This is a genomic window from Mammaliicoccus sp. JADD-157 (assembly GCF_049310805.1).
GTDB classification, from domain to species: Bacteria; Bacillota; Bacilli; order Staphylococcales; family Staphylococcaceae; genus Mammaliicoccus; species Mammaliicoccus lentus.
Genome location: NZ_JBMOVZ010000001.1, coordinates 403,701 through 634,386, shown reverse-complemented (window position 1 = coordinate 634,386; position 230,686 = coordinate 403,701). Strand labels below are relative to the sequence as shown.

The window sequence follows — 230,686 nt, the reverse complement described above, 5'->3', positions numbered from 1 at the left end:
CTTACCAGCGCCGACTAACATGTGGATTTCGTCGATGAATAATAGAATGCGCCCTTCAGAATCTTTAACTTCTTTCAAGACAGCTTTCAATCTTTCTTCAAATTCACCTCTATATTTTGCACCAGCTACTAATGCTGATAAGTCCAATTCAAAAATTGTTTTATCTAACAGTGATTCAGGAACATCTCTTTTTACAATACGTTGAGCTAACCCTTCAACGATTGCTGTTTTACCTACACCTGGTTCACCGATTAATACTGGGTTATTTTTAGTTTTACGGCTTAAAATTCGTATAGTATTTCTAATTTCTTCGTCTCTTCCGATAACTGGATCCATTTTGCCTTTTCTAACTTCTTCTACTAAATCTCTTCCATATTTTGATAATGCTTCATATTGTACTTCTGGATTTTGTGATGTCACTCGATTTCCTCCCCTGATTTTATTTATAATTTCGTTTACAACTTCCTTTTTGTTTCCGACAAATTCTTGAGTCGTTTGATCAACTTCAATTGCTGCTTTTAATAGATGTTCCATAGACATGAAATCATCTTGCATTTCTTCTTTGATTTTATCTGCTTTATTAAATAACTCATTTAGTTTAGGTGAAATATATTGTCCGTATTGAATATTGTCACCTTTCACTACAGAATATTGATTTAATTTCTTATTATATGCTTCTTCCAAAGCTTCTGTATCAATATTTGCTCTATCTAAAGTTCTTTTAAAAATACTTTCGTCTTCATTTAATGCTGATAATAATACAGCTTCGATTTCAATATTTTGTAGTTGTTGAGATTGAGATAATTGTTGTGCTTTTTCAATAACACTTTGCACTGAATATGTCATTTGATTAATATCCAAATGTATCACCTCTTTAATTTTTAACGGTCAATATAGTTTGACTATCTTTGACCTATTTTCATTATATACTGTTTGACCTTCTTTGACAAATATAAAGCTTTTAAATTTTTCAACCTTTCCAATTACATTATATGGTAAAATGTAATTGGATAATACTTACGGGAAGTGATCATTTGCAAACGACATACACAGAAGCAACTTCAGTAATTGAGTATATTATATCTCATGGTCAGCGTATGCATTTTAATGCTCACAATTATATATACCATTCTGGAGACCTAAGTAATCACATTTATGTTGTAATTGAAGGAAAAGTTATTCTTCACCGTATTATGGAAGATGGAAAAGAGTTCAACACGAAATTAATTGGTCCGAGGAGCATATTCGGTTCTACTACACTATTTTGTGGCAGAAAGACTCACACTCTATCTGCAAAAACAAAAGAAAATGCAACCATTATTAAATTACCGAAAAAAGATTTTGAAGAAGCTATTTTAAATGACGAAGTGCTTAAATATGAATGGTTGCTATGGGTGCAAAACGAAAATGAAAAACATGAATATCAAATTAGAGATATTTATACACTTGGCAAAACAGGAGGATTTTATTCTGTTCTTATTAAATTAGCAAATACTTATGGTGTCGCAGATGAAGAAGGCATATTAATAAATGTCGAATTAACCAATCATGAATTAGCGAATTTTTGTAATGTCACAAGAGAAAGCGTTAATCGTATGTTAAGTCATTTAAAAAAAGAAAATATTGTATCTGTTAAACATAAAACGATTATCATCAAAGATTTAAATTATTTAAAAAACGCTATTAACTGCGATAATTGTCCCTTATCTATTTGTAGAATAGAATAAAAAAACAGGTTGAGACATTTATATATCTCAGCCTGTTTTTCTTTTATAATATTAACTAACGCCCAGTGCTATTTTAGCATAGCGTGACATTTTGTCTTTATCCCAAGGTGGTGTCCAAACAATATTTACTTCAGTTTCTTTGATTTCAGGTAATTCAGCTAATGCTGTTTTAACCATATCAACGATTTGCGGCCCCATTGGACAACCCATTGAAGTTAATGTCATCTCTACTGTACATAATCCTTCGTCGTCTAAATCAATATTATAAACAAGACCTAAGTTAACGATATCAATTCCAAGCTCTGGGTCAATAACATTCTCCAATGCTCCTAAGATGCTTTCTTTCATTGCTTCTTCCATGTTTTTCACCTCATTCTAAAAGTTACTATATATAATATATCAAATTTAAAGCGTACGATAAAGAAAATGATATGATATTATAGTGTAAGAAGATAGAAAAAAAGATAGGAGTTATCGGTATGGACAAACATTTAATCTGCTTAGATTTAGACGGTACTTTATTAACAGATGAAAAGAAAATCCCAACTTATACCAAGAGGGTATTACAATATTTAAAGAAATCTGGTCATGAAATTATCATTTCCACTGGTCGACCATATCGAGCGAGTATAGATTATTATAATGCTATGCAGATGAATACACCTATCATCAATTTTAATGGCGCACTTATTCATCATCCTCATGACAATCGTTTCGAACCCGTACATGAACAATTAGACGCTCGAATTGCGACAAAAATTTTCAACGATGTGAGTAAATTAAATATAAAAAATATAATCGCTGAAGTGCGTGATCAAGTTTATATTAATAACTATGATCAAACTTTATTCGAAGGTTTTAGCATGGGCGACCCAGAAATCAAATATGGAGAACTAGATAAATTATTACCTGAATCTCCGACAAGTTTATTAATACAAGCGGAAGATGACGAGATTCCTCGAATTAAAAGACATTTAAGCAAATATTATGCTGAACATATAGAACATCGTCGTTGGGGTGCACCCTTCCCTGTAATTGAAATCGTTAAAAAAGGAATTAATAAAGGGAAAGCTGTAAAATATGTCGCTGAATATTTAGACATTGATTTTGATAATATTATCGCTTTTGGAGACGAAGATAATGATTATGAAATGATACAATTTGCTAACTATGGTGTGGCTATGGGAAATGCGATACCTGAATTAAAAGAAATAGCAAATGACGTTACAGACACGAATAATGCTGATGGTATTGGAAAATACTTAAATAATTATTTTGATTTAAATATGTAGGGGGTTATATAAATGAAAATGATAGTTGATAGTGGTTCTGATTTAACATTAGAACAAATTAAAGAGCATGATTTTTACTTTTTACCATACGGTATCGTTATTGATGATGAAAGTAAAGTCGATCAATATGAAATATCTAATGATGAAGTATTAGCAGCTATAAAAGAAAATAAACACCCTAAGACAAACCAAGCAACTATGGAACAGATGACTAAAGTTTTCACTGAAGTAGCAGAAAAGAAAGAAAAAGCTATTTACTTAGCATTCAGCAGTGCTTTAAGTGGTACATATCAAACAGCATGTTTAGTCAAAGAACAAATCAAAGATGAATATCCTGATTTAGACCTTACAATTTATGATACATTAAGTGCTTCTATGGGTCTTGGTAAAATGATTTTAGATGTGCAAGATAAAATTAATCATGATTATTCATTTGAAGAAATTGATGAATATATTAAAAACAAACTAGAAAAAATTAGACATTTATTTACTGTTAAGGATTTAAAATATTTAGCAAGTGGTGGTAGATTATCTAAAGGACAAGCATTTTTAGGTACATTACTAAACATTAAACCATTACTCCATGTTGAAGAAGGTAAACTTGTACCAATTGAAAAGTATCGCGGTTCCAAAAAGTTATGGCATGCGATAATTGAAAAAATGAAAAACGAAAATAGCGATTATAGTGATCAAACTATTTATATAACACATTCTGATGATTTAGAAGAAGCGGAGAAAATCAAAGAATTAATGGTCGAATCATTAAAACCAAAAGATGTTAATATATCTGATATTGGTCCTGTTATTAGTTCACATACTGGAAGTGGTACTGTTGCCATTTTCTATTATAAGGAGTGACCGACATGAATAAAATTATAGTTATAGGTGCTGTTGCTGGTGGCGCAACTGTCGCATCACAAATTAGAAGACTTGATAATGAAAGTGAAATCGTCGTATACGAAAAAGATAGAGACATGAGCTTCGCTAATTGCGGATTACCTTATTATTTAGGTCAAGTCGTTGAAGATAGAGATTACATGTTATCTGCAACACCAGAACAATTCAAAGAAAAGAAAAATATAACCGTAAAAACTTTTCATGAAGCCATTGCTTTAAATGATAAAGAAAAAACAATTACGATTAAAAATCATGAAACAGGCGAAACATTCGAAGATAAATATGACCAGCTTATATTAAGTCCGGGATGTAGAGCTAATCAACTACCTGTTCAATCTGATAGATTATTTACGTTAAGAAATTTAGTAGACACTGATAAAATAGAACAATTTATAGAAGAAAAAAATGTTCAATCTGCTCTTATAATTGGTGCAGGTTATGTCAGTTTAGAAATATTAGAAAATCTTTATTACAGAGGTATTGATGTTACTTGGATTCACAGAAGCGACCATATTAATAAAAGTATGGATAAAGACTTGAACCAATCTATATTTGATGAAATTGAAGATCGCGCTATCAATTACCGTTTAAATGAAGAAGTAACAAATGTAGAAGATCGTACGGTATCATTTAAATCTGGAAAAGTAGAAGAATACGATTTAATCATTGCTGGAGTTGGTATTAAACCTAATAGCGACTGGTTACAGTCCTCCTCAGTTCAATTAAACGATAAAGGATATATTCCAGTAAATGAATTTTTCGAAACAAATGTTCAAGATGTATATGCGCTTGGTGATGTCATCGAAACATTTTATCGCCATACTAAAAAACGTACAAGCATCACATTAGCATGGGGCGCGCATAGAGCGGCAGGATTAATTGCTGAAAACTTACAAATTAATAACCAGAATGATAGAGCTTCATTTAAAGGCCTTTTAGGTACGAATATCGTTCGCTTCTTTAATTATGCGTTAGCAAGTGTTGGTGTTACTGAAGCGGAATTAAAACAATACGATTATTCAGTAGTAGAACAAACTCAAAAACAGCATGCAGGATATTACCCAAATGCTGAACCACTAACATTGCGCGTTTATTTCGATAAAGAAACTCGTAAAATATTAAGAGCTTGTGCGGTTGGTAAAGACGGAGCCGATAAACGAATCGATATTCTCTCAACAGCTATTATCGGTGGTTTAACAGTAGATGAATTAAAAGAAATTGAAATTGCATATGCCCCGCCTTTCTCTAGTCCAAAAGATATCGTGAATATGATAGGATACAAAGCACAAAATAAATAAGTAACTAGTGTGAAATAATCGAGCATATGATGATTAAGTAAATTTAAATAAACAAGTTATCCCCCACTAAAGTTAGTATAACTGCACTTTAGTGGGGTTTTTATATTATAGCGATGTGGTTATATATTTGAGTCGGGATATAAATCGCTTATAATATGGACTATATATTGCACGTGGAGCGCGTCTTGCAATATTCGAGGGCATTATGTTGCACGTGAGCCACGTCTTGCAATATTCAGAGGCGTTATGTTGCACGTGAGCCACGTCTTGCAATATTCAGAGGCATTATGTTGCACGTGAGCCGCGTCTCGCAATATTCGAGTACTCTTATTGTCTTTTCTAGCTAAACGTGTCAACAACGATACTCTTATTGCCTTTTCTAGCTAAACGTGTCAACAACGATACTCTTATTGCCTTTTCTCATCAAACGTGTCAACAACGACACTCTTATTGTCACTTCTTGCCAAACGTGTCAACAATAATATCACAACAACACCATAACTACGCCCTACCTTATACTTCGTTCACAACATCACCCGACTTTTTACCTCGTTATTCAATACATACAAATATATACATTAAAAAGGACCTTTTCGTTTGGATTTGCAAACGTAAAGGTCCTTTTTCTTATTAAATTTATTTATTCATTTTTTGTTTTTTACTTTTTCGGGATACTAAATATATAAATAAACCAAATAATACGACAACCATTATTGCAGCTACGAAGTAAGTGTTATTTAAACCTCGCTCTTTTATTATCGCGTATAATTCTGTTTCTTCACGATCAGTTATCAAATTATATTCATTGTTTTTCTTCTTAATATTATCTCCTACAATTAATCCAGAAAGCATTTTATTTTTTTCAATATCTTCTCCTGATATTGTTACTTTTTTAGATTTGCTTGAGTCATTAACATTAAGAATATAATCTATTGTATTTGTATCATAATAATACAACATCGTTCCTTTATCATGAGGTAATACTTTAACTGTTCCTTCAAATAATTCTTGATATTGTTTAAAAGTATTTGAAACCTTTTCTAAGTATTCTACTACTTCTTTATCCGTTCTAAAGTTCTGCAGTTGGTTGATTGTTTCTATTTTACTACCGTTTGCAGCTATTTCAGTCCCGTAATTCATCATAATTGGGCCTTTATATCCCCACATATAAGTCATTAATTGTTTTATACGTGTGCCCGGGAACATATTTTCATCAGCTGCATGTTTAGTAAACCGTTCTGTGAACCAAGTATCTGCCATTAGTACTTCATTACTTTTATTATATGTAGGTATATCAGTATTTACATTTTTAAAAGCGTCTTGCAAAGAGGTTCTCATGTTATTTGATGATAAATGTGTAAAATTGTTAGCTTTTATACCGTCTTTATTGATAATACCGTAAGATTCAACACCTTCAGGTATAAACTCTTCTGCATCTATACCATCTTGAACAATATTCATAGATACCCCATCAACTTGATATTCTTCAACAAAAGATTCTACTTTTGCTTTATACAGTCCTTGGTTTTCAGAATCTTTTAAATCTATAAATTTATCATCTTTGAAATATGATTTTTGTATATTATTTAAATCGCCATCAATAGATTTATTGAATTCTGACGTATAAGTAACAGGCATGTCTACTACAATTTCCATATCTTTTTGATGTATTTTATCGATTAGTGATTTAAAGGCTTTCTCCCCACCTAACACTTTATCAATACCATCATAGTTCTTTACTTTATAACCTAAAAAGTCATTTTTATCGTGTTCAAATACTGGCGATATATGTATCGTATTAAATCCCATATCATGTATATATTCTAGTTTAGACGATATTCCTTGAAAGTCCCCACCTAAAGGAAGATCGTTAGATTTATCATTATTCTTTATCATTTTATTATTCTCATTGTTGCCGTTCATAAATCTATCTACGACTAAACTATATATTCTAGGATATTTTACATCTTCATATTCTTCTTCTTCAGCAAAAGCATATCCACTAAAAATTGGCGCCATTAACATGACACTTAAAACTAACTTTGTCCATTTTTTCATATACTCAACCCTCTTTATTACCCAATTATCTCTATTATACTAAAACGTTTACTTTACTGATAGCCCATCATGAAATTGTCATAAAAAAAGATTGCTAGTAACTAGCAATCTTTTAAATAAAATTATCCGAAATGTAATACGCCCATTGGTAAGTAACTACCAAGTAGAATTGTAAGTACCATAGCGATAATTGTGGCTATTAAGAAACCTTGACTGTTTTTGTTCTTTTTCTTTTTAGCAATAGTCATTTCGATTAAGCCTATTACGATAAGTCCTAATAATAATTTAATACCGTATAGCATGCCATCGATACCCATAGCTTGTATAAATAATACAACACCAGAAACAAGTGTAAATACCATAAACAATCTTAAGACCATATGAACTGGTTTATTTGTAACTTTAACATAGACTACGAAGAATAAAATAATTGTTACTAACCAACTAAAAATATGGAAATGTGTCAATTTAAGTTCCCCCTAAATATTAATATTTCGATTCCAATAAGCATTATAACATAGGAACTAAAAGAAACATCTAAAATTTAGCGTCCTTATTTAAATTTCACTTATAATTCACATTTTATACAAAATTAAATTTCATGAAATTCGAATTTAATAAAAATCTTTAAAATTTCGATTACCATTATAAATAATAAGAGCCTGAGACATTAATTATGTCCCAGACTCTATTTCAGTATTTATAAATTATTTTTCGCTTATAAATGTTGTTAAAGTACCGATACCATCAATCGTTACTTTTACTTCATCACCTGGTTGTAAGAATTGTGGCGGATTCATACCAGCGCCAACACCTGCTGGCGTTCCTGTAGCAATAATGTCTCCAGGATGTAACGCAACATATTTAGAAATTTCTGCGATTAATTCGTCAATTTTTAAAATCATTTCATTTGTATTGCCGTCTTGTCTAATTTCATTATTTACTTTCGTAACAATGTTTACTTCTTCTGGCATTGGTAACTCATCTTTAGTTACGATATATGGACCCATTGGGCAACCGCCTGTTAATGATTTAGATAAGAATGCTTGATCGTGTTCTTTTTGAGCTTTCCTATCAGTAATATCATTAATAATCGTATAACCATATACGTAGTCTAATGCTAAACCGCGTGGTATTTTTTCTCCTGATTTACCTATTACAACTCCTAGTTCACCTTCGTAATCTAATTTTTCTGTTACATCTTGGTGATTTGGAATTGTTGCATTATCACCAGTTAATGATGATGCTGCTTTAGTAAATACATATAATCTATTTACTTCATTATTTAATTCTTCAGCGTGTTTTTTGTAATTACGTCCGAAAGCAATCACATTATTTGTTGGCGTAACGGGTGGTAAAAACTCAATGTCTTCAAAGCTATATTTATAATCGGCTTTTTGAGCAGTTTCTTCTACATTAACTACAGCTTTTCTTACCGCTTCTTGAAAATCAACATTAACATTTTCTTGTAAGCCTTCTAATAATGTTTTTGGATTAAATTTTTCTTCTCCAAAGTCTTGGAACACCTTGCGTAAATCCCATACTGCATCTTCTCTTTTTACTTTAACACCATATGAAGTAATATCGTTATATTTAAAAGTTAAAAATTTCATCCACTCTGTCAGCTCCTTCTTGTTCTTGTGACCCATTATACCGAATTTTTTGATAAATCGCATTATTTTCAAACTATTATTTTAAATATGTTACTTTTCTCCATACTTTTTCAATTGGTCCTTGCTTGAATTTTTTTAAATAAAAGTAACTTGCAACCAATTGTACAGCGAATATAGCTAGTGCAATCAGATAAATTGTAGATACTGATAATTTACCGTATAAACTAAAACCAATGCCATAAAATATAAACATACAAATAATACTTTGTGTAATATAAGTTGTTAAACTTAATTTACCTATATTTTGAAGTGGTGATAATATTTTCCGAACTGTTTTATCTTCACACAATAATACGAAGAAGATAATATAACTCAATGCTACAATCGGTCCACCTAACATTTGACTGATTAATTGTGAAATCGTTGAACCAGCAAGCATAATTTGAATCATTTTAACACATAGTCCTAAAATAAATACCACTATTCCTACGATAATATAGAGATTTTTATGTTGTGTAATTTTGTTAAACCAATTACTCTTATGTGCATAAATACCAAATAGCATTATAGGTAAAATACTAAAAGGTCCTACTAAAATAACATTTAAAATATTCATACCAAAATATTTTAAATTAAATCCCATAATTGATAAATAATCACTACTTATTAATATGTTATTTACACGTTCTAATTCTTGTAAACCAACAAAATTTTCTAGTTCTGCAACATCTTGCAATAACACCATAGGTAAGATATACAATAGCGCAAGTATGCCAAAACCTATTGATAATCCTACTAATGAATAACTTGGTTTTAGTCTAACAAATATAATCGCTATAAAACCAAGTAAAGCATATGTTGCGAGTATGTCTCCATAGAATAGAAAAATACCATGAATAACACCTAGCAACAGTAAGAATAGTAATCTTCTTATAATCATTGGATAATAATCAATATTTCTTTTTATACTATTATCGTACATAATTGATAAACCATATCCAAATAAAAACGCAAATATTGGATAAAATGAAGCAATAATAAATAATGAACTTACTTTAAACAAAGCCCCGTCTTGATGTTGGAAAAACTCAAATGGATTAATCACTTGATAAGGATATGCAAATGTTAAAATGTTCATTAATATAATCCCTAGTAAGCTAAAACCTCTCAACGCATCTATACTAAATATTCTTTCTTTCGCCATTAATTGCTCTCCTTGATGTGTTTCGTACCATATTGGAAGAAATATAAATATCCTTCAACAGGTTGTTGTAAAATTGTTTCTAATGTTTTTTTATAGTATTGCATTTGTACTTCATATTTCTTCATCATTGTTTCTGCTACTTCTTCTTTAGTTTTTCCTCGACGTACAATAAATGCATCTGTCTTATAGTCTATAAATGAAACTTTCCCATCTTTGATAAAAATACAGTCTATCATCCCTTGGATAATTGGTTTATTATCATCTTGTTTAATATTTAACTTAACATCTTGATCAATATCATTTTGGCCAACTACAAATGGTACTTCTCTTATAACTTTATCTGCATCTACTAAACATTCATATAAATTGGAATGTGTAAATGCATGAACAAGATCTAACCTTAAATCACCGATTGCATCTTCTGGTAGCACTCCTTGATCAATTAATGATTGTACAAATGGTTTTATTTCATCCTCTTTTAAACCACCTTTTTGAAGTGGAAGATGTTGCATTACTGCATGCATTAATGTACCAATTTCAGCACTATCCCGTTTTTCTTTTGATAAGAATTTAGGTCGATCATAAGACCTAACACCAACTTGATATTGTCTTACAATTTGATAGTCGGTCCCCGCTTCCTCTGTTTCTTTTTGACGCTTTATTTCAGAAACTGACTGTTTAGCGGCAATATTTAATAAATCTTTATTTGGATATTCATAACTAATTTGTTCTAATATTTGGTCCTTCTTATCTGAAGGTCTATAGTTTAATAAGTTTTCTAATGTTGGTTTATCTTCATCTGCAATGTCTTCGTCTACATCTTCTTCTTTAATGATGTTTATATTAAATTTTTCACTTTGATCAGTTGTAAATGGAATGGCATTAGATAGGCCTTTTTGTTTTGACTTTGCTAGTATTGTACCAATTAGATCAAATGGAGATTTAGCGCTCATTCTGTAGCCAGGGTCCAACATACCATGTTGGTTCGCTTGAATAAGACCTAACTTATCTATTGCTTCTTCATTTTTAACGCGACCAATTAAATATAGACTTTCTTTCGCTCTCGTTAATGCAACATAAATTAATCTCATTTCTTCTGAAATCATTTCAGTTTCATTAATGTTTTTGAAAATAATCGAAGCGAGTGATGGATAGATTATTTCATTCTCAATATCATAGTAATTTAACGCCATACCATATCGATTGTTTAATATAACGGGCTTACTTAAGTCTTTACGATTAAACTCTCTTTTAGTACCTGAATAAATAACAAATGGAAATTCTAACCCTTTACTACTATGAATTGTCATCATCCTTACAACATCGTCGTTAGGACCGATAACACTCTCTTGGCCAAAATCTTGTCCACGTTCAATTAGTTCATCAATAAAACGAATAAACTGGAATATTCCTCTAAGACTTGAAGCTTCAAATTGTACCGCTTTATTCAGTAAACCGTATAAGTTCTGTCTACGCTGAACTCCACCTGTTAGACCACTATAATATGCTATCAAATAATAATCGTTATATAACTGATCTAATAATTGCCACACAGGTATAGACTTACTTAACGTTTGGTAACCTTTAAGCTGAGATAAAAATTGATTGAGTTTTTCTACAAGTTGCTCGTCTGCTTCTGGGTGCTTAACATACTGATGTATAGAATCTAGATAATAGACTTCTTGTGGTGCTTTATTTCTTATTTCTGCTAATTCATCTTCTTTAAATTGAAAAGCAACAGAACGCATAAGTCCGACTAAATATTTATCTTGTAACGGGTTATCGATAACTCTTAAGAACGAAAGCATTAATCTAACTTCATTTTGTTCAAAATAACCTTCTTTAGTTTGAACATAAAATGGAACATTAGCGTCTTTAAACACTTGTTGTAAATGCATAGCATTTCCGTAACCACGTTCTAATATGACGATGTCTTTATAAGTTGCCGGTCTATATTCTTTCATTTTCCTATCATATACGCTTTTATTTTCCAATATATATTGGACTTTTTCTACTACATGTTTAGCTTCAATTAAATTATTATCTGTTTCTTCAAAGGATTCTTCAACTAAAATATCCATTTCTAATGGTATTTCTTGCTCGTCATAATCTGCACCATAATAAAGTTTAGCTTCATTGTTATATTCTATTTCCCCAACTTCTTCGTCCATCATATGAGAGAAGATAAAATTGGTATTATCTAACACTTCTCTTCTAGACCTAAAGTTTTTAGATAAATCTATAACTTTTCCAGTTTCATTTCCATCAGAAGTGAAGCGTTTATATTTTTCTATAAACAACTCAGGTTCTGCTTGTCTGAATTTATAAATTGATTGTTTAACGTCACCAACCATAAATAAATTACCATTGGATTCGTCACCTGTTTTTATACAATTAATGATAGCTTCTTGTACTCTATTCGTATCTTGATATTCATCGACAAGTATTTCCTCGAAATGTTCTCTGTATTGTAGAGCTATTTCAGAAGGTTCTCCATTTTCATTTGTTAAAATATCTAACGCTAAATGTTCATAATCTGAAAAATCTATAATACGTTTATTTTGTTTCAGTTTTCTAAAGTATCGAATAATATCTTTAGTCACTTCAGCAAGTGTTTCAACACGAGGTGCGATACTTTGCATATCTTGGATTAAATAATCTCTTTCTCGACTTAAATAGTTATTGTTCAAGTCGTTTAACTCATTAATATATTTTTTATGATAATCTTTCCCTAATTCAAGTAGTTGTTCGTCGCCTTCATTTTCCTTTTTAACTTTGCTAGAGTTCATAGGTATTTTTTTCTTTTTCAGATCGTTGCTAATACTCTCTAATGATTTCGTACCTTCGATTACTTCATCAATCCACACACGCTCTCCTTCAAGATATGTCATGTGCGCATCAACAGCATTTAAATTTTGATAACAATCTATAGATTGATATAGAACATTTTTAGCACTGTTTAATTTCCTTTTTATCATTTCATCCATCATTTGAAAGTATAAATGATCTTGATTTAAGTTGTAATATGGTTCATCTAATGAATCTAACCATTCAAAAGGTTTAGCATGCGCAATGCTAAATCGATATAAACTTTTCACAATTGTTCGCAGTTGGTCGTCTGAACGGTCATTCGATAGATGTTCAACTAAATCTATAAATGATTGTTCATTTTTTTCATAATAACTTTCTAATACATCATCAATCGCTTGTTCTAAAAGCACTATTCCTTCAACTTCGTTAGCTGTTCTAAAGTTTGGATCAATATCAATCTCATCATAATGAGCTTTAATAAGAGATAAACAAAAGCTGTGAAGTGTCGATATTTGTGCTTGGTGAATTTTAATTCTTTGTGATTTTAAATGCTCATCTTCAGGATGATTGCTACTTTCTTTTTGAATAGCGGCATTTACTCTCGCTTTCATTTCTCTAGCACTTGCGTTTGTAAAAGTAACGACTAACAATCTATTAACATCTTGTTTATTACGCATGATTTTTTGAATGATGCGTTCCACAAGTACAGCTGTCTTACCGCTTCCGGCTGCAGCGGCTACAAGTATATCTTGACCTTCAGAGTATATTGCATTCCATTGATCATCAGTCCATTGTGCATCACGTGGTTTTTTTGGAATAGATATCATTCGTCTTCTTCCTCCTCTCTTAACATATTTATAAGTTCATCTTTACTTAAAGTATGATCAATTCTTCTATATTGATGTGCGTCCGTAATAGGATCGATATGACAAACTGACTTAAATTCACAGAATCTACAAGGTAGTTCTCCTCTATATTCAATCGGTGCTACTTCTGTGTGCCCATCCATAATCTGTGAGGCAGTTTCTACGAAGTTAGATCTATTTTTATTAATTAATTTATAGAACAGTTCTTCATCTAGAGCTTTACTATTTTTATTTAAGTCGCCATCTTTTTTCTTTGTAACTGGTATCATATCTGATTTAAGTTCGTCTAATAGCTTACTGTCTAACGCATCTACAACTTCTGGATTTCTATTAACATAACCATCCATTTTGAATTTTTCTAATGTTTGTTTGTTAACATCTGTTAATTCAGGTATTTCACCCCAGTTTGTAGCTTTAAGTCTAGGCTCATGTACATGGAAATAAAGCAATGCTCCAGGTGAAACATTTTCGCTTAAGTTTAATAGCTCTTTATTTTGCAATACTACGTCCAAATAAGTAAACATTTGCATTTGTTTACCATACAATACTTTGGTTAAATCAAGGCTCGTTTCAGAGGATTTGTAATCAATAATTGAAACATAATCACGTTCTCTACTCTTGAATACATCTAGTCTGTCGATTTGCCCTCTTATTTGAATTGGAATATTTCTATTAGTTTTTAAAGGCGTAGTCTTCAGTTCATGTTTAGAAGTCGCACCAAAATTAAGTTCAAACTGATATGCTCTAAATTTAGAGTTACTTGTTTGATACTTCATCGCCTCAAGTGTTGATTTAAGGATATTTTGAATTCTCAATTTCAAATAACGATAGTGAGCTGTACGATGTAAAACATCAAACTGAATTTTTGGTAAGCTCTCATCAATTGCTTCATTGATTAATTTCGTCATCGCTTGTGCAGATAATTTACTAAAATCGCCATTAACTTCGTCAGAAATGTATTTCAATGTTTGGTGGAAAATATTCCCGATATCTACACTTTGTATTTGATATTTAGATCGCTCGTTCAATCTTAAACCATGCAGAACAAAATGTTGGAATGGACAATTATTGTAAGATTCGAATCTAGAAACACTTGCGTTAATTTTTTCGCCATATAATGACTCTGAAACTTCAGTATTGAGCTGAACAGAATCGTTCTTATAAGTTAATGCTGAAGTTAGATATTCTATTGTTGAATCTAGATGATGCATTTCTTGTACAGCTTTAAAAGCATCTAGCCAAATATCGTTTACTATTTCATCATTCAAATAATCGTTTAAGTGTTGGAATATATGAATTTGACTTTGGTGTTCATGTTCCATTAACTGTATAGGTTCTATTTCGACACTCGCTTTGAGTGATTCTACTTCTAAGTCTGTAAACAGTGATTGAATCGTATTAAGAAACGGACTCTTGTCTCTTACTTCGCCACCATCTGACATTAAACTATATGTAAAGACGACATTACGCTTTGCTCTCGTCATTGCAATATAACAAACAAATGCTTCATCCATTTGTAAAATGTCACTTGTTGGGCTTAATTCTAATCCACTTGTTTCTGCTAAAGCTTTCTTCTCATCGTCAGTCAACAACATAACTTGATTTGAAGCTGCTGGTAATACACCATCATTCATGCCTAGTAAAAACACAGTATCGCTATTATCTACTTTGGCTAAGTCCATATTACCTACTGTCACTTCATCTAGTGTTTGAGGAACCATTGAGAAGTTTAATTCATCTAGACCTCTATCTAATATTTCAATGAATTCATTTAGAGATAATGACACATCGCCTAACACTTCTACAATATCATCAAATATTCTTATAGTACCTTGCCAAACTTGGTCTATTTGTTCAGCTTCTTCAAAATGCTGTTTAAGTTCTAATTCATCTCTCATTGTCATAAGATGTGTTGGTAACTCAAATTGTTCAAGCACTTCATACAATCTCATTGTAAAAGCTTCTACCGTTTCACTTTCTTTAAGCGTTTGATTTAATGTTTCAATTTGTTTTACAACATATTCTTTTAAATGAATAACACGTTTAATCGTTTCTTTATCTTCTTCTGAATATGTCGCGCCATCTTTTTTTAAAGTTTTTTTACCTAATTTTTCAAAAGATTCAACTGTGAAAAATTCAGGACTAGTCCATCTTTTTCCTGAAATTCCTCGTTCAAAAGCATAGTTTTCCAGTATATCAATTAAATATGAGTCGTCAGATATATGACTTGTTAAAATGCCAGTCTTCAACATTCTCATCACAGGTTCAAATTGCCAACCACTTTGAATAACTTCTAACATTGATCTTAAACATTCTATAAATGGGTGATAAGCCATTTTCTTTTTAGCATCATGATTATATGCGATATCAAAATGAGGCAATACTGTTTCAATGAGTTGTTCATAACTAGGATCACGATAAAGGATAGCTATATCTTTAAAAGACACACCTTCTTCTCTCGTCTTTCTCAAAATTTCTCTTGCTACATATTGTACTTCATCACGCATATTAGAAGCTTCAATAATTTTTAAATTACCGTTATCAATTTGATTTGGTAATGTTGCATCAAATTGATTTTCTAAATGTCTTAAATCTCTTTCTTCACTAAAACGTTCTTGTGTTGTGAAATGTTTGTTCTGAATCCTTATATTTAAACCTTTAGCGATGTCTTCAATATGACTAAGTGTTTCTGATGTCTTTCTGAATAAGCTAAATGGATCTTTATCCCCGTCTGTTGTGAGGCCAATTGTTACTGAACGACTATGTTTCACAAGTGCTTCAATAACTCTATATTCTAATGTTGAAAAGTTATGAAATCCATCTATATAAATATCAGCATGCTTAATATAATTTGAATCTGGGATTTTATTTATAAGTTTGTATAATACATCTTCAGCTTGAACGTAACGACCATCTAATTGTTCTTCTAATGCTTTATATATTGTTTTAATATCGCTTAATTTATCTTGCATTCTCTTAGGAATACTTTTTTCATTTTCAATATAAGATTCTATATCTTCTGGCTGAACATTATATTTTTTAAAGTCTTTAATTTCATTCATCATTTTATGACTAAAGCCATAATGTTGAATGGTTGATTGATATAAGTTCAGTTGCTTTTTATTCTTATGTAATAAGTGATAAGTCAGCATTGCTAACGCTTCGTCGGAAATTTGCTGTTCAATTAACCCGCCTTCTTCACTTAATACTCTCCAACTTAATCTTTCAAAACCAAATACAGAAGTTCGTATACTCCCTTTTAATTGCGGATTTCGAACGAATGCTTGTTCATACTGAAAAGTGTTTTGCGTAGGTGTTAAAAAGATAATGTCATCGCCTAATGGATCTTGTATCATTGCATCAGTCATCTGTTTTATCATCTGATGTGTTTTCCCGGCACCACTTCGGCCAGTCCATACATTAAGTTGCATTTATTCGACCTCCCTCGTTTAATCTAATAGTTATATTTTAACATAAAAATAACACCTTACTTAGTTTGAGATATACTTCAAAAGTTAAAATCTAATTCTAACTTTTGTATCGTATTTTCTAAGTAAGGTGTATATATTAAAATTTAGTCTGTTGCAGGATCAAAATTGTAATGGAATTGATTTAGTGGCCAGAATCTCAATGATACTTCACCAATAATTACGTCATCATCAATAAGTCCAAATGAACGACCATCTTTACTTACTTCACGGTTATCCCCTAAAACGAGATATTTGCCCTTAGGTATTTCTTTAGCACCGTTAGAATTAACAAGGTCTTTTACTTCAAAGTTTTCAGTTAATAAATCTCGTGATTTATTTTCTTTGTTTTCTTTTAAGTATTCTTCTGGAACTTTCTTGTCATTTACATATAATTGATCATTATTGTATTTTACAGTATCGCCTGGTTTACCGATAACTCTTTTAACGTAATCATCGTTCGCATTCGCATGGAATACTATCACGTCACCGTTATCAATATCGCTTACTTTGTACCCTATTCTATTAACAATTACTTTTTCACCGTTCTTTAATGTTGGATACATCGAGTCACCAGAAACTGTGTATGTTGTGAATAAAAACTTTTGTATAAGTAATACTACTACAACAGCGACGACTATCGCCACAGCCCACTCAAATAATTCTTTTTTCAAAAATGCCACCTCATTATCGTTATTTATCGAAATTTGTATCTATACGGTCAAATGGATAATATCTTAAATTGACCTTTCCAACAATATCTTTCTCATATACAAAGCCTATTTCTCTTGAATCTCTACTATTATTACGATTATCTCCTAAGACTAAATATTCATCATTAGGAATAACATCACTCTTAGAACCTTGTATTGTTCTAGTATTGAAATTTGGTGTCTTTTCACCATCTTTTAGGTAACTTTCATTTACTTGAGTACCATTAATATACAGTTTATTATTTTTCATTTCAACAGTATCACCTGGTAAACCAATAACTCGTTTTATGTAATCTTCATTTTTATTAGCATGAAAAACAATCACATCACCGTTATCAATTTGTCCAATGTTCTTAACAAGCTTATTTACGATAACACGTTCTTTATCGTAAAATGTTGGTTCCATCGATTCACCGTTCACGACATAACCAACAAATAAAAACGCTCTAACTAAAAATAATAGTGCAAACGCAATTATAATCGCAATCAACCATTCATATATCTTTCTCATAATTAACTCCTATTGTCTAGACGACTATCAAAGTATTTTTCGAGCCATTTTCCTACTAACCATAGCACAAAGATAATCACGAATACTATTATACTCTTTTTAGGACTTGCAAAAAAGGAATTTATATCTGCACCGATAAAACTTAACGTAAAAATCATAATTGCTTTCGACAAAATAAGCGCTAATAAATATACTTGTTTACTAATATTAGAAAAGGCACTAACCATGTTTACTAATGCACCTGGTGTAAATGGAAAGCATAGTAATATAAACAAAGGACCAAACCCGTGATTATCGATCCATTTTATAAATTTTACGACTTTTTTATGCTCGATTACCTTTTTCATAAATTTCTTTTTAGAAATTAACCTTAATATTAAGAATACAAAATAACTACCAGTAACAGTGCCCGCCCATGAAATGAGAAACCCGACTAACAACCCATATGCATTAACATTTGCAATAACAAATAAAATAATAGGTAAAAATGGGATAAAGGCCTCTATAAAAGGTAGTAAAAAAGCTATAAATATACCGAATGACTTAAATGTTTCAATTAATCCCGTAATATTTTCCTCATTAAACCAATTTATAATATCTTGAAATATCATTTAACGCAACTTCTTTCCGAAAATTTATATTAATTATACTCATAATTTCGTATTTATTAAAGTAAATTGGCATCATACAAAAGTCGTAGGTATGCGATTCAGTAGAAATGATAATTTGTTTATGATTTGGAGAGGTTTTGCGTTTGCGGTTCGATAATTTTATTTTATCGATCTATATTTTGTGTTTGCAGTTCGATAATTTTTATTTATCGAACTGTATTTTGTGTTTACGCTTCGATAATTTTATTTTATCGACCTGTATTTTGTGTTTACGGTTCGATAATTTTATTTTATCGGACCGCATCTTCATCAACGTATTTACTATTCTTATAGTTACCAATTCTTTTAAACTTTTTATATAATATGCGTTTGATTGCGCTATTTGATAGACCAGTCCATATCTCTGCTTCGTTTATTGAAAATGGTTCTCCTTTTAATAAATATAATTCTTTTAAAGATTGAAGAACAATTGAATATCTTGAAGAGATAGTGCCGTATTCTTTACATTTTACATACTTTCGAACGTTAAAAATTTCTGATGGTTCTATTATCTTATTACAGCTAATACATTTTATCCCGCCATCAATTTTCGAGAATTCAACCTTTTCAAAATATAAATAACTTGTAATGAACGGTTGATGTAATGATTTTAACTTTTTGCATATCCATACATTTTCATCATATTTAAAGTTTGCGCCAAACATATTCTTCAGTTTATGTAATTCACTATACAACAATATATTTATTCGTGATCTTAAGTCTCCATATAAAGTGAATGTTGGATTAATAAAGACAATATAACTTATAACTTTTCTGTCGATTTTATATTTCTTTACTATTCTTTTTAATGTTTCATCAGATACTTCAAATTGATGAATTAAATCTTTTGCTACGTAACCAGTGCTTCTGAATAATTTACCATTTTCATAATAGTAATCCCCAGTATAATTTTTAATTTCAAATTGAATAATTGCTTCATCTGTAACCACTATAAAATCTAGCTGAACTTGATTATAATTTTTAAATTGTAAATCATGCAACCATGTCTCAGATTTTTGCTCATTTAATATCTCGCTAAATTCCTTTTCTCCTATATAACCTTGTTTCCAAATTGCATATAACTCTTCTAGTTGATCAGGTATTTTATCTATTCTTCCTCTCAAAGCATCTACATAATTAATAATTAAGGGCTTTTGCAAATTCATAAAAAATACACCTCATTTTTTCAATTTTTGCATTAAGAAAATAAAAAAAGCCCTCCGAATAAAATTCGGGGGCTTTTTTCACGATTCTTCATCATATTATAATCTGTCTTCTAAATCTTTTTTAAGATCTTCATATCCAGGTTTTCCTAATAGAGCGAACATATTTTGTTTATATGCTTCAACACCTGGTTGGTTGAATGGATTAACACCTAATAAGTATCCGCTCATCGCACATGCTAATTCGAAGAAGTATACAACATAACCGAATGTATATGCATCTAATTGCGGAACATTTACGACTAAGTTAGGTACCCCACCGTCAGTATGTGCTAATAGTGTACCTTGGAAAGCTTTAGTATTAACATAATCGACTGTTTCACCAGCTAAGAAGTTAAGGCCATCTAAGTCGTCTTTATCTTCTTCAATTGTAATATCATGTTTAGGTTTATCTACTTTTACTACAGTTTCAAATAGGAAGCGACGCCCTTCTTGAACATATTGTCCTAAAGAGTGTAAATCAGAAGTGAAGTTTGCACTTGAAGGATAAATACCTTTGAAATCTTTACCTTCAGATTCGCCGAATAATTGTTTCCACCATTCGCTGAAGTATTGTAATGCAGGTTCATAGTTGATTAACATTTCTGTTGTATAACCTTTTGCATATAAAATATTTCGTATAGCAGCGTATTGATATGCAATGTTTTCATTTAAATCAGAAGATGATAAGTCTTCTCTAGCTGCACTCGCGCCATTCATCATTTCTTGAATGTCTATACCACTCGCAGCAATCGGTAATAAACCAACAGCTGTTAATACAGAATATCTACCGCCAACATCGTCAGGAACAACAAATGTTTCGTAACCTTCACCAGTAGCTAAATCTTTCAATGCACCTTTAGATTTATCAGTTGTTGCAAAGATGCGTTCTTTAGCTTCATCTTTACCATATTTCTCTTCAAGAAGCTTCTTGAAAATTCTAAACGCTACAGCTGGTTCAGTCGTTGTACCTGATTTAGAAATAACATTTACTGAGAAATCTTTTCCATCTAAGTATTGAATTAAATCATGTACATAAGAAGACGATAAATGATGACCAACAAAAATTATTTGTGGATTTTCGCCTTTTTCATAATTAGCAAATGTAGAATTCAACATTTCTACAGCAGCTCTTGCACCTAAATACGAACCGCCAATTCCAATGACTAACAATACATCTGATTGCTCTTTAATACGTTTAGAAGCTTTAAGAATTCTATCAAATTCTTCTTTGTCATAATCGACTGGTAAGTCAACCCAACCTAAAAATTCACTACCTGCACCAGTTTTATCATGTATAACATGATGTATATTTTTTACTGCTTCGTGCGTTTGCTCAAGTTCATGCTCACCGAAAAATGCTAACGCTTTTTTATAATCAAATTGAATATGTGTCATAATATCCTCCTATTTGTCTTATGAATAACAACAATTCTATTTTACTCTAGTTTTCATACGCTTTCAATGGAAATGCAACACTACATTTATTTATGCATAATTATTTAATATTACTATTGAAAATACATTTTTTATGTGGTAGTGTATACACAACGATTAAATATACAAGATATTAAATATTAATACAAAGAGAGGTTTTCAATTATGTCGAAAAAAGTTGTTTTAGCTTATTCAGGTGGTTTAGATACAAGTGTTGCAGTTAAGTGGTTAATCGAGAAAGGTTATACAATCGTTGCATGTTGCTTAGATGTTGGTGAAGGTAAAGATCTAGCACTTGTTCAACAAAAAGCTTTAGATATGGGTGCTGAACAATCTTATGTGATTGATGCTACTAAAGAATTCAGTGAAGATTTCGTTGGGTATGCAATTAAAGGTAATACTATGTATGAAGGCAGTTATCCGCTCGTATCTGCTTTAAGTAGACCGTTAATCTCAAAAAAACTTGTTGAAATTGCGTTAAAAGAAGATGCAATGGCAATCGCACATGGTTGTACTGGTAAAGGTAACGACCAAGTACGTTTTGAAGTAGCTATTAAAGCTTTAGCGCCACACATTAAAGTTTTAGCGCCTGTTCGTGAATGGTCATGGAGTCGTGAAGAAGAAATTGATTATGCAAAAAAACATAACATACCTATTCCAATTAATTTAGATTCACCATACTCTATAGACCAAAACTTATGGGGACGTAGTAATGAATGTGGTATTTTAGAAGATCCTTTCGCTACACCACCAGAAGATGCATACGATTTAACGAACCCAATTGAAAATACACCAGATACAGCTGAAGAAATGGAAATTGTATTTGAAAATGGTCTTCCAATTTCTATTAATAATCAAGTATATCCATTAGATGAATTAATATTAAAATTAAATCACATAGCTGGTTTACATGGTATTGGTCGTATAGATCATGTTGAAAATCGTCTTGTAGGTATTAAATCTCGTGAAGTATATGAAACACCTGGTGCAAAAGTAATCATGGAAGCTCATAAAGCTTTAGAAACAATTACTTTAACTAAAGATGTTGCACACTTTAAACCAGTTATTGAAAAGCAATTAGCTGAACAAATATATAATGGTTTATGGTTCTCACCTTTAACAGAAAGTTTGAAACAATTTATTGATTCAACTCAAACTCAAGTTACAGGTACTGTTCGTGTTAAATTATTTAAAGGAAATGTTATCGTCAATGGACGTAAATCACCTTATAGTTTATATAATGAAGAACTTGCTACTTATACTAAAGAAGATGCATTTAACCAAGAAGCTGCAGTTGGCTTCATAGAAATCTTTGGTTTACCAACTAAAGTAAATGCATTATTAGAAACAGAGGGTGTTTTAAAATGATAAAAAAAGCTTGGGGAGGAAGATTCGAATCTAATCCCGAATCATGGGTAGATGCATTCAATGCTTCTATCCATTTTGATAAAAATTTAATTGATCAAGACATTCAAGGCAGTATTGCACATGCTACGATGCTGGCTGAACAAAATATTATTAACCAACACGAGGCTGAGCAAATTATTCAAGGATTAAAAGAAATTCAACAAGATTATTACAACGATAACCTTGAACTATCAGAATCTCTAGAAGATATTCACCTCAATATTGAACATGCGCTTATTCAGAAAATCGGTCAAGTTGGTGGTAAATTGCATACAGGCAGAAGCAGAAATGATCAAGTCGCTACAGATATGCACCTTTATGCAAAACAGCATGTTCATGAAATTATTGAATTAGTCGAATCTTTACAACAAGCTATTATAAAAATCGCTGACGAACATGTAGATACTATAATGCCTGGATATACGCATTTACAAAGAGCGCAACCTATTTCATTTGCACATCATGTTATGACGTATTTTTGGATGTTAGAAAGAGATAAATCTCGTTTTAACGATAGTATTAAACGTATAGATATGAGTCCACTAGGTGCAGCAGCTTTAAGCGGCACGACACATCCTATTGATAGACATCGTACTCAAGAGTTATTAGGGTTCGATAATCTATATGAAAACAGCTTAGATGCTGTAAGCGATAGAGATTACATCGTAGAAACACTACATAATATTTCTTTAACGATGGTACATTTATCAAGATTCTCAGAAGAAATTATATTTTGGTCTAGCAGTGAAGCAAATTTCGTTACACTTTCAGATAGTTTCTCTACAGGATCATCTATTATGCCACAGAAGAAAAATCCAGATATGGCAGAATTAATTAGAGGTAAAGTTGGGCGAACAACTGGTCATTTAATGAGTATGTTAATGACTTTAAAAGGTTTACCACTTGCTTATAATAAAGATATGCAAGAAGATAAAGAAGGCTTATTTGATGCCGTTCACACTATAAAAGGTTCTCTTAGAATTTTCGAAGGTATGATTTCAACAATGACTGTTAACGAAGAAAGATTACATGAAACAGTACATCAAGATTTTTCTAATGCAACTGAGTTAGCAGATTATCTAGTAGAACAAAACATACCATTTAGAGAAGCACATGAAATAGTAGGTAAAATTGTATTATGGTGTATTCAAAATAATAAATATTTATTAGATGTACCACTAGAACACTACAAATCTTACAATGACAAAATAGATAATAACGTCTACGATTACTTAAAACCTGAAAACTGTTTGAATCGTAGAAAAAGTTATGGTTCTACAGGCCAAGAAGCAGTCTATCACCAAATTAAAGTAGCTAAACAGCTTTTATAGATTTAAAGTAAGACTAAGACATAAGACATAAGCTTAAATTAAATAAGCATATCACTCTACTGAATCTCTCAGTAATCACAGTGACATGCTTATTTTTTATAAAATCATTTATTATTAATACAGCATGGCAAAATAAATAAGTAATCAATTAATGCGGAATCATATATTCTTTGCTCTAACGGGCTTGTTTCTGGACTCTTGCACGTTAGAATTTGTAATGAGCTTGTCTATTTTGTCTTGCACACTAGCCTCTTTCAAGCCTCCCTAATCCACTGCATATAAAAAAGGCTGAGACACCAATAAATGTCTCAGCCTTTTTATTTACTAATAAATTGTGGGATAAAATATTATGCCCAACCTCTATATCTAGCAGCTTCTGCCGTACGTTTAATTCCTACAATATATGCAGCTAAACGCATATCAATTTTTCTATTTTCAGAGAGATTATAAATTGTATCAAATGCTTTAATTAGTTTTTCACGTAATTTTTCGTTTACTTCTTCTTCTGTCCAATAATAACCTTGGTTATTTTGTACCCATTCGAAGTAAGAAACTGTTACGCCACCAGCACTTGCTAAAACATCAGGAACAAGTAAGATTCCACGTTCACTTAAAATTTTAGTAGCTCCCATTGTAGTTGGACCGTTAGCCGCTTCTACAATAATGTCAGCTTTGATATCATGTGCATTTTCTTCAGTGATTTGATTAGCAATCGCTGCTGGTACTAAAATATCACAATCTATTTCAAACAATTCTTTATTTGTAATTGTATCTTCAAATAAGTTTGTTACTGTACCGAAACTATCACGACGGTCTAATAAGTAATCAATATCTAACCCTTCAGGATCATGTAATGCACCGTATGCGTCAGAAATACCGACAATTTTAGCACCTTTATCGTATAAGAATTTAGCTAAGAAACTTCCAGCATTACCGAAACCTTGGATAACAAATCTTGAGTCTTCAATAGTCTTACCACGTTTTTTAGCAGCTTGTTCAATTGCGATAACCACTCCAAGAGCAGTAGAGCGATCGCGACCTTGTGAGCCTCCTAATACGATTGGTTTACCTGTAATGAAACCTGGTGAGTTGAATTCGTCCATTTGACTATATTCATCCATCATCCAAGCCATAATTTGTGAGTTTGTAAATACGTCTGGTGCTGGGATATCTTTTGTTGGTCCAACTATTTGTGAGATGGCACGAACATATCCACGTGATAATCTTTCAACTTCGTGAATACTCATTTGTCTTGGGTCACAAACAATTCCACCTTTACCCCCGCCGTAAGGTAAATCTACAATTCCACATTTCAAAGTCATCCACATAGATAAGGCAGTTACTTCTTCAACATCAACATCTGGGTGGAAACGAACCCCACCTTTTGTTGGTCCAACTGCATCATTATGTTGTGCACGATAACCAGTAAATGTCTTAACAGACCCGTCGTCCATTTTAACTGGTATACGAACTGTTAATAATCTTAGTGGTTCCTTAATTAAATCATACATGCCTTCGTCAAAACCTAATTTGTTAAGGGCATCACTAACAATTTCTTGTGTCGATGTAACTAAATTTAAATTTTCGCTCATGATCCTCTTCGCCTCTTTTTTAAATACTTTTAATCTCTAAATAATTGTAACATAATTGGTTATTTTTAAAAGGTCTTAAACCGTTTTTTGTAAACGTTATCAGTTTTTTTATTTAAAAACAGATTTCACTTGATCAATAGCCCAATCTAAATCTTCTTTATCAATGATTAAAGGTGGTGCAAAACGAATAACAGTGTCATGTGTTTCTTTACATAGTATACCTAAATCTTTTAATTTTTCACAATATGGTCTTGCATCTTCAGTTAATTCGATACCGATAAATAGACCTTTACCTCTCACTTCTTTAATGGCAGGATGATTTATACTTTCTAACTCTGACTTAAAGTAATTTCCTAATTCTAGTGAGCGTTCAGATAAATTTTCATCCACGATAACATCTAAGGCTGCATTTGAAACAGCACATGCTAATGGATTTCCTCCGAATGTAGAACCGTGAGAACCAGGGTTAAATACTTCTAATACTTCTTTATCACCAAGGATACATGAAATTGGGAATACACCGCCACCAAGGGCTTTTCCTAATATATATACATCAGGTTTAACGTTATCCCAATCTGTAGCGAATAATTTACCTGTTCTACCTAATCCTGCTTGGATTTCATCAGCTATGAATAATACATTATTTTCATCACAAACTTCTCTAATTTGTTTTAAGTATCCATCTTCTGGTACGTTAATACCCGCTTCGCCTTGTATAGGCTCAACTAAGATGGCAGCAGTATTAGGTGTAATTGCTGATTTGATTTGTTCGATATCACCAAAGTCAACAAGTTTAAATCCACCTAGTAATGGACCGTAACCTCTTTGATATTCTTTTTCTGAAGATAATGATACTGCAGCCATAGTACGACCATGGAAGTTTCCATTCATCGCAATTATTTCTGCTTTATTATCTTCTACCCCTTTTACATCATAAGCCCAACGTCTTGCTGCTTTTATGGCTGTTTCAACAGCCTCAGCACCTGTGTTCATTGGTAACACCATTTCTTTACCTGCTAGTTCACAAATCTTTTCATACCATGGACCTAATTGATCACTATGGAATGCGCGTGATGTAAGTGTTACTCTATCTGCTTGGTCTTTTAATGCTTGTATGATTTTAGGATGACGATGACCTTGGTTTACAGCAGAATATGCTGATAACATATCTAAATAACGATTTCCTTCTGGATCTTTCACCCATATACCTTCTGCTTCTGATATAACAATTGGTAACGGTAAATAGTTTGGAGCACCAAATGTATTCGTTTGTTCAATAATTTCTTGTGATTTTGTCATATTAAAACGCCTCCTATTAAAACAGTAGAGCAAAATCGCCCTACTGCTTTTATATTTTTTTCCATCATTATTATAACATTTCTGAAGTAGTACGTCCTTGTAAGTGAAGTACTAAGTAATCAGGACCACCTGCTTTAGAGTCTGTTCCAGACATTTTAAATCCTCCAAATGGCTGGTAGCCTACAATTGCGCCTGTACAACCTCTGTTAAAGTATAAGTTACCTACTAAAAATTGACGACGTGCTTGTTCTAATTTATCTCTGTTATTTGTAATAACGCCACCTGTTAATCCGTATTCAGTATCATTAGCAAACTCAATTGCTTCATCGTAATCTTTTGCTTTACTAAATCCGACAACCGGACCAAAAATTTCTTCTTGCATCACTCTGGCATCATGTTTCAAGTCCGCTATTACGGTAGGATGTACAAAATGACCTTTTTCTTCATCAGTAGTTCCGCCAGCAACAATGCGACCTTCTTTTTTACCGATTTCTATGTACTTTTTAATTTTATTTAATGAATTCTCATCAATAACTGGTCCCATATAATTTTCATGATCTGTCGAATCGCCAACAGTTAATTTATTTGTACGTTCCACTACTTTATCTAATAACTCATCATAAATATCTTCTACTGCTATTACACGAGAACAAGCTGAACATTTTTGTCCTGAGAATCCAAATGCAGATTGAACGATAGAATCTGCTGCTAAATCTAAATCTCCTTCAGAATCAACGATAATAGTGTCTTTTCCACCCATTTCAGCTATAACACGTTTTAAGTGTGTTTGCCCTTTTTGGACTTTTGCAGCTCTTTCATATATAGAAACACCTACATCTCTTGAGCCTGTAAATGAAATTAAACTTGTATCTTTATGGTCGATTAAATAGTCACCAATTTCACTTGATGAACCAGGAATGTAGTTCACTACACCTTTTGGTAAACCAGCTTCTTCAAGAACTTCCATAAATTTATATGCAATAACAGGTGTTTTTGAAGATGGCTTTAATAATACTGTGTTACCAGTAACTACTGGCGCTACAGTTGTACCAGCCATGATAGCAAATGCAAAGTTCCATGGTGAAATAACAACACTAACACCAATTGGTAAATAATTATATTTGTTATATTCGCCGGGACGGCTCTCGACTTTTTTACCATCTTTTAGTTCTAGCATTTGACGAGCATAGTATTCCATAAAATCGATTGCTTCAGCTGTATCAGCATCGGCTTCTTTCCAAGGTTTACCACCTTCTTTAGAAAGTAATGCAGAGAATTCATGTTTACGACGTCTTGTAATCGCAGCTGCTCTAAAAAGTACATCTGCACGAACGCTTGGATCAGTTTCTCTCCATGTTTTGAAAGCTTCTTTAGCTGCTTCCATTGCTTTTTCAGCGTGCTCTTTACTCGCTTTAGAAACTAAACCTACAGTTTCTTCAATATTTGAAGGATTATAAGAACGTGTTTTATCATCAGTAAAAATTCTTTCTCCTCCAACAATAATTGGATATTCTTTACCTAAGTAAGTTTCAACAGTTTTAAGACCTTCTAAATAAGCAGCCTTATTCTCCTCTTTCGTAAAATCAGTAAATGGTTCATGTTTGTATGGAATCATTAAAGTAAACCTCCCTATATTTATACGGGGCAGAAAAAGAAACCCCTTACATTCCTATAATGACACATTTTAATAGATTACTTCAAGTTATTTTTTTACAAATATTAGGACAGGTTTTTAGATTAAACATAAATATACAAAAAGACGATTAAAAGTTCATTTAATCGTCTTCTAAATGCTTATTCGATTGGTTGATCCACTTAGGTAACCTTTCTTTTAAAGGTAGAAACCCATATTTTTCTGTCTCTCGTATTTCATCTAATACTGAACGCTTTTCTTTCTTACGTTCTTGTCGCTTGAAATACTCATTTTCTTTAAGAGATAAACTTAATTTACCATCATTTTCAACCTTGATTACTTTAGCTTTTACAATCTGTCCGACCGATAAAAACTGGTTAAGGTTGTGAACATAATCATTCATCACTTCAGAAATATGAATGAGACCTTCCACATGATCAGGGGTTTCAACAAAGGCACCGTAAGGTTGAATGCCAGTCACTTTAACTTTCACAAATTGACCGACTTTATAATGTTTTCTCACTTTTAGAAAACCCCTTGTACTTATTATTATTAACTCTTATATCATAGCATAGTTAAATTTAATAAACCATTAATTTGATATATAATTCTGAAAATAATAGATAAGTAAATTGACGCTTGTAATCTAATCAAATTTTATTATTATACATAAAATATTCATTAATTTTTCACACAAAAAGACCTATGAACTATTTCAATTAAAATAATTCACAGATCTTCTTATTAATACATAATCATATTACATTTCACAGCTACTTTGTAATGCAGTTGTTTTGATGGCTATTTGTTTGCACGAATCTTTATCTAATGTTGTGTTAAAAGAAAATGCATATATGTCTTGGGTTTTTGAGCGAGTTCAGTAACATTTTCTATTTCGTATATTGATCGCATATATACAATCATAAACTTGACTATCTTCAAGTGATTGGTTTTCAAATTCCATTGGATTCCAATCTGAGAGAAGTTGATACAATACAATATTCACTTCGTTATTTTTTACTTTTTTTCTCCTCTTGCTCTAAATGATTCATTACTTCTTTTTCAAATGACTTCATTTTTTCTTCGTCTTTTTTTGATTTTTTGCGAAACATCATAAAAACGATGAAAGCTAAAACCATAAACAATAACAACGTAGCAACAGCAGGAATATATTCTAATTTGTTATCTGGAAAATAAAGAAATTCCATCATAATCCGACCACTCCCCTAGCAATTAGATTATAACAAAGTTTAAGTCGAATAAAACGTATGTTTTATGACAATTGAATGTCGATTTATTGAATAATATCTATTGATTCAATTACAACGTCTTCAACTGGCTTATCATTAGCGCCTACTTTAACATTTGCAATATCTTCTAATACATCTTCACCTTTAACAATTTGCCCAAATACAGTATGTTTTTGATCTAACCATGGCGTGCCACCTTTTTCTGCATATCTATCAATGATTTCTTCTGGCCAACCACCATCTTTAAGTTGTGACAACATATTTGCTGGAACTTCATTCATTTGTACGATGAAGAATTGTGATCCATTAGTATTCGGTCCTGCATTTGCCATTGATAACGCACCATATAGATTGAATGCTTGTAAAGAAAACTCATCTTCAAAAGCACTTCCGAAGATGCTTTCTCCGCCCATTCCTGTACCTGTTGGGTCTCCACCTTGTACCATGAAGTCATTAATTACTCTATGGAAAGTAATGCCATCATAATATTTTTTCTCAGCTAAACCAATAAAGTTCTCAACAGTTTTAGGTGCAAGTTCTGGGAATAATTTAAAAGTCATATTCCCTTTAGTTGTTTTCATTTCGACTACGCGTTCACCTTCAAGTATTTCATTTGTTAATTGAGGATAGTTTGTCATTTATAATTCTCCATTCATGTTAAAATAATTACAATAGTGATATCATAACATAATTTAATAGAAAGGGGACACATACATGTTATATCAATTCCCACATAAAACCGGAAAATATGTTGTAGAAATTATTGAAGAAAAAGGAGATCAACTGCTCGTAAAAGTCGTTGCTGTTCTCAAACATCCTAGACAAGGAGATTTACACAATCCAAATGAAGTAGATAATGTATTTTTCCATGAAAGAAAAGCGCTTAGCCAATACGAAAAAAGATATACGACAGCTCAATTTTTAAAAGAATATCAAGCAGATGTTCCTTCTTACATTGAATCTCTTAAAAATTCTTTATATGAATTAGAAGAAAAAATGAAAGAACGTAATAATGCTTATAGTGAACAAGCTTTAAAATGTATCGAACAATTAAAAAAAGATTATTCTCGACAATATAAAAGTGATTTTTAAACTTTTTATAAAAGAAATTTTTAAATATTTTTACGTGTTTCTTCATATTTAAAAATAACACAAAAATTCTGAAATATTGAAACGGTAGTGTTTTCAAGCTTTAAGATTATTGTGTATAATGATAACTAGGTATTTTCGAAGGGAGGTTATTTAATGAGTTTGATGCATATTATGATTTTATTACCTTTAATCTTTGCAATCGTTATACCCATAATATATCGATTTTACAAAGGCGTTCATCTAGGTTGGTTTGTTTTACCGATTCCCGTCATTATATTTATTTATTTTATGTCATACATAAATGTACCCGATTCGGACAAACCGTTTATTGTAATTTGGGATTTCATGCCCAGGATTGGAATGAACTTTGCCGTTCATCTAGATGGACTTAGTTTATTATTTGCATCACTTATTACTGGTATTGGAGCCCTTGTCGTACTCTACTCTATTACATATTTAAGTAAAAGTGAGTCTTTAGGGAATTTCTATTGTTACTTATTAATGTTTATGGGTGCAATGTTAGGCGTTGTTTTATCTGACAATTTACTCATGCTTTATTTATTCTGGGAACTTACTTCAATTTCAAGTTTCTTATTAATTGGTTATTGGAGAGATAAACAATCATCCATTTATGGCGCGCAAAAATCATTATTAATAACAGTATTTGGAGGATTAATGCTTTTAGGTGGGTTTATCTCACTTTATTTAGCAGGAAATTCGTGGAGTATTACTTCACTTATACAGAATGCTGACACGATACAATCGTCACCTTACTTCATTTTAGCTATGGTGCTTATTTTAATTGGAGCGATGACAAAATCCGCCCAATTTCCTTTCCACATCTGGTTACCAGATGCAATGGAAGCACCTACTCCTGTAAGTGCATACTTACACTCAGCTACAATGGTTAAGGCCGGCATTTATTTAGTTGCAAGAACAACACCAATATTTGCCATCAGTGGCGGATTTGTTTGGACTGTTACAGCAATAGGTTTAATCACACTATTTTGGGCATCATTTAATGCTGTAAAGCAGCAAGACTTAAAAGGGATACTTGCATTCTCTACTGTTTCACAGTTAGGTATGATTATGTCTATGCTAGGTATTGGTGCAGTTAGTTATCACTATTCTGGTGAATCAAGCCAATTATTTTTAGCGAGTATAATTGCTGCAGTCTTTCATCTTATTAATCATGCGACATTTAAAGGCGCATTATTTATGGTTACAGGTACGATTGATCATGAAGTTGGAACACGTGATATTAAAAAATTAGGTGGTTTAATGACCATCATGCCAATTTCATGCACATTTACGATTATTACAGCTTTAAGCATGGCTGGCGTGCCACCATTTAATGGCTTTTTATCTAAAGAACTATTTTTAACAGCAATGTTCGATGCACATAGTGCAGACGTATTTTCACTTTCAACTCTTGGTTATTTATTACCGATTGTTGCTATAGTAGGAAGTATTTTCACATTCGTTTACTCGTTCAAATATGTTCATGAAATTTTCTTTGGTGAATATAAACCCGAAGCTTTACCTAAAAAAGCTCACGAGGCACCAATTTTAATGCTTTTACCAACAGGTATATTGACATTACTAGTTGTTGTATTTGGTTTATTCCCAAATATTTTAAGCAATTCTATTATTGCACCAGCAGTAAGAGCAATTGCTCCATTTGCAAGTGAACCTGAAGTACATATTTCATATTGGCATGGTATTACACCAGCGCTAATCGGAACGATTATTGTCTTTGTTGTAGGATTTTTACTATTTAAAAATGTTCAAAAATGGCTTGGTGTTTATGATATACAACCTGAATACTTAACGTTTAATTATTATTACGACAGAGGTATTCAGCTTAGTTCGTATATATCAAACAAAATCACACAAAGTTATATGACAGGTTTTGTTAGATCTTATCTTATGTACATTTTTGCATTCTTTATTATTATCACAGCTCTAACACTATTTACACATCCTGTTAGTTTTGTATTTGATAATATAAGCAGTATTAGACCTTATGAACTTATTTTAATTGCTTTAATACTTATTAGTACTTTTTGTATCGTACTAGCAAAATCAAGATTATTCAGCATTATTATGCTTGCATCAGTAGGTTATTCTGTCGCATTATTCTTTGTATTTTTCGGAGCGCCAGATTTAGCGTTAACTCAATTATCGATTGAGACGATTTCTACTGCTTTATTCTTATTATGTTTCTACCACTTACCTAAGATGAGTAGGCATGATGAGGACCGTAAATTTAAATTAGGTAATTTCATTATTTCAATTTGTGTAGGTATTGGTGTCATTATTCTTGGCTTAATTGCTTACGGTAATAGACACTTTGATTCTATTTCACAATATTATAAAGATAATGTATACGACCTTGCTGCAGGTAAAAATATGGTAAACGTTATTCTTGTTGACTTCCGTGGCTTTGATACATTATTTGAATCTGCAGTATTAGGTATTGCCGGTTTAGGTATATACACATTAATTAAATTAAGAGATAAAGGTAAAGATGGAGGTGAAGAACATGAAGAAACAATCGAATGATGTATTCTTTCAGTTTAACGCCATTATCATCTTTCTAATTCTTATGATGTATGCCGTTTCTATCTTCTTTGGTGGTCATTACACACCAGGTGGTGGATTCGTTGGTGGTTTATTACTATCTTCAGCAGTCATCATCATTGGTATCGCATTCGATACTAAAACATTAAAAAAGATGTTTCCGTTTGATTTTAAAATTATAACAGCTACTGGATTGTTTTTATGTGTTCTAACACCTATCCTGAGTTGGACATATGGTAAGACATTCTTCACACATGCGTTCGGTGAATTACATTTACCAATCTTTGGTGAAGTACATTGGCATACTGCTATGATTTTTGATTTAGGTGTCTTATTAGCTGTTGTCGGTACGGCGATAACAATCATATTATCGATTGGAGAGAATGAATAATGGAAATATTAATGATTTTCGTTGCAGGTATTATCATTTCTGTATCAGTATACCTAGTTCTCTCTAAGAGTTTAATTAGGATTATTATTGGTACTACTCTACTTTCCCACGGTGTGCATTTAATGCTATTAACTATGGGTGGATTAAAAAAAGGCGCATTACCTATTGAAGAAGCAGGTATAAAAAGCTATGTAGACCCGCTTCCTCAAGCGCTAATTTTAACAGCAATTGTTATTTCATTTGCTGTTACTGCATTCTTCTTAGTTCTTGCTTTCAGAAGTTATAAAGAACTAGGAACTGATAATCTCGAAGAAATGAAGGAGGTACCGAAAGATGATAAGTAACATGATTATTGTACCTCTTGTCATTACTTTTTTAACTGCTGTAACATTGATTTTTGCTGGTCACAGACCATATTTAAAACGAAAAATCGTTTTAGTTGGATTTGTATTAGCGTTTCTAGTTAGTTTATATAATATCAACATGATTTATTTGTACGGGACACAAACATTAAATTTAGGTAGTTGGCCTGTCCCTTACAGTATTGTCATTTACGTTGATATGCTCAGCGCATTATTAGTAAGTGTCAGCTTATTAATAACACTAATTGTAATATTATATTCTCATCAGTCTATCGGATTGCATCGTGAAAAATATTTCTATTATTTTGGTATATCAATGATGGTAACAGGTGTTAATGGTGCCTTTATGACAGGCGACTTATTTAACCTGTTCGTATTCTTTGAAGTATTCTTAATGTCTTCCTACCTACTCTTAGTTATTGGAGGAACAAAGATTCAGTTACAAGAAAGTATTAAATACATACTTGTTAATGTATTAACTTCTGCATTCTTTGTAACTGGAGTCGGTATGTTGTATTCCATAACTGGAACTTTAAATATGGGAGACTTGCATGTTAAATTAGCAGAACTATCGAACACAGATTTAAACATCGTTGTCATCACTTTTATAATGTTTTTATTTGTATTTGCTACTAAAGCAGGTATGTTCCCATTATACTTCTGGTTACCTGGAGCTTATTATGCTCCACCGATACCTATCATTGCTTTATTCGGAGCTTTATTAACAAAAGTAGGTGTATACGCAATTATGCGTACATTTAGCCTATTCTATTCAGCAAATAGTGAATTTATTACTAACACTTTAATTGTATTGTCCATACTTACAATTATTATGGGTTGCATTGGTGCAATTGCTTATTATGATGTTAAGAAAATTATTATTTATAATATTATGATTGCAATAGGTGTAATTTTAATTGGCGCAGCTATGATGGACAAAACAGGTATGATAGGAAGTATTTATTACTTACTTCACGATATGATCATTAAAGCTGCTTTATTCTTATTAATCGGTATTATTATAAAAATTACTGGAACACCTGATTTAAGAAAATTCGGTGGACTTATACAGAATTATCCGGTATTAGGTTGGTTCTATTTCATTGCTGCCCTTTCATTAGCAGGTATTCCACCATTAAGCGGATTTTATGGTAAATACATGATTGTCATGTCGACCTTTGATAATGGTTATTATATAAGTGGTATCGTCGTACTACTTTCTAGTTTATTTGTTTTATATTCAGTAGTTCGTATTTTCTTAATGGCATTTTGGGGAGAAGAAAAAGGTTATACGTATAATCCAAAATTACCAATGAAGAAATTAATGATATCAAGTATCGCTATCACGATAATCGCGATATTATTTGGTCTTGGTGCCGACATGTTATATCCTTTAATTGAAAAAGCTGCTTTACCATTCTACAATCCTGAAACATATGTAAATGCGTTAGGAGGCGATTATTAATGGCTATACAAGTACTCATTAATGTTCTATTAGCTGCACTTTGGATGATGCTTTCAGAAACATACACATTTGGCGCATTTATATTTGGATATTTGTTTGGTATTTTATTCGTTTTAGCTGCTTTACCATTACTACCGGGTAAACATTTATATTTAAGACCAGTTTGGAAAGCGATAGTTTTAGCCGGTATATTCATGAAAGAATTAGTATTAGCAAATATAGATGTCATTAAAATTGTCATCCAAAAAGAAATAAAAAATGAACCCGCATTCTTTGCGTATCCGACAGAATTAAAAAAAGATTGGGAAATCACATTACTTTCTCAACTAATAACATTAACTCCGGGCACAATCGTAGTTGCAATTTCAGATGATCAAAAAACACTATATATTCATTCAATAGATTTTTCTGATATTGATTCAGAAATTAGTACTATTAAAGATTCATTTGAAAAAGCAATCAAGGAGGTGAGCGTACGATGATAAATATATTCGTAATTATTGCAATCATCATCGTCGCACTTTCTATGATAGGCATACTTACAAGAGTCATAATCGGTCCTACTTTAGCTGACAGAGTTATCGCTCTTGATGCATTAGGTATTACTTTAATGGCTATGATTGCTTTATTTTCCGTAGTGATGAATACAAGATATTTATTCGTTATTCTGTTATTAATAGGTATTTTAGCATTCTTAGGTACTGCAGCATTTGCGAAATTTATGGACAAAGGAGAGATCATTGAAAATGATAGAGACGATAATTATTAGTATTTCAATTATTATGATGGTCGTAGGCGCTTGTTTCAGTTTCTTTGCTGCGTTAGGTATTCTAAGATTGCCAGATGTATTCTCTCGAGCACATGCATCAGGAAAAGCTTCTACTTTAGGTGTCATGTTAATATTAACCGGTGTACTTATTTACTTTATCGGTAAAGAAGGCCACTTTAATGTTCAACTGTTGTTAGGCATTATATTCATCTTTATTACTGGACCATTAGCTGGTCACTTAGTAACAAGAAGCGCATATTATATGGGCGTCAAACCAACAGAACGAACAGTTAGAGACGATTTAAAAGACGCAAAATAAATACTTTTCTTAAAATAAAACCTCACAACCTTTGAGTTAAATCTCAGGTTGTGAGGTTATTTATTTCTGATTTTGTCAAAGTGTATGATAATTATATGAATTTGACTTTGCTAGACTCATTTCATGTGTTTATTACTTAATTAATCCAGCAAAATGAGCTCTTATTGGATTTTCGACTTACTTAATCCAACAAAATGCGCTTTACTTGGATTTTCGACTTAATTAATACAACAAAATGACTCTTATTGGATTTTCAGCTTAATTAATCCAACAAAATGCGCTTTACTTAGATTTTCAGCTTAATTAATCCAACAACATTCAATAACGTTTTAATCCAATATAAGAAGAGAGTCCGGTACATCTGTTAATGTGCCGGACTCTCTTTATTAATAATTTTTATTTCGTTGTTTCTTTCCAACTTTTATCGCTAAGCATATCGCCTGGCCAAGTATATGACATTACGCCACCATCAATTGTTATATTTTCACCTGTGATAAATGAACTGTCATCAGAGGCTAGGAATTGTACGAGTTTAGCTACTTCTTCTGGTTTACCTAATCTACCTAAAGGTGTAACCCATTTTTGATTTTCTCTAAATTCTTCGCCTGTTTGATCTTCTTTGCTACCTGCTAATTTGTCGATTAATGGTGTTTCTATCGTTCCAGGTGCTATAGAGTTTGCTCTAATATTTTCTCTACCATATTCAATCGCAATTGATTTTGTGAAGTTTACAATGCCACCTTTAGCAGCGTTGTAACCAGATCTATTTAAATCTGCAGCTAGTCCAGAGAACGAAGCTGTATTAATAATAGAACCGCCTTCTTCAAACATTAATGGCAACATGAACTTCGTAACAAGGAAAGTACCTCTTAAGTCCACATTCATTAAATCATCAAATACTTCTACAGGATATTCATGAATTCTTCCTGCTTTATGGTCAATCCCTGCATTATTAAATAATATATGAACTTTACCATATTGTTCTTTGATTTCATCTATTGCTTTTCTTACTTCATCTTCTTTAGAAATATCAACTTTCATTGAAGTGGCTTTATATCCTTCATCATTAATTTGTTTCACTGATTTTTCTAATTCATCGGATATATCCATACAAATAACGTCAGCGCCTTCAGAAGCTAGTTGTTTAGCTGTAGCAAACCCTATACCAGTACTAGCGCCTGTAATAACTGCAATTTTATTTTCTAATCTTTTCATAATTTTAATAACACTCCTTTAAAAGATGAATGAAATACAATTACTTTGAATTCTACATATCATCCACAATATTCATATACCCGTTTTTTAAAATAATAAAAAGTCTGAGACATAATTAATGTCTCAGACTCGTTTTTGTTATATTGGCAGTAGTTAACTGAATTAAAATTGAGCTTATACTAGACTTTTTCAATTCTAGTCAACCTTGCCGAGGCAGAACTACGAAATCTTTTTTAAATAAGATTTCTGTCTTGCTCTCTTTATTTTCTAATTTTTTTAATAGCGATAGTCGCTCTAATGACTGAAATTAACTGATTATCTTCATCTGTAACTTTAACATCCCACACTTGTGTTGTCTTACCAATGTGTAATGCTGTTCCTATTGCAGTTACAGTACCGCTTTGTACTGATTTAATATGATTTGCATTAATCTCTAAACCAAGTGGTATTTCATCTTCTTTAGAAGAAGCATTTGCTCCCATAGAGGCTGCAGTTTCTGCTAAAGCGATTGTAGCTCCTCCATGTAAATATCCAAATGGTTGTTTAACGTTATCGGTAACTGGCATTGAAATAGCAATATATCCATGTTTAACATCTAATGTCTTCATTTGAAGATGATCTAATAAATTCATATTTTTATCCCCCATTCACTACTATAATACCATAGCAGCAATGAAACCAAATATGATTAAAGGAATATTATAAATTAAGAAGTTAGGTATACACGTATCTCTAATGTGATCATGTTCCCCATCTACATTTAATCCTGCAGTTGGTCCTAATGTTGAGTCACTCGCTGGACTACCTGAGTCTCCTAATGCACCTGCTGTACCTATGACAGCTATAAGCGCCATTGCACTTAATCCTATTTCTTCACCAAATGGTATAAATAAACTTGCAATGATAGGAATTGTCGCAAATGATGATCCTATTCCTAACGTTACAACTAAACCTATTAAGTACATCATAATGATACTAAACGCTTTGTTGTCTCCTGTAATAGTCGCTAAACTCTTAACAAGCGCACCAACTTCATGTGTCTCATTCATAACACCTGCAAATCCATTTGCTGATAAAATTACGACACCGATATAAGCCATAATTTGAATACCTTCTACTAATTTAGCATCTAAGTCTCTCCATTTATATAATCCAGAGAAGAAGAAGATTAAAATACCTGCTAACGCACCGAATATCATAGATTCTGTAAAAGTCTGCACTATAAAAGTAGCTAAAATGGCAATAACCGTAACCACTAGAGGGTATGTTTCTAATTTTCCAATTTCTTCGTCTTCTTCGACTTTAATTTTTTTATATTTTCTAGGTTTCCAATATATGATGATGGCTAAAATTAAACCAAATACATATCCCATACTTGGAATGAGCATTGCTTTCCAAATATCATTAAAAGCAATATCAATATTTGTTTTTTCAAATGAATCAAAAATGATGGACTGGAATATGTGACCATATCCGTATGGTAATAATATATACGGGAAACATAGTCCAAAGCCAATTACTGTAGCAATAAGTCTTCTGTCCATTTCTAATTCATTAAATAAACTGATTAATGGAGGTATAAGAATTGGAATAAATGCAATATGAACAGGAATAATATTCTGACTCAATATTGAGATAACAAGTAAACTTGCAACTAAAATGATTTTTATTTTTACTCTGCTATCTTTAGAATTTTCCTTTTTCACTGATTGTATGATTTTTCCGACGATATAATCTGTTATACCGCTATATGATATTAAAGCTGCAAATCCACCTAATAGCGCGTATGATAAAGCAACTTCAGCCCCATCAACAATAGACGTTCCAAAAGTAGCAATCACTTTGTCTAGAGACATACCACTTAATAATCCGCCTACTAAAGCGCCAATAAATATACTTAATACTACATTTAATCTTAATAAACAAAGTATAATCATAATAATAACTGCTACTAACACTGCATTTATTTCCAAAAAACCCTCTCCTGTTCTTTAACTCTCTACCACGATAAAGTAAAATGATGAACTTATCATATCAGTTGATTGAAAACATGTCAATAACAGCTGCTTAATTCTAAATTTTCAGATAAATACTATAAAAAAATAACCCTGCTCGACAAATTAATAGAACAGGATTACTTTTTATAATTTATTTTATTTTATTTTTCAAAAAGTGAAGTACAGTAGGAATCATAGTACCAGTTGCACCTTTTGGTCCACGATAAGTATCTTTTTCTGTATCAGCAGAACCAGCAATATCAAAATGTAAATGAGGTACGTCTTCACTGAAATGCGTCACAAAAGCTGCTGCAAATAACGCTTTACCATGTTTATTTAAAACACAGTTTGTTAAATCTGCTACATCCGAAGATTGAATATCTTGCTTTTCTTCATCAGTAATTGGTAACTCAAAGCTCACTTCATTTGAATATTTAGAAGCTTCTTTAACTGCTTCTAAATATTGGTCGGCATCACTAGAGAATATACCTGTTTTACCAAGTCCTAACGCAGCTACAACAGCACCCGTTAGCGTCGCAAAGTTCATAATTAATTCTGGTTTGAATTGTTTAGCATAAGTGACACCGTCTGCTAGTACAAGTCTTCCTTCAGCATCGGTATTCGTAATTTCAACCGTTTCACCACTTAAGGATGTAAATACATCGTCTGGTTTCATAGCTTTATTAGATATCATATTTTCTGCTAATGGCAACACTGCTACAATATGAATTGGCAATTCTAAACGAGCTACAGCATTCATCATTGCAACTACATTACTAGCACCACTCATGTCATATTTCATTGAAGGCATACCTGTTTTTGATTTAATTTGGTAACCGCCAGAATCATACGTTACCCCTTTACCAACTAATGCTATTGGAGCATCAGCTGAACCTTTATATTCTAACGTTACTAACCTCGGAGGATTAATAGATCCTTTACCAACTGCGTCTATTAGACCGAAACCTTCTTCATTAATAGCTTGTTCATCTTTAATAGAAACTTCTACGTTCGTATCTTCAAAGTTTACTTTAATTTGATTAGCAAAATATTCAGGCGTCAATATATTTGGAGGTGTTTGAGAGAAAGTACGTGCTAAATTAATGCTATCTCCTAGCACTTCTCCTTGTTTGAAACTCGTTAAAATATCATCATTCGTTTCTGTTATAAACGTGACTTTAGTTTCAATTGGAGCAGATTTATTAGATTTATAATTATCAAAATTAAATACTGATTGTTGAGACATCCACCCAAGATGATATAAGCGTGATTCATTCGTGACATTTTGAGAAACGAATGTGTTATCTAATAAATTAACTTGTTCAATTTTATTCAAGCTTAAATAACGACTTAATTGACCGTAAATTTTTTGATAATCTTTCTCTTTGATTTCTTTTAAATTTCCTAAACCAACAGATATTAATTTAACAATTTGATTATCGATGATGACAGCAGAAGACGTAATTTCTCCTAATTCACTGCTTATAACTTGTTGTTTTTTCATATCATCTAATTGGTTATTTAATATGTTATTTACTTCATCAAAATTTTGCATTTGATTAAAATGACTCGGACAACCTATAACAATCGGATGATTATTTGTAGAATACTGTTTTTCAATTTGTAATTTCATATATATTTCCCCTTTTTTAAAACATTGAATAACCGCTTCTTCTTAAATTACGAATAACAAAACCAGCTACTATTGCGCCAACCCATCCAGAACCTAGCATTAAAATATCTGCAGTATGTATATGTGTTATTCCAGTTAATAACTTTGAAAATGCTGTAGAAGGATTAGTGAAATACATTGTTGTTGATATTTTATCAACGATAGCAAATATAACCAATGGATATAATATAACCATCAACCATGTTGTTTTTAGTAGCATGTTCAATATAAAAGCAATACCAAAGAATAATACGAAAAACAATGCCATTGATATAATGACTTGTGGTAAAGATATCATGGCTAACCTCCTTTAAAAAAAGAGACCCGCCTAATGCAGGTCTCTTACTTAATTATCTTGCAATTAAAATTTACCTTTTTTATAGGCTAAACCAAGTCCACCGATTTTGAAGATGGCACGAGTATCAATAACTTTTTTCATGAATGCTGCTTTTTTACCAGTGATTTCACGGCCCATAACAACACCAACACCATCACGGCTACCTAGAGAACAAACAGTACCTTTGTCATCGTAACTAAATGGTTCAGTTTTTTCACCATTGAAGATGTTTTTGATGTTTTCTGCTAAGTGTTCACCTTGTTGCATAGCAATTTGTGCTGTAGTTGGTAATGGACGTTTGTTGTCGCCTTCACCAACCATAACTGCTGAACAGTCACCAATAACGAAGATATCGTCATAGTTATCGATTGATAAGTCGTCTTTAACAACGATACGACCGCGTTTAACGCCATCAAATGATTCTTCCATTAGTTTGCTACCTCTAACGCCTGCAGCCCATATAGCAGTGTTAGCTTCTAATGTTTCTTCTTTATCATTTACTTTTACTACGAAACCTTTTTCGTTACAAGCAACGATTGGAGTTGAGATTTTGAATTCTACACCACGAGCTTCTAAGTATTGAACAACGTAATCAACTAATTCTTCTGAGAACATTGGTAACATTTTTGGTGCTGCTTCAACACAAGTGATTTTCACTTTAGATTGATCTACACCGTATTTTTTACATAACTCAGGAATACGCTCAGTTAATTCACCTAATAATTCAACACCAGTAAATCCTGCGCCACCTACAAGAATAGCTAAATCATTTTCATCTTTTTCTTTAGATGAAGCATAATTTGCAAATCTATCTTCTAAATGTTTCGCGATACGACGAGAAGTATTAATGTTTTCGATTTGAAGAGCATGTTCTTTCATACCTTCAATTCCGAATGTTTCACTTTCAAATCCTAACGCAACAACTAAAATGTCGTAATCAAATACACCATTTGATGTTTCAACATTTTTAGAATCTTTGTTAATTTTAGTTACTTCTGCTTTTACGAAGTTTACTTTGTTTCTATCAACTACTGAAGTTATTGGGTATAAAGCATCTTCATAATTTAACGTACCTGCTGAAGTTTCATGTAACCATGTAGCTTCATAGTGGTAGTCATTTTTGTTAATAAGTGTAAGCTCAACATCTTGGTTAGAAACTAATTTTTGTAATTTAGTTATAGTTTGTAAGCCTGCATATCCTGCCCCTAATACAAGAACTTTTTTGCGTTCAAATCCCATTATTTTCACCTATACTTTCTAAATATTGTTTGACACCTGAAGGGATGTCGTGTCACTTTGTGTTTTTTGTCACAAGCAATTCTAATACTCTTTACATACAAAGTATATTGTATATTTTTATCAATATAATTTCAAGTGTCACACACTATTAATATTAAGGGATTAACAATTCTCTGGTGTACCTGTTACAGTTTTAGTTTTGAATGAGCTTCCGCAACCGCATGAAGCAATTGCATTCGGGTTTTCAATAGAGAATCCGCCACCCATTAATGATGTTTTGAAATCAATTGTAGTGCCATTTAAAATTGGTGCATCTTCTTTGTCTACTAAGACTTTCACACCATAAAATTCTAATTCCATGTCATTTTCAGATGGTTCTTCTTCTGCTGACATTCCGTATGATAAACCTGTGCAACCTCCACCTTTAACAGAAACTTTTAAGTAACCGTCTGGCATACCATTACTTTCCATCATATCCTTAACTTCATATGCTGCTGCTTCAGTTAAAATTACTGTTGACATAATTTATTCCTCCTTAAAAAATCCAATTTTCTTCTATATGACTATATATATTTTCTAGTAATTCTTCCGGTGTCTCGCCCTTGACCATATCGCCATTTACTAATGCATATAACCCTCTTGCACATGGTCCACAATTTTGTAGACAACCATATTCTAGTACGTCTACATCTGGATCATTGTCGAGCTTGTTAAACACTACATCAGCGCCTTTAGCCAAGTTTGATATACAAAATTCGACAATCGGGTTCAATGTATTCACCTACTCACTTTCGTTTCATTATCTATTTTAACATTCATTGTAGTTTATGCCAAAAACGATTATACTAAATGTATACTTATATATTATAAAATATATACATACAAATTTATAGAAATTTGATTTATGGACAAAGGAGAATAACGATGAAAAGCTTAGTATTATTAGGGGGCGGATACGGTAATATGCGTTTGATGAAGGAAATTATCCCTAACGCTTTACCTTCCGATTATTCAATTACGCTGATTGATCGTATGCCATTTCACGGTTTAAAAACTGAATTTTATACTTTAGCAGCAGGTACAAAACCAGACAAAGAAATTCGAGTAAATTTTCCAAATGACAAGAAAATCAATACCGTATATGGGGAAATTACAGATATTGATTTAGACAATCAAATTATTTCTGTAGGAGACACAAGAGTCGACTATGATGAACTTGTAATTGGTCTGGGTTGTGAAGATAAATATCACAATGTTCCTGGCGCAAAAGAATACACTCACAGTATTCAAACTATCCAAAATGCACGAAAAACGTACCAAGCAATATTTGACTTACCAAGTGGTTCTACTGTTGGGGTTGTGGGAGCCGGTTTAAGCGGCATTGAATTAGCAAGTGAACTACGTGAGAGCAGAGAAGATATCAAAATTAAATTATTTGATAGAGGTGCAAGAATTCTCCCAGCATTTCCAGAAAAATTAAGTAAATTCGTAGAAAAATGGTTTGCTAAACATAATGTTGAAGTCATTCCTGAATCAAATATAACCAAGGTTGAACCGGGTAAATTATACAATAACGATGATGCTCAAGACATAGATTTAGTAGTTTGGACTGCTGGTATTCAACCAGTAGAAATCGTTCGAAATTTACCGGTCGATACTAATGACGGCCGTAGAGTTATCGTCAATCAATATCATCAAATTCCGACATATCCAAATGTATATATTGTTGGTGATTGTGCAGCTTTACCACATGCACCGAGTGCATATTTAGCAGAAATACAAGCTGATCAAATTGCTGAAGTAATGAAACTAAAATGGGCAAATAAACCATTACCAGAAAAAATGCCAGAACTTAAACCACAAGGATTTGTGGGCTCATTAGGAGAAAAACAAGGCTTTGCCTACTTAATGGAACAGACTGTTACCGGTCGATTAGCAAGAGTTATTAAGTCTGGTGTTCTATGGTTATATAAATATCATAACGGATAAGAAAAGTAGCAGAATTCTGCTACTTTTTTATTTCTCATCCAAGTGTTCATCTATGAATTTTGTAATGGGTTTGAGTTGAATATAACCATCTGCAACTAATTCATCATTGATTGTAACAAGCGGATAAAATAATTCATCTTCTTTTATTCTTTCAATGAATTGTTGATCATGATCGGTTAAATTTTCAGTTTGTTTCATAAAATCAATATACGTAAATTCGAAGTCTATATGATTATATTTTCTCCCTAGTATAGCTTGCAACCATTCATAAGTGTCTTTTGATGAGGGTGCGTTCACACAACTGGCACAAATAACATCTGCACCATATACGACAATACTTGCTTTGGACATTTATAAAATCCTCCTAGTTCCATAAATAGATTTTTTACGTTATTTCTATTATAATAGATTAATAAGATTAATGTATCTAATAACACTTGATGAGAGGAGTATTAATATATGACTACCGAACAACAAACAATGTTTGATCAAGTTAGTGATGTACTTGAGAAATTAAGACCATTCTTATTAAGAGATGGTGGCGACTGTGAATTAGTAGACGTGGATGATGGGATTGTTAAATTACGCCTATTAGGAGCTTGTGGTACTTGCCCAAGTTCTACTATTACATTAAAGGCTGGCATAGAGCGTGCTTTATTAGAAGAAGTACCTGGTGTCGTTGAAGTCGAACAAGTATTCTAACTTAATCATAAAATAATGAACCTAAATATATAAGACATCTATAGAGAGTCAAGGATTTATCCATTAGAATATCTAATGGATAAATCCTTTTTTAATTTCAAGCTTTCAAAATATTTTTTAAATAAAAAAACAGTAGAAATTCAATATTTATAATGAATTTCTACTGTTTTTGTAGTGATAATTATTTCTGTCTGAATTATTAATTGTATTTTCTACTCACATTTTCGTTGTATTCTCCGTTTATATGATTCAACATTTGCTCATTAATATAAACCCAACCTTTCCATCCAATATGGACTGCATCAGTGATTACATAAGGTTCATATTCTTTGTCAGTTAAATCATAAACTTTCATATTATTCGAAGTGATTGTATGATTTATTTTTTGATATACCGCTTCTCTCTTCATTTTATCAACGTGTATATGATCATACCATTTACCGTTAGCAGGTATAACAATAAATAAAGAATCTGCTTTTGCTTCTTTCAATGTATCTATTAACAACTGTAAATCATCAAATTCTACTGAGTTTTTATTAAATTCATAACTTCGATTAAAACGTTTCCTTTGTTGTTTTAATAAACTCCAATATTGATCGTTCATACCAAATTTATTAGAGGTTGAATTTTGCTCACCATATTGAGAAGCATATAATTTCATTGTTTCCCAATCCATTTTTTGAAAATGTTTATTGTGCGAGTGCTGTAAAGGTGATTTTTCTTTACCAAAAAGAGATTTCAATGCATCATGCTTTTCATGAATACTGTATTCAAAATTATTCATGAAAGTGCCTTCTTTATATTGATGATTTTTCGATTTAATAATAGATTTTAAATAAGGATCAGATTTTAATTGTTTAAATTCTATCAATCGTTTAGCAAATCTATTCTTTATTTCAGGACTTAATGTTTCACTAACAAATAAATGATCTGCTTGTAATGGAGAGAATCTCGCACTAAAATTATCGTTAGTTAAACCATAATTCGTAAACCATTGAGGTGAAATAATAATCGCTAATTTTTTCCCTTTTAGGTTATGAGATTGGCTCCCAATATTTACAGCATGAATCAAGTCAGTAGACCCGCCTGTACCAATTAAATAAGGTTTGAGTTTAGCATTTTTATCATTCAGTATGTACGCAGGATGAAATATATCTTGTTTCTCTAATTCACTAGAACCAAAAATGGGATAGTATTTTCTACTTTGTAACATTTCAGTTTGCGAGTGTACACCTTTTAATATTGAATCATTTAATGAGGTAGCCTCTTTATTGATATTTTCATTTTTTGAAAACGAAGAAAACCATTCTACTGGCATTAATAGAAATAGACCAAACAGTATACCACTAAAAATTAATGGTAATATTAGCTTTATTTTCATTGTAATTCCTTAAGCACTTCTATGATTTTATTTGGTGTTGCCCACTCATCTCTATCAAAATCAGTAATTGTAACGTCAATTCCTAAATTATTTTGAATTTCTATTAATAATCCAACTGTAGCGAATGAATCAATTATACCTTCGTCGAATATTGCAATATCTGGATTTTCTTTAACAATATCATTTTCTGCAACTTCTGCTAATATATCTAAAACTTTTTCTTCAAAACTCATAATTTAACTCCCTTTTTTAATGTATTAACTTTCCTGAGAATAATAAAAATCCAAATGCAACACTATGGAATGTAATTAGTATCGCTATAAAATTGGTTACTTTATTATTAAATTTAGGTGGATGTTTTTTTCGCCATTGTTCGTAATAGCCATAACCTATGAACAACATTGCGTGATATAAACCATATAGTATGTAATTTATTTCAATTCCATGCCACACACCCATAATTGCAAAGTTTAATAAAAATCCTAAATTAGAAATAAGCAATTTATCTTTAATTAGTTTCTCTTTTGAAACAAAGAATACAAATCTCATATAAACGCAATCTCTAAACCAGAATGACAAACTCATATGCCATCTATTCCAAAAATCTTTAATATTCTTAGATTGAAAAGGTTTATTGAAGTTGACAGGTGTTTGAATACCGAACATATAGCTAAATGCGATAGCGAATAAGCTATAACCAGCAAAATCAAAGAATAAATAAAAACTATAACCATACATATAAAATAAGTAATTTAAAAACGTATGATCTGTCTCAATTGGTATCGTTTTTAAGACTAATTCATTTATATAAAATGCAATAATATATTTATATAAAAATCCCATAAATACCAAATGGATAGCTTTGATTAACTGATTATAATATTCCTCACCTGATGGAATTTTATTTTCATCTTTAATAAATCTTTTGTATCTATCAATTGGTCCTGATGAAATAGTTGGAAAGAAAGTGATAAAATCTATTAATTTTAATACTTCTATTGATTTAATTCTTTTATCGCGTATTTCCATTATTAATTGGACTGTCTTAAATGTGATATAAGAAATCCCTAAGAAACCTATAAATTCTATCACTTTATTTCCATGTATCGTTATTTGATATTCACCTAGCCAACTACTTTGAAGTACTTTAACGAGTATTAAAGGTAATATTGATAGAAATACCATAAAAGCAAACATCTTAAATTCGTTTACTTTTTTAGTGATATTAATGTAACTTTTTATTAACAGCACTTGATAAATAACATATAAAGTAAAGAAAATAAGTTGATAGCTCAAATACTTATTATCAAATATATTCTTATTATCGTCTGAGAAAATAAGAACGAGCATAACAATTGTGATGAACCTATTATATGTAAGACTTCTTTTACCAATTAACCCTAGTATTATGACTGGTAACATCAACAATAAAGTAATAAAGAAATAAGTAAAATCGCCATATGGAATCATGATTCTAACTCCTCTAATACTTTATTTCGATTTAATTTACCATTTGGTGTTAACGGTAAATGATTGGTAAATTTAAACTTTCTAGGAATCATATACTCTGGTAAATGTTGTTTAAGTTCTTGTTTCATCTTGTGTATTAATTCCATATCACTTTCAAGGCTTTTTTCTAATAAAACAACCGTCGCATATAAATACTGAACTTTCTCACCTTTTTTAATTGGTGATACAACAGCTTGCTTAACTTGTGGCAAACGTTCTAAAATTAATTCTATTTCTTCTAATTCCATGCGATATCCATTAATCTTTATTTGAAAATCTATTCTACCTTGTATGAACCAATAACCTTCTTTATACTCTGCTTTATCTCCTGTGTAATAATGTCTTGTATCGCCTTCAATTCTAAAAGCTTTTTCATTTTTTTCCTTATCTTTTAAATAACCTTTACTAACACTTCTACCACTAATAATGAGCTCTCCATTATCGGCTAATTTAAGCTCTGAATGTTCCCTTACTTTCCCAACTGGTAAAGGGTTAAATGAATCAAGTATATCTTGAGTTATTTGTATACTCGTCGCTGCGACTGTAGCTTCTGTTGGACCATATGTATTGTAAACAGTTGCTTCTTTATATTTCTCTATAAGTTTTTGAGCAGTTTTGTGACTGAATATCTCACCACAGAAGAAAAATTGTTTTAAGTTAGGATACGTATTATCGTCAAACTCTGGTAACAATAAACACATTTCAACAAAAGATGGCGTAGAGACCCAACTCTCAATATGTCTATCATTTAACATTTCATAAAGTTCTCTTGGTTTCTCAATCATTTGTTTATCAACAAGCTCTAGAGTACCACCTGACATTAAGCATGGATAAATTGCCATTACAGATAAATCGAATGAAAATGGTGCTTGGTTCAGCCATTTCTTACCTTCACCTAATTGATTGAGTTTTAGCATCCATTCAGTAAAATCTAATAAACTATCATATGTAATCTGAACGCCTTTAGGTAGCCCCGTGGACCCCGAAGTAAAAATCGTATAAACAATATCTGTCATCTTCAATTGTTTAGTACCTTCGAGGTTAATAGATGCCTCTTTACATTCATTTACAGTTATTTGTTTAATATTCATTTTATCTAATAAAATTTCAGTAGTATTGAATACATACTTTGGTTCAACTTTATCTATAATGTGTTCTATTCGTTCTTTAGGTATGGAAGTATCAATTGGAACGTAACCTATACCCGCTTTAATACTTGCTATCATACCTACAATCATAAATGGTGACATATGACCATAAATTACAAGAGGCTGAGATGTATCTTTTAACAAAGTTGCTAATTTACTTGAATAAATATCTAAATCTTTATATGTCATCATATTATTTCTATAGCAAATCGCTTCATTATCACCATGATTATCGCTCATGTATGATAACTGTTCTATGACGTCTCTCATAAACATACTCCTTTACTAAAACTCATTGTAAATGAAATTATTGCTCGCACTTCCACCAGCATAAATCCAAAATAAAATAAGCATGATTAGGAAATAGAAAATGGTTAAACTAAATAGTTTAAAATTCTCAGAGTTAATAAATTCTCTAATTTTTTCCATTGATAATCTCCTTTTGTTTTTATTCTATTTTTATATTATATGTATAATCAAGATTTTTATCAATCAAAATATGTAAAAAACTTGAATTAAAAGGAAGATTATTGGATATGATTACATCGTTTTTAAAGGTTTAAATAGCTTTAAAGCGCTAAATATAAAGGAACTTATATTATTAAAATTTTCCAATTGTTATAACATAAAAGCAGAGGATATTCTTATTGATTTAAGAATATCCTCTGCTTTTATTTAAACTATTTATTAACCGGTGTAATTGGTGAATCTCCATTTATAATTTTTTCTGCGTTATCAACGCAAAGTTGAACCATATTATTTCTCGTTTCAATTGAACTACTACCTATGTGTGGAACAACAATAATTTCATCCATATTTAAAAATGGGTGGTCATTTGCTATTGGCTCGTTTTCAACGACGTCTAATGCTGCTCCACGAATTTCATTTTGTTTAATAGCTTCAATTAAATCCGATTCGATGACATGTCCACCTCTACCAATATTTACAAAGATAGCTGATGATTTCATCTTACTGAAAGTTTCTTTATTGAATTTACCTTTTGTTTCCTCTGTTAAAGGTGCTGTACATACAACGAAGTCGCTTTCTGTCAATAAATCATCCATTGATTTATATGTTACACCTAATTCTTGTTCGGCTTTTTCTTTTCTGGAACGATTATGATAAAGAACATTACAGTTAAAACCTTTTAACCTTCTAGCAAATGCTTCACCTATTGATCCCATTCCATATACCCCAACTGTAGAACCATGAATATCCTGACCAGCTAACAAGTAAGGTCCCCAACTTTGCCATTTTCCATCTTTTACGTATTCTACCGCTTCAACAATTCTTCTGGCAGCTGTTAACATTAGTGTGAATCCTAATTCAGCCGTTGTTTCAGTTAATACATCAGGTGTGTTCGTAACAATTACACCTTTACTTTTAGCTAGTTCAAGGTCGATGTTATCATAGCCAACTGCTAAATTTACAACACCTTTAACATTCGTAGCAGAATCGAAAAATGATTGATCGATTTTTTCACTAAGAGTGGTAATGACAACTGTAGCCTCTTTAGAACGTTTTAAAAATTCTTCTCGGGGCATTGGTTCTAACTCACTATCCCAAACATCTACTTCAGCAAATTGCTTCATTTGATCTATGAACTCTTGAGGTAATAATCTTGCAACTAATATTTTATCTCTCATTCTTCTCATCTCCTAAACAATTTATTCAATAATTTCTAGTAAGTTTTTAATACTATAAGTAGGCAACACTTCTTTTCTCTGAATTTCTTCAAATGTTGTAACACCCGTATGAACATGTAATGTATCTATACCACTATTAATACCAGCTAAAATATCAGTATCATAAAGATCACCTATCATGATACATTCTTCTTTAGCATGACCAATTTTTTCTAATGCTTGTTCCATAATAATAGTTTCTGGTTTTCCTATAAATATAGGTGTTTGGCCAGTTGATACACTCACTACGCTCGTTAAAGAACCGTTACCTGGAAGAAAACCTCTTTCTTTCGGAATAGAAACATCTTTATTTGTTGAAATAAATTTAGCACCATTACGAACTGCAAGACAAGCTACAGTTAACTTCTCGTATGTAATTTCTTCATCTAATCCCATTACAACATAATCAACATGCTCATCATCTTTAACAATTAATCCGGCATCATTTAGTGACTTTCTAAGTCCAGTGCCACCTACCATATATACAGTTGCACCAGGAGATTCTTCACTAATATATCCAGCTGTCGCCATAGCTGTAGTAATCACATGCTCACTAGAAGTATGAAAACCTATTTCATTTAATTTTCCTGCTACTTCTTCAGGTGTCTTTGAAGAATTATTCGTAACAAATAAGTAGTCTTTATCTTCTTTATTCAAATAATCTATAAATTCAATGGCACCTTCAATAACTTGTGAACCTTTATACATCGTGCCATCTAAATCTATTAAATAACCTTTATAATCTTTCATTCTTATCTCCTTCTCCAAATGCAGTTACGGCTACATTTTCATTCTCTAAAAAGTTTTTCGTATCAACAATAGACTGCTTATAAAAAGGTACTGCTTTTTCAAAACCTTTTCTTAATTCATCGTGGTTAATTGATTCATAATTACGTGTTAATTCTTTTCTAAAATCAATTGAGTTTCTGATTTCTTCTGCAGTTGTAGGTTGGAATACTTTTTCTAATTCCATAATATCAATGACATCTTTGTAATTACCCGGATCTCTTAAAATAAATGCATCGATAATTAAATTACCTATATCTACCACAGATTCAATCATCATGTGAGCGATTCTTTCTAAAGCATATTTTGAATTTTTTTCTGTTTCAAAATCTTGTGTAAGTTGTTCTAAATATTCTAATTTAAGATTAAGTGTTTTAATATCTACAAAATACATGTAGATCCCTCCTATTCATCTATTATGATATCATAATTTTGAATTGTAAGGCATTGCTCTGTATACTAATAAGATAAACGAAGCTTTAAAATAAAGGAGCCATAACAATGATAGAAATGTTTTTATATGACGACCAAAGCGAAGCAAAAATTCAGTTCGTAGGTTTTGTAGGCGAACATAGTCGATATGATTTAACTTTAATTTATACAGATCGTCATTTCGGTAAGACAATCGTATTAAACACACAAAATAATACTTTTGGCATAATTGGTAAAGACGATTTAGAAGAAGAAGGTTATATCAGTCATGTTTTAGGTTTATCAGAAGAAGAAGGCGAAGAAGTAACAGAGTATTTACATGAAGTAATTGATATATAATTAAAAAAGTTTTTGATAAAGATTAAAATAATAAACAAAATTAGCTTTTTCTATTAAAAGTTCCATAAAAAATAAGAGTCTGGGACATAAAGATGTCTCACCCTCTTATTAGATTTTCTATCACATTAATCCAACTAACCATACTCTTATTGGATTTTCTATCACATTAATCCAACTAAACATACTTTTATTGGATTTTCTATCACATTAATCCAACTAAACATACTTTTATTGGATTTTCCATCACGTTAATCCAACTACACGCCCTCTTATTGGATTTTCCATCACGTTAATCCAACTACACGCCTCTTATTGGATTTTCTATCTCATTAATCCAACTACACGCCCTCTTATTGGATTTTCTATCTCATTAATCCAACTAAACATACTTTTATTGGATTTTCCATCACGTTAATCCAACTACACGCCCTCTTATTGGATTTTCTATCTCATTAATCCAACTAAACATACTTTTATTGGATTTTCTATCACGTTAATCCAACTAAACATACTTTTATTGGATTTTCCATCACGTTAATCCAACTACAATAAAAAAATATTACTGTCCTTATATAACGAAACAAGCTGGGACATAAATAAATGTCTCAGCTTGTTATTTTTTATAAATAATCTTTCAAAGTATTTTTGCTAATAATTGTTTCTTCAACAATTTCTATTTGCTCTTCGTTCTCTACTTCTACTTTGATTTCTTCTATTTCAGTTTCTTCTGTTTCTATTTGGTGTGCTTTGTTTTCAGATTTACTATTTTGTTGTATTGTTGGTTCAATTTTCACATTATCCAATTTACTTTCTTCATCAACAAATTCAGCATCTTCTGCTGTTAACTTTGTAATTTCTCCTTTAGACAATCGTCTTAAGACAAAATATTTACAGCCAAAGTTACAGTATTCAAGTAAATAATCTTGTATAGATGAAAATCGTTTATTGGCATCACTTTTCTTATTAGAATCATAATAAAAGCCTTTTAAGCGTAGTTGCTCGTATCCATAATCACCGACTATAAAATCATATTTATCTAAGATTTCAGAATAACGCGCTGCAAATCTTTCTTCATCGAATGATTTTTGGTCATCTTTTATTATTTCAAAATAGTCTTGTCCTATTTTAGTTAACATTAAATCACCTTATTAGTTATTAAGTGCTTGTTCACCTAGTATATGCTTTCTTTTAGCTGCTTCATTAACTTGCTCATCAGCATGATAAGAACTACGCACCATTGGGCCTGCTTGACAATGTTTAAATCCTTTTTCCATTGCTACTTTTCTAAGTTTACCAAATTCTAAAGGTGTATAATATTTTTGAACTTTTAAATGTTTACGAGATGGTTGTAAATATTGTCCAATCGTCATAATATCTACATCATTTGCACGTAAATCATCCATAGTTTCATATATTTCTTCGACAGTTTCACCTAAACCAACCATTAAGCTTGATTTAGTAGGAATATCTGGATACATTTCTTTAGAACGTCTTAAAAATTCTAACGTACGATCATATTTAGCACGCGCTCTAACTCTTGGTGTTAAACGTCTTACTGTTTCAATATTATGGTTTAAAATATCTGGTTGAGCAGCCATTAGCGTTTCAAGTGCTTCATAGCTACCTCCCATATCTGATGGTAAAATTTCAATAGTAGTATAAGGATTTAATTCTCTTACTTTACGAACTGTTTCTGCATAAACATTTGAACCTGCATCTTTTAAGTCATCTCTAGCAACTGCTGTAATAACAACATGCTTTAAATTCATCAATTGAACAGATTCTGCTACACGTTGTGGTTCTTCTAAATCAAGTTCATTCGGTAGACCAGTTTTAACAGCACAAAAACGACAAGCTCTTGTACACACTGCTCCTAAAATCATAAATGTAGCGGTACGTCTTTCACCCCAACATTCATGAATGTTTGGACATTTTGCTTCTTCACAAACAGTATGAAGATTCTTTTCTCGCATCATTTTTTTCAAGCCAGTGTAGTTTTTGTTAGTGTTTAACTTAATCTTTAGCCAATCCGGTTTACGTAATATTTCTTCATTTTTAGTAGCCATATACGTGAACACCCTTCTATTAGTATTTTCATCTTCGTACATTATACCGAAAATAGTTACAAATGAAAATCCCATTTACATTTACTTTTCAATTTGTAATAATTTTTGTTCAAAAATATTTCTTAAGAACTCTGGCATAATATAATTTATTTCCATATCTTTCAGTATAGGGAAATATCTTCCAAATGTATACATATCGATTGTGCCCAATTTATAATATTGATTATCTTGAACTTCTTCGCCTTTTACAAAACATTGTCCTGTCGACTCAATGTAGCCGATATTTTTAAATACATATCCTCCAAATATATCTCCTCTAAATCCAAACCCAATTGCTACTTCATCAATATAAGATTGTTCCATCGCTTTATATATGATTTGTTTGAGTTCAGTCCCTTTGAGGTCAATCGTAGCTGTATTAATAGGATGAGGTAACATTTGATGAATATCAAATTCTGTCAATTCATTACCAGACTTCTCTTTCACTATAAGGCCTGCATTTATAATCGCACAGTCTGCTTCAGTAAATTCTAACACACTTTCACAAAGCAAATCTGTTGTATAACTTGCACTATTTAACCTTCTCGGCAAAGAAAAACTTCTATTTAAAACTGGTCTATTGAGCAAGGTTCTGCCCTTTTCTTCATAATCATTATTAACGTGTTCTAATCCATCACTATTTAATATATGTGCTTCTTTTTTTATAATTTTTCTATTTTTTATTTCTAAATCTACTTGACCTACATAATGTCCGTACTTTCCAGCGGCAGCCATCAACACGCCATTCTTCATTTCACCATTTTCAAAATAGTGATGTGTATGCGCTCCGAAAATAATATCGATTTCAGGACATTCTTCACATAATTGCTCATCAAAGAATATGCCAACATGACTAAGAACCAATAATACGTCATAATTCCCTTCAACTTGAGCTATTTCATTTTTTAAAGCAAGTAATGGCGTCGTGACTTTCCAGCCTAGAGTTTCATAAAAATGATTAAAAGGAGCAGTCAAACCTATCATGCAGATTTTTAATCCGTTCACTTCTTTAATAATATGTGAAGTGATCTTACGTGGTAATTCACCTTCAAAATCAAATAAATTACAGCATGTTATATCAAATTTTGCATCATCGTATAATCGATTTAATGCATCATGAGAAATAGTCATACCCTCATTATTACCGATAGTCGCAACATCAACTCCGCTATCGTTTAATATTTTTACGTTTTCTGTACCTTGTGAAGCTTCAGTTAATGGATGAAATAAATCTATATGATCACCAATATCAATGTATATCGTGTCATGATTAATGTTTTTTCTTTGTGTTTTAATGTACTTAGATATTTTAGCGTATGTATCTAAATGGCTATGAATATCGTTCGTATGGAATATCGTGAGTTTCACAAGTTCAACTCCTTAAAGAATACTTTTTATAATCAAATATATACCTAAAATTAACATCGTAAATCTCAAAATTAAAACAACTGTATCTGATTTAATTTTACTATTAATTCTCACGCCTATTTTGGCTCCAAAATAACTAGAAATAATCAATACAATCGCGTGGACCCATAATACGTTTCCTTGAACAACGTGACTGACTGAACTAGAAAAACTTGAGAAGAAAATCATCATCATACTTGTTCCTACAGCTACATGTGGTGGGAACTTAAATATAATAATCATAAGTGGCGTCATTAAAGCACCACCACCTATTCCAAATAAACCAGTTGTTATACCTACAATAAATGAAGAAATAATTGCTACAACTGGTGGAATACCATATCGATGTTCTTCTCCATAGCGATCTGTAAATGATTTCATATATTTCTCTTGTTGAAAATATTTAATAGGTTTAACGCTATTTCTAATCATCAAAATGATAGAAATAATAATAAGAAATATACCGAAATATAAATTAAATGAATCTAACGTTAAATATCTACTTATATATGCACCAATTAGCGCACCAGGAATAATACCTATTAAAAATATTAAACCATTTTTAACATCTACTTGCTTTGTTTTTAAATAACCTAATGTAGCTGTTAATCCTGTAGTAATCAGAATTACTGAAGAAGTACCAATTGCTCTTTGAGGTGTCATTCCAGATAAAAGTTGATGGTCTATACCAAAATAAACAAGTGAAGGTACTATAATAATACCCCCACCGATGCCTACTAGCGCACCGATAATTGCTGATAAAGCACCGATTAATATTAATACAATATATGCCACATCGTCACCTCTAAAATAGTTTTAGTTGTTTAGGAGCTAAACCTTCATATTTAATATCTAATAAATCTTGGTAAGTTTTAGCATTTTGTGCAGCATGACCACCTGAATTATTATTAAATACTACGTATACGTCTTTCGCTTTATGATTCAAAATTTTGACTTTATCACTTAATTCTTTCAATTCCGCTTCATTATAATTATATAAATAACGAACATCTCGCCATTCTTGATCAGTCATATCTTTTTTAGTCCAACCGTTAACATTACGTCCATGATAACGCACAAAAGCAATATCATGAGTAACTCGGTTCACCATAGGTATTGAACCTTCTCCACTTTGAGGCTCATCACATACACTATGGATAAAATTCATATCTGTTAAAAATTCCAAAGTGTATTCTTTTACATCATTTTGAAACCAAGTTCTGTTTCTAAATTCTATACATACATCAAATTCTTTTAATTGTTCACGAACATACCTTAAATAATTAATATTTTGTGTTTGTAAATCAAACCAAGGCGGAAACTGAACAAGAATCATCGCTAATTTACCCGAAGCTTTCAAAGGCCTCATAGAATCTTTAAATAAATTAAATAATTCTTTCTTGTCTTCAGCAAATTCTTTCACATCAGCATGACCTGTCAAAGCTTGGTGAATTTTAACAACAAATCTAAAATTCTTTGGCGTTTCACGAATCCACTTCTCAATATTTCTTTGCGGTTGAATTGCATAATAAGTCGCATCCAACTCCACAATAGGAAAATGAGAAGCATAAGCTTTTAATTTATCTTTTTTATTAGAAAGATCTGTGTATAAACTATCATGATCTCCCCAACCCGTTAGCCCAATTTTTATCATATTTTATCACCATATTCATCATACCATATAGCGTATTTATAGTTCAGTCTGTATGATTAAAACGATATAAAAAAAGACTAAGACATTTTTCTTATGTCTTAGTCTTATAAAAATATTAGTTTCAATTACAAATTATAATTTTTTTATGTAATCATCAATATTATTAATATTGATTTATCTTCTTATCATATTCATTTTCAGAAATGTATTCTATATGATAAACCCATTTCCCTTTATGTCTAATTTTTACATATTTTTGAGAAGGATCATATCCGGTAAAAGTTAATAAATAACTATTTCCACGTCCCTTTTCATCATATGACTGAATACCTTCATATCTTTGCGCGTCTACTAATGCCTGACCTCTTAATTCATCAATATTTTCATAATTGGGTACTTTTGCATAGCTCAACTGTTCTTTGACGAATGGATTTAATCTATCCAATTTATCATTCGTATACATAGAGAAATACACAGCAATACATGAAAATAATAAAACTAGAAGAACAACAACAAACTTTCTTTTTACCACTGACTTCACCTCGTCTCAAATTCTTTAAGCATTACCTCACTTTTTAATCTATCTTAAAAAATAATATAATAAATTCATAATATTCTGTCAATAAGTTTTTATACATTTATTTCCATAGAAAACCCCCGCCATCTTCTTGTTGATGGTGGGGGTTTGTGTTATATTTTACTTAGTCAAGATACCTTGCATAAACTTATTAAATGATGGCCGTCATTGGGTAATGTTTATGTTTAAGGTATTTTTTTCTTTTTTATTCTCCATATTTATACCTCCTATTTCAATTTCAATACTTGTCCGATTTGTATCACATCTGATGTTAATCCGTTTAATTTCTTTAATGTTGCTACTGTAACACCTGTTTTTTGACTGATTCCCCACAGTGTATCTCCGGCAACAACTGTATACGTTGATGGTTTACTTCCAATCGCTGCTCCATGAATGGCTTCTGCTAATGATTTTGTATATGCGTTTAGGTTATTCTTAATAGCATTCATATCTTTAGTCGAAGTAATGAACCCTAATTCTACAAGTCTATAGTTGATATATTCTGCTTTTGCAACGTTACAATTTAATAGGTCACTTCTCTCTGTAATACCTCGAATTGTACCAACATGCTTTTTAACGGCTGCTTGTAATGCTTTGTCGATATTATCTGGCGCTAATCCACTCGGTATAATAACATGTCCTCCTGTTGCGGATGCTGACGCTGAATCTAAATGAAACTCTACTACGATTTCATATCCTTGCGATTTAACCCAATACAGCCCATAATCTGTCTTGTTACCTACTTGTTGTCCGTATGCTGTATCTTGATACATATCTTGGTCTTTACCATACACTGCAACATTATTACCTGCTTGTTTTAAGTAGTTTGCTACTCTATCTACAATATTAGCTCTAATAAAATCTCTTTCATTTGTTCCATTTCCTACTGCTCCTGGATCGTTATAACCGTGACCTGCAACTATCATAATTTTTTTACTCATTTTAACTTCTCCTTTATTTTTAGATTGATCTAATTTTTGATTTAATTTTGTAATGTCATAATTTTCTATCGGTATACCACTACACACTCTTGATACTTCACTTGTAATGTCTGTTCCTTTTTCTCTTAATTGAATATGCAAATGTGCACTCATAGGGTTATCGTCATAGTTTGTATCGCCTTGTAAGCCTATGATATTTCCTTGTATCACTTTATCTCCTTTGGAAAATTTCAAAGAATCTCTTTGCATATGACCGTAAATCCAGTCGTTTCCATTGCTATCTCGTATTTCCATCGTCCCACCAAAATTACCGAATGGTTCGCTTAAAATAACTGTTCCACTTGCAACTGCAGGTATTTCGTCAGTTTTATTATTAAAAACATCAAATGCTCTGTGATACCCACTGCAAAATGCATCATAGTTTATACCATCTTCTACATAATTTCTATAACCATAATTCTTTGGATAATCATCAAATGTTCTTGGATCTGATGATATTTCCCATCCTTTCTTAGTTAAATATGATATTGCTGTTAACATATAATCATCCTTTACATTTTTATTTTTTTCCTGATTCTTTCAAAAACTTTTCTTGCGCTCTAGATTGATTAGTTATAATGAATGTATTTTTCCAAATACCGTATAAAACAAACAATATTGGAACACCTGTATTAAATACATTCATCCATGCATTTAACTTATCTGGGCTTAACCATTCTATATAAATGCCTGAAGCGTTTAAGGCTAAATATAGTGCGCCTAAAAATCCACCAATCATTGCAATCAATTGTTTAACTTTATCTAAATCAACTCCTAACCCCCTTTCATCTTCTGAATAATTCAAATCTACTTTGTTTGTTTTGAAGTTCATTTTAACCATGTCTATCACCTCCTTGGTTACACTATAGTATAACTTTCGGTTGACGTCAATAACTTTTGGTTATATTTTTTATTTTTTATTTGAATTAATATAACTATTGGTTATAATAAAGTTATAAAACATTTAAGGAGCGGGAAGCTTATGGTGTCTGAAAATAAACTCTCGGAACAAATTAGTTTATTAAGAACAAAGAATGGATGGACGCAACAGAAGTTAGCAGACGAACTCAAGGTTTCAAAACAATCCATTTCTTATTGGGAAACAGGAAGAAAAGCACCAAAGATGAAGAAAATAGAAGAAATGGCTAAATTGTTTAATGTAAGTGTCAGTTATATATTAGACGGGGAAACAAAACAATCTTATAACTCCACTGCAGAAACAATAGCTGCACATTTAGATGGGGAATTATCAGAAAAAGAGTTAAAAAAAGTATTAGAATATGTAGACTTTTTGAAGCATCAAAACAAATAATCTATATTTAATAATCGATTACTATGGTGGGGATATTTTGAATAGATATGAAAAAACACTGATCAATAATGAACACATCGTCATAAAAGAAACCAATCATCTTCCAAAGGATATGAAAGGTTTATATGTAGATGGATTAATTTTGTTGAAAGACAATTTATCAGACAAAGAAAAATTAGAAGTTCTAGGTGAAGAGTTAGCCCATCACGATATTACATATGGAGATATATTAGATACTAATGAATTATGGAAATGGAAGTTTGAACATAAAGCAAGACGACTTGGCTTTGAAAAGATTATTCCTTTACAAAATATTGTTCAAGCCTACCAATCTGGCGTGCATAATAAATATGAATTAAGTAATTATTTGGATGTATCAGAAGGATATATTGACGAAGTATTAGAACATTACCAACAAAAATATGGGTTAAGCACGTGGTATGAAAACTACTTAATTAAATTTAATCCCTTACAAGTATTTGAATATAAAGAAATCAATTAAAAATAATAGCCCTAACTCGTTGAATTTAATAAACGAATTAGGGCTTTTTAATATATTCATTTTTTGAAAGTTAAAAACTTACCACTCAGCAATACTTCCGTCTTTATGTCTCCAAACTGGATTATGCCAATCATGACCTTTTTCAGCCATTTTTCTAACAAGGTCTTCATCGATTTCTACACCTAAACCTGGACCTTTTGGAATTTTGACATAGCCATTATCAAATTCAAATACTTCTTTATTTTTGATGTAATCTAAAATATCGCTACCTTTATTATAGTGAATACCTAAACTTTGTTCTTGAATAAACGAATTATGACAAGTAGCGTCCACTTGTAGACATGAAGCTAGCGCTATAGGACCTAGTGGACAATGTGGTGCTGCTCCAACATCATAAGCTTCAGCCATAGATATAATTTTTTTGCATTCTGTTATACCTCCAGCGTGAGATAAGTCAGGTTGAATGACATCAACATAGCCACTTTCTAAAATTGGTTTAAAGTCCCATCTTGAGTATAGTCTCTCGCCTAAAGCTATAGGAATACTTGTTGTCTGACTCATTTCTCTTATCGCTTCTATATTCTCACTCAATACAGGTTCTTCTATAAACATCGGATTAAATTGTTCTAATTCTTTTGCTAACACTTTTGCCATTGGTCTATGTACTCTACCATGAAAATCAATACCAATGCCTAGATTATTGCCAACCGCTTCTCTAATCCCAGCTACTCTTTCAACAACACTTTCAATTTTATCGAAACTATCTATATATTGTAATTCTTCTGTCGCATTCATTTTAATAGCTGAAAATCCATTCTCATACGCTTTTTTAGCAGCGTTAGAAGTATCTATCGGTCTATCTCCACCTATCCAAGAATAAACTTTCATGGAGTGCCTACAAGCGCCTCCCATCAATTCATGAACTGGTGCATTATAGTATTTACCTTTTATATCCCATAAAGCTTGATCAATACCAGAGATGGCACTCATTAATATCGGGCCGCCTCTATAAAAGCTACTTCTATACATCATATTCCAATGATCTTCGATATTTAAAGGATTCTCTCCCATTAATTGTTGCATAAATTCATGTACAGCTGCTTTTACTGTTGCTGCTTTACCTTCTATTACTGGTTCGCCCCAACCAACGATTCCTTCATCCGTTGTAATTTTTAAAAATAACCAACGTGGTGGCACTTGAAATAATTCATAATCAATAATTTTCATTTTATGCACGTCCTTTTTTCAAATGTACAATATCACTAAATTGTTTTGCTGTTTCTTCTAAATTTTTATAATATTCTTCATTTGCTTCTAATTTAGTATTCACTAAAGAACTACCTAATCCAACGCCTACAGCGCCAGCTTTCATAAATTGCTCAATATTATTTAAATCAATACCACCCGTCGGTAACAATGGAATTTGTGGTAAAGGCCCTTGTAAATCTTTAATATATTCTGGCCCCATAGATGTTGTAGGAAATACTTTAATAATATCTCCACCATACTCATATGCATCTAAAATCTCAGTAGGAGATAATGCACCTGGTATGCTCACTGCCCCATATTTTTTAGTCATTTGTATTGTTTCTTTATTCAGTGTTGGCGATAAAATAAACGTAGCTCCACTCAATATCGCTAGTCTTGCTGATTCTGCATCTAATACTGTGCCTGCACCAACAACGACTTTATCCTTCATCTCAGTAGCAACTAGTTCGATAGATTCTAAAGCTTTAGGAGAATTCATTGTGATTTCAATTGCTCGAATACCTGATTTATATAAACTTTTAACAATTGGTAAAATATCATCAGGCTTTGCGTTTCTTATGATTGCTATAATTTTAGTTTCTTTTATTGTATTTAAAGTGTCCATTTTGACAGCTCCTTATCTAATAACATCATCTGTTTTATCTTGATTTTTGAATTGCTCAAGTTCATTCTCACTTGGCAATCCTTCTACATCACCTTTGACCGTAGTAACGAGCGCACCTGCATTACATGCTTGCTCCACAGCATCATGTAATGATAATCCGTTAATAAACCCTGCTATATATCCAGCTGCAAAACCATCTCCAGCACCTACAGGGTCAACTACTTCTATTTCTTTAGATGCTTTCGCATAACCAGATTCATTTCGGGTTTGATAGTATGCACCTTTTTCTCCTAACTTTACAATAACTGTTGAAGGTCCTAAATCAACAATATGTTGAGCGATTTTATCTTCAGATTTCTCATTAAATAAAAATTCTCCTTCACTTATACCAGGTAAAACAATATCACTTAAAGAAATAATATTAAGTAAAGTTTCTCTTGCTTCTTCTTCGCTCCATAACTTTAATCTTAAATTTGGATCAAAAATAACTTTTAAACCTAGTTCTTTAGCGACATTAATTAAATAAAGAACAGCTTCTTTACAGTTTTCACTTAATGCTGGTGTAATACCTGTTATATATAAATATTTAAATTGTGATATATAACTTTTATCAATATTATCTTTTGACATTATGCTAGCAGCTGAATCATTTCTATAGTAATGTACATGTGTTTGGTCATACCGTGCCTTTTCTTTAAGGAAAATACCTGTGCGTGCTTCATCAGTCAATTTTACTGAATCTACATTAATACCCTCACCTCTCACGAATGAAAGTATTCTATGTCCTAATTCATCGTTACCAAGTTGACTAATCCATCCAGTTCTTACACCAAGTTTTTCTAATCCAATAAGCGTATTCGTTTCCGCTCCAGCTATATGAGTAGAAAAATCACGAGCATAGCGCATTGGTCCAACTTCATTTGGAGAAAAAGCAATCATCGTTTCACCTATCGATAATACATCCATTATTCTAATCCTCCTTAAATATTAATAACCATCTGCGTTATATAAGCGAGCTGATAAACCACCATCGATAACTAAGTGCTCACCTGTCATCATTTCAGAATCATCTGAAGCCAAGTATTGAGCTAATTTGCCAATATCTTCTGGTTCGTTAATTCTTGAAGTAGCATGTAAATCTAAGACACCTTGTCTAACTTCCTCTTCATTATCCATTGAATCAAACCAATTTTTTAAGTGGGCAGTATTTGTAAATCCAGGGCAAATAGCATTTACTCGAATATTATATTTGCCTAAGCTCAGTGCCATTCCTCTTGTCATACCATTTACGCCACCTTTAGCAGCGGCATACATGTCTGTATCAGGTAATGTAGCGATTGAATGGTTAGAAGAAATGTTAATAATAGAACCACCGTTTTGTTTTTTCATTTCTGGAATTACGTGTTTTGAGCATAAGAATGTACCTCTTAAGTCGATATTAATAATAGAATCCCAATCTTCTACAGTTGCTTCTTCAATAGATTTAAATACCGTGATACCTGCATTGTTAACAAGCGTATTAATTTTTCCATAATGCTTCACTGTTTCTTCTACCATATTTATTATGCTTTCTTCTTTAGAAACATCTGTTTCTACAAAATATGCGTCTCCACCATCTTGAATAATTTCTTCTACCGTTTCTTTACCAAAATCTGCATCAATAGTAGCTACTACTATTTTGGCTCCTTTATCCCCCAATTGCTTAGCAATACCTTTTCCTATACCTTTTCCTGATCCTGTTACTATTACGACTTGTTCGTTTAAATTAGCCATTATAAATCCTCCCTATTTTTATTTATTTGGTTTTGGCAAAGTAAATATATCTTCAACAATTAAAGAAGCTGCACCTATCGTATACAAATTCTCACCTAGTGCTGATGTAATGATAGGTGTTTTTTTAGCTTCTTCACCCATTACCTTAAATTGAATAACTTCTTTAATAATCGGTAGCAAAATGTCACTGATTTTAGTTAAGCTACCTCCTAACACAATAAACTTAGGTCCGAACAAATTGATTAAAATTGTAAAACCTAATCCTAAATTTCTTCCAACTTCTTTTGATATATCGATGCAAAGTTCATCACCTTTGTGTACTGCGTTATAAAAGTCATCTATATTCAAGTCATCAATGTTTATATTCTGCATTGAAAATACATTACTTTCACCTAATTTCAATTTACGTTTTAACATTTTCAAAATAGCTGTTTCAGATGTAAACGTCTCTAAGCAGCCATAATTCCCACATGAACATAATGGACCATCTGGATCGATTGTTACGTGCCCAATTTGACCCGTTACATGATGTGTACCTTTAAATATGGAGCCATTGTTGATAATACTTGCGCCAACTCCATAATCTACCAGGACTGAGATGAAATTCGTTTCATCTTTTCCTTGGCCAAACCACATCTCCGCCAGTGCAGCGCTATTACAGTCATTATCAATTATTACTTTGAGTTGTGTTATGCTTTCTAGAATCTTTTTAATCTCAATATTTTCCCAACCTAAATTAGGTGCAAAAATATTCTTACCTTCTTTAGTATCTACAAGACCATGCATTCCAACACCTATACCTAATACTTCAATTTGTTTTGCTTTATACTCATTTGCAATTAATTTAATTTGCTCACCTAAATATTCAATGGTTGAATTTGGATCCTTTTGCTTGTTCATTTCTATTTGAATTTGATCTAATATTTCAGCCTTCAAATTACTTACGATAATTTTTGTTGAGTAAGCACCAATTTCTAAACCGACTATAACTTTCTTCTCTTTATTAATATCTAACGGTATAGGCTGTCTACCTCTTACTTTTATTTCAGAAGGTTTTTCTTCAATCCATTGTTCTTCAATCAAAATAGAAACTATTTCAGATACAGATGGTCTAGATAAGTCAATCTGTTTAGCTATTTCAACTCTAGAAATAGGTCCATATTTTTGAATTGTTCTTAAAACGAGTTGTTTATTATAATCTTTCATCAAATTCACATTAATTCTTGATGAATCTTTCATAGCCGTCCTCCATTACCTTCAGTAATCTACAATAACTATTAATATGTTAAATAAAATATTTTTCACTTGATTTTCTATCTGCAAAGGCTTACATTTAATATTAAATCAGATTTAATAATTAAAAACAAGTATTTAGTTATTTAAGATAATTAAATCTGACATTTGTCTTTAAATATTTAAAATTTTGGAGGTTATTAGAATGGGAACAAGCAATTTTCGAACAAAGTTAATATTCTTCCTAGGAGCTTTAGGTGGATTGCTTTACGGTTACGATACAGGCGTAATTTCAGGCGCTTTACTGTTCATAAAAAATGACATACCACTTTCAAGTACTGCTGAAGGATTTGTCGTTAGTTCAATGCTTATCGGGGCTATATTTGGTGCCGGTTCAAGTGGACCATTATCAGATAAGCTTGGCCGACGTAGACTTGTGTTTATAATAGCAATCGTATTTATAGTTGGTGCACTATTACTTTCAGCTGCACAAAACTTAAGCATGCTTGTCATAGGTAGATTTATAATCGGGTTAGCTGTAGGTGGTTCTTCAGCAATCGTTCCGGTATATCTATCAGAAATGGCTCCTACAGATAAAAGAGGATCGCTCAGTTCATTAAACCAATTGATGATAACAATTGGTATACTTGCTTCATATCTTATAAACTATGCTTTTGCAGATATGGAAGCTTGGAGATGGATGGTTGGACTAGCTGTTGTACCATCAGTTATCTTAATGATTGGTGTATACTTCATGCCAGAAAGTCCAAGATGGCTACTCGAACATAAAAGTGAAAAATCAGCTCGTAAAGTTATGGGTATGACGCGTAAACAAAAAGAAATTGATAAAGAAATTGACGAAATGAAAGAAATTATAGACATTTCAGAAAGTACTTGGACTGTATTGAAATCAGTATGGTTAAGACCAGTACTCATAATTGGTTGTTTATTCGCTCTACTACAACAAATAATCGGTATTAACGCAATCATTTATTATGCACCTACTATCTTTACAAAAGTAGGTTTAGGAGATTCTACTGCAATACTAGGAACAGTAGGAATAGGTTCAGTAAACGTGATTGTTACAATCTTTGCTATTCAAATCATAGATAAAATAGATAGAAAGAAATTATTAATTACTGGTAACATAGGTATGGTTGGATCATTACTTATAATGGCAGGATTAGTATGGACAATCGGTCTTGGTTCAACAGTTGGTGCTTGGATTATTGTAGCTTGTCTAACACTATTTATTGTATTCTTCGCATTTACTTGGGGACCAATATTATGGGTAATGCTACCAGAATTATTCCCAATGAGAGCTAGAGGTGCTGCTACAGGTATAGCAACATTATCACTATCAATCGGGAGCTTATTAGTAGCTCAATTATTCCCAATACTTACGTCAGTATTAAGTATTGAGATAGTGTTCTTAATCTTCGCAGTAATCGGTATTTTAGCTATGATATTTGTTATTAAGTATCTACCAGAAACAAGAGGACGTAGCTTAGAAGAAATAGAAGTAGACTTAAGAAATAGAACATCATCTACTAAATTATCAGAAGTAGATTAATATTAAAGTTTTGAAAAATGAAGAATAAGCTTTAGAGTTTCGGATAAAAATCCCAACTCAAAATAAATAAGCATATCACTTAACTGATTATTTCAGTTTGAAAGTGATATGCTTATTTTTGCAAAATCGTAGAAAATAGCGCTATAAAGTGCTTGTTTACTGCCACTAGTTCGTTAGAAAATGTAACGGGCTTGTCTTATGTTTCTTGCACGTTAGAGAGTCCATCATAAACAATAAGCTACTCGCGCTCATAAAACAAAAACCCCTCACCAATTAAATTGGTAAGGGGGTTTAACGTTATATAATTAACCGATTGAACCTTCCATTTCGAATTTGATTAGACGGTTCATTTCTACTGCGTATTCCATTGGTAGTTCTTTTGTGAATGGCTCAATGAAGCCCATTACGATCATTTCAGTTGCTTCTTCTTCTGAAATACCGCGGCTCATTAAGTAGAATAATTGTTCTTCAGATACTTTAGAAACTTTCGCTTCGTGTTCTAATGAAATGTTATCATTCATAATTTCATTATAAGGAATTGTATCTGATGTTGATTCATTATCCATAATTAAAGTATCACATTCAATGTTAGAACGAGCACCTGTAGCTTTACGACCAAAGTGTACTTGTCCACGGTAAACTACTTTACCGCCATTTTTAGAGATTGATTTAGATACAATAGTTGAAGATGTGTTTGGTGCTTTATGAATCATTTTAGCTCCAGCATCTTGAACTTGTCCTTTACCTGCAAGTGCGATAGATAATGTCATACCTCTAGCGCCTTCTTCAAGTAAGAAACATGATGGATATTTCATAGTTAACTTAGAACCTAAGTTACCATCGATCCATTCCATCGTACCATTTTCATAAACAAACGTACGTTTTGTAACTAAGTTATAAACGTTGTTTGCCCAGTTTTGGATTGTTGTATAACGGCAATATGCGTCTTTTTTAACAATGATTTCAACTACTGCTGAGTGTAGTGAGTTTGTTGTATAAACCGGAGCAGTACAACCTTCTACGTAGTGTACTGAAGAACCTTCGTCTGCAATGATTAAAGTTCTTTCGAATTGACCCATATTTTCAGAGTTAATTCTGAAGTATGCTTGTAATGGTGTTTCAAGTTTTACACCTTTAGGTACGTAAATGAATGATCCACCTGACCATACTGCTGAGTTTAATGCTGAGAATTTGTTATCTGCTGCTGGAATTACAGAAGCAAAATATTCTTTGAATAAGTCTTCGTTTTCACGTAAAGCTGAATCTGTATCTTTAAAGATGATACCTTGTTCTTCTAAGTCTTTCTCCATGTTGTGGTATACAACTTCTGATTCATATTGTGCAGATACACCTGCAAGATATTTTTGTTCAGCTTCTGGAATACCTAATTTATCGAAAGTGTTTTTAATTTCTTCTGGTACTTCATCCCATGAACGTTCAGAACGTTCTGATGGTTTTACATAATATGTGATTTCATCAAAGTTTAATTCTGATAAATCGCCACCCCACATTGGCATTGGCATTTTATAGAATTGTTTTAATGATTTCAAACGGAAATCTAGCATCCATTGTGGTTCGTCTTTCATTTCAGATATTTTTCTAACAATTTCTTCTGTCAAACCTCTACCTGAACGGAAAATAGAAACGTCTTCATCATGGAAACCATATTTATAATCTCCAACTTCTGGTGATTTTTTAGCCATTTTCTTCACTCCTCTTTTATTATAGCTTACGCCCAATCTTCAAAAGTTACTGGTCATCTTCTTCTTTTGTGCCCTTTTCAAATGCTTTCCACGCTAAAGTCGCGCATTTAATACGTGCTGGGAACTTAGACACACCTGATAAAGATTCGATATCACCCATATCATCTGTGATCTCATAAGATTCTCCTAGCATCATATTAGAAAACTCTTGACTCATGTGTAATGCTTCTTCGATGGTATGACCTTTTACCGCCTCCGTCATCATTGATGCACTAGACATTGAAATAGAACAACCCTCACCTTCAAACTTAGCATCTTTAATAACATTATCTACTACATCTAATGTTAAGCGGATGCGGTCCCCACATGTTGGGTTATTCATATCTATCGTCATGGAACCATCTTCGATAGCTCCTTTATTTCTAGGATTTTTATAATGATCCATAATCACAGAACGATATAGTTGATCTAAATTATTAAAATTCATAAGAGAAAAACTCCTTCGTTCTATAGAGTGCCTGAATTAACTTATCAACATCTTCAGTAGTATTATATACATAGAAACTAGCACGTGCTGTAGATGATTGATTTAACCATTTCATTAGCGGTTGTGCACAGTGATGTCCAGCTCTAACAGCTACACCTTCAGAATCTAGTGCTGTTGCTAAATCATGTGGATGAACACCTTCAACGTTGAACGTAATCAAACCAGCTCGCTTTTCAGGTGAAGGTCCGTAAATTTCTAAACCTTCTATTTTAGACATCTCATTATATGCGTAATTAACTAGCTCATATTCATGTTGATGAATTTCTTCTAAGCCTAATTCATCAATGTATCTAATTGCTTCAGCAAATCCGATAGCTTCAGCTATAAGTGGTGTACCTGCTTCAAACTTAGTTGGTAAGTCTGTCCAAGTTGCATCTTCTAATCCTACAAAATCAATCATGTCTCCACCAAATTCAATTGGTTCCATTTTATCAAGTAAATGACGTTTACCGTATAGTGCACCAATGCCAGTTGGACCTAGCATTTTATGTCCACTGAAGCTAAAGAAGTCCACATCTAAATCTTGAACGTCAACTTTCATATGTGGAGCTGATTGTGCGCCATCAACTGCAATTACTGCATCATGTTGATGTGCAACTTCAGCAATATATTTAACATCATTTATCGTGCCCAATACGTTTGAAACATGTGTGACTGCAACAATTTTTGTATTATCCGTTATCGTGTTATCAATTGCTTCTTTTTCAAGTTCGCCACTGTCAGACATCGGAATAAATTTTAATGTTGCACCAGTACGTTTAGCAAGTTGTTGCCAAGGGACGATATTAGCGTGATGCTCCATTTGAGTCACGACAATTTCGTCACCTTCAGAAACATTTGCGTCTCCGTAACTATGTGCAACTAAGTTAATTGCTGTAGTTGTTCCTCTAGTAAAAACAACTTCTTCAAAGTATCGAGCGTTGATAAACCTTCTGACTGTTTCACGTGCTTTTTCATAAGCATCCGTAGCAAGCGTTCCAAGTGTATGCACACCACGGTGTACATTCGAATTATATCGATTGTAGTAATCTGCAATAGAATCCGTTACTTGTATCGGCGTTTGACTTGTGGCAGATGAATCTAAATATACAAGTTTTTTACCGTTTACTTCTTGCTCTAATATTGGAAAATCTTTTTTTACTTTTTCTACATTAAATGTTGATTCGGCCACATTATCAGACCTTTCTGTGCCTATTTTTATATTTGCGTTGTTACTTTAGTTTCAATAACTTCACGTAATTGACGTTTAACGCCTTCAATTGGCAATGCAGAAACAACTGGGTCTAAGAAACCATGTATAACTAATCTTTCAGCTTCTTCACGAGAAATACCTCTACTCATTAAGTAGTATAGTTGAGTAGGGTCTACTCTACCTACTGATGCTGCGTGTCCTGCAGTTACATCGTCTTCATCAATTAATAATATTGGGTTTGCATCTCCACGTGCTTTTTCAGAAAGCATAAGTACACGTGATTCTTGTTGTGCATCTGCTTTTGTTCCACCGTGTTTAATGTAACCAATACCATTGAAAATAGATGAAGAACTATCTTTCATTACACCATGTTTCAAGATATGACCATTTGATTCTTTACCATATTGAATAATTTGAGTTGTGAAGTTTTGTTTTTGTTCACCACGACCAACTACTACTGTTTTTAAGTTACAGTTTGAACGATCGCCCATTAAGTATGTTGTATTATCATTAATAGTGCTACAGTCGTTCATTAAACCTAATGCCCAGTCGATAGTAGAGTCTGCTGCTGCAATACCACGACGGATTATGTGTCCAGTGAATCCTTTATCCATGAAATCAACTGTACCGTAAGTTATTTTAGAATTAGCTCCAGCAATAACTTCAGATACGATATTTAATTGATTATCGTTAGAAGAAACAGTTGATAAATAGTTTTCAACGTATGTTACTTCTGCACTTTCTTCAGCCACAATGATAGCGTGATTGAAGAAACTCGCATCGCTATCGTCATGTAATACTACATATTGGATAGGATCTTCTACTACTACATTTTTAGGAACGTAAACGAATACCCCACCATTAACTAATGCAGCATGTAGTGCAGTTAATCTATGCTCATCTACTTTAACAGCATCTGTCATAAAATATTTTTGAACTAAATCACTGTTTTCAATAAGTGCAGTTTTTAAATCTTTAATTACAACACCTTGTTCAGTTAATTTATCATCTACTTTTGTAAAAGCAGGTGTATTATTATGCTGAACGATTAGATTTTTAGCATTTTCAGTATCGATAATTTTTTGAACTGATTCAGGTAATTTATCGATAGACTCAAATGTATCACTTTCAACAGTGTGAGATTTGAAAGAATCAAAATCCCATCTGTTTATTTTTGTTTTATCTGGTTTAGGCATTTCTAATTGTTCTAACTTTTGAAAACTGTCTTTACGTAAATCAGTCATCCATTGTGGTTCATTTTGAGATGCTGAATAATTTACTAAATCTTCAACGCTAATGTTTAACTTTGTTTCAGTTGCCATTTATACTCCTCCTACTTGACTATAATTCTTATATATTATTCAGCGTTAATTGTTTCGTCTTCAATATCAAGCTCTTCTTTAATCCATTCATAACCTTCAGCTTCAAGACGTCTCGCTAATTCTTCGCCACCTGATTTAACCACGCGACCTTGCATCATTACGTGTACGAAATCTGGTGAAATATAATTTAATAGTCTTTGATAGTGAGTGATGATTAAGCAACCAAAGTTGTCACCACGCATATTGTTAATACCTTTAGATACTACTTTTAATGCGTCGATATCTAGACCTGAGTCAACTTCGTCTAAAATACCAAATTTAGGTTCTAACATCATTAATTGAAGAATTTCGTTACGTTTCTTCTCACCGCCAGAGAAACCTTCATTTAGGTATCTTTGAGCCATGTCTTGATCCATATCTAATAAATCCATTTGTTTGTCTAATTTCTTGATGAATTGCATTAAGTTGATTTCATCGCCTTCTTCACGTTTAGCATTAATTGCAGAACGTAAGAAGTCAGCGTTTGTAACACCAGAAATTTCTGATGGATATTGCATTGCTAAGAATAAACCTGCTTGAGCACGCTCATCAACTTCCATTTCTAATACATCTTCACCATCTAAAAGGATTTCACCTTTAGTTACTTCATATTTAGGGTGACCCATAATAGCTGATGATAAAGTTGACTTACCAGTACCGTTAGGTCCCATGATTGCATGGATTTCACCTTGTTGTATCGTTAAGTTTACTCCTTTAAGAATTTCCTTGCCTTCTATTTCTACGTGTAAATCTTTGATTTCTAATTTTGATGCCATGTTTATTTCCCTCCAGAGAATTTATTCACATTTTAAAAAGATAACCCTACATTATCTTTTCTAGTTTATAATAATTTTAATGTAACGTCAAAGTTTGTTATGTTTCTTTACTCTTATTATTATAACGTAGTTATATAGGCAATCAAACACTTACGCTCACTTTTTATTATAAAACCCTATTATTACAAGGGTTTAAGTGAAATATTTTTTAAATGATAATAAAATGATTTCATTCTCAATTTATAAATATTCTATTTGAAAGGCCTCAGTAAGCATTTTTTATTTTTTTATAATATAATTATAATAATTAGAGATATAAATTTAGGAAGGATTTTAAATATGAAACGATATGAACAATTTTCTTTTGTAATTAGTGCGATATGCGCTTTTATACTATTACTCAATCTAGTCAATGTTATTAATTTGAGCAGTTTAATAAATACTTTTCTTACTATTTTAACGATAGTTACGATAGCCACATTTAATATTAGAAATTCTAAATTTATCGGCTTGATTTTATATGCTATGGCCGCTTTAATGCTTGTATTGTACCTTGCAAACGAATTATTTTAGAATAATTTTAAAAAATCAGGAAAAATTCTACTGAAGAAAGAATTTTTCCTGATTTTTGTCTTCAATTATATTTTATTCATATATACGAAAAGTTTGTCCTGATTGTATTCCTTCTACGCTTTTCAAGTATGCTTTTGCTGCTTTACTTGCTGGTACTGCTTTAAAACCTTTAAAGAAATCGCCATAATCTTCAAGCGCTTCTTCGATTACATTAGGACTGACGTTATTAATTCTTAAATTTCGTTTTAATTCAAAGGCAGCGGATTTAACAAATGCTTCTATACCACCGCCGGCCATCGCTGAAGAAACGCCTCCTTTTATTGGATCATCCTTAATAACGCCCGTAGTCAAAGTAAAACTTCCTCCATCATTTATATAATGTTGGCCAATAAGTACTAAATTGATTTGTCCCAATAGCTTACTTGTTATAGCTACCTCATTTGATTCCGGTGTTAACTCACTTAAATCATCAAAATTCGCTGCTCCTGCAGTAGAGACTACAGCATCTACATTTTCGATTTGTTGAAACATGAGTTTGATATCCTCTACGTTTGTCATATCCATTTGGTAATCACCTGAATTACGTCCAACTTTTATGACTTCATGACCATTTTCTTCTAATTCAGTTACAACGGCTGAACCTATAGTACCATGTGCTCCAACTAGTATTATTTTCATGTTTATCCACCTTTGTTTTAAGTCTTAAATGTAGTTTATTAAACCAAGAAAGTAAAAACAAGAAAGATGCATAACGTAAATCATGAGACGTTTAACCAAACTATTTAGAATAAAAATAGCCCGAGACATATATAAATGTCCCGGACTAATTCTTATATGTTTATTTTGCTTCGATTACTGCACCATCGTATTTTTCTTTGATGAAGTCTTTAATTTCTTTTGATTGTAAAACTTTCATTAATGCTTTAATTTTTTTATCGTCTTTATGACCTTTTTGTACTGCGATTAAGTTAGCATATGGTGAATCTTTACCTTCAACTGCGATTGAATCTTTTAATGGATTTAGCCCTTGTTCAATTGCATAGTTAGAGTTGATAATTGTTGCGTCACCTTCATCTGCTTGATAAGATTTTGGTAAAAATTCAGCTGCTTGTTTGTTATTGAATTTTATATCTTTTTTATTTTCAGCGATATCATCGAATGTAGCATCTACTGGATCAACGCCATCTTTAAGTTTAATTAATCCTTCTTTTTCAAAGAATGATAAGAAACGTCCTTCTTCAGCTGGGTTATTAGATACATATACTGTTGCACCTTTTGGTAAGTCAGTTAATTTTTTATACTTCTTTGAATATACTGCCATTGGTTCGATATGTACGTTACCTGCAGATTCTATTTTGTAACCTTTATCTTTAGATTCAGTTTCTAAGTATGGTGTATGTTGGAAGAAGTTTGCGTCTAATTCAGCTTTATCTAATAATTTATTTGGTGTTGTGTAGTCATTAATCGTTTTAATTTCTAACTTGTAGCCTTCTTTTTCAAGAATTGGTTTAGCTTCTTCTAATATTTCTGCATGTGGTGCTGGAGATGCACCGACTTTAATCGTTTCTTTTTTATCTTTATCTCCGTCTCCTCCGCCACAAGCGGCTAATACAACTGTCAATATTGAAACAAATAATAGTCCTAGAACTTTTTTCATTTTAAGGCACTCCTTTAACGTTTATCAATTTTCTTAACAATTAAATCTCCAATAAATTGGATAACAAATACAATAACTAGTATTAATATAGTAGAAACTAGGATTACATCATTTTGATTTCGTGTGAAACCAGTTAGATATGCTAAGTTACCTAATCCTCCTGCACCGATAACACCAGCGATTGCTGTAGATCCTACTAATGCAATTGCAGTTACAGTTAGACCTGATACAAGTGCAGGTAATGATTCTTTAAGTAATACTTTTCTCACAACTGTCCATGTGTTTGCACCCATAGATACAGCCGCTTCTATTACACCTTTATCTATTTCTTTCATGCCAATCTCTACTAATCTTGCGTAGAATGGCGCAGCCCCAATGATTAAGGCTGGTAGAGCACCTTTCGGACCACTTATTGTACCAAGTAAAATATCAGTAAATGGTAGCAACAATAGTATAAGTATGATAAATGGTATTGCTCTAAATAAATTCACTATAAATGAAACAATTGAATAAAATACACGAGAACTTTTAGATGTTCCTTTAGATGTTAGGAACAATAATGTTCCTAGTATTAAGCCAAACACTAGTGTAAAAACTGTTGAAATGACGGTCATGTATAAGGTCTCGTATAACGCTTCCCATACAGCGTCCCATCTCACGTTAGGCATTGTTACCATTTCAGTGATTATTTCACTAAATGACTTATTCATTAATACCCACCTCAACTTTCACACCAAGATTATTTAATTCTTGTTTAATCTGGTCTTTAGAATAGTTTCCATCAGGCAGATGTACAATCATATGCCCAAAAGTACCATTTTGAGTGAGTTTAACGTCGCCTTCAATGACATTAATATTTACGTTATATTCTTTAATCACTTTGGCTAACACAGGTTCTGAACTAGTTCCACCTACAAAGTTCAGCTTCCATATTTCACCTTCAGGCTGTTCTTTCTTGAAGTCTTGCAACGTTCTTTCTAAATCGTCTGCTTTCAAATCATCCTTAACAAATCTTTGCGTTACATGTGTTTGAGGATTATTGAATACATTGATGACTTCTCCTTCTTCGACAAACTTACCATTTTCCATTACTGCAACATGATCACAAATCTTTCTTATAACGTGCATTTCATGTGTGATAAGTATAATTGTTAAATCCAGCTCTTTATTGATGTCTATCAATAAATCTAGTATTTCATCTGTTGTTTGAGGGTCAAGTGCACTCGTAGCTTCATCACACAATAATACGTGCGGGTCATTTGCTAATGCTCTCGCGATTCCTACTCTTTGCTTTTGCCCACCAGATAATTGAGATGGATAAGCATTTTCTCGACCTTCTAGCCCTACTCTTTTGATTAACGCTTCTGTCTTTTTATTAATCTCGCTTTTAGAGACACCTGCGATCTCTAACGGAAAAGCAATGTTGTCTTTAACTGTTCTAGACCAAAGTAAGTTAAAATGCTGGAATATCATACTTACTTTTTGTCGTTTTTTTCGAAGTTCTTGTTTTGACAATTTACCTATATTCGCACCATCTACTATAACTTCACCTTCAGTAGGGGTTTCTAACCCGTTAAACATTCGAATCAAGGTACTCTTTCCAGCTCCTGAAAAACCGATTACGCCATATATACTTCCTTTTTCTATATTTAAGTCAACATGGTCAACAGCTTTTATGTCACCTTTTTTTGTCTTGAAAGTCTTTACGACCTTATTTAACTCGATCAAATCTGTTGCCTCCTAATCCTTAAATTAAAAACGCCTCACTCTAATGATTAGAGAAAGGCGTTATTAATTGTCTTTCTCTCATCTCCAAAAGTTTACACTTTCTGTGAATTGGCACCATTTCATATTTATATGACGGTTGCCGGGCTTCTAAGGGCACATCCCTCCACCACTCTTGATAAGAGCTATTACGTATTTAATTAAATTCATACTATCACGATAAGTTTTTATCGTCAATAACTTTTTGAATATTCTCAACTATATACGGAACTGACTGAAATGCATAAATTCTTTTTATAACTTTTTCTTGTTTCATTATAAATAGAACTGGTACGGATTGTATTTCATATTCTTCACAAAATTCCGGATAAAAGTTTAAGTCACATTTGTTTATAGGTAGTTTTGTCATTTCGTTGGCAATATCTAGCATGCGTTCTGAGATTTTACACGTTCCACATGTTGGTGTATAGCCGAATAACAAATGTACATCTTTATTAAAAAGCTTGTATACATCGTTCGATATTTCTGTGTGTTTCATGATAACGATACTTCCCTTTCAATACAAAGTCGTGATTAACTTCAAATCCATGATAGTTTAACACATTCGCTAAATATTGTCTTGGGCAACGTGCTACCTCAGTAAAAGTTGAATCTATATAAATATGATGACTTTCACTAACGTATTTTTTGAACCATTTTCTTATGCGTTTACCTTCTTTATCTTGATCGACTAATATATACACTTGTTTACCATAAATTTCATCTAAAAGTTCGTCCATTTTTTCGACACCCATTGTACCATGTGTGCAAATTACGTGAACGGGTTCATTTAATACTTCTTTCACTCGCTTCTTATCTGAAATACCTTCTACGATTATTACTTTTTTAATCATCGCCATGGCCTTCACCTTCTACAAATGAATAATATTATATTTTTACTTCTCAATGAGATTATGCTAAAAAACTCCATGATACTACTGTACCGTGGAGTTTGTTGTATTGCTATTCACCTATCATTTCACTATACGCATCAGCATCTAATAAATCATCTAATTGTGATTTATCAGTTAATTCTACTTTGACCATCCAAGCTTTGTCATAAGAAGATTCATTAACGTATTCTGGACTATCTTCTAATTCATCATTTACTTCTACAACTTTACCAGAAAGAGGTGCATATAGTTCAGAAACTGTTTTTACAGATTCTACACTACCGAATGAATCTCCACTAGTTAATTCGTCACCTTCTTCTGGTAACTCAACAAATACGATGTCCCCTAATTCAGATTGAGCGAAATCAGTAATACCGATTGTAACTACATCGCCATCAACTTTTACCCACTCATGTTCTTTTGAATATTTTAACTCACTAGGTACTGCCAAAGTAATCCCCTCCTATATGTAATTCAATTATAATAATGACATAAAGCCCTTATTCAAGCAACTATTTTATAGCCAAGTTTGGCGGTATTCATCTTCTTTAAAACCTAAAGTGATTTTGTTGCCTAATACAGCTAATGGGCGTTTAATTAACATACCATCTGAAGCTAATAATTCGAATTTTTCGTCGTCAGATAAATCATCAATTTTATCTTTAAGACCTAACTCACGATATTTTGCACCACGCGTGTTAAATAATTGATTAACAGTAACGTCTGTTCCATCAATCATATCTTTTAATTCGTTAGCAGTTGGTGTTAATTGAGTAATATCTATCGGTTCAAAACTCGCACCATTTGTTTCTAAAAATTTTGCAGCTTTTTTACATGTTGTACAGTTAGGATATTGATAAAATTTTATCATGTCTTTACCTCCATATATGTATTTAACATCATTATACCAATATTAATTAAGAACACATAGTCTTGAGTTAAATATTTTTTTAATAAACAAAAATAAGCTATAATTCATTTATAATATTAATTCTTAAGGAGCTTGAAAATATATGAAAACAATAAACCAATATGATGAATTCAAAGAGGTTACACAAAGCGATGAACCAGTAGTAATTAAATTCTTTGCAGGCTGGTGTCCAGATTGTACGCGTATGGATCAATGGATAGATCCGATTGTCCAAGAATACAATAATTACGATTGGTATCAAATTAATCGTGACGATGTACCAGATGCAGCAACTGAAAATGATGTAATGGGTATCCCAAGTTTATTAATATTCAAAAACAATGAAAAACTAGCACACTTACATTCAGCAAATGCTAAAACACCAGAAGACGTAAAAGCATTCTTAGCTAAAAATTTAAAATAAGATGGTTTAAGGCTTCTCCTCATCCGATGGGTTTGTTATTAACGGATGAGGATATTTTTTATATATGAGATTTAAAAAGTGGATGCTTGTTTTGCTAGTTCTTAGATCTACCATTTTTCTTACGTTTATTGTTATTATAGTAACCCATAAATCATATTTCACTTTAGATTATTCTCGTGAATATATACGAAATGCTTTGTTTTTAGGTTTGAACCAGAATAAAAAGTTAATTCGTAAGTTTAGGTATTACTTAATCCAATAAAGGTGTGTGTAGTTGGATTATTGTCTTAGTAAATCCAATAAGAAGTGCTCTACTTGGATTATTGTCTTAGTAAATCCAATAAGAAGTGCTCTACTTGGATTATTGTCTTAGTAAATCCAATAAGAAGTGCTCTACTTGGATTATTGTCTTAGTAAATCCAATAAAGATGTGTCTACTTGGATTATTGTGTTAGTAAATCCAAATAAGAAGTGCTCTACTTGGATTATTGTCTTAGTAAATCCAATAAGGAGCGTCTATTTGGATTATTGTGTTAGTAAATCCAAATAAGAAGTGCTCTACTTGGATTATTGTCTTAGTAAATCCAATAAGGATGTGTCTATTTGGATTAATGAGGTAGAAAATCCAATAAGAAGGTGTCTATTTGGATTAATGAGATAGAAAATCCAATAAGAAGTGCTCTACTTGGATTATTGTGTTAGTAAATCCAATAAAGGTGCATGTAGTTGGATTATTGTCTTAGTAAATCCAACAACAATATCAACTCTTGCTTTTTTGATTAATAACATCCAAAAAAGAGCTAAGGATTTATATCCCTAGCTCTTTTAAATTAAAACTTACCACTTCGTTAATGTAGATTTATTTTTTCTTCTTGAGAATACAGCATTTTCATCTTTTTCAGTTACATATAAAAATCCGTTTACGTCTTCATCATCATTTGCACCAACGATATCACGGAATGTTGGTTTAAAGATGTAATCAGGTGTTTTCCAACATGAGCCCATACCCGCTTCGTGTATCAATAGCATTAGGTTTTGCATAAATGTTGCTACAGCCATTTGATTTTCAAGATTTTCTTTTTGTCTAGTATCTCTTCTAGCTAATATTACAAAAATACCACCAAGTCTTGAAACTTTTTCTATATGCTGTTCTTGTTTTTTCTCATCATTCACAAATGCAGATGTAGCTACCTTTTTAGCAAATTCATTTATTTTGTCTTTACTAACGTATACTAAACGCCAAGGTTCTCTCATTCCATGATTCGGAGCATATGTTGCTAAATCAACTAGTGACATTAGCTTTTCTTCATCGATGTGCATATCATGATCATAATTTTTAACACTACGTCTTTCTTGTATGACTTGTTGTAATTCCATTTTAACACTCCTATTAATCTATTGATAATTATTATCAATTATATCATATAAATAAGCCTGAGTTCTAACTTTGAGAATTCAGGCTTAAAAATATTCTACTGGTTATACAGTGCGAGTTGTTCTTTAATATTTTTAACATGTAATTGTCCTGGTGCTGCTTCACTACCTACAAAACCATAAGTAAGTCGTGAACCAAATAAACCGCCAGTAATCCTAGTCATAATACCAAGCTCACCCATTGATATACCTACTACGTCGATATCTAATTGATGATATGCTCTATTCATCGCATTTAACAACGATAATAAGTCTTTTTCGTTGTTAGGCATTACTGCTAATTTTCCAATATCAGCACCTAGCTCTGCCATTTTTTCGTAAGTCACAAACATTTCTTCCACATCTGGCGTTGCTTTAAAATCATGATGCGAAATAATTATTTTGACGTTATTATTTTTAGCTCTTGTAATACAATTCATTAGATTATCTTCATAAGTATCTAATTGAACATCGACATAATCTGCTTTTTGATTACAAATAATATCTTGCATCAATTTATAATATGTTTCATGGTCGAAGTCCCCTAATCCACCTTGACCTTTTGAACGATAAGTAAAGAGAATTGGTGAAGCGGTATACTTTGATTTAAGCGCACCTAACACTTCATTTATATTTTCCAAAGAAGTATCAGATAGTGTATCCGCTCTAAATTCTACAATATCTACTGATTTGTCGTTCATATTAAGTTCTTCTACTGTTTTTTCAATATCGTTTTTATCTTTTAAAGACACGGTCGCAACAATATCAGGAAACGTTTCTTTGCCTTTTTGTTTCATAGCCATTCCTCCAATGTTCTTCTATTACCATTTTACATTAGTTAGCGCTTTTTTTCTATTGAATTCAATATAATATGATAATAAAAAAACAGCAAAAATTCTTATTTTATTAAGAACTTTTGCTGCTTATAATAAAGTTTATTATTTTACTATTAAAACTGGAATCTTAGCTCTTTTAGCTACTTTATGACTTACGCTTCCTAGTACTAATTTATCAGCATCTTCAGCTTTTCTATTACTTAGTACTACAATTTCATAATCTCCGCTATTTGCTAATTTAAGTAACCCAGCCTTTGGATTACCTTTAATAAACTCTAGATTATATTTAATGTTTCGTTCATTAAAGAAGTCAAATACATGTTGAATACCTTTTTGACGTTTCTCTGTCATTTCTTCAAAGTGCACACCTGTACGGACTGAAGCTTGTATATCTTTCTCGCTTATCATATTAATCATTGTAACAACTGTACCTTCACCTGAAAGTTTCGCTATTTCTTCCAGAACTTTTTCATTTTTCATATCTGTATCGATGCCGAATAAAATGTCTCTATACATGTTTACCACTCCTTTACTTTATTTTAAATGATATTGTAAGCACTATTCAACTTTTATCAACCATTATATATATTTATTATTAACCGACTATTAATATTCTGTATATTTAATAATAAGTGTAGATTTATACCCCAAATTACTATAAACTAAAAATAATTAATAAAGAATACAATTGTTTTTCATTTTTTAATCTCTATTATATGGCAATTAGAAAAAATTAATTTCTATTTATTTTTTATTAAAAAATAGTTTTGTGGAAGGGGAAATATTATGAATAATTCTAACCAATCAAATGAAAATCCATTCAATCAAAACAACTTAGACCAACAAAGCAATCAACAGCAAAATTCACAACAAGAGAACCCGTTTAATCAGTCGAACCAAAGTGGTTTTCAAGGGAATCAACCACCTCATTCTGGAGATCAGGGAGATTCAAATCTTAAACCATGGTTATTTGGTTGTGGTGGATGCTTAGTTATATTCATAATATTGGCGATTATTCTAGGTGCATGTGCAGCAGGGCCAATCAAAGAACAAATTGATAACTTTACGAGTGATACTGAAGAAAAGTCTACCGAAGAGGAATCAACTGAGGAAGAATCTACAGAAGAAGAAACAACTGAAGAAGAGACAAGCGAAGAATCTACTACTGAGGAATCTACAACTGAAGAAAATGACAACGATAGTTCGGTGACAAATAAAACATCAAATCTTGGCGGATCAATTAACGCTGTGGGTACAAAAATCACAGTCGAAAAAGCAGAATTCGTTGAACCAGATTCTAAATATAGTAAACCAAGCAAAGATAAAATATTAAAAGTTTACTATAAACTAGAAAACATTAATAATTCTAGCTTGATTGTAGGCGACACTAACTTTGGCGTTACAGCAGATGGCCAGAGAGTAAGTAAATTCTATAGTATGCGTGATTCCGATGCTGGTTTCAGCTTTAGCTTAAAACCTGGACAATCAGATGAAGGTTATGTATATTATGACGTGCCTGATGCAGATAAATATGAGGTACATTTACAATTAAAATCAAAAGATAATAGTTATAGAATGAAATGGAATATTAAAGATTCGGATTTAAAGTAAATAAGAAGCCGTTTGACAATAAACTTGTCTAACGGCTTCTTATCTTTTTTATTTCTTGAATTTATCAATTACTTCATTTGCTTTATCTTTAACGTTCTCTACAGCTTCTTTAGCTTTGCCTGAAGTTTTTTCTTTTTTACCTTCGTTTTCTAAATCTTTATTATCCGTAACGTCACCTACTGTTTCTTTAACATTACCTTTTGCTTTTTCATATTTACTTTCGTCTGCCATCATTTATCACCCTTTATAAATCAATTTGAATGATTTATCATTCATTAATTACATACCACTTTCCATATAGCTTTAAACATTAATTTTGGAAGGTTTTTTTAATGACAAACTATCTATAAAGCTATATATCGCCATTCCGATAATAATAAGTGCCACACCTAGCATACTCAATGGCCCTGGGATAGGCAATCCAAGTAATATCATCTCTCCTATAATAGCAAAGACAACTTCTAAAGACTGCGTTGCCTCGACTCCTGCTAATTTCTCTTGGTCATCTTTTACAAGATTCGTTGCATAGAAAAACAGTACTGTTGCAATAATTCCAGAAAACAACGCAACTATAAAAGATTGTGTAACTTGATTAGAAGATGGTAGACCATGTTTAATATATCCTATGCCAAATATTATAAACCAGACGGGCATCGTAACTAAAGTCATTCCAAATACTCGTTCAATTGTACCTATATCATGTTTGACTACACTCATCATTTTTCTATTTCCTAACGGATAACAAAATGCAGCAATTATTATAGGTAGAAATCCAAGCAAGAAAATATTTAAATGAATTTCCGAAGCTTGTGGTATTTGTATAATGATAATGCCGACAAACATAATGCTAGATATAGCAAGTGACCTCCATGGTATTTTATTTCTCACTAAAATGGTTTCACCGGATACTTTCACTTTATCTATAAAGAGTGGCGCTAATAACATGCCACATATAATCGTAATTTGCCATGTCCCTGATATTACCCACCCAGGACTATATTCAGCTGCAAACGTTAAAGGTGCATAAAATAAAACGAATGCAAAGAAACTCCATATAAACCAAGATGATTTATACATGTTGATATGCTTCAAAACATGACCTGTTTTTCCTTTAATTACTACAATTAACCATAAAAAAGGCAACATGAAAATAAAGCGAAGAGATGAACTGAAATACCATGATCCACCTTCATTAGCCATTAAATGATTAAATACAAATGTAACTGCAAAAAATAACGCTGCCAAAATACCAATTAAAATCGCTCTCATGTTAGCCCTCTTTCTTATACGTTTAATATTCATTATTCCATAAAAGAATGACGTTTTACATTATTTTTTTAGAAAATATCTCATATTTATAAATTAAATATTTTTAAAATGGTTTAATTTATAATAAGCGGGTAAACAATATATATAATCTATAAGGAGGTCTTTTTTTTATGGCAACTCAATATGAAACTAAAGCAACAAACACTGGTGGACGTAAAGGTCATGTTTATACAGACGATAAAGCAATTGATGTAGACGTATTACCACCACAACAAGCTGATGGCAATGCGACTAACCCTGAACAGTTATTCGCAGCAGGCTATGCTTCTTGCTTCAATGGTGCTTTTGATTTAATCCTTAAACAAAACAAAGTGCGTGACGCTGAACCAGAAGTTACGTTAACAGTTCGTTTAGCAGATGATCCAGAAGCTGAAAGCCCTAAATTAGAGGTAGACATTGATGCAAAAGTTAAAAATGTTTCTCAAGAAGATGCGGAAAAATATTTAAAAGATGCTCATGACTTCTGTCCTTATTCTAAAGCGACAAGAGGTAATATCGACGTTAAATTAAACGTAGAAGCAGTTTAATATAATTGCCTAGATTAATTTAAAACTAAATAAATCAGGAGGCGTTCTTCAATTTAAAAGAATGCCTCCTGATTTTTATTTAATATATTATTTTAACGTGACATCATTAATTTTTTTCACTTTCTTCAGCATGCCACCATAATGCATCTTTCGGATTTTCAAAAACTTCATGTAAATCTTTTTTATTATCAACGTTCGGATAAGATCCACGAAGCGATTTATTTGATGTTGTTTTAAACATAAACACAAATACAAGCAGTCCTATAACGTTAATAACAGTTAAATAATATGACGGTGCAATTTTTTGACCAGTTGTTTCTACTAAAGTTGTTAAAATAAATGGTGTTAAACCACCAAATACCGCTGCACCTATATTATAAACTAGCGATAACGTTCTTAATCTTACTTTCGTATGGAATATACTTGGTAAGACTGAAGGCATAACTCCTTCAAATGTTGACATGAATAAAGCAATAATAAATAGACCGATAATAATCATTGGTATAGAAGGTATACTCATAAACCAGAATGCTACAACTGAGAATAAACTGAAACCTATTAAACCAAATAATATTGTGTTTTTATTACCTACTTTATCACTGTACCATCCAAAGAAGAATACTGCTGGTATCATTGCAGCCATTGTTACTGTACTTAATACACTACTCATCGTACCACCTAAATCAATCGTTCCATTTAGGAATGATGGCATGTATGACAATACCATGTAGTTTGCAACGTTTAAAAATGCCACACCAGTGAAACATACAATGATATCTTTCCAATATTTTTTGAAGATATCCTTATAAGAATATTCGAGTTCTTCTTGTTCTTCTAAAGTTGATTCGTATGCTGGGCTTTCGTCTAGATTGTTTCTTAAATAAACCCCTACAATACCTAATGGCGCCGCAATAATGAATGGAATTCTCCAACCCCATGCTGCCATTTGTTCATCACTTAGTAATGCATACATAATACCAACTAATACCGCAGCTAAAATATTCCCTGATAATGTCCCTATTTCAAGGCCACTTCCTAATTTTCCTCTTGTCTTATCAGGAGATGTCTCCGCTATGTATGTCATCGCACCAGCGTATTCTCCACCAGTTGAGAATGATTGAACCATTCTAACAATAAGCAATAAGATTGGTGCCCAAATCCCGATTTGATGTTGCGTTGGAAGTAACCCTAACACTAAAGTAGAACATGCCATTAAAATAATGGTTGATGACAGAACAACTTTACGACCATGTTTATCCCCTATGTGACTGAAGAATATTCCTCCAATCGGTCTTACTATAAAAGCAAAAGCAAAAACTGCAAAGGTTGATGCCAACTGTATTTCTTTTGGCATGTTCCCGAAGAAATTCGAACTAATGATAACCGCTAGTTGAGCGTAAAGACCAAAGTCAAACCACTCAATAGCGTTACCAATACCTGTTGCAAATACGGTTTTCTTCGTTTTACTCGCATCTACAACATTGACGTTGTCTTTCTTAAACTTCATTTTTAAATACACTCCCCATTTATCTCTATATAAACATATAACCTATTAAAATTTTTTTAATCAAAATTTTTGAAATTCAATTTAAAATATTTCTTAAAATATTTTCATAACAATAATTATAGAAGTACTAATAAATTTACTTTTTCTATATTTAGTTTTATATTGAAATAAAGATACTTTTTAGGAGGGAATACATGTCAGGGTTTTACTTTTTAGTAATTGTTACAATAATCAGTGCCATTGTGAGTTTAGGATTTTCATTAAATGCAGTCGCTGATAGAAAACAAAATCAAAAATCTCAAACAAACGCACTTTATGCTTTATCACGAAGTTTAGTTTTATTTTTATTATCTATTATCGCCTTATTTACTGGTAGCGCTGCTTTTTTAACTGGTGTTGCGCTCGCTGTTGCTTTAACACATATCTTTGATGGGTTTATTGGGATAATTTTAAAAAATAATTTTAAAACTTACGGCCCATTCATTACAGGTTTTTTACACCTTGTAATTATCGCAATATTTGCATAATATACATACTAACAAACATACAGCTTCGACGCAAAATCGCTATAACTCTATCATTTAATTAAAAAGCCACTCTGCTGAATCCTCAACAGAGTGGCTTTTCCTATATAAATTCTCACAACTTTAACGCATATATTATTTGTTCTAGAATAAACTTATATTTTCTTTGCTAATTCAGTCATATAATCAAAGAATGCATCTCTATTTACATCATTAATAATATTAACGTTTCTTCCCTCTTCACTCTTGAATGTTCTACCTTGGCTCGGCCCATGAGTAAGTACACCTAGTTTTTGTTGTTCTTTTTGTACAAGTTCTGGTTTACCAACATAAGCAGTTGTTAACACATCCCATAAGAAGTACGTTGAATTTGTAACGAAATGTGTAAGTGGTGGAACAAGCGCATAACATATCCCTAAGAAATCTACACCTTCATAGTTTCTTTCATTCGCCCACCTTTTACGAACATCTGGTGTAAGAGGTACTTGATTTGTACTTTCTAATGCTACCATATCTATTTTAATATCTGTATCAAATACAACTTTAACCGCTTCAGGATCCCAAAAAGCATTCCATTCAGCTGTTCCATCATGTTCTGGTTCTTCAACGTTACCTTTGTCTAAAAGCGTACCGCCCATCCAAACTAATCTTTCTATACGTTCTTCTATTTTAGGTTCAACTTTTAAACTTTTAGCTAAATCAGTAAGAGGACCTGTAAATAACATTGTTACTTTTTCTTTGCTATTCATTAATTTTTCAATAATATCTTCGTATGCTTCTTTTTCTGAAACTGTTGAATGAATATTCATTTCTTCATTTAAAATAGGCATAGCATCTACATAAAATGCATGCATTCTCCAATCTTTAGGAAATGGATTTTTCCCTCTTTCATTTGAAGGTGCAACATTTAATTTTTGATTTGAAAAACGATTGATAATTTTGCAAGAAGCGCTCGTAGCAGGCTCAACATAACAATCTGCTCCGATTGCACTAACACCTATTAAATCTACATCTTCCATTTGTAATAATAAAAATAGCGAAATTAAGTCATCCACGCCACCGTCATGGTTAAAATATACTGTCTTCATTTATATACCCTTCTTTCATTCCCAATAGCACCATTATACATAATAATTAATTTTTATTATATCAATTATTTAAATTTACTTGTTTATGTATCACTAAAGATATATACTCTCATTATTAAATGTAAAATTTTAGGATATGAGATGAAAAAATGAAAATATTTATAAAACTGATCATTTTTTATTTAAGTTTATTTCTGAGCACTACACTTATTGGTTCATTATTGCTCTTTCTACCTATTACAGGTAGGAAAACTATTTCTTTTATTGATGCATTTTTTGTAACCACAAGTGCCTTTACAGTAACTGGTCTATCTACTGTAGATATACCTAGCCAATTCAATACGTTAGGGTATATTGTTATTTTACTACTTATTCAAATTGGTGGATTAGGTATCGTCGCTGTAGCTCTGTTTGCTTTGATTTTATTTAATAAAAAAATTTCATTCTTAAACAGAGAATTATTAATGATTACTTGGAATTTCGATGAATTCGGTGGAGTTATAAAAATCCTTAGAAACCTATTTATATATACAATCATTGTGGAAAGTGCAGGTTTCTTACTATTATCAATCAAATTTCTACCATTATTCGGATTAAAAAAAGGACTTTTCATATCACTTTTCACATCTATATCTGCGTTTAATAACGCTGGCATATCACTATTTTCTAATAACTTGATGTCTTTTTCATCAGATTTATATATTAATTTTGTCGTATCGTTTTTAATAATTTTAGGTGGTATAGGACCATTAGTTGTTTATGATATTGTCGTTAAAAAACGTTTTAACAAACTGCACCTACATACTAAAATTGTGATAACAGCTACTGCTTTTCTAATTTTATTTGGTACATTATCTATATTTTTACTTGAATACCATCATGGTCTATCTAAATTATCAATAAAAGATAAATTATTAACTTCATACTTCCAATCAGTTTCAACTCGTACTGCAGGTTTTAATACAATAGAATTAAATCATTTATTACCAGCTACATATGCGGTTATGATTTTCTTAATGTTTATCGGAGCAGCTCCAGTAAGTAGTGCTGGCGGTATTAAAGTAACTACATTTATTTTAATATTAGTATTTCTTTGGCAAAATATTAGGAATTATGAGTATCCTTATATCTTTAAAAGAACAATTCAATTTCATCAAATATCAAAAGCTTTATCTATTGCATTATTCAGCTTTATTTTGGTAATAATCGTGAGTTTAACTATGAACCTATTTCAACCAGACATTGCATATCATAAGCAATTATTTGAAGTAACTTCTGCATTTGGAACAGTCGGTTTGTCTACTGGTATTACTTTTGACCTCAACACATATTCGAAATCACTAATTATTATCGTCATGATTGTTGGTAAAATAGGCATTATTACATTATTAACCCTTCTAACACAACGAGATACATCTAATTACCGATTTGCTGATGGCAAAGTACATCTATAAAAAATGAGTCTGGGACATAAATAATTGTCCCAGACTCTCTTTTTGTATTGGCAGTAGCTGACTGGTACGAAAATGCGCTTATATCAAGCTTTTTTCATACCTAGTCATCCTTGCCGGGGTGGGGCTACGAAATCTTTTTATTAAAATGAGATTTCTGTCCCACTCCCATTTTTATTATTCATCTTCGTTAGATTTTGAGTCAGCTTTATCTTCGTTACTTGAGTTGTCTTTAACTTTTTGTTCGGCATCCTCTTGAGCTTTTTTATCTGCTTCTTCTTGTGCTTTACGATCAGCTTCTTCTTTGGCCTTTTCTTCTGCTTGACGTTGCTGTTCTTCAGCCTTTTTCTCAGCGTCTTCTTGTGCTTGTTCCTCTTTTTTACGCTGTTGCTCTTCAGCTTTTTGTTCGGCATCCTCTTGAGCCTTTTTCTCTTCTTCTTCTTTAGCTTTCTCTTCTTCTTTTTGTTTTAGTTCTTCTTCACGTTTTTTATCCGCTTCAGCTTGTTTTTCTTCTTCTTGTGCTTTTTTATCTGCCTCTTCTTGTCTCTTCTTCTCTTGTTCTTCTAATTTTTTCTGTTGATCATTATTTTGGACCGCATTATTATTATACTGTTCTTCTGATGATGGTATTTGTTCAGTTGGTACTTCTTCTGTTGCTGGCGGTTGATTACTTTCAGTTTCTTTTACTTCTGAATTTTTAATATTCCAGTCTGCTTTATAAGTCTTATCTTCTGGCTTAAAGTTCATTTCTACTTTATAATTATCCGCTTCTGGTACATCATAATATAAATAACTATTTTCTGTGTCACCTTTTTTTAACTGATGTTGGAATCCAGGTGTATTTTCATTCATACCGAAGAATTGATTTTGACTTTCACCATCAATCGTGAGATCAAAAGCAGAATTATCCACTAGAATTTGCTTTTTATCTACATTTTTAAATTTATAATATACTTTTAATACTTTACCATTCTCAGGGTAGTAATATTGATCTTCAGGTTGAACAAACTCTGCCTTAACAACAGTAACTTCAAGACCGTTCACTCTAATTTTATCTCCTAATTCCAAACCCTTCAGACCTTTTTCAGGCGTGTCTTCGAGCTTTTTAGTCTCAGTCTTTTTATCTTTCGTTTGTTGCTCGCCAAATAACTGGTCTACAGAATAACTACTACTTTTCGGCAGCGTTAAAAAAATCGAAACAAAACAAATTAACCCTACGAAAAATAGTGTTACAGTGCTTATTAACACTCCAACAAACTTACTTTTGTTCGCAATTTTTACAATAGTCGTCACCAACATCGTGACAAATGCTATAGATATTAAAATCCATACAAACGTAAAAATTAAACTGTTCATTTTTTCTCTCCTTATCGTATCTTTTATTTATCTTATAATAGCACGGATTATCTAAATAAAAATAATAAAACAAACTTTATTTCCTTTTTATAATCATTCCCTAAAATTTGAAATTTAAAATTAATTCACTAAACTTATTTACTCTTTCTCTTTTACTAACAAACCACCATGGTAACAAAAATATTTTGAAGCATTTAAATCAACAACTTTTTTTAATGAATGTTTTGCTTCTTTTAAATTCATGCTATAGTCCGGGTTTGCTACTATAAGCTCCTCACCTTCTTTTACTGCGGCATCACCTGTTATCACGCTATCTTCTGACTGTATGTATAAAGAAATGTGTCCACTTGTATGACCAGGGGTTTGCACAATCTCGACCTCTTCTTCTAGTATGATTGCACCATCTGTAACTTCTATATCAACTTCCACATGATTTAAAGATTCAAGTAATTCAATGAACTGTGTACCTTTCTCTTTATCGTATTCAGGCATGCTTTTTAATAATTCTTCCGCTTGAGTAAGTCTTTCAGATTTTTCACTACCGTTTATATACTTAGCTTCTATGAAACTACTTATTACTTTTACGTGTTGGTATTTATCCTTAAAGGCTTTAAGAGCCCCTATATGGTCGTCATCATAATGAGTAATAATGATATTTTGTAAATTATTCATATCATAACCTAAGTTTTGAACAGCTTCTTCTATCTTCGGTAAGAAACCGGGATACCCTGTATCAACAAGTGTTAAAGCCTCTTCTAACACGATGAGCGTTGGATATATAGCATGCTCATGCCCTTCATAATTAAACTTTATTTCTAATTCTTCTATTTGAATAGTCATAATAGAGCTCCTTTATTTTCTAACGGTCTTTTTTGAAATTGTTAATTATTATGATTCTCATTACAATTTCTACTATATAAAATGATATATATAATATTATTTTAAAGGAAACAAATTACATTAGAAAGGTTTTTGGCTTTTTAATTTTTAGGAGGGTTAGCATGATACCTAAACATATCGTTTCAGCTGCATGTATTGTATTAAACGACGAACAGGAAATATTACTAATTAAAGGACCTAAACGTGGTTGGGAGATGCCTGGTGGCCAAGTCGAAATCGGTGAACCTTTGCATGAAGCAGCTATACGCGAAGTAAAAGAAGAATCTGGCGCTCACATTGAAATCACCAGATTCTGTGGTATTTTCCAAAACACTACTGACGGTATCGTCAACACATTATTTTTAGCACACTACATAGGTGGCGAGTTATGTACGAGTGACGAAAGTTTAGAAGTAGGCTTCTTTACATATGATGAAGCAATGGAAATGGTTACGTGGAAAAATTTCAAAGAAAGAATCTCTTTAAGTCTGAATGAAAAAGAACCATTTCTTGTTACGTTCTAGTATTCATCTTTCAAGATACTATATACTAGTGTATCTCTATAACCATCTTTAAGTTTAATATTTTGTCTCAATATCGCTTCATGTCTCATTTTTAATTTTTGAAGTACGATTTCTGAAGCGGTATTATTTATGTCTGTTGAAGCCCATATTCTATTCAGTTTCAACACTTTGAAACCATACTTCACTATAGTTCTAGCTACATCTGTTGCAATACCATTGCTCCAATATTCTGGATGGATAGTGAATTCAATTTCTCCACTATTATTCTTCTTATCACTTATTAATTGGATAGCACCGATAACATTATCCGTATCCGCATCTACTATTACATTGTACATCCAAACTTCATCTCTATTTAATAACGTTTGTACAAATTCTTCAGTCTCTTCATATGTTAACGGATCCCAAGTTTGATATTTCGCCACTTCAGGTAGTGAAGTATACGCGTGAATATCATCTAAATCCGATTCTTTTAAATCTCTTAAATAGTAATCCATCCTAATCCTCCTAATATTTCTATGCTTTATGACTAAACGATTGGGATTATCTTAACATAATTACATATATATATAAACTAATTCCTATATATTTACTCGACTTTTATTGCAAGAAGATTTCACTTTACAAAATAGAACGTATGTTCTTATAATAAAAGTATAATGTTTTTGGAGATGATAATGTGGTAAAAATAATTAATCCAGATATGCCTGAAGAATTTCAAAATGAGACAGATTACAGAAATATTCCAAGGGAATATTTAAATCCGAGAATTCCTCAAGGGAGAGGAATGATTAAATGGGCGCCATTTGCGACAATGCCACAGCAATTCGAAGAAATCTCACAATATATTAAAGATCAAACAAAGATAGAAAAACCTACACTTGATGAATCCGCGCTAGCTGATTTAAACCATGTATTAGCGGAGAAAATTTTCTATAATCCAAATTGCGAAATTAAATATTGGCACAATGGCTATATTAAACAAGTGAAATGTGAAATACATAAATTCAACTCCGAAATTAATATGCTACAAGTTATTAATCAAGAAAATAAACAAGTCATGTACTTAGATATGGACTGTATATTAGGAATAGAATAATAAAAAAGAATCGCCTGTAGATACCAGCGATTCTTTTTTGTCGTTTTTAGTTTTTTTACGTTCGATAATTTTGTTTTATCGAACCATCTATAAATAAAATCGCATCATATCTTCATCATAATATTGCTTTCCATCATAAATAGCCATCGGTTCAGTTGCAAATCTTTCAAAACCTAATTTTTTATAAAATTGAATCGCTCTATCATTCATAGATAAAACTGTTAAATCAATCACTTTTAATCTTTCTAGACTAGATGCTTCTTTTATAAGTTCTTTCACTACGCTTTCAGAAACACCACTCCCCCTATCATTTTCTTTACAATACATAGCGACTATGTTCCCTTTATGTTGTAGCTTTTTAACACCTTCTCTATAAAATGTTGCAACACATACAAGTTCATCATCTCTAAATCCACCATATGTAAATTTAGAATCAGTACTTTCTAAACGTTGTTCAAATCTACTAAAAGGATATTCAACCTCATCTTCATACAAAGAAGCAAAAGCTTGGGCATCAGTTTGCAAAGCTAATAATCTAAGCTCCCTAAATTCAATGGCATCAGTTTTATTTAATTTACGAATTTTCAATATAAATCGCCTCCTATTTCAGATTGTCAAACCACATCAAAGCTTCTTTTTCAATATTTCTCACGTAATCTTTTTTAGCTTTACTGTATTCTCGTGTGTCATGGTATTTACTTGCTAACATTTCTTTGTAATGGCTATATTCTTGGGCAACCTTTTCATTTGCTCTCAAATAATCTCTAAAAATGATATGTCTTTCTATTTCTTTATTTCCTTGTTCATATATATGTATATGATGGGTTCTGTTTTCTCCGCCTTTTCTTAATAGTCTTCTGCCACTAATACCCCATTCTCCCGCTACTTCGTAACCTAAGTTTATAAATAATGAGTTAAACTGATCGACCTTTTGAATATCACGTACTATAACCATCATATCGATAACTGGTTTAGCTTTCATCCCTTCAATAGAAGTGCTTCCAAAATGATCAAACTGAATAATTAAATCTCCTAAAATTCCCTCTAAATTTTTACACTCATTTTGATAAAGACTTTTCCAACTTTCTTTATATGAACTTAACCTAATCTTCAAATGATCACCCCTTATTTAATAAATAACATAAAATAAGTTCTTTAGTTCTATTTGGTCAACTTAAATTATCTAGTAACTTGTTTATTTCAATAAACTTTGAATTTTTAATAGACAAATTCGTTTCTTCATATGTTTCACGTTTCACTACTTCTTTCGAAGATATTTTTATACATTATGAATCTATTTCCACCAATATTACCATTATGTACAAAAAAAGAGTATGAGAAATAAATTATTCCATAAAAAAAAGAACCCGAGCGTAATTTTGTCTCGGATTCTTTCCTATTTCATAAGTTTTATTGTAATACCCAACTATATGGATCTTTTAATTGTGACCAGTCTTGATCTATTTCATCTGCATTAATGAGACATTCATCTAATGATTTTGTAATTTCATCAACGTCTAAATCACTGCCGATAATAACAAATTGTGTTTCTCTATCTCCATATTCTGGATCCCAATTTGCTTTTACTTCAGGTCTTTCACTTAGTATTTCATTTTTTTGTGCTTCACTCATTGCATCAACCCAATATGTTATTGGATGGATGTTAACGAATGAACCTGCTTGTGAAAATAGGCAAGCTACGTGATTATATTGTGCTAACCATACAATACCTTTTGCTCTGATGATATTCCCTTGCATATTTTCCATCCATTTATTAAATCTATCAGCATGGAAAGGTAAACGTCTTCTGTATGCAAATGATGAAATACCGTATTCTTCAGTTTCTGGTGTATGACTAGCATGACCGCCTTCAGTCAATTCTTTAATCCAACCGGCAGAATTACTCGCCTTTTCAAAATTAAATAAGCCTGTGTTAACGACCTCTTTAATTGGTACATCAGCAAAGTTTGTTTTTATAAATTTAGCGGTTGGTTGTAATTTTCTTAATACATTCTCTAGTTGATCTAAATCTTTTTTGTCCACTAAGTCTGTTTTATTTAGAATCAACACGTCACAAAATTCAATTTGATCTATTAATAAATCAGAAATTGATCTTTCGTCTTCTTCACTAACACCTTGATCTCTATCAGTTAATAAATCTTCAGAGCGCATATCGTTAATGAAGCGGTGCGCATCGACTACTGTTACCATAGTATCTAATCGACAAATGCTTGTTAAATCGATACCTAGTTCATCGTCAATATATGAGAATGTTTGAGCAACTGGTACGGGTTCTGAAATACCTGTTGATTCAATTACAATTTGGTCTACATCTCCACGTTCTGCTATTTTTTGTACTTCTACTAATAAATCTTCTCTTAATGTACAACAAATACAGCCATTAGAAAGTTCGACGAGTTTTTCATCAGTTCTAGAAATACCCCCACCTTCTATGACTAAATCTTTATCTATATTGATTTCACTCATATCGTTTACGATGACCGCTATTTTTAAACCTTCTCTATTTTTTAAGATGTTGTTTAATAACGTCGTTTTTCCTGAACCTAAATATCCACTTAGTACAGTTACAGGTATTTTATTCAATTTGTTTCCCCCTACTTTCTAATTGCTTATGCCCAAATCACACAGTTGCTTACCAACTTGATTTTTTCACGCCAGGAATTTGACCTTTGTGCGCATATTCTCTTAAAGCAATTCTAGACATACCAAATTTTCTGTATACACCTCTAGGTCTACCAGTAACTTGACATCTACGTGTAATACGCGTAGGTGATGCGTCTCTAGGAAGTTTTTTCAAACCTTCGTAGTCTTTATTTGCTTTTAATTCTTCTCTTTTTTCTCTATATTTCTCTACCATTTGAATACGTTTTTGTTCTTTTGCTATTTTAGATTTTTTTGCCATGTATATAACTCCTTTTAAATTATTATTGAACATAATGTGAATAATGAAATAAATAAGCCAACAAAGAAGTTGGCTTGAAATCGTATATTAAATAAAGTAAATGAAGTAGCCACGTAATCTCTCGGAGGTAAATCGTAATGACTACGCTTTAACTATAAAACATAATTCCAACTTTTGCAAGTAGAAAATTTCAATTCTTTCAATTTCAATAATTTTAAACTTGCTTACCTACTTCAAAGATGATACTTTACTATTATACAAAACGTAATTATTACGATTCAGGAAGTGTATAATATGAAAGATACATTTAAAGCAATAATAATTGGTGCCGGCCCTTCTGGAATCGGTATGGCTATTGCTCTAAAAGAACTTGGTTTGCAAGATGTCATGATTTTAGATAAAGGTAAAGTTGGTGAATCATTCATTAATTGGCCAGATACTACTCGATTTATTACACCATCTTTTACTACAAATGGATTTGGTACACCAGACATCAATGCTATTACACCACATAGCTCTCCAGCATTCACATTTAAAAAGGAACATATTTCAGGATTTGAATACGCTCAATATTTAAATGCACTTACTCAAATATATGAGTTAAATATAAAGGAACATACAGAAGTCATCGATATTTCAACTGATGAACAAAATGATTCATATACTATAAGTACAGAAAAGAAAGATTTTAAAGCAGATTATATTTTTATAGGAACAGGTAATTTCTCATTTCCACATAAACCATTTAAACATGGTGTTCATTACTGTGAGATAAAGAATTTTTCAAATGTTGAAGGAGAAACTGCTACTATAATAGGAGGAAATGAAAGTGGGTTCGATGCTGCGATACACTTAGCCCTTTTAGGTAAGAAAGTCGATATATACACAAATTCTACAAGCTACGACCAACAAGATCCTGACCCAAGCGTTAGACTTTCGCCATATACGCATCAGCGTTATGTTGAGTTAGTAGAACAAGGTTATCCTATTAAACTACACTCAAACTATTCTATAGAGTAAATTGATTGCATAAAAAATCAATATACAATACATTTTGAAAATCAAACACGAAGTATAACTGTTGCCAATGAACCAATTTTAGCTACTGGCTTTAACCCTGTTCAAAATAATCCATTAACAAATATTTTATTTAAAAATAACGGGAATAGTTATGAATTAACTGACGATGATGAATCAACAATTAATCAAAATATATTCCTAATTGGAGATACAGTTAAACATCAAGATGTCATTCTTTGCTACATTTATAAATTTAGAACACGCTTTGCAGTATTAGCTAACCTTGTTTGTGAAAGAGAAGGCATAGAAGCAAATGAAGATGCAATTGAATTTTATAAGAATAATCAAATGTATTTAGATGATTATTCTTGCTGCGAAGTTGATTGTTCATGTTAAGAGTGGAATACAATTTAAAAGATGGGTCATTTTCTAATATACCTAATGAAAAACATTATATTGTTGTAAAGCATTTAAATAAACTGACAACTGAACAAAAAATGTCTTTCAAAAACTTTATTATTAAGAAAAAACTAAATTTAACATTAGATGAATCACATAAAAACATCATAGAAAATCGTTCTGAAACTAAAGATATCATTTCAGAATTAGAATTACTTAGAAAAGAAAAGTTACGTCGAGTTCCTACATTAAAAGATATGACATCATCATTATTACTTATTATTTTAATGTTTATGTTACCTATTTATATATCTTTTTATCTTTCAAGCTTTGTTCAAAACAACTGGATGGAAAGTTTTCTTAGTTTTACATCTAACAGTCTACACTTTCAATCAGATTTTTTAAATGATATATTGTTCGGTGATTATGGGCTACTATCCCTTGGCATTTATTCCGTCGTCTGGGCGTTACCAGTTGTCATATTCATTAGTATTTCTACAAACATTGTGAGTGAAAGTCATTTAAAGTCTTATATCGTATGGTCAATCGATCCAATTATGACTAAAGTTGGTTTAACCGGTTATGATATTGTACCAGTGATTGAAGGGTTCGGTTGTAACTCAGCTGCAGTATTAAGAGCCAACCATGATTGTAGTGCTTGTAGTAAAAGCAATTGCATTAGTTTAATAAGTTTCGGTTCATCATGCAGTTATCAAATTGGTGCAACTTTATCACTTTTTAGTGTAATGAACGCACCTTGGCTCTTTATGCCTTATATTTTAATTGTCTTTATAGGTGGAATCATACATATAAAACTATGGTCTCCAAAGTCTATATTACCTACACATTATTTTGTATTAGATAAAGTAAGAAAGCCTTCTATAAAAGCTATATGGCTTCAATCTATGGATACAATTAAATCTTTTCTCGTTCAAGCTTTACCTATATTCTTTGTAATATGCATCATAGCAAGTTTATTATCTATGACACCTATACTTGTTTATGTCTCAAATATATTCAATGTAATATTACAAGCAATTAACGTACCTAAAGAAATGTCTACAGGCATTCTTTTTTCAATGATCAGAAAAGACGGCATGCTTTTATTTAATATGAATCATGGAGCTATACTACAATCTATTTCGTTAAAAAGTGCTTTCTTACTTATATTATTTAGTTCGACTTTTTCTGCTTGTTCAGTAACAATTACGATGATAATTAAAAGTTTAGGTTGGTTAGAAGGCATTAAAATCGTTGGCAAACAGATGGTAACTGCAACGATTTGTTTCTTCATTACAGTATTAATTTTAAATTTATTATAGGGGGATTAAACCTTGATATTATCGGATCAAGATATAAAGCAATATATCAACGAAGAAAAATTAAAAATTACACCTTTCCATGAAGCGTTTATTGAACCCGCTTCTATCGATTTAACATTAGGCAATCATTTCCTTTTACCTAAAACACCCAAAAGTGGTGTGCAGCCTTTATCAACAGCTATAGAGTACAACGAGATTCACGCAGAGAAATTCACCATACCTGCTAAATCCTTTGTCTTAGCAACTACTGTTGAGTATATTGAGTTACCGAATGATATAACAGGATTTGTAGAAGGAAGAAGTTCTATAGGAAGAGCTGGTTTATTCATACAAAACGCAGGATGGGTTGATCCAGGATTTGCTGGACAAATTACATTAGAGTTATTCAACGCGAACGATTTTGCATTAGAAATAAATGTTAATCAGCGTATATGTCAATTAGTTCTCGCTCAAACACGTTCTCCTGCTAATCATGCTTACAATGGTAAATATCAAGGACAAAAGAATACAACAGGTAGTAAAGTTTATATGGATAAAGACCCAAAATAAAGGTGGCTTTTAAATGGAAATTGTAATTATAACCGGATTTTTAGGAAGCGGCAAAACGACGATGTTGAATAGTTTAATCAATGATGTTCAACAAGAAAATAAAAAATCAGCAGTCATTATGAATGAATTCGGAAAACGTAGCATTGATACTGAACTCATTCAATCTGATGTTCCAATAAGTGAAATGATAAATGGATGCATATGTTGTGTTATGAAAAAAGATGTTGCAACACAATTACACCAAGTTTATTTAGAATACCAACCAGATGTCGTATTTATAGAATGTAGCGGCATCGCCCATCCACTTGAAGTATTAGATGCATGCTTAACACCGGCACTTGCGCCATTTTCAACAATAAGAACAATTATTGGCATTGTCGATTTACCGGCTTATCAACACCTTTCTTCTTATACTGAACAAACACAACAACTGATAGATATACAACTTAAATATTGTCACGATATTGTATTAAACAAAATCGACATGATGGATACAGACGACGCTATAAAAACAATGAAATCTATACAAGAAGACTATACAGAAGCAGATATCTTTTCTACGACATTTGGAAATATCCATTTTAGTCATTTTACAAAATCTAATCGAGATTTAAAGGTTACACAACACGACGCACATCATCATGGTCATGTTTTCCATAAATATTATCCATTAACAGAACCAATTACGATGGAAGGTTTTAAAACATGGTTAAAAGATTTACCTAATAACATCTATAGAATTAAGGGCTTTATTACATTTAAAAACGATCCAAATAAATATTTAATCCAAGTTTCAAATGATAACTTAAGGATAGAACAATATAACATTAATATCGATGATTACTTAATATTGATTGGCGATAATTTGAATAAAGAAGCGGTATCTTCTCCTAGTGAAATAAAAAAAGCATCTCATCAAAGTAAATGATGAGGTGCTTTTTTATAAAATGAATTTTATATTATTCTACTTTCCAAACATTTAGACCATGCACTTGGCTATTCTCGTCAAATTTCAAATCTTCTTTACCATAAAACGTATAAGTTTTACCTTCTTCTAGCAATTTATGGTCGTAATCAATAATAAAATAAGATTCTGTACTATTACCACTGTCTTTAACTACTTCCACAACCTTATTCCCTACTTCGTTCTCGCTAATTTTCTTAACCTTTGCATTCGTTACTTTTAATAATTGATCATGATCATAAGTTTCATTATTGAACTTATCATGATCAATCTCAATAGAATGATTCATTTTCTCTTGATTGAAGTGATCAGCTTGAGCTTGTGCCACATTACCATCGATATTAAAAGTTGAATCATGATCTTGTTTTGGCTCAGTAGATACAACGCCAACAATACAACCTAAAGTTAAAAAGAATAATACAATGGTACTTAGCAACGGAACTCTAAACCTAGTATCTTTAATCGCTTTAACCACAGTTGTACCTAACGCTGCACAAAAAGCTATTAATACTATAATTCCTAAAACGCTAAATATAAAACTTTCCATTTTACATTACTCCCTTGATTTTTTCGTTTTTACATCAGTTTATGTTAGACCTAATGTAAACAAATGTCATTTATTTTGTTTCAAAAACCGAAAGAACACGTTTTCATACTTATCACCGACTTTTTAAAATGATTTAACAAATTCTATTCATTTTTAATATACCATAATACATTCTCATTATTTTTGGTAAACTTATATATAATTGAAATGATATTTTGAAGGAGATTTTTATGCAGCATATTAAATCATTTTTAGAGGTTAAACAGATTTATATTTATATTATTTTCTTGATTTGTGGTTCTGTTTTAGGTTTATCGTTTGGTGATTTAAAAAATCTGTTTGAGCCTTTTATTTCACTTTTTTTAGCTATATTATTATTTAGCATGTTTGCTCAAATACCGTTTTTAAACCTTAAAGATAAACTATTAGATTTTAAATATGTTTTAGCGCTACTTGTTTCGAATTTTATTTTAATACCTATTTTAGTTTCTATACTTGTGTCTCTTTTCAATGTGACATCTATACCCATTTTAATTGGTGTTTATCTTGTTTTACTGACACCATGCATTGATTATGTCATCGTCTTCACTAAACTAGGTAAAGGTAACGCTCAGTACATGCTAATCTCTACTCCAATATTGTTTATTCTACAGTTTGTCTTGTTGCCTGTTTATTTTATATTATTTTTAAGACAAGACTTCTCTCAATATATAAAATTAGGACCATTTATAGAAACGTTTGTTTTATTAATTTTAATTCCCTTTATTTTAGTCCTGATTTTACAATTAGCGAGTCAAAAATCTAGCCAAATGAAAAAGTGTTTGAATTTAACTGAATGGCTCCCTGTTCCTTTTATGGCACTTGTTTTAATGGTGGTTATTGCCTCTCATATTTCTACGTTAACTCATGATTTGGATAATGTTATTACAGTCATTCCTATTTATATTTGTTTTATGGTTATCGCTCCATTCATTGGGTCATTTACAGGAAAACTTTTTGCACTACCTGTTGATTTAAAAAGAACTTTAGCATTCAGTTCTAGTACAAGAAATGCTTTAGTTGTATTACCTTTAGCTCTTTCGTTACCTAAAGAATGGTCTGCTATCGTTACGGTAGTAATTGTGGCACAAACAGTTGTTGAATTAATTGGTGAATTAGTTTATATACACGTCATAAAAAAATTCATCAAATAAATTATTTTTTAATATCTTAATAACTTTATTTTGTTATTTAATGAAGTCGTGTAATAATAGAGTTATATTATGAATAATTAGGAGTGAAATCTTGAGAGTTAGAGCATTAGAATCTAATGACTTACCTTTTGTACACGAATTAAACAATGAATATTCAATCATGTCATATTGGTTTGAAGAACCATATGAATCGTTAACTGAGCTTCAGTATTTGTTTGATAAACATTTACTTGATGAATCTGAAAGAAGATTTATAGTTGAAGATGATAAACAGATTGTAGGAATTGTTGAACTTGTAGAAATTGATTATATTCACCGTAACTGTGAAATTCAAATTATTATTAAACCAGAATTCGGTGGCAAAGGATATGCTAAATTTGCCTTTGATAATGCTACAAGTTACGCGTTTGATATTTTAAATATGCACAAAGTTTATTTATATGTAGACCAAGATAATGAAAAAGCTATACATATATATGAAAGTTACGGATTTAAAAAAGAAGGTCTATTAAGAGAACACTTTTATGCTAAAGGTAAATATAAAGACGCTTTTTTAATGGCTTTATTAAAATGTGAATATATTTCATAAAAACAGCTCTAAACGTAGGGTTTCTTACGTTTAGAGCTGTTTAATCTTATTAGCTTTATTTAATTATTTTAACTTTAATTCTTGTCCTACTGTTAAGTCATTTGAACTTAAATCATTTAATTCTTTAAGTTTATCTACACTTACACCGCTTCGTTTAGAAATATTATATAATGTATCTCCTGAAACTACTTTATGTGTATCACCACTTATAGTCTCTTCATTATCTGTTTCATTCGTTCCGTTATAATGTTTTTCTACAAGTTTATAGAACTGATCCATATCGTATCCCCATTGACTAAAGTAATTGATAGGATCCGTGTGGTCTGTTCCACCCCAATATTCACTGATGGCATTATGACTGATTACAGTACCAGTTCCTTCGTTATTATCTGCTAATGATGGTTTTAAACCATTTTGTTTAAGCATTTCAGCTGTTAAATATGCTTGATTATTTACTGATTTAGCAAATTCATCAAACGTACTTGCTTGCGCTAATTCTATTTGGTAAAAGTAAGGATTCGCTTTAGCACCCGCACCCCACGCTAAATAGTCACTTGATGCTGTTTGTACTATTTTATTACTACCTGCATATGCATGCACAAATGCACTCTCATAATTATTATACATATAATTAATTTCATCATCGATTGTACTGCTAGGATTAGATGTTTCATGAATAACTACACCAATAAATTCATCAGATTTAAAATCATATTTTGGTAAGCTATCCATTCTAGAATCTTGAGTAATATTCGATGGCTTTATGTTATTTTTCTCAATGTAATTATTTACATCTTGATAAGCTTCGTTCGTACTTTTTTTCGATTTCATTTCAGTAGAACCATGCTCAGCAACTTTATTATGTAACTCTAAATCTTCATCCGTTAGTAAATTCGTAAGTTCTTTCGGCTTCATTTTTTGAGCCTCTTCGAAGTTAATTGATTTACTTGTATTTTCAGTTTGACTATTACTCGCCTCATTAGATTCTTCAGCATTCACATGCAAACCAGATTGAGAAAGCAATAAACCAGATGTCAAAATTAATACCGTTCCAAATTTATACTTCATAATAATCCTCCTTCATTAAAGTTCTTTGAACATTGTATGATAAAATAATATTAATTAATACAGGAGATTAATATTTGTAATTATTAATTAACAAGTTTGAAATATTTTGTTTTTTATTTTTATAACTCATATTCAAGAAACAACATTATATTGTATAATTACATTTAATATTGATATAGAAATGAGGTAAGTTATGAATTCAACACAAAAGTTATTTATAAGGCCTATTAAAGAAGATGATTTATATATAATTTGGTCTTTAGCATTTAAAGAAGAAAACCCCGAATGGAAAAAATGGGACGCTCCCTATTTCAAACATGAAACAATGTCATTTGAGGAATTTTTAAAACTGAGAGATACTTGGGTAAATGTGCCTAATAAGAAGGCTGTCATATATGATGATGATGTGATAGGCACAGTTTCATACTACTGGGAACACGAACCTTCTAGATGGCTAGAAATGGGTATTACTCTTCATCAACCACATACATGGGGTAAGGGTATAGGTACAAAAGTTATGAGTATATGGATAGAACATTTATTTAACACTTTAAATATAGTACGTGTAGGCTATACAACATGGTCTGGAAATAAAGGCATGATAAGAATTGGTGAAAAGCTTGGTATGACTATGGAAGCTAAAATAAGAAAAGTGAGATATTATAATGGTTGTTATTATGATTCTATTCGCATGGGATTATTAAGAGAAGAATGGGAAAAGAGTAATTAAGTGTTTTACACCTAATTACCCTTTTTATTAGAACCTTTATTTATTAATTTACGTATTAACCTCATTATGACTGCTACACTAATATATCTAAAAATTCGTTTGATAATACTTTGCATATTGTTTAACTCCTTGTTTTCGGATTATTTTATACCTTTATCAGTACATACCCAACAATTAAGAAGGTTACACATTTATTTATATTAATATCTTATTTATCTCTTCATTTTTTGTATACAAATTAATTATACTACTAGAACATTTTAGAGATAACTCTTCCAACCCAGATAAAAAACCTTGGTATAAGCATTAATATACCCAGTATTTCAAATAAAATATCTGCTACCACTTCCATAAAAATCGTTCGCTTCTTCCTTCTTTGCATTTAACACCTCTCCTAAAAAATAAAATTTCTAATTTTTTACAGTGCTTATGTATATTATATACCCATCTTTTTTAGTCTATATATTAATTGTGTTTAAACTTTTCTAGTCTTAAAAGTCCTTCATCATCTGGTTCTTTAATATCGTCTTTATAATCATATCCATATTTTCTATAAAAGTGTACGGCATTGATAGAAGCGGGTATTTCAACGCGCTCAGCTCGTTTAAAGTAAAAATCACTTTCTAATATTTGAATGATTAACTTTCCAATTCCCTTACCTTGATAATCTGGTGAAACAAATATTGTAAATAAGCTGCTCTCAGTTTCACTATCCCAGTACGGTCCAATAGCGCCTGTTCCAACGATTTTAGATTCTTCTTCAAAGACATAAAAGTTAGTAAAACTTGCTCTTTCTATAATAGCTTCTGGTGTCATTGTACTAACTGCTTTCTCAATTTCTTCAACAGGCTCATCTTTAACATTCGTTGTTCTAAGTGTATGTATAATTAATTCGCTTATTTCTTCAGCATCTTTTATTTCAAACATTCTTATATTCATGTTGTATCACTCCTACTCTTTATAAGTAATATATGATTCTTTTTTATATTAATACTATTTAACCATATATGAGTATTCGGTTGTAAATTTTTATATAATTCCTTTAATTTTCGTGTCATAATAAAACATGGAATTTTTAAAAGGAGGAAATATATGAAAAATAAAATAATGACTATCGGAAGACTTTTCTTCATTATTATTGGGGCTTTTATTACTGCTTATGGTCTTGAATCTATTCTTATCCCTAATAATGTATCAGATGGAGGCGTAACCGGCATTAGTATCGTAGGTTCTACGTTATTAAATTTACCATTAGGTATTTTAATTGGTATCTTAAATTTGCCATTTGTATGGTTAGGTTATAAACAAATTGGTAAAAAGTTTGCTATATTATCGATTGTTGGTATTCTGTCCCTATCTATTTTTACATCAATTATGCACAACATTCCAACGATTATAGAAGGTGACTCTCTTCTAGTTACAGTGGTTGGCGGTGTTATAATTGGCTTCGGAATGGGTCTAGCTCTTAGAAATGGTGGTGCACTTGACGGTATAGATATGCTAGCCGTACTACTTTCTAGAAAACTCCCTTTTGGAACAAGTGATTTAATACTTTTCTTAAACTCATTCGTATTTATTTTAGTTTCAACTGTATTCGGTTTAAAAGGTGCTATTCTATCTTCAATTGCTTATTTCATCGCTTCGAAAGTCATACATATTATAGAAGAAGGTTTCAGTGGTTCTAAAACGTTCAAAATTATTACATCTAATCACGAAGCTTTAATCATTGAAGTACAAACAAAATTAGGACGTTCTTGCACATTTTCAACTATTACTGCAAGTGACATGAAAACAGCATTAACAGAAGTCACTTGTCTTATTAATAGACTAGAAGAACAAAAACTAAAAGAAATTATAAATAGTGTTGATCCGAAAGCTTATATCGCTGTTTATGAAACAGCAGATTATCATGTAGGTAATATTAAAAAAGAAGATGTACATTAAATATTGAATAAAAGAAAACCTATCAAAGTTTAAAATAACTTTGATAGGCTTCTTTTATTTTTTATAGTTTTATTTTAACTTGCTTCACATGCAAAGTTATCTTTATCTCTATCAAGTTTTGGTAAATATGCTGGATGAGTACTTGGTACACCGTTTGGATATACCTTTCTTAATTCAGTACAGTTTTGATAAAATTCTTTACCTTGTGATTGTTGAGTCTCTGGTTGAGAGGCAGGAACATTTGTCGTTGTATTGTTATTTGAAGTGTTTGAATTTGTATTTGCTTCTGTATTATTAGCTTCTTCAAAAGCACTATCTAAACTCCAAATACCTAATTTCTGTTCTTTAGCTACAGCCTGTGCACTTTCCAATCGATCTAGATAACGTGTGTTAGGAGGATAAACATACGCTATTTTCGCCAAACCTTCTTTAACTAATATTTCGTTTACCATTTCACCATCAACATATATATAAGCTAAATATCTTTGATACTTGTCTTGTTTCTCACCTACATCAAACTCAACTTCAATTTTATTAGCATTCATGAGTAAAGATTTCGTTCTATCAGAAGCTTCTTGACCAAACGGCTGTTTACCAATTCTAGGGTGCTTCGTTTCAGGCGTATCTATTAATAAAAATCTAAACGATCCTTCTTTACCATTATATATAAACTTAGCAGTATCCCCGTCTACTGTTGATGAAAGTTCCACAGGTATTTTATCAGTCGTACCAGGTGTGAATGTCTTTTTCTCTTCTTTATTTGAATCTTGGGTAGCATTCTCTACTTCTTTCTTTTCATCCTTTGAATCTTTCCTAGTATAATTAGTTTTCCCTTTTTTATCTGTTTCTTTTTTCTCAGATTTTTCTTTATGAGCTTTTTCATCTTTCTTTTGTTTGTAATCATTTTGCTTTTTATTCTCTTCGCTTACTTGACTCTTATCATCTTTATTCACATCATCATCACTACAAGCCCCTATTAAAATAAAAAGCATGAAGATTACAAAACAAAACCATAAACATCCTTTTTTCATAACTTACTCTCCTAAAATATATTCATTAAAGTAATAATAACAGATTTTACACTAATTAATAACATTTTTTTAAATTCCCTTTAAATTTAATGATTATTTTTATATAAATATATCAAAATCATTATTTGTAGAATATGTATATAAAAAGACAGTGGATTTAACCACTGTCTTTGAAATAATTTATTTACCTTTGTTATAGTTTAGATGTACTAGTTCTCATTACTAATGATTTCGAGTTTAATCCTATCCGGGTCTTCAAAATAAACTGCATAATGATCACTTCCACCTGCGAATGGATGTCTACCCGCATATAAAATTCCAATATCCTGATTAATTAAATCATTAGTGATTTCATCTACCATCGCTTTTGTTTCAACATTAAATGCTAAATGATTCAATCCAATTCTTTTTCGATGATACCCATAATCTTTATATTTCTCTTCTACCTCAACAAATACTATATAAGTTTCACCTAATTTAAAACTAAATCTTAAATCCCATTCTTGGTAGAGTTTATATCCTAATTTATTTAACAACCATTCATAAAACGCTCTAGATTTTTGTATATCTTCTACATATATTTCAATATGATGTAATGAACCATTCATAAGATTATTCACATACTTTCATTGATAGCTTACTTTAAATATAATTCGTAAGCTTCCGTATTATTATACTCCTTTGATAAATCCAAAAAATAAGGTGCTTGCCATTTTTGTGTTTTAATTGCTGCTTTATTTAAATTTGTTTCCCAACTTGGATAAATTCGAAATGCCATTTTGCCTTTCTCTTTACCTATTCTTAAAACTCCTTTATCAGCTAAAAGTTCTTTTGGAAAAATAAATTGACCTTTATTATCTCCATCTAAAATATTAATAATCAACTTGTCTTTCATTTCATCATAATTGTACGGCCTATTTTTTTCTAATTCATTTTTCAGCCATAACGTAACAAAATATCCAGCTTTTTTAGGTGTCTTTTTAGCTAATCTACTTTTAAAACTATTATTATTAATATTGAAATTAAAAGCTTCATATTCATGATTACAAACTTCCAACTCAAATTGGTTTATAGAAAAATTAAATTCAGTACTAACCATATCTAATATATCTTTAGAAACATAAGGTTCCATTTTAAAATACCTCTTTCTTAAAGGGATATAATCTTTACAAACTATTATCTACATTTCTATAATACTTTTATATAACACTATAATCTAGTATTAATGAAACACTATATGAACTTAAAGGATATTTAATGCGTGACCATAACACCATATATGGCATTATCACATATATAGTACATAATAATATTGAAATCATTTCATTAAATAGCTTACAGGAAAAGTCATGGTATAAGTACAAAATTACTAAATAAAGTCGAAGTATTAGCTCAAGAACTACAAATAAAGGATATAAAAATAATCACCACCAATGACAATATAAACGCTTTAACTTTTTATTTAAAAAAGAGGTTATTATATAACAAAGATTATTAAGGATGCGGTTGCCAAAGCTAGAAAAATAAAACCAAGTATACCTTTATTAGGAGTTTATAATATACCTATAAAAGATGAATTAATATTACAACAATCAATAGATTAACGTGGTCTGTTAGTGTTTAATATGTAATTTACCTATTTATTAAAGATAGTCGACAAAATAACCTAAAAACTTACTTCATTCTTCTTCTTTAATTTTATCTTTCTTTATCGCAAAGATTATTAATACTAAAACTGAAACCCACATAAACGGGGACACTAAAGCTACAAATATAAAGCCTAAAATAAGACTTAGCCATACTGAATCAATCGAATATTTACCTATTTTCATATTAATCCTCATTTCTAATTGTATTCATATATAATCTCTTATTCATCTATGATGATTATAACGGCTATACTTACTTAAACCAAATTATAAAATAAATATAATTATTTTATAAATAATATAGTTATTCAAACTAATTTTTGATATATTTGTGAGAAACATTAATCAACAGAGAGGTGTATATATGGATAATTGGTTAAGCTTCATCGTAATATCTTTAATGATCATCATAATCCCAGGGCCTGACTTTTTCATTGTATTGAATAACACATTAAAAGGTAATGCGAAAAACGGTATTATGGCTGGTTTGGGCATCTCAAGTGCACATGTTTTTTATTCAGCACTTGCAGCATTTGGATTAATATTTATTTTAACGACATCTTATTATGTTTTTACAGTTATAAAGATTTTAGGTTCAATATATATTGCATATCTAGGCATTAAAACAATTTTAAATGCGAAAAAAGCCTTTAATATTAGTACTGATAAAGATATAAAAACAGATATGAAACTTAGATTGTCTTATAAACAAGGTTTTATAAGTACGATTTTTAATCCAAAAGCAATTTTATTTTATGTCAGCATTTTACCCCAATTTATAACTAAAGAAGATGGTTCAATGCAGATTCTAGTACTTTCCTCTTTATTCATATTAACTGTTTTTATTTGGTTCTTCTTATGTAGCTTTTTATTTAACTATATTAGACAAATTTTTAATAATGTAAAAATCAAAAGTATGCTAGATTACGCTATTGGTACAGTCTTAATTGGTCTAGCAATAAGTATATTTAGGTTAGAAAAGTAAATAATAAAACCCATGGAATTCAAAAATAACTATACTTATATAAAAGCCAAAGTTCCAATTGATAATTTTTCTCAATTGGACTATAATAACTTGTGGTACTTTTATCTTAGTTTAGAAGTATGAATTATTAATTATACATATACACGGAGGCGCTTATGTCTGAATCAACTCATTTAAAGAAGAATTTAGGCCTAGGTGATGTCATGGGTATCGCACTAGGACAAGTTATCGGTTCAGGGATTATGACCATGACTGGCATAGGTATTCAAATGTCTGGTAGCGGTGTGACTTTAGCTTATATAATTTCTTCATTACTTGGTATTATTGCGATGTCACCAATTGCTATTTTAGGAGGTACGCTCCCTACTACAGGAGGTTTATATAAATATACCAGTCGGTTGTTATCACCAAAAATTGGTGTGTTTTGGCTATGCATGTTTACATTGATGCAAATTACATTAGCAATGTACGCTATTTCCTTTGCACAATATTTACAAGGCGTTTTACCGGACGCACCTATCACACCAATTGCTTTTAGTTTATTAACATTACTATTTATTGTGAATTTAGTTGGTGTAAAAACAGCTTCTATCATTAATAAATGGATGGTTATTATTTTAATCCTTTCATTAAGTTGTTTTGTTATCTTCGGATTACCTAAAGTAGATTATACAGTTTTCCAACCAGAAACAATGTTTCCAGCAGGATTCACAGGCTTCTTTACTGCAATTGGATTGGTAGGTTTTGCAACTGGAGGTGCACAATTCGTTGCGGAATTAGGTGGAGAAATGAAGAATCCTCGACGAGATTTACCTATCGTTATTATAGGATCTACAGTACTAATCGGGTTCTTCTATGCTTTAATTGCTGCAGTTGCAGTAGGTGTCTTACCTATTGAACAAGTTGCAGGTCAGCCTTTAACAGCAGTAGCTAATGAAGTATTACCAAAACCTGTATTTGTTATCTTCATTGTAGGTGGTGCCATGTTTGCTCTAGCAACAACATTAAATGCAACATTCACTTGGGTAACAAAAAGTTTATATGTAGCCACACAAGATGGCGTCTTACCTAAGAAATTAGGAGCAGTAAACGAAAAATTTGGAACACCACATTGGTTACTCACTATTTTCTATATCATTGGAGCAGTGCCAATTTTAACAAACGTATCGCTAAACGTAGTAGCACAACTTGGAACAAGCCTTTCATTAATCGTATTTATGTTCCCAGTAGTTGCAGCAGGACGATTACCTAAGCTATATCCTGAAGCATACACTAATGCACCTATCAAACTACCACCAGCATTACTCAAAACTTTAATCGGTATTTCTGTTGTGTTACTACTTGCAGAAACATACCTATTAATCACTGATTTAGAAACACATTATATAATCGGATCAATCGCCTATGTAATTTTAGCAGCACTATTTGCAGCATTTTCCGATAAAATCACAGGATTCTCTATAAAGAATACGAATATATTAGAGGATGATATATAAAAATAAACACTCCAAAAGTTAAACTTTTGGAGTGTTTTACGTATATTTTAATAAATTCAAAGAACGTTTGCCATAATAATCAAAACTACTCCACAAAATACAGATCCTAATGCAAAGTAAGTAGTTCCCTTGAAACTTACAGTTTTCTCACCTTTTGTAAAAACTTCATACATCTCATAAGACATAAAATACAAAGCACAAATACCAAGTATTAAAAAACCAGAACCCAATAAGTATCCGAACACATCTAGAAACATAATATTCCCTCCTTAAAGGTTTATATTAATGCTACCAAACACCTTGATGTTTTTAAACGAACATTATTGTCACATTAGGTAAGGAGGCTAAAATATGAGTTTTGATTAAACCCCAATACTCATTAAATATTAGTACAAGATAGTAAAACATCAGAGAAATAGTACTAGAAAACAGTTGGATTGAAATATATTTTTTAAAATATAATCCAAACTTACAAATATTTATTCTGTATATTCTTCCTTCAATTTAGAGTTTTGATATATAGCCATACCTGTTTTTAATTTTCTAAAGCCAGCCTTATAATAAAATTCACAATTACCTGTTGTTGAAATCAAATGAATACACGATAAATCTCCAATTTCTAACAGAATATTTTCTAGTATCTTGCGACCTATATTCAATTTTTGATAATTATCTTTAACAACTAAATCGTATATAGCCGCGTTATAAATACCATCTGATAAAGCTCTAGCAAAACCTATAACTTCATTATTATATAAAGCTATTGAAATATGGCTACTTCTAGTAAATATTTCTTTGATTGTTTTTTCATCTTTGTTAAACCAACCAACTGAACAGTACGTACATATATTGAATCTATATAATCATCTTTAAAATTATTTACAATCTTAATTTCCAAACGCATAACCTACCTTTCAATACTATTACATATTTTATGTTCTATTTTGATATTAATAAAATTTAATTCTTTCCACTGATAATAACTTCACGCCATTAAAGTCACATTTATAAATATCTGGTTTTGATGAATTCTTCCAGAAATCAAAACCGAAAGTTTTATCAAAATAATTTAGTATTCCCGTTAGTATATTTCCATGTGTACCAATAGCAACTGTACTTAAACTTGAATCATTCAATATATTTAATATAATAGGTATACTTCTCTTTTGTACTTCATTTGTACTTTCTCCACCGCTAAGTTTATAATCTCTATCTTGAAATGATTTTTTTATCGCTTGTTCTATTTCATCATATTCTATAGCAAATTGACCTTTTAAAGCTTTTTCTCTTAATTCATTAAATAATTTTATATACTTTCCATTAGCTAATGGTTCTATAGTTTCTTTAGCCCTTTGATAAGAACTTGATATAAATTGATCAAAATTAATATCAGACAACTTATTTTTCACTAATAATGCATCACTTTTACCCCTTTTGCTTAATGGACGAGTTAATTCTTCCCCAAATATGAACGGCGATTCTGCATGTCTGATAAAATATATAATAGTTTTTGACAAGTATATACCTCCTTTTTAACTTTTATAAATTAATTCATTCTCTTAAATTATTGAAAGTTAATTCAATGTAATATGAATACTATGTAATTTTTTATAAATTCCACTCAAACCATTTTCCATGACCATCTGTTTGTCCAACAATTTTTGGATGTTTTTCGCCGCTTTTGTAACTATCCAAATGTAATAATTTATCATTAATATTATTATAAAGATGATATAAGTTTCTATTTTTCCCTATGTTTTCAATAGTCTTTACTAGATATTCTTTCTCTTTTATACTCATTTGATTGGCAACGTGTGTATGAAAAATTAATAAATTTTCGTCTGTTGGTATTTTCTTAACTTCTTCAATAAGTATTTCTAAGGCATTTCCTTCTTTTAATTTTAAACTTTCATTAATTACTGTATCTCTTGCTTTTTCAAGTAAAATTCGTCTGTCATTATGTTCAGGCCAAATAAGTGCTTTTAACCATAAAAATTCCTCATCCTTGGTAAAATCAATGGTATTAAGGTCAATTCCAATTCTTTTACCAATATCCATTTGTTCATCTATATACGAGCCAAACTCACCCTTTGTAATTGCTGAACTAATTGTTAAATCAGAAGTTAAATTTCCTTTGTATCCTGGATAAACATCATATTTATACCTGTATTTATCAGCTAATAACTGTAAACCAGCGCTACAACCTATTTCTAATAAATTAATTTTTCTTTTATCATTAATATAACAAAGTATTGGAAATATATAAGAGGATCGTCTAACTTCATTAGTTTGTACTAATTTATTATTCATAATTTTAATTATTTCGATTTTGTTTTTTATACAAAATTCTTTAAATTTTCTTATTAAATCTGAAGTTTCATTCACATAATATTCATCATATAAATTATTATCATATCCTTTTAATAATAAATAATTAACCGATCCCAAAAAAAGATTTGGGATTGGTTGGTTAATAGGAGCATAATTACATATTTCTATCAAATCTTTATCTTGAGCAATATAATAAGATAATTTCCGATATATTTCACTAGAATTCTTACATTCAACATCAGCAAATTGAATAAATTTTTCATTTATCATAAAAGACCCCCTTTTAAGCGATTCCCTCTTTATATAATTATACATTAAATAAGAATTTGTACACTTAATCCGAATGTACGCTGTGAAGCATAAAACACCCTGTTGAAATTATGTAAAGTCACATCATTAAATAACGTTTCATGTTTATCACTACTTATAAAAAAACCTCATATAGTGTGAGGTTTTTTATTATTTCCAAACTTCATCTGACAATCTATCTCTTTCATCATCTGAAATATCATCCCTCATGTTAATCTCATATTGATCCTCCCATCTAGAATCATCTTCACTAATTTTTGATTGAATTTCAATTTGTCTAGCTATTTTATCTTTTTCTTCTTGAGGTAGACTTTCATAGAATTCAGCATCTTTATTGATACTATTGTCTTCAACTATTTCTTCCGTTTGTTGACGTTGTTCTTGTGTTTGAGACTCTTGTTGTGTAGGTTGTTCAAATGTATTTTCTTCTACTGGTTGCTGTTCTTCAGGAATTTGTTCAGCTCTATCCTCTTCTTCTGACTTTGATTGATTAGTTGTTATTTCTTCAGTAGATTGTTCTTCTGATTTATTATCAGTGTCATTCTTTTCATCTTCTTTAGCCTTACCTTTTTTCTCATCTTGCTTTTTATTTTCTTTATCATCTGATTGTTTTGTGGTTTCTGATTTAGATGAGGTTTCTTCTTTTTGTCCACATGCCCCTAATACTAATAAACTTACAAATAATAAAATAAATAACTTTTTCATTACATATTCCCCCTTTAATAATGTTTATTTATCGAACTTATCACTTATAAAAACATTATTGATATGATTTTAAATATATTATTCTTCAATTCCATCTTCATCAAATTTACTAACCACTCCGTCTTCATCTACAATATAAGATCCAGCTAAGTCACCATCTTTAGTATAGAAAGCAAATCCCCAACTTCCATCATTTCTTTTTTCTGGCTCTTTAAATGTATAAGTATCCGTATCTAATGTTTCATCTTCATAATCCTCCACAAAGTCCATGACATCATCACGTGTAACTGCTTCATCGTCTATTTCATCAGATGTTTCATCGGCCGAATTATCATAAGCTGAATCTTCAGTTGATTCATTGGTTGGATCTTCACTAGATTGCTTATAACTGTTATTAACTAATTTTATATCTTTTTTGTCTATTTCCCATTTTGCTTTAACCGTATTGAAATTAGGTGTAAAATCCATTTCTAAAGTGTAATTATCATTTTCAGGAACATCAAATGTTACATAACCAGAACCTGTATTTTCTTTGTTCAATTGATGTGAAAAACCATCGCTAGTATCCCCGTTCCCATACCATAATTCATAGTTTTCACCACCTGCTTTCATACTAAAATCAGCATCTTGAATTAAAATTTGATCTTCATTACTATTCTTAAATTTTAGATAAACTTTTAAAGCTTTTCCGTTATCAGGATTACTTGAATATTCATCTGATGGTGTTACAAATTCAGCTTTCTCTAATGTAATATCTACGCCATCTGCTTTAACTGTATCTCCGATTTTAAATTTCTCATCTGCAATTTTAGTACGTTTGTTTTTTTCTTCTTCTGTTCCATTAATTCCTTCATCTACTCCTTTGATAAATAACATTACTACAACTGCGATAATTAACATTATAATTATTACTCCACCTAAACAGCCTAATAATGCCCAAAGCCATCCTTTACTACTACTCGGTTTTTGATTATTATTTCCCATTCAAACTCACCCCATTACATATATTACCTTCAATAATATATGTTTTATCAGTAAATTAATAGATGTAATTAAATTATCTATTTTTTTATTGTTATTAATTATAAATATTTCAACTATTAATTACACACTAGTTATTTATCAACTTTCTTTTTATAGACTTATGATTAGTCCATAATTTCTATTTAAGATAATATATACTTAAAGGAATTGAGGTGTAATTATGGATAGTAAACAATTTTTCCAAAAGTTATTAGCTATTTCAAACTCTGGTATTAATTATTCCAAGGACCCATATGACGTAGAGAGGTTCAATGAAATTTTTGATATAACTCAAGAATTCATAAATTCTCAGACCAATAACAAGAACTTAACATTAGAAAAGGAAGCTGGTTACCCTACACCTAAAATTGATGTAAGAGCTTTAATTTTAGATAAAGACAATAATGTTTTATTAGTAGAAGATTCTAAAACAAAATCTTGGTCGTTACCTGGAGGTTTTGCTGACGTAGGAACTTCACCAGTAGAAAATGTAGTGAAAGAAGTGATAGAAGAAACTGGTTTATCAGTTTCTGTATCCAATCTTATTGCAGTATATGATACTAATAAGTCTAATCCAGAAAATTCATTAGCACACTATTATAAGTTAGTTTATTATTGTAAAAAATTAAGTGGAAACCTAACAACAAGTATAGAAACAAGTTCGGTACAATATTTTGATATTGATCAATTACCAAAACTATCAACTAAGAGAATTACCGAAAAACAAATAAGAGAATGTTTTAATAATCGTGAGAGTAAGACAATTATTGAATAAGTTGATAGTTTTTGAACAGTTGTATTTTCATCTAATGAAAAATATTGTATTTGTGCTAATATAAACATAATATTTTTAATGAAATAATCAAACAAAATGATAGTTACCACTGAGCTAATAAGTAACAAAATATATAGACAATATATGTAAAATGTGGTAATTTAAATATAAAAAAAGGACGACGCACATACATGCATCGCCCTTATGAGCCCGTTAAAAAGACGGTGGCCTCGTTTTAATAAATTATTGAATAACCATCAAAACCGGCTAAAGTTAGAGATGGTTATTTTTTATGGTCTTTTTTACTAATTAATACTAAACCAATGATTGACATGACAATCATCAGTAATTCATAATCAGTCAATGTTACACCTTTCTTGGAGTCGAACCATATTTCATAGGCATCACCCCTTATTTAAAGAGATTAGCCACCATCTATCCAACTTGCTCACTTTAACATTTTATCTTCATTACCAATTTTTGTCTATTTACAGAAAGCGCATATATTAGTTTGAATCTATATAAATTTTAATTTTTTAATTCAATAGAGTTATTAATCATCAGATTTAATATAGTTACATTATGAAACACATTTATTATTTCAAATAGACAATATATGTAAATTATGATATTTTATATATAAAGGACGATGCACGTACATGCATCGCCCCTTATGAGCCCGTTAAAAAGACGGTGACTTAGTTTACAAATTTATTTAAAAATAACCATCAAAACCGGTCAAAGTTAGAGATGGTTATTTTTTATGGTCTTTCTTACCAATTAATACTAAACCAATTTTTAATTCAATTAATCAACTATCTGTTATTCCTTATTATAAATTGTTTAACCATATTTTGATTTCTAACTTAGAAACATGTTTATTAGTTGTGGTGTAACTTAAAAATTTATAAATTAAGTAACTCATTTATTCTATTGAAGGTTTGTCACTGTTGTTATAATTTAACCTACTTAAATATAGAACTTCATATGTTGCTTTTCTTCTTTATAAAAATCTAATCTATCTTGTAACGTACCTGTATGTAACTCTAACTTATGACCATCTGGATCAGTAAAATAAATTGATTTTTTATCTCTTAAATCTCTATTGCGTCCTTTTAATATACTCACATTATTATCTTTTAACCATTGATACCATATATCAAATTCACTTTCATTAATTGTAAATGCCATATGTGTATATGAATAATGAATTTCATTTCTTGGTATATCTTTTTCTTCGTTTAACGCTAACCACAAATCGCCTATAGTAAAATACGCTGTATTGTCGCTTTCTACGAGAATCCTAGCTTTTAAAATATCTTTATAAAAAACAATAGATTTTTTTAGATCTGATACCGAATAAGTTACATGATTTATTGATTGGATAATATGTAATCACCTCTTAAATTTAATTTATAGATTATTCTAACACAACTTATACAAAATTCATTTAACAGCTCATTTTTTGTTCTTTATAGACAATATATGTAAAATGTGGTAATTTAAATATACAAAGGACGATGCACATACATGCATCGCTCCTTATGAGCCCGTTAAAAAGACGGTGACTTGATTAAGTAACGGCTATTAAATAACCATCTCGCAACCTGCCAAAGTTAGACATGGTTATTTTTTATGGTCTTTTTTACTAATTAATACTAAACCAATGATTGACATGACAATCATCAGTAATTCATAATCAGTCAATGTTACACCTTTCTAGGAGTCAAACCATATTTCATAGGCATCACCCCTTATTTAAAGAGATTAGCCACCATCTATCCAACTTGCTCACTTTAACATTTTATCTTCATTACCAAAATTTGTCTATTTACAGAAAATGCATATAATCGCTTGAATCTGTGCAAATTTTAAATTTTTTATTTCAACTGAAGTACCAGTCATTAGATTCTAATATACTTTCATTATAAAACCCATCTATTATTTTTAATAGACAATATATTTAAATTATAGTAATTTGAATATAGAAAAAGGACGACGCACATACATGCATCGCCCTTATGAGCCCGTTAAAAAGACGGTAGCCGGAATTGAATTTATATAACCATCTTGCCGACCAAAGCTAGAGATGGTTATTTTTTATGGTCTTTTTTACTAATTAATATTAAACCAATGATTACTTCTAAAGGTTTAATATACTAATAGTTTTTCCATATTTCTGTACTATACTAATGCAAAATAAAAACCCTCAACCACAATGGTTGAGAGCTATGTAGTGGAGACGGCGGGAGTTGAACCCGCGTCCAGAGATCCTGATACAAATGTTTCTACGTGTGTAGTCTAGTCTTTTTTGTTTCGCGTTGTATCAGGGGACTGACACCCTATTACAACGCTAGTTTGATTAATCTCTTCTCGTCAGACTTCAAACGGCAGTGACGAGCGTATCCTACTTAAGTTGAATCACGTTAACAGCACATAGGCGATGCTGTTAGGTGATGCAGAGTGCTATTACGCAGCTACTGCTAAGTTTTGTTGTTTGCCAGTTATTATAACTGTTGTGTTGATGACGGAGACAACCCTCCGACACGCTTCATAAGCTCGGGGACCCCTGTCGAATCCGTAACGTCCCCTGAATAAGAAATATACTTCCTTTTAGCAGAAGTATATTTAATAATAACAATTTTTTATTGATTAATCAATATAATTGCTTAATATCGATGCTTCATTGCTCTTTCTACATCACGTTTTGCTTCTTTTTCTTTCAGCGCATGACGTTTATCATAATCTCGTTTACCTCTTGCTATCCCTAAAAGAACTTTACAGTAACCGTGTTTAATATATAGTTTAAGCGGTATTAATGAATACCCTTTTTCTTTTGAGATACCATATAATTTATCGATTTCTTTTCTTTTTAAGAGCAGTTTTCGATTTCTTAATGGATCATGATTATAACGGTTACCTTCTTCATACGGTGCAATATGCATATTGTAAACGTACATTTCTCCGTTGTATACACGTGCATATGAATCTTTTAAGTTTGCACTACCTCGGCGAATGGATTTGATTTCTGTACCTTGTAATACAATTCCCGCTTCAACCGTATCTTCTATTGTATAATCATGGCTTGCTTTACGATTTTGTGCTAAAGGTTTGTTGTGTACTTTTGGCACATCCATCACCTACTTTCTATTTTTTCTTACGTCTTGCATTCTTTTTAACGGCTTTTGCTTTATAAAAAGGTTTATTGTTTTTATCGCCTTGTTTACCTTTTGCTCTGCCTTTTTTATGCTTATTATTTTTATCGTTTTCCTTCGATGGTCCACGTTTTTTAGCTTTTATTGTCTTTTCTCTTGCGAGTTTTTCACGATTCTTTTCAGCTATTGGCATACCTACGATTTGGAAATCAATCATTCTTTCATCAACATTAACATTTATAACTTTGACTTCTACTTTATCACCGATTCTAAAGACTTTAGCTTGTCTTTCACCAATAATAGCCATACTGCGCTCATCAAAATTATAATAATCATCTGTTAAGTTAGAAATGTGTACCATACCTTCGATAGTGTTTTCTAATTCTACAAACATACCGAAGTTAGCTACTGAACTGATTATACCAGTATAAACTTCGCCAACATGTTGAATCATATACTCTGATTTCTTCAGGTCATCTGTATCACGTTCTGCATCTATCGCTCTTCTTTCACGTGTAGATGTGTGATCTGCAATTTCAGGTAATACTTCTTCCCAATGTCTAATTTGTTTATCATTCATTGATTTATCGATTAAATATTTACGAATGAGTCTATGCACAATTAAATCTGGGTATCTTCTAATTGGTGAAGTGAAATGTGTATAATAATCAGCTGATAAACCGAAGTGACCTAAGTTTTCTTCACTATATCTTGCTTGTTGCATACTTCTTAACATTAAAGTGGCAATTACCATTTCTTCTTTTTCACCAGCTACTTCTTGAACAATTTTTTGTAGTGTAGATGGATGAATATCTTCGCTTGTACCTTTAACTGTAATACCAAAGTTCGTAATAAATTCAAAGAATTGATTTAAACGTTCTTCTTTTGGATTTTCGTGTACACGATAAATGAATGGTAATTCTAATTTACTGAAATGTTCTGCAATTGTTTCGTTAGCAGATAACATAAAGCTTTCGATTAATCTTTCAGCGTCATTTCTTTCTCTAACTTGAATATCTGTTGGAATACCGTCTTCATCAACTAATACTTGAGCTTCTTTAATATCAAAATCAATTTCACCACGTTTTTTACGTTTAGCAATTAATTGTTGTGATAATTGGTTAGCTAAATCAAGCATAGGTGTGATTTCAGCAAATTTCTCTCTAATTTCAAGGTCTTTGTTCTCAATGATGCTATTTACATCAGTGTAAGTCATTCTATAATCTGAATGAATGACACTTTCAAAAATCTCATGGCGAACAACTTCGCCTTGTTGATCAATTTCCATTCTACAGCTTAAAGTAAGACGGTCTTCATTTGGATTTAATGAACAAATACCATTACTTAGTCTGTGAGGTATCATTGGAATAACTCTATCTACAAGATACACACTAGTGCCTCGATCATAAGCTTCTTTATCTAACTCACTATTTTCAGTTACATAATAACTTACATCCGCGATACTTACTGTTAACTCTGTTAATCCATTATCTAATGCTTTTACAGATACAGCGTCATCTAGGTCTTTAGCATCCGCACCATCAATAGTGATTGTTAATTCATCTCTTAAATCACGTCTATTTTTAGTTTCTTCTGGTTTAATTTTGTCTGGTACTTTTTTAGTTTCTTCTATTACACTATCCGGAAACTCTATATTGATTCCATGTTGGTAAATAATAGATAGAATATCAACACCAGGGTCATTTTTATGCCCTAAAATTGCTTTAACGTGACCTTCAGGATTATGAGTACCATCTGCATATTCCGTAATTTCCACAAGTACTTTATGCCCTTCAACAGCGCCTAAATTTTTACCTTTTGGGATAAAAATGTCTTGTGTAATACGTTTATCATCTGGCAATACGAAACCAAAGTGTTTAGCTTCAGTATAAGTACCAACTACTTGCGTAATATTACGTGTCGTAATAGCCTTAACTCTTCCTTCAATTTTACCTTTGTGGTCTCCACGTGATGGAACGACTTCTACTAATACTTCATCGCCGTCCATCGCTTTATTAATTTGATTTGGTGGTATAAAAATATCTTCGATTGTATCATCTTCAGGTCTTAAGAATGCAAAACCTTTTTTATGTTGGCTAAGCTTCCCTTTAACTAAATCTGATTTATCTCTTTTCTTTTTATATCTATCCGTCTTTGTTCTTTCTAGTTGACCCGTTTGTTCTAAATCAACTAGAACTTTAATTAATTCTTTAAATGAATCAGCGTTACTTAATCCCATTACGTCTTGAAATTCACTTACCGTCATGGGCGTGTAGTCTTTCTCATTTATGATTTGTTCAACTTCTTCTCTTAGATTCATAGCGGGCCTCCTTTCTTGTTTTTATATTGTGTCTTATTCGGACCAATCTAATGATTCTAAGAATTGATATACGTCTTCAAATACTTTCTCTTTTTCTTGTCCGATTGTTATAACATGACCAGATTCTTCATACCACTTAATATATTTATCATCAGATGAAGATGAATTATAAATAATATTAGCAGAATCAGGATTTATCATTTGATCAAGCTTGCCTTGTACTACAAATAAAGGATCAAATACTTCATCAACTTGATCTCTAACTGCTTGAATAGTATTTTGCAATTCAGTTAAAGTGTCTGTCGGATGAAAATGTTTCATTTCTTCTTCAATTTGTTCACTTGATTTACCTTCATATTTTTTAAATTCTCTTGCATAATCTAGTACACCTTCAAACATAGTACCTTCTGTCTTAATGTACATAGGAGAACACATAGTTACTATACCTTTCACATCACGATTTAAACTTAATTTTAAGCTAAAAACGCCACCCAATGATAGTCCAGCTACTGCTATTTCAGTATACCCTTTTTCCACAAGAAAATCATATGCATCTAAGCAATCTTTAAACCATACATATGGGCTTGATTCTAATATTTCTTCTGGTGGTCTTCCATGACCTTCATAATGCGGAGCATATGATGTATATCCTTTTTTCTGTAAGAAACGTCCTAATTGTCTAACGTCTGATGAATTACCTGTAAATCCATGCAAAAGTAATACTGCGCGTTTACCTTCTTCAAAGAAGAAAGGTTTAGGTAATTGAATTCTCATGATCGACCATCCTTTTACTCTATTTAACTCTATTGTATCTTTTTTTCACTTGTAAACAAATAAAAAAGTCCGACATTACCCGTCGGACCACTACATTTTAAAGTAAGTTATTGCTAACATAATTAAGAAAAATAAAATCGCTAGAATGATTGTTGTTCTGTGTAAAACTAAATCTATTCCACGTTGCTTTTGTTTACCAAATAATTGTTCTGCTCCACCACTAATTGCACCTGATAAACCGGTACTTTTACCTTCTTGAAGTAATACAACGGTAATCAATGCAATACAATCTATGATTAATAAGACGATTAAAAATGTATGCATGGACTCGGTCCTCCTGTCTATTATAACAGTAGCATTATAGCACATTTACAAAATGCACTCAAGTTTTCATTAGTCATAATCTATTGACATGCCTAAAGATTTTAACATTTCAAAGTACGTTGGACAAGTCTTTGATACACATGCTGGGTCAAGCAGTGTTATACCATCTACTTTTGTGCCTACTAAACTAAGAGACATAGCTACTCGGTGGTCATCAAATGTATCCAATGTAGCACTTTGAATCTCTCCTGGCTGAATCGTCCATCCATCTTGATGTTCTTGTATGTTAATCCCTAGCTTAGTCAAGCTTTCAGTTAAAGCTTCAACTCTATTACACTCATGATTACGTATATGTTCAACACCAGTAATTGTAATTGGACCATCCGCAAACGCTGCTAATGTACCGATTGTAAGTGCTTGGTCTGAACATGCATTCATATCGATTGTTAAATTACCTTTGAGCTGTTCTGGGCCAGTAATAACGACATAATCTTCACCTTTTTTAACAGTAGCACCCATTTTTTCTAAAATGTCTACAACTTCTAAATCAGGTTGATGGGTTTTTAGGTTTAAATGATTAATCTTAATTGTCGATTTGTTCAGAGCTGCTAGAGCCATAAAATAACAAGCAGTTGATAAATCGGCTTCTAAAGGTAAATTAGTCGCTTGATAAGAACCTTTTTCAACCTTCATATGTTTATAGTCATCTGAGACTTCTACGCTTATTCCAAATTGTTCCATTAATTCTATCGTGATATCTACGTATGCACTTTGTACTATCTCTGTTGTTAATTCAATTTCTGTTGTTTGATTAAACAATGGTGCAGCAAGTAATAATCCACTAATAAACTGACTAGATTTATCGCCTGCTATCATGACTTTACCACCATTTTCAGGTGTCCCTTTAATTTTTACTGGAAGTTGGCCTTCTTTTTCAATATAAGAGACTTCTACTCCTAATTGGATAAGTGCATCATGTAAAGTTTTATGTGGTCTACCAGCTAATTGTTCCGTAGAAGTGATAGTAATTTCACTTTTATCTTGTGTCCCTAAAATACCAGGTAAAAATCGAGCGGTCGTGCCTGCTGAACCAATGAATACTGTTTGTTCTTCTGGAAGACTTTCCATATCTACACCAGTAATATTGATTGAATCTCCTTCAAACTCGAAAGTTGCTCCTAATTTCTTTAATGTTTCCATGCACCAATAAGTATCATCACTTTTAAGATAACCAGATAACTTTGAAGTACCTTTACTAAACCCTGCTAAAATAAAAGCACGATTCGTTACACTTTTACTCCCTGGTATAATAATTTCTTTATTAAATACTTGATCTGTTGGATGCAAACTTAATTTTTCTACACCATCTAAACTAGACCAAGGTGATTTTGCACTTTTTAAATTAATCGTCATCTGTGAAATCCTCCTATAAACATAATTCTCTATATTATAGCCCATTTTAACACGTAATGGAATGATAATGACACATTTAATTTAAAGCGTTAAAGCGTTACTGTAAAAATAGTTTGTTTTAATATAAAAAAACCACCAATCTGTTAGATAATGTGAAATCCAACAAATCGATGGTTTAATTTTGAGAATAGATATATTCATACTAGTCTCATATTTTGTGAATCATTTTATATTAAATGCACAATTATTTAGATAAGTTATAGAAAGCTTTTATACCTTCAAATTTACCAGTTTCATATAATTCATCTTCGATACGTAATAATTGATTGTATTTAGCAATACGATCTGTTCTAGATAATGAACCAGTTTTAATTTGACCAGCATTAGTAGCAACTGCGATATCTGAAATTGTAGTATCTTCAGTTTCTCCTGAACGGTGAGAAATAACTGCAGTGTAACCAGCTTTTTGAGCCATTTCGATAGCTTCGAATGTTTCAGTTAATGTACCGATTTGGTTAACTTTGATTAAGATTGAGTTACCGATACCTTTTTCGATACCTTCTGATAATTTTTCAGTATTTGTAACGAATAAGTCGTCACCTACTAATTGAACGCGGTCTCCGATACGGTCAGTAAGGATTTTCCATCCGTCCCAGTCGTTTTCGTCCATACCGTCTTCAATAGTGATGATAGGATATTTGTTAACTAACTCTTCTAAGAAATCAACTTGTTCTTCGCTTGAACGTTTAACACCGTGTTCACCTTCGAATTTAGCATAGTCATATACGCCGTTTTCGAAGAATTCTGAAGCTGCACAGTCAAATCCTAAAACTACATCTTTACCTGGCTCTAAGCCAACAGCTTTAATAGCTTCTAAGATAGTTTCAACGCCATCTTCAGTACCTTCGAATTCAGGAGCGAATCCACCTTCGTCACCTACTGCTGTGTTTAAACCACGAGATTTCAAGATTTTAGCTAAGTTATGGAAGATTTCAGCTCCCCAACGTAATGCTTCTTTGAATGATTCTGCACCTACCGGTAAAATCATGAACTCTTGGAAAGCAATTGGTGCGTCAGAGTGTGAACCACCGTTTACAATGTTCATCATTGGAACTGGTAATTGAACACCGTTGAATCCACCAAGATATTTGTATAAAGGTTGTCCTAAGAAATCTGCAGCTGCATGAGCTACTGCGATTGAAACACCAAGGATAGCATTTGCGCCTAATTTACCTTTGTTTGGCGTACCATCTAAAGCGATCATTAATTTATCGATTGATACTTGTTCTAAAACTGAAATTTCACCTTCGATAATTTCTGGTGCAATAATTTCGTTAACATTTTCTACTGCTTTAAGTACACCTTTACCTAAGTAACGATCTTTGTCTCCGTCACGTAATTCAACTGCTTCATATTCACCAGTTGAAGCGCCTGAAGGTACTAATGCTCTACCAAAAGCACCACTTTCTGTTAATACTTCTACCTCTACTGTTGGGTTACCACGTGAATCTAATACTTCGCGTGCATAAATATCTGTAATAATTGGCATATTTAAAACTCCTTTTTCATAATAGTTAATTATTTTTTAATTAATGATTCACCAGTCATATCTTCTGGTTGTTCTACTCCTAGTAAGTCAATAAGTGTTGGTGCTAAATCTGCTAGTTTGCCACCACTTCTTACTTCTACCCCTTCTTTAGTTACAATAACAGGAACAGGGTTTGTTGTATGTGTAGTCATTGGTGATTCAGTATCTGTTAATACTTCATCAGAGTTACCATGGTCAGCTGTTATAATTGCCGTACCATTCATAGATAATATTTTATCTACTACTTCACCTAGACATTCATCTACTGCTTCGATAGCTTTAATAGTTGGCTCAAGCATTCCACTATGACCAACCATATCCGGGTTAGCAAAGTTTAAAATGATTAAATCTAAATCACCTTTATCTAATTCACCGATTAAAGCATCTTTAACTTCGTAAGCACTCATTTCAGGTTTTAAATCATATGTTGCTACTTTTGGTGAGTCAATTAGCACACGACGTTCACCGTTAAATTCAGCATGTGAACCACCACTCATAAAGTAAGTTACATGTGGGAATTTTTCAGTTTCAGCAATTCGTAATTGATTTAAATTGTTCTTCTCAGCAACTTCACCGATTGTATTTTTAATATCAACTGGTTTGAAAGCTACTTCAGCAAACACATCATCACTATAATTTGTGAACGTTACGAAATATAAATCTTCTAGTTTACGTTTGATTTCGAAACCTTCGAATTTCTCATTTGTGTAAACTTGGCTTAATTGTGCTGCTCTATCGGGACGGAAGTTGAAGAATATCATTGCGTCATGACTGTTAACGCCATTATTTTCAACGCCTTTTTCTTCATCTTTCACGATAAATGGCACAACAAATTCGTCTGTAAGTCCATCTTTATAGTTTGCTTCAACACCTTCAACAGCTGTTGGGTAAACAGGACCTTCACCATTAGACATTGCATTATATGCTTTTTCTTCACGATCCCAACGATTATCTCTGTCCATTGCATAGTAACGACCAGAAATAGAAGCAAATTGTCCAATGCCTATTTCTTCGAATTTATTTTCAGTTTCTTCGATATATCTGATAGCTGATTTTTGATCAACATCACGACCATCTAAGAATCCATGAACATAAACTTTTTTAACACCTTGCTTTTTAGCTAATTCTAGTAAAGCAAATAGATGTTTGTAGTGACTGTGAACACCACCGTCTGATAATAATCCCATTAAATGTAATGTTGAATCATTTTTTACGACATGTTGCATTGCTTCTTTTAATGCTTCAATTTCAAAGAAATCGCCGTCTTCTATAGACTTATTAATACGAGTTAAACTTTGATAAACAACTCTGCCGGCACCAATATTTAAGTGACCTACTTCAGAGTTACCCATTTGACCTTCTGGTAGTCCAACATCTAGACCACAAGCTGATAATTCGTTATGTGGATATTTATTGTAATATCTATCAAAGTTTGGTTTGTTGGCTTGTTTAACCGCATTACCATGTTCTTCTTCACGGTTTGCAAATCCATCAAGTATGATAAGTGCTGTTGGTTGTTTAGCCATTACTTTGCACCTTCTAATAGTGCTACAAATGAATCAACTTTTAATGAAGCGCCGCCAACTAATGCGCCATCGATATCTGATTGAGCCATATATTCTTTAATGTTTTCAGGTTTAACACTACCACCATATTGAACACGAAGTGCATCTGCAGCTTCTTGTGAGTATGCATTTGCTACAACTTTACGAACATGTGCACACATTTGGTTAGCATCTTCTGAAGTTGAAGATTTACCAGTACCAATAGCCCAAATAGGTTCATAAGCTATAACTGTTGATTTAACTTGTTCTTCAGTGAATCCTTTAAGAGCAGCTTCAACTTGGTCGCCTACTACTGATTCAGCTTTGTCTGCTTCTCTTTCATCTAAAGTTTCACCTACACAAATAATTGGTGTCATATTATGAGAAAATACAGCTAATGCTTTTTTGTTAACATCTTCATCTGTTTCACCAAAGTATTCACGACGTTCAGAGTGTCCAAGGACAACATATTTTACGCCTAAATCTTCTAATGCTGCTGGAGAAGTTTCACCAGTGAACGCACCACTGTCTTCAAAGTGAGCATTTTGAGCACCGATTTGTAATCCTTCTGCTACGCCTTCTTTTGTTAAATTAACAAGTGCATCTAATTGTAAAGTTGGTGCACAAATTACTGAATCAACTTCGTTTGTATCAGGTAAAGCTGGAAGTTCATTAACAAAGTCTTTTGCTTCTTGAACTGTTTTGTTCATTTTCCAGTTACCTGCGATAATTGGTTTTCTCATGATATATTAACTCCTTTTATAATTATTTTTCTGAAATAGCTTCGATACCTGGTAATTCTTTGCCTTCTAGATATTCTAGTGAAGCACCGCCACCAGTTGAAATGTGTGAAAAGTCATCAGCAAATCCTAAGTCCATTGCCGCTGCAGCAGAATCTCCGCCACCGATAATAGTAGTTGCATCTTTTAAGTTTGCGATAGCTTCACATACACCGATTGTACCTTTAGCAAAGTTATTGAATTCAAATACGCCCATTGGACCGTTCCAAACAACAGTGTTAGCCCCTTCTAGAGCTTCAGTGAACAATTCTACTGTCTTAGGACCAATATCCATTGCTTCTTGATCAGATGGAATTTCATCTATAGAAACTTCAGTGATTTTTGCATCATTTGAAAATTCTTTTGCTACTTTACAATCTACTGGAAGGATAATTTTATCTCCTGCACGATTTAGTAATTCTTTAGCAAAATCAATTTTATCTTCTTCTAATAATGATAATCCAATTTCTTTACCTTGTGCTTTAAAGAATGTATATGCCATTCCACCACCGATAATAACTTTATCAGCGATATTTAATAAGTTTTCAATTACGCCAATCTTATCTGAAACTTTAGCACCACCTAAAATAGCTACTAAAGGACGTTCTGGGTTATTTACTACGCCACCGATAAATTTAATTTCTTTATCCATTAAGAATCCTGATGCTGTTTCAACATTAGATGCGATACCAACGTTAGATGCATGTTCACGGTGTGCTGTACCAAATGCATCATTAATAAATACATCGCCTAAAGAAGCCCAATACTTACCTAATTCAGGATCATTTTTAGATTCTTTCTTGCCATCTACATCTTCGAAACGTGTGTTTTCAAATAATAACACTCCACCTTCAGATAAATCATTGATAGCATTTTCTAATTTTTCGCCACGAGTTTCAGGAACAAATGTTACTTTTTCATTTAATAATTCGCTTAAGCGTTCTGCTACTGGTTTAAGTGATAATTCTTTTTTATCTTCTTCTGTTTTCACTTTACCTAAATGTGAGAATAAAATAACTTTACCGCCTTGTTCGGCAATATATTTTATAGTAGGAAGCGCTTGAACGATTCTGTTGTCATTTGTAATTGCTCCGTCTTTCATTGGTACATTAAAATCTGCTCTTACAAGTACCTTTTTACCTTTTAAGTCAATATCTTTAACATTCTTTTTTGCCATGACTAGTCTTCCTCCTCTGAATAATAGAAAATGCTTAACGATTAAAAATAAGCGGAGAAGCGTTGTGCTCCCCGCTTACTCATAAGCATAACCTATTTAGTTCATTTAATTAAATTATTTGTTAGCTTCTGCAGCTAAATATTCTAAAGTACGAACTAATTGTGAAGTGTAAGACATTTCGTTGTCATACCAAGCAACAGTTTTAACTAATTGACGGTCTCCAACTGTCATTACACGAGTTTGAGTTGCGTCGAATAATGAACCGTAAGTGATGCCGATAACATCAGAAGAAACGATTTCATCTTCAGTGTATCCGAATGAATCATTTGTAGCATTTTTCATTGCTTCGTTGATTTCTTCTACAGATACTTCTTTATCTAATACTGCTGTTAATTCAGTTACTGAACCAGTTGCTACTGGAACACGTTGAGCTGATCCATCTAATTTACCTTTTAATTCTGGGATAACTAAGCCAATTGCTTTAGCTGCACCAGTTGAGTTAGGTACAATGTTTTCAGCTGCTGCACGAGCACGACGGAAGTCACCTTTAGCATGTGGAGCATCTAGTGTATTTTGGTCACCAGTATAAGCATGAATTGTCATCATTAATCCTTCAACGATACCGAATTCATCATTTAATACTTTAGCCATTGGAGCTAAACAGTTAGTAGTACAAGATGCACCAGATACAATTTCTTCTGAACCATCTAATTCATCATGGTTAACATTGTATACGATTGTTTTCAAGTCGCCTGAAGCTGGAGCTGAAATTAATACTTTTTTAGCACCTGCGTCGATGTGAGCATGAGCTTTTTCTTTATCAGCGAAGAAACCAGTACATTCTAATACTACATCGATGTCTAGGTCTCCCCAAGGTAATTCTTTAGGGTTAGGATTTTCGAAAGTTTTGATTTCTTTACCATTTACACGGAATCCGCCTTCAATTACTTCTACTTCATCTTTGAAACGACCTTGTGTAGAATCGTATTTTAATAAATGAGCTAACATAGCGTCATCTGTTAAATCGTTGATTGCTACTACTTCGATATTTTCTACTTCTTGTAATCTTCTAAATGCTAAACGACCTATTCTACCAAATCCATTAATTGCTACTTTAGTTGCCATTATGATGGCCTCCTTTAAATTTGTTATTTGAAAAAGGCTATTAACCTTTTATTCCGCATTGATTATTGCTTTTGCAGCACTTTCATCAGTTACCAAAATGGTATTCTTCGGTGCAATTTCAAGATATGCTTTAATCGCATCTGCTTTCGATGCACCGCCCGCTACTGCAAAAATATTTGTTTTTGTCGCTAAATCTTCTAGTTGCAAACCAATCGTTTTGACACGATGTACGACCTCGCCTTTGGCATTAAAATAATAACCAAAAGCTTCTCCGACTGCATGATGATGTTTCAATTGACTTAAGACTTCATCTGAAGACTTTCTTCTTTCAGCCATTTTCAGCGCATCACCAATCCCGTGAATAATAAAATCCGAGCGACGAATTGCATCCAGAACCTCTATAACAGCTGGTTCTTTCAGCAAAGTCTCATATGAGCTTTCGCTTACTTGGTCTGGAACATACAAGACCTTATACGACCCACCAGTTCTATTTGCCATGCTTGCACAAATCGTATTAGCTTGAAATACTACATTTTCTCCCAAGCCGCCACGAGCTGGTGTGAACAAAATGTCTTTATCTAATGGATGTAATGACTCACTAACTTTAGCCATCGTCGATCCACCAGTTACTGAAACAGATGCTTTATCATATAAAGACTGTTCAAGTAATTCTCCCGTTACATTTCCCATCTCCGCCTTAACTGTTTCATCTTTATCAGAGTTACCTCTTACGATATGAACTTTCACGCCATATTGATTGAAAATCTCATCTTCTAAGTGATTGAAACTTGAATATAATGTGAGGTAATGAGATAACGATGCTAACGTGTGCTCGCCAGTCTCAGTTAGTTTCATACCTGTAGATTGAACGCGGATTAAATCTTGCTGTTTTAAAATTTCTATCTCTGTTCTCAATACCCGTTCAGTAATATTCATAACATCACTTAATGTTCTTCTGCCAATAGGTTGCTTCTTCTCAATCGTTGATAAAATATTAAAACGTCGATACATCTTGTCAATTAGGTCAGGCACAAGTCTATGTTGTATCTTTAACAAATCTTCCATAAACATGTCCCTCCTCACAAATTAACAGATGGGCATTTTCTAACCTGGGTTAGACATTTTTTGTCCCATGTGGGTCAAAAAAATAATATCTGTTTACAGTTATTATAATACACCCACTGCAAACTGATTGCAAGTAAAAGCAATTTGATTTAACTTAATTTTTCTACTTCTTCTAATAATGTTACGAAATCAATATTTCCTTCTTGAAGTATTTTATCTTGATACATGACAATTGGAATTCTAAGCATGTATTCATTCAATAAATAATCATTATCTTCTATATGTATTGTTTCAATATTAACAGGCTTTTCATAAGTTTCTTTGAAAAATTCTAGTTGATATTTCGCATCTTTACACAAACCACAATTTCGTCCAATGTAAAATTTAATGTTCATGTTCTCATCCTTTAGTTAAAATAGCCTCCCCGGGACGAATTGAACGCCCATTTCAAGAACCGGAATCTTGCGTGTTATCCGTTACACTACGGAGAGTTAAATCTTAATTGTTTATTTATAATGCCTTAACATCTTCATTATATAATAAAGTTATCAATTATAGGGAGTGATTATAATGACTTACAGCCAAGCAGAAAACATTATTAAAAAAAGATGCGAATATTTTAATATGGATGTCACGCTTATACATTGCACTCAGCTTATTGATTACGGAAACTATTATATCATTTATGCAACCATTGACAATAATTGTCGCAAATTTCCTGTGTATAAATCAGCTATTTAAGTTATAATATTCATCAGTAGGTCATATATTTTGACCATGTTTGACTTTGTGTTGTATGATATGGTCATTAACATATTCAAAGGAGGATTAACTGATGAATTTAATACCAACAGTTATAGAAACAACAAACCGCGGTGAACGCGCTTATGATATTTACTCACGTTTATTGAAAGACCGCATTATTATGTTAGGTTCTGCTATCGACGATAACGTAGCGAACTCAATCGTATCACAATTATTATTCTTACAAGCTCAAGACTCTGAAAAAGACATATATCTTTACATTAACTCACCTGGTGGTAGTGTAACAGCTGGCTTTGCTATCTATGATACAATCCAACACATCAAACCAGACGTACAAACTATTTGTATAGGTATGGCAGCTTCAATGGGATCATTCCTATTAGCAGCTGGTGCAAAAGGTAAACGTTTTGCTCTACCTAACAGTGAAGTAATGATTCACCAACCACTTGGTGGTGCACAAGGACAAGCAACTGAAATTGAAATCGCTGCTCGTCATATCTTACGCACACGTGAAAAATTAAACAACATCTTATCTGAAAGAACAGGTCAACCAATTGATAAAATCGAAAGAGATACTGACCGCGATAACTTCTTAACAGCTGATGAAGCTAAAGATTATGGTTTAATCGACGATGTTATGCATCCTGAAGATATAAAATAATTTTTTAATAAAAAACGCCTTTCCAATTTATTTTGGAAAGGTGTTTTTATTTATATACTTAATTAATTGTTTCGCCGCTTCTTATTTTATCTGCCATTTCATTTAATTTACGTAACCTATGATTAATACCTGATTTAGAAATTTTACCTGTACTTACCATTTCTCCAAGTTCTTTAATAGAAACATCTTGGTTATCAATCCTTAATCTTGCCACTTCTCTTAAACGATCCGGTAAATTGTCTATTCCAATCTCTTTATCGATTAATTGAATACTCTCTACTTGTTTCATCGCTGCACTTACGGTTTTATTTAAATTTGCTGTTTCACAATTTACAAGTCTATTCACTGAATTACGCATATCTCTAATAATTCGAACATCTTCAAATTTAAGCAACGCTTGATACCCACCTATTAAACTTAAGAAATCCGATATTTTTTCTGCTTCTTTTAAATAACTAATGTAACCTTTTTTACGCTCTAACTGTTTAGAATTTAATTCATACTGATTCATTAAAGCTGTTAAATCTGCTGAATGCTCCTCATATAATGAAAATATTTCTAAATGATATGATGAAGTTTCCGGGTTGTTCACTGACCCGCCCGCTAAAAATGCACCTCGCAAATAGCTTCTTTTACAAATATCATTTTTTAAAATACTTTTATCAATTTCTTGTTTAAACATACCATCTTGCAGTATACCAAGTTCATCTAGTATTTCTTTTGCTTTAACTTTAATTCTACTAATATATATATTGTTTTTCTTGAGTTTCATTTTCTTTCTTACTAATAATTCAACTTCTACACCGAAGCATTTTTTTATTAGTGAAAATATACGTCGTGCTATGGCTGCGTTTTCTGTTTGAACATTTATAACAAATTGTTGATTAGAAATGCTTAAGTTTCCATTCATTCTAATCAAAGCTGAAAGTTCTGCTTTTGCACAATCATCGTCAACTTCTATTCGCGTTAATTCATTTTTCATTTCTGAAGCAAAGCTCACAGCAGATCACCCTTTCTTATTTATACACATAAAAATAATGATATGCCGAAAGACATATCATACGTTTCATTTCTACTATATATTACATGGAACAGCCGGGCGTATCAAGTTATTCATCTTAAGTTTTATTTTTTTGCTGTTTCTTTGATAATACCAAACAAAATCATAGTCACGCCTATAATTAAAAAGATAACCCCTAAAGATTGATGAACAACTAACCCTGTTAACAATAAAATACATCCAATAAGTACCATCAAAATTTGTACTCGTTTCATAACTACCACCCCATTTTGTAACCCCTTACAAATACACTTTTATTCTACTTCAATTTTTAAAAGAAGCATAGTAATAACATTATAAATATTATTACTATGCTTCTCTAATTTATTTATCTTTTTTGTATTGAATCGTACTAATTTCTTGAAGAACAACTTCATATATAATACGTGCAAGCACTTTATTATTATGTCTAATATATTGATGTGGTGTAATACTCACAAGGTTTTTATCATGAATACATTGAACGCCCATCTCTTTTAATTTGTCATGATCAAAATCTACTTGTTTTGCATCTTCTTCTTCATATCTCAATAAAATTTCTTTATTAAAACGTTCATTCTGACAAATTACAAAATCTATAAACGACGCTCCTACGTGATCGTGAATTGCTTTAACATGATCACTCACGCTATATCCAGTCGTTTCACCTTTTTGTGTCATAAGATTACATACATATAATCTTTCAGCTTCCGTATTAATAATCGCGTCTCTCATCTTGTTTAATATTAAATTTGGTAAAATGCTGGTATACAACGAACCAGGTCCCATAACAATTAAGTCTGCTTCTTCTATCGCTTGTATTGCTTCAGGCATTGGCTCAATGTCTTCAGGTGTTAAATATACTTCTTCTATCTTTTTAGATTTTTTAGGTATATTCGATTCACCGACAACAACTTCTCCATCAGACATAACCGCATTAAGCACAATACTTTTAGTTGTAGATGGTATAACTTGTCCTTTAATATTTAAAATTTTACTTAATTCTTTTACGGCATGTCCGAAATCATCCGTTATATTAGTCATTGCTGCTAATAATAGATTTCCTATTGAATGACCACCCAATTTTTCCTCTTCAAAACGATATTGGAATAATTTTTCAAGCATTGGTTCTGTATCACTTAATGCTGCTAACACATTTCTAATATCACCAGGTGCAGGTATATCCATCACATCACGGATTTTACCTGTACTACCACCGTCATCAGCAACTGTAACAATGGCAGTTATATCAATTGGATAATCTTTCAGTCCTCTTGCTAATACTGAAAGACCTGTTCCGCCTCCAATTAGGACAACTTTAATTTTTTTCATTTTTTATTCTACTTTCGATATGTGCATCGCGATGTGACGTATACACAACATAATCAAAATTATCTTTAATATCTTCACCTAGTCTTTTAGCAAGTGCTACAGAGCGGTGTTGACCACCTGTACAACCAATTGCAATTGTTAATTGTGATTTACCTTCTTTTTTATATCCTGGTAACATAAACATCATTAAATCACTAAACTTCTTATAAAAAGTCGAAGTCTCTTTCCATTTCATTACATATTGGTATACTTCATCGTCTAACCCAGTTAATGGCCTTAATTCGTCTACATAATATGGATTAGGTAAAAATCTTACATCAAATACAATATCTGCATCTATAGGCATACCATGTTTAAAACCAAAGCTCAACACCCTTACTTCGAATGTTGATGAAGGATCTTTTTCGAAAGTTTCAATTAATTCTTGTTTTAATGATTTTGGTTTCATTTCTGTAGTATCAATCACAAAATTACTAATACCTTTAATGTCACTTAGCAACTCTCTTTCTTGCTCAATAGCTGCTAACAAGCTTCCTTTTTCACTAAGTGGATGTGTTCTTCTTGTTTCTTTATATCTTGAAATTAACCTTTTATCGTTAGCTTCTAAAAATAGTATATCTACAATAACCTTTTTTTCACTTTGTATATAATCTAATTCTTCTCTTAAGTTATTAAAAAAATCTCTTCCTCTTAAATCAATTCCGATTGCTACTTTTGATAAGGAAGGATTACCTTGATCCATCAAATCTACGAATTTTTGTAATAGGATTGGTGGTAAGTTATCTACGCAAAAATATCCTAAATCTTCTAACGCCTGTAATGCTACTGATTTACCTGCACCAGACATACCTGTAACGACTATTAATTCATTCTTCACATTGCTCTTGTCGACAAGTTGCATAACTATTCTCCTTTGACTATCAAATATACCTTTATATTACATGATAACATCATAAAATACATTAAATATATGAAGCTATCGATATTTATTAAAAGAGCGGAACAGAAATTATATTTTGTTAAAAATTTTGTAGTACTGCTCAGACAAGGAAGTTTATGATAAAAAATTGTTCTAAGCTCATTTCAGCCCAGTCAGCTACTCCCTATGTAATGAAACAGTCCGGGACATTTATATATGTCCCGGACTGTTTATAAATTTGATTAAATTAATTGTTCTTCGTCTTCTAGTGTTTCAATATAAGCTTGAGCATTTTGAGCTGCTATGCTACCATCACCTGTTGCTGTAACGATTTGACGTAATGTTTTTTCACGGACATCTCCTGCAGCGTATACACCAGGTACGTTCGTTTCCATTTCATCATTTGTTTCAATATAGCCATTTTCATTTAAAATACCTAATGATTCAAATGGTTTAGTTAATGGTTTCATACCGATGTAAATAAATACACCATCAGCTTCATGTTCTACTTCAGAACCGTCTTCAGTTGATACTAATGTTACTGAACCAACTTTTCCATCTTTTTCATTAATAGATTTCAATGTTGAATTCCAAATGAAGTCCATTTTTTCATTTTTAAATGCACGATTTTGAATGATTTTTTGAGCTCTTAATTCATCTCTTCTGTGTACAACTGTTACTTTGTCTGCAAATTTAGTTAAGAACATGCCTTCTTCTACAGCAGAATCTCCTCCACCAATAACGTAAATATTTTTACCTTTAAAGAATGCACCATCACAAACTGCACAGTAACTTACACCACGGCCACCTAATTCTTGTTCACCAGGCACACCAATTTTCTTATATTCTGCACCTGTCGCAATGATAATTGCATGTGCAGTTAGTGTTTTATCTCCCATGTTAACAACTTTATAATGACCTTTATCTTCTATATCTTTTATATCACCATATTCATATTTAGCACCAAATTTTTGCGCGTGTGTAAACATTTTAGTTGATAAATCTGGTCCAGTTATTAAATCAAAACCAGGGAAGTTCTCTACATCTTCTGTATTTGCCATTTGTCCACCTGGCATACCACGTTCTATCATCACAGTTGATAAATTAGCTCTTGAAGCATATACTGCTGCTGTCATACCAGCTGGACCTGCCCCAACAATAATTACATCATAATCTACTTGTGTAGTCATTTATAAACTGCCTCCTCTTATTAATTCAGTAGAATTGTACAACAATCATTCACATAAGCAAACTTATATGCTCACTAATGCTTTTATCGCTTTATTTAAGCGATAAGCTGTTATGTTAAATGAATTTTGTATTTCTTTTTTAGTTATTTTTTTATTTAATGTCTTTAAATAAATATAAATCGACGCGGCAACATAGTGTGTTGCTTCTTCAATATTTTCATGTTCTGCAATCAACATTTCAGCATGTTCTATCCATGACACGAATAATTCTTTACCATAATGTTGATATTCAGATTGTTCTATCAATCTCATACCTTCATCAATAAAACCTAGTTTATTAAGATGTAAATCTTGAAAGATATACGTAATATATAGTCGTTCATAATCAGGTAAATTCTCTAAAACTTCCCAAGTTTCATGGGACATGACTAACTCTTTATTCTTCATATGCCCCAATAAGAATATTCCATATAAACGATATCTATAATCTTCATCTTTTAATAAAGGTAACACTTGCTTATCTAGCATATCTTTAAGGTCGTCAATTTTCCATGGAGGTAATTGACTATGGTATTGTACACTATCTTCAAACTTTAGCCAATGACGTTTAGCCTCTTCCAAATAACCTAAATGATAAAAATTATAACTTAAGGCATGATGTAATTGTGGTGTACTCGCCTGAGGTTTCTTTAAAAGTGGCACTAACAATTGGTTTGAAGATTTATGCTTACCTAAATAACTTAACACTACACCCAATTTAAATGACTCTTCGTCATTAATAGGATGTAGCTTACTTAATTGTTTTAAATAATGGTTAAATCTATCCATTTGTTCAGTGTTATATAATAGTAATGTCATATGGCAAAGTGCATAAATATCTGAGGGGTCCTCATCTAAGATTGTTTGTAATAATGCTTCTGCTTCTTCATATTTACTGTTATACAGCAACGCCATCGCTTTTAAATTCATGATATGCACATCTTCTTGCATAGTTAAACGCTGTCGTTCAAGGTAGTGGTATGCTTCATCTAAACGACCATTACCAAATAAATATTGAAAGATATGCTGAATTACAAATCTTTCTGCTTCTTCTTCAACTACTGTTTGATCATCATATTTCACTTCGAACTTTTGTATCATTTCATCAAAATAATCTTGGTCATCTTCCTCTGTTACATACCTTAAACCGAATAAAAATGCCTTGTTCGGTTCATTTGATTTTATGAACATCTGACTTAAATAAAAATAATAATCTGTTACAAAATTGCCCTTAGCTATTTGATCATACATTAGTTCTTCAGCTTTTGTATTTTGATTAAGCTCTACAAGACATTCAGCGTATGGCGGAATAATAACAAAATCATCAGGTGATAGTTCAAGTGCTTTTTTAAATAAAGACTCAGCATATATATAATCTTGTTCTCTCATTTTTTCCATAGCCTTATGGTAATAGAAGTCTTTATCAAACCTAACATGTATAATATTCGAATTGTCTCCCAATGATTTATTCACCGCCTCTTCTTAAGTTGCATTGGATTGCCAAATGCCATCATATCCTCAGGAACATCTTTCGAAACGATAGTTCCGCTAGCTACAATAGCATTATTTCCAATGTTAACGCCAGCTAAAATCGTCGCATTTGCTCCGATTAACACATTATCTCCAATGTTAACGCGACCAACCCTATATTCTTCTACTAAATACTCGTGGCATAATATTGTCGCATTATATCCTATTACACAGTTACTACCTAGTGTAATAAGTTCCGGGTATAAAATATCTGGCGTTGCTTTAAATGCAAAAGCAGTTTCCCTTCCTACTTTCATTTTTAAAGCTTTTCGATATAACCAATGTTTCCATTTAAGACTTGGTAAATATCTACTAATTTCAATGATAATAACATTTTTACATACTTTTATAAAACGTATTGTTTGATACATTTTCCATAATGGATTCGCACCAGAAACTTTCTTTATTTTTAATGCTCTCAAAATTAACACTTCTTTCAATTCGAGTTATGGTAATAACCTTTAACTTCTCTGAATTTAGGTAAATCATAACGTATCCTTCTATATAATATAAAGATGATTGATGCAATAATAATGACAATAGATATTACTTGAGCAATTCTTAAATATTCAGTAAGCATTAAACTATCTGTTCTTAATCCTTCTATAAAGTATCGACCAATAGAGTAATAAATTAAATATGCAAAGAATGTTTCACCAATTTTTAAATGTGGTCTTATTAATAATAAAATAATAAATCCAATGATATTCCATATCGATTCATATAGGAATGTAGGTTGATAAAATACACCGTCAATTTGCATTTGATTAATGATAAATTCAGGTATATGTATGTTTTCCAAGAAGCTTCTTGAAACAGGTCCACCGTGTGCTTCTTGATTGATAAAATTACCCCATCTCCCAATGGCTTGCGCTAAAATAATACCTGGCGCCACAATATCGACCATTTGGAAGAAGGATAAGTTTTTCACTCGACATAATATTGCCCCAGTTAAAAATGCACCAATTAATCCACCGTGTATAGCAATTCCACCGTTCATAATTAAAGGTATCTCTGCTAAGTGTTGACTATAATATTCCCATTCAAATGCAACATAATATATTCTTGCACAAATGATGGCCATAACCACACACCAAATGATTAAATCAATTAACGTTTCTTCTTTAATTCCTACCTTTTTAGCCGTTCTTTGTGACATAAGATAACCAATTAATATACCAGATGCGATTATGATTCCATACCACCTAATTGAAAGTGGTCCTAATTGAATTGCGACTGGATCTATCCCTAGCACTTCCATCATTCTTTCTCCTTACTAGCGTTTTTTAATATTTCAGCATTTAGACGATTATTAAATTCTTCTGCCGTATTAATACCCATATTGTTTAGACGATAGTTCATCGCTGCTACTTCAATAATGACAGCTAAGTTTCTACCAGGTCGAACAGGTATTGTTTTCTTAGTAATTTTAGAATCGAGTATTTTTAATGTTTCTTCATTTAATCCTACACGATCATAAATTTTTTCTTTGTGCCATGTCTCTAAATTGATATTTAATTTAATACGTTTTTCCATCAAAATCGAACCGGCTCCAAATAATGTCATTACGTTAATGATACCTAAACCTCTTATTTCTAATAAATGTTCAATGATTTTCGGTGCTTTACCGATTAATTCATTCTTATTAATTTCTTTTATCTCTACGTTATCATCCGCTACAAGACGATGACCTCTTTTTACAAGTTCTAATGCTGTTTCACTCTTCCCAACACCACTATCGCCAGTAATAAGAACACCAACACCATAAACGTCAACAAGTACACCGTGCAACGAAGTTTCAGGCGCTAATTCTCTTTCTAAATAGCTTGTCACTTGTCCCATCAATTTTGTAGTTGATGATTCGCTGATAAGTAGTGGCGTATTTTCTCTATTACAGCTTTCTTTTAATTCTTCAGGCGCTTCTAGTCCACGCGTTATAATAATAGCTGGTGTTTCCGGTCTACATAATTTAGCCATGCGTCCTTCTTTTTCTTCATCCGGCAATAAATTATAAAATGATAATTCTGTCGTACCTAATACTTGAATTCTGTCTGAAGAATAATGTGAAAAATACCCTGCCATCTCGAGCCCAGGTCTTGATAAATCAGTTTCAGTTACTTTGCGATGGAGTCCAGCCTTCCCAGCAATGACTTCCATGTTAAATTGTTCTATTAATTTACTACTTGTAATCATAGGTTCACCTCTAGGTTAATATATGTTAATTCTAATGAACTTTAGTGATAACTGCAATCATTATAAATATACGAAAAGTGACAATAAAGCAAAAACTAGAAGATTAAAGTTCGTTATTTTAAATTATTTGACTTTAAATATAGAAATGTTGCACGTGACACTTCTTTAGCGACTTTATACATTCGTAAATTTCTATATGAGCAGAAATTATATTATTTCTAATAAAAAAAGAGACTGGGACATAAATACATGTCTCAGTCTCTCATTATAAAGGCAGTAGCTGACTAGGTGGGACTACGAAATCTTTTTATTAAAATGAGATTTCTGTACCACTCCCAAACGTAACTTTCTAAGCTACTTATAAATTATTATTTTGATCGTTGTTATTATCGCTATTCTCGTTGTTTCCTTTGTTAAATGAGCGGATAATTGTTCTTAATGATTCGTCTAATTGTTGTACTGGATCCACATCGCTGTTTTCTCTATTTTGAAATTGTTTATCAAATTCAGTTTTACCGTTTTTAGCTGTTGATTTTACTTTTTCAAATAAATCTTCAAATAATGTTTCTACATTTTCTCTAGATTTACTTGTGAATGCTGTTGATTTTTGACCATTATTTGAAGTAGCTTCTAATAGTTTCACCGCTTCATCTACATTAATATGGTCTTTCTCGATTAATTCTAAAATCTTTAACTGTACTTCGTTCATACTTTCGCCTCCCGTTTTATGCTCGATCTCTTTCCAAAATCGGCTTTAAATATTTACCAGTATATGATGCATCTGCTTCTACTATATCTTCTGGTGTTCCTGTTGCGATGATTTCTCCACCGCCATCTCCACCTTCTGGACCTAAATCAACGATATAGTCTGCTGTTTTAATGACATCTAAATTATGTTCTATAATAATGACAGAGTCACCATTTTCTACAAGTCTGTTTAATACACTTAGCAAGCGTTTTATATCATCAACGTGTAAACCAGTTGTTGGTTCGTCAAGAATATATAACGACTTACCGTTAGAACGTCTGTGCAGTTCAGATGCCAGCTTCACACGTTGAGCTTCACCACCGGATAAAGTAGTAGCAGGTTGACCGAGTTTAATATAACCTAGGCCAACATCAACAAGTGTTTTGAGCTTTCTATTTATCTTTGGCAAGCTTTCAAAGAAATGATACGCATCTTCTACAGTCATTTCTAATACGTCAGAAATATTTTTTCCTTTATATGTTACTTCTAACGTTTCTCTATTATACCTTTTTCCATCACAAACTTCACATGGTACGTATACATCAGGTAAGAAATGCATTTCAATTTTGATGATTCCATCGCCTTTACATGCTTCACAACGGCCACCTTTAACGTTAAAACTAAATCTACCTTTTTGATAACCTCTTACTTTAGCTTCATTCGTTTGACTAAATACATCGCGAATATCATCAAATACACCTGTATATGTCGCCGGATTAGATCTTGGTGTTCTACCTATTGGTGATTGATCTATATCAATAATTTTTTCTATTTCATTAACACCTTTAATAGATTTGTGTGCACCAGGTCTTGTTTTTGTATTATAAAGTTGTTTTTGAAGTCCTTTGTATAATACTTCGTTAACTAATGAACTTTTGCCGGAACCAGAAACACCCGTTACACAAGTCAATACTGATAATGGAAAATCTACATCTACATTCTTCAAGTTATTACTCGTTGCACCTTTTACAGAAATTTTGCGTTTCGTTATTTTTCTTCTCTTAGCCGGCACGACAACTTTTTCTTTACCGCTTAAATATTGACCAGTTAAAGAATCTTCATTAGCCATGACTTCTTCTGGTGTACCGCTCGCAACTATTTCACCGCCATGAACACCAGCTTTAGGCCCTATATCTACTAGGTAATCTGCTGCTTTCATCGTATCTTCGTCATGTTCCACAACAATTAAAGTGTTGCCCATATCTCTCATAGATTTCAAAGTATTAATTAATCGGTCATTATCACGTTGGTGTAGTCCTATAGAAGGCTCATCTAGAACATAAAGTACGCCTGATAACCTTGAACCAATTTGCGTTGCTAATCTTATACGTTGCGCTTCACCACCAGATAAAGTACCTGATGATCTGTTTAATGTTAAATATTCTAAACCAACGTCATTTAAGAATGTTAGTCTTTCGTGTATTTCTTTCAAAATTAGCTTAGCAATTTGACGCTCAGTTTCATCAAGCGTTAAATTATCGAAGTGTTTTAACGAATCACTTATAGAATATCTTACAACTTCACCTATATGTTGACCGTCTACTTTAACACATAAAGCTTTTTCATTTAATCGATAACCATTACATGTTTCACATGTTTTTTCGACCATGTATTTTTGCATAACTTCTCTTACATATTCAGATGGCGAATCATGGTATCTTCTTTCGATGTTATTCAACACACCTTCAAAAGCCATCGTTCTTGTACGTTTTGCTTTTGTACCATAATCTTGATTAAATTCAAATTTAATTTCATCATCATGACCACGTAAAATGATATTTTTTTCTTTTTTAGTTAAATCTTTAAATGGCTTATCCATATCTATTTTAAAATGCTCACATGTTTGTTCTAATAACGTTGGATAATAATTAGAACTAATAGGTTGCCATGGTAATATAGCACCATCTTTAAGGCTTAAAGTTTTGTCTGGCACAACTAAATCTATATCAACTGTTAATTTACTGCCTAAACCATCACACGATGGACAAGCACCAAATGGACTGTTAAATGAGAACATTCTAGGTTCTAAATGATCAACAGAGAATCCACAAATTGGACATGCATGGTGCTCTGAAAACTTAATTTCATCACCATCAATAACGTCAGCAATTGCAGTACCATCAGCTAATTCTAAAGCAGTCTCTAATGAATCAGCTAGACGTGCTTCTATGCCATCTTTAACGACTAAGCGGTCTATTACGACATGAATTGTATGGTTTTGATTTTTATTTAATTCTGGTACATCGTCCACGTCTAAAATTTGACCGTCAACTTTCAATCTCGCATAACCTTTTTTAGCAATATCGTCGATTAATTTCTTATGTGAACCTTTTCTTCCAGAAATTATTGGAGATAGAATTTGAATTTTAGTTCTTTCTTCTAACTCCATTACTTGGTCGACCATTTGCTGCACGGTTTGAGATTTTATTTCTATACCATGGTTTGGACATATCGGTCTTCCTACTCTTGCGTATAGTAATCTTAAATAATCATAAATTTCAGTTACCGTTGCAACAGTAGAACGCGGATTTTTACTCGTTGTTTTTTGGTCAATCGAAATAGCTGGTGACAGCCCTTCAATTAAATCAACGTCCGGCTTATCCATTTGTCCTAAAAATTGTCTTGCGTAAGCACTTAAAGATTCTACATATCTTCTTTGTCCTTCAGCATAAATAGTATCAAAAGCTAGTGAAGATTTACCTGATCCAGATAAACCTGTCATCACTATTAATTGATCTTTAGGTATTTCAATATCTACATTTTTTAAGTTATGTGCTCTCGCACCCTTTACGATGATGGATTTATTTTTCATCTCAGTCACCTTTCTGCTTTTAATTCAAACAATATGTCTCTTAATTCAGATGCACGTTCGAAGTCTAAATCTTTCGCAGCATCTTTCATTTCGTTCTCTACGCGCTCAATTGTTTTCTCTCTTTCTTTCTTCGTGAGTTTCTTAGGTGCTTTTTTCTTGTCTTGTTCGTTAACTTCATCTGTTTCAACTGTAGCAGATATGACATCGCGTATTTTCTTATTAATTGTTTGTGGCGTAATATTATATTTTTCGTTATATGCTTCTTGTGTTTCTCTACGTCTATTTGTTTCGTCAATAGCTGTTCTCATAGAATCAGTAATTTTGTCGGCATACATAATGACTTTACCTTTATCGTTACGTGCAGCACGACCTGCTGTTTGGATGAGTGACCGTTCTGATCTTAAGAAACCTTCTTTATCAGCATCTAAAATTGTAACAAGCGATACTTCAGGGATATCTAAACCTTCTCTTAGTAAGTTAATACCCACTAACACATCATAAACACCCATTCTTAAGTCTCTAATAATTTCAATTCTTTCGAGTGTTTTAATTTCAGAATGTAAGTAGTTTACTTTGACTCCTGCTTCTTTTAAATAAGTTGTTAAATCTTCACTCATTTTTTTCGTAAGCGTTGTGATAAGAACACGCTCATTTTGTTCAACACGTTCGTTTATTTCTGACATTAAATCATCGATTTGATTTTTACTAGGTCTTACTTCTATGATTGGATCTAACAAACCAGTTGGTCGTATAATTTGTTCAACCATTTCATCTGTATGCTCAATTTCAAATGGGCCAGGCGTAGCTGAAACGTACACAAGTTGCTTCGTTTTCTCTTCAAATTCTTCAAACTTAAGAGGTCTATTATCTAAAGCACTTGGCAGTCTAAAACCATGTTCAACAAGTACATTCTTTCTAGCTTGGTCACCATTATACATACCTCTAATTTGTGGTAATGTAACATGAGATTCATCAATCATAACTAACCAATCATCACCAAAATAATCTAATAATGTATATGGAGTAGAGCCTTTAGGACGTAATGTTAAGTGAACTGAGTAGTTCTCAATCCCTGAACAAAATCCCATTTCTCTCATCATTTCTAAATCATAGTTTGTTCTTTGTTCTAAACGCTGTGCTTCTAATAATTTATTTTCTTTACGCAATTCTTCTAAACGTTCTTTTAATTCTTGTTCAATTCGTTCAATTGCAACTTTCATTTTTTCTTCACGTGTTACGAAGTGGGAAGCTGGATAAAATAGGAAATGTTCTCTTTCTGCTATAACTTCTCCAGTTAAATAATTCACTTCTCTAATTCTATCTATTTCATCACCAAAAAATTCGACTCTTACACATAGCTCATCACGAGATGCTGGGAATATTTCAACAACATCCCCTCTAACTCTAAATGTACCACGTCTAAAATCGATATCATTTCTAGCATATTGGTTATCTACTAATTTTCTTAATAATTCATTTCTTTCCATTTCCATGCCCTTACGTACACTCACTACTAAATCTTTATATTCTTCTGGATTTCCTAAACCGTAAATACAACTCACACTCGCAATAACAATAACGTCATTACGTTCAAACAATGAACTTGTAGCTGAATGGCGCAATTTATCTATTTCATCGTTGATAGACGCATCTTTTTCTATGAAAGTATCTGTTTGAGGCACATATGCTTCAGGTTGATAATAGTCATAATAACTTACAAAGTATTCAACACGATTTTCAGGGAAAAACTCTTTAAATTCACTATATAATTGCCCGGCTAACGTTTTATTATGAGCAATAATCAATGTCGGTTTACCAACTTCTTTAATTACATTACTCATCGTAAATGTCTTACCAGTACCAGTAGCACCTAATAATGTTTGGTGTCTTTTACCATCTTTAATACCCTTTACAAGAGATTTAATTGCTTCAGGTTGATCGCCTTGCGGAGAGTATTCAGAATGTATTTCAAAAGGAATATGTTGCATAGTAACCTCCTAATTTTCTCAAATATATAAATATATTTTAACAAATTTTTGTAAAAATAACCAAACATTTGTTCGTTCTAAGTTTATAAAAATACAAATAAGAGGAAAAATCACATTGATTTATCCTCTTATCTATCTTGATTCAATTTTATCTATTTTGAGTGCGTCCACGATATAATAACCAGCGACTAGACTGATAACATCTAACACAATAATCAACTCATCATGAAAGAACCCTTTGTAAACTGATGCACCGATAATAACAGTTGCAATCAGTAGTCCAATCCATTTATTTTGAGCGATTTGTGTCAAAACTATAACCAGTAAACAAGGGAGGAACAATGCTAGAATTGGCCAAATCATTCAATTCGTTAACTCCTTTTTGTTTCACGTTTTTCAAGAATTGTCATTGTCGTTTCTTTTAATTCAGAACGTGGAATAAATTTTTCTTGTAACATTTCCGGTATAATATTTTGAATAAAATCTTGTACTGATGATAAATGATCGAATTGCATAATTGTTTCTAATGAGCTTTCGTAAATTTCAAAAAACAAAGGTTCAGGGTTTCGTTTTTGAATTTCTCCAAAAGATTCATAAAGCAAGTCAATTTTATCAGCAACACTGAGTATTTGTCCTTCTATACTATCATCTTTACCCTCTTGTAGTCTATGTCTATATATACTTTGATATTCCTCAGGAAATTCTTCTGTTATAAACTTTTCTATCATTTCTTCTTCAACTTGAGAAAATAATTTTTTCAATTCATACGAAGCATATTTTACAGGTGTTTTAATATCACCAGTGAATATTTCGGGATAATCGTGGTTTAATGCTTTCTCATATACAAGCTTCCAATTAATTTCTTGGCCATTTGCTTCTTCAACTGTAGCTAAATATTGTGCTATTTTAGTTACTTTAAAAGAATGTGCTGCCACATTATGGTCTTGAAATTTGAATTTTCCAGGACATCTTACTAATTTCTCTAAATCTGTTAAACTTTTAAAATATTGGTGTACCCCCAAATTAATGTTCCTCCTTTAATTGTAAGACTAAGTTATTTAGTGTTTTTTCGGACAATTCTCCTAAATATACTTTTTCTACTTTCCCTTCTTTATTCACGAAAAGTGTTGTTGGTATATTATAAGATTTAAACTTTTTCAAAAAGTCTTCTTCTGCTACATATATATCATAATTTACATGAACGTCATCAATAAGTTGTTGTGCTGGTTTTCTTTTATCTTTAACATTTAAACCTATCAGTTCCACATCTTTATTGGAATGCTTAGCGTATTTAACAAGCTCGGGCATTTCTCTCTTACAAGGATCGCACCAGGATGCAAATAAATTAATAACTGTAATTTCATTTTTAGAAGTTACTTTTTTTAATTCAGTTGGTTCAAGTTTATCAAAAGTTTTCACTTTTTCATCATTAACATTTAAACCAGTTGCAGGATGACTATTTTGAAAAGTTTGTTCGCCCTGTTGTTCTTGAAATTGTTCTTTATTTTGAAACTTATTTACGTCTATCACTTTATATATACTTATTCCTATAATACTCATTAAAATTAATACTAGTATGATTTTTAACCATTTTTTCATCACTTCAAACCTCTTCAGCTTAATTTACATTTATTATATCAACTAAAGTTATAAAAAAAAGCAAATAGTTTAAATTCATAATTGAATTAACTACTTGCTTGTACATATTTAACTAAAATGACTAATGTATATAGTTGTATGCTTTAGCTGCAGAAGCTGAAATTGTTCGTGAAGAAACAACTCCTACACCTTGATAATTCATCTCTGATACTTGTAGAGAACCATCAGAGTTAACATTTTCAACGTATGCTACATGACCGTAGCCACCAGCTGTAGATTGTAATATAGCGCCTGCTGAAGGAGTGTTGTTAACTGTATAACCAGATTGTGCAGCTGCATTAGCCCAGTTGTTAGCATTTCCCCAAGTGCTTCCAATATCAGGTCGTTTACTAAATGCATAGTAAGTACATTGACCAGAAGTATATAAATTAGCCCCACCACCTGACGATGGTCTGCTATACGATACTGCAGTAGTTGGCGATTCATTATTAAACGTTGGTAAAGCGTATGCTTGGTAGTCTTCAGTATTATACTCACTACCAGTTGAAGTTTGCTCAAAAACATATCTTAATAAGCTTTCTTCTTGAGCTGATGCTTCAGGTGCGTTAATAGAAACAGTAGTTGGTTCTGCAGTAGCTTCATCGTCAGATAATTGAGCGTCTGCCGATACTAATAATGGTTTACCAACTAAAATAATATCTGACGACAAGTTATTCCATTCTTTTAATTCTGATACAGTTACATCAAATTTTTTAGAGATTTTATTGAGTGTATCTCCTTCTTGTATAACATAAACGTCATCTTTTAATATTTTTATATTTTGTCCTACTGAAACTTCAGTAGAAATTTTATTTAATTCTTTAAGATTTGAAATAGAAGTCCCATATTCCTGTGCGATAGTTGCTAATGTTTCACCTTCTTTAACTTCATGCTCTGCAGCAAAAGCTGTTGTTTGTACTAAAGATGTTAAAGCTGTAACAGATGCAAGCGTAACTAATGTCTTCTTCATGATGGTTAAATCCTCCTGAGATTTATATGTTTTTATTTATATTTATATTAATTTGAGTTTTTCTCAACTATTACTGGAAATATAATATCATAAAATCATCGCACAAATTCCATTGTTACATATTCGTAATATAAACGTTACCTTTCTATAATTTAAATTAAAAATACCTATAAAGATTATTATGACAGTATTAATAGCTAGTATTAAATAATATTAATAATATAAAATCGTCAGAAAAAAATCATTGTCGATGGAGAACATATCCAAAAACCATTTACCAATTCTTATTTGATTAAAATACAATGTAACAATTATAAAAAAAGAAAAATACAGAGTTATAAGTTACGAAAACTTATAACTCTGTATTTTATTTTTGTTCTGCTAACCATTTCGCTACTTCTTTAGCTTCTTTTTCATCAACTACTTTACTCGGCATACTACCTTTACCTTCATTGATAATTTTTTCTATATCTTGTTCTGATAGTTTAGAACCTACATTTTTCAATGATGGACCAGAAGCACCTTCTAAGTCTTTACCGTGACAGCCGACACAAGAATTATTTTTAAAAATCTTTTCCCCCTGAGAGCTATATTCTTCAGATTTACTTTCGTCCGATGAAGAATTTCCACATCCAGCAAATACTAATGAAGAAGCCGCAACGATTGAAATAATGCCCATTTTAAATCTCATGTTTTACACCCCATATTAATATATAATCACATTAATATTTTACCATGATTGTGTTTATTTTAAAACGATATTGTGTATTTTTTCACAAAACCTTAACTATTATGTTTATCAAAAAAATCAGGTGAATTTCTTGTTATTTAAGAATTTCACCTGATTTTTGTTTACTTTATTTTATGATTGCTCGTTTAATTGACTACGTAAATATGCATCTATAAACGGATCAATTTCTCCGTCCATTACTGCACTTGTATTTCCTGTTTCTTCATTGGTTCTATGATCTTTAACCATCGCATATGGATGGAATACGTAAGAACGTATTTGACTTCCCCACCCAATTTCTTTCTGCTCGCCTCTTATTTCATTTAAAGCAGCAGCTTGTTCTTCTAATTCTCTTTGATAAAGTTTAGCTTTTAACATTTTCATTGCTTGCTCTCTGTTTTTAATTTGAGAACGCTCATTTTGACAAGTAACAACGATGCCTGTTGGTTGGTGTGTAATACGCACCGCTGAATCAGTAGTATTAACGTGCTGTCCACCTGCACCGGATGCTCTATAAGTGTCTACTGATATATCTTCAGAATTAACTTCGATTTCAATTTTTTCATTATTAAATTCTGGTGTAACTTCACAAGAAACAAATGATGTATGTCTTCTTCCTGAAGAATCAAATGGAGAAATACGTACCAATCTATGAACACCTTTTTCAGCTCTTAAATAGCCATAAGCATTGTGCCCTTTAATTAATAAAGTTACACTTTTAATTCCTGCTTCATCACCATTTTGGTAATCTAATGTCTCAACTTTAAAGCCTTTATGTTCAGCGAATCGTTGATACATTCTGAGTAACATAGAACCCCAATCTTGAGATTCTGTTCCGCCAGCACCAGGATGTAATTCTAATATCGCATTATTCTCGTCATGCTCTCCATTTAATAATAGATTCAATTCAAATTGTTCTATATCTTTATTAATTGTTTTTAAGTCAGACTCTAAAGCTTTATGCATATCTTCGTCATATTCTTCTTGTAGTAATTCAATCGTTGTATACAAATCTTCAATTTGATTTTCTAAATTATAAAAATCATTTACAACTGACTTGAGTGCATTATTTTTATTAATAATTTCTTGTGCTTTATTCTGATCATCCCAAAAAGAAGGATCAACCATCATTTCTTCATATTCTTGTATGTTTGTCTCTTTATTTTCTAAGTCAAAGAGACCCCCTGATGTTTAATAATTTTTCATTATGCTTATTTAAAATCTGTTTAATTTCCGTTAATTCCATAATTTAACTCCTTTACGCTTTACCGTGACAATTTTTATATTTTTTGCCGCTTCCACAAGGACAAGGGTCATTTCGACCTACTTGTTCATCTTTAACAATCGGTTTAGGTTTTACTTTTTCTTTACCGTCGTTTGCTCCAACGTGTTTAGCTTCACCAATTTCAACTTGTTGACGTTCTACTTGTTCACCGCGGTCAATTGTAGCTTTTAAAATATACTTACTTACTTCGTCTTCAATGTCACTTAACATTGTTTCAAATAATTCTAAACCTTCATTTTGATATTCACGCAATGGATTTATTTGACCATAAGATCTCAAGTGAATACCTGTACGTAATTGATCCATCGTATCGATATGATCTGTCCATTTACGGTCTATCGTTCTTAATACAATCATACGTTCAAATTCAGACATTTGATCTCCGAATTCTTCTTGTTGATGTTTATATTGGTCTTTAATTTTCTCAAGTACAATTTCTTGGATATCTTCATAGTCTCTTCCACGGATATCATCTGCTTTAATTACACCAGGTTGTAGATAAGAATCTTCGATGTATTGAACAAGTGCTTCATAATCAATATCATCTTCATTAGCAGATAAATGATAGTTTATACCACGTTCAAGAGAAGATTTAATCATACCTTTAACGATATTTTCGACATTATCATTTTCAATAATATCATTACGTTCACCGTATATAATTTCACGTTGTTGTCTTAAGACATCATCATATTCTAATAGACGTTTACGAGCATCAAAGTTATTACCTTCAACACGTTTTTGAGCAGACTCTACCGCTCTTGAAACCATTTTTGATTCAATAGGTGTATCATCATTCATACCTAGTCTGCCCATCAATGATTGCATGCGTTCAGAGCCGAATCTCACCATTAATTCATCTTGTAACGATAAATAGAATCTACTTTTACCAACGTCACCTTGACGTCCAGAACGACCTCTTAATTGGTCATCAATACGTCTAGATTCATGTCTTTCTGTACCGATAACTGCTAGTCCACCTAATTCTATAACGCCTTCGCCTAGTTTAATGTCTGTACCACGACCAGCCATGTTTGTCGCGATTGTAACAGCGCCTTTTTCACCAGCGCTTTGAATAATTTCCGCTTCACGTTCATGGTTTTTCGCGTTTAAAACATCATGTCTTACGCCTTTTTTCTTCAGTAAGTTCGAGATATATTCACTCGTTTCAACCGCTACTGTACCTAATAGTACTGGTTGACCTTTTTTGTATAATTCGATGACATCTCTAACTACAGCATCAAACTTACCTTTTTGAGACGCAAATATCATATCTGCTTCATCTTTACGTTGAATAGGTCTATTAGTAGGAATTTGAGTTACAGTCATATTATAAATGTTTCTAAATTCTTCTTCTTCCGTCTTAGCAGTACCTGTCATACCAGATAATTTATTGTACATTCTAAAGAAGTTTTGGAATGTGATAGAAGCCATTGTTTTAGACTCATTTTGAATTTCTAATCCTTCCTTAGCTTCAATAGCTTGATGCAATCCATCTGAGAAACGACGGCCCGGCATTGTACGACCAGTAAATTGGTCAACAATCATTATTTCACCGTCTTCAACAACATAGTCCTTGTCTTTAAACATCGTACGATTTGCTTTTAATGCAATGTTGATATGATGCATTAAGTTTACATTTTTAACATCGAACAAGTTATCTATTTTAAACATGCGTTCTGCTTTATCAATACCTTGTTCAGTTAACGTAATCGCTTTTGTCTTTTCATCATACGTAAAGTCATCTTCATCTTTTAACATTTTAACGAAAACATTTGCTTGAGTATAAAGTGTCGTAGATTTTTCTGCTTCACCAGATATGATTAACGGTGTTCTCGCTTCGTCAATTAAAATAGAGTCGACTTCATCGATAATCGCAAAGTTTAATGGTCTCATTACACGGTCATCTTTGTATGTGACCATGTTATCTCTTAAATAGTCAAAGCCTAATTCATTATTCGTACTATACGTAATATCTGCAGCATATGCCGCTCTTTTTTCTTCTGTACTTAAAGAATTTAAATTCAAGCCTACAGATAAACCTAAGAAGTTGTATAGCTTTGCCATTTCTTCACTTTGGAAGCTAGATAAATATTCGTTTACTGTAACAACATGTACCCCTCTGCCACTCAGAGCATTTAAATATACAGGCATTGTTGCTGTTAACGTTTTACCTTCACCAGTTTTCATTTCTGATATATCACCACGATGAATTGCAATACCACCCATAACTTGTACTTTAAATGGTGTCATGCTAAATACACGTGTAGAAGCTTCTCTTACGATTGCATATGCTTCTGGAAGTATTTTATCTAAATACTTTTCTTGTTTTTTATAATCTTCTATCTCTGCCAATTCTTTTTGGTATTGTACTGTCTTTTCTCTTAATTGGTCATCTGTTAGTTTTGCAATTTCGTCTTCAAAACCGATGACTTGATCTGCTAATTTTGCAAGTGATTTTACAACTCGCTTATTACCATCAGCTAATTTTGATAAAAAACCCATTTTGTTCTCTCCTTCAACTAGGAAACTAGTAATCTTACAACAATATATCATAACACTTTTATTTCTGTTTTTATACTATTTAAGATTACCACCTCTTTTAACGAAAAGCTATTATTACACAAAGAAAACTGACACAGAAGTTCTGCATCAGTTTTCGGTTTATTCATTTATTGTATTGATGTTTCAATTAAACCATATTTACCGTCTTTACGTTTGTAAACTATACTTGTTCCATCTGTTTCTGCATCTGTGAAGATGTAGAAATCATGACCTAGTAGATTCATTTGTAAAACAGCTTCTTCAGAATCCATAGGTTTCAATGCGAACTGTTTAGAACGAATAATTTCTATTTCACTATCGCTTTCTTCATTTTCCTCCGGATAACCAGGTTCAGTAGTAGCGAATATGTCTTTTTCTCGTCCTTTATCACGATACTTTCTGTTTACTTTTGTTTTGTACTTACGCACTTGTCTTTCTAATTTGTTAGTTATTAAGTCGATTCCAGCATATAAATCATCATGTTTTTCTTCAGCTCTTAAAGTAACTTCTTTCAACGGAATTGTTACTTCAACTTTACTACTTGAATCCTGATAAGTTTTAATTTTAACATGAGCTATCGCTTCCGGGACATTTGTAAAGTAACGTTCTAATTTACCTACTTTGTCCTCAATATAATTTCTTATCGGATCAGTCACTGTGATGTTTTCACCATGAATTTCAAATCTGATCATAAAGCACCGACTCCTTTAATGCGCTATTCTCTTTGTGTTTCTTCCTACCATTATTTTACCATTATTTTATCCTCTTGCAAATGTTAAGGCATCTACTTTTCTGATTTTTCTAACAAATAGATGCTCGGCCATTTGATGTATTGTTAGACCCGTCGTATAGATATCATCTACTAGTAATATTTTTTTATTTTCTAAGTTTATTTCGCCGATTAATTTAAATGGATTATTTTGTTCTGACCTTTCTTTTTTCGACAAGCTAGCTTGTTTTTTTCGTTCTTTTGTTTGAAATAGTTGTGTATAAGGTATGTTTTGTTTATCTAATACGTACGCAACATGATCGAAAGTTCTATTTCTTAGTTTATTATCATTAATAGGTGCTGGCACGATTAAATCATAATTTTTAATTATCTTTCTAGGTATTTGAAATGTTTCGTACAATGCTAAATCTCCAGAAAATTTATATTGATGCATCAATGTTTTAATGAAAGTTTGATAATCATAAAGTGTATGTAGTTGATTAATTAACTTATAACTTTGAGATAACCACATACAATCTAAACATTCATGTTCATCTTCTGATAATATTTTCAAACATTTTGTACATCTTCGTACATTATGATTGAACGTCAACTTTAACCGGCAAGATTGGCATATATTTTGAGTTTGATTAAATAAATTCAATAAATTTATCGATTCATTTATTGAATTTTGACAGATTAAGCATTTTTTCACTTTAACCATCCTCTTTCTTTAGCAAGTTTATTCATGCTCATAATTTCTTTTCTTGCTAAGTCCATTTCTTTAGTTATCCCTTTGTTGTAACATATTACGCTTCCTGTCGGATTAGAAGTCTTTCTACCGACTCTTCCTGCAATTTGAATAATAGCACTTGAAGTAAACATATCTGTTCGAATAATTACAACATCCAACGCTAGTAACGTAACACCTCTCTCTAAAATAGTCGTTGTAAACATGATATCAACTTCATTATTTCTTAAACGACTAACTTTCTCATGTCTTTCTGGATCTTGACTCGATACACATTCAATCTTTGAAAAGTACTGCGTATATAGTTTGAATACAGATTCCATATAATTAATATCGTGGAAAAATACAAATGTTTTTCTGTTTTCATTAACTTGTCTTTTTAAAAATTTTATTAATTTATGATTTATTTTTGTTGTCTTAACAATATTATAATGAAATTCTGGTACAGGTAGAGGGTGTCCGTGATAGCGTGCAGGTAAAGTTATTATTTGATGTTCTTTGAAAAGTGAACGCAGTTGTTTGTTAGGAGTAGCAGTTAAATAAATATGACTAGATAGTATACGAGTTGCTTTACTTATCGTTGTCATTAACTGATTGTCCATTTCTAACGGAAATGCATCAACCTCGTCAACGATTACCACATCAAAATGTTGATAATATCTCATCAACTGATGAACTGTAGATACAATAAAGGTGCTGTTAAATTTAGCAAACTGTCCTTCATATAATAAATCTATTTGTTCATCAACAAAAGCCTGTTTCAACCTTAAATATACTTCTTTAACAACATCTACTCTTGGAGAGACAACAGCCACGTTATAACCTTTACGTCTTGCTTGAGAAATACCTTCAAAAATCATTTCTGTCTTTCCTGCACCTGTAACTGCGTGCAATAGCAATGGGGAATGTGACAAGATAGCTTCACTAACCTTTTGAGAAGCTAGTTCTTGTTGAGGACTTAATTTAAAATCTAGTTTAAAGTATCCGGATGTCTCTTCTCTGTGACTTTCTATCACGTATATATTTTTACAACTTTGAACTTTACCAAGTTGAATACAACTTCTACAATAAATAGTTTCTTTATTACAGTGGTAACAATAATAATGATAGAACATCCTTTGATCAGTATTTGTACATTGATTACATATATACTTATCATTTACCATTGTAACCCCTGGTAAAGTTTTTAAAATTTTTCCATCAGTAATGTCACTTAAATCATGACAAATACGGCCATAATATTTCATTTTACCTCCAATAAAAAAGCACAAAAAGCATATGCTTTTTGTGCTGATATCATATTATTTTGTTAAATCGATTGGTGTTGTTGTATAGCCTACACCTAAAGAGCCTTCTCCTAAATGTGTTCCGATGACAGGACCAAAGTAACTAATAATTACATTTGCTTTTGGAAACTTTTCTTTTAGTTGTTTCTTCCAAGCAAGTGCGCCTTCTTCATCATTGGCATGTATAACACAGATTGAAACTTCCGAAGACTGGTCTATTTCTTTAGCAATTTGTTCTTCGATTCGTTTCATTGCTCTTTTTTTCGTTCTAACCTTCTCATAAGGGACAATTTTAGTATCAACAAAATGAAGTATAGGTTTCACCTGTAACATTGTGCCTACTAAAGCTTGAGCGCCATTAAGACGTCCGCCCTTTTTAAGGTTGTTTAAATCATCAACTATAAAGTATGCATTTGCTGCTTGTTTCATTTCTTCTAATTGCTTTAAAATGCTATCAAGCGGCACATTCTCTCGAATAAGTTGACTAGCTTTCAACGTGTAAAAGCCTTGAACCATACAAGATATTTCTGAGTCAAATGGATGTACTTTTATACCTTTAACCATAGAGTTTGCAGTAATAGCACCTTGGTAAGCACCGCTAATACCACTGGATAGATGAATTGCAATCACATCTGTATATCCTTCTCTTTCCAATTCTTCTAATAACGCTACATAGTCTCCAATTGTAGGTTGAGAAGTAGTTGGTAGCTGTGTTTCATTTCTCATTCTTTTATAAAAATCTTCCGTATTTAAATCTATTAATTCTCTGTATGTTTCATCTTTAAAAATCACATTTAAAGGGATTATTTTAATTTGATATTCATCAATATAAGCCTGATCTAAATATGCTGTCGAATCCGTTATTACAGCAATTTTCATAAAATTTTTCCTCCTAGATTCTCTTCCATAAACATCATATCTAATAAACAGATATTTGAAAAGTACTTTATCTATTAAATTGCTGCTTGTGCCATTTTAGAATACTTATAAGTGTTGTCTTTCTTAACAAGTGTTACGACTTCATTAAATGATTTTTTTTCATCATCTCCACCACTTTTCGGGTGAGCTGTAGTATCTACATTATAAAACACAACAACCTTATCTTTTTCTTTTTCTAAAAATTTAATATTAGAAATTTTTTTATCAAATTTATAATCTTTAAGCGTATCTTGTAGAACTGACTTTTCTTCTTTGACATCTAACTGTTTTGAATCATGATCTATCGTATCAATATACTTATCTACATTACCTTCGTTTAAAGATTTTCTATTTTTCTCAATCGCATCTTTAACAGCTTTCTCTGTATCTTTATCTACCTCAATTGTTTCTTTCGGATTGCCTTTATCATCTAATAATACACCTTGGCTATCGTCTTTATCCTTCGTTTCTTGTTTAGGTTCATCTTTAGAACCACACGCCGCTAATATTAAAGTCAAAGCTATACATAAAAATATTAATTTATTCTTCTTCAATTGATACAATCCTTTCCCGTCTAATTTCAATAGTATATAATATATCGTAACAGATAACGATGTAAAGGGAGAAGTTTTAACATGGCTGAAGGACTAATTACTATAAAAGCACCGCATGAAACTGAAATAATAATAAATAAATCTAGATTTATAGCGAGTATTCACCCGGCCGAAACAGAAGAAGAAGCTAAAGCATTCATACAGCAAAAGAAAAAAGAACATCATTCAGCGACTCATAACTGCTCAAGTTACGTCATCGGACCAACTATGCTCACACAAAAAGCCAATGATGACGGAGAGCCTTCTGGAACTGCTGGTGTACCAATGCTCGAAGTATTAAAAAAACAACAATTACATAATGTAGTTGTTGTGGTTACCCGTTACTTTGGTGGCATAAAACTTGGTGCCGGAGGACTTATCAGAGCTTACGGAAGTGCAGTAAGCCAAGTGATTAATGAAATCGGTCGTATCATCTTACTTGAAGCTATACCGTTTGAAGTCACTTTAGATTATGATCAAACGGGCCGTTTTGAATATGAATTACAACAAACAGAATATATGCTCGTTGATACAGCCTACACTGATAAAGTGAAATATACGATACACGTGATTGCCACAAAAGAAGAAAACTTTATAAATTTCTTAGATGAAATTAATCAAGGAAAATACGAATTAAATAGAGAAGAAACTATTGCCTTACCGTTTCCATATAACAAAGAAGAAGAACGCTAAATTTAGCGTTCTTCTTTATATTTAGACCGTGTTAATAAATTGAGTATAGGTCTGTAATTAGGATGTATTAAACCTGTAAATTCTACGATTAATTCAATTGTAATTAAAATCATAATAAACATCATCAATACACCGTATGGCGGTGATAAGTATAGTATAACACTAGATATGCTAAACAATATAGCAATCATATAGATTAATACTACTGTCTGTCTATGTGTATAGCCTAAATCCAATAACTTATGATGTAAATGTGATTTATCTGCCTGTACTATGGATTGCTTATTATGTAATCTTCGAATTATAGCAAACAACATGTCTATAAATGGTACTGCTAAAATAACCATCGGGAAAAATAGTGATATTAATGTAATGTTTTTAAAACCTAATAGTGATAAAACACCAATAATATAACCTAGCAATAATGCACCACTATCTCCAAGAAATATTTTTGCTGGATGCGAATTGAAAACTAAAAATCCTAATAACGAACCAATTAACACGCTACATATCATCATTATGAAAATATTTTGTTGTAATATGGCAATAAATCCAATCGTTACAAGCGCAATACACGAAATACCTGAAGCTAGACCATCTAATCCATCTATTAAATTAATTGCATTCATAACTGCGACTACCCAAAATATAGTCATAGGTATACTAAATATGCCGAATTCTATAACAATTCCAAAAGGCAATGTTATAAAGTCTAATGTAACACCATTTAATACAACTATAAGTGAAACTGCTATTTGTCCTGCAAGTTTCACCAATGGTTTCATATCGTATAAATCATCGACTAAACCAATTAAATAAATAACAATTGCGCCTAATATAATAGGTATTATTTCATGTTCAACTGGTTTGCCCCACCATAACCCGATAAGAAAAGATAGCAAAATAACTGTTCCGCCCAATACTGAAACTGGTTTAGTATGTACTTTTCTTACATTAGGCATATCAACAGCACCTATTTTTTTAGAAAGTACAATTACTAAAGGTGTAAGTATTAAGCTCACAATCATCGTTAATAATATTAATTGCAAAGTAAACATGGATTCACCTTCATCTTATAATTGAAGAATAATGTTAATAAAACATTTCTTTAAGAATATCAAAATTTCAGCTCACATGCTATAAAAACCACTGCATCCCATATATTCCCAATTGTTTTAGTAGTAAATATTCCGATTTTAATTCCTACAAGCTGTGAAAAATGAAACTTTTTTTCCGAAAATACTTGTTATATCGTGACAAACGTCATCTAATAGATTACAATATCATATGGCTTATAAAATGAAGGATGGTGCTATATGATACAAGCAATTATATTTAATATTTCTGTAACTATTGCGTCTTTTTATCTATACCATCGCATCCAATATAGTGAAACTAGAACCGTAAAATTTTCACAAAATTATATCACCATTCTAATGACTGGTGTTTCGATATTGTTAATATCCAACCCTATTCAATATCATGATTATGTTATCACGTTAAGCTTTATCCCGTTATTGTTCTTAGGTAGATTTACAAATTTATTTTATACCTCATTCAGTGCAGTCATCATTTTGCTAGTAGATATGTTTATATTCAACACACCATTTTTAGATGACTTACATCTACTCATAATAGCAGTAGTAGTTGGTATGATTGGTCCATTTCTTAAACAAAGTGATTTTGTTAGCATACAATTATTATATTTGATCAGTATCCTTATTATTGTTATTACTTTAATATTCTTAAACCCTGATTCATGGTTGAATGAATGGTTGTTTCTCGTACCAATTTCCTTTATCCTTAGTATTATTAGTGCGAGTGTTTATCGCGATATATGGATTCTTAAAAATCTTATTTCTCGTTATGAAAATGAAGAATCAGTCGATTATTTAACTGGATTAGGAAACGTAAAAGAATTCGATAGATATTTAAATAGAACAACTGAACTCGTTACTGAACAACAACAATCTATGGCATTGTTGTTAATTGATATAGATGGATTTAAAGATGTAAATGATGAATATTCTCATACGGCTGGTGATGCAGTGCTCAAGCAAATGTCCCAATTACTCATTAATTACTTGCCTAAAGATGTAAAAGCATTCCGTAACGGAGGAGAAGAATTCTCTATTATATTGATTGATGAATCATTAGATAGTGCGATTAAGTTAGCCGAAAGTATTAGAGATAGTGTGCAACAATCAACGTTCCATTTACCTAACAAAGACACAATAAAACTTTCTGTCTCCATAGGGGTCGGCTATTTAACAGAAGAGGATAATAAATCTAAAAGACGTGTATTTAAAGACGCGGATGATATGTTACATGAAGCGAAATTACAAGGTCAAAACAAAGTAATGTTCAATCCAATTATTAAATTATAAACTAAACATAGAATTGCCTATTGCAATTCTATGTTTTTTGTTGAATTGTTGTTATATAAGGATTATATTTTATTCATTGCGAACATGGAGGTTATTATGGAAGAATTAAAGGACTTCACGATAATAGATGAGAATAAAATAATCGATGTCGTTATGACAGCAGGACGCATCCTTTTGGAAAGCGGTGCTGAAACATATAGAGTTGAAGACACAATGGCTAGAATCGCAACGAGTTATGGCTTAGAAAATACACATAGCTTTGTAACTTCCACAGCAATTATTTTCTCATTAAATGATAGAACTAACACTAGATTGATAAGAATAGATGAAAGATCGACAGATTTAGAGAAAATATCTCTGACGAATCAAATTTCCAGAAAGATTGCAAATAACGAATTATCGATAGATGAAGCTAAATCTGAATTGATACATTTACACCATGCTGCTTTACAATTTCCTTTTTGGTTAAAAGTTTTGGCAGCAGCTATTGCATCAGCATGTTTCTTACCTATGTTTGGCGGTAAACAACCTGATGTTATCCCTTCATTTATAGCTGGTGGTACTGGGTATTTAACAATGGCAATTGTACATAATACGATACGCATTAAATTTTTTACTGAATTTATTAGTTCATTAATTATAGCTACAATAGCTACAATAAGTGTCAATTTCTTTTACGGAGATAATTTAAGTTTAATTACTATTGCCTCTGTTATGCCACTTGTACCAGGTGTTCTTATTACAAATGCAATAAGAGATTTGATGGCTGGTCAATTATTAGCTGGTATTTCTAAAGGTGTAGAAGCGGCTTTAACAGCATTTGCAATCGGTGCTGGCGTAGCAATTGTATTATTACTAAGTTAAGGAAGGTGCTATGAATGTTAGATTACATTTATCAAATACTATTAAGTTTTACTGCAACATTATTCTTCTCTGTCATTTTTAATGCGCCTAGAAGACTTCTAATTGCTTGTGGTGTTGTTGGCGCCATAGCTTGGATGATTTATACTGTTTCTTTAGACTTCGGTATTGATAAAGTTCAAGCTTCGTTCTACGGGAGTTTCACTTTAGCTATCATGAGTCATATCATGAGCCGCTACTATAAACGTCCGATGATTATTTTTATAGTGGCTGGTATTATTCCTTTAGTTCCCGGTGGTTTAGCTTATGATGCCACTAAAAACTTAGTTATTAATAATTATGATGTAGCTATCAATACGTCATTACAAGCTACACTAATATCTGGAGCTATTGCGTTTGGTATTTTAAGTTCAGAAATTGTCTTCCAAATTTACATTCGTACTAAGCAATTTTTTGCTTCTAAGAAACAAAAAAGCGTATAATAAGTAAAGTAAATAGAAGTAAAAGGGAGAGAATAATGTGAAACAACGTCTAATTGATCGATTAGAAAGATATGTAATGATAGACACACAAGCAGATCCAAATAGTGCAATAACACCTTCTACTGAAAAGCAATGGGATTTAATTAAACTTCTTGAAAAAGAAATTAAAGCACTTAACCTTGAAGTAACAGTAGATGACAAAGGGTATTTAATGGCTACATTACCATCTAATACCGATAAAAAGGTTCCTACTGTTGGTTTATTAGCACATATTGATACATCACCTGATTATAATGCTACAAATGTTAATCCAGTAATTGTAGAAAATTATAACGGGGAAGATATTCAGTTAGGTCAGACAGAAAAAGTGCTTAGCCCAAATACTTTCCCACAATTAAAAGATGTTATCGGGCATACATTAATGACAACTGATGGCACATCATTGCTAGGTGCAGACGATAAAGCTGGTGTCGTAGAAATTATGGAAGCTATTATTTACTTAATTGATCATCCAGAAATCAAACACGGTGACATCCGATTTAGCTTTACGCCTGATGAAGAAATTGGTAAAGGGCCACACAACTTTGATGTAGAACGTTTCAATGCTGACTTTGCTTATACAATGGATGGCAGTTTAGAAGGCGAACTACAATACGAAAGCTTTAATGCAGCTATGGCTGTTGTAGAAGTTAATGGTGTTAATGTTCATCCTGGTTCAGCTAAAGATGTTATGGTCAATGCTAACACGTTAGCAATGACTTTTAATGAACAGTTACCAGCTGATGAAGTACCTGAACATACTGAAGGATATGAAGGCTTTTACCATTTAATGCAAATGGAAGGTAACGTTGAAAAAGCAACATTACAATATATTATTCGTGACCATGATAAAGCACAATTTGAACGTAGAAAAAATCATTTGTTAGATATTGCAAAAAACTTAAACCATCATTATGATGAAGAATTAATTAAAGTTCAAATCGATGATCAATATTATAATATGGGTGAAAAAATCAAATCTCATCCTGAGCTAATCGATATACCTGAGAAAGTGATTAAATCTTTAGGTATTACACCTGTAATAGAGCCGATTCGTGGTGGTACTGATGGTTCTCAACTTTCTTATATGGGCTTACCTACACCAAATTTATTTACTGGTGGCGCTAATTTCCATGGACCATTTGAATATGCGTCTATTGATGTTATGGAAAAAGCAGTACACACAATTGTAGGTATCGTATCTGAATTCGAAAAACAATCTTAATAAAACATACTAAGATTAACTAGGTAGAGAAATCCTAACTCAAAATAAATAAGCATATCACTTAACTGATTGTTTCAGTTTGAAAGTGATATGCTTATTTTTATAAAATCTACGATTTTGTTCGTGAATGCTTGCCTAGGGTATGGTTCGAGCCTGTAGTCTCGCTCCCATACTATTCCCTCAGGCGTCAGCACTTTACAAAATCGTAGAAAATACCGCGCTAAAGGGCTTGTTTACATGCACTAGTTCATTAGAAAATGTAACAGGCTTGTCTTAAGTTTCTTGCCCGTTAGAGGCTCCACTCTCTTATTATTCATTATAAATAATGAGATACTCGCGCTTATATAACAAAAATCCGAAACATTTGTTATGTTCCGGACTCTTAATTATAAATTGCTTTTCAATAATCTTAATGCTTGTGTCGTTAAATGTCTTAAGGCTATGCCCATTTCTAACTCAGTCATCGTATATTGATCTTTGTTTAGTACTTTAAACATTGCTGTAACTTCTTGTTCAATATATTTATCGAATTTTTCATCTGTTGCACAAACTGCAATATTAACTTTATTGTGTTTATGACATAATTCTGCAATTCTTACTGAAGTCGTCTCGAGTAATTGTTGGTTCGGTTTTAAACCTTCCCCAAACACAACAAAATCAGCTTGCTCAATTAATTGATCTAAGTATGTTAGTTCGTTAACAACATCTCCACCAGTTACAAGTTCGCCATCCCATAGACAATTTAACATAGCAGCTATACCGCTACCAGATCCGCCTCTTTCTTCTTTACCTAATAATGTTTTATGCTGACTCTTAAACAGTTCACTTATATACCATAAAGCATTATCTATATCTGTAGCCTCTTCTAACGTGATATGATTTAATTCACGTTCTTTCATAACTCGACTATTTTTACCATAATATTTAGATTCAAAATCTGTAATGACTTTAATTTTTTTATCTTTCAAACGTTTATCTAAATCATATAAGTCTATTGTTCTAATATATTTAATCCATTTAGCGCCCTTGCTTAAATCTACTAAAGCACCTTCAGCATCATAAAACTTTGCGCCAAGTGCTTGAATCATGCCTAGACCACCATCATAACTTGCAACGTTACCTACTGATATAATCATTTCATTAGTATTTTCTTTAAGCGCTTCATTAATCATTTCACCTAAACCGTAAGAAGTGGTTTCACTTGGTCTAATTGTTTCTTCATTTGAAGTTAACACTTCACCCGCTTCTATAACCGTTATGTTATTACCAGTAACTGCATAAACTGATGTCTTAGGGTTCATATATGCATCATGATGATCTACCGAATATTTCGTGCCTGATTGCCATAATAATATTGAATCAATAACTTCTCTTTGACCATTAAATAAAGGTACTTGCACTATATCCGCTTCATTAAATTGAGACTTTATCGCTTCTTCTACAAATCTATTTGCATGATAACTTGATAAAATACCATCAAATTCATCCATCGCAACTAATACTCTCATATTTTTCACCTCATGCTTTTTATCATAATTCATTATACTGTTTTTTTCTCTATTTAACAAAAAAACAAACAGTCAATATGACTGTTTGTCTTATATCATTATTACTCTTCTGCTTTCGATAAACTTGCTACTGTGATATTATCATGACTTGCATCCCACTCGGCATTCCCGTTTATAAAATAAAAAGCCTGTGGTGATTCATGTTTGACGCCAGTTTTGTCAGCTATATAATCAGATAATTCTCTTTCTTCTTGAACAATTAAATAATAACCGTCCATGTCTCTTTCATATAAGAATTTATTAAATTGATCATACGCACTTGCCGAAATAGGACAAGTACTGCTGTGTTTCATTACAAATACGTTTGGGTTATCATTGAGTACTTTTTCAAATTGATCGATGGAAGTTAATTTCACGACCATTTTAATTCACCTCTATCATAATTTAACCAATACAATTGAACACTATAACATCATTCCTTTTATATGGCAAATTCTATTTTTATCTTAATTATGTTTACCCGTATTCTTTGATATTAACCACTAGTTAATTTTGATATACTATAATTACAATAAGGAGGTGCTTTATTTGACCAAAAATGTAACACCTACCCTCATTAAGAGATGGGGAATGATTGATACGATTAATGCATGTTTACTTATTATTTCTATTCTGTTTTTATTCGATTTTAAAAACCAACCTGCATTATCATATATCTTAATTATCGCATTTTCGATTTGGGTTATCTCTTTAGTAGGTAAAAATATATACTTATCACAAACTAAGAAGAAAGAATCCACCGTTAAAAAAGAAGAATAAAAGAAACACACCGATACAGAATAAACTTTTATTCTAATATACGGTGTGTTTTATTTTTCTAATCTATCAATAGCTTTATCATACTTCTCGTCTTTTCCTAAGTACGCAACTTTACTGTTAAAGTCATCCGGGGCTTTTATTTTTTGAAGTTTTTCTTCAATAATAATACCTCTTTTTCGTTCCTTATAATAATCACTTAAAGTGTAATACATTTCAATCTGAGATTGCCTCATTTGATTCACTCTATTGGATTTAATATTTGTTTGATTAAGAGCTTTTACATACTTAGATATGCTCGGAATGATTTTATCATGGATATACTGTGATTTCTCTTTCACACTATGCGCTTCATTTAAATACTTAGCTTTATTATTTAAATCGTCACTATTTTTATCTATTACTGATACTAACGCTTCATAATCCTCTTTATCTTCAGAGCTATCTTTAGCTTTACTAGCATTTTTTTCAGCTACTGCTTTATTTTTCTCAAATACCTCTGTATATTCTAATATTTTCTCATTAGATCTGATAGATTTTTCGAATAGCGATATATATTCATTTAGCTCTGAAATAGAGTCTTCTCTCTTTTTAACATTGCTAACATAAATATTATGTGCATCTTTTACTTCTTGTGTACTCGGCTCGATATTCTCAGCTTGTTTTTTAAGACTCTTAACTTCAGGTAAGACTTCTTTATCAAGTTCTTTATGAAGCTTATTCAATTCTTTATGTTTTTCAGCTGTTACTTCAGTGCCTACTAGTTGATCTAATTTATCTAAATTTAATTGATTAATATTATCAAGAATTGTGTCTTCTTTTTTATAAATAGGTTTCATATCTCTTTTATACTTTTTAAGATCTGAATTTACCTCATTACTACAAGCTGCAATAATTAATACAAGTACAAATAACATTAAGTAGAGTAATTTTATTTTCATCATTGCACCTCTGTTTCACTTGTATTATACATAATATCATGGATAATTAAAATGTTATATATTATATTCTTATTATTGATTAATGGAAGTGTTATTATGTTAAAAAGACCTCAACCGTTCATTCAATTACAATCAACAAAAAATTTTAAAGCAAAATATATAAAAATTCAACAACTATTGTTTAGCCTATTAAATACACCTATACAAGATGTTTATCATATAGGTGGCACGAAACAAACCCGTTATACAACTGAACTTATCTTAGATGTACTTGTTACCGTGCGTTCATTACATGATATTACTAGCTTAGATGAAAAGAGATTAAACTATCACAACATATATAGATTACACCACACTTATAAGAAGAAAATTATGATGGCTCAATTTAAAAATATGATTACATTAAGACAAATTGTGCGTATACATATTGTTGAACAAAACAGTCAAATGTTATATGATTATTTAACTGTAGATGAACTTTTAAATCACGACAACTCAGTTATAGACTCATTTCAAAGTTTTAAAACAAACACTATAAATAATAATAAAAGTGTAAGAGAATATGAGAACAATAAGCAACAATGGTTTCAACAACTTATTGAAAAACATTGCTCATAAGCTATTCGCTTAAACTGGAAAATCTTGATATAATATTTTTAAGAGCACAGTAAAGAAAGGACGTCGAACGGTGAATAACCCTACAATTTTGGAGGATTTATCAAAATTTCTCCCTAACTCATTAATTAAGGTGAATGAACCTTTAAAAAAATATACTTTCACGAAAACAGGTGGAAAAGCAGACTTTTACTTATCCCCTACTTCATATACAGAAGTTCAAAAAATAGTAGAATATGCATACCTTAATCAAATCCCTTTAACGTTTTTAGGGAATGGTTCTAATATCATCATTAGAGACGGGGGTATACGCGGTATTGTAATCAGTTTATTACAATTCAATCAAATTCACGTTCGTGACGGTTGTATAACATGTGGAAGTGGCGCAGCGATTATAGATGTATCAAGACGTGCAAGAGACCATCATTTAACAGGATTGGAATTTGCATGTGGCATCCCCGGTTCTGTCGGTGGTGCAGTCTATATGAACGCAGGAGCTTATGGTGGCGAAGTTAAAGATTGCATTGATTACATTAAAGCTATAGACGATACAGGCAAGCTATATACAATACAAAGCGATGAACTCGAACTTGGTTACAGAACAAGTATTGTTCAACGTCAACATTTAGTTGTACTTGAAGCAACTTTCAAATTACAGCCGGGAGATATAAAGACAATACAAGCTACAATGGATGATTTGACACAAAGAAGACAAGATAAACAGCCTTTAGAGTATCCATCATGTGGCAGTGTTTTCCAAAGACCTCCTAACCACTTTGCAGGTAAATTGATACAAGATGCTGACCTACAAGGCCATAGAATAGGCGGTGTAGAAGTATCAACTAAACATGCTGGTTTTATAGTAAATGTAGATAACGGAACAGCTACTGATTACGAAATGATTATTGAACATGTTCAAAAAGTCGTTAAAGAAAAGTTTGACGTAGAACTGAAACGTGAAGTACGCATTATTGGAGAACCAACAGATCAATTAACAAATTAAAATAAATACTTCAGTGAAACGTATAAGCAGCCAACAAGACAATATTTTGTCTTGTTGGCTGCTTTTTCAGATATATAAATACTCCTAATCCATTAGTTAAATAAACTTGGGATTAGGAGTATTCTTTTTAAGCTGGGGCATTAAAATATCTCAGCCTTATTTCTTATTCTAAACCTTTAGCAACTTCGTCTACTTGTTTTTCAGTAGTTCTTACGCCACCTGAAGCTAAGTACCATAATTGTGGATCAACGTTTACAACTTTGTCTTCTTTAATTGCTGTAACATCTTTGATAACGTCATTTGATAATGCTTTGTTAGCACTTTCTTCTCCACCAATTGCTTTACCTCTGTCCATCGCATAGATGATGTCAGGGTTCTTTTCAGAAACATATTCGAAGCTTACTGGTTGACCATGTGTGCTTGCTTTTAAGTCTTTATCGACTGGTTTTACATCCAATACGTCAAAGATTAAGCTACCAAATCTTGCACCTGGACCATATGTAGATAACTCACCTTCGTTAGCTAATAAGTACATTGCTTTTTTATCTGATTTATCAGCTTTTGCTTTAACATCTTTAATTTTCTTCTCTAAGCTCTTGTTTAATTCTTTTGCTTTATCTTCTTTATCAAAAATTTTACCTAAGTTATTCGTATTTTCTTCAACTGAGTTCAAGTAATTTTTATCATCTGCACCTACGTATAATCTTGCTGCGTCTGGAGCTGCTTTTTTCAATTCATCTTGTACTTCAGTACCTGCAGTACGACCAGAGAATAGAATTAAGTCTGGGTCAATTTCTGCAATTTTATCGTAGTTTACTTCTTTAACTGAACCAGTGTTTACAAATTCGTCACCTTTGAATGTGTCTAAGAATTTAGGTAATGAAGCGCCGCCTTCACCTTTAGGTACACCTTTAACTGCGTCTTTTGCACCTAATGCTTCAACTGTATCTAAAGTACCATAATCTAATACAACAACTTTCTTAGGATTAACTGGAACTTTCACTTTCTCTTCTACTGTCTTAGCATCACTGCCGTCTTTCTCTTTACCACGAACTTGATATTTAGATTCGATTTCTACTGTTTTAGAATCACTCTTAGTATCGTCTTTTGATGACTTTTCCTCTTTACTGCTTGAATCATTACCGCATGCTACTAATACGATTGATAATACTGCTATTAACATAAAACTAAATACTTTCTTCATGAACTAAACTCTCCTTCTTATATATAATGATGTAAAAACAGTGCATAAATAAATAATTACTTACTTGCAAATATCAAGCATCACTCCTTTCAATGTAAAAAGACTATATTGCTAAAGTTTGAATTTCTTCTGCTTCAATATATTCATTATCAAAGTAAACACAAATGCGTTGTCCATTGATCTCTTCGATTTTAATATCTAAATCATATATACCACTTAGTACAGGTTCTTCTATTACATCGTCTTTAGATCCTGCTATTTCTACTTTACCTTCTTTTATGGCAATGATTCTATCTGAATAACAAGAAGCGAAATTGATATCGTGAATCACGAGTACAATCGTTTTATTCATTTCTTTAACCAGTCTTCTTAATATCTTCATAATTTGAACGGAATGCTTCATATCTAGATTATTTAATGGTTCATCAAGTAAAATGTAATCAGTATCTTGAGCGATTGTCATTGCAATATAGGCACGTTGTCTTTGCCCACCTGATAATTCACCTAAATATTTGCCTTGTATTTCTGTTAAACCTAAATACTCTAAAGCTTTATCAATCATTTGATGATCTTCTTTTTTCAATTTCCCTTTTGAATATGGGAAACGTCCAAAACTTACTAATTGTCTAACTGTGATTTTCAACTCTGTATGGTTCGTTTGTTTTAAAATAGATAGTTTTTTCGCCAAATCATTACTTTTCATTGAAGTTATATCATGGTTATCTATTTTTATACTTCCGTTATCTTTTTCAATTAATCTACTAACCATTGCTAATACAGTACTTTTACCTGCACCATTAGGTCCTATAAATGATGTGATTTTTCCTGTTTCTATTTCGATGTCCACTTCGTCTACGACTTTATTGTTTTGATAAGCTTTCGTTAATCCTTCTACTTTTATCATGTTACATTACGCTCCTTTAATATTAAGAATATAAAGTAAATGCCGCCTATAAAGTTGATCATAATGCTAATTTCAGTGTTGCCTTCAAATAAATGTTCAACTACCCATTGGCCTAAAAATAAACTAATCCAACTAATTAAAATAGCTGTTGGTAGTATATATTTATGTTCAAACCTTTTTATAAATTCATGAGCCAAGTTCACTACAAGTAAACCTAAAAATGTAATAGGTCCAACTAATGCTGTAGAAACTGTAACAAGTAATGCTACCATTACCATCAACCATCTTGTAACTTGTGTATAATTGACCCCTAGGTTGATTGCTTGATCTCTACCTAATGAAAGTACATCTAAATACGGTTTAATAAAGAACGCAATGATAATCATTATGATTAATACAACGCCAGATATTAAAAGTATGCCTTCATTAATTGCATTAAAACTTGCGAACATTGCACTTTGAATAGATAAGAACTCTTCTGGATCTATCATCATCTCTATAAAACTGGATAAACTTGAGAAGAATGTCCCAAATACAATACCTAATAATAAAATGAAGAACACATTTTGATCTTTAGACCTAAATAATATTTGGAATAAGAATAAACTGAATATAATCATACCGACTAAAGTCACTAAGAAATTTAAATGGTTATTCAAAACAATTGTTGAAGTAGAACCAAAGAAAAATATTAATGAAGTTTTTATAAACATATAAACAGCATCTAAACCAATAATAGAAGGTGTCAAAATTCTATTGTTTGTAATTGTTTGGAAAATAACTGTTGACACTGCAATACTTGCACCAACTAATAACATCGCGATTGTCTTTCTTACACGGCTTGTTAATTGGTATTCTAAAATCTTTGGATTGATGTTATAGAACAAATACAACGCTGCTATTAAAATAGTTATAATGGATAAAAGGATGAGTTTCTGTACTGGTGTTAATTTCTTAAGCATTTTTCGAACGTCCTTTCATCAATAAAACTATGAAAATAAAGCTACCAATTACACCGATTGTTAAACCAATTGTAATTTCGTATGGGAATATAATCAGTCTTCCTAAAATGTCGCATATCATAACAAACAACGCGCCTAAGATTGCAGTGTGCGGTAAAGCATTTTTAAGATGATCACCTCGGAATATTGAAATTAAGTTCGGTATAATTAATCCTAAGAAAGGCATCATTCCTACTGTTACAACAACTAGTGCTGTAATGATAGATGCAATGATTAAACCAATATTAACTATTCTATGGTAATTTAATCCTAAGTTGACACTGAAGTCCTTTCCCATACCTGCAATCGTAAATTTGTTGGCAAAAATATACGCAATTATCAATAAAGGAATACTTATGTATAAAATTTCGTATCGCCCACTAGTAATAATAGAAAAGTTACCTTGCATAAAGTTTCCAATGCTTTGAACAGCGTTTGTTCTTAAAGCAACAAAGGTTGAAAAACTAGAAACAATGTTACCAAGCATTATCCCTACAAGTGGTATAAAAATAACATCTTTGAATTGAATTCTTTGTAGGATTTGCATGAATAACATTGTTCCAAATAAACTTAGTAATGTTGCGAATAAAAGTTTAAATAATATATTCGTGTCTGGAAATAGTATCAGTGAAATTAAAACACCTAACTTTGCCCAATCCATCGTGCCTGCTGTTGTTGGAGAAACAAATTTATTTCTCGTTAACTGTTGCATAATCAGACCGCATATTGCTAAACAACTTCCTGAAATAATAATACTAACCGTTCTAGGAATTCTACTAGATACTAGTATATTTTTCTGTTCATCTGTAAGACTTAATATTTGTAAAGGTCTCACTTCTGAAACACCAATAAATATTGAGAAGAATGTTGCGATAACTAATAATACAATCAATACATCTAAACGCATTAAAAACTTTCCCATGATACACCCTACTTCTCTTAGTTGATAACGATTATCATTATCTTTATTGTAATGAATATTCAGTTAAAATGCAATGCTATTTAAAAAAAGAGTAATGAAATTAAATTTCATTACTCTTTTATAATTATTTTATATTAATGTCTTTGTTCGGCATTGTATGCTGATCACGTGCTGTGACATGACTTGTGATATTATAAGTACCTTCTTCATTGAATTTATACTTTAAAGTATATTTCCCGTCTTTATTTTCTTTCACTTTTTTCATTTCAGAATTCTTTTTGTCGCCATCTTTTATGATTTCAAACATTACTTCATCAGCGTCTTTTACTTTTTCTTTCCCTAATGTAACTTCAGCAGATAAGTCTACTTCTTCCCCTTTTTTCGCTTCTTCTGGTACATCTAGCTTAACTTCTAAAGCTTGAGGTTTATCAGACGAATCATGATCTGACTGCTTATGTTCTGAATGATTTTCTTCTTTTTCTTTATTATCATTACCACAAGCCGCTAATACAGAAATAATTAACAATGATAAAAGACCCAGTAAAACTCTTTTCATATGTAACCCACCTTTTTTAAATTCTATTCTCATTATATCTAATTAAGTAAATGTAAAATGCTTAAATATTGAAAAATATGTTAACTTTTCTATTCAAAAGCTAAAATTACACTTTTATATACTTTCATTTTATATGTTTTTACCTTAAATAAAAAGGTCTTTTAAAGTATAGGATACAAAAAACTGCCACTAAAGTTTTGCACTTTGCGACAGTTTTAAGAAAGTAATAATTACTTTTATTTAATTATTGTTTTTAGTTTTCATCGAAGATAAAATCTTCATCTGTTAAAGGTTCAACATTTAGAGCTAATACATAGCCATCGCCTTTAACACTGAAAAAGTCATGGTTTTTAGTGCTTGTGTTTAAAGCATTTTCGATAATAGGGTTGAATGATTTCTCTTCATAATAAGGCTCGAAACCTAAGTTAGCTAATGCTTTGTTAGCATTATACGCAACATAATTCATAACATCATCTGTTAACCCAATTTCATCATAAAGCATTTTTGTATATTCATACTCATTTTTGAACAATAGCTCTAGCATGCGATACATTTCTTTATCCGCTTTTAATTGCTCATCTTCAGTTAATTCATTTCTTAAACTTTGTGCATCTAAACCAGTAAATACACCATGAATAGATTCATCAAGTAATATTTTACGAATAATTTCTCCAGAAGTTGTCATGCGACCTTGTCCTGCTAAATATAATGGATAATAGAATCCTGAGTAGAATAAGAATGTCTCAAGGAACACACTCGCTACACGGGCCATATATTGATCATATACTGACGCGTCTTTAGACCATAATTTATGATAATTGCTCAGAATGATATCTGATTTATATTTTAAATGTGGTTCTTCTACTACCCACGTATCTAGTAATTCGTTTGTTTCACTAGATGGTAGTAACGTTGTGAAAATATGAGAATAACTTTTCGCATGAATTTGCTCCATCATACCCATAAATGAATAAACTGCTTTTTTACGTAAATCTTTAGTATGCATCATAATAAGTGGCATGCCGTCATCAGCTTGATGTGTATCTAAGCCTGTTAATCCAGCTAATGCTTTCTTAAATGCATTCTTTTCAGGTTCTGTTAAAGTTTCCCAGCTTGCAATATCTTTAGAAACTTTAAATTCTGTTTCTACCCACATTTGGGAAATGTTTTGACGCCAAAACATGTTTGTCATATCTTCTTGTGTATTCCAATTTACTGCCTTCATGTTAGATCTCCTATCTTATTAAAATGATTAAATTGAACAACTTGTACATTCTTCAACGCTTAATAATTTGTTACGAGTATAATAAAGTGATTTTAATCCTTTATGATGTGCATATACATATAGTCTTGAAAGTTCACGTGTTGAAATTTCAGAATTTACATATAGGATTGTTGAAATACCTTGGTCTACGTGTTGTTGAATCGTCGCAATTAAATCAATTAATTTCATTTGATCTGTGTTAAATGCTGATTTGTAATACCACATTGTTTCTGGTGATAAGAATGGCATAGGGTAAAATGTTTCTGAGTTACCATATGTTCTTCTTTCAATTTGGTCAACGATTGGCATAACAGAACTTGTAGCATTTTGAACATAAGAAATACTTTGTGTTGGTGCAATAGCAAGTCTGTATGCATGGTAAAGACCGTTTTCTTTAACTTTTTCAGCTAAAGCTTTCCAATCTTCTGCAGTTGGAATATCTAATCCTTCAAATAAATCTGCTACATTATCAAATTGCGGTTTAATATCTTCTTGTGCATACTTCTCGAAATATTTTCCTGAAGCGTAATCCGATTTATCAAAATCAACGTAAGTTTCTTGTCTTTCTTTCGCTATTTCCATTGAACGTTCTATAGAATAATAGTTCATCATCATAAAGAATACATTTGCAAAGTCTTTAGCTTGTTCTGATTCATAGCCGATTTTATTTTTTGCTAAATATCCATGTAAGTTCATTACACCTAAACCAACTGAGTGTAATTCATTATTTGCTTTTCTAACACCCGGAGCATTTTTGATTTCAGTATCATCTGAAACGACTGTTAATGCATCCATACCTGTATGAACAGAATCTCTGAATTTTTTAGATTCCATAACATTTACAATATTTAATGAACCTAAGTTACAAGAAATATCACGTTTAATTTCATCTTCTGTTCCATAGTCATTAATAACTGAAGTTTCTTGCAGTTGGAAAATTTCAGTACATAGGTTACTCATTTTAATTTGGCCAATTTCAGAGTTTGGATGAACTTTGTTTGCATTGTCTTTAAACATTAAATAAGGATAACCTGATTGTAATTGTGTTTGTGCAATTGTATTTAACATTTCACGTGCATCTTTAGCTTTCTTGATGATGTTAGGGTTTGCTACTAGCTCATCGTAATACTCGTCTAAGTTAATATCATCTAATGTTTTACCGTACTCACGTTCAACCGTGTGTGGTGCAAACATGTAGAAGTCTTTACCTTCTTTTGCTAAATCGAAGAATTTAGAAGGAACAATTAATCCAGTTGAGATAGTTGAAAGTCTAATATCTTCGTCCGCGTTTACTTTTTTAGTATCTAAGAATTCAAGAACATCATAGTGGAAGATGTTTAAATATACTGCGCCTGCACCAGGTCTTTGACCAAGTTGATCCGCATAACTAAATCCACCTTCTAATGATTTAGCAACTGGTAGTACACCTTTAGCTACACCTTTAATACCTTTAATCGCTTCGCCACGTGCACGAAGTTTAGATAAGTTGATTGCAACTCCTCCGCCAATTTTACTTAATTGTTTCGCTGTTGAATCAATAAAGTTAATAGAGTTTAAGCTATCATCTACTTCTAATAGGAAACAACTCACTAATTCACCACGTCTTGCTCTACCCGCGTTTAAGAAAGTAGGTGTTGCTGGTTGAATACGTTGTTCAATCATTCCTTCAATAAATTGTTTCGCTTGTGCTACGTTTCCTTTAGCTAAATACAATGAAACAATAATAACGTGTTCTTTATATGTTTCTAAATACTGAGATTTATCGTTAGTCTTTAAGGCATAATCTTTAAAGAATTTACTTGCTGACATGTAACTTGCAAACTGAAAAGGAATAGAATCTGCAAATTCATTTATTTCTTCTAAATCCGCTTCACTATACTCTTTGAATAAATCATAATAGAAATCTTGATCAACCAAAGCATGTAAACGTTCAATTGGAGTACCAAATTGAATTGTTTTTTCTTTTACTTCTTCTAAATAAACTTCTAATGCTTCTTGGTCTTTCTCAATATCAAAGAAACCATCTTCTCTACGCTTAGTCACTTTATTATTTAATTCGATATGATTATAATTCTGTTTGTTTATCATTTTCATAAAGATTAACCACCTTTTCTCTAAATTCATCTGCTATTTCCTGATTACCATGAAGTTCAAACTTCATTAATAAAGGGACATTATAATTATTCGCAATTTCCTCGCTCGCTTTTGCAAAATTATTGCCCCAGTTTCTATTTCCACTGCCAGCTACCGCTTTAAGATTTTTATGATTTACATCTAAAAATGCTTGGACGGGGTCAGGTACTTGGCCAAACCCAATTGTACCTGTGACAATTATAAATGGTTCATTTATTTCTTTTGTCTTGTTTGCTTCAGTGAGAGCCATCGTATTCGATAATCCTGCTCTTTGAATAAATCGTCTAACATTACCTGTTAAAGAAAAATAAATTATCTTCATACACTATCACCTACCATATGTATATACTTTGTGTTTACGAATTTTTATAAATTAAAAATATAAATTTTTACATAGTTTATAACTTTTTATTCTAAATGCGCAAAACACAAGATATAGTGTTAACTTTTGTTAGTACATACTATATTATGTGATTTATTATAACATTAACGACGAGCCATAACACTCATAATACCTTAAATTTTTATAAAAAATAGGGTTGACTTTATCGATATGTCACATAAGTGTTGTTATATCAACATTTGAAAATTTCTTTATTTTACTTTCATAAATTTAAAAAATTAGAATTCCATATACTTTGTAAAGTGAGTTATGATAATATATGTTCATTGATAAAAAATGGAAGGTGTATAAAATGAATTCTACAATAAAAGGTATCCTTGCTATACTTATATCTTCTATTGGATTTAGCTTAATGGCTGTTTTCTTCAGATTGTCTGGTGATTTACCGGTTTTCCAAAAATCATTATTCAGAAATCTAGTAGCCATGCTTGTTCCAATATATATTGCTTATAAAGCACGAGTATCATTTTTCGGCAAATTAGAAAACCAACCATTGTTAATTTTAAGATCCTCTCTAGGACTCATTGGTGTTTTGCTAAATATTTATGCTATCGACCATATGGTACTAAGTGACGCAGACATGTTAATGAAATTAAATCCATTTTGGACTATTATTCTATGTGCACTATTTCTAAATGAACGCGCTAGAAAATACCAAGTTATTGCAATGATTGTCGCAATAGCAGGTGCAATTTTCATTATCAAGCCTTCATTTGATTCAGATATGACACCAGCGATTATTGGTCTATTATCAGGATTATTTGCTGCAGGTGCCTATACTTGTCTGAGACCTCTAGGTAAACGTGAAAAAGCTTATACAACTGTATTCTATTTTTCATTTTTCTCTACAGTAGTACTTATACCTTTTGTTATTTTCACGTATGAACCAATGAGCATAACACAAGTAATCATATTATTGTTATCTGGTGTTTTTGCTACTGTTGGTCAGTTCGGAATAACGATAGCTTATAGTTACGCTGCTGCTAAAGATATTTCAATCTTTGTATACGCGTCAGTAGTATTTAGTGCATTACTAGGTTTTATAATTTTCAAAGAGTCACCTGACTTATTAAGTTACCTTGGCTATATCATTATATTCCTTGCTGGGTATTATATGTTCAAAAAAGCTCAAAGAAATCCGAAACCAGAAGAATCAATAGAAAAAGGAGAATCATAAACAATGTCAGAAGGCAGAAAAAAAGAAGATTTAAAAGATATAACATTATTAGGAAACCAAAACAATCAATATTATGACCAATATAATCCAGAAGTTTTAGAAGTGTTTGATAATAAACACCAAGGCAGAGATTATTTTGTTAAATTTAACTGTCCTGAGTTCACATCATTGTGCCCTATTACAGGACAACCTGATTTTGCTGCAATTTATATATCATATATACCAAATGTAAAAATGGTAGAATCTAAATCTTTAAAACTCTACTTATTTAGTTTTAGAAATCATGGGGATTTCCATGAAGATTGTATGAATGTTATCATGAATGACTTGATTGACTTAATGGATCCACATTATATAGAAGTTTTAGGTAAATTCACGCCAAGAGGCGGTATTTCAATTGACCCATATACTAATTATGGTCGCCCAGGTACAAAGTATGAAGAAATGGCTGAATATCGTATGATGAATCATGACTTATATCCTGAAAACATCGATAATAGATAACAGACCATGATTCCAATTTATATATAGTAGAAATTGAGACATTAGCCTCAATTTCTCAAAAACAAACGCCCAATCCGCTAGTTAAATACGGATTGGGCGTTTGTTATATTTTAATTTATAGCTCTTGTTTAATATGAACGCTTCTATAGCCTCTCAAGTATGAATATGCACTTTTTTTCACCTTTCTATGCAATTCAGCATATTTTTAGACGTTATAAAGAAAACGCTTACAATCATTTCAACTTTTTTTACTTTCTTTATAAAGCCTGAAATGAAAGGGTTTAATTATTTTAAATAGTCATTATTGTATGAATATTATCAATATTTACCTTGTATTTTTATTAGCAAACGATTACAATTTAATATGTGCTATTTTTAAGTACAACACAATTTAATATAGTTTATAATGAGGGGAATTAAAAAATGGATAACAAACATTATTCAAAAGAGGAAATCATTCAAAGTACGCCACGTACTGGTTTTTTCGGTCATCCTAAAGGTTTATCAACTTTGTTCCTTACTGAATTCTGGGAAAGATTCAGTTATTATGGAATGAAAGCCATCCTTGCTTACTACATATATTATTCAGTAGCTAAAGGCGGATTTGGTATAGACCAAGGTTTAGCACTACAAATTGTCTCAATTTACGGAGCACTAGTATACATGAGTGGTGTTATCGGTGGTTGGATCGCTGATAGAATTACAGGTACTCGTCACGCCCTATTCTATGGTGGTATTCTAATCATGATAGGTCATATCTTACTATCATTACCAAATAACTTTACTTTATTACTTGTCGCGCTTTTATTCTTAATCATTGGTACAGGTTTATTAAAACCGAATATTTCATCAACAGTTGGTCTGTTGTATGAGAAAAATGACCCAAGATTGGATTCAGCGTTCACAATTTTCTATATGTCTATTAACTTAGGTGCATTAATTTCACCATTAATCATTGGATGGTTACAAGTAAATGTCGGATTCCACGCAGGCTTTGCAGTGGCAGCTGTAGGTATGTTCGTTGGTTTAGTTATTTACTTTATTACGAATAAAAAATATTTAGGTTTAGCTGGTATTGAAGTACCAGATCCACTTAATAAAGAAGAGAAAGCTAGAATAACTAAAATCGTAGCTATAGTTGTGATTATTGCCGCAATTGTCTGTCTCATTTTAAGTTTATTCGACCAATTAACTTTACCTAACTTTGCAAACTTCATTTCAGTATTAGGTGTATTATTACCTATTTATTACTTTATTAAAATTACAACAAGTAAGAAAACGGAAGACTATGAGCGTTCAAGAGTGTATGCTTATATACCGTTATTTATTGCAGCTGTTGCATTCTGGATGATTCAAGAACAAGGATCTACAGTGTTAGCTCAATTTGCTGATACAAAAACTGAATTAAGCATGGCGAAACTAACTGGTGGTGCTATTGATTTCAATATTCCAGCAGCATGGTTCCAATCACTTAATCCATTTTTCATTATTTTACTTGCACCTGTATTCTCAGTATTATGGGTAAAACTTGGTAAATTTAATCCACCAACTGTTTATAAATTCGCAATTGGTGTCTTATTCGCAGGATTATCATATATTATTATGGTCATCCCATTATCAAGTGATTCTTCAATCATTCACCCAATTTGGTTATTCGGTAGTTTCTTATTAGTTACTATAGGAGAGCTTTGTCTTTCACCTATTGCACTGTCAACTACAACTAAATTGGCACCTAAAGCTTTCACTGCTCAAATGATGAGTGTTTGGTTCTTATCAAACGCGATGGCTCAAGGTATTAACGCGCAAATGGTTAAATTATATACAAGCATAAGTACGAATGATTACTTCCTATACTCTGGTATAGTAGCAATCGTAATTGCAGCATTATTAATGGTTGCAAGTCCTAAAATTAAAACACTTATGGCTGGTGTTAAATAATATAAAGAAGACCGAGACAAATTTATGTTTCGGTCTTTTTTATATTATTTTTTTAGAATATTCATAATATTAGAACTTATACAAATTTTATTGAAATTTTTATTTTAGAGGTTTAAACTATTCTTTAAACTTACCTAAAAATTGGGGGAGAGTTTAGAAAGGAAGCGATTTTTATGGTCAAAATGACGCGCGAGGAAATGGTTGAAACTGTTCCTCAACATGGATTTTTTGGGCATCCACGCGGCTTAGGCATACTGTTTTTTGTTGAATTTTGGGAACGTTTCAGTTATTACGGTATGCGTGCTATTTTGCTGTACTATTTATACTTCTCCGTAAGTCAAGGCGGACTAGGATTAGATAAAATTACTGCTCAGCAAATTATGGCAATGTACGGCTCACTGATATTTATGACAGGTATTCTAGGTGGTTGGGTTGCAGATAGATTACTTGGTTCGAGAAGATCCTTACTCTTAGGTTCTATATTGATTATGTTCGGTCACGTTGTATTATCTTTACCATTTGGATTGGGCGCATTTTTAATCTCTATGATACTTATTATTGTCGGGTCAGGCTTAATGAAGCCAAACATTTCTAATGTTGTAGGTGGCCTATATCACAAAAATGATAATAGATTAGATGCGGGATTTGTTATTTTCTATATGTCAGTTAATATGGGGGCTTTATTATCACCTCTTATTATTGACAAAGTACGTTTGAATGTTGGTTTCCACCAAGGTTTCTCTATTGCAGCATTTGGTATGTTCTTAGCTTTAATAGCATACGTACTATTCCAAAGAAAAAGTCTTGGTGAAGTAGAGAACTTCCCTTCAAACCCTTTAAATCATAAAGAAAAAATTAAATACTCTAAAATATTTACATATAGTACGATAGGTATTCTTATATTATTAGGTATTTTATACTTAGTTGATCAACTTACATTTAATTCTATAAGTTTAATTGTCTTAATAGTCGGAATAGTAGTACCATTTATTTACTGGTCTATTATGTACCGAAGTCCAGATATTGATAGTACCGAGAAATCTCGATTGTTAGCTTATGTACCACTATTCTTAGCTTCAGTGCTTTTCTGGAGTATACAAGAACAAGGTTCAAACGTTCTAGGTGTATTTGCTCAAGAGAAAACACAATTAGATTTATCTGTGTATGGTATTAACTTCGAAATTCCAGCTGGTTGGTTCCAATCAATCAACCCATTTTTCATCGTAATATTTGCACCAATTATTTCAATGCTATGGCAAAAATTAGGTAAATATAACCCTTCTACACCTCTTAAATTTGTAATTGGTCTTACTTTTGCAGGTGTGTCATTTATTGCGATGATGATTGCGATGTCTATGCAACAAACTGAGTTAATGAATCCTATATGGCTAATTTTAAGTTTCTTCTTATGTGTAATTGGAGAGCTATGTTTATCTCCTACAGGATCAAGTGTTTCTGTGAAACTTGCACCAAGAGCATTCTCTGCACAAATGCTGAGCTTATGGTTCTTAACTAACGCAACTGCACAAGGAATCAACGGACAACTTGTAAAATTAATAAAACCATTAGGACACCAAAATTACTTCGGTCTTATTGGTGCAATCGCAATTGTTGTAGCATTAATTGTGCTTGCTATGACACCAAAAATCAAAAAACTTATGCAAGGTATACATTAAAAAAAGCCCAATCAATAGATTGGGCTTTTTTAATCAATTATATTGAGTTTGTTAGCTTAATTCTTGTGATATTAAATAATGAAATACCAAAATTACTTTATAGATTCGGATAAGTTTTTCTGTTTATTATATTCTCCATTTTCACCTAAGAAGTATTCTTCTACTTCTTTCCAATTGTATACTTTTGGCCACTTATCATAATCAATATTATGTGCTGCTGCATACATAATTGAATGATTATTAAAGCTTTCTAATTGTCTAGGATTGTCATCGATTAAGTAATCTGTATTTACAATTCCTTTATCACCGCAAAATACAAAATGTTGTGGATCAATAAATGGTAAGTGTTCTCTTAACCAAGCATATTTATCAGCAAATGATGTAGGTACGTCCATTGCAGCTGTAACGATAAAAACATCATAATATTCGTTTAATTTTCTTACAACATCTAATGCATCATCAAATACTTCTAAATCTCTGAAAAATCCATCTTCCCTAAGAATATCAGTTAAAATACCTTGGTGTTCAGGCATCATATTTCTAATTTTACTACCTTTTAGTTCTTCCATAGTAACGTTTGAAGAAGTTTCTTGATTATAACGCATTAATAATTTTTTAATTGTATCAACTAACACTTCATCCATATCAATACCGATTGTTTGTTTCGTCATTATACCTTCTCCTTTTATATCTCATGTATACTATTATAACAAAGAACTTATTTACTTTCCTTTTTTATGAATTTACTTTTTCGAAAAAGGCTTCTAATACTTTAATCATTTTATCGTTATGCTCACTAAAACCAACTGTAATACGAACCCCATTAGGAAACGGTCTTGTGATAAAACCTTCTTTTAATAATTGATCGTATAATTCTTGAGGTTTATCTGTGTTTACGAATACAAAGTTTGTTTGACTGTCGTATAAATGTTCTTTAAACGAAGAATTTAAGAATTTTTCAATTTCAGTTCTATTCTTGCTAGTAATATCTTTTAAATATTCTTGATCTTTTAACGCTGCGTTAGCTGCAACTGCGGATAATGACGTTACATTGAAAGGTAGACGAACAATATCAAGTTGGTTGAGTAATGCTTCATCGGCAATCGCATATCCAATTCGTTGTGATGCTAAGCCATATGCTTTAGAAAATGTTCTTAATACAACAACTTGTTTATATTTATCTAATAATTCTAAACTTCTAGGCATATCTTCAGCAACAGCAAACTCTATGTATGCTTCATCGATTAACACGATAATATTATCTGGAACTTTTTTAATAAATGATTCTAGTTCCTTGTGTGGTAAATACGTTCCAGATGGATTGTTAGGATTACAAATCCATATTAATTTCGTCTTATCAGTAATTTCTTCGTACATTGCATCTAAATCAAAATAACCATTATTAAGTGGCGTCGTCTTAACTTGTGCACGTTCAATGACAGCATGATGTTTATATTGTCCAAACGTCATATCACTCGTTAATATTTCATCATCTGCTTCTAATACTGCTCTAGAAATAATCATGATAACTTCATCTAAGCCAGATCCAAAAAATATTTGTTCTTTCTTTACGTTTAAAGACTGACTCAAAGTATCTTTTACATCAAATTGTTTCACTTCTGGATAATAAAATAACTCATCTAGACTTTCTTGTATTGCATCTTTAACTTTCGGAGAAGGGCCGTACAAATTTTCATTTGAAGCAAGCTTTACCATATCCCCTTCAATGCCGTACTTTTCTTTTAGTTGCCTTGGTGATAAACCAGGCTGATAAGCCTGTAACTCTTTTAATTGTTGCTTCATATCCTATGACCTCCATATTTAAAAATAAGTGTGAAATAGAAATCTAATCGTTCTCATAAAATTTCTATGTATCACTCCGTTAAAGATAACTAGATTGAAATACTTGATACAAGGACATTTTCAAACCAGATATCCATTGCAAATATAACATTTAAGGCTGAGTCATTTGTTTATGTCTCAGCCTCAATTAAATAATATTATAGACCTAACCATTTTCATAAATCAATGGCTTTAGTCAATTAGATTATTCTTCTTTAAATATTCTTCTGCAACTTGATATGCATCTTCATCTTTTACCGTAACACGATAATTCATTTCTTGCATTTCTTCGTCACTAATTTTACCTTTTAATTTGTTCATTGCTTTCACTACATCAGGGTGCTTTTCAACAGTTTCTTTTTTCATCATTGGCGCACCTTGATATGGTGGGAATAACTTTTTGTCATCTTCTAATACAACCATGCCATATTCTTTTAATTCAGCATCTGTTGAATATGCATCTATTAAGTCAATGTCATTACTTTCAATCGCTTGATAACGTAATTTAGGTTCCATTGTTTTTACATCATTGAATTTTAAGTTGTATTTATTTTGAATGCCTTTATAGCCATCTTCACGGTCGTTAAATTCTAACGTAAAGCCTGGTCTAATATCATCTTCAACTTTTTTTAAATCAGAAATAGTTTTTAAATTATGTTTTTTAGCATATTCTTCTTTAACTGCTAAAGCATACGTGTTGTTGTATTTCATAGGTTCTAACAATTGCATATCAAATTTCTTTTCTAAACTATCATTTGCTTGATTATATACATCTTTTTCTGTTGTTGATTTAGGTGTTTCTTTAGTTAATTCTCCTAATACAGTACCAGTGAATTCAAGATATCCGTCCACCTCATTAGATTTTAAAGCATTAAATAAGAACGAAGTCTTACCCATTCCAGCCTTCACATTTACTGTATTATCTGTTTCATCTTCAATTAAAATTTTATACATATTTGTGATAACTTCTGGTTCTGAGCCTAATTTACCTGCTAATGTAATTTTTTCACCTTTTTGTCCAAATAAAGGAGCGATAATTGTTATTAAGAAAACAAGTAAAATTGCGCCTAGAATAATAATCGATTTCTTGTACGAAATTTTCTCTAACATTCTTAAGAATACGTCGAAGAATATAGCGAGAATTGCAGCTGGTATCGCACCTAATAATATGAGTGATGAATTATTACGATCAATACCAAGTAAAATTAAATCCCCTAGTCCTCCTGCACCAATTAAAGCTGCTAACGTAGCAGTACCAATAATTAATACCATAGCTGTTCTAATACCAGCCATCATTACTGGCATAGCGAGTGGTAATTCGACTTTAGAAAGTCTTCTACCTGTTTTCATTCCTATACCTCTAGCAGCTTCAATAAGGGAAGGATCTACTTCTTTGATTCCTGTATATGTATTTCTTAAGATTGGTAATAATGCGTAAATAACCAATGCAATTATAGCTGGAATACGACCAATACCAAACAATGGAATCATCAACCCTAGCAAGGCTAGCGAAGGTATTGTTTGGAGAACTGCCGCAATGTTAATTACAACTTCAGCAATTTTATCTGTTTTTGTAAGTAAAATACCTAATGGAACAGCGATAACAACTGCAATAAGTAATGCAATAAACGATAATTGAATATGTTCCAGTAACGTTTCTAACAATTGTCCTTTTCTACTAGATAATGTTTCAAATAATACATTCATTATGAAACACCTCTATTCTTATCAGCTAAGTAACTAAAAACATACTGCCTAGTTACAATATGACTTGGTTCCTCTTCGCCTTTATCCATTACAATTGCTTCATGTTCAGCTAACAATCCATATATATCATCAATGGTTTGTGTTGGTGTTACTTTAGGATAAGCATCTATAGAAGTTGGATGAACTTCTGAAATAGGTTGCGCGATATCTCCTAACTGTACTTGTTTTAGTACATGAGCATCCATATTACCAATAAATGATTTAACAAATTCATTTTTAGGATGGTGAATAAAATCTTCTGTTGTGCCAATTTGTTCAACATGTCCCTCATTTAAGAGGCAAATACGGTCTCCCATTTTCATCGCTTCTTCTATATCATGTGTGACAAAGATAATTGTCTTGTTAATTTCAGATTGCAACTTCAGTACATCATCTTGTAAATTTTTACGACTAATTGGATCTAAAGCGCTGAATGGTTCATCCATCAGTACTACCGGTGGATCTGAAGCCAAGGCTCTTATAACACCGATTCTTTGTTGTTGTCCGCCTGATAATTCACTAGGGTATCGATCTCTAAATGTATCTGGGTCTAACCCTACCATATTCAATAATTCATCAACGCGTTTTGCAATATCTTGTTTTTTCCACTTTTTCATTTCAGGTACTTGTGAAATATTTTCTTTAATCGTCATATGTGGGAATAAAGCAATTTGTTGTAATACATAACCTATATCCCATCTCATTTCAGAAACATCATAATCACTAATTGGTTTATCATTAAAATAAATATATCCATCTGATAAATGAATCAAGCGATTAATCATTTTAAGCGTCGTTGTTTTCCCACACCCCGACGGTCCGATTAATACAAAAAATTCCCCTTTATTTACGTTGAAACTAACGTTATCAACCGCTTTTTTAGTACCATATAATTTTGAAACATTTTTAAATTTAATCATCCCAATATACCCCACATTTCCTTTTATTGTTCAAAATTAGATTTATCTTTATAATCATTTACCCTCAATAAATAATAAAATTCATTGTTTTTTAAATTGGTTGTTTATATTTTTTAATTGTATCAATAAATATTGGACAATAGTGTTTTAATTTATAACTACCTATTCCATCTATCATAATCATTTCTTTTTTAGATTCAGGTAGGCGTTTCGCAAATTGTTCTAAAATTTGGTCAGAAAAGATAGATAACGGGGATACTTCTAACTCTTTACTTAAGTCTTTTCTAACTTCAACTAGACGATTAAATAATGAGCGGTCTACATCTGTTATTGTTTGTATATCTACAATCTCTTTAGGTTTAGATTTAAATGGTGTTGTCATAATTTGCACATTACCCCTTAAAACTTCCATCGCTGATTGGTCAACACTCAATACTTCTTTATATTCATTTAAATATCCTTTAAACCTCAACTCGTCTAATAAATGGTGACATTCGTTTGTAGTATAATCTTTTAGTATTCCATAAGTACTTAGCTCTTCATATCCTAAAGATGTTATCTGAGTTGATTTCTCACCTCTAAGTACTTGTATAATCATATTCCGTTTTTCTTGTTGTTTTAATCTCGCAATGCAACTTAAAATTTTCTGTGCTTCAGTAGTCATGTCGTATGATTTTTTAGCTTCTAAACAACTTGAACATCTTCCGCACTCTTCAAGTTTTTCATCAGGGTTGAAATAATGAATCATCATCGCTTCAAGGCATTTCGTTGTCTTCGTGTATTGAATCATTTGTCTTAACTTCTCGCCTTGTTTTTCTTTATATTCATCATCCGCTTGGCTAGAAGAAATAAAGAATTTTTGTAAATCAATATCTCTATCAGAGAACAACAATATACATTCACTGTCTAATTGATCTCGTCCTGCTCTACCTGCTTCTTGATAATAAGACTCGATGTCTTGAGGCATATTATAATGAATCACAAATCTCACATTAGATTTATCTATTCCCATTCCGAAAGCATTGGTAGCGACTGCTAATTTTATATCATCGTCTATAAATTTTCTTTGTGCACGTTCTCTTTCTTCTTTCGGCAGACCAGCGTGATACATAACATTTTTTATATCTAAATCGTCAAAAGTCTCACTAAGTTGTTCTACTTGTTTTCTTGTTGAACAATAAATAATGCCTGATTGATTAATATGACTTTTTACATAATCTTTGACGAAGTTCAATCTTTGGTATGTACTATTTACTTTAAACGTCAAATTTCCACGTTTAATAGACGTTTCAACAATATCTTGTTCTGCTATTCCTAGTTTCTGTGAAATATCTTCTTGTACTTCTTGGGTAGCCGTAGCAGTTAATGCAACTAATCTAAAATGATGTGGTAAGCTCATAACATGAGTTATCACTTCTTGATAACTCGGCCTAAAATCATGTCCCCATTTAGATATACAATGGGCTTCATCAAATGCTATAAGTTGAATATTACATTTATTTATTAATTGTACAAATTGTGGTTGATTAAAGCGCTCTGGTGCAATATATAGGAATTTAACTTGTCCTGAAACAAGTTCTCTTTCTACTCTATTCTTCTCTTTATTTGTTAATGTACTATTTAAAAATTCAGCTTTAATCCCCATAGACCTTAAGCTGTCAACTTGGTCTTTCATTAAAGAGATTAAAGGACTGATGACAATTGTTACGCCATCTAAATAAAGTCCTGGTACTTGATAACAAATTGATTTACCTCCGCCAGTTGGCATAACACCCAATGTTGGTCGATGATCAATCACTTTATCAATAATTTCTTTCTGTCCATCTCTAAATTGTTGATACCCAAAGTATTCTTTTAAAATATTTTGCATCTATATTACACCTCTATATGCTTATAATCTGTCTGATAAGGATGACCAACGCATATAATCCTCTTCATATTGCGTTTCAATCGATGTCTTTTCTTGAGTCAATTCGTTTAATTTCTCATAGTTTGTAGCGTTATCTATCATTTCTTGTTCTATTTCTTCTAATCTTGTTTCGATATATTCTATATTATTTTCTAATTCTTCTAGTTCTCTTTTCTCTTTGAATGATAACCTTGCGTTCGCTTTTGGTTTCTCTTCTTGTTTAACTTCAGCTTTATGTTGTTGATTAGCTTTTTTATCTAACTCACGTTTATAAGCCAAATAATCTTCAAAAGTGCCTAACAATGGTTCTACTTGTTTATCATGTATATACCAATATTTATTAGCCACTTTATTTAAGAAATATCTATCGTGACTAACTGTAATTACAGTTCCACCAAATTCTGTAATATACGCTTCTAAAATTGTAAGTGTTTCTGTATCTAAATCATTAGTCGGTTCATCTAGTATAAGAACATTTGGTTCATGGACTAATAATTTTAATAAATATAAACGTTTTTGCTCTCCGCCTGAAAGTTTATTAATTTGAGTACCATGTGTTTGACTAGGGAATAAGAAACGTTCTAGTAACTGCGTAACAGATACTACAGTACCATCTTTTTCTTTTGCCACTTCACTTTCTGCTCTTAAGTAATCAATCATTCTTTCATCAGAACTCAAACTATCATCTTGTTGTTTGAAGTAAGCAATTTTAACAGTTTGGCCAGTAATTAAGTTGCCTTGATATGACTGATCCAAACCACTAATAATGTTAAGTAAAGTCGTTTTACCTACTCCATTTTCACCGACAATACCTATTCTGTCTCCTTTTTGGATGATTGTAGTGAAGTTTTCAAATAGTGTTTTATCACCTATAGATTTTGTAATGTCTTCTAGTTCAAATACTTGTTTCCCTAATCGAGAATGAGCTAAGTTAAGACTTGCTTCACCTTGAGTTTTCTTATTAGATAAATCTTCTTCTAGAGTATTAAATCTTTGTATTCTAGCTTGTTGTTTAGTAGACCTTGCTTTAGCGCCTTGTCTCATCCAATGTAATTCTTGTCTATATAGCGCTTTTTTCTTTGTATGTTGTTGAGCTTCTATTTCCTCTTTTTCTGCTCTTGCTTGAATATATGCTTCATAATTACCAGGATAACTTGTCAGTTTTCCATTAGACAACTCAACGATACGTGAAGCAACTTGATTTAAGAAGTGACGATCATGCGTAACGAACATAATGGTATGAGGGTATTGTTTAATATAATTTACAAGCCATTCTATACCTTCTATATCTAAATGATTTGTTGGTTCATCTAATAAAAGTAAATCAGGTTTACGTATTAATTCTTTAGCTAATGCTACACGTTTCTTCTGACCACCACTTAATTCAGATATTTTTTTGTGGTAGTCATTTATACCTAATTTTGATAAAATTGTTTTGACCTCTGCACTATAATCCCAGGCGTTCAATCTATCCATATGAGATTGATATTCCATCATTAAATCAAGGTCTTTAGATTCACCTGTTTGTTGATATTTATTCAATGCATTTTCATAATTTGCTATAACCTTCGTCATCTCTGTCTCATTATTTAGTACTTCATCTATTACAGATAAAGTTCCATTTAATTCAGGTTTTTGGCTAGCATATGCAATTTGATATTGATTAGGGTAAGATGTCTTTGCATCATAATCATCATCTATATTCGCGATGACCTTTAGCAAAGTACTCTTACCAGTTCCGTTAATGCCAACAAGTCCTATTCGTTCTTTATAAGAAATGGATAAATCCAAATCATTAAATATAACTTTATCACCATATTGTTTATTAAGGTGTTCAATTTTATATGCTTCCATGTTTTAACATCCTTTAGTTTTCTCAGTTTTCAATTAATATATTATACACTCTTTTTACAATAAAAGATACGAAGGAGCACAAACAATGCAAGAGTTTTTTATAACGCTTCCACCATATTTACAAGCATTATTAGCAGGTATTATCACTTGGCTACTTACAGCTTTTGGATCGTCATTTGTTTATTTATTTAAGAACATAGATACAAAAGTTATAAATACAATGCAAGGGTTTGCAGCAGGTGTGATGATAGCTGCTAGTTTTTGGTCTTTATTACAACCTTCTATAGATCAAAGTTCAGATTCAGCCATGCCTTGGTTACCAGCTGCAATTGGTTTCTTACTAGGTGGATTTTTCATTAGATTATTAGACTTTGTCATTCCACATGCGCACCAAAATGCACCTGATAAGAGCCAAAGAGTTGAAGGACCAGACACTAAACTTGGAAAGAATACATTATTATTCTTAGCCATCACTCTACACAATATTCCTGAAGGTATGGCAATAGGTGTAGCTTTTGGAGGCGTCGCTACAGGTAATGAAGGTGCTACTTTATTAGGTGCACTTGGTTTAGCGATTGGTATTGGTATACAAAACATACCTGAAGGCGCAGCATTATCTATGCCTATACGTGCCTCTGGGCTTTCAAGGTGGAAAGCATTTAACTATGGACAAGCTTCAGCGCTAGTTGAACCAGTATTTGCAATGTTAGGCGCATTATTAGTAGTTCTTGCCACGCCTATATTACCGTATGCATTAGCTTTTGCAGCAGGTGCGATGATATTTGTTGTCGTTGAAGAATTAATACCAGAATCACAATCAGGAAATAATACAGATTTAGCAACATTAGGATTAATGGGTGGATTTACGATTATGATGATATTAGATGTTGCATTAGGATAAACAGCAAATTGAACAATAAAAAAAGGCTGGGACATAAATACATGTCTCAGCCTCTTTTATTATAATGGCAGTAGCTGACTGGATTGAAAATGCGCTTATATCAAGCTTTTTCCAACCCTAGTCATCCTTGCCGGGGTGGGACTACGAAATCTATTTATTAAAATGAGATTTCTGTCCCACTCCCTTTTTATTTTTTGTATAAATTTGTAATAGAAAAAAGCATATCACTTTTTAACTAAATTATTAGTAAAGTGACATGCTTTTTTATTTTGAGTTAGAATTTATGTCCCAAGCTCTTTCTTATTCTTCTTGATAGCCATTGCCAGATTTATATTCATAGCTTGATGGTTTTATTTTCTTGAAGTCTGGATTGTCATAGAATCTGAATAAGTCACCATGTAATAACTGATCTGACAATTCAAGTTCTTTTTCTACTTTATTTTTATTTTTTTGTAAGTCTTGCGGTTTAGTCTTCATCGGTTTGTTAGTCTTATTATCATAAACTGCGCTACCTATTGATTTATACTCAGGTGTAATGAAGTCACCATTTCTAAATGCTACTGTTTCATCGTGACCTTTTGATAATAAGTCTGTACCAAACATGATGTAGTTACTAGCGTCAATGCCTAATACATCTAGTAATGTAGGCATAACGTCTACTTGGCCACCATAAGTTTCATCAACTCCACCTTCTAATCCAGGAACTTTCATAAAGAACGGTGTTCTATTTAAGTCCATAAATTTAGCAGGTGTAATTTCATCTTCACCTAATAGGTTTGCCATGGCTTTATTATGGTTCTCAGAGATACCATAATGGTCACCATAAATCATGATAACAGAGTCATCATAAAGACCTTCTTTTTTAAGTTGATTCACAAATTCTTCTAACGACTCATCTAAATAACGTGCTGTTTGAACGTAACCATCAAGCGTCGCACTACCTGTGTTTGGTTTTTCAATAGTTGCATCTTCTTTACTTAATGTAAACGGATAATGGTTTGTTAACGTAATTAAATGAGAGTAGAATGGTTCTTTCTGCTCTTTAAGATGTGCAATCGACTCGTCGAAGAACACTTTATCTTTGAGACCTAAGTTTTCTTGATTCTCTTGTTTCATATCGTAATACGTTGCATCATAAAACTTATCAACACCAAAATGTTTATACACTTGATCTCTGTTCCAGAATGTTTTGTAGTCACCGTGCATCACAGATGTTTCATAACCTTGTTTCTGGTTTAAAATCGCTGGTAGAGATTGATAAGTGTTATCTCCTTTTAATGAGAAAGCTGAACCTTGCGGAAGCCCGTAAATACTATTATCCATCGTTAACTCTGAATCGGCAGTCTTACCTTGTCCAGTTTGATGGAAAAAGTTTGGATAATATTTATATCCTTTATCACCTTTAGCAAGTGAGTTCAAGAATGGTGTAACTTCTTCCCCATTAACTTTAAAATCAATTAAGAATGATTGGAAACTTTCTAAATGAATTTTAATGACGTTTTTATCTTTGGCTATACCAAATGTTTCTTTACTAGGTTTTTGATATTTCTGCTTAGCATAATTTTTAACTTCAGTTAGATCATCTTCACTAGCTAACGCTTTTTGAGAGTTATTTTGAACTGTTTTAACACCATCATATACTGTAAAATTATATGGACCTAAATATTTAACTAAATATTTATGATCGAATGTTCTAGTAAGTAATTCTGGTCTATCAGCTTCAGCAAAAGCCAAATTTAAAAATGCTAATGCTACCGCAACGCCCATAACTACTGGAACGAACTTCTTAGGGAATGCTTTTGTATTAAGCCACTTACTCTTAAATACAAGAACAAATAAGAATATAATCGTATCAGTGAAGTAAATAAAGTCGTACCATGAGAATGAGCTATATACAGCACCAGACATAGATTCAACGTTACTTACTTGGTTCAATGTACTAAATGTTAAAAAGTCAGAGAAGAATCTAAAGTACACAACATTCGCATATAACAGGAATGTTAGTATAAATCCTCCTATAAAAATAAACCAATAAGATTTACGCCCTTTAAAGAATAAAAACACACTTAATATTAATGCAACTAAGCTATATGGGTTCATTAATAGTATTAAATTTTGTACTAGTCCCTTTACCCCAAGTGACAAGTCCACATAATAGGCAAAATAAGTCTTCAACGCAATCGCTAAAACGGTTAGCAAGAAGAACGTAAAGACGCCTATCTTCCTATTTTTTGATTTCATACCTTTCCTCCGTATCTCAACTCACATCAATTTCCTTTATAAATTCATTACAAATTATTGACCGTTGTAATATTCTTGTAATATTAATAGATGTTCAGTATTATAATTTATACTACTTTACAAAAAAATTCAACTAAAAACCTATATCTACCACAAAAAATGTGTAAAAGTACATATAACCGTCACATTTTATGTTTCGATTTGTTTTTGCATTTCTTCTTGTAATTTATATTTTATGCCTGTCTTTATTTGTTTTACAAATTGTGCGTGTTTTTTCATATTTTTTTCAGCTTCTTCAATACTTAATGTCTTAAAGATTATTTTTGAACCTTGTTTTTTCTGTGCAAGTTTATCTATGTGATATGAGGCAATAGTCCCTAGTTGAGGGTAGCTTGATAATGATTGATGATCATTCAACATAATAACGAGTTGATTTTCTTCATTTAATAAAACTGTACCTTTTTTAACGCTTAAGAATGATTGATCGTTAATTTCTCTATTAACGATTGATTCTCCCTCTAACGTTAACCCTGTTCTATTAAAACGATTGGATACCTTATACACTCTATTTTCTAGATTTTTTATTTCATCTTGTTTAAAATGTGACATACCTTCTCCTGAAATAATATGGAAGATGTCCGTGAAATAATTTAAAGCAAGTGTATATTGGTCTACACCCCAATCTGCCGTTTTAGTTTCTTCTAAATTGGCGAATAGTTTCTTTTGTAATGGTGAATAATTTCTAAAAAGCTCTATTTCATCGCCTTGTTGCAATAAGCGTCCTTTATGTCCACCCATTCCTAATCTAATACTAGTAGATTTTGAACCTAACCATTCATCAGCCACTATTCCTCCTGCTATTGCAAGATATACCCTAGTACCTTTATGAGCATCCTCAAAACTGAGTACTTCTCCTTTATTCATTAAATGAATTTTATACGGTAATATTTTCTTGTCATCACGATATGCAGGAAAATGTGCACCGGTAATTGCAATTAATGTTGGTTCTGTGAATTGTATACTCGGCATTTTAAAAGTCATTTCTAACAATGCTTCATCTTCATCATTACCTACTAACATATTTGCTAATCTATGATTAAGTTGATCAATGGAACCATTTTTCACGATACCAATATGTTGGAATTTTTGTCTACCTAAATCTTGAATTGAAGTGTATAGACCAGGTTCTCTCATAATTAGTGACATGGTTTATACCCTCCACTCTCAATTGTTTCTCTATCTACAACATTTAAAACAACATCGTCACCAAAGTTTAATTTACATTTACTTTCTTCTCTATCAAACATTTCAACTTCTGTCCAACCTATAACTGGCCAACTACCATTAGTATCTGTAGTCGTAATAAAAAGCTTATCTCTTTCAATACATAAAGATCCTTTAGGAATAAATTGTTTATAATCCGAATTTTTAGAATGCAATCTGTGGCTTAACCCCGATAAGTATGGACAGCCTGGTGTGTGGCCAATCATAGAAACAAAGTATGTTCTTGATTCTAAAACTTGTATTTGTTCTTCATCTGACAAATCAGTTAGACCGTCAAAATCAGGCCCATATATCCCGCCTACAACCACATCGATTTCAACAGCAGTCTTACGAACTTCTCTATCCTTTAAGTCTTCTTTCTTTTTCTTAATTATACCTTCTATTAATTCATGCATATAATTGAAAGGTTGAGAAATATCATGATTCATCATCATATTATATGGGTGATAAACAACCATTAAACTATTTTCACTTGGTATAACCTCATCGATAAATGGCATATTTTTGTTTAGTATGTCCATTCTAAATTCATTTATTTCGTGCGTTAATTGTCTAGAAGGTTCTCTATCACTCATAACAGTTAGAGCAGAATCACCTTTAGGATATATGCGCATATAAAGACACCTCATTCTGTTTCGCTATATCATGTACCATTACTTGCGATAAAACACATCTGTTAAGTCTATAAAAACAGACGTAATTTGATTAACAAATAAACCTACAAATAATATTGATATCGCAAATCCTATATATAGAAAAGCAAAACTCTTCTTATTATTGTTTCTTCTCAAATGTGTTAACACAATATTCTTCATGTAAAAAACAACTAAAACGATAATTATTAAATATAATAATGCTAAGAACATTTATTTTCACCCGTCCTTATAAGATGGTATCTATTTTACTATTTGTCATCATAGATTGCCATCAAAATTTTAAATCTATCTCTATCCATTCTCTCAAACTATTAATCATAAACAGTTTAATTTTACGATTTTTAATACCATCTAATAACATATCCTTATTTATAATTCGTTCTTTTATTATCTCATCTCTTAGTAAAGATTGTCTCATACATCCATTTAAAATTTGATTACTAAATGGTGGTGTGAAATAATCACCATCTTCAAAAATAACGACATTTCCAATATCAAACTCGGTTATTTGATTCTCTTCATTATAATATAATACAACATTCGTTTCATGTGAGTGTTCAAAATGTTTTCGCGCAGAAGTCTTATTGATTGTATATAACGTCGGAACTTCTTTAGCAAGCATTAATTGCGCTGTAAATGGTTTATTAGTATTACTCAATTCATTTATTTCCACTTGAAAATCTCCTAAGCGGTCCAATTCAATCCTTAACTTATATGTACCATTTGAGTGATTTTCTAAAGCGGTATCCAGTACATCATCCCATTGATTACAGTTAAAAGGGATATTCAATTCAGCAGCGCTTTTTTCAATTCTTCGAGTATGTTCTTTACGCCTGCTTACTTTTCCATTTTCAATACGTATAGTTTCTATTAAATGAACATTTGGATTATCTAGTATTTTTGTTTTCATTTTAAATTCTTTTATTTCTGCGTGAGGATTTGAATCAATTGTTATACCCGCCCCAACACCGTAGATGGATTTATCTTTCTTGTTTTGTATTGTACGAATTGGAACATTAAAAATATTTCTACCATCAGGTAACATTAAACCGATTGTTCCACAATAAACACCTCTCGGTAATGTTTCAAGTTCATGAATAATTTTCATAGTTGATTCTTTAGGAGCGCCAGTTATAGATCCACACGGGAATAAAGCTTGTAATATATGATATAAACTTTGATTAGAGGAAATTTCGCTATAAATCGTACTCGTCATTTGATATACGGTCTTATATTTCTCAATCATAAATAAATCGGTTGTTTTTACTGTACCTGTTTTAGAAATTTTACTTAAATCATTTCTTAATAAATCCACAATCATAACATTCTCAGCTTTATCTTTATTAGATTGATTAAGAACATCGAAATTAATTTTATCTTCTTCGTTATTTTGTCCTCTAGCAATTGTACCTTTCATTGGTTTCGTAACAATGCAATTATTTTTATTACGATATGGACCAGTTTGGAAGAATAGTTCGGGTGATACCGAAATAATGCTTTCATTATTGTTCTCGATATATGCTTGATAATCACCATTTGATTCATAAGTTAATAATTTAAAATAATGATAAGGTTTTTTTATACGGTTTCCTATTAAACGCGTCGTATAGTTTACTTGATAAGTGTTTCCTTTAATAATTTCATTATGTATGAAATGTACATTAGATTGTATCGTTTCTTCACTATCAACTGGGTGCCAATTTATATTTTTTAAAGATGTTTCATAAGCAGACTCATTTTCAAATTGATTAATAGGACTTTTATAAACTTGTAACGATCCGTAGTTTTCTTGATCATTATATACCTGCAATGCTTTATCGAAAGCTGGCGCACTTTCATAAGGTAAACTTAAGACTACATAATAACCACTACTCTGATAATACTCTGCTTTATTTATTAATTTTTCGACCTCTTCGATAGTATTAGCAACCATATAATAAATAGGTTTTTCAAACTTTAAATTTAATTTTTCTATATTATCTTTATCATTGATATATTTAAATTGTATATGTGCTTTCAACTTCAACACCTACCTTCGTAAGAAAATTTGCAATTTGCTCTTTGCCAAATTCGCTCAAAATAGATTCAGGATGATATTGAACCGCTTCAATTGGTAAGCTTTTGTGTCTTATTGCCATCGGAATATTCCCCTCAACCGTCCATGCTGAAATAATAAATTCATCTGGAATACAAGTATCATCTGCTATTAATGAATGATACCTCGTTACATTAAATGAAGACGGTAAGTTTTGGTATATTCCTTTACCATCATGTTTAATAGCAGCAACATGACCATGAATAGGCTTTTGACCGTTTACTATTTTTCCATTAAACGTAGCTATTAATAACTGAAACCCTAAGCAAACACCTAAAATAGGTATGTGTTTATGTATTTGATACAAATTTTTCATCAGCTTTGGATAATCGTTAGGGTGTCCCGGACCTGGTGAAACAATAACAGCTTTAGGGTTCAAACTATTAAGCATATCTATATTGATATCTTCATTTTTATAAATTCTAATTTCTTCATTAATAGTAATAATTTTTAAATATTCGATAATGTTGTATGTAAAAGAATCATGGTTGTCTATCATAATAATCATAAAAATACCTTCACTTTGTTTATTCTTTTCAGACCTATCATACCATATCATAAACTTGCTTTTACAATTTGATTGTATTATCATTTGTATATTCAATAAACTAAGAGGTTCCTAGCTCATACCCTCTATAAAAAACTAGACACTTCGTCTACCTTTTTTATAGAAGGCAGGCTTTTTTTATGCCTTTTTAAAGGAGAAAGATTATGTCAGAAACATTAAAAAATGATAAAGCACTTGTCGTTTTTAGCGGTGGTCAAGACAGTACGACATGTATGTTTTATGCGAAAGAAAATTTTAAAGAAGTAGAACTCGTTACTTTTCAATACGGACAAAGACATGATTTAGAAATAGAAGTAGCAGAAAATATTGCTAAAGAACAAGGTTTGAAACATCATATTCTGGACATGTCACTACTTTCACAATTATCTCCAAACGCTTTAACAGATCACAATATGGAAATCGAAAATAATGAAGATGGTATACCAAACACTTTCGTACCAGCTAGAAATTTATTATTCTTATCATTTGCTGGTGCACTTGCTTACCAAATCGGTGCTAAACATATCATCACTGGCGTTTGTGAAACAGACTTTAGCGGTTATCCAGATTGTAGAGATAGTTTTATTAAATCTATGAACTTATCTCTTAATTTATCAATGGATAAAGACTTTGTTATACATACACCTCTTATGTGGCTTAACAAGCAAGAAACATGGGCATTGAGTGATGAATTAGGCGCACTTGATTATGTTCGTGAACGTACTTTAACTTGTTATAACGGTGTTATTGCTGACGGATGTGGCGAATGTCCAGCATGCATATTAAGAAATCAAGGTTTATCACAGTATCTTGAATTGAAAGGAAGTCTATAATGTTACAACAAATATACCCTAGCGTTCAGCATCCATATGCTTTTGAACTGAATAAAGATTTTAATTTTTCTAGTGCTCATTACATCCCTTATGAAGAAGCTGGAAAATGCCATAATGTTCATGGGCATACATATTTCATTAATTTAACAATCGCTGGCGATGAATTGGACAAAATGGGATTTTTAGTGAATTTCAGTGAATTAAAATCACTTATACACAAGAGATATGACCATCGTTTATTAAATGATTTCGAAGAGTTTAAAGACAACAGCCCTTCAACAGAGCAAGTTGCTCAAACAATATATAATATTGTACAAGAATCATTAGATAATCGTGATAATAAACCTAAATGTGTACAAGTATTTGTTAGAGAGACACCAACAAGTTATGTCGTTTATCGTCCTGTGAAACAGGGTGAAAATAATGCCTAAAATTCCTGTACTTGAAATATTTGGTCCGACTATACAAGGAGAAGGCTCGGTTATTGGAAGAAAAACCATGTTTGTTAGAACAAGTGGTTGTGATTATAGATGTAGTTGGTGTGATTCAAGCTTTACTTGGGATGGTTCTGCTAAAGACGATATTCGACTACTAGAACCTGAACAAATCCTTTCAGAACTAGATCTACTTGCTCCTAATCAATATCAACATGTCACTATTTCTGGTGGTAATCCAGCTTTAATTAAAAATATCGGCCCTCTTGTTGAAGCATTTAAAGAAAGAAAGATTCAAACTGCGCTAGAAACACAAGGTTCTAAATTTCAAGAATGGATGGTGGATATAGACGACTTAACAATTAGCCCTAAACCACCAAGCTCTGGTATGAAACCAAGTCTACCTATTTTAGATGACGTGATTTCAAAATGTACTAAAGAGAGTTTATCTTTAAAAGTTGTCATATTCGATGATGAAGATTATAAATTTGCTAAAGATATTCACGCTCGATACCCGGACATTCCGTTTTATTTACAAGTTGGAAACCCTTATTTAGATGATAGTGTTTCAAATCACACAGAGAAATTACTAAGTAAATACGAAGAACTTATAGATAAAGTCATGAACGATACACTAAACGATATATATGTATTGCCACAATTGCACACATTACTATGGAGCAATAAAAAAGGCGTATAGCCAGAAGTCTCCATTCACTGCCAATACAAAATAAAGAGGCTGGGACATAAATACATGTCTCAGCCTCTTTTATTATAATGTCAGTAGCTGACTGGATTGAAAATGCGCTTATATCAAGCTTTTTCCAACCCTAGTCATTCTTGCCGGGGTGGACTACGAAATCTATTTATTAAAATGAGATTTCTGTCCCACTCCCTCTTTTTTATTAGATCCAATCAGTTTATAAATCCCATAAATTGCGATACCCACTATAATATATAACCACCAAGGTATGTATACTTTAGTCATATCTCCAAATGCTATATTTGGTCCTATAATTATAATAGCTGGTATTATCCCTACTATAATTCCACCATATAAGCTTTCTTTTAACATTTTATACTTAGATTTATCAAAAATATATTTTTGAATAATACGAAATAAAGCTTTTACGATAAAGAATCCCGCAATAGGTACTATTATTAACATTGATATTAGCGATAATAGTGATGTTTTATAATCTGCAAAAATACCCGCTATTCCTGAGGTTATGAAGTATATACTATAGAAATAAACCATTCCCATCACAACCATATTCATAATCGCTTTGTTAGATTCATTAGGTAATTCCTCTAAAATTTCATCTGCATGACCTTTCACGTCATGACCAAAGAATTCAATAGCTGATCTATCGTTAGATGTCGCTTCTAGTAAGTGATCTAATACATCATTTAATATTACTTCTGTCTCGTGTTCACTTACTCTTAAATCTGTTCGCACATATAATAAAAAATCTTCATAAACTTCTAAATCTTCTTCATTTAATTGTTCACGCTTTTTATTGTTCAAATCAATCAGTTGTTTCGTTGTTTGCGTCATAATCTACACTCCTCGTTAATAGTTCATCGATTGGTCCTTTAATTTTATTCCATTCTCCTGTAACTATTTCTAGCTCTTCTTCACCTTTTTCTGTAATGAAATAATATTTTCTCTTTGGTCCTTGTTCGCTCGGTCTAACTTCACTATAAATAAATTCCTTGTTTAACAACCTTAAAAGAATGGGATAAATCGTACCTTCAGAAACTTCTGTGAATTGAAAATCATTCAATTTCTTAGATAATTCATAGCCATATACGGGCTGTGATTGGATGATCGATAATATACATGCATCTAATAGACCTTTTCTCATTTGTGTTTGAATTGACATGTTTATAACCTCTAATCTTTTATAGCTATTTTGTATTACAAAGTAGCGTAAATTTATCTTATTATAATTTTCATATTTTTGTCAAATCGTAATTGAATTTTAATTGTCATACTATATTTCGTGATTAAATGAATAGAAATTGATATAATTCGAAGATGAGACTATTTTAAGGCAGGAGACAGACATGGCAATCCTCGTTATGATTAATATCATTCTCTGTATCGTCTTAATGTCATATAACTTTGTAGTAATGAATAAGAAACAGCACATCGACCATTATGCTATTTCTATAACAATTGCTTTGAATGGATTAGTATCTTTTATAATCATTAAAGAAATCAATTTCATCACGATTACTGTAACAGCTATGTTACTTATATGGGCATTTTTACATACATGGATTCAGATTAGATACGTACCAAATTATATTCAAAATCAATTTTTCGTTCTTTATATAATAATTATTATTTTTAGTATGTCTTTAAATATTGTATTTTTAGACAGTGACGAATCAATTTATCAATCACTACCTTACTTTGGCGTAAGTTTATTTATCTTCGGTCAAATAATTGCTTATCTTTCGTTATTCACCGAACCAACTGAATTAAATGGAAGACGTCTCGCGAAGACTTACCAAAAAGGTATATATAAATACTTTATTCATCCAAGATTAGTAGGTGAAATCGTTACAATCGTTTCATATATATGTATGATAGTTCTAACGCCTCATTGGTTTTTACTCGTTCCTGTATTTCTTATTTATATTTTCTTTATTTTATGGCAAAAACTATTCAAAACAACGAACTATGTTTCAGCTGAAAATTAATGGGTAAATATAGAAAGTAAGCAAGAAACATATAAGGAGGCACATACTATGTTGAGTTTTATAGTTATGTTAATCGTAGGCGGTTTAATCGGTTGGCTAGCCGGAGTAATTTTAGGTAAAGATATCCCAGGTGGTATCATTGGTAACATCATAGCTGGTCTAATTGGTTCAGCTATCGGTGGTAAAATTTTAGGAGAAATAGGCCCAGTATGGGGCGGCGTAGCAATTATTCCAGCTCTTATTGGCTCTATCATATTAATCTTAGTATTATCATTTATCTTAAAAGCGGTTAGAAAATAATTGAAATTCTGAAATAAAGAAAAAAATAAAAAACCACTGTGCTATTAGATTTGTCTAATGGCACAGTGATTTTTTATTTTATGCTCATAATATATCTTAATGTAAATATATAGATCCCATGATTAGCACAAACACTGAATTAGCTATTTCAATCATCCCCACGTGCATAATTTTAATTTTGCGTCCATAAAGAACAATAGCTCTTACTAAACTTGGTATATACATAACCATGACAATTGGATGTATTAATAATCCAATTAATACAATAAACACATGATAAAGCCATGAGCTCCATTTATACTTTTGAGATTTTTTCTCTCTAATCATCGTTTTAACATATAAAATGGTACCAAAGAAATATAGAAAACTAATAATAAAGACAGTAAACCATTTGTTTACATCTAATAATGATTGATTTAACAACGTACTAATTATACCAAATAGACAAAATATTATTACAGCTATTAAATCATTTGTAAATGCTCTTTCATTTTTCTTTTTAGCGAAATAAGCATTAACTAGTGACAATGGTATCATAAGTAAAAATATGTAAAATGTTTCAGGTCGTAAAATCACGATAGGAATAAACGAAATAAGTACAACAATAAAGAAAATGCCTGCTGTATACAAATACCCATTCTGCTTTTTTCTCTTCTTTAAATAGAAAAATACTTGATCACTCATAAAATAAACTGCTAAAACACCTAAGTATAGTAATAAGTGTAAAAATGAGAACCCTCCAACAGCAATACCAAAAGCAATTGGAAGTACAATCATTGACCACACACCGTGTTGATTAGGTTTTTTAAATTTAAACATAAAAACACCTCCACATATTCATTCTACTAAAAGATATATATAAAATACATCTTATTTCAAACAAATTTGTGAAGGTTAATTTATTACATATCGCCTATTTTAACTTCGTCTGGATCTCTAAATTGTCTTTCATTAATATTCAAATCGTCTATTTTTTGAATGTCTTGAGCGTTCAATTCAAAATCAAAGACATCAAAATTCTCTTTTATTCTATTATTATTTTGGGATTTTGGTATAACAATTCTACCTTGTTGTAAATGCCATTTAATAATAACTTGAGCAACGGTTTTATCGTACTGTTGGGCAATACTTTTCAGTGTTTCATTGTTTAACCATTCTCCGCCCCTCATAAGTGGACTCCAAGCCATAACTTTTATACCTTTACTTTCGCAATAAGCTTGCAATGCATCTTGATTGAATAAAGGGTGAAACTCAATTTGATTAACAGCTGGTACTATTTCTGCTTCTGCTAACAAAGCATCTAAATGATGTTCTTTAAAATTACATACACCAATAGCTTTAATTTTGCCATCTTTATATAGTTGTTCTAATGCTTTATAAGTTTCTATAAATAATTCATCTTCTGGACATGGCCAATGAATTAAATACATATCTAAATATGTTAAATCTAAACTTTCTATTGATTGTTCAAATGCTTTTATTGTTCTATCATATCCTTGAAAATCATTCCACAGCTTTGTTGTAATAAATAATTCTTCACGTGGTACATTTATATTTTTCAATGCTTTTCCTAATGCTTTTTCATTCTTATAGAACCAAGCTGTATCTATTGCACGGTATCCTGTATCTACTGCCGTTTGAACTACCCTTTCAACATCTTGATCTTCTATTTTGTAAATGCCTAATCCTAATTCTGGAATCTCTACATTGTTATTTAACTTGACCATTTTAAAATCCCCTTTATTTAGATTTCATACGCTCTCTTTTCGGCTCATATGAAAGTATTTGAGTAAGTGTATTAAATTCCTCAGCTGTTAAATCTCGCCACTCTCCATATTTGATACCATCTAACTTAATGTTCATTATACGTATACGTTTTAGTTTCTTAACATTATAGCCTAATGTTTCACACATTCTTCTAATTTGACGATTTAAACCTTGCGTTAAAATAATTTTAAAAGTTCTATCATTGAGTTGTTCTAATTTCGCCGGCAATGTCTTTTGATTTAATATAACAACACCATTAGACATGTTTTTAATAAATTCTTTCGTGATAGGTTTATCAACTGTCACGACATATTCTTTTTCATGATGGTTTTCACTACGCAATATTTCATTTACAATATCGCCATCGCTAGTAAGCAACAATAAGCCTTCTGAATCTTTATCTAATCTACCGATATGAAATATTCTTTCTGGGTGGTTCACATAATCTACTACATTGCCTTTAATATGCTTTTCTGTAGTTGAAGTAATGCCTCTCGGTTTATTCAAAGCAATATATACATAACCTTTATCAATCGTTATAACTTTATTATCAACTTTTACGACATCAGAATCTTCCACTTGTGAGCCTAAAGTTGCTAACTCATCATTTATCTTTACACGTTTATCATCTATCCATTTATCTGCTCCACGACGTGAACAGACACCCGCTTCACTTAAAAATTTATTAATTCTCATACCTATGGTTCCTCTCTTAATCCATCTTATATTATTATTCTACACGAAGAAAAAGATTAAAGAAAATAGAATACAAAAAAGAGTCTGGAACAGTTAATTATGTCCCAGACTCTTTTAAAAATTATTTTATTATATTATCGTAAGTCTTACTGTTAATAAAGAAGCGATCAAATATAAAAGTACCAAAAGGAATAAATGCTGAAATTAAAGCTACTATTGGCCATTTTATATGAATGCGCACTATGGTCGTCATTATTAAAATCATAATGAGATATAAAGAAAATAAAACGCCATGTAACATACCTATAACAGAGACTACAGTTGGAATATCTAACATATATTTAATTGGCATCGCTATTAATATTAATAATAACAACGAACCGCCTTCTAAATAGCCTGTAAATCTAAAAAGTGATGTTAAAGTTGTTTTATTCACGTCTTAATCCTCGTCTTCTTCATCTTCGTCAAAGAGATTTTTTCTTTCTTTTATAAATTCTTTATGGAGTGCTACAGTTCTAATTTGATGATTTTCTACATCTATGACAACCCATTTGTCATATTCTGTATCGACATAGTCATCTTTCTCTATTTCAGGATTGTGAGCTTGTAGCCAACCACCAATTGTATCTATATCATCTGAATCTTCAAAATCAATTCCAAATTTGTCTTCTAATTCAGAAAGTGTGACACGCCCATTTATTTGATAAGTATCTTCACCAGTTTTGATAATATCATTTATTTCATCGTCATCGAATTCATCTCTAATTTCTCCGACAATCTCTTCTAATATATCTTCCATTGTAATAATACCAGCAGTACCACCATATTCATCTATAACTAATGCCATATGAACATGATCTTTTTGCATTTTCACTAATGCATCACTGATTCTTGTAACTTCGTGAATCAGTGGTAAATTATGAATGTAGGCATTAATTTTAATTTTGTTGCCTGAAGCATACTCTGTTAAAAATTCTTTTACATTGATAAAGCCTTTTATGTGGTCTTTATCGCCGTCTTCAGAAATTGGATAACGTGTATAATGATGTTCATTAATAATTTCGAGCAGTTCTTCAATATTAAATGGTTCAGTTAATGTAACCATTTGTGTTCTAGGTACCATGATATCTTTTGCTAATCTTTCGTCGAATGAGAAAATATTTTGCATATAAGCTAATTCTGTATGGTTAATTTCACCACTTTGATAGCTTTGAGTCATGATAAGCTTTAATTCTTCTTCAGACATTGCTTGTTCTTCATTTGTAGGTTGAATACCAATAGTACGTACAAGTATTCTAGCTGTTCCGTTCATAGACCAAATTAATGGTTTCATAACGATACCGAAATAATAAAGCGGTCTAGCAAAAAATAATGATAGTTTTTCCGCTTGTTGAATAGCAACAGTCTTAGGTGCAAGTTCACCAACTACTACGTGAATAAATGTAACAATTAGAAAACTGATAACGATAGAAAATGTAGTAGTAAGTGCATCTGGTAAATTAAAGAAGTCTAATGCAGGATGTATAAGAACTTCAAATGTTGGTTCACCAATCCAACCTAATCCTAGTGAAGTCACAGTAATACCAAGCTGACAAGCAGATAAATAGTAATCCAATTCTTTTACCATTTTATATACAATTTTAGCAGACTTACTTCCTTCAGATATAAGTTGTTCTATTCTCGTCATACGTATTTTAACAAGCGCGAATTCAGAACCTACGAATACCATTGTAAATGCAATTAATATAAAGAATACAATAAAGTTTATTATGGTCGAAATTTCCAATTAGTTCCCTATTTCTAGGGATTCACCTCCAAATATTTTGCGGTGACGCTTGGGCCACCTTTTTAGTTCTATTTTTAAAGAAAACATGCTTGAATTTAAGTGTAAAACTAAATCCTCCCCATTTTGCGTCACCTCTCCCGACTATAGCATATTGAGTTAAGTCTAACACATTTTACTACTAATTAAAATGAATAAGAAGAAATGTATGCATATATTATTTTACGCATACATTTTCCATTAAAAAGATAGTTCGTTGTGTTTCATTATAAACTGTGAACTAATTTTATTAAATTCTTCTGGCTTATCTATATTGCATACATGCCCTGCTTGTTCGATAACTTCTAAATAAAAGTTCTCATAGTCTTTTACTAACCGTTCTACAGGTGGCATAAACAAATAATCTTCATCTCCCATAATAAATAAAGTCGGGATATTCTTTGTAGCCACTTGCAAATGCGCTAAGTATGGATTCACTAATTTGGTTAGCTTAACCCATTTTATAAATTGTTTTTGTGAAACTTTTTTAGCTTCGTTTATAAACCTCAATCGAGATTCTTCATGTTCTTTTCTAGGCATAATGATATAAGCAAATAATTTATAAAGTAACATATAAGGCACAAAGTTCATAATAGTCCTACCAATAGCTAATAAGAATTTAGTTCTTAAATTAACATTAATAATTGCGCCACCTAAAACTAACGTTGTAATTCTTTCAGGATACGAATCTGCCATTGTTTGCCCAACAATTGTGCCTAAACTCATCCCAATAATATGCGTCTTTTTAATTTTTAAGTGATCGAGTACGTCTATGACTTCTTTAGCTAAATGTTCGAATGAATCATTTTTCTTCCATTCTTTATTTGCAGATTTGCCGTGACCTCTTAAATCAACAAGTAAAACATTAAAGTGCTTTCTATAATATCTCATTTGTTTAAACCAAATAGAAGAGCTACCTCCAGCTCCGTGTAACAAGGTAACCCATTCTGCTTCTTCAGATTTTATAATCGTTTTATAATATAACATGTTTTACATCTTTCCTCTTAATTTCCATATTATGAAATCTTACAATATTTTTATTCATCATATAAAATTTTATCAATGATTTCAATAAAAAACCGACAACGTAATTTTACAATGTCGGTTTTTTTATATAAATTTTTAATTTTTTATTCTATTTCTTCAGCTATATCAATTTGATCTTGTGTTAATTTAGGTTTAAGCAATCCGTATATAATAGCACTTACTAAAGCACCTATTATTACTGCTAATAAAGTTTGTAATACATGACCAAAGTCTGTAGCTAATATTACAAATATACCACCATGTGGTGCTTGAATGCTAGAACCTAAACCTAAAGCTATCGCACCACCAATTCCTGAACCTACCATCATTGATGGAATTACACGTAGTGGATCCGCTGCTGCAAACGGGATGGCACCTTCTGTTATAAAGGAAAGTCCCATAACATAGTTTGGTAAAATAGAACCTTTTTGAGTTTTTGTAAATTTATTTTTGAACAGTAACATTGCTGTAGCAATTGCGATTGGAGGTATCATACCACCGACCATTGCTGCTGTAATAGCTGCTGCGTTACCTTCTGTTAATGCTGCTGTAGCAAATACATATGCAGCTTTATTGAATGGACCACCCATGTCAATTGCCATCATAGCACCGATTACTAAACCTAGTAATACAATATTTGAACCTGATAAATCATTTAATCCATTTAATAATAAATTATTTAACCACGCTGTAGGTGGGTTAATCACATAAACCATTAGTAAACCAGTAATGGAAACTGAGAGAATTGGATATATTAATGTCGGTTTCAAACCTTCAAACATTTGAGGTAAGTTTCTAGAAACATATTTAATACCTTCAGTTAAATAACCCGCTAAGAAACCTGCTATAATACCACCTAGGAATCCTGAACCACCTGCCACTGCTAACATACCACCGACAAGACCAGACGCGAAACCTGGTTTATCTGCAATACTACGTGCAATGAAACCGGCTAAGATTGGTACAATTAGTTTAAAGGCACTTTCACTACCAATCTGCCATAAGTTTGCTGCAAATTCATTATATTGTGAACTTTTAGCATCAAATGAGTTTTCTCCAAATAAGAACACGATTGCCATTAAGATACCACCAGATATAACAAGCGGTAACATATTTGAAACACCGTTCATTAAATGTTTATAAATTGTTTTAGATACACTTTGTTTTTCATTCGAAGTTGATGAGCTTTGTTTGCCACCTTTAGCTACAAATGGTTTACGACTAGTATCTTGAGCCATATTGATTAATTCTTCTGGTCTTTTTATACCATCTGCTACAGGTACTTGCACAACATTTTTACCATCGAAACGGTCAGTTTCAACATGTACGTCTGCAGCGACAATGATTCCTGTTGCTTTTTCAATGTCTTCATCAGTTAGATGGTTTTTAATTCCGCCTGAACCATTTGTTTCTACTTTAATTGGTACACCCATTTTTTTAGCCTGATTTTTCAATGAGTCAGCTGCCATATAAGTATGCGCGATACCTGTTGGACAAGCTGTAACTGCTAAAATTAATCCTTCTTCTTCAACGTTTTCAGATTGAATCGGAGTTGCTTCTGATTCCTCGTTAGACTCATCATCTGTCGCTTCATCATCATGTTTGTTAATAATGTTTAAAATTTCTTCTTCACTATTAGCTTGTAACAGTTCTTCTCGTACTGCTTCATCCATTAAAATACCCGAAAGTTTAGCTAACGCATCCAAGTGAGTTTGAGCTCCGCCAGCTGGTGCAGCAATCATAAAGAATAAATGCGCTGGTTGCATATCTAACGATTGATAATCAACGCCTTCAATCGATTTACCAAATGCAATTGCTGCTGATTGAACAGCATCTGTTTTAGCATGTGGTATAGCAATACCTTCACCAATTCCAGTTGTGCTTTGTGACTCTCTTGTATGAATTGCTTCTTTAAATGTTTTTTCATCACTTAATTTACCAGCTTTATCTAATTGAGATACAAGTTCATCTATTACTTGATCTTTAGTCGTTGCTGATAAATCCATTGCTATTGTTTCCTTAGTTAAGAGTTCTGTAATCCTCATAATATTAACCTCCCTATTTTACAAATGCTTAATCGTTACTTTAGATAGAATTCTTTCTATATCTTCATGTTCAGCTAAATCTGCATTGAAAGCTGTAGCTGTTCCACAACTTACAGCTAATTTGAATGCTTCTTCAATATCCTTACCAGTTGTTAATCCAGCAACCATACCTGCCACTGTACTGTCACCCGAACCTACAGTGTTAACTACTTCTCCGTTAGGCACAATTGCCTTAAGTTGAATATTCGAATCCACATAGATTGCACCTTCACCACCTAGTGAAACGATGACCGATTGAGCGCCTTCTTCTATTAACTGTTTAGCACAATCAATTACTTCTTGATCTGTATTAATTTCTTTATCAAAAATTTCTTCTAATTCTGTTTTATTTGGCTTCACAAATTTCGGTTCAAAAGAAAGTATAGATTTCATTAAATCTTTCTCTGCATCAACAATTAGAGTAGCACCGGTTTCTTTTAATATTTCTGCAACTTCTTTATATACCGGTTTCTTTAATGTACTTGGTACACTTCCAGCGATTATGACTGTATCAGACGAAGTTGTTTGTTTCATTTTATTTAAAAATGATTCGTAATGTTGTGATTCGACATTTGGACCTGGACCATTAATTTCAGTCTCAGAACCAGTTTTTAACTTCACGTTAATTCTTGTATCTTCTTCTACTTCAATAAAATCAGTCAAAATATTGGACTGTTCTAATTTATCTTTAATAAATTCTCCAGGAAATCCTCCAACAAAACCTGTTGCTGTATTTTCAACTTTTAAAGTATTCAACACTCTTGAAACGTTAATACCTTTTCCTCCAGGAAACTTATTTGTTTCATGTGCTCTATTTAATCCACCTACTTCAAATTGATTTGTAAACATAACATAGTCTATAGATGGATTAAATGTTACTGTATAAATCATTTTAAACCTCCACTAATTTCATACTTTTCTTTATAAAGTGTAATATTCTCTATTTCATTAATTGCTTTTTCAGAAGTTAATATTTCAAAACCTTTATCAATTTCCACTTCTGCAAATGATACTTCATTAAACTTAGAATGATCTAATAGCACATAAATGTGTGAAGCAAGATGAATTGCTGTTTCTTTCATTTTTGATTCATCTGGATCAGGTGTAGTTAAACCATACTTTAAATCTATACTATTCATGCCCATAAAAGCTTTATCGAATCGATATTTCTGTAAAGATTTAACGGCATTTACACCTATATTCGCTAATGTTGTAGATTTAATTTCTCCGCCTGTCATATAAACTTTTATACCTTTTTCTAATAATGGTTTTACATGCGTTAAACCGTTAGTTACGACAACTATATCTTGCTGATTAATATAAGGTATCATTTCTAAAGTTGTTGTCCCTGCATCTAAATAAATCGTATCGCCCTCTGAAATTTGTCTAGCTGCAACTTTCGCTATTTCTCTCTTTTCATTTTGATAACGCGTTTCTTTATCTGACATATCTCTTTCTTCATGTCGTTTCGTTATTTGCGTCGCGCCACCATGTACTCTTTTTAAAAAGCCATTTTGTTCAAGTAGCGATAAATCTCTTCTAATAGTTGAAGTACTTGATTGCGTTAATTGAATTAAATCTTGTAAAGATACTGTTTCCCGTTGTTTAATCGTCTCAATTATGAGTTGATGCCTTTCTTCAGTTAACATCACATCACCCCTATTCATTGATATGATAAAACGTTTTCATTAAAAAGTCAATCACATTCAACCAAAAACATCCAAAAACAATCATAAAATTTTTTTGGTATTTATAAGTGCAAATATTTCATACAAAAAAAGATTATTGTTATACTTTTTTAGTATATTTAAGGAGGCAAAATATGAATGATTTAAAAGAAAAATTATTTAAATTGATTGAAGAAAGAGAAAATGAAATGATAGAGATTAGAAGACATCTACATCAATATCCTGAATTATCATTTGAAGAAGAAAATACAGCAGAGTATATCAAATCATTTTATCAAGATAAAAATGTTAAAATATCACAACCTGTTAAAGATGAACATGGAATTATTGTAGAAATTAACGGTGGAAAAGAAGGTCGCACAATCGGATTAAGAGCTGATTTTGATGCATTACCAATTACAGAAGAAGCAGATGTACCATTTAAGTCTACAAATGAAGGTGTAATGCATGCATGTGGTCATGATGTGCATACTGCTTATCTAATGGGGCTAGCTGATGCACTAATAGAATTAAAAGAAGAATTACCAGGAACAATTAAAATCATTCACCAGCACGCTGAAGAAAAACCTCCAGGTGGCGCTAAAGCTATCGTTGAATCTGGAGCCTTAGATGATATTGATGAGATTTATGGTATTCATATCGTTCCTGTAGCTAGCCCTGACTTTATTGGCTACCATAAAGGAAAAGCTTTTTCAGGCAGCTCAACATTTAAATTAACTATTAATGGACTTGGTGGACATGCTGCAAGCCCACACAAAACACACGATGCTTTAGTAGCTGGCACAAACTTTGTAAATACAATCCAAACAGTTGTATCAAGAAGAATTGATCCTCTTGAAATGGGCGTTATTACAATTGGTGCATTTGAAGCTCCAGGTGGATATAACGTGATTCAAGATAGTGTCACGATTAAAGGAACAGCAAGATATTTAAATCCTGATTATGAAGAAAAAATGTACGAAGAGATTAAGAAAATATCAGATAGTATCGCTTTAGGTTTCGATGTTGAATGTAATTTAGACTATCATTATGGCTATCCAGTACTCTATAACCATGAAGAACAAACGAATAAAATGGTAGATATTCTTAAGAAAAGTAAAGGCGGTTATTTCAATCACTTGATAGAAATACCACAAGCATCAGGGTCAGAAGACTTTGCTTATTATTTACAAAAGATTCCTGGCACTTTCTATATTGTTGGTAGTAAACCAGAAAATACAGATACACCTTATATGAATCATCATCCTAAATTCGAAGTGAATGAAGATTGCATGGCTGTTGCAAGTAAATCATTAGGAGAAATCGTGCTAAATCGACTTGATTTAGAATCATAAAGACACCTGTGTGACATAGAAAAAGCACTAAACCGTTGAATTTCATTAACGATTTAGTGCTTTTTTCTATAATATATCTTCTCCACGCGATGCTACATATATATCAAACCATTCCTGGTCTGTTAACGATGTTTTAGTTGCTTTAACCGCTTCGTCTACTCTTTCAATTTTACTTGAACCAACAATAGGCATAACTTTTGATGGTAAACGTAATAACCAACTGTATATAATCGTGCTTATACTAACGTTGTATTTAGCAGCTATTGGCTGAATTGTATCTAATATACGTTTTGCTTTTGGATCATTTTCATTAAAAATCGCTCCACCAGCCAATGGACTCCAAGCCATAACTTTTACGTCATGTTGTAACATTCTATTCAGTGTACAATCTTCAATATTTTCTAATTCATATGGCGATACTTCAACTTGGTTAACCGAAATATGTGACATTTCTTTTTTGAGGCTTTCATTCAATAATTCATATTGGTTACATTTAAAATTCGAAACACCAAAAGCTTTTATTTTTCCTTGTTCTACAAGGTGCATGACAGCTTTAGTCACTTCATCAGGATCCATCAGTGGAGATGGTCTATGAATAAGCAACGTATCGATATAATCCGTTCTTAAATTCGTCAACGAACGATCAACAGATTGAATGATATGTTCATAACTTTGGTCATAGCGATGCCCATTAAATTCAGGGTTACTTTGATTAGGTAGAATTATTCCGCATTTTGTTACAATTTCTAATTTTTCTCTTAAGTTCGGCGTAAGCGCTAAAGCATCACCGAATAAACTTTCACATGTGTAATTGCCGTATATGTCTGCATGATCCATTGTTGTAATACCGCGATCAACTATATTGTGCATATAATCATTTAATTGTTGGTTACTATAACCCCATTCATTTAATCTCCAAAATCCATTAATGATTCTAGAATAACTGACGTGTTTATTTATTCGAATACGCTCCATCCCATCATCTCCTAAGTAAAGTTCAACATGTCTAATTTATTACGTAAATATGCTTTATCTATTGTTTCCCCTATAATAACAATTGTTAACGGCATGTTCATCATTTCTGGTTCGTACTGAGGCACTCCAAACGCATACTGGAATAAATAAGTCTGATCTGGTTCTTCTTGGAATTTTACAAATCCTTTTATTCTCAATATAGAATCAGGTAACTGTTGTAAGAAACGAATTAAAAGTTCCATTTTTATAGGTCCATCAAACGTATAATTAATGGATTGAATACCATGATGATGACTATGTTTACCTTCTATATTAATTATTGCATCATCACGTTCAATTATTTGGTCTATTTTAGAGTAATTTGTAAAATAGACATCTGGTTGATGTTTTATTTCGTTTAGATGATTCTCAAGCATTTCTTTTTCTTCATGAGACAGTTCATCAGATTTGTTAACTACTATTACATGTGCATTTGCCATTTGTTCTTCCATTAAATGTTTAGTTTGATTAGAATAGCGATCTCTTTCTATGTATCTTTTACCATCCATAACACCAATAATAAAAGGCATATGTACTTTATCGACAATAGTAGGGTTTTGACATGCATCAACTATTTCTACCGGGTGCGCTATCCCAGTAGCTTCTAAAATAACTAAATCTGGTTTCTCACTTTGGTATAAATTATGAAGTACAACCTCCATATCATCTTTTAAAGAACAGCATATACAGCCGTTTAACAAGCTTTTACTTGAAACACCTTCACCTAAAAGCTGACTATCAACATCAAAAGAACCAAATTCATTCATAACAATTGCAACTTTTTTACCTGCTTTTTTCGCTTCTATTATTAACCTTTGTAATAAAGTTGTTTTTCCACTTCCTAAAAAGCCCGTCAGCACTGTAATATTCATTTTATCTTTTATATTTTTGCCACTACTCATGTTTCTACCACCTTTCTGTCATTATATGATATTCCAATATAAACTACAAAGTCTTAAGCGTTTTAAAGTAAACAACATTATTATTTCTATAGATAATCGGAATCATTATTAAAAATATTTACAAACTAAAATTATTCATTATATAATAGATTAGAAGTTCGGAAATAAAAAGCTATTTCATTTGTAGTTTGGGGGAAAGATTATGCCGGATAATTTAAATATCCAGAATCAATTGTGTTTTAATTTGTATAATGCACAAAGACAAGTCAATCGTTATTATTCTAATAAAATTTTCAAAGAATATAACATTACATACCCACAGTATTTAGTACTAACAATTTTGTGGGAAACAGCACCGGTCAATGTCAAAAAACTTGTAACAGGTCTAGCACTTGATACAGGTACAGTATCTCCTTTATTAAAAAGAATGGAAAACCTCCATTTAATTAAACGTAAAAGATCTGATTTAGATCAACGTGAAGTTTTCGTCCACTTAACAGATAAAAGTCTAGAAATGAAAGAAAAGTTATACCAAGCTTCTCATTTAATACAAGACGTATCTCAATTAACTGATGAAGAAACAGAACAATTAAACATACTTTTACAAAAAATGATTAAAAACATAGATAAAATTAATCAAGAAAAATAATAATTAACAGTCCGGGACATTAACCTTTGTCTCGGACTGCTTCTTTGTATTGCCAGTAATGGACTGGATGTCTATGTTGCATGTGCGCCTCGTCTTGCAAACCGTGTCAATAACGGTAGCCTTATTGCCTTTTCTCATCAATCGTGTCAATAACGATAGCCTTGTGGACTTTTCTCAGTAGTCTTGGCAATAAGGAGACTTTATGTTGCACGTGCGCCTTGTCTTGCAACTTTCGGAGACTTTATGTTGCACGTGCACCTTGTCTTGCAACTTTCGGAGACTTTATGTTGCACGTGCACCTTGTCTTGCAACTTTCGGAGACTTTATGTTGCACGTGCACCTTGTCTTGCAACTTTCGAAGGCTTTATGTTGCACGTGCGCCTTGTCTTGCAACATTTGAAGGTTTTATGTTGCGCGTGCGCTTCGTCTTGCAACATTCGAAGGCTTTATGTTGCATGTGCACCTTGTCTTGCAACTTTCGGAGACTTTATTTACTCAAACAAAAAAGCTGAGACTTTTTATGTCTCAGCCTTAATTTTGTATGCAGTGAAAAAAAGGTTCTAGAAGAATAACATGTTTCAACTTCTTAATCTTCATAACATATCAGTACGCTTTATTAAAGTTCACTACGTCATATAAATAGCCCTGTTCTTGTAGCAGTGTTTGATAATCACCTTGTTCTAGAATTTCTCCTTCATTCATAACTATTATATGGTCGAAATCTTCAAGGTACTTCAAATTGTGTGTCACGATTACTATTGTATCGTCAGTACTTAATAAATTGTTCATAATGATTTTTTCATTTTCTTCATCAAGAGATGCAGTTGGTTCATCCATAAGCCAAATGTTCGCGTTTCTTAATAGTAATCGAGCTATTGATAGACGTTGTCTTTCTCCTCCTGATATATTTTCTGCATTTTCTGTGAGATTGTCATCTAATTTCAAATGTTCTAATTTCACTTTCATTAATGCATTTTTCATATTTTCATCAGTTTCTTCTATTAATAAATTCTCTCTGACCGTTCCTTCAAAATAATGATTGTGTTGTAACATTGTATTTATTTCGTCTACGTATTTTTCATGTTCAACATGAGACAAAGCTTTACCTTTATACGTCAATAAACCTTCGTTAGAACTATATAAGCCCATTAACAAACTTAATAATGTAGACTTACCTGAGCCTGATGGACCTATAATAGCAACATGCTCACCTTCGTTAATTTTAAACTGAACATTTTTTAACGTTTTTCTTTCTTGAAAATCGTATTTAAAATTCAATTTTTCAGCATAGTATAAAGCGTTATTGCTTATTTCATATGTTTCTTGATTTTCGAAATTCTGATTTATAACTCCTTCGATATTTTTAAGACTTCTAGTAGTATCTGCTTTGTAAAAAGCTACGTTTGTCATTGGAATAGCTTGCTCAAATAATGTAATGACAATCATGAGTATACTTGCAAAAAACACTGCATTTAACGCGCCATCTTGAATTTGCCATATACATAAGATAGTAATACACCAAATACTTATCATAGCGCATATATTAAGCATAAAATCATACGTACTTAAAAATTTCTGCTCTTTATATTTTTTATTTTCGTAAATATTTTGTTGATTAAAAACTTTATCTTTAAAACTGTTATATTGTTGGAATCTATTTAATTCTGCTTTACCATTTTCAAAATCATAGTATTCTGCCACATATTCTTCTTCACTTCGTTGAACGTCTTCTGCTAAAATGTTTGCACGTTTTGTAGATAAATAAGGTATGACGATAACAGACATCATCATTGAAATTCCAATAATAATACCAACATAAACACTCCAATTTATCATGACTAAAATTGTTACGATAGTTGTTAATATAATTACGATTGGGGGATAATAAACTCGTAATAGAATGTTCTGTAACCTTTCGACGTTATTTACCATTTGTGTTAGTAAGTCACTTGAACGATATCTTCTAAACACATTAGGGACAATTGGAATTAAATAATTGAAGAGTTCAACACGTATATTTCTTAACATCGTAAATGTAGATCGATGTGAATATAACCTTTCAAAATATCTCGTAATAGCTCTTACAAATCCAAATAATTTAATAGAAACAATTAAAATCATCAAAGCGTATAGCGGTGTTCCTAAAGCACTTTTTGAAATCATATAACCACTCAACGCAAACATACCTAAAGCAGTGAGCATACCTAAAACACCTACGATAATTGATAAATAAAAATCTTTATCAAATTTGATTGTTAATTTTTTCATGTGAACTGACCACCTTTCAGTGGGCTATTTGTTACTTGAACATCTCCATTGTTAACTTTAATGAAATTGTCGACATATTTTAATACTTCTTGTCTATGTGCAATCGTAATGATTGTTTTTTCTTTAGAAAATTGATTCACAGTGTTAACGATAAGTTGTTCTGTCTTAATATCTAATCCAGTTGTTGGTTCATCAAATATAACCACTTCAGGATTTAATAATAGTAATCTTGCTAATTCTACACGTCTCATTTCCCCACCTGAAAGCATTTCATAACCGTCACCAATTTTCGTTTCAATACCTTTTGATAACTGGCTAACTTTCTCTATAAGACCAACTCTTTGTAATACATCTTCAATTTGTTGTTTATCGTAATTTTGGAACATTGTGACATTATCTTCTAAAGATGCACTGAAAATGTAAGGTCTTTGGGATAGATAGCCAATTTTAATATCTTTTTTATACTGAACTTGTCCTTTAATGGGAGAGAGTTCATTCATGATTAATTTCACTAAAGTAGATTTACCAGCACCACTCGGCCCTACAATTGCAGTATGCATATTTTCTTTAATGTTTAAATTTAAATGGCTAAACGCAAAATCTTCACGTTCAGGGTATGAAAAATAAACATCATTTATTGTTATGATGTCTTCTTGACTCATATCTGGATTAATCGTTATTGGTTTATAGCTTTCATTATCTTCTTTATTTATATCTTCTATTATTTCAATATAGCCTTCACTCTGCTTACCTGTATGGAAAGCTTGTCCCAAATCTTTAATAGCATTGTAAAATTCAGGTGCTAATAATAAAGTAATGACTGCAACTAAGAATGAAACATCATGAAATACAATTAATCTTAATCCAACTTCTAAAGCAACAATACCAATCCCTAACATAGAAATAAATTCTAGCATCAAACCTGATAGAAAAGCGCTTTTTAATATTTCCATCGTTAAATCTCTAAATGATGTACTAGATTTATGAATTTTGTTCACTGTTTGATCTGTTCTATTAAATAATTTTAAAGAAACAAGACCTTTCGTTAAATCAATGAATTCTTTTGCAAATTGATCTAAAGATTGCATTTGATCTTTAGCTTTATCACGTGTTCTTAGTCCAAAAACGATATAAAATAACGGAATAAATGGTGCTGTTATCATCATAATGAGAGCAGCTGGCCAATGAATAAATAATAATGTTATAACGATGGCAACAGGAATGAGGGTTGATTTAAAGACTTGTGGTAAATAAGATTCGTAAAAAGGATGGATACCCTCCACTGCTTCTGTTAATATCGTTAATTTCGATCTCTTTGTATCTTTATTAATCAATTGATTTCTAACATCTTTTTTAACATTAAAAGAAAGTTTCTGCCCTGTTAATTGATTTAAATAATTAAAAGTAGCCCGTAATAACAGTACAGCTAATAAAATGAATACCCATTGGTAAAGTTGTTGGTAACTTTCTTTAACAACAAGCATTTGATTTATAATTTTACCTAAATATATATTTTGAAATACGACTGATAAACTGAGTAAAAATGATGCTAAAAACATCAATATTTGCAACGGTTTATACTGAGCACTATACTTTGTTAATTCTTTCACAATGTCACCACCTTTTTCCATTATAACGCCTTTATTAAAAAAATAAACCAAAATGTATTATTCTTTATATGCATATTATAAAGCATTATTTGGTACAATAATCTTAAAGTGATATCAACTGCATATCATAAAGTTTTCTAGAGGAGATCGAACATGTTTATAATCGAATTAATTAAAGCAATCATTCTAGGTATTGTAGAAGGTTTAACAGAATTTGCTCCTGTTTCATCGACAGGGCACCAAATTTTAATTGATGATATGTGGTTAAAATCAAAAGCATTCCTAGGTAGCGAATCAGCTTTCACTTTTAAAGTTGTAGTACAGTTAGGTTCTATCCTTGCTGCTGCTTGGATTTTTAGAAGTCGTTATATTGAGATGTTGCACGTTAAACAAAATGAGAAAAAGAAACATCATCTTAAACTTTCTCATATAATAGTCGGACTCGTGCCTGCAGGTATTTTAGGTTTATTATTTGATGATTTTATTGAAAAACATTTATTTAGTGTCCCTACTGTATTAATCGGATTGTTACTTGGAGCAGTATATATGATTGGCGCAGATATCTATTCAAAACGTGTCATGAATCCACATACTGTTGATGGTATGAATTATCCTAAAGCTTTCGTTATTGGTTTGTCACAAGCTATCGCGCTATGGCCAGGTTTCAGTCGTTCTGGTTCAACTATTTCAACCGGTGTGTTCTTAAAATTAGATCATAAAGCTGCATCTAATTTTACTTTTATAATGGCAGTACCTATTATGTTTGCAGCAAGCGGTAAAGCATTACTCGGAAACTTAAAATATATAACATTAGATCAAATACCTTTTTATATAGTAGGATTTATCGCTTCATTCATATTTGGTTTTATTTCTATAAAGTTATTCTTAAAATTAATAAACCGTGTAAAATTAATACCATTTGCCATTTATAGAATTATTCTTGTTATAATTATAGCAATTGCATATTTCGGTTTTGGAATTGGCCAAAACATAGGATAATAAACGATTTTTACAGTTTGAATAAGCTATTAAAGGGTAATTAAATAAGATATATAATTAGAATTGATATGGAGGAATTATACATGAATGATAAAGTAAAATTACTTGTTAATACATTGCCGTTAATAATCGTACCACTTATAACAGAGCGAAAAAAATTCAAAGAACATCCAGATGTTAAAAACATTACGGGAAAAACTTTAGATGTATCACATAAAGTGAAAGATAAATCTATCCAAACAAAAGATAAAATCGCTGAAAAATCAGAACCTGTAAAATCGTATGTCGTTCAAAAGAAACGTTTATATGAATACAACAAACAAATGAAACAACCTTTTAAAGAGGAAGAAAAAGAACAAAAGGAATTACAAAAAGAGATTGATAAGCTAGATAAAAAACTTCAAAAAAGTATAGAAAATCGCCATAAAGAAGAAGAAAAAGCTCAAAAAGAAAATCAAAAAGCGCGAATAGAAGAGCTTAAACATTATCAAAAAGAAGAAGAAAAAATGGCTAAAAAAGGCGAGAAATTAGAAAAAGAAAACGAAAAAGATGTTTCAAAATTAGACAAAAAACTTCAAAAAAATATAGAGTCTCGCGAGAAAGAAGAAGAAAAGAAAGAAGAAGAGAATAAAAAAGCTCGTATTAAAGAAATTAAAAAATACGATAAACAACAAAAAGAAGAAACTGCTATTCGTGAAAAAGGTTCTGAGATTGCAGATAAACAAAAAAGCGAAATAGCTCCACTAGAAGAAAAATTAGAAAGAAATAAAGCTTATCGTTTGAAAGAAGAGATGGATCGACAAAAAGAAAATCAACAAAGACGTATTAATGAACTGGAAAAATATAATAACCAATCAACACAAAACATTCAAGAACTTATCGATGAACGTGTTCGCGGAGAGAAAAAACCAGCTCCTAAACATGCATTATACAATCAACATAAATCATTAATGTCAGAACACATTAGTAAATTCCCATACGATAAACACCGTGAAGAACATTTAAAAAATAAAAAACGCAATCGTCGTTCAAAATGATTAATCGAATTATTATAGATGGAGATGCTTGCCCAGTTACGGATGATATAATCCGTATAACTGACTCAACAAGCATCTCTATTCTTATTATAAGAAGTGTAAATCACTTTTCACTAGCTGATTACCCAGAACATGTTTCTACAATTTATGTTGATCACGGTGTCGATAGTGCTGATTTTAAAATTGTTAAATTAACGACTTCTGAAGATGTTGTTGTTACTCAAGACTACGGTCTAGCAAGCCTTATTTTGAATAAAGCGAAGCATGTTATTCATCATAAAGGTTATGAATATACTGCAAATAATATGGAACAATTGTTAACGCAAAGACATATTTCTGCCCAAATAAGACAACAAGGTGGACGTACAAAAGGTCCAAAAAAGTTAACTCAAGAAGATCATAAAGTATTTTCAGATTTTCTAATAGATATAATAAATAGTGACAACGCCAATACTTGACGTTGTCTTAATCTAATAATTGCTTTTTAGATCTATCTAAATTAACTTTATCTTTTTCTTTCATCTGTTCAAGTTCAATGCGCATTTTTTCAGTTTCTAATAAATAATTTTCGTGTTTCGTTTTTTCTAGTTCCAGTTCATCTTTTACACGTTCTGATTTAATTTTTTCTAGTTTTACTTTTTTAGATTCATGATCTTTAATAATTTTTGCAACAGTAGAAATTAGTACAATTAAAACGACCATTAAAAATACATTCATTCTAAATCCTCCCTTGTCAATAAAGTAAACGCTTTATTATAATTATAATACATAGCTGAAAGGAGCAATAACTTATGAAAAGAATAGCTGTCTTTTGTGGCGCTAGTAAGGGTAATGACCCTATTTATACAGAACAAGCTTATGCATTAGGTAAATATTTAGCAGAAAATCATTATGAATTAATTTATGGAGCTGGATCTATCGGGATGATGGGAGCTGTGGCAAATGGTGTAATCGACCATAATGGTATTGCGATAGGTGTTATGCCTAAATTCCTCGGAGAGCGTGAAATAGCACATGAGAACTTAACAGAGTATCATGTTGTAGATTCCATGCACGAAAGAAAACAAATGATGTCTGATATGGCCGATGCATTTATCATGTTACCAGGTGGAGCTGGTTCCTTAGAAGAATTCTTTGAAATATATACATGGGCTCAAATTGGCTTACACCACAAACCTATTGGTGCTTTAAATACTAAACAATTTTTCAAACCAATGCAGAGTATGATTGAGCACTTAATTTCTACAGGATTTGTTAGCGAAAATTATAAAAATTTAGCTATTATCAAAGATGAAGTTCCTGAATTATTTGATGCCTTGCAAGTAGCCGAACCTGTTAAACTTCGAGATTATCAGAAATAGATAAAAAGGTTGTTTCATCAAAAACTTTAATATTATTTAATGTTAGAAGGGCTGTCGTTACACCGACGCCTTCTTTTTTTGTACCTGAAAATGTCCCATCATATATAATCGAAGCTCCACATGAAGGGCTGTCACTTTTTAAGATGACAGTATTGGCTTTTAAGTCTCTAATAATAGACAACGTTCTCTTAGCACCTTCTTTAAATTGGTGCGTAACATCTTGGCCAGATATCGTTATAACTTTAGCTTTATCATTCCAAACGTCAAAACCATCTCCATCAATAATTTCAGCTGGTTCTCTCGGTATTTGTAAACCACCTAGTATTTCTGGACAAACACTAATCGCTTTTCCTTCATCTATTAATTGCTTATAAAATAAATCCAACTTATGTTTGCCATCATATCTTACTTTTTCACCAACTAAACATGCACTGATCACGATCATAAAATCCACTCCTTATAAAATCTTATGATATAAAACATGTGTTGCTAATTTTTCATCGTCAACAACTTTAGGATGCAAAAAATTCTCAATATGATTCATTTCTAATTTTTCCATCACTCTTCTAGAAGGCTTATTAATTTCTGATGTAAAGCTATAAACTTCTTCAATGCCTTGCTCTTTAGCATAATCCAACACTGCTTCAGCTGCTTCAGTTGCAAGTCCATTGCCCCAAACTGCTTTATCTAATCTCCAACCTATCTCATAAAAAGGTAGTTGTGATAAATTGAGATCACTATTTTCAGGTATATAATTAATGCCTACCATACCTATAAAGCTATTAGTAGCTTTTAATTCCACAGCAAACAAACCAATTTTTTGTTTTGTGATAACTTCTTGCATTTGGTTAACTATATTTTTTGTTGCTTGATAGCTTAATATATCTGGAAAATATCTTCTCACTTCAGGACTTGCATTCATGCTCTGAAATATTTCGATATCTTTTTCTTCCCAATCTCTTAATATTAAGCGCTTTGTTTCAATATATATACTCATTTCAATCACCCAACCTTCATAATAATAAAAAAAGGATGTACTATTATTTTAGCACATCCTCTTACAAATTATGATCTTACTGAACTTCTAATGTGAAATCTTTTTCCAGTTGGGCCTTCAATACTAAACATACCGCCTCTTCCATCAACAACATCTAATTCTAGATTAGTATGTTTCCAGTATTCATATTGTTTTTTATTCATATAGAATGGAACGCCTTCGATTTCACCTAGTTTAACATCAACATCTCCAATGATTAGTGTGCCTTCAACAAAAAGCATCGGAGAGCTACCATCACAACATCCACCTGATTGATGAAAAATCAAGTTTTCACCATGTGTCTTTTTTAAATCTCTAATGAGTGATTTGGCTGTTTCAGTTGCAGTAACTTGTTCTTTCATTTAGAACAGTCCCGCTGGTTTCTCACTATAACTTACAAGTAAGTTTTTAGTTTGTTGGTAATGATCTAACATCATTTTGTGATTTTCACGGCCAATACCACTCATTTTGTATCCGCCAAACGCTGCGTGAGCTGGATAAGTATGGTAGTTATTTACCCATACACGACCTGCTTGGATGCCTCTACCGAATCTATATGCTTTATTTTGGTTTCTAGTCCAAATACCTGCACCTAAACCGTATAAAGTATCATTTGCCATTTCTAAAGCTTCTTCATCGTCTTTAAATGTTGCTAATGATAATACAGGTCCAAATATTTCTTCTTGGAAAATTCTCATATCTTGTGTTCCTTTGAAAATAGTTGGTTCGATGTAATAACCATTTTCTAAGTCACCAGATTCTTTACGTACATTACCGCCTACTAAGATTTCGGCACCTTCTTGTTTACCGATATCTAAATAACTTTTAATTTTTTCAGCTTGCTCTTGAGAAGTTTGTGCACCAAGCATTGTTTCCGGATCAAGAGGGTTACCTGTTTTAATTTCGTTTACACGTTTAACACATTTTTCGATAAATTTATCGTAAATATCTTCATGTACTAACGCTCTTGAAGGACATGTACATACTTCACCTTGGTTAAGTGCGAACATTACTAAACCTTCAACAGCTTTGTCTAAGAAATCATCTTCTTCATCCATTATATCTTTAAAGAAGATGTTCGGTGATTTACCACCTAATTCTAGTGTTACTGGAATTAAGTTTTGACTTGCATTTTGCATGATGATACGTCCTGTAGTCGTTTCACCTGTGAATGCTACTTTATTAATATCTTCATGTGTAGCTAATGCTTGTCCTGCTTCTGCACCGAATCCGTTTACTACGTTAATTAAACCTTCAGGTAATAAGTCTTGGATTTTTTCAATAAGGTGTAAAATAGACACCGGAGTTTGTTCTGCTGGTTTTAATACAACAGCGTTACCAGTTACGATTGCAGGCGCTAATTTCCAAGTAGCCATTAACAATGGGAAGTTCCAAGGAATGATTTGACCTACAACACCAATTGGTTCTTTAAAATGATAAGCTACTGTATCGTTATCTATTTGTGAGATGCCACCTTCTTCTGCTCTTACAACTCCAGCGAAATATCTGAAGTGGTCAACCACTAAAGGTAAATCTGCTGCTAAACACTCTCTAATTGGTTTACCATTATCAAATGTTTCGATTACAGCAAGTTCTTCTATATTTTCTTCTATTCGATCTGCGATATCTAATAATAATTGAGAATGTTCTGTAGGAGATTTTTTAGCCCACTCTACTTGAGCTTTATGCGCTGCTTTTACTGCTTCATCAACATCTTCTTTAGTAGAACGAGGTATTTTTGCGTATAATTCCCCAGTTACCGGTGAACCATTGTCGAAGAATTCACCATTTTTGGGGTCAACCCATTTACCACCGATAAAATTCTGATATTTATCTTTTACTTTATACTTTGCATTTGTTGCAGTTGGATATTCAAAAGCCATATTAAAACGCCTCCCTAAATGTAGTTACAATTCTATTTTAATTGATGAAACCGCTATCATCAACTAATTAGCATTTTAAAATAAAATAATAAATTTTTCAAGAAAGAAAAATAAGTAACTATAAAATTGCGTGGAATTTAATAATAAAATTATTCTTCCGAGGTTAAATAGCTAATCTTATTATTTAAATACCCAGTAATAAACAAGAAAATATCATGTTCATTTATTCTACTGTTAAAGTTGTTTGAGCTATAACATTTCCACCTGATAGTACTTCTACTTTTACTTTTTCATCCGCTTCATTTGCGATTTTAGTTTTAAAGTACCAATCTGTTTTTCCATTTTTAATTTTTGGATTAACTGATTCTGATATACCTGGAGCTTGTCCATTAAACATCCCTACTTCTCTACCGTCTTTATTTTTTATAGATAGTTGGAATTTTTGATTGATTAGTTTAGATTCATCTACATATACTGTTATATTGAATTTTTCTTGTCTTGATACAGATGAAGGTATATCAAAAGTACTAGTGTCATTATTTGTTGTATTATTATCTTCTTCTGTTGAGTGCTCAGTTTTATTTTGTTTTGTACCTTTTGCACCATAGCTTCCAGATGCATATGTTGAAGCATCATACCATTTATATCCACGTTTTGGTGTCCCCCAAGGTTCTTGTTCAACCTCTTGACTGTTCTCAGGTTGTTCAAATCGTTTTAGAGGCGTTTTATCATCAAGATTTATGTCCATAGCTTTAAAATCTTTTTGATTTTCTTGCTTATTTAACCATTCAACAATTTGCATAACCATTTTTTTATTATCTTCTTCTTTGAAACCATCATATGTTTTTTTGTTTTCTCCGTTATCTTCTCGTTTATATTTTGGAGTCTTATCTTCTACCATCGAAGAGTCCCCAATGAAAGCTCCTTTTCCTTTTTCTACTTTACTAATCGCAATATAAGGTCCTTCATTCTTACCCCCACCGTTATAAATACCTTCATCTACAGCATTATTCCATTTATCATGTTTACTCAGTTGTGGAACAAAAGCTATTCCTTTTGCTTTATTCGGGTCAGTAATAGCAATTGTTGATCCTGCATGCATTGATACTGCTTTTATACCTTTAGTAATATTAAAACTTTCTTCGCTTGAAGCTATATCGTCAACCTTAATATTACCTAATGCATTATATCGAAAGCGCAAACCGAACACTTCATTTAGAAAATCTCTACTTTCTACACCTTTCATTTTTTCTGATGCGCTTTCTTCAGGCGACATACCTTTTGTTGGATTGTCAAAAGCACCTCTTCTATATCCGTTCATAACTTCAGATGAATCAAACCTATTAAAGTTTCTATCTGCATTATAGTGATCGCTTATCATTAAGATACTACCACCAGATTTCACATATTTCTCAATAGCATCTTGTTCACTTTTCTTAAGAGGATTATTCGCTTCAGGAATCACTACTAGTTGATAGTCTTGCATTGTCTTGTAATCTAATAGTTGATTGTATCCTAAATCTGTAACTTCATAATTTTCTTTCGTTAGTGCGTCTGCAAAATCAGAAAAACCTCCATCAATTACCCAATCAGCACTCCCGGCTGTTTGTCCATGTGCACTATCAAATAGTACTTTACCTTTTATGTCGCTACTCTTTGGAGAAAGAACTATTTTGCCATCTTCTCCTTTTTTCTCTTCATTACCGTTAGAACAAGCTACTAATACAATTGAGAAAACTATTATTAAACTTAAAATTAACATCTTTGATTTCATTTTAATCTCCTTATGTAAAAATAAAGGAGCGGGACAGAAATCTCATTGTTCTCACAAGATTTCATCGTCCCACTCCCTTCTATATTGATTTATTTATGATTTTCTAAAATATGTTAATAATTTAATCATGACAGGCTCAGTATCATAATTTTTAAAGCCTCTTGGAACTTCAATTGTAGCATCAACAATATCATTATTGTCATTAAACCGATAAGTAACTTGATTAACGTTTGATTTACGATCAAAAATCACAGCCTCAGATGGCCAACTTCTTATTTCACCTGTTGTTGATTGTAATGTACGGCCAGTAATTGTTTCAAGTTCTTGTCCTAATTCTAATAGTGTCAGCTTTTGACCTTCAATCAACACGAAATTTTCTTCATGCACGGTGACATCCCTCTTTTCAAATAATCATTAATAATTTATTCCCTATAATCATTTAAGATAAACGCATGCTATATATTCAATTCGAATGATTTCACTTTTTCTGAAGCATGATCATATGAACGTGTTTTACTAACGCCGCCTTGAATATCGAATGTTGCTTTTTTATCTTTTATAGATTGATACATTTCTGTTGAAATCGGTATAGATTTCAAACTCTTTGTCTGTTCTTTAGGTTGATATTCATCAATATTCTCTTTTGATTTTTTCATATATTTTTCATTATGAGAATCTGGAATAAAAGATGCATAATCTGAACGTTGATTCCGGTCTCCGTTTTTAATAGATGCAGCATTATCATAATAAAGTTTTTGTTCTGTAGTATTTTCTGTCATCACTTCATAAATAATAACATATCCATCTTTAGCTCCGTTGAATAATAATACCTGACCTTCTGGCATATTATTTACTTGGAATATTTGCAAATGGTCAACATCTACTTTCATCCCACTATCTTCAAAGTGAAAATTTTGATCTTGTAAATCATTCACTAATTCAACATCTCCGTTAGTAGATGTACGGATAGTATTCGGGAACATTTTTTCATCATTTTTGCTTTTCTTACTAGAAGTCTGTTTAGCTTTATCCTCTTTTGAATCCTTTGATTCATCATCAGATTGTTCATTATCTGAACTGTTGTCTTTTTCTCCTAGTTCATCTTCAATCTTTTTTAATTTTTCTTCTTTTTCTTTAATGTTTTCTTTTAA

The 230,686-nt window shown here is 31.7% G+C and carries 234 protein-coding genes, 1 other RNA gene, 3 pseudogenes and 1 riboswitch (2 of these 239 only partly in view); of the genes and pseudogenes, 63 read left to right on the top strand and 175 right to left on the bottom strand.

The features are described from left to right. Nucleotides 1-861: the start of an ATP-dependent chaperone ClpB gene (gene clpB / locus ACO6VN_RS03220; protein WP_422404219.1), read on the bottom strand. Its footprint begins 1,737 nt before the window's first position; only the first 861 of its 2,598 coding nucleotides appear in the window; the start codon lies at nucleotides 859-861; the stop codon falls past the left edge of the window. 173 nt (nucleotides 862-1,034) lie between these two features. Between clpB and ACO6VN_RS03215 the strand changes: the two genes are divergently transcribed. Then, nucleotides 1,035-1,727 carry a Crp/Fnr family transcriptional regulator gene (locus tag ACO6VN_RS03215; RefSeq protein ID WP_064205092.1) on the top strand — a complete coding sequence of 231 codons (693 nt, stop codon included), beginning with the start codon at nucleotides 1,035-1,037 and terminating at the stop codon, nucleotides 1,725-1,727. Nucleotides 1,728-1,778: 51 nt separating this feature from the next. Here the strand turns inward: ACO6VN_RS03215 and ACO6VN_RS03210 are convergent, their stop codons facing one another. Beyond that, nucleotides 1,779-2,087, bottom strand: coding sequence for a metal-sulfur cluster assembly factor (locus tag ACO6VN_RS03210; protein WP_016999318.1), 309 nt, complete (start codon nucleotides 2,085-2,087; stop codon nucleotides 1,779-1,781). Between the two features lie 119 nt (nucleotides 2,088-2,206). Between ACO6VN_RS03210 and ACO6VN_RS03205 the strand changes: the two genes are divergently transcribed. The 3 genes from ACO6VN_RS03205 to ACO6VN_RS03195 are packed head-to-tail and all read left to right on the top strand — an operon-like array spanning nucleotide 2,207 to nucleotide 5,214. Next, the gene (locus ACO6VN_RS03205) at nucleotides 2,207-3,019 is read left to right on the top strand and encodes a Cof-type HAD-IIB family hydrolase (protein ID WP_070045160.1); all 813 of its coding nucleotides are present in this window, start codon (nucleotides 2,207-2,209) and stop codon (nucleotides 3,017-3,019) included. Between the two features lie 12 nt (nucleotides 3,020-3,031). After that, complete coding sequence (locus ACO6VN_RS03200) at nucleotides 3,032-3,877, top strand: DegV family protein (RefSeq protein WP_016999316.1); 846 nt, start codon at nucleotides 3,032-3,034, stop codon at nucleotides 3,875-3,877. Nucleotides 3,878-3,882: 5 nt separating this feature from the next. Next, a complete protein-coding gene (locus ACO6VN_RS03195; RefSeq protein WP_422404218.1) occupies nucleotides 3,883-5,214 on the top strand; it encodes a CoA-disulfide reductase in 1,332 nt (443 codons plus the stop codon). A gap of 636 nt (nucleotides 5,215-5,850) precedes the next feature. On the opposite strand, the gene ACO6VN_RS03190 is transcribed toward ACO6VN_RS03195, so the two are convergent. The 11 genes from ACO6VN_RS03190 to ACO6VN_RS03140 form a co-directional block, all read right to left on the bottom strand. After that, nucleotides 5,851-7,272 carry an alpha-amylase family protein gene (locus tag ACO6VN_RS03190; RefSeq protein WP_194200942.1) on the bottom strand — a complete coding sequence of 474 codons (1,422 nt, stop codon included), beginning with the start codon at nucleotides 7,270-7,272 and terminating at the stop codon, nucleotides 5,851-5,853. 122 nt (nucleotides 7,273-7,394) lie between these two features. Further along, nucleotides 7,395-7,739 (bottom strand): YisL family protein, encoded by a 345-nt coding sequence (locus ACO6VN_RS03185; protein ID WP_016999939.1) that lies wholly within the window; start codon nucleotides 7,737-7,739, stop codon nucleotides 7,395-7,397. A gap of 240 nt (nucleotides 7,740-7,979) precedes the next feature. After that, complete coding sequence (locus ACO6VN_RS03180) at nucleotides 7,980-8,885, bottom strand: fumarylacetoacetate hydrolase family protein (RefSeq protein WP_194200943.1); 906 nt, start codon at nucleotides 8,883-8,885, stop codon at nucleotides 7,980-7,982. Nucleotides 8,886-8,961: 76 nt separating this feature from the next. Next, nucleotides 8,962-10,089, bottom strand: a complete 1,128-nt coding sequence (locus ACO6VN_RS03175) for a DUF418 domain-containing protein (RefSeq protein WP_147640929.1) — start codon at nucleotides 10,087-10,089, stop codon at nucleotides 8,962-8,964. Beyond that, nucleotides 10,089-13,724 (bottom strand): helicase-exonuclease AddAB subunit AddA, encoded by a 3,636-nt coding sequence (gene addA, locus ACO6VN_RS03170; protein ID WP_422404402.1) that lies wholly within the window; start codon nucleotides 13,722-13,724, stop codon nucleotides 10,089-10,091. The genes ACO6VN_RS03175 and addA overlap by 1 nt, the downstream gene beginning before the upstream one ends. After that, on the bottom strand, nucleotides 13,724-17,197 hold the full coding sequence (addB, locus tag ACO6VN_RS03165) for a helicase-exonuclease AddAB subunit AddB (protein WP_422404217.1): 3,474 nt from the start codon (nucleotides 17,195-17,197) through the stop codon (nucleotides 13,724-13,726). Before addB ends, addA begins: the two co-directional genes overlap by 1 nt. 143 nt (nucleotides 17,198-17,340) lie before the next feature. Further along, complete coding sequence (lepB, locus tag ACO6VN_RS03160; RefSeq protein ID WP_016999934.1) at nucleotides 17,341-17,907, bottom strand: signal peptidase I; 567 nt, start codon at nucleotides 17,905-17,907, stop codon at nucleotides 17,341-17,343. A gap of 19 nt (nucleotides 17,908-17,926) precedes the next feature. Next, complete coding sequence (lepB, locus tag ACO6VN_RS03155; protein WP_082892517.1) at nucleotides 17,927-18,457, bottom strand: signal peptidase I; 531 nt, start codon at nucleotides 18,455-18,457, stop codon at nucleotides 17,927-17,929. 2 nt (nucleotides 18,458-18,459) lie between these two features. Then, nucleotides 18,460-19,068 (bottom strand): TVP38/TMEM64 family protein, encoded by a 609-nt coding sequence (locus ACO6VN_RS03150; protein WP_016999932.1) that lies wholly within the window; start codon nucleotides 19,066-19,068, stop codon nucleotides 18,460-18,462. A gap of 290 nt (nucleotides 19,069-19,358) precedes the next feature. Then, complete coding sequence (locus ACO6VN_RS03145; protein ID WP_422404216.1) at nucleotides 19,359-20,273, bottom strand: nuclease-related domain-containing protein; 915 nt, start codon at nucleotides 20,271-20,273, stop codon at nucleotides 19,359-19,361. A gap of 96 nt (nucleotides 20,274-20,369) precedes the next feature. After that, nucleotides 20,370-21,707, bottom strand: a complete 1,338-nt coding sequence (locus tag ACO6VN_RS03140; protein ID WP_216683301.1) for a glucose-6-phosphate isomerase — start codon at nucleotides 21,705-21,707, stop codon at nucleotides 20,370-20,372. A 204-nt stretch (nucleotides 21,708-21,911) separates the two neighbouring features. Here ACO6VN_RS03140 and ACO6VN_RS03135 point away from each other — a divergent pair, with 204 nt between their 5' ends. Both ACO6VN_RS03135 and argH read left to right on the top strand, forming a co-directional pair. After that, on the top strand, nucleotides 21,912-23,114 hold the full coding sequence (locus ACO6VN_RS03135; RefSeq protein WP_017000060.1) for an argininosuccinate synthase: 1,203 nt from the start codon (nucleotides 21,912-21,914) through the stop codon (nucleotides 23,112-23,114). Then, nucleotides 23,111-24,484 carry an argininosuccinate lyase gene (gene argH / locus ACO6VN_RS03130; protein ID WP_064205100.1) on the top strand — a complete coding sequence of 458 codons (1,374 nt, stop codon included), beginning with the start codon at nucleotides 23,111-23,113 and terminating at the stop codon, nucleotides 24,482-24,484. Before ACO6VN_RS03135 ends, argH begins: the two co-directional genes overlap by 4 nt. A gap of 347 nt (nucleotides 24,485-24,831) precedes the next feature. Here the strand turns inward: argH and ACO6VN_RS03125 are convergent, their stop codons facing one another. From ACO6VN_RS03125 to ACO6VN_RS03100, 6 genes are all read right to left on the bottom strand, one after another. Further along, nucleotides 24,832-26,076: a Glu/Leu/Phe/Val family dehydrogenase gene (locus tag ACO6VN_RS03125; protein WP_017000058.1), complete on the bottom strand. Its 1,245-nt coding sequence runs from the start codon at nucleotides 26,074-26,076 to the stop codon at nucleotides 24,832-24,834. 108 nt (nucleotides 26,077-26,184) lie between these two features. Further along, nucleotides 26,185-27,375 carry an ornithine--oxo-acid transaminase gene (locus tag ACO6VN_RS03120; RefSeq protein ID WP_017000057.1) on the bottom strand — a complete coding sequence of 397 codons (1,191 nt, stop codon included), beginning with the start codon at nucleotides 27,373-27,375 and terminating at the stop codon, nucleotides 26,185-26,187. A 70-nt stretch (nucleotides 27,376-27,445) separates the two neighbouring features. Then, on the bottom strand, nucleotides 27,446-28,990 hold the full coding sequence (pruA, locus tag ACO6VN_RS03115; protein WP_422404215.1) for an L-glutamate gamma-semialdehyde dehydrogenase: 1,545 nt from the start codon (nucleotides 28,988-28,990) through the stop codon (nucleotides 27,446-27,448). A 160-nt stretch (nucleotides 28,991-29,150) separates the two neighbouring features. Further along, complete coding sequence (ygs, locus tag ACO6VN_RS03110; protein WP_017000055.1) at nucleotides 29,151-29,531, bottom strand: S1 domain-containing post-transcriptional regulator Ygs; 381 nt, start codon at nucleotides 29,529-29,531, stop codon at nucleotides 29,151-29,153. Nucleotides 29,532-30,018: 487 nt separating this feature from the next. After that, nucleotides 30,019-30,219 (bottom strand): hypothetical protein, encoded by a 201-nt coding sequence (locus ACO6VN_RS03105; RefSeq protein ID WP_064205102.1) that lies wholly within the window; start codon nucleotides 30,217-30,219, stop codon nucleotides 30,019-30,021. A gap of 83 nt (nucleotides 30,220-30,302) precedes the next feature. Continuing rightward, nucleotides 30,303-30,896: a peptidylprolyl isomerase gene (locus ACO6VN_RS03100; RefSeq protein ID WP_017000053.1), complete on the bottom strand. Its 594-nt coding sequence runs from the start codon at nucleotides 30,894-30,896 to the stop codon at nucleotides 30,303-30,305. 76 nt (nucleotides 30,897-30,972) lie between these two features. On the opposite strand from ACO6VN_RS03100, the gene kapB reads away from it, so the two are divergent. The 8 genes from kapB (at nucleotide 30,973) to mnhG (ending at nucleotide 37,239) form a co-directional block, all read left to right on the top strand. Beyond that, nucleotides 30,973-31,350 carry a sporulation phosphorelay system protein KapB gene (kapB, locus tag ACO6VN_RS03095; protein ID WP_070045168.1) on the top strand — a complete coding sequence of 126 codons (378 nt, stop codon included), beginning with the start codon at nucleotides 30,973-30,975 and terminating at the stop codon, nucleotides 31,348-31,350. Between the two features lie 153 nt (nucleotides 31,351-31,503). Next, nucleotides 31,504-33,915 (top strand): Na+/H+ antiporter subunit A, encoded by a 2,412-nt coding sequence (locus ACO6VN_RS03090; RefSeq protein ID WP_194200951.1) that lies wholly within the window; start codon nucleotides 31,504-31,506, stop codon nucleotides 33,913-33,915. Continuing rightward, entirely contained in the window at nucleotides 33,896-34,324 is a 429-nt protein-coding gene (locus ACO6VN_RS03085) for a Na(+)/H(+) antiporter subunit B (RefSeq protein WP_017000050.1), read from the top strand. The genes ACO6VN_RS03090 and ACO6VN_RS03085 overlap by 20 nt, the downstream gene beginning before the upstream one ends. Continuing rightward, a complete protein-coding gene (gene mnhC1, locus ACO6VN_RS03080) occupies nucleotides 34,324-34,668 on the top strand; it encodes a Na+/H+ antiporter Mnh1 subunit C (RefSeq protein ID WP_194200952.1) in 345 nt (114 codons plus the stop codon). The genes ACO6VN_RS03085 and mnhC1 overlap by 1 nt, the downstream gene beginning before the upstream one ends. After that, nucleotides 34,658-36,151 carry a Na+/H+ antiporter subunit D gene (locus ACO6VN_RS03075; protein ID WP_422404214.1) on the top strand — a complete coding sequence of 498 codons (1,494 nt, stop codon included), beginning with the start codon at nucleotides 34,658-34,660 and terminating at the stop codon, nucleotides 36,149-36,151. The genes mnhC1 and ACO6VN_RS03075 overlap by 11 nt, the downstream gene beginning before the upstream one ends. Further along, complete coding sequence (locus ACO6VN_RS03070) at nucleotides 36,151-36,633, top strand: Na+/H+ antiporter subunit E (protein ID WP_147641138.1); 483 nt, start codon at nucleotides 36,151-36,153, stop codon at nucleotides 36,631-36,633. The genes ACO6VN_RS03075 and ACO6VN_RS03070 overlap by 1 nt, the downstream gene beginning before the upstream one ends. After that, nucleotides 36,630-36,920, top strand: a complete 291-nt coding sequence (locus ACO6VN_RS03065; RefSeq protein ID WP_017000046.1) for a Na(+)/H(+) antiporter subunit F1 — start codon at nucleotides 36,630-36,632, stop codon at nucleotides 36,918-36,920. Before ACO6VN_RS03070 ends, ACO6VN_RS03065 begins: the two co-directional genes overlap by 4 nt. Then, nucleotides 36,898-37,239, top strand: a complete 342-nt coding sequence (gene mnhG, locus ACO6VN_RS03060) for a monovalent cation/H(+) antiporter subunit G (RefSeq protein WP_017000045.1) — start codon at nucleotides 36,898-36,900, stop codon at nucleotides 37,237-37,239. Before ACO6VN_RS03065 ends, mnhG begins: the two co-directional genes overlap by 23 nt. Before the next feature lie 396 nt (nucleotides 37,240-37,635). Here the strand turns inward: mnhG and ACO6VN_RS03055 are convergent, their stop codons facing one another. The 8 genes from ACO6VN_RS03055 to ACO6VN_RS03020 form a co-directional block, all read right to left on the bottom strand. After that, the gene (locus ACO6VN_RS03055; RefSeq protein WP_216683299.1) at nucleotides 37,636-38,454 is read right to left on the bottom strand and encodes an SDR family oxidoreductase; all 819 of its coding nucleotides are present in this window, start codon (nucleotides 38,452-38,454) and stop codon (nucleotides 37,636-37,638) included. Nucleotides 38,455-38,714: 260 nt separating this feature from the next. Further along, nucleotides 38,715-39,086 carry a PaaI family thioesterase gene (locus ACO6VN_RS03050; RefSeq protein WP_017001034.1) on the bottom strand — a complete coding sequence of 124 codons (372 nt, stop codon included), beginning with the start codon at nucleotides 39,084-39,086 and terminating at the stop codon, nucleotides 38,715-38,717. A 21-nt stretch (nucleotides 39,087-39,107) separates the two neighbouring features. Beyond that, the gene (locus ACO6VN_RS03045) at nucleotides 39,108-40,427 is read right to left on the bottom strand and encodes a Na+/H+ antiporter family protein (protein ID WP_082892526.1); all 1,320 of its coding nucleotides are present in this window, start codon (nucleotides 40,425-40,427) and stop codon (nucleotides 39,108-39,110) included. A gap of 175 nt (nucleotides 40,428-40,602) precedes the next feature. Next, nucleotides 40,603-42,084: a leucyl aminopeptidase family protein gene (locus ACO6VN_RS03040; RefSeq protein ID WP_194200954.1), complete on the bottom strand. Its 1,482-nt coding sequence runs from the start codon at nucleotides 42,082-42,084 to the stop codon at nucleotides 40,603-40,605. Between the two features lie 16 nt (nucleotides 42,085-42,100). Beyond that, complete coding sequence (locus ACO6VN_RS03035; protein ID WP_017001037.1) at nucleotides 42,101-42,421, bottom strand: YuiB family protein; 321 nt, start codon at nucleotides 42,419-42,421, stop codon at nucleotides 42,101-42,103. Nucleotides 42,422-42,484: 63 nt separating this feature from the next. Continuing rightward, a complete protein-coding gene (locus tag ACO6VN_RS03030) occupies nucleotides 42,485-43,699 on the bottom strand; it encodes an NAD(P)/FAD-dependent oxidoreductase (protein WP_194200955.1) in 1,215 nt (404 codons plus the stop codon). A 162-nt stretch (nucleotides 43,700-43,861) separates the two neighbouring features. Further along, complete coding sequence (locus ACO6VN_RS03025; RefSeq protein ID WP_017001039.1) at nucleotides 43,862-44,221, bottom strand: HesB/IscA family protein; 360 nt, start codon at nucleotides 44,219-44,221, stop codon at nucleotides 43,862-43,864. Nucleotides 44,222-44,234: 13 nt separating this feature from the next. After that, complete coding sequence (locus ACO6VN_RS03020) at nucleotides 44,235-44,471, bottom strand: YuzB family protein (protein ID WP_017001040.1); 237 nt, start codon at nucleotides 44,469-44,471, stop codon at nucleotides 44,235-44,237. A gap of 152 nt (nucleotides 44,472-44,623) precedes the next feature. Between ACO6VN_RS03020 and ACO6VN_RS03015 the strand changes: the two genes are divergently transcribed. Then, on the top strand, nucleotides 44,624-45,688 hold the full coding sequence (locus tag ACO6VN_RS03015) for an NAD(P)/FAD-dependent oxidoreductase (RefSeq protein WP_017001041.1): 1,065 nt from the start codon (nucleotides 44,624-44,626) through the stop codon (nucleotides 45,686-45,688). A 27-nt stretch (nucleotides 45,689-45,715) separates the two neighbouring features. Here the strand turns inward: ACO6VN_RS03015 and ACO6VN_RS03010 are convergent, their stop codons facing one another. Beyond that, the gene (locus ACO6VN_RS03010; protein WP_194200956.1) at nucleotides 45,716-46,039 is read right to left on the bottom strand and encodes a YuzD family protein; all 324 of its coding nucleotides are present in this window, start codon (nucleotides 46,037-46,039) and stop codon (nucleotides 45,716-45,718) included. A 108-nt stretch (nucleotides 46,040-46,147) separates the two neighbouring features. Here ACO6VN_RS03010 and ACO6VN_RS03005 point away from each other — a divergent pair, with 108 nt between their 5' ends. Further along, nucleotides 46,148-46,390 (top strand): NifU family protein, encoded by a 243-nt coding sequence (locus tag ACO6VN_RS03005; RefSeq protein WP_017001072.1) that lies wholly within the window; start codon nucleotides 46,148-46,150, stop codon nucleotides 46,388-46,390. A 199-nt stretch (nucleotides 46,391-46,589) separates the two neighbouring features. Here ACO6VN_RS03005 and dltD read toward each other — a convergent pair whose 3' ends face one another. The 8 genes from dltD to ACO6VN_RS02965 form a co-directional block, all read right to left on the bottom strand. Continuing rightward, a complete protein-coding gene (dltD, locus tag ACO6VN_RS03000) occupies nucleotides 46,590-47,771 on the bottom strand; it encodes a D-alanyl-lipoteichoic acid biosynthesis protein DltD (RefSeq protein ID WP_422404213.1) in 1,182 nt (393 codons plus the stop codon). After that, on the bottom strand, nucleotides 47,768-48,004 hold the full coding sequence (gene dltC, locus ACO6VN_RS02995; RefSeq protein WP_064205348.1) for a D-alanine--poly(phosphoribitol) ligase subunit 2: 237 nt from the start codon (nucleotides 48,002-48,004) through the stop codon (nucleotides 47,768-47,770). Before dltC ends, dltD begins: the two co-directional genes overlap by 4 nt. A gap of 16 nt (nucleotides 48,005-48,020) precedes the next feature. Next, nucleotides 48,021-49,241, bottom strand: coding sequence for a D-alanyl-lipoteichoic acid biosynthesis protein DltB (gene dltB, locus ACO6VN_RS02990; RefSeq protein WP_422404212.1), 1,221 nt, complete (start codon nucleotides 49,239-49,241; stop codon nucleotides 48,021-48,023). Then, entirely contained in the window at nucleotides 49,238-50,698 is a 1,461-nt protein-coding gene (dltA, locus tag ACO6VN_RS02985) for a D-alanine--poly(phosphoribitol) ligase subunit DltA (RefSeq protein WP_422404211.1), read from the bottom strand. Before dltA ends, dltB begins: the two co-directional genes overlap by 4 nt. Nucleotides 50,699-50,713: 15 nt before the next feature. Continuing rightward, nucleotides 50,714-50,857, bottom strand: a complete 144-nt coding sequence (locus tag ACO6VN_RS02980) for a teichoic acid D-Ala incorporation-associated protein DltX (protein WP_017001077.1) — start codon at nucleotides 50,855-50,857, stop codon at nucleotides 50,714-50,716. A 251-nt stretch (nucleotides 50,858-51,108) separates the two neighbouring features. After that, entirely contained in the window at nucleotides 51,109-52,074 is a 966-nt protein-coding gene (locus ACO6VN_RS02975; protein WP_016999770.1) for a 2-hydroxyacid dehydrogenase, read from the bottom strand. Nucleotides 52,075-52,095: 21 nt separating this feature from the next. Then, nucleotides 52,096-52,863 (bottom strand): TIGR01457 family HAD-type hydrolase, encoded by a 768-nt coding sequence (locus ACO6VN_RS02970; protein ID WP_135031236.1) that lies wholly within the window; start codon nucleotides 52,861-52,863, stop codon nucleotides 52,096-52,098. Beyond that, nucleotides 52,850-53,293 (bottom strand): DUF86 domain-containing protein, encoded by a 444-nt coding sequence (locus ACO6VN_RS02965; RefSeq protein WP_422404210.1) that lies wholly within the window; start codon nucleotides 53,291-53,293, stop codon nucleotides 52,850-52,852. Before ACO6VN_RS02965 ends, ACO6VN_RS02970 begins: the two co-directional genes overlap by 14 nt. 107 nt (nucleotides 53,294-53,400) lie before the next feature. On the opposite strand from ACO6VN_RS02965, the gene ACO6VN_RS02960 reads away from it, so the two are divergent. Further along, a complete protein-coding gene (locus tag ACO6VN_RS02960; RefSeq protein ID WP_016999766.1) occupies nucleotides 53,401-53,670 on the top strand; it encodes a DUF3055 domain-containing protein in 270 nt (89 codons plus the stop codon). Between the two features lie 770 nt (nucleotides 53,671-54,440). On the opposite strand, the pseudogene ACO6VN_RS02955 reads toward ACO6VN_RS02960, so the two are convergent. The 8 genes and pseudogenes from ACO6VN_RS02955 to ACO6VN_RS02920 all read right to left on the bottom strand — a co-directional run. Beyond that, nucleotides 54,441-54,806, bottom strand: a pseudogene (locus ACO6VN_RS02955) (YutD family protein); the annotation flags it as partial. 12 nt (nucleotides 54,807-54,818) lie between these two features. Next, nucleotides 54,819-55,736 carry a lipoyl synthase gene (gene lipA, locus ACO6VN_RS02950; RefSeq protein ID WP_016999764.1) on the bottom strand — a complete coding sequence of 306 codons (918 nt, stop codon included), beginning with the start codon at nucleotides 55,734-55,736 and terminating at the stop codon, nucleotides 54,819-54,821. 81 nt (nucleotides 55,737-55,817) lie between these two features. Further along, nucleotides 55,818-57,143, bottom strand: coding sequence for a bifunctional metallophosphatase/5'-nucleotidase (locus ACO6VN_RS02945; protein ID WP_422404209.1), 1,326 nt, complete (start codon nucleotides 57,141-57,143; stop codon nucleotides 55,818-55,820). 12 nt (nucleotides 57,144-57,155) lie between these two features. Beyond that, nucleotides 57,156-57,977, bottom strand: a complete 822-nt coding sequence (locus ACO6VN_RS02940) for a sulfite exporter TauE/SafE family protein (protein WP_064204444.1) — start codon at nucleotides 57,975-57,977, stop codon at nucleotides 57,156-57,158. Between the two features lie 10 nt (nucleotides 57,978-57,987). After that, nucleotides 57,988-58,836 carry a DUF72 domain-containing protein gene (locus ACO6VN_RS02935; RefSeq protein ID WP_135031243.1) on the bottom strand — a complete coding sequence of 283 codons (849 nt, stop codon included), beginning with the start codon at nucleotides 58,834-58,836 and terminating at the stop codon, nucleotides 57,988-57,990. A gap of 163 nt (nucleotides 58,837-58,999) precedes the next feature. Further along, on the bottom strand, nucleotides 59,000-59,368 hold the full coding sequence (locus tag ACO6VN_RS02930; protein WP_064204445.1) for a YxeA family protein: 369 nt from the start codon (nucleotides 59,366-59,368) through the stop codon (nucleotides 59,000-59,002). 272 nt (nucleotides 59,369-59,640) lie between these two features. Then, nucleotides 59,641-60,894, bottom strand: a complete 1,254-nt coding sequence (locus tag ACO6VN_RS02925; protein WP_064211456.1) for an N-acetylmuramoyl-L-alanine amidase — start codon at nucleotides 60,892-60,894, stop codon at nucleotides 59,641-59,643. 19 nt (nucleotides 60,895-60,913) lie between these two features. Then, nucleotides 60,914-61,234: a phage holin gene (locus ACO6VN_RS02920; protein WP_422404208.1), complete on the bottom strand. Its 321-nt coding sequence runs from the start codon at nucleotides 61,232-61,234 to the stop codon at nucleotides 60,914-60,916. Between the two features lie 141 nt (nucleotides 61,235-61,375). Here ACO6VN_RS02920 and ACO6VN_RS02915 point away from each other — a divergent pair, with 141 nt between their 5' ends. After that, nucleotides 61,376-61,705 carry a helix-turn-helix transcriptional regulator gene (locus tag ACO6VN_RS02915; protein ID WP_216683289.1) on the top strand — a complete coding sequence of 110 codons (330 nt, stop codon included), beginning with the start codon at nucleotides 61,376-61,378 and terminating at the stop codon, nucleotides 61,703-61,705. Between the two features lie 37 nt (nucleotides 61,706-61,742). Then, nucleotides 61,743-62,207: an ImmA/IrrE family metallo-endopeptidase gene (locus tag ACO6VN_RS02910; RefSeq protein ID WP_016999757.1), complete on the top strand. Its 465-nt coding sequence runs from the start codon at nucleotides 61,743-61,745 to the stop codon at nucleotides 62,205-62,207. A gap of 78 nt (nucleotides 62,208-62,285) precedes the next feature. Here ACO6VN_RS02910 and dgoD read toward each other — a convergent pair whose 3' ends face one another. From dgoD to ACO6VN_RS02885, 5 genes are read right to left on the bottom strand one after another with little or no spacing between them, the layout of a single operon-like run. Next, complete coding sequence (gene dgoD / locus ACO6VN_RS02905; protein WP_016999756.1) at nucleotides 62,286-63,434, bottom strand: galactonate dehydratase; 1,149 nt, start codon at nucleotides 63,432-63,434, stop codon at nucleotides 62,286-62,288. Between the two features lies 1 nt (nucleotide 63,435). Further along, nucleotides 63,436-64,080 carry a bifunctional 4-hydroxy-2-oxoglutarate aldolase/2-dehydro-3-deoxy-phosphogluconate aldolase gene (locus tag ACO6VN_RS02900; RefSeq protein WP_016999755.1) on the bottom strand — a complete coding sequence of 215 codons (645 nt, stop codon included), beginning with the start codon at nucleotides 64,078-64,080 and terminating at the stop codon, nucleotides 63,436-63,438. Between the two features lie 12 nt (nucleotides 64,081-64,092). Next, nucleotides 64,093-65,046: a sugar kinase gene (locus ACO6VN_RS02895; protein WP_216683288.1), complete on the bottom strand. Its 954-nt coding sequence runs from the start codon at nucleotides 65,044-65,046 to the stop codon at nucleotides 64,093-64,095. A 21-nt stretch (nucleotides 65,047-65,067) separates the two neighbouring features. Then, nucleotides 65,068-65,853: an SDR family NAD(P)-dependent oxidoreductase gene (locus tag ACO6VN_RS02890; RefSeq protein WP_216683287.1), complete on the bottom strand. Its 786-nt coding sequence runs from the start codon at nucleotides 65,851-65,853 to the stop codon at nucleotides 65,068-65,070. An 18-nt stretch (nucleotides 65,854-65,871) separates the two neighbouring features. Next, on the bottom strand, nucleotides 65,872-67,092 hold the full coding sequence (locus ACO6VN_RS02885) for an ROK family transcriptional regulator (RefSeq protein ID WP_194200966.1): 1,221 nt from the start codon (nucleotides 67,090-67,092) through the stop codon (nucleotides 65,872-65,874). A 199-nt stretch (nucleotides 67,093-67,291) separates the two neighbouring features. Here ACO6VN_RS02885 and ACO6VN_RS02880 point away from each other — a divergent pair, with 199 nt between their 5' ends. Beyond that, on the top strand, nucleotides 67,292-68,659 hold the full coding sequence (locus tag ACO6VN_RS02880) for a sugar porter family MFS transporter (RefSeq protein WP_422404207.1): 1,368 nt from the start codon (nucleotides 67,292-67,294) through the stop codon (nucleotides 68,657-68,659). A 305-nt stretch (nucleotides 68,660-68,964) separates the two neighbouring features. On the opposite strand, the gene sufB is transcribed toward ACO6VN_RS02880, so the two are convergent. The 13 genes from sufB to ACO6VN_RS02815 form a co-directional block, all read right to left on the bottom strand. After that, on the bottom strand, nucleotides 68,965-70,362 hold the full coding sequence (sufB, locus tag ACO6VN_RS02875) for a Fe-S cluster assembly protein SufB (RefSeq protein WP_017000941.1): 1,398 nt from the start codon (nucleotides 70,360-70,362) through the stop codon (nucleotides 68,965-68,967). A 46-nt stretch (nucleotides 70,363-70,408) separates the two neighbouring features. Continuing rightward, nucleotides 70,409-70,849: a Fe-S cluster assembly sulfur transfer protein SufU gene (gene sufU / locus ACO6VN_RS02870; RefSeq protein WP_064211459.1), complete on the bottom strand. Its 441-nt coding sequence runs from the start codon at nucleotides 70,847-70,849 to the stop codon at nucleotides 70,409-70,411. Continuing rightward, the gene (locus ACO6VN_RS02865) at nucleotides 70,839-72,104 is read right to left on the bottom strand and encodes a cysteine desulfurase (protein WP_182094129.1); all 1,266 of its coding nucleotides are present in this window, start codon (nucleotides 72,102-72,104) and stop codon (nucleotides 70,839-70,841) included. Before ACO6VN_RS02865 ends, sufU begins: the two co-directional genes overlap by 11 nt. 2 nt (nucleotides 72,105-72,106) lie before the next feature. Beyond that, the gene (gene sufD, locus ACO6VN_RS02860; protein WP_017000938.1) at nucleotides 72,107-73,423 is read right to left on the bottom strand and encodes a Fe-S cluster assembly protein SufD; all 1,317 of its coding nucleotides are present in this window, start codon (nucleotides 73,421-73,423) and stop codon (nucleotides 72,107-72,109) included. Nucleotides 73,424-73,458: 35 nt separating this feature from the next. Further along, nucleotides 73,459-74,238, bottom strand: coding sequence for a Fe-S cluster assembly ATPase SufC (gene sufC / locus ACO6VN_RS02855; RefSeq protein WP_017000937.1), 780 nt, complete (start codon nucleotides 74,236-74,238; stop codon nucleotides 73,459-73,461). Between the two features lie 645 nt (nucleotides 74,239-74,883). Further along, nucleotides 74,884-75,489, bottom strand: coding sequence for a short chain dehydrogenase (locus ACO6VN_RS02850; RefSeq protein ID WP_194200968.1), 606 nt, complete (start codon nucleotides 75,487-75,489; stop codon nucleotides 74,884-74,886). A gap of 160 nt (nucleotides 75,490-75,649) precedes the next feature. Continuing rightward, entirely contained in the window at nucleotides 75,650-76,468 is an 819-nt protein-coding gene (locus ACO6VN_RS02845; RefSeq protein ID WP_422404206.1) for a MetQ/NlpA family ABC transporter substrate-binding protein, read from the bottom strand. Between the two features lie 14 nt (nucleotides 76,469-76,482). Then, entirely contained in the window at nucleotides 76,483-77,178 is a 696-nt protein-coding gene (locus ACO6VN_RS02840) for a methionine ABC transporter permease (protein ID WP_194200970.1), read from the bottom strand. Further along, nucleotides 77,171-78,196: a methionine ABC transporter ATP-binding protein gene (locus ACO6VN_RS02835; RefSeq protein ID WP_064211461.1), complete on the bottom strand. Its 1,026-nt coding sequence runs from the start codon at nucleotides 78,194-78,196 to the stop codon at nucleotides 77,171-77,173. Before ACO6VN_RS02835 ends, ACO6VN_RS02840 begins: the two co-directional genes overlap by 8 nt. A gap of 75 nt (nucleotides 78,197-78,271) precedes the next feature. Further along, nucleotides 78,272-78,378, bottom strand: a riboswitch (SAM riboswitch). Between the two features lie 29 nt (nucleotides 78,379-78,407). Further along, on the bottom strand, nucleotides 78,408-78,731 hold the full coding sequence (locus ACO6VN_RS02830; RefSeq protein WP_194200971.1) for a thioredoxin family protein: 324 nt from the start codon (nucleotides 78,729-78,731) through the stop codon (nucleotides 78,408-78,410). Continuing rightward, a complete protein-coding gene (locus ACO6VN_RS02825) occupies nucleotides 78,688-79,092 on the bottom strand; it encodes a toprim domain-containing protein (protein ID WP_017001080.1) in 405 nt (134 codons plus the stop codon). Before ACO6VN_RS02825 ends, ACO6VN_RS02830 begins: the two co-directional genes overlap by 44 nt. 103 nt (nucleotides 79,093-79,195) lie before the next feature. After that, nucleotides 79,196-79,576 (bottom strand): glycine cleavage system protein GcvH, encoded by a 381-nt coding sequence (gene gcvH, locus ACO6VN_RS02820; RefSeq protein ID WP_064204453.1) that lies wholly within the window; start codon nucleotides 79,574-79,576, stop codon nucleotides 79,196-79,198. A gap of 66 nt (nucleotides 79,577-79,642) precedes the next feature. Continuing rightward, complete coding sequence (locus tag ACO6VN_RS02815; protein ID WP_017001079.1) at nucleotides 79,643-79,996, bottom strand: arsenate reductase family protein; 354 nt, start codon at nucleotides 79,994-79,996, stop codon at nucleotides 79,643-79,645. Between the two features lie 142 nt (nucleotides 79,997-80,138). Here ACO6VN_RS02815 and ACO6VN_RS02810 point away from each other — a divergent pair, with 142 nt between their 5' ends. Further along, nucleotides 80,139-80,459 carry a thioredoxin family protein gene (locus tag ACO6VN_RS02810; RefSeq protein ID WP_194200972.1) on the top strand — a complete coding sequence of 107 codons (321 nt, stop codon included), beginning with the start codon at nucleotides 80,139-80,141 and terminating at the stop codon, nucleotides 80,457-80,459. A gap of 837 nt (nucleotides 80,460-81,296) precedes the next feature. Here the strand turns inward: ACO6VN_RS02810 and ACO6VN_RS02805 are convergent. From ACO6VN_RS02805 to ACO6VN_RS02795, 3 genes are all read right to left on the bottom strand, one after another. Further along, nucleotides 81,297-81,836 (bottom strand): nitroreductase family protein, encoded by a 540-nt coding sequence (locus tag ACO6VN_RS02805; RefSeq protein WP_064204455.1) that lies wholly within the window; start codon nucleotides 81,834-81,836, stop codon nucleotides 81,297-81,299. A gap of 95 nt (nucleotides 81,837-81,931) precedes the next feature. Then, nucleotides 81,932-82,669, bottom strand: coding sequence for a type I 3-dehydroquinate dehydratase (aroD, locus tag ACO6VN_RS02800; RefSeq protein ID WP_194200973.1), 738 nt, complete (start codon nucleotides 82,667-82,669; stop codon nucleotides 81,932-81,934). A gap of 141 nt (nucleotides 82,670-82,810) precedes the next feature. Then, nucleotides 82,811-83,224: a universal stress protein gene (locus ACO6VN_RS02795; protein ID WP_017001068.1), complete on the bottom strand. Its 414-nt coding sequence runs from the start codon at nucleotides 83,222-83,224 to the stop codon at nucleotides 82,811-82,813. A 270-nt stretch (nucleotides 83,225-83,494) separates the two neighbouring features. On the opposite strand from ACO6VN_RS02795, the gene ACO6VN_RS02790 reads away from it, so the two are divergent. Further along, nucleotides 83,495-84,319: a DUF4352 domain-containing protein gene (locus ACO6VN_RS02790; protein WP_194200974.1), complete on the top strand. Its 825-nt coding sequence runs from the start codon at nucleotides 83,495-83,497 to the stop codon at nucleotides 84,317-84,319. Nucleotides 84,320-84,367: 48 nt separating this feature from the next. On the opposite strand, the gene ACO6VN_RS02785 is transcribed toward ACO6VN_RS02790, so the two are convergent. Continuing rightward, nucleotides 84,368-84,550, bottom strand: coding sequence for a CsbD family protein (locus ACO6VN_RS02785; protein WP_017001066.1), 183 nt, complete (start codon nucleotides 84,548-84,550; stop codon nucleotides 84,368-84,370). Between the two features lie 72 nt (nucleotides 84,551-84,622). Then, on the bottom strand, nucleotides 84,623-85,588 hold the full coding sequence (locus ACO6VN_RS02780; protein WP_216683283.1) for a multidrug resistance efflux transporter family protein: 966 nt from the start codon (nucleotides 85,586-85,588) through the stop codon (nucleotides 84,623-84,625). A gap of 170 nt (nucleotides 85,589-85,758) precedes the next feature. Here ACO6VN_RS02780 and ACO6VN_RS02775 point away from each other — a divergent pair, with 170 nt between their 5' ends. Beyond that, entirely contained in the window at nucleotides 85,759-86,175 is a 417-nt protein-coding gene (locus ACO6VN_RS02775) for an organic hydroperoxide resistance protein (protein ID WP_017001064.1), read from the top strand. Nucleotides 86,176-86,281: 106 nt separating this feature from the next. Here the strand turns inward: ACO6VN_RS02775 and ACO6VN_RS02770 are convergent, their stop codons facing one another. After that, on the bottom strand, nucleotides 86,282-87,682 hold the full coding sequence (locus tag ACO6VN_RS02770; protein WP_194200976.1) for an MFS transporter: 1,401 nt from the start codon (nucleotides 87,680-87,682) through the stop codon (nucleotides 86,282-86,284). Between the two features lie 194 nt (nucleotides 87,683-87,876). Here ACO6VN_RS02770 and ACO6VN_RS02765 point away from each other — a divergent pair, with 194 nt between their 5' ends. Beyond that, nucleotides 87,877-88,209 (top strand): hypothetical protein, encoded by a 333-nt coding sequence (locus tag ACO6VN_RS02765; RefSeq protein WP_017001062.1) that lies wholly within the window; start codon nucleotides 87,877-87,879, stop codon nucleotides 88,207-88,209. Between the two features lie 152 nt (nucleotides 88,210-88,361). On the opposite strand, the gene ACO6VN_RS02760 is transcribed toward ACO6VN_RS02765, so the two are convergent. After that, a complete protein-coding gene (locus ACO6VN_RS02760; RefSeq protein WP_216683282.1) occupies nucleotides 88,362-89,294 on the bottom strand; it encodes a nucleoside hydrolase in 933 nt (310 codons plus the stop codon). A 149-nt stretch (nucleotides 89,295-89,443) separates the two neighbouring features. Here ACO6VN_RS02760 and ACO6VN_RS02755 point away from each other — a divergent pair, with 149 nt between their 5' ends. After that, complete coding sequence (locus tag ACO6VN_RS02755) at nucleotides 89,444-90,748, top strand: TrkH family potassium uptake protein (protein ID WP_422404205.1); 1,305 nt, start codon at nucleotides 89,444-89,446, stop codon at nucleotides 90,746-90,748. 174 nt (nucleotides 90,749-90,922) lie between these two features. Here ACO6VN_RS02755 and ACO6VN_RS02750 read toward each other — a convergent pair whose 3' ends face one another. Both ACO6VN_RS02750 and ACO6VN_RS02745 read right to left on the bottom strand, forming a co-directional pair. Further along, nucleotides 90,923-92,101 carry a hypothetical protein gene (locus ACO6VN_RS02750; RefSeq protein ID WP_422404204.1) on the bottom strand — a complete coding sequence of 393 codons (1,179 nt, stop codon included), beginning with the start codon at nucleotides 92,099-92,101 and terminating at the stop codon, nucleotides 90,923-90,925. 138 nt (nucleotides 92,102-92,239) lie between these two features. Further along, nucleotides 92,240-92,935, bottom strand: a complete 696-nt coding sequence (locus tag ACO6VN_RS02745) for an MBL fold metallo-hydrolase (protein WP_216683939.1) — start codon at nucleotides 92,933-92,935, stop codon at nucleotides 92,240-92,242. A gap of 167 nt (nucleotides 92,936-93,102) precedes the next feature. Between ACO6VN_RS02745 and ACO6VN_RS02740 the strand changes: the two genes are divergently transcribed. After that, the gene (locus ACO6VN_RS02740) at nucleotides 93,103-93,504 is read left to right on the top strand and encodes an NUDIX hydrolase (protein ID WP_017000722.1); all 402 of its coding nucleotides are present in this window, start codon (nucleotides 93,103-93,105) and stop codon (nucleotides 93,502-93,504) included. On the opposite strand, the gene ACO6VN_RS02735 is transcribed toward ACO6VN_RS02740, so the two are convergent. Further along, entirely contained in the window at nucleotides 93,501-94,001 is a 501-nt protein-coding gene (locus ACO6VN_RS02735) for a GNAT family N-acetyltransferase (RefSeq protein WP_194200980.1), read from the bottom strand. The two genes, ACO6VN_RS02740 and ACO6VN_RS02735, sit on opposite strands and share 4 nt — an antisense overlap. Before the next feature lie 182 nt (nucleotides 94,002-94,183). Here ACO6VN_RS02735 and ACO6VN_RS02730 point away from each other — a divergent pair, with 182 nt between their 5' ends. Further along, complete coding sequence (locus ACO6VN_RS02730) at nucleotides 94,184-94,603, top strand: YolD-like family protein (RefSeq protein WP_017000726.1); 420 nt, start codon at nucleotides 94,184-94,186, stop codon at nucleotides 94,601-94,603. A gap of 87 nt (nucleotides 94,604-94,690) precedes the next feature. On the opposite strand, the gene ACO6VN_RS02725 is transcribed toward ACO6VN_RS02730, so the two are convergent. The 4 genes from ACO6VN_RS02725 to rpsN form a co-directional block, all read right to left on the bottom strand. Continuing rightward, entirely contained in the window at nucleotides 94,691-95,191 is a 501-nt protein-coding gene (locus ACO6VN_RS02725; protein ID WP_194200981.1) for a GNAT family N-acetyltransferase, read from the bottom strand. 13 nt (nucleotides 95,192-95,204) lie between these two features. Further along, complete coding sequence (locus ACO6VN_RS02720) at nucleotides 95,205-95,717, bottom strand: GrpB family protein (RefSeq protein WP_422404203.1); 513 nt, start codon at nucleotides 95,715-95,717, stop codon at nucleotides 95,205-95,207. A 296-nt stretch (nucleotides 95,718-96,013) separates the two neighbouring features. Beyond that, nucleotides 96,014-97,207, bottom strand: coding sequence for a GTP-binding protein (locus ACO6VN_RS02715; RefSeq protein ID WP_017000731.1), 1,194 nt, complete (start codon nucleotides 97,205-97,207; stop codon nucleotides 96,014-96,016). 49 nt (nucleotides 97,208-97,256) lie between these two features. Next, entirely contained in the window at nucleotides 97,257-97,526 is a 270-nt protein-coding gene (gene rpsN, locus ACO6VN_RS02710; protein ID WP_017000733.1) for a 30S ribosomal protein S14, read from the bottom strand. Between the two features lie 294 nt (nucleotides 97,527-97,820). On the opposite strand from rpsN, the pseudogene ACO6VN_RS02705 reads away from it, so the two are divergent. The 4 genes and pseudogenes from ACO6VN_RS02705 (at nucleotide 97,821) to ACO6VN_RS02690 (ending at nucleotide 101,744) form a co-directional block, all read left to right on the top strand. Continuing rightward, nucleotides 97,821-98,942, top strand: a pseudogene (locus ACO6VN_RS02705) (NAD(P)/FAD-dependent oxidoreductase). Further along, complete coding sequence (locus ACO6VN_RS02700; protein WP_135031268.1) at nucleotides 98,936-100,267, top strand: nucleoside recognition domain-containing protein; 1,332 nt, start codon at nucleotides 98,936-98,938, stop codon at nucleotides 100,265-100,267. Before ACO6VN_RS02705 ends, ACO6VN_RS02700 begins: the two are co-directional and overlap by 7 nt. 12 nt (nucleotides 100,268-100,279) lie before the next feature. Next, nucleotides 100,280-100,816 (top strand): dCTP deaminase, encoded by a 537-nt coding sequence (dcd, locus tag ACO6VN_RS02695; protein ID WP_017000739.1) that lies wholly within the window; start codon nucleotides 100,280-100,282, stop codon nucleotides 100,814-100,816. A gap of 13 nt (nucleotides 100,817-100,829) precedes the next feature. Beyond that, a complete protein-coding gene (locus ACO6VN_RS02690) occupies nucleotides 100,830-101,744 on the top strand; it encodes a CobW family GTP-binding protein (RefSeq protein WP_194200985.1) in 915 nt (304 codons plus the stop codon). 31 nt (nucleotides 101,745-101,775) lie between these two features. On the opposite strand, the gene ACO6VN_RS02685 is transcribed toward ACO6VN_RS02690, so the two are convergent. Next, nucleotides 101,776-102,327 carry an NADH-quinone oxidoreductase subunit J gene (locus ACO6VN_RS02685; RefSeq protein ID WP_194200986.1) on the bottom strand — a complete coding sequence of 184 codons (552 nt, stop codon included), beginning with the start codon at nucleotides 102,325-102,327 and terminating at the stop codon, nucleotides 101,776-101,778. Between the two features lie 230 nt (nucleotides 102,328-102,557). Between ACO6VN_RS02685 and ACO6VN_RS02680 the strand changes: the two genes are divergently transcribed. Together ACO6VN_RS02680 and ACO6VN_RS02675 are read left to right on the top strand one after the other, a co-directional pair. Next, nucleotides 102,558-103,520 carry an arsenic resistance protein gene (locus ACO6VN_RS02680; RefSeq protein WP_194200987.1) on the top strand — a complete coding sequence of 321 codons (963 nt, stop codon included), beginning with the start codon at nucleotides 102,558-102,560 and terminating at the stop codon, nucleotides 103,518-103,520. 91 nt (nucleotides 103,521-103,611) lie between these two features. Then, nucleotides 103,612-104,109: a GNAT family N-acetyltransferase gene (locus ACO6VN_RS02675; protein ID WP_017000748.1), complete on the top strand. Its 498-nt coding sequence runs from the start codon at nucleotides 103,612-103,614 to the stop codon at nucleotides 104,107-104,109. Between the two features lie 63 nt (nucleotides 104,110-104,172). Here the strand turns inward: ACO6VN_RS02675 and ACO6VN_RS02670 are convergent, their stop codons facing one another. Further along, a complete protein-coding gene (locus ACO6VN_RS02670; protein WP_194200988.1) occupies nucleotides 104,173-105,177 on the bottom strand; it encodes a LysM peptidoglycan-binding domain-containing protein in 1,005 nt (334 codons plus the stop codon). A 193-nt stretch (nucleotides 105,178-105,370) separates the two neighbouring features. Between ACO6VN_RS02670 and ACO6VN_RS02665 the strand changes: the two genes are divergently transcribed. After that, nucleotides 105,371-105,907: a GNAT family N-acetyltransferase gene (locus ACO6VN_RS02665; RefSeq protein WP_017000750.1), complete on the top strand. Its 537-nt coding sequence runs from the start codon at nucleotides 105,371-105,373 to the stop codon at nucleotides 105,905-105,907. A gap of 250 nt (nucleotides 105,908-106,157) precedes the next feature. Here ACO6VN_RS02665 and ACO6VN_RS02660 read toward each other — a convergent pair whose 3' ends face one another. Beyond that, entirely contained in the window at nucleotides 106,158-106,289 is a 132-nt protein-coding gene (locus ACO6VN_RS02660; RefSeq protein ID WP_422404202.1) for a hypothetical protein, read from the bottom strand. Nucleotides 106,290-106,372: 83 nt separating this feature from the next. Continuing rightward, nucleotides 106,373-106,846: a GNAT family N-acetyltransferase gene (locus tag ACO6VN_RS02655; protein ID WP_422404201.1), complete on the bottom strand. Its 474-nt coding sequence runs from the start codon at nucleotides 106,844-106,846 to the stop codon at nucleotides 106,373-106,375. 132 nt (nucleotides 106,847-106,978) lie between these two features. Here ACO6VN_RS02655 and ACO6VN_RS02650 point away from each other — a divergent pair, with 132 nt between their 5' ends. Next, a complete protein-coding gene (locus tag ACO6VN_RS02650) occupies nucleotides 106,979-107,851 on the top strand; it encodes a YitT family protein (RefSeq protein ID WP_422404401.1) in 873 nt (290 codons plus the stop codon). 74 nt (nucleotides 107,852-107,925) lie between these two features. Here ACO6VN_RS02650 and ACO6VN_RS02645 read toward each other — a convergent pair whose 3' ends face one another. From ACO6VN_RS02645 to ACO6VN_RS02630, 4 genes are all read right to left on the bottom strand, one after another. Then, nucleotides 107,926-108,882 carry a thermonuclease family protein gene (locus ACO6VN_RS02645; protein WP_422404200.1) on the bottom strand — a complete coding sequence of 319 codons (957 nt, stop codon included), beginning with the start codon at nucleotides 108,880-108,882 and terminating at the stop codon, nucleotides 107,926-107,928. A 209-nt stretch (nucleotides 108,883-109,091) separates the two neighbouring features. Continuing rightward, a complete protein-coding gene (locus tag ACO6VN_RS02640) occupies nucleotides 109,092-109,490 on the bottom strand; it encodes a VOC family protein (protein WP_422404199.1) in 399 nt (132 codons plus the stop codon). 29 nt (nucleotides 109,491-109,519) lie between these two features. Then, entirely contained in the window at nucleotides 109,520-110,014 is a 495-nt protein-coding gene (locus ACO6VN_RS02635; RefSeq protein WP_194200993.1) for a MepB family protein, read from the bottom strand. A gap of 547 nt (nucleotides 110,015-110,561) precedes the next feature. Beyond that, nucleotides 110,562-110,714 carry a hypothetical protein gene (locus tag ACO6VN_RS02630; RefSeq protein ID WP_422404198.1) on the bottom strand — a complete coding sequence of 51 codons (153 nt, stop codon included), beginning with the start codon at nucleotides 110,712-110,714 and terminating at the stop codon, nucleotides 110,562-110,564. A gap of 181 nt (nucleotides 110,715-110,895) precedes the next feature. On the opposite strand from ACO6VN_RS02630, the gene ACO6VN_RS02625 reads away from it, so the two are divergent. Together ACO6VN_RS02625 and ACO6VN_RS02620 are read left to right on the top strand one after the other, a co-directional pair. Then, on the top strand, nucleotides 110,896-111,516 hold the full coding sequence (locus ACO6VN_RS02625) for a LysE family translocator (protein ID WP_135031281.1): 621 nt from the start codon (nucleotides 110,896-110,898) through the stop codon (nucleotides 111,514-111,516). Nucleotides 111,517-111,671: 155 nt separating this feature from the next. Further along, nucleotides 111,672-113,012 (top strand): APC family permease, encoded by a 1,341-nt coding sequence (locus tag ACO6VN_RS02620; protein ID WP_422404197.1) that lies wholly within the window; start codon nucleotides 111,672-111,674, stop codon nucleotides 113,010-113,012. Between the two features lie 56 nt (nucleotides 113,013-113,068). On the opposite strand, the gene ACO6VN_RS02615 is transcribed toward ACO6VN_RS02620, so the two are convergent. The 7 genes from ACO6VN_RS02615 to ACO6VN_RS02585 form a co-directional block, all read right to left on the bottom strand. Continuing rightward, the gene (locus tag ACO6VN_RS02615; protein ID WP_017000761.1) at nucleotides 113,069-113,269 is read right to left on the bottom strand and encodes a hypothetical protein; all 201 of its coding nucleotides are present in this window, start codon (nucleotides 113,267-113,269) and stop codon (nucleotides 113,069-113,071) included. Between the two features lie 222 nt (nucleotides 113,270-113,491). Next, on the bottom strand, nucleotides 113,492-113,776 hold the full coding sequence (locus ACO6VN_RS02610; RefSeq protein WP_422404400.1) for a GNAT family N-acetyltransferase: 285 nt from the start codon (nucleotides 113,774-113,776) through the stop codon (nucleotides 113,492-113,494). Beyond that, nucleotides 113,773-113,910, bottom strand: a complete 138-nt coding sequence (locus ACO6VN_RS02605; RefSeq protein ID WP_422404196.1) for a hypothetical protein — start codon at nucleotides 113,908-113,910, stop codon at nucleotides 113,773-113,775. Before ACO6VN_RS02605 ends, ACO6VN_RS02610 begins: the two co-directional genes overlap by 4 nt. 52 nt (nucleotides 113,911-113,962) lie before the next feature. Next, complete coding sequence (locus ACO6VN_RS02600) at nucleotides 113,963-114,529, bottom strand: histidine phosphatase family protein (RefSeq protein ID WP_194200996.1); 567 nt, start codon at nucleotides 114,527-114,529, stop codon at nucleotides 113,963-113,965. Nucleotides 114,530-114,620: 91 nt separating this feature from the next. Next, nucleotides 114,621-115,613 carry a DUF2332 domain-containing protein gene (locus ACO6VN_RS02595; RefSeq protein ID WP_194200997.1) on the bottom strand — a complete coding sequence of 331 codons (993 nt, stop codon included), beginning with the start codon at nucleotides 115,611-115,613 and terminating at the stop codon, nucleotides 114,621-114,623. Nucleotides 115,614-115,802: 189 nt separating this feature from the next. Beyond that, nucleotides 115,803-116,357: a hypothetical protein gene (locus tag ACO6VN_RS02590; RefSeq protein WP_422404195.1), complete on the bottom strand. Its 555-nt coding sequence runs from the start codon at nucleotides 116,355-116,357 to the stop codon at nucleotides 115,803-115,805. 78 nt (nucleotides 116,358-116,435) lie between these two features. Further along, on the bottom strand, nucleotides 116,436-117,341 hold the full coding sequence (locus tag ACO6VN_RS02585; protein ID WP_422404194.1) for a DUF4352 domain-containing protein: 906 nt from the start codon (nucleotides 117,339-117,341) through the stop codon (nucleotides 116,436-116,438). Nucleotides 117,342-117,561: 220 nt separating this feature from the next. Between ACO6VN_RS02585 and ACO6VN_RS02580 the strand changes: the two genes are divergently transcribed. Then, nucleotides 117,562-118,155, top strand: coding sequence for an NUDIX hydrolase N-terminal domain-containing protein (locus ACO6VN_RS02580; RefSeq protein WP_422404193.1), 594 nt, complete (start codon nucleotides 117,562-117,564; stop codon nucleotides 118,153-118,155). A 969-nt stretch (nucleotides 118,156-119,124) separates the two neighbouring features. Here the strand turns inward: ACO6VN_RS02580 and fosB are convergent. The 14 genes from fosB to ACO6VN_RS02510 all read right to left on the bottom strand — a co-directional run bounded on the left by fosB (nucleotide 119,125) and on the right by ACO6VN_RS02510 (nucleotide 133,814). Next, the gene (gene fosB / locus ACO6VN_RS02575; protein WP_422404399.1) at nucleotides 119,125-119,544 is read right to left on the bottom strand and encodes a FosB/FosD family fosfomycin resistance bacillithiol transferase; all 420 of its coding nucleotides are present in this window, start codon (nucleotides 119,542-119,544) and stop codon (nucleotides 119,125-119,127) included. A gap of 845 nt (nucleotides 119,545-120,389) precedes the next feature. Next, nucleotides 120,390-120,746, bottom strand: a transfer-messenger RNA (tmRNA) gene (gene ssrA, locus ACO6VN_RS02570). Between the two features lie 78 nt (nucleotides 120,747-120,824). Continuing rightward, nucleotides 120,825-121,292, bottom strand: a complete 468-nt coding sequence (gene smpB, locus ACO6VN_RS02565; protein ID WP_037539407.1) for an SsrA-binding protein SmpB — start codon at nucleotides 121,290-121,292, stop codon at nucleotides 120,825-120,827. A 10-nt stretch (nucleotides 121,293-121,302) separates the two neighbouring features. Further along, entirely contained in the window at nucleotides 121,303-123,630 is a 2,328-nt protein-coding gene (rnr, locus tag ACO6VN_RS02560; protein ID WP_216683886.1) for a ribonuclease R, read from the bottom strand. 33 nt (nucleotides 123,631-123,663) lie between these two features. After that, nucleotides 123,664-124,404, bottom strand: coding sequence for an alpha/beta hydrolase (locus ACO6VN_RS02555; RefSeq protein WP_017000771.1), 741 nt, complete (start codon nucleotides 124,402-124,404; stop codon nucleotides 123,664-123,666). 90 nt (nucleotides 124,405-124,494) lie between these two features. Next, a complete protein-coding gene (secG, locus tag ACO6VN_RS02550; protein WP_017000772.1) occupies nucleotides 124,495-124,728 on the bottom strand; it encodes a preprotein translocase subunit SecG in 234 nt (77 codons plus the stop codon). 69 nt (nucleotides 124,729-124,797) lie between these two features. Continuing rightward, the gene (gene aroA / locus ACO6VN_RS02545) at nucleotides 124,798-126,141 is read right to left on the bottom strand and encodes a 3-phosphoshikimate 1-carboxyvinyltransferase (RefSeq protein ID WP_194201001.1); all 1,344 of its coding nucleotides are present in this window, start codon (nucleotides 126,139-126,141) and stop codon (nucleotides 124,798-124,800) included. Nucleotides 126,142-126,385: 244 nt separating this feature from the next. Beyond that, nucleotides 126,386-127,690 (bottom strand): phosphopyruvate hydratase, encoded by a 1,305-nt coding sequence (eno, locus tag ACO6VN_RS02540; protein WP_017000774.1) that lies wholly within the window; start codon nucleotides 127,688-127,690, stop codon nucleotides 126,386-126,388. A 29-nt stretch (nucleotides 127,691-127,719) separates the two neighbouring features. Continuing rightward, nucleotides 127,720-129,255: a 2,3-bisphosphoglycerate-independent phosphoglycerate mutase gene (gene gpmI / locus ACO6VN_RS02535; protein ID WP_194201002.1), complete on the bottom strand. Its 1,536-nt coding sequence runs from the start codon at nucleotides 129,253-129,255 to the stop codon at nucleotides 127,720-127,722. After that, on the bottom strand, nucleotides 129,255-130,016 hold the full coding sequence (gene tpiA / locus ACO6VN_RS02530) for a triose-phosphate isomerase (RefSeq protein WP_017000776.1): 762 nt from the start codon (nucleotides 130,014-130,016) through the stop codon (nucleotides 129,255-129,257). The genes gpmI and tpiA overlap by 1 nt, the downstream gene beginning before the upstream one ends. A gap of 22 nt (nucleotides 130,017-130,038) precedes the next feature. Beyond that, a complete protein-coding gene (locus ACO6VN_RS02525) occupies nucleotides 130,039-131,229 on the bottom strand; it encodes a phosphoglycerate kinase (RefSeq protein ID WP_064204482.1) in 1,191 nt (396 codons plus the stop codon). A 114-nt stretch (nucleotides 131,230-131,343) separates the two neighbouring features. After that, nucleotides 131,344-132,354, bottom strand: coding sequence for a type I glyceraldehyde-3-phosphate dehydrogenase (gap, locus tag ACO6VN_RS02520; protein WP_017000778.1), 1,011 nt, complete (start codon nucleotides 132,352-132,354; stop codon nucleotides 131,344-131,346). A gap of 48 nt (nucleotides 132,355-132,402) precedes the next feature. After that, nucleotides 132,403-133,419 carry a sugar-binding transcriptional regulator gene (locus tag ACO6VN_RS02515; protein ID WP_017000779.1) on the bottom strand — a complete coding sequence of 339 codons (1,017 nt, stop codon included), beginning with the start codon at nucleotides 133,417-133,419 and terminating at the stop codon, nucleotides 132,403-132,405. 149 nt (nucleotides 133,420-133,568) lie between these two features. Continuing rightward, nucleotides 133,569-133,814 (bottom strand): glutaredoxin family protein, encoded by a 246-nt coding sequence (locus ACO6VN_RS02510; protein WP_194201003.1) that lies wholly within the window; start codon nucleotides 133,812-133,814, stop codon nucleotides 133,569-133,571. Between the two features lie 440 nt (nucleotides 133,815-134,254). On the opposite strand from ACO6VN_RS02510, the gene clpP reads away from it, so the two are divergent. Beyond that, nucleotides 134,255-134,845 (top strand): ATP-dependent Clp endopeptidase proteolytic subunit ClpP, encoded by a 591-nt coding sequence (gene clpP, locus ACO6VN_RS02505; protein ID WP_017000781.1) that lies wholly within the window; start codon nucleotides 134,255-134,257, stop codon nucleotides 134,843-134,845. Between the two features lie 58 nt (nucleotides 134,846-134,903). Here clpP and whiA read toward each other — a convergent pair whose 3' ends face one another. From whiA to ACO6VN_RS02385, 24 genes are all read right to left on the bottom strand, one after another. Then, a complete protein-coding gene (gene whiA, locus ACO6VN_RS02500) occupies nucleotides 134,904-135,845 on the bottom strand; it encodes a DNA-binding protein WhiA (RefSeq protein WP_017000782.1) in 942 nt (313 codons plus the stop codon). A 125-nt stretch (nucleotides 135,846-135,970) separates the two neighbouring features. Beyond that, nucleotides 135,971-136,120 carry a hypothetical protein gene (locus ACO6VN_RS02495; protein ID WP_017000783.1) on the bottom strand — a complete coding sequence of 50 codons (150 nt, stop codon included), beginning with the start codon at nucleotides 136,118-136,120 and terminating at the stop codon, nucleotides 135,971-135,973. A 109-nt stretch (nucleotides 136,121-136,229) separates the two neighbouring features. Then, nucleotides 136,230-137,216, bottom strand: coding sequence for a gluconeogenesis factor YvcK family protein (locus ACO6VN_RS02490; RefSeq protein WP_064204485.1), 987 nt, complete (start codon nucleotides 137,214-137,216; stop codon nucleotides 136,230-136,232). Next, complete coding sequence (gene rapZ / locus ACO6VN_RS02485; protein WP_194201004.1) at nucleotides 137,203-138,117, bottom strand: RNase adapter RapZ; 915 nt, start codon at nucleotides 138,115-138,117, stop codon at nucleotides 137,203-137,205. Before rapZ ends, ACO6VN_RS02490 begins: the two co-directional genes overlap by 14 nt. Nucleotides 138,118-138,377: 260 nt before the next feature. Then, nucleotides 138,378-139,325, bottom strand: coding sequence for a thioredoxin-disulfide reductase (gene trxB, locus ACO6VN_RS02480; protein ID WP_017000786.1), 948 nt, complete (start codon nucleotides 139,323-139,325; stop codon nucleotides 138,378-138,380). A gap of 63 nt (nucleotides 139,326-139,388) precedes the next feature. Continuing rightward, a complete protein-coding gene (locus tag ACO6VN_RS02475; protein WP_422404192.1) occupies nucleotides 139,389-140,837 on the bottom strand; it encodes a tetratricopeptide repeat protein in 1,449 nt (482 codons plus the stop codon). Next, on the bottom strand, nucleotides 140,834-141,316 hold the full coding sequence (locus tag ACO6VN_RS02470; RefSeq protein WP_017000788.1) for an acyltransferase: 483 nt from the start codon (nucleotides 141,314-141,316) through the stop codon (nucleotides 140,834-140,836). The genes ACO6VN_RS02475 and ACO6VN_RS02470 overlap by 4 nt, the downstream gene beginning before the upstream one ends. A 14-nt stretch (nucleotides 141,317-141,330) precedes the next feature. Continuing rightward, nucleotides 141,331-142,158 carry a prolipoprotein diacylglyceryl transferase gene (gene lgt / locus ACO6VN_RS02465; protein ID WP_194201005.1) on the bottom strand — a complete coding sequence of 276 codons (828 nt, stop codon included), beginning with the start codon at nucleotides 142,156-142,158 and terminating at the stop codon, nucleotides 141,331-141,333. Next, nucleotides 142,155-143,087, bottom strand: coding sequence for an HPr(Ser) kinase/phosphatase (hprK, locus tag ACO6VN_RS02460; RefSeq protein ID WP_017000790.1), 933 nt, complete (start codon nucleotides 143,085-143,087; stop codon nucleotides 142,155-142,157). Before hprK ends, lgt begins: the two co-directional genes overlap by 4 nt. 358 nt (nucleotides 143,088-143,445) lie before the next feature. After that, on the bottom strand, nucleotides 143,446-143,796 hold the full coding sequence (locus ACO6VN_RS02455) for a hypothetical protein (protein ID WP_194201006.1): 351 nt from the start codon (nucleotides 143,794-143,796) through the stop codon (nucleotides 143,446-143,448). Between the two features lie 16 nt (nucleotides 143,797-143,812). After that, nucleotides 143,813-146,647, bottom strand: coding sequence for an excinuclease ABC subunit UvrA (gene uvrA, locus ACO6VN_RS02450; RefSeq protein ID WP_194201007.1), 2,835 nt, complete (start codon nucleotides 146,645-146,647; stop codon nucleotides 143,813-143,815). Nucleotides 146,648-146,652: 5 nt separating this feature from the next. After that, nucleotides 146,653-148,635, bottom strand: coding sequence for an excinuclease ABC subunit UvrB (gene uvrB / locus ACO6VN_RS02445; protein ID WP_194201008.1), 1,983 nt, complete (start codon nucleotides 148,633-148,635; stop codon nucleotides 146,653-146,655). A 132-nt stretch (nucleotides 148,636-148,767) separates the two neighbouring features. Next, nucleotides 148,768-148,998, bottom strand: a complete 231-nt coding sequence (locus ACO6VN_RS02440; protein ID WP_194201009.1) for a DUF2198 family protein — start codon at nucleotides 148,996-148,998, stop codon at nucleotides 148,768-148,770. A gap of 8 nt (nucleotides 148,999-149,006) precedes the next feature. Beyond that, on the bottom strand, nucleotides 149,007-149,657 hold the full coding sequence (locus tag ACO6VN_RS02435) for a YfbR-like 5'-deoxynucleotidase (protein WP_017000795.1): 651 nt from the start codon (nucleotides 149,655-149,657) through the stop codon (nucleotides 149,007-149,009). Nucleotide 149,658: 1 nt separating this feature from the next. Next, on the bottom strand, nucleotides 149,659-150,234 hold the full coding sequence (locus ACO6VN_RS02430) for a TlpA family protein disulfide reductase (RefSeq protein WP_017000796.1): 576 nt from the start codon (nucleotides 150,232-150,234) through the stop codon (nucleotides 149,659-149,661). A 121-nt stretch (nucleotides 150,235-150,355) separates the two neighbouring features. Beyond that, nucleotides 150,356-151,243 carry a LysM peptidoglycan-binding domain-containing protein gene (locus ACO6VN_RS02425; RefSeq protein ID WP_194201010.1) on the bottom strand — a complete coding sequence of 296 codons (888 nt, stop codon included), beginning with the start codon at nucleotides 151,241-151,243 and terminating at the stop codon, nucleotides 150,356-150,358. Nucleotides 151,244-151,610: 367 nt separating this feature from the next. Beyond that, the gene (cccB, locus tag ACO6VN_RS02420) at nucleotides 151,611-151,934 is read right to left on the bottom strand and encodes a cytochrome c551 (protein WP_070044915.1); all 324 of its coding nucleotides are present in this window, start codon (nucleotides 151,932-151,934) and stop codon (nucleotides 151,611-151,613) included. Nucleotides 151,935-152,105: 171 nt separating this feature from the next. Continuing rightward, a protein-coding gene (prfB, locus tag ACO6VN_RS02415) for a peptide chain release factor 2 (protein WP_100216303.1) occupies nucleotides 152,106-153,219 on the bottom strand; the annotation gives its coding sequence in 2 pieces (ribosomal slippage) (nucleotides 152,106-153,146 and nucleotides 153,148-153,219; 1,113 coding nt in all). Between the two features lie 12 nt (nucleotides 153,220-153,231). Continuing rightward, the gene (gene secA, locus ACO6VN_RS02410) at nucleotides 153,232-155,763 is read right to left on the bottom strand and encodes a preprotein translocase subunit SecA (RefSeq protein ID WP_017000800.1); all 2,532 of its coding nucleotides are present in this window, start codon (nucleotides 155,761-155,763) and stop codon (nucleotides 153,232-153,234) included. A 167-nt stretch (nucleotides 155,764-155,930) separates the two neighbouring features. After that, a complete protein-coding gene (gene hpf, locus ACO6VN_RS02405) occupies nucleotides 155,931-156,494 on the bottom strand; it encodes a ribosome hibernation-promoting factor, HPF/YfiA family (protein ID WP_017000801.1) in 564 nt (187 codons plus the stop codon). 66 nt (nucleotides 156,495-156,560) lie between these two features. Then, nucleotides 156,561-157,085, bottom strand: coding sequence for a ComF family protein (locus ACO6VN_RS02400; protein ID WP_194201011.1), 525 nt, complete (start codon nucleotides 157,083-157,085; stop codon nucleotides 156,561-156,563). A 137-nt stretch (nucleotides 157,086-157,222) separates the two neighbouring features. Further along, nucleotides 157,223-158,509 (bottom strand): DEAD/DEAH box helicase family protein, encoded by a 1,287-nt coding sequence (locus ACO6VN_RS02395; protein ID WP_194201012.1) that lies wholly within the window; start codon nucleotides 158,507-158,509, stop codon nucleotides 157,223-157,225. Between the two features lie 54 nt (nucleotides 158,510-158,563). Then, nucleotides 158,564-159,427, bottom strand: coding sequence for a fatty acid kinase binding subunit FakB1 (gene fakB1, locus ACO6VN_RS02390; RefSeq protein WP_216683986.1), 864 nt, complete (start codon nucleotides 159,425-159,427; stop codon nucleotides 158,564-158,566). 74 nt (nucleotides 159,428-159,501) lie between these two features. Continuing rightward, complete coding sequence (locus ACO6VN_RS02385; protein WP_194201014.1) at nucleotides 159,502-160,020, bottom strand: hypothetical protein; 519 nt, start codon at nucleotides 160,018-160,020, stop codon at nucleotides 159,502-159,504. 81 nt (nucleotides 160,021-160,101) lie between these two features. Here ACO6VN_RS02385 and ACO6VN_RS02380 point away from each other — a divergent pair, with 81 nt between their 5' ends. Beyond that, entirely contained in the window at nucleotides 160,102-160,752 is a 651-nt protein-coding gene (locus ACO6VN_RS02380; RefSeq protein WP_194201015.1) for a YigZ family protein, read from the top strand. Nucleotides 160,753-160,754: 2 nt separating this feature from the next. Here the strand turns inward: ACO6VN_RS02380 and ACO6VN_RS02375 are convergent, their stop codons facing one another. Next, entirely contained in the window at nucleotides 160,755-161,810 is a 1,056-nt protein-coding gene (locus tag ACO6VN_RS02375) for a glycosyltransferase family 4 protein (RefSeq protein WP_016998597.1), read from the bottom strand. Nucleotides 161,811-162,068: 258 nt separating this feature from the next. On the opposite strand from ACO6VN_RS02375, the gene gdpS reads away from it, so the two are divergent. The 4 genes from gdpS (at nucleotide 162,069) to pepT (ending at nucleotide 165,746) form a co-directional block, all read left to right on the top strand. After that, nucleotides 162,069-163,139 (top strand): GGDEF domain-containing protein GdpS, encoded by a 1,071-nt coding sequence (gene gdpS / locus ACO6VN_RS02370; protein ID WP_016998598.1) that lies wholly within the window; start codon nucleotides 162,069-162,071, stop codon nucleotides 163,137-163,139. A gap of 96 nt (nucleotides 163,140-163,235) precedes the next feature. Beyond that, nucleotides 163,236-164,003 (top strand): threonine/serine exporter family protein, encoded by a 768-nt coding sequence (locus tag ACO6VN_RS02365; RefSeq protein ID WP_016998599.1) that lies wholly within the window; start codon nucleotides 163,236-163,238, stop codon nucleotides 164,001-164,003. Between the two features lie 14 nt (nucleotides 164,004-164,017). Next, nucleotides 164,018-164,482 (top strand): threonine/serine exporter family protein, encoded by a 465-nt coding sequence (locus ACO6VN_RS02360; RefSeq protein ID WP_016998600.1) that lies wholly within the window; start codon nucleotides 164,018-164,020, stop codon nucleotides 164,480-164,482. Nucleotides 164,483-164,519: 37 nt separating this feature from the next. Beyond that, nucleotides 164,520-165,746, top strand: coding sequence for a peptidase T (pepT, locus tag ACO6VN_RS02355; protein WP_194201016.1), 1,227 nt, complete (start codon nucleotides 164,520-164,522; stop codon nucleotides 165,744-165,746). 386 nt (nucleotides 165,747-166,132) lie between these two features. Here the strand turns inward: pepT and ACO6VN_RS02350 are convergent, their stop codons facing one another. Beyond that, the gene (locus ACO6VN_RS02350) at nucleotides 166,133-167,254 is read right to left on the bottom strand and encodes a glycerate kinase (protein ID WP_194201017.1); all 1,122 of its coding nucleotides are present in this window, start codon (nucleotides 167,252-167,254) and stop codon (nucleotides 166,133-166,135) included. Between the two features lie 101 nt (nucleotides 167,255-167,355). Further along, a complete protein-coding gene (ytxJ, locus tag ACO6VN_RS02345) occupies nucleotides 167,356-167,676 on the bottom strand; it encodes a bacillithiol system redox-active protein YtxJ (RefSeq protein ID WP_017000356.1) in 321 nt (106 codons plus the stop codon). A 166-nt stretch (nucleotides 167,677-167,842) separates the two neighbouring features. Here ytxJ and ACO6VN_RS02340 point away from each other — a divergent pair, with 166 nt between their 5' ends. Further along, a complete protein-coding gene (locus tag ACO6VN_RS02340) occupies nucleotides 167,843-168,073 on the top strand; it encodes a hypothetical protein (protein ID WP_017000357.1) in 231 nt (76 codons plus the stop codon). A 50-nt stretch (nucleotides 168,074-168,123) separates the two neighbouring features. Here ACO6VN_RS02340 and ACO6VN_RS02335 read toward each other — a convergent pair whose 3' ends face one another. Then, on the bottom strand, nucleotides 168,124-169,011 hold the full coding sequence (locus tag ACO6VN_RS02335; protein WP_194201018.1) for an EMYY motif lipoprotein: 888 nt from the start codon (nucleotides 169,009-169,011) through the stop codon (nucleotides 168,124-168,126). A gap of 96 nt (nucleotides 169,012-169,107) precedes the next feature. Here ACO6VN_RS02335 and ACO6VN_RS02330 point away from each other — a divergent pair, with 96 nt between their 5' ends. Both ACO6VN_RS02330 and murB read left to right on the top strand, forming a co-directional pair. Further along, a complete protein-coding gene (locus ACO6VN_RS02330; protein WP_194201019.1) occupies nucleotides 169,108-169,629 on the top strand; it encodes a GrpB family protein in 522 nt (173 codons plus the stop codon). Nucleotides 169,630-169,699: 70 nt separating this feature from the next. Next, nucleotides 169,700-170,629 (top strand): UDP-N-acetylmuramate dehydrogenase, encoded by a 930-nt coding sequence (murB, locus tag ACO6VN_RS02325; RefSeq protein WP_194201020.1) that lies wholly within the window; start codon nucleotides 169,700-169,702, stop codon nucleotides 170,627-170,629. A gap of 163 nt (nucleotides 170,630-170,792) precedes the next feature. On the opposite strand, the gene ACO6VN_RS02320 is transcribed toward murB, so the two are convergent. From ACO6VN_RS02320 to nrdI, 8 genes are all read right to left on the bottom strand, one after another. Next, a complete protein-coding gene (locus tag ACO6VN_RS02320; RefSeq protein ID WP_422404191.1) occupies nucleotides 170,793-171,833 on the bottom strand; it encodes a ferrated catecholamine ABC transporter substrate-binding lipoprotein SstD in 1,041 nt (346 codons plus the stop codon). A gap of 103 nt (nucleotides 171,834-171,936) precedes the next feature. Next, a complete protein-coding gene (locus ACO6VN_RS02315; protein ID WP_194201022.1) occupies nucleotides 171,937-172,737 on the bottom strand; it encodes an ABC transporter ATP-binding protein in 801 nt (266 codons plus the stop codon). Then, nucleotides 172,734-173,699: an iron chelate uptake ABC transporter family permease subunit gene (locus tag ACO6VN_RS02310; RefSeq protein WP_017000361.1), complete on the bottom strand. Its 966-nt coding sequence runs from the start codon at nucleotides 173,697-173,699 to the stop codon at nucleotides 172,734-172,736. Before ACO6VN_RS02310 ends, ACO6VN_RS02315 begins: the two co-directional genes overlap by 4 nt. Next, nucleotides 173,692-174,660 carry an ABC transporter permease gene (locus ACO6VN_RS02305; RefSeq protein ID WP_017000362.1) on the bottom strand — a complete coding sequence of 323 codons (969 nt, stop codon included), beginning with the start codon at nucleotides 174,658-174,660 and terminating at the stop codon, nucleotides 173,692-173,694. Before ACO6VN_RS02305 ends, ACO6VN_RS02310 begins: the two co-directional genes overlap by 8 nt. Nucleotides 174,661-174,784: 124 nt before the next feature. Continuing rightward, on the bottom strand, nucleotides 174,785-175,216 hold the full coding sequence (locus ACO6VN_RS02300) for a FixH family protein (protein WP_194201023.1): 432 nt from the start codon (nucleotides 175,214-175,216) through the stop codon (nucleotides 174,785-174,787). Nucleotides 175,217-175,469: 253 nt separating this feature from the next. After that, complete coding sequence (gene nrdF / locus ACO6VN_RS02295; protein WP_194201024.1) at nucleotides 175,470-176,441, bottom strand: class 1b ribonucleoside-diphosphate reductase subunit beta; 972 nt, start codon at nucleotides 176,439-176,441, stop codon at nucleotides 175,470-175,472. A gap of 27 nt (nucleotides 176,442-176,468) precedes the next feature. Further along, nucleotides 176,469-178,574 (bottom strand): class 1b ribonucleoside-diphosphate reductase subunit alpha, encoded by a 2,106-nt coding sequence (gene nrdE / locus ACO6VN_RS02290; protein WP_194201025.1) that lies wholly within the window; start codon nucleotides 178,572-178,574, stop codon nucleotides 176,469-176,471. Next, nucleotides 178,546-178,935 carry a class Ib ribonucleoside-diphosphate reductase assembly flavoprotein NrdI gene (nrdI, locus tag ACO6VN_RS02285; protein WP_194201026.1) on the bottom strand — a complete coding sequence of 130 codons (390 nt, stop codon included), beginning with the start codon at nucleotides 178,933-178,935 and terminating at the stop codon, nucleotides 178,546-178,548. Before nrdI ends, nrdE begins: the two co-directional genes overlap by 29 nt. A gap of 373 nt (nucleotides 178,936-179,308) precedes the next feature. On the opposite strand from nrdI, the gene ACO6VN_RS02280 reads away from it, so the two are divergent. The 4 genes from ACO6VN_RS02280 to ACO6VN_RS02265 all read left to right on the top strand — a co-directional run bounded on the left by ACO6VN_RS02280 (nucleotide 179,309) and on the right by ACO6VN_RS02265 (nucleotide 184,311). After that, the gene (locus tag ACO6VN_RS02280; RefSeq protein ID WP_194201027.1) at nucleotides 179,309-180,193 is read left to right on the top strand and encodes a DMT family transporter; all 885 of its coding nucleotides are present in this window, start codon (nucleotides 179,309-179,311) and stop codon (nucleotides 180,191-180,193) included. Nucleotides 180,194-180,196: 3 nt separating this feature from the next. Then, complete coding sequence (gene queF, locus ACO6VN_RS02275; protein WP_194201028.1) at nucleotides 180,197-180,697, top strand: preQ(1) synthase; 501 nt, start codon at nucleotides 180,197-180,199, stop codon at nucleotides 180,695-180,697. Between the two features lie 423 nt (nucleotides 180,698-181,120). Beyond that, on the top strand, nucleotides 181,121-182,635 hold the full coding sequence (locus tag ACO6VN_RS02270; protein ID WP_017000369.1) for a peptide MFS transporter: 1,515 nt from the start codon (nucleotides 181,121-181,123) through the stop codon (nucleotides 182,633-182,635). A gap of 173 nt (nucleotides 182,636-182,808) precedes the next feature. Then, nucleotides 182,809-184,311, top strand: coding sequence for a peptide MFS transporter (locus ACO6VN_RS02265; protein WP_017000370.1), 1,503 nt, complete (start codon nucleotides 182,809-182,811; stop codon nucleotides 184,309-184,311). 92 nt (nucleotides 184,312-184,403) lie between these two features. Here ACO6VN_RS02265 and ACO6VN_RS02260 read toward each other — a convergent pair whose 3' ends face one another. From ACO6VN_RS02260 to ACO6VN_RS02235, 6 genes are all read right to left on the bottom strand, one after another. Then, a complete protein-coding gene (locus tag ACO6VN_RS02260) occupies nucleotides 184,404-184,982 on the bottom strand; it encodes a 5' nucleotidase, NT5C type (RefSeq protein WP_216683907.1) in 579 nt (192 codons plus the stop codon). A 64-nt stretch (nucleotides 184,983-185,046) separates the two neighbouring features. Beyond that, complete coding sequence (gene hisC / locus ACO6VN_RS02255) at nucleotides 185,047-186,114, bottom strand: histidinol-phosphate transaminase (protein ID WP_194201030.1); 1,068 nt, start codon at nucleotides 186,112-186,114, stop codon at nucleotides 185,047-185,049. Nucleotides 186,115-186,345: 231 nt separating this feature from the next. Beyond that, entirely contained in the window at nucleotides 186,346-187,860 is a 1,515-nt protein-coding gene (locus ACO6VN_RS02250; RefSeq protein ID WP_064204696.1) for an ABC transporter permease/substrate-binding protein, read from the bottom strand. After that, nucleotides 187,860-188,819: an ABC transporter ATP-binding protein gene (locus ACO6VN_RS02245; protein WP_194201031.1), complete on the bottom strand. Its 960-nt coding sequence runs from the start codon at nucleotides 188,817-188,819 to the stop codon at nucleotides 187,860-187,862. The genes ACO6VN_RS02250 and ACO6VN_RS02245 overlap by 1 nt, the downstream gene beginning before the upstream one ends. Before the next feature lie 91 nt (nucleotides 188,820-188,910). Then, complete coding sequence (recQ, locus tag ACO6VN_RS02240) at nucleotides 188,911-190,689, bottom strand: DNA helicase RecQ (protein ID WP_194201032.1); 1,779 nt, start codon at nucleotides 190,687-190,689, stop codon at nucleotides 188,911-188,913. Between the two features lie 21 nt (nucleotides 190,690-190,710). Further along, nucleotides 190,711-192,582, bottom strand: coding sequence for an ABC-F family ATP-binding cassette domain-containing protein (locus ACO6VN_RS02235; protein ID WP_103268629.1), 1,872 nt, complete (start codon nucleotides 192,580-192,582; stop codon nucleotides 190,711-190,713). A gap of 85 nt (nucleotides 192,583-192,667) precedes the next feature. Between ACO6VN_RS02235 and ACO6VN_RS02230 the strand changes: the two genes are divergently transcribed. Next, complete coding sequence (locus tag ACO6VN_RS02230) at nucleotides 192,668-193,483, top strand: ZIP family metal transporter (protein WP_194201033.1); 816 nt, start codon at nucleotides 192,668-192,670, stop codon at nucleotides 193,481-193,483. Between the two features lie 300 nt (nucleotides 193,484-193,783). Here the strand turns inward: ACO6VN_RS02230 and ltaS are convergent, their stop codons facing one another. The 5 genes from ltaS to ACO6VN_RS02205 all read right to left on the bottom strand — a co-directional run bounded on the left by ltaS (nucleotide 193,784) and on the right by ACO6VN_RS02205 (nucleotide 200,267). Further along, the gene (gene ltaS / locus ACO6VN_RS02225) at nucleotides 193,784-195,724 is read right to left on the bottom strand and encodes a polyglycerol-phosphate lipoteichoic acid synthase LtaS (RefSeq protein ID WP_194201034.1); all 1,941 of its coding nucleotides are present in this window, start codon (nucleotides 195,722-195,724) and stop codon (nucleotides 193,784-193,786) included. A gap of 189 nt (nucleotides 195,725-195,913) precedes the next feature. After that, nucleotides 195,914-196,930 (bottom strand): biotin-dependent carboxyltransferase family protein, encoded by a 1,017-nt coding sequence (locus tag ACO6VN_RS02220; protein WP_194201035.1) that lies wholly within the window; start codon nucleotides 196,928-196,930, stop codon nucleotides 195,914-195,916. Then, on the bottom strand, nucleotides 196,921-197,622 hold the full coding sequence (locus tag ACO6VN_RS02215) for a carboxyltransferase domain-containing protein (protein WP_194201036.1): 702 nt from the start codon (nucleotides 197,620-197,622) through the stop codon (nucleotides 196,921-196,923). The genes ACO6VN_RS02220 and ACO6VN_RS02215 overlap by 10 nt, the downstream gene beginning before the upstream one ends. A 313-nt stretch (nucleotides 197,623-197,935) precedes the next feature. Then, nucleotides 197,936-199,693, bottom strand: a complete 1,758-nt coding sequence (locus tag ACO6VN_RS02210) for a bifunctional chorismate-binding protein/class IV aminotransferase (protein ID WP_422404190.1) — start codon at nucleotides 199,691-199,693, stop codon at nucleotides 197,936-197,938. Further along, a complete protein-coding gene (locus ACO6VN_RS02205; RefSeq protein ID WP_422404189.1) occupies nucleotides 199,662-200,267 on the bottom strand; it encodes an anthranilate synthase component II in 606 nt (201 codons plus the stop codon). The genes ACO6VN_RS02210 and ACO6VN_RS02205 overlap by 32 nt, the downstream gene beginning before the upstream one ends. Nucleotides 200,268-200,470: 203 nt before the next feature. Here ACO6VN_RS02205 and queC point away from each other — a divergent pair, with 203 nt between their 5' ends. From queC to queE, 3 genes are read left to right on the top strand one after another with little or no spacing between them, the layout of a single operon-like run. After that, nucleotides 200,471-201,139 (top strand): 7-cyano-7-deazaguanine synthase QueC, encoded by a 669-nt coding sequence (gene queC, locus ACO6VN_RS02200; protein ID WP_064210858.1) that lies wholly within the window; start codon nucleotides 200,471-200,473, stop codon nucleotides 201,137-201,139. Continuing rightward, entirely contained in the window at nucleotides 201,139-201,570 is a 432-nt protein-coding gene (gene queD / locus ACO6VN_RS02195) for a 6-carboxytetrahydropterin synthase QueD (protein WP_017000384.1), read from the top strand. Before queC ends, queD begins: the two co-directional genes overlap by 1 nt. Next, nucleotides 201,563-202,273, top strand: a complete 711-nt coding sequence (gene queE, locus ACO6VN_RS02190; protein ID WP_422404188.1) for a 7-carboxy-7-deazaguanine synthase QueE — start codon at nucleotides 201,563-201,565, stop codon at nucleotides 202,271-202,273. The genes queD and queE overlap by 8 nt, the downstream gene beginning before the upstream one ends. Before the next feature lie 162 nt (nucleotides 202,274-202,435). Here the strand turns inward: queE and ACO6VN_RS02185 are convergent, their stop codons facing one another. Then, nucleotides 202,436-203,131, bottom strand: coding sequence for a DUF1129 family protein (locus ACO6VN_RS02185; protein ID WP_422404187.1), 696 nt, complete (start codon nucleotides 203,129-203,131; stop codon nucleotides 202,436-202,438). Further along, nucleotides 203,103-203,459 (bottom strand): PadR family transcriptional regulator, encoded by a 357-nt coding sequence (locus tag ACO6VN_RS02180; protein ID WP_194201039.1) that lies wholly within the window; start codon nucleotides 203,457-203,459, stop codon nucleotides 203,103-203,105. Before ACO6VN_RS02180 ends, ACO6VN_RS02185 begins: the two co-directional genes overlap by 29 nt. Before the next feature lie 184 nt (nucleotides 203,460-203,643). Between ACO6VN_RS02180 and ACO6VN_RS02175 the strand changes: the two genes are divergently transcribed. Together ACO6VN_RS02175 and ACO6VN_RS02170 are read left to right on the top strand one after the other, a co-directional pair. Continuing rightward, nucleotides 203,644-204,285: a hypothetical protein gene (locus ACO6VN_RS02175; protein ID WP_194201040.1), complete on the top strand. Its 642-nt coding sequence runs from the start codon at nucleotides 203,644-203,646 to the stop codon at nucleotides 204,283-204,285. Between the two features lie 51 nt (nucleotides 204,286-204,336). After that, the gene (locus tag ACO6VN_RS02170) at nucleotides 204,337-204,585 is read left to right on the top strand and encodes a GlsB/YeaQ/YmgE family stress response membrane protein (RefSeq protein WP_194201147.1); all 249 of its coding nucleotides are present in this window, start codon (nucleotides 204,337-204,339) and stop codon (nucleotides 204,583-204,585) included. A 96-nt stretch (nucleotides 204,586-204,681) separates the two neighbouring features. On the opposite strand, the gene ACO6VN_RS02165 is transcribed toward ACO6VN_RS02170, so the two are convergent. The 9 genes from ACO6VN_RS02165 to ACO6VN_RS02125 all read right to left on the bottom strand — a co-directional run bounded on the left by ACO6VN_RS02165 (nucleotide 204,682) and on the right by ACO6VN_RS02125 (nucleotide 213,629). Then, nucleotides 204,682-205,404, bottom strand: a complete 723-nt coding sequence (locus ACO6VN_RS02165) for a YwiC-like family protein (protein ID WP_194201041.1) — start codon at nucleotides 205,402-205,404, stop codon at nucleotides 204,682-204,684. 83 nt (nucleotides 205,405-205,487) lie between these two features. Next, the gene (locus tag ACO6VN_RS02160) at nucleotides 205,488-206,312 is read right to left on the bottom strand and encodes an aldo/keto reductase (RefSeq protein ID WP_216683400.1); all 825 of its coding nucleotides are present in this window, start codon (nucleotides 206,310-206,312) and stop codon (nucleotides 205,488-205,490) included. Nucleotides 206,313-206,325: 13 nt separating this feature from the next. Then, nucleotides 206,326-207,048, bottom strand: a complete 723-nt coding sequence (locus tag ACO6VN_RS02155) for a pseudouridine synthase (protein WP_194201043.1) — start codon at nucleotides 207,046-207,048, stop codon at nucleotides 206,326-206,328. 121 nt (nucleotides 207,049-207,169) lie between these two features. Beyond that, nucleotides 207,170-207,484, bottom strand: a complete 315-nt coding sequence (locus tag ACO6VN_RS02150; RefSeq protein WP_017000968.1) for a DUF3817 domain-containing protein — start codon at nucleotides 207,482-207,484, stop codon at nucleotides 207,170-207,172. 3 nt (nucleotides 207,485-207,487) lie between these two features. After that, nucleotides 207,488-208,834, bottom strand: coding sequence for a hemolysin family protein (locus ACO6VN_RS02145; RefSeq protein WP_017000969.1), 1,347 nt, complete (start codon nucleotides 208,832-208,834; stop codon nucleotides 207,488-207,490). Nucleotides 208,835-209,071: 237 nt separating this feature from the next. Next, nucleotides 209,072-209,857, bottom strand: a complete 786-nt coding sequence (locus tag ACO6VN_RS02140; protein WP_017000971.1) for an alpha/beta fold hydrolase — start codon at nucleotides 209,855-209,857, stop codon at nucleotides 209,072-209,074. Between the two features lie 143 nt (nucleotides 209,858-210,000). After that, nucleotides 210,001-211,941: a PTS fructose transporter subunit IIABC gene (locus ACO6VN_RS02135; protein WP_017000972.1), complete on the bottom strand. Its 1,941-nt coding sequence runs from the start codon at nucleotides 211,939-211,941 to the stop codon at nucleotides 210,001-210,003. Between the two features lie 18 nt (nucleotides 211,942-211,959). After that, complete coding sequence (gene pfkB / locus ACO6VN_RS02130) at nucleotides 211,960-212,871, bottom strand: 1-phosphofructokinase (protein ID WP_194201044.1); 912 nt, start codon at nucleotides 212,869-212,871, stop codon at nucleotides 211,960-211,962. Continuing rightward, a complete protein-coding gene (locus ACO6VN_RS02125) occupies nucleotides 212,868-213,629 on the bottom strand; it encodes a DeoR/GlpR family DNA-binding transcription regulator (protein WP_064204681.1) in 762 nt (253 codons plus the stop codon). The genes pfkB and ACO6VN_RS02125 overlap by 4 nt, the downstream gene beginning before the upstream one ends. Nucleotides 213,630-213,802: 173 nt before the next feature. On the opposite strand from ACO6VN_RS02125, the gene ACO6VN_RS02120 reads away from it, so the two are divergent. Next, nucleotides 213,803-215,002 carry a M20 metallopeptidase family protein gene (locus tag ACO6VN_RS02120; RefSeq protein ID WP_216683404.1) on the top strand — a complete coding sequence of 400 codons (1,200 nt, stop codon included), beginning with the start codon at nucleotides 213,803-213,805 and terminating at the stop codon, nucleotides 215,000-215,002. A 66-nt stretch (nucleotides 215,003-215,068) separates the two neighbouring features. On the opposite strand, the gene ACO6VN_RS02115 is transcribed toward ACO6VN_RS02120, so the two are convergent. Together ACO6VN_RS02115 and ACO6VN_RS02110 are read right to left on the bottom strand one after the other, a co-directional pair. Continuing rightward, complete coding sequence (locus ACO6VN_RS02115; protein WP_194201046.1) at nucleotides 215,069-215,977, bottom strand: aldo/keto reductase; 909 nt, start codon at nucleotides 215,975-215,977, stop codon at nucleotides 215,069-215,071. 11 nt (nucleotides 215,978-215,988) lie between these two features. Next, on the bottom strand, nucleotides 215,989-216,918 hold the full coding sequence (locus ACO6VN_RS02110; protein WP_422404186.1) for a CobW family GTP-binding protein: 930 nt from the start codon (nucleotides 216,916-216,918) through the stop codon (nucleotides 215,989-215,991). A 202-nt stretch (nucleotides 216,919-217,120) separates the two neighbouring features. On the opposite strand from ACO6VN_RS02110, the gene ACO6VN_RS02105 reads away from it, so the two are divergent. Next, complete coding sequence (locus tag ACO6VN_RS02105) at nucleotides 217,121-217,567, top strand: MarR family winged helix-turn-helix transcriptional regulator (RefSeq protein WP_017000978.1); 447 nt, start codon at nucleotides 217,121-217,123, stop codon at nucleotides 217,565-217,567. Between the two features lie 603 nt (nucleotides 217,568-218,170). Here the strand turns inward: ACO6VN_RS02105 and cydC are convergent. Further along, complete coding sequence (cydC, locus tag ACO6VN_RS02100) at nucleotides 218,171-219,835, bottom strand: thiol reductant ABC exporter subunit CydC (RefSeq protein WP_422404185.1); 1,665 nt, start codon at nucleotides 219,833-219,835, stop codon at nucleotides 218,171-218,173. Then, nucleotides 219,832-221,445 carry an ATP-binding cassette domain-containing protein gene (locus ACO6VN_RS02095; RefSeq protein WP_194201049.1) on the bottom strand — a complete coding sequence of 538 codons (1,614 nt, stop codon included), beginning with the start codon at nucleotides 221,443-221,445 and terminating at the stop codon, nucleotides 219,832-219,834. The genes cydC and ACO6VN_RS02095 overlap by 4 nt, the downstream gene beginning before the upstream one ends. 153 nt (nucleotides 221,446-221,598) lie before the next feature. Between ACO6VN_RS02095 and ACO6VN_RS02090 the strand changes: the two genes are divergently transcribed. From ACO6VN_RS02090 to ACO6VN_RS02080, 3 genes and pseudogenes are all read left to right on the top strand, one after another. Beyond that, entirely contained in the window at nucleotides 221,599-222,444 is an 846-nt protein-coding gene (locus tag ACO6VN_RS02090) for an undecaprenyl-diphosphate phosphatase (RefSeq protein ID WP_070045658.1), read from the top strand. 83 nt (nucleotides 222,445-222,527) lie between these two features. Beyond that, nucleotides 222,528-223,160: pseudogene (locus ACO6VN_RS02085) on the top strand (hypothetical protein); the annotation flags it as partial. 320 nt (nucleotides 223,161-223,480) lie between these two features. Further along, a complete protein-coding gene (locus tag ACO6VN_RS02080; RefSeq protein ID WP_343222319.1) occupies nucleotides 223,481-223,939 on the top strand; it encodes a YaiI/YqxD family protein in 459 nt (152 codons plus the stop codon). A gap of 7 nt (nucleotides 223,940-223,946) precedes the next feature. Here ACO6VN_RS02080 and ACO6VN_RS02075 read toward each other — a convergent pair whose 3' ends face one another. Beyond that, a complete protein-coding gene (locus ACO6VN_RS02075; protein WP_147641099.1) occupies nucleotides 223,947-224,198 on the bottom strand; it encodes a hypothetical protein in 252 nt (83 codons plus the stop codon). A 74-nt stretch (nucleotides 224,199-224,272) separates the two neighbouring features. Here ACO6VN_RS02075 and ACO6VN_RS02070 point away from each other — a divergent pair, with 74 nt between their 5' ends. Continuing rightward, the gene (locus ACO6VN_RS02070; protein ID WP_064210846.1) at nucleotides 224,273-224,842 is read left to right on the top strand and encodes a TIGR00730 family Rossman fold protein; all 570 of its coding nucleotides are present in this window, start codon (nucleotides 224,273-224,275) and stop codon (nucleotides 224,840-224,842) included. Here the strand turns inward: ACO6VN_RS02070 and ACO6VN_RS02065 are convergent. From ACO6VN_RS02065 to ACO6VN_RS02035, 7 genes are all read right to left on the bottom strand, one after another. Further along, on the bottom strand, nucleotides 224,817-225,287 hold the full coding sequence (locus tag ACO6VN_RS02065) for a DUF523 domain-containing protein (protein ID WP_064204674.1): 471 nt from the start codon (nucleotides 225,285-225,287) through the stop codon (nucleotides 224,817-224,819). The genes ACO6VN_RS02070 and ACO6VN_RS02065 overlap by 26 nt on opposite strands. Nucleotides 225,288-225,299: 12 nt before the next feature. Continuing rightward, on the bottom strand, nucleotides 225,300-225,839 hold the full coding sequence (locus tag ACO6VN_RS02060; protein ID WP_194201051.1) for a GNAT family N-acetyltransferase: 540 nt from the start codon (nucleotides 225,837-225,839) through the stop codon (nucleotides 225,300-225,302). 68 nt (nucleotides 225,840-225,907) lie between these two features. Continuing rightward, the gene (locus ACO6VN_RS02055; RefSeq protein ID WP_017001167.1) at nucleotides 225,908-226,240 is read right to left on the bottom strand and encodes a DUF779 domain-containing protein; all 333 of its coding nucleotides are present in this window, start codon (nucleotides 226,238-226,240) and stop codon (nucleotides 225,908-225,910) included. Next, the gene (locus ACO6VN_RS02050) at nucleotides 226,241-227,761 is read right to left on the bottom strand and encodes an aldehyde dehydrogenase family protein (protein WP_422404184.1); all 1,521 of its coding nucleotides are present in this window, start codon (nucleotides 227,759-227,761) and stop codon (nucleotides 226,241-226,243) included. It abuts the gene before it with no gap. A 223-nt stretch (nucleotides 227,762-227,984) separates the two neighbouring features. Continuing rightward, nucleotides 227,985-229,535: a DNA-binding protein gene (locus tag ACO6VN_RS02045; protein ID WP_422404183.1), complete on the bottom strand. Its 1,551-nt coding sequence runs from the start codon at nucleotides 229,533-229,535 to the stop codon at nucleotides 227,985-227,987. Nucleotides 229,536-229,628: 93 nt separating this feature from the next. Further along, complete coding sequence (locus ACO6VN_RS02040; protein WP_017000980.1) at nucleotides 229,629-229,922, bottom strand: hypothetical protein; 294 nt, start codon at nucleotides 229,920-229,922, stop codon at nucleotides 229,629-229,631. Between the two features lie 68 nt (nucleotides 229,923-229,990). Continuing rightward, nucleotides 229,991-230,686, bottom strand: the 3' portion of a protein-coding gene (locus ACO6VN_RS02035) for an SA0632 family lipoprotein (RefSeq protein WP_194201054.1). It continues 162 nt past the right edge of the window; 696 of the gene's 858 nt are visible here — the last part of the coding sequence; its start codon lies off the right edge, out of view; the stop codon is at nucleotides 229,991-229,993.

What these genes read in the sequence shown, in the direction of transcription:
- sufU (WP_064211459.1), bottom strand. Translation starts at nt 70,849, where the DNA reads ATGAATTTTAATAATTTAGATCAACTATATCGTTCTGTGATTATGGAT.
- clpP (WP_017000781.1), top strand. Translation starts at nt 134,255, where the DNA reads ATGAATTTAATACCAACAGTTATAGAAACAACAAACCGCGGTGAACGC.
- lipA (WP_016999764.1), bottom strand. Translation starts at nt 55,736, where the DNA reads ATGGCTACTAAAAATGAAGAAATATTACGTAAACCGGATTGGCTAAAG.
- rapZ (WP_194201004.1), bottom strand. Translation starts at nt 138,117, where the DNA reads ATGCAACTTGTCGACAAGAGCAATGTGAAGAATGAATTAATAGTCGTT.
- ACO6VN_RS02205 (WP_422404189.1), bottom strand. Translation starts at nt 200,267, where the DNA reads ATGATTATTATGATAGACAACCATGATTCTTTTACATACAACATTATC.
- ACO6VN_RS02775 (WP_017001064.1), top strand. Translation starts at nt 85,759, where the DNA reads ATGGCAACTCAATATGAAACTAAAGCAACAAACACTGGTGGACGTAAA.
- ACO6VN_RS03135 (WP_017000060.1), top strand. Translation starts at nt 21,912, where the DNA reads ATGTCGAAAAAAGTTGTTTTAGCTTATTCAGGTGGTTTAGATACAAGT.
- ACO6VN_RS02160 (WP_216683400.1), bottom strand. Translation starts at nt 206,312, where the DNA reads ATGGTCAAGTTAAATAACAATGTAGAGATTCCAGAATTAGGATTAGGC.
- ACO6VN_RS02960 (WP_016999766.1), top strand. Translation starts at nt 53,401, where the DNA reads ATGATAGAAATGTTTTTATATGACGACCAAAGCGAAGCAAAAATTCAG.
- ACO6VN_RS03175 (WP_147640929.1), bottom strand. Translation starts at nt 10,089, where the DNA reads ATGGCGAAAGAAAGAATATTTAGTATAGATGCGTTGAGAGGTTTTAGC.
- queF (WP_194201028.1), top strand. Translation starts at nt 180,197, where the DNA reads ATGTCAGAAGGCAGAAAAAAAGAAGATTTAAAAGATATAACATTATTA.
- gap (WP_017000778.1), bottom strand. Translation starts at nt 132,354, where the DNA reads ATGGCAACTAAAGTAGCAATTAATGGATTTGGTAGAATAGGTCGTTTA.
- ACO6VN_RS02635 (WP_194200993.1), bottom strand. Translation starts at nt 110,014, where the DNA reads ATGGAACCTTATGTTTCTAAAGATATATTAGATATGGTTAGTACTGAA.
- ytxJ (WP_017000356.1), bottom strand. Translation starts at nt 167,676, where the DNA reads ATGGTCGTGAAATTAACTTCCATCGATCAATTTGAAAAAGTACTCAAT.
- dltA (WP_422404211.1), bottom strand. Translation starts at nt 50,698, where the DNA reads ATGAGAGACGTCATAGAACAGTTATCATACATGAGCGATAATCATGGT.
- ACO6VN_RS02850 (WP_194200968.1), bottom strand. Translation starts at nt 75,489, where the DNA reads ATGAAAATAATACTAGTTGGAGCACATGGTACTATAGGTTCAGCCGTT.
- hpf (WP_017000801.1), bottom strand. Translation starts at nt 156,494, where the DNA reads ATGATCAGATTTGAAATTCATGGTGAAAACATCACAGTGACTGATCCG.
- ACO6VN_RS02305 (WP_017000362.1), bottom strand. Translation starts at nt 174,660, where the DNA reads ATGGGAAAGTTTTTAATGCGTTTAGATGTATTGATTGTATTATTAGTT.
- ACO6VN_RS02765 (WP_017001062.1), top strand. Translation starts at nt 87,877, where the DNA reads ATGTCAGGGTTTTACTTTTTAGTAATTGTTACAATAATCAGTGCCATT.
- hisC (WP_194201030.1), bottom strand. Translation starts at nt 186,114, where the DNA reads ATGAAGCAACAATTAAAAGAGTTACAGGCTTATCAGCCTGGTTTATCA.
- ACO6VN_RS02840 (WP_194200970.1), bottom strand. Translation starts at nt 77,178, where the DNA reads ATGAATAAGTCATTTAGTGAAATAATCACTGAAATGGTAACAATGCCT.
- ACO6VN_RS02625 (WP_135031281.1), top strand. Translation starts at nt 110,896, where the DNA reads ATGGATAATTGGTTAAGCTTCATCGTAATATCTTTAATGATCATCATA.
- ACO6VN_RS02690 (WP_194200985.1), top strand. Translation starts at nt 100,830, where the DNA reads ATGGAAATTGTAATTATAACCGGATTTTTAGGAAGCGGCAAAACGACG.
- ACO6VN_RS02425 (WP_194201010.1), bottom strand. Translation starts at nt 151,243, where the DNA reads ATGAAGAAGACATTAGTTACGCTTGCATCTGTTACAGCTTTAACATCT.
- ACO6VN_RS02050 (WP_422404184.1), bottom strand. Translation starts at nt 227,761, where the DNA reads ATGGCTTTTGAATATCCAACTGCAACAAATGCAAAGTATAAAGTAAAA.
- sufD (WP_017000938.1), bottom strand. Translation starts at nt 73,423, where the DNA reads ATGGCAACTGAAACAAAGTTAAACATTAGCGTTGAAGATTTAGTAAAT.
- ACO6VN_RS02790 (WP_194200974.1), top strand. Translation starts at nt 83,495, where the DNA reads ATGAATAATTCTAACCAATCAAATGAAAATCCATTCAATCAAAACAAC.
- ACO6VN_RS03180 (WP_194200943.1), bottom strand. Translation starts at nt 8,885, where the DNA reads ATGAAATTTTTAACTTTTAAATATAACGATATTACTTCATATGGTGTT.
- ACO6VN_RS02220 (WP_194201035.1), bottom strand. Translation starts at nt 196,930, where the DNA reads ATGTCACTAATTATGAGAGAACCTGGTCTATACACTTCAATTCAAGAT.
- ACO6VN_RS02135 (WP_017000972.1), bottom strand. Translation starts at nt 211,941, where the DNA reads ATGAGGATTACAGAACTCTTAACTAAGGAAACAATAGCAATGGATTTA.
- ACO6VN_RS03210 (WP_016999318.1), bottom strand. Translation starts at nt 2,087, where the DNA reads ATGGAAGAAGCAATGAAAGAAAGCATCTTAGGAGCATTGGAGAATGTT.
- secG (WP_017000772.1), bottom strand. Translation starts at nt 124,728, where the DNA reads ATGCATACATTTTTAATCGTCTTATTAATCATAGATTGTATTGCATTG.
- ACO6VN_RS02760 (WP_216683282.1), bottom strand. Translation starts at nt 89,294, where the DNA reads ATGAAGACAGTATATTTTAACCATGACGGTGGCGTGGATGACTTAATT.
- ACO6VN_RS02105 (WP_017000978.1), top strand. Translation starts at nt 217,121, where the DNA reads ATGCCGGATAATTTAAATATCCAGAATCAATTGTGTTTTAATTTGTAT.
- ACO6VN_RS02785 (WP_017001066.1), bottom strand. Translation starts at nt 84,550, where the DNA reads ATGGCAGACGAAAGTAAATATGAAAAAGCAAAAGGTAATGTTAAAGAA.
- eno (WP_017000774.1), bottom strand. Translation starts at nt 127,690, where the DNA reads ATGCCAATTATTACAGATATTTATGCACGCGAAGTATTAGATTCACGT.
- ACO6VN_RS03140 (WP_216683301.1), bottom strand. Translation starts at nt 21,707, where the DNA reads ATGACACATATTCAATTTGATTATAAAAAAGCGTTAGCATTTTTCGGT.
- ACO6VN_RS02235 (WP_103268629.1), bottom strand. Translation starts at nt 192,582, where the DNA reads ATGGAAGCATATAAAATTGAACACCTTAATAAACAATATGGTGATAAA.
- ACO6VN_RS02750 (WP_422404204.1), bottom strand. Translation starts at nt 92,101, where the DNA reads ATGAACAGTTTAATTTTTACGTTTGTATGGATTTTAATATCTATAGCA.
- ACO6VN_RS02660 (WP_422404202.1), bottom strand. Translation starts at nt 106,289, where the DNA reads ATGCAAAGAAGGAAGAAGCGAACGATTTTTATGGAAGTGGTAGCAGAT.
- ACO6VN_RS02260 (WP_216683907.1), bottom strand. Translation starts at nt 184,982, where the DNA reads ATGACGAAACAAACAATCGGTATTGATATGGATGAAGTGTTAGTTGAT.
- recQ (WP_194201032.1), bottom strand. Translation starts at nt 190,689, where the DNA reads ATGCAAAATATTTTAAAAGAATACTTTGGGTATCAACAATTTAGAGAT.
- ACO6VN_RS03200 (WP_016999316.1), top strand. Translation starts at nt 3,032, where the DNA reads ATGAAAATGATAGTTGATAGTGGTTCTGATTTAACATTAGAACAAATT.
- pruA (WP_422404215.1), bottom strand. Translation starts at nt 28,990, where the DNA reads ATGATTCCATACAAACATGAACCATTTACTGATTTTACGAAAGAGGAG.
- uvrB (WP_194201008.1), bottom strand. Translation starts at nt 148,635, where the DNA reads ATGCAACATATTCCTTTTGAAATACATTCTGAATACTCTCCGCAAGGC.
- aroD (WP_194200973.1), bottom strand. Translation starts at nt 82,669, where the DNA reads ATGAAACAAAAAGGCAAAGAAACGTTTCCTGATATTGTTGCGACCGTG.
- ACO6VN_RS02810 (WP_194200972.1), top strand. Translation starts at nt 80,139, where the DNA reads ATGAAAACAATAAACCAATATGATGAATTCAAAGAGGTTACACAAAGC.
- cydC (WP_422404185.1), bottom strand. Translation starts at nt 219,835, where the DNA reads ATGAAAAAATTAACAATCAAATTTGATAAAGATTTTTATTTATCAATT.
- ACO6VN_RS03190 (WP_194200942.1), bottom strand. Translation starts at nt 7,272, where the DNA reads ATGAAAAAATGGACAAAGTTAGTTTTAAGTGTCATGTTAATGGCGCCA.
- ACO6VN_RS02380 (WP_194201015.1), top strand. Translation starts at nt 160,102, where the DNA reads ATGGCTGAAGGACTAATTACTATAAAAGCACCGCATGAAACTGAAATA.
- ACO6VN_RS02915 (WP_216683289.1), top strand. Translation starts at nt 61,376, where the DNA reads ATGGTGTCTGAAAATAAACTCTCGGAACAAATTAGTTTATTAAGAACA.
- ACO6VN_RS02055 (WP_017001167.1), bottom strand. Translation starts at nt 226,240, where the DNA reads ATGAAAGAACAAGTTACTGCAACTGAAACAGCCAAATCACTCATTAGA.
- ACO6VN_RS03085 (WP_017000050.1), top strand. Translation starts at nt 33,896, where the DNA reads ATGAAGAAACAATCGAATGATGTATTCTTTCAGTTTAACGCCATTATC.
- pfkB (WP_194201044.1), bottom strand. Translation starts at nt 212,871, where the DNA reads ATGATTTATACAGTAACATTTAATCCATCTATAGACTATGTTATGTTT.
- ACO6VN_RS02555 (WP_017000771.1), bottom strand. Translation starts at nt 124,404, where the DNA reads ATGAGAATTCAATTACCTAAACCTTTCTTCTTTGAAGAAGGTAAACGC.
- ACO6VN_RS02890 (WP_216683287.1), bottom strand. Translation starts at nt 65,853, where the DNA reads ATGGCTAATTTAAACGAACAAGTCGTAATAGTAACAGGATCAGGAAAA.
- ACO6VN_RS02230 (WP_194201033.1), top strand. Translation starts at nt 192,668, where the DNA reads ATGCAAGAGTTTTTTATAACGCTTCCACCATATTTACAAGCATTATTA.
- ACO6VN_RS02795 (WP_017001068.1), bottom strand. Translation starts at nt 83,224, where the DNA reads ATGTATAGAGACATTTTATTCGGCATCGATACAGATATGAAAAATGAA.
- ACO6VN_RS02665 (WP_017000750.1), top strand. Translation starts at nt 105,371, where the DNA reads ATGAATTCAACACAAAAGTTATTTATAAGGCCTATTAAAGAAGATGAT.
- secA (WP_017000800.1), bottom strand. Translation starts at nt 155,763, where the DNA reads ATGGGTTTTTTATCAAAATTAGCTGATGGTAATAAGCGAGTTGTAAAA.
- ACO6VN_RS02250 (WP_064204696.1), bottom strand. Translation starts at nt 187,860, where the DNA reads ATGAATGTATTATTTGAAACATTATCTAGTAGAAAAGGACAATTGTTA.
- ACO6VN_RS02265 (WP_017000370.1), top strand. Translation starts at nt 182,809, where the DNA reads ATGGTCAAAATGACGCGCGAGGAAATGGTTGAAACTGTTCCTCAACAT.
- mnhG (WP_017000045.1), top strand. Translation starts at nt 36,898, where the DNA reads ATGATAGAGACGATAATTATTAGTATTTCAATTATTATGATGGTCGTA.
- ACO6VN_RS02440 (WP_194201009.1), bottom strand. Translation starts at nt 148,998, where the DNA reads ATGATTTGGCCAATTCTAGCATTGTTCCTCCCTTGTTTACTGGTTATA.
- ACO6VN_RS02615 (WP_017000761.1), bottom strand. Translation starts at nt 113,269, where the DNA reads ATGTTTCTAGATGTGTTCGGATACTTATTGGGTTCTGGTTTTTTAATA.
- ACO6VN_RS02430 (WP_017000796.1), bottom strand. Translation starts at nt 150,234, where the DNA reads ATGAAAAAATGGTTAAAAATCATACTAGTATTAATTTTAATGAGTATT.
- ACO6VN_RS02310 (WP_017000361.1), bottom strand. Translation starts at nt 173,699, where the DNA reads ATGCTTAAGAAATTAACACCAGTACAGAAACTCATCCTTTTATCCATT.
- ACO6VN_RS02975 (WP_016999770.1), bottom strand. Translation starts at nt 52,074, where the DNA reads ATGAGAGATAAAATATTAGTTGCAAGATTATTACCTCAAGAGTTCATA.
- ACO6VN_RS02165 (WP_194201041.1), bottom strand. Translation starts at nt 205,404, where the DNA reads ATGTTTAAATTTAAAAAACCTAATCAACACGGTGTGTGGTCAATGATT.
- ACO6VN_RS02270 (WP_017000369.1), top strand. Translation starts at nt 181,121, where the DNA reads ATGGATAACAAACATTATTCAAAAGAGGAAATCATTCAAAGTACGCCA.
- ACO6VN_RS03195 (WP_422404218.1), top strand. Translation starts at nt 3,883, where the DNA reads ATGAATAAAATTATAGTTATAGGTGCTGTTGCTGGTGGCGCAACTGTC.
- ACO6VN_RS02895 (WP_216683288.1), bottom strand. Translation starts at nt 65,046, where the DNA reads ATGGATGTATTATCGATAGGTGAAACGATGATTGCTTTTTCTCCAAAT.
- ACO6VN_RS02755 (WP_422404205.1), top strand. Translation starts at nt 89,444, where the DNA reads ATGAAAATATTTATAAAACTGATCATTTTTTATTTAAGTTTATTTCTG.
- ACO6VN_RS03090 (WP_194200951.1), top strand. Translation starts at nt 31,504, where the DNA reads ATGAGTTTGATGCATATTATGATTTTATTACCTTTAATCTTTGCAATC.
- ACO6VN_RS02070 (WP_064210846.1), top strand. Translation starts at nt 224,273, where the DNA reads ATGAAAAGAATAGCTGTCTTTTGTGGCGCTAGTAAGGGTAATGACCCT.
- ACO6VN_RS02060 (WP_194201051.1), bottom strand. Translation starts at nt 225,839, where the DNA reads ATGAGTATATATATTGAAACAAAGCGCTTAATATTAAGAGATTGGGAA.
- ACO6VN_RS02180 (WP_194201039.1), bottom strand. Translation starts at nt 203,459, where the DNA reads ATGTCAATTCAAACACAAATGAGAAAAGGTCTATTAGATGCATGTATA.
- ACO6VN_RS02065 (WP_064204674.1), bottom strand. Translation starts at nt 225,287, where the DNA reads ATGATCGTGATCAGTGCATGTTTAGTTGGTGAAAAAGTAAGATATGAT.
- uvrA (WP_194201007.1), bottom strand. Translation starts at nt 146,647, where the DNA reads ATGAAAAATAAATCCATCATCGTAAAGGGTGCGAGAGCACATAACTTA.
- smpB (WP_037539407.1), bottom strand. Translation starts at nt 121,292, where the DNA reads ATGGATGTGCCAAAAGTACACAACAAACCTTTAGCACAAAATCGTAAA.
- ACO6VN_RS02830 (WP_194200971.1), bottom strand. Translation starts at nt 78,731, where the DNA reads ATGAAACACACAGAAATATCGAACGATGTATACAAGCTTTTTAATAAA.
- fakB1 (WP_216683986.1), bottom strand. Translation starts at nt 159,427, where the DNA reads ATGAAAATTGCTGTAATAACGGATTCGACAGCATATTTAGATCAGGCT.
- ACO6VN_RS03105 (WP_064205102.1), bottom strand. Translation starts at nt 30,219, where the DNA reads ATGATGGAATTTCTTTATTTTCCAGATAACAAATTAGAATATATTCCT.
- dltB (WP_422404212.1), bottom strand. Translation starts at nt 49,241, where the DNA reads ATGATTCCATATGGCGATTTTACTTATTTCTTTATTACTTTATTGTTG.
- ACO6VN_RS03030 (WP_194200955.1), bottom strand. Translation starts at nt 43,699, where the DNA reads ATGGGATTTGAACGCAAAAAAGTTCTTGTATTAGGGGCAGGATATGCA.
- argH (WP_064205100.1), top strand. Translation starts at nt 23,111, where the DNA reads ATGATAAAAAAAGCTTGGGGAGGAAGATTCGAATCTAATCCCGAATCA.
- ACO6VN_RS02495 (WP_017000783.1), bottom strand. Translation starts at nt 136,120, where the DNA reads ATGAAACGAGTACAAATTTTGATGGTACTTATTGGATGTATTTTATTG.
- ACO6VN_RS02815 (WP_017001079.1), bottom strand. Translation starts at nt 79,996, where the DNA reads ATGATAAAATTTTATCAATATCCTAACTGTACAACATGTAAAAAAGCT.
- ACO6VN_RS02395 (WP_194201012.1), bottom strand. Translation starts at nt 158,509, where the DNA reads ATGAAATATTATGGCCGTATTTGTCATGATTTAAGTGACATTACTGAT.
- ACO6VN_RS03145 (WP_422404216.1), bottom strand. Translation starts at nt 20,273, where the DNA reads ATGAATTTGCAAAAGCCCTTAATTATTAATTATGTAGATGCTTTGAGA.
- ACO6VN_RS03040 (WP_194200954.1), bottom strand. Translation starts at nt 42,084, where the DNA reads ATGAAATTACAAATTGAAAAACAGTATTCTACAAATAATCATCCGATT.
- rnr (WP_216683886.1), bottom strand. Translation starts at nt 123,630, where the DNA reads ATGAATCTAAGAGAAGAAGTTGAACAAATCATAAATGAGAAAGACTAC.
- ACO6VN_RS02075 (WP_147641099.1), bottom strand. Translation starts at nt 224,198, where the DNA reads ATGAATGTATTTTTAATGGTCGTTTTAATTGTACTAATTTCTACTGTT.
- ACO6VN_RS02525 (WP_064204482.1), bottom strand. Translation starts at nt 131,229, where the DNA reads ATGGCAAAAAAGAATGTTAAAGATATTGACTTAAAAGGTAAAAAGGTA.
- ACO6VN_RS03015 (WP_017001041.1), top strand. Translation starts at nt 44,624, where the DNA reads ATGAAAAGCTTAGTATTATTAGGGGGCGGATACGGTAATATGCGTTTG.
- ACO6VN_RS03065 (WP_017000046.1), top strand. Translation starts at nt 36,630, where the DNA reads ATGATAAATATATTCGTAATTATTGCAATCATCATCGTCGCACTTTCT.
- nrdI (WP_194201026.1), bottom strand. Translation starts at nt 178,935, where the DNA reads ATGAAGATAATTTATTTTTCTTTAACAGGTAATGTTAGACGATTTATT.
- ACO6VN_RS02965 (WP_422404210.1), bottom strand. Translation starts at nt 53,293, where the DNA reads ATGTATTTTGTAGATATTAAAACACTTAATCTTAAATTAGAATATTTA.
- kapB (WP_070045168.1), top strand. Translation starts at nt 30,973, where the DNA reads ATGTTATATCAATTCCCACATAAAACCGGAAAATATGTTGTAGAAATT.
- addB (WP_422404217.1), bottom strand. Translation starts at nt 17,197, where the DNA reads ATGCAACTTAATGTATGGACTGGCCGAAGTGGTGCCGGGAAAACACAT.
- ACO6VN_RS02640 (WP_422404199.1), bottom strand. Translation starts at nt 109,490, where the DNA reads ATGAATGGTTCATTACATCATATTGAAATATATGTAGAAGATATACAA.
- ACO6VN_RS02175 (WP_194201040.1), top strand. Translation starts at nt 203,644, where the DNA reads ATGGCAATCCTCGTTATGATTAATATCATTCTCTGTATCGTCTTAATG.
- ACO6VN_RS03005 (WP_017001072.1), top strand. Translation starts at nt 46,148, where the DNA reads ATGACTACCGAACAACAAACAATGTTTGATCAAGTTAGTGATGTACTT.
- ACO6VN_RS03025 (WP_017001039.1), bottom strand. Translation starts at nt 44,221, where the DNA reads ATGTCAACAGTAATTTTAACTGAAGCAGCAGCATATGAAGTTAAGGAT.
- ACO6VN_RS02680 (WP_194200987.1), top strand. Translation starts at nt 102,558, where the DNA reads ATGCAGCATATTAAATCATTTTTAGAGGTTAAACAGATTTATATTTAT.
- ACO6VN_RS02125 (WP_064204681.1), bottom strand. Translation starts at nt 213,629, where the DNA reads ATGTTAACTGAAGAAAGGCATCAACTCATAATTGAGACGATTAAACAA.
- cccB (WP_070044915.1), bottom strand. Translation starts at nt 151,934, where the DNA reads ATGAGATTTAAAATGGGCATTATTTCAATCGTTGCGGCTTCTTCATTA.
- rpsN (WP_017000733.1), bottom strand. Translation starts at nt 97,526, where the DNA reads ATGGCAAAAAAATCTAAAATAGCAAAAGAACAAAAACGTATTCAAATG.
- dltC (WP_064205348.1), bottom strand. Translation starts at nt 48,004, where the DNA reads ATGAGTTTTGAAGAAAAAGTTTTAGATATATTAGCAGAAGTTGCAGAA.
- ACO6VN_RS02620 (WP_422404197.1), top strand. Translation starts at nt 111,672, where the DNA reads ATGTCTGAATCAACTCATTTAAAGAAGAATTTAGGCCTAGGTGATGTC.
- ACO6VN_RS02770 (WP_194200976.1), bottom strand. Translation starts at nt 87,682, where the DNA reads ATGAAGTTTAAGAAAGACAACGTCAATGTTGTAGATGCGAGTAAAACG.
- ACO6VN_RS02335 (WP_194201018.1), bottom strand. Translation starts at nt 169,011, where the DNA reads ATGAAAATAAAATTACTCTACTTAATGTTATTTGTACTTGTATTAATT.
- ACO6VN_RS02700 (WP_135031268.1), top strand. Translation starts at nt 98,936, where the DNA reads ATGTTAAGAGTGGAATACAATTTAAAAGATGGGTCATTTTCTAATATA.
- ACO6VN_RS02090 (WP_070045658.1), top strand. Translation starts at nt 221,599, where the DNA reads ATGTTTATAATCGAATTAATTAAAGCAATCATTCTAGGTATTGTAGAA.
- ACO6VN_RS02455 (WP_194201006.1), bottom strand. Translation starts at nt 143,796, where the DNA reads ATGAACGAAGTACAGTTAAAGATTTTAGAATTAATCGAGAAAGACCAT.
- ACO6VN_RS02115 (WP_194201046.1), bottom strand. Translation starts at nt 215,977, where the DNA reads ATGGAGCGTATTCGAATAAATAAACACGTCAGTTATTCTAGAATCATT.
- ACO6VN_RS02330 (WP_194201019.1), top strand. Translation starts at nt 169,108, where the DNA reads ATGTTAAAAAGACCTCAACCGTTCATTCAATTACAATCAACAAAAAAT.
- ACO6VN_RS02880 (WP_422404207.1), top strand. Translation starts at nt 67,292, where the DNA reads ATGGGAACAAGCAATTTTCGAACAAAGTTAATATTCTTCCTAGGAGCT.
- hprK (WP_017000790.1), bottom strand. Translation starts at nt 143,087, where the DNA reads ATGATTACAAGTAGTAAATTAATAGAACAATTTAACATGGAAGTCATT.
- ACO6VN_RS02970 (WP_135031236.1), bottom strand. Translation starts at nt 52,863, where the DNA reads ATGAAAGATTATAAAGGTTATTTAATAGATTTAGATGGCACGATGTAT.
- ACO6VN_RS02805 (WP_064204455.1), bottom strand. Translation starts at nt 81,836, where the DNA reads ATGGAATTACAACAAGTCATACAAGAAAGACGTAGTGTTAAAAATTAT.
- ACO6VN_RS02685 (WP_194200986.1), bottom strand. Translation starts at nt 102,327, where the DNA reads ATGGAAAGTTTTATATTTAGCGTTTTAGGAATTATAGTATTAATAGCT.
- sufB (WP_017000941.1), bottom strand. Translation starts at nt 70,362, where the DNA reads ATGGCTAAAAAATCACCAGAAGTTGGAGATTATAAATATGGTTTCCAT.
- ACO6VN_RS02140 (WP_017000971.1), bottom strand. Translation starts at nt 209,857, where the DNA reads ATGTTATATTATAAAACGATTATAAAATCTGAAGAAGCAGAATGGGTT.
- ACO6VN_RS02925 (WP_064211456.1), bottom strand. Translation starts at nt 60,894, where the DNA reads ATGTTAACAGCAATATCATATTTAACTAAGAAAGGATGGGAAATATCA.
- mnhC1 (WP_194200952.1), top strand. Translation starts at nt 34,324, where the DNA reads ATGGAAATATTAATGATTTTCGTTGCAGGTATTATCATTTCTGTATCA.
- ACO6VN_RS02630 (WP_422404198.1), bottom strand. Translation starts at nt 110,714, where the DNA reads ATGAAAATAGGTAAATATTCGATTGATTCAGTATGGCTAAGTCTTATT.
- tpiA (WP_017000776.1), bottom strand. Translation starts at nt 130,016, where the DNA reads ATGAGAAAACCAATTATCGCAGGTAACTGGAAAATGAACAAAACAGTT.
- ACO6VN_RS02045 (WP_422404183.1), bottom strand. Translation starts at nt 229,535, where the DNA reads ATGAAATCAAAGATGTTAATTTTAAGTTTAATAATAGTTTTCTCAATT.
- nrdE (WP_194201025.1), bottom strand. Translation starts at nt 178,574, where the DNA reads ATGAAAATGATAAACAAACAGAATTATAATCATATCGAATTAAATAAT.
- ACO6VN_RS02670 (WP_194200988.1), bottom strand. Translation starts at nt 105,177, where the DNA reads ATGAAGTATAAATTTGGAACGGTATTAATTTTGACATCTGGTTTATTG.
- ACO6VN_RS03205 (WP_070045160.1), top strand. Translation starts at nt 2,207, where the DNA reads ATGGACAAACATTTAATCTGCTTAGATTTAGACGGTACTTTATTAACA.
- ACO6VN_RS02585 (WP_422404194.1), bottom strand. Translation starts at nt 117,341, where the DNA reads ATGGGAAATAATAATCAAAAACCGAGTAGTAGTAAAGGATGGCTTTGG.
- queD (WP_017000384.1), top strand. Translation starts at nt 201,139, where the DNA reads ATGTTACAACAAATATACCCTAGCGTTCAGCATCCATATGCTTTTGAA.
- ACO6VN_RS02645 (WP_422404200.1), bottom strand. Translation starts at nt 108,882, where the DNA reads ATGAAAAAAGGATGTTTATGGTTTTGTTTTGTAATCTTCATGCTTTTT.
- gpmI (WP_194201002.1), bottom strand. Translation starts at nt 129,255, where the DNA reads ATGGCTAAACAACCAACAGCACTTATCATACTTGATGGATTTGCAAAC.
- ACO6VN_RS02845 (WP_422404206.1), bottom strand. Translation starts at nt 76,468, where the DNA reads ATGAAAAAAGTTCTAGGACTATTATTTGTTTCAATATTGACAGTTGTA.
- queE (WP_422404188.1), top strand. Translation starts at nt 201,563, where the DNA reads ATGCCTAAAATTCCTGTACTTGAAATATTTGGTCCGACTATACAAGGA.
- ACO6VN_RS02490 (WP_064204485.1), bottom strand. Translation starts at nt 137,216, where the DNA reads ATGAAAAAAATTAAAGTTGTCCTAATTGGAGGCGGAACAGGTCTTTCA.
- ACO6VN_RS02740 (WP_017000722.1), top strand. Translation starts at nt 93,103, where the DNA reads ATGATACCTAAACATATCGTTTCAGCTGCATGTATTGTATTAAACGAC.
- ACO6VN_RS03075 (WP_422404214.1), top strand. Translation starts at nt 34,658, where the DNA reads ATGATAAGTAACATGATTATTGTACCTCTTGTCATTACTTTTTTAACT.
- ACO6VN_RS02320 (WP_422404191.1), bottom strand. Translation starts at nt 171,833, where the DNA reads ATGAAGAAAGTATTTAGTTTTATGTTAATAGCAGTATTATCAATCGTA.
- ACO6VN_RS02215 (WP_194201036.1), bottom strand. Translation starts at nt 197,622, where the DNA reads ATGCGCATATATCCTAAAGGTGATTCTGCTCTAACTGTTATGAGTGAT.
- ACO6VN_RS02300 (WP_194201023.1), bottom strand. Translation starts at nt 175,216, where the DNA reads ATGAAAAGAGTTTTACTGGGTCTTTTATCATTGTTAATTATTTCTGTA.
- ACO6VN_RS02510 (WP_194201003.1), bottom strand. Translation starts at nt 133,814, where the DNA reads ATGAACATTAAATTTTACATTGGACGAAATTGTGGTTTGTGTAAAGAT.
- ACO6VN_RS02120 (WP_216683404.1), top strand. Translation starts at nt 213,803, where the DNA reads ATGAATGATTTAAAAGAAAAATTATTTAAATTGATTGAAGAAAGAGAA.
- nrdF (WP_194201024.1), bottom strand. Translation starts at nt 176,441, where the DNA reads ATGAAGGCAGTAAATTGGAATACACAAGAAGATATGACAAACATGTTT.
- ACO6VN_RS02375 (WP_016998597.1), bottom strand. Translation starts at nt 161,810, where the DNA reads ATGTTTACTTTGCAATTAATATTATTAACGATGATTGTGAGCTTAATA.
- ACO6VN_RS02185 (WP_422404187.1), bottom strand. Translation starts at nt 203,131, where the DNA reads ATGACGCAAACAACGAAACAACTGATTGATTTGAACAATAAAAAGCGT.
- ACO6VN_RS02595 (WP_194200997.1), bottom strand. Translation starts at nt 115,613, where the DNA reads ATGATAAATGAAAAATTTATTCAATTTGCTGATGTTGAATGTAAGAAT.
- ACO6VN_RS03125 (WP_017000058.1), bottom strand. Translation starts at nt 26,076, where the DNA reads ATGAGCGAAAATTTAAATTTAGTTACATCGACACAAGAAATTGTTAGT.
- ACO6VN_RS02825 (WP_017001080.1), bottom strand. Translation starts at nt 79,092, where the DNA reads ATGGCGATGATTAAAAAAGTAATAATCGTAGAAGGTATTTCAGATAAG.
- ACO6VN_RS02350 (WP_194201017.1), bottom strand. Translation starts at nt 167,254, where the DNA reads ATGAGAGTATTAGTTGCGATGGATGAATTTGATGGTATTTTATCAAGT.
- ACO6VN_RS02980 (WP_017001077.1), bottom strand. Translation starts at nt 50,857, where the DNA reads ATGGAAAAAATTAGAGAATTTATTAACTCTGAGAATTTTAAACTATTT.
- ACO6VN_RS03120 (WP_017000057.1), bottom strand. Translation starts at nt 27,375, where the DNA reads ATGACAAAATCACAAGAAATTATTGAACAAACGAATACATTTGGTGCT.
- ACO6VN_RS02590 (WP_422404195.1), bottom strand. Translation starts at nt 116,357, where the DNA reads ATGAAAAAGTTATTTATTTTATTATTTGTAAGTTTATTAGTATTAGGG.
- ACO6VN_RS02900 (WP_016999755.1), bottom strand. Translation starts at nt 64,080, where the DNA reads ATGGACACTTTAAATACAATAAAAGAAACTAAAATTATAGCAATCATA.
- lepB (WP_082892517.1), bottom strand. Translation starts at nt 18,457, where the DNA reads ATGAGAAAGATATATGAATGGTTGATTGCGATTATAATTGCGTTTGCA.
- aroA (WP_194201001.1), bottom strand. Translation starts at nt 126,141, where the DNA reads ATGACGATTAATTTAAAAAGTGCAAAATCACCTTGGTCTAGTTTAGAT.
- ACO6VN_RS02280 (WP_194201027.1), top strand. Translation starts at nt 179,309, where the DNA reads ATGAATTCTACAATAAAAGGTATCCTTGCTATACTTATATCTTCTATT.
- ACO6VN_RS03050 (WP_017001034.1), bottom strand. Translation starts at nt 39,086, where the DNA reads ATGAATTTATTAGATCATCTTCAAATGAAGACATTAGATGTTAAACAT.
- ACO6VN_RS02655 (WP_422404201.1), bottom strand. Translation starts at nt 106,846, where the DNA reads ATGAATATAAGAATGTTTGAAATAAAAGATGCTGAAGAAATAAGCGAA.
- dgoD (WP_016999756.1), bottom strand. Translation starts at nt 63,434, where the DNA reads ATGAAAATTATTGATTATGAATTATTTCAAGTGCCACCACGTTGGTTA.
- ACO6VN_RS03100 (WP_017000053.1), bottom strand. Translation starts at nt 30,896, where the DNA reads ATGACAAACTATCCTCAATTAACAAATGAAATACTTGAAGGTGAACGC.
- trxB (WP_017000786.1), bottom strand. Translation starts at nt 139,325, where the DNA reads ATGACTACACAAGTAGATTATGATGTAATTATTGTTGGGGCAGGTCCA.
- ACO6VN_RS02155 (WP_194201043.1), bottom strand. Translation starts at nt 207,048, where the DNA reads ATGAGAATTAATAAATTTTTAAGTGAAGCGGGTGTCTGTTCACGTCGT.
- ACO6VN_RS02110 (WP_422404186.1), bottom strand. Translation starts at nt 216,918, where the DNA reads ATGAGTAGTGGCAAAAATATAAAAGATAAAATGAATATTACAGTGCTG.
- dltD (WP_422404213.1), bottom strand. Translation starts at nt 47,771, where the DNA reads ATGAAAATAAAGCTAATATTACCATTAATTTTTAGTGGTATACTGTTT.
- ACO6VN_RS02780 (WP_216683283.1), bottom strand. Translation starts at nt 85,588, where the DNA reads ATGAGAGCGATTTTAATTGGTATTTTGGCAGCGTTATTTTTTGCAGTT.
- ACO6VN_RS03150 (WP_016999932.1), bottom strand. Translation starts at nt 19,068, where the DNA reads ATGATATTTCAAGATATTATAAATTGGTTTAATGAGGAAAATATTACG.
- ltaS (WP_194201034.1), bottom strand. Translation starts at nt 195,724, where the DNA reads ATGAAATCAAAAAATAGGAAGATAGGCGTCTTTACGTTCTTCTTGCTA.
- ACO6VN_RS02245 (WP_194201031.1), bottom strand. Translation starts at nt 188,819, where the DNA reads ATGATTAAATTTAAAAATGTTTCAAAATTATATGGTACTAAAAAAGCG.
- ACO6VN_RS02365 (WP_016998599.1), top strand. Translation starts at nt 163,236, where the DNA reads ATGGAAGAATTAAAGGACTTCACGATAATAGATGAGAATAAAATAATC.
- ACO6VN_RS03035 (WP_017001037.1), bottom strand. Translation starts at nt 42,421, where the DNA reads ATGATATCTTTACCACAAGTCATTATATCAATGGCATTGTTTTTCGTA.
- lgt (WP_194201005.1), bottom strand. Translation starts at nt 142,158, where the DNA reads ATGATGGAAGTGCTAGGGATAGATCCAGTCGCAATTCAATTAGGACCA.
- ACO6VN_RS02360 (WP_016998600.1), top strand. Translation starts at nt 164,018, where the DNA reads ATGTTAGATTACATTTATCAAATACTATTAAGTTTTACTGCAACATTA.
- ACO6VN_RS03010 (WP_194200956.1), bottom strand. Translation starts at nt 46,039, where the DNA reads ATGTCCAAAGCAAGTATTGTCGTATATGGTGCAGATGTTATTTGTGCC.
- ACO6VN_RS02885 (WP_194200966.1), bottom strand. Translation starts at nt 67,092, where the DNA reads ATGAAAGATTCATCAAGAATTAATGTGAATTTGATGAAAGATTATAAT.
- queC (WP_064210858.1), top strand. Translation starts at nt 200,471, where the DNA reads ATGTCAGAAACATTAAAAAATGATAAAGCACTTGTCGTTTTTAGCGGT.
- gdpS (WP_016998598.1), top strand. Translation starts at nt 162,069, where the DNA reads ATGATACAAGCAATTATATTTAATATTTCTGTAACTATTGCGTCTTTT.
- sufC (WP_017000937.1), bottom strand. Translation starts at nt 74,238, where the DNA reads ATGGCATCAAAATTAGAAATCAAAGATTTACACGTAGAAATAGAAGGC.
- ACO6VN_RS02735 (WP_194200980.1), bottom strand. Translation starts at nt 94,001, where the DNA reads ATGGATTACTATTTAAGAGATTTAAAAGAATCGGATTTAGATGATATT.
- ACO6VN_RS03070 (WP_147641138.1), top strand. Translation starts at nt 36,151, where the DNA reads ATGGCTATACAAGTACTCATTAATGTTCTATTAGCTGCACTTTGGATG.
- ACO6VN_RS02920 (WP_422404208.1), bottom strand. Translation starts at nt 61,234, where the DNA reads ATGGTTAAAATGAACTTCAAAACAAACAAAGTAGATTTGAATTATTCA.
- ACO6VN_RS02935 (WP_135031243.1), bottom strand. Translation starts at nt 58,836, where the DNA reads ATGATAAAAATTGGGCTAACGGGTTGGGGAGATCATGATAGTTTATAC.
- ACO6VN_RS02315 (WP_194201022.1), bottom strand. Translation starts at nt 172,737, where the DNA reads ATGATAAAAGTAGAAGGATTAACGAAAGCTTATCAAAACAATAAAGTC.
- ACO6VN_RS02580 (WP_422404193.1), top strand. Translation starts at nt 117,562, where the DNA reads ATGGATAGTAAACAATTTTTCCAAAAGTTATTAGCTATTTCAAACTCT.
- ACO6VN_RS03055 (WP_216683299.1), bottom strand. Translation starts at nt 38,454, where the DNA reads ATGAAAAGATTAGAAAATAAAATTGCAGTTATTACAGGCGCTAGTACT.
- ACO6VN_RS02515 (WP_017000779.1), bottom strand. Translation starts at nt 133,419, where the DNA reads ATGGAAGATTTGTTAAAGATACAACATAGACTTGTGCCTGACCTAATT.